This window comes from Halopseudomonas salina, from assembly GCF_014637955.1.
In the GTDB taxonomy this organism is placed as follows: Bacteria; Pseudomonadota; Gammaproteobacteria; order Pseudomonadales; family Pseudomonadaceae; genus Halopseudomonas; species Halopseudomonas salina.
Genome location: NZ_BMFF01000002.1, coordinates 571,848 through 751,902, shown reverse-complemented (window position 1 = coordinate 751,902; position 180,055 = coordinate 571,848). Strand labels below are relative to the sequence as shown.

Genomic DNA, 180,055 nt, shown 5'->3' with positions numbered 1-180,055 from the left:
ATTGATTGTAAAGCGCTTTATACAAAGCGCCCTGACTGGGCAGACGCGCATTATAGGGGCTGGGATTTTTCCGTCAAGGCTTCTTTGCGTTTACCTGGCATAAAAAAACCCTCCACCCGTTTTCACGGGTGGAGGGTACGACCACGCTGGTCACACGGAGAGGTAACGGCTGATGTGCGCCCGGTCAATCTGGTCGCCACTTGCCTCATGTACGATGACGCCCTTGTCCATCACCAGCATCCGGTCAGCCACCGCCAAAGCGAAGCTGAGCACCTGTTCGGAAACCACGATACTGATTTTGCGCGCGTGCTTGATGTCGTTAAGCGTGCTTGCCAGCTGCTTGATGATAGAGGGCTGAATACCCTCGGTCGGTTCATCAAGCAGCAGGATCTTGGGATCAGCAGCCAATGCTCTTCCAATAGCCAGTTGCTGCTGCTGCCCACCGGAAAGATTACCCGCCTTGCGGCTACGCATCTCAAGAAGCACTGGAAACAATTCATATATGTCCCCCGGTACTTTCTTGCGCCCCGAGGCCTCCAGCCCAGCCATGATATTTTCCTCTACTGTCAACGTCGGAAATACCATTCGTCCCTGCGGCACATATGCGATACCACTAGCCACACGCTGGTAGGACTGGGCATTGCTCAGCTCCTTGCCATTGAAGGTGATACTTCCACTGTTACTCGGATGCATTCCGATAAGGGATTTGAACAGCGTCGTCTTGCCCATGCCGTTGCGACCCATTACTGCGACCGTTTCATTAGCTCCGACATCCAGCGAAATACCATGGATGACTTCGCTCATTCCGTAACTTACGTGCAAATCGCGAACAGTCAGCATGTTCGATTCCTTCTGTTAGTGGCCCAGGTAGACCTCGATGACCTTTTCGTTTTTCTGCACATCATCCATTTTACCCTCGGCAAGCAGCTTGCCCTGGTGCAATACAGTGACCTTGTTGGCGATGTCCTTTACGAAATCCATATCATGCTCGATCACGATCACCGATCGGTTATTGCTGATACGCCGTAACAGGTCAGCCGTCGCCTCACGCTCCGGCACACTCATACCCGCTACTGGCTCATCAAGCATGAGCAGCTCGGGATCCTGGATAAGAAGCATCCCTATTTCCAGCCACTGCTTCTGCCCATGACTCAAAAGGCCCGCACTGACATCCAGCCGCTCCTCTAGGAAAATATCCGCCGCCACTTCACAGACGCGCTGTGTGACGTGCTCGGTTGTCTTGAAGAACAGGCTGCCAAAGACGGTACGCCCGCCGGGGTAGGACAGCTGAAGATTCTCGCGCACAGTCAGATTTTCATAGATCGAAGGAGTCTGAAACTTCCTCCCCACGCCCGCCTTGACGATCTGGTTCTCCGCCAGCTTGGTCAACTCGGTATTCTTGAACATGATCGAGCCTGAAGAGGCACGTGTCTTACCGCATATCAGATCCAGCAAGGTTGTCTTCCCAGCACCGTTGGGCCCGATGACAACACGTACCTCGTTGCGCTCCACATAAAGGTTGAGACCATCAACTGCCTTGAAACCATCAAAGGAAACCGTGAGATCTTCTATTGCCAACAATATCGGTGAAGTCATGACTGTGCCTCCTGACCAGTACCCGGCTCACTTGCCTTTCTTTGCGAGCGCCCAAACAGTCGCGACAAATGCGGCCTGACGAAGTCGTTATAGATTCCGGCCAGTCCCTGAGGGAAGAGGAGAACCACGCCAATGAACAGCGCACCCATGAAGACGATCCAGAGCTGTGGGAAGGTTTCTGACAGCATTGTCTTGGCCAGATTGACCAACAGAGCGCCATATACTGCGCCTATCAGCGACAGCCTGCCGCCCACGGCACAAAAGATCACCATCTCGATTGAGGCTACCGTGCCTACGAAGGAAGGCGACATGAAGCCCACCTGCAAAGCAAACATGGCGCCACCGATAGCCGAAAATACCGCTGCCAGTGCAAATACAAAGATCTTTATATTGGCTACGTCGTAGCCGGAAAAACGCACTCGGTCTTCCTGGTCGCGCATGGCGATCAGCAGCTTGCCGAAACGGCTTTCCAATACGAACTGACCGATCAAAAGGCAAATGATCAGCGCGACGCAGCAGACGAAATACAATATGTAGCGCGCACTATCGGATCGGATATCCCAGCCCAGCAGCGTTCTCAGGTCAGTAATGCCATTGATACCTCCGGTATAACCCTGCTGACCGACGATAAGAATGGTCGCAATTGAGGCAATAGCCTGCGTGATGATTGCGAAATACACCCCGCCTACCCGACGCTTGAACATGGCAAAGCCAATAAAGAAGGCAATCAGAGCGGGTACGGTAAGCATAAGAATAATGGTCAGGGTAAGGCTGTGAAACGGTAACCACATCAAGGGCAACTCGGTGATCTGGTTCCAGTCCATGAAATCAGGAATACCCGGTGTGCTCTGTATCGATGTGAATTCCGGAGCCGACGATTCCAGCTTCAGGAACATCGCCATGCAATACCCGCCAACACCAAAAAAGATACCCTGCCCCAGACTCAGAATGCCCCCGTAGCCCCAACACAGCACCAGACCCACAGCAACAAAGGCGTAGGTCAGATACTTGCCCAACAGATTGAGCCTGAATATATCCAGGGTCAGGGGCAGAATGACCAGCAGTAAGACCGCCAACGCCAGCAGCTGCAGCAGCCGTTGACCTCCCCCAAATGCCGCTATCCATCTGTGCATATCAATAACCTCCAGCGGGCACGCCGATCACCGGCGTACCTTGCTTGCAAAGAGCCCCTGGGGACGAACCATCAGAATGCCGACCACGACCGTGAGAGTGATAACCTTGGCCATGGAACCGCTGAGGAAAAACTCCATAATCGATTGCGACTGAGCGATGCCGAATGCTGAGACCACGGTACCCAGAATGCTTGCAGCACCACCGAAGACCACAACCAGGAAGGTGTCGACGATGTACAGTGACCCCGTAGTCGGGCCGGTTGAAGCAATCGTGGTGAAAGCGGCTCCAGCAACACCGGCAATTCCGCAACCCAGTGCGAAAGTGAAACGGTCCACCCGCTGGGTATTGATGCCCGCCGCATTGGCCATGGCACGGTTCTGAGTAGTAGCGCGCACCTTTATGCCCCAGCGTGACTTGTACAGTAGCAAGGCAACCCCGAGGGTAATGAAGAAGGTGACGACCATCACGAACATGCCATTAACCGGGATATCGATGATATCGGTGGGAGCCCAGGAGCCCATCAACCACGGAGGAAGATTGACGCTCACTTCCCGCGGACCGAAACCGGAGCGAAAAGCCTGCTGCATGATCAGCCCCAAGCCCCAGGTTGCCAGCAGCGTATCCAGTGGGCGCTTGTATAATCGGCAAATCATGAGCCGTTCGACGAAGTAGCCAAGAATGAATGTCCCCGTAAAAGCCGCCAGAATGGCAATGGGGAAATAGATGTGCTCCATCCATGGCCAGATTTCGGTGCCTAGTACAGACACCAACCAGGTGATATAGGCGCCCAGGGTCAAGAACTCCCCGTGAGCCATATTGATAACACCCATCTGTCCAAAAATAATCGCCAGACCCAGTGCCATCAGCAGGAAAACACAGAACAGGCTAAGCCCACTGAACCCCTGCATGACAAAAATGGCCGTGAGTTCCTGCGAGGAATATCCGCCCATGTTCTCTCTCCTCGATTCGAAACGGTGCGGTCAACAAGGACCGCACCGATATTGACTTACGCTAATGGGAGGGACTTATTGATAACCTTCGGGGAAGGGGTTTGGCTCGATCAGCTCAGACTCGTAAACCACCTTGGCTTGACCGTCTGCCTGCCATTCGCCGACGCGCAGCTTGCTCCAGAGGTGATTGTTGCCGTGAATCTTCACGTAGCCTTCAGGCGCGCTGGTCAGTTCGATGTCCGGTGAAGCTGCTGAAACAGCATCGACGTCAAAGCTGCCGGCCTTTTCTACAGCCGCTTTCCACAGCCAGGGACCGAGATAGGCAGCCTGAGTAACGTCACCAATCACGCTGTCTTCACCCCAGCGAGCCTTGAACGCCTTCACAAATTCGGAGTTGTTGTCGTTTTCCAGCGACTGGAAATACTTCATGGAGGAATAGAACCCCACCATGTTCTCGCCACCAATGCCCAATACTTCGTCTTCGGTTACGGAGATGGTCATGATGGTCTGACGGTCAGCGGTGATACCAGCCGCATTCAACTGCTTCCACCAGGCAACGTTGGAACCCCCGACGATGCTGGAGTACACCACGTCAGGCTTCTTCAGGCGGATCTTGTTGATCAGCGAACCGAAGTTGGTGTTGCCCAGTGGGTAGTACTCCTCGCCAACCACGGTGCCACCCAGTACATTTTCGATGTGCTTGCGGGCGATCTTGTTGGAAGTACGTGGCCAGATATAGTCAGAGCCGACCAGGTAGAACGTCTTGGCGTCTTTCTCTTCAGCTATCCAGTCCAGGCCGGCAAGAATCTGTTGGGTTGCTTCCTGGCCTGTGTAGATTACGTTCTTGGATTGCTCAAGCCCTTCGTAGAACGTCGGGTAATAGAGCATCCCGTTTTCTTTCTCGAATACAGGCAGAACTGCTTTGCGTGAAGCCGATGTCCAGCATCCGAAAACGGCGGCTACTTTGTCCTGTGTCAGCAGCTTGCGGGACTTCTCGGCAAAGGTGGGCCAGTCACTGGCGCCATCTTCCTGCACGATCTCGATCTGGCGGCCTAGAACGCCGCCCATCGCGTTGATCTGCTCGATGGCCAGCATTTCTGCTTCGACCGAACCCGTTTCGCTGATGGCCATGGTGCCAGTAATGGAGTGCAGGATACCGACCTTGACAGTGTCATCGGTAACCGCCAGGCCGGTGGTATTAACCTTATCGGTCGGATAATCGGCAGCGCCGGCAATCCCGGTCACGCCCAAACCCGTGCCCAGCGCCAGCGCCAGCATGTGGCGCTTCCAGGCTGGCATCTTGCGTATCGATTCTTGCATAGGGTGAATCTCCTAGATGTGGGTAAAACCGGCAAGCAAATCCGCTGAACGGTTTGTCTACCTGTCAACACACCCTGAGCAACCCTTGTGCCAGCATGCCAAGGTCATCCATAAAATTATTAGCTGATGGATATAAATCCATAAATATCAGCAACCTATGCGCGCTACCAGATTAGGGAGCCGTAAAGCGCAGGGCTGGACTTCATCTACCCACGCCAACGGGACCTGACATTGTCATGACAATGTCCAGCCGATAGATCTGACATTGTCACATCCAGTGGCAGCCAGAAGCTGACATTAATTGACTATTGCTTTATATCGCATTGATTATTAACGATTTTTACTTTTAATGACAAAGCTGGCACGTCATCTGCTCTGGGATCATGACTGGCCAGAATCTGGCCGCGATTGCCATCACCCACACAGAGGATTCACAGTCATGGCCGAGACATTGATCAAGATCGATCTGAGCAAGAGCCCGAAGGAGCACGACACCATCCATAACCGCTGGCATCCCGATGTGCCGATGGTAGCGACAGTCAAGCCAGGTGACGACTTCATAATCGAGTGCATGGACTGGACCGGCGGGCAGATTGCCAATAACGACAGTGCCGATGACGTGCGCGACGTGGACCTGAGCAAGGTGCACTACCTTAGCGGCCCGGTTGCAGTAGAAGGTGCAGAACCCGGCGACCTGATGGTCGTGGATATCCTCGACCTGGGAGCCTTTGCCGACCAGATGTGGGGCTTCAACGGCGTATTTGCCAAGGAAAACGGCGGTGGGTTCCTGACAGAGCACTACCCGGAAGCGCGCAAGACCATCTGGGACTTCAATGGCATCTACACCAAGTCCAGGCATATTCCCGGTGTGGAGTTCATCGGCCTGATGCACCCCGGCCTGATTGGTTGTTTGCCTTCCCAGGAATTGCTTGATGAATGGAACAAACGCGAACAGGCCCTTATCGATACCGACCCGGATCGCGTGCCAGGTCTCGCCAACCCGCCCTACGCACCCACTGCCCATACCGGTCGCGCCACAGGCGATGTAGCCGCAAAGATTGCCAACGAAGGCGCCCGCACCGTGCCACCTCGGGAGCACGGCGGGAACTGCGACATCAAGGACCTGACCAAGGGGTCACGTGTGTTCTTCCCGGTTTATGTCAAAGGTGGCGGACTGTCGATGGGCGATCTGCACTTCTCCCAGGGCGACGGTGAGATCACTTTCTGTGGCGCCATTGAAATGGCTGGCTGGATCCACATCCGGGTCAATCTGATCAAGGATGGCGTGAAGAAATACGGCGTGAAAAACCCCATTTTCCAGCCCAGCGACATGGCACCAAGCTACAAGAAGCACCTGATATTCGAGGGTATTTCTGTTGATGAAAGTGGCAAGCAACATTATCTCGATGCCCACGTGGCCTACCGCCAGGCCTGCCTGAACGCCATCGAATATATGAAGAAATTCGGCTTCAGCGGCGCCCAGGCCTATTCATTGCTAGGTACTGCACCTGTCCAGGGTCACATCAGTGGCATTGTCGATGTGCCCAACGTATGCGCCACCCTGTGGATTCCCACCGAAATATTCGACTTCGACATCATGCCAAACGCAGATGGCCCGACGATCTCGGTCAATAGCCCGGAAGTACCGACCTCGAAATGGAATAAGTGATTCGGTCAGGCCGTCGTATCCATTTTGGTGCGGCGGCCACCCCCTTGAGCGCACAGTTAGAGAGCACATTATGCCCCTATACGATTTCGACTGCCCCCAATGTGGCGCTTTTGAAGCCTTGCTACCCAGTGCCGAACGCAATCTCCCTCGTGACTGCCCCGCCTGCGGGCAGACCATGCAGCGCCTGATAAGCGCGCCGCGGCTGCAGGTACTCAGTCGCCAGCAGCGTACAGCTCACGAAACCAATGAGCGCAGCGCCCATCAACCAAAAGTCAGCCATGGCCACGGGCACAGTTGTTGCAGCTCAGGTAAATGCACCCATCAGCCTCGCGCCGAAGGGCAGCCACCACCCCTGAAGCAACAGAGTGGTCCGCGACGTCCGTGGATGATCAGTCACTGAGCTAAACGCAAGCTAGCCGGTGCACGCCCAAGACGCAGGCCACAGGGGGCCAGTTCGTCCCCGATCCAAGGAGCCTGCATTCCGTGATAACCATGCCCGATGGGACAGCCCAGCAGATGAAGCGTGAACTGGTCGTGATTCTGGAAATGGCCAAGTTGTTGGAAAAGCCACTGGATGCTCCTCGAACCATACAGGGGATCCTTCGTCTGCTTTCGCAGCTGTATGGCCTCAACTGTGGAAGAGTCAGCCTGCCCGTGGCGGCGACCAACACCATGGAGGTGCGCTATTCCTACGGATTATCCCCAGAGGATCTCAAAGCCGGTCGATTTACTCTCAATATCAATCAGGGTGTGACCGGCTACGTCATGCGCACCGGCTCGATCGGCCTGGTCCCGGATGTTAACAAGGAGCCCCTATTCATCTACCGGGTTGCGGAGCTGTCGAACCATACCGGTGGACGGATGACCTTTATCGCAGTGCCTATCCTAGAGTCGGGAAGACCGATCGGTGTGCTGTCGGTTCAGCGCGAAGGCCTGCATGAAAGACCATTTGATGGTGACATCAGCCTGATGCGTATCGCTGCCTCAATGGTGGGGCAGGTACTGCGCATTCACCAGTTTGTCGTGGATCAAACCGCTCACCTGGTCAAGGAAAACCAGCACCTGCGCCACAGCATCGCGATCGAAGCCATGCTCAAGCAGAGTCTGGCCCACGGTATCCTGGGTACCAGCCCGGCCCTGATGGACGCTGTGCGTGCAACTATTCAGGTTGCTCGCAGTGATGCGCCGGTAATGCTGCTCGGCGAGTCTGGTACTGGTAAGGAAAAATTCGCGCGGATGACGCACCAGCAAAGCGACCGCCGCGAGAAGCCCTTCATCTGCATCAATTGCGCCGCCATACCCGCCGACCTGCTCGAATCAGAACTTTTTGGTCATGCAAAAGGTGCGTTCACCGGCGCCTCGCAGAACAAGCAAGGCAAGATCGTCCAGGCAGATGGTGGCACACTGTTTCTGGATGAGATCGGCGATATGCCACTGGCACTGCAAGCCAAGTTGCTGCGCGTACTACAGGAGAAAAAGGTCGATCCAGTAGGTAGCGACAGCGCCATCTCCGTAGACTTTCGCGTGATTACTGCCACCCACGTCAACCTGCAGGAATCCGTCAACCAGGGACGGTTTCGTCTGGATCTGTTCTACCGCCTGCATGTCGTGCCCGTGCAATTACCGCCGCTGCGTGAACGCCAGGAAGACATACGCCAGTTGGCGCTGCATTTTCTCAACGAGCTCAATCACCACTACGAACGTAACTGGAGCCTGGAAGCGAATGCCTTCGAGGTTCTCGAGCGTTTTGACTGGCCGGGCAATATCCGGCAATTGCAGAACGTCCTCGAGCGCACGGCTTTGACCAGTGACCAGGACTCGCTAAGCGGCGCAAAAATCAAGCACAGCCTCTCGTCTGAAAGTGCAATCAATCTTCCCCAGCATGCCAGCGGCGAGAAGCCTGGCATCAGCGGAACAGCCGAAACAACAGCATACCAACCAAGCGGACCCGGACAACGGCCCTATGGGCGTTCCTATAACTGGGTCAACCAGGATGAAGCCGCGCAGATTCGCGCGACGCTGGTAGACACCAATAACAACCAGTCCGAGGCGGCCAGACGACTCAACCTGAGCCTCAGACAATTGCGTTATCGGGTCAGCAAACTGGGGATTGACCTCAACTGACCTTCCCAACCCAAGCAAGCGGAGGATTAACCAATGCGTCATGGAGATATTTCCAGCAGCCCGGATACCGTGGGTGTCGCGGTAGTCAATTACAAGATGCCACGGTTGCATAGTCGTGAAGAGGTGCTGGCTAACGCTCGCAACATCGCGGATATGATCATCGGCATGAAAAAGGGCCTGCCCGGCATGGATCTGGTGGTGTTTCCCGAATACAGCACCATGGGCATCATGTACGACAACGATGAGATGATGGCCACCGCGGCGACCATTCCAGGTGACGAAACACGCATATTCAGTGAAGCCTGCAAGCAGGCTAAAACCTGGGGTATTTTTTCACTCACAGGCGAGCAACACGAGGAACATCCGCACAAGGCACCCTATAACACCCTGGTGCTGATTAATGATCAGGGTGAGATCGTGCAGAAATACCGCAAGTGCATTCCTTGGTGCCCGATCGAAGGCTGGTATCCCGGCGACCGCACCTATGTGTCGGAAGGCCCCAAGGGCATGAAAATCAGCCTGATTATCTGTGATGACGGTAATTATCCGGAAATCTGGCGAGATTGTGCAATGAAAGGCGCCGAACTGATTGTGCGTTGCCAGGGCTATATGTACCCCGCCAAGGAACAACAGGTAATGATGGCCAAGTCCATGGCCTGGGCCAACAACTGCTATGTGGCGGTTGCCAATGCCAGCGGTTTTGACGGCGTGTATTCCTACTTTGGTCACTCTGCGATTATCGGCTTTGACGGCCGCACCCTGGGTGAATGTGGCGAAGAGGACATGGGGATCCAGTACGCTCAGCTCTCGGTATCGCAGATCCGCGATGCACGGGCCAATGATCAGTCACAGAATCACCTGTTCAAGCTTCTGCACCGCGGCTACACCGGCGTGTATAACTCCGGAGACGGCGACCGTGGTGTGGCTGATTGCCCATTCGACTTCTATCGCACCTGGGTTCTGGACGCAGAAAAGGCGCGCGACGATGTCGAGAAGATGACTCGCAGCACCATCGGCGTCAAAGACTGCCCGGTCGGCGAGCTACCGCATCCGGGTAAGGACAAGGAAGCCGGCGCATGATGCTGACGAGTGGAGTCGGTAATGCCCTTTATCAATGAAGTGCTCGAGCACAACCAGCGCACGGGCGGCAACGCGCCGCCCGTGCGTCAATCGCGATTCCTGTTCGATCTGGACAAGGTCATGCAGCAGTTACGCTCGCGGATTACCGGACAGGATGCTGCGCTGGATGCGATAGCGGCGAGCCTGGCTCTGACCAAGGCTGAATTGGGCGACCCCCGCAAGCCACTGGCCGTCATGTTGCTCATGGGACCGACCGGGGTGGGCAAAACCGAAACAGTACGCCTGCTCGCAGAGGCCATTCACGGCCGGGCAGATGCTCTGTGCAGAATTGATATGAACACCCTGGCCCAGGAACATTACGCTGCCTCATTAACCGGGGCACCGCCGGGTTATGTCGGTAGCAAGGAGGGCAACACCCTATTTGATCGAGAGGCAATTGAAGGCAGTTTTGGCAAACCGGGCATCGTGCTATTCGATGAATTGGAGAAAGCCAGCGAACCAGTAACTCGCGCATTGATGAACATCTTTGACAACGGTCAGCTGCGACTCAGCTCCGGCACTACCACACTGGATTTCCGCAATAGCCTGATTTTCATGACCAGTAATATTGGCGCGCAGGCAATCTGGAACTGGCAGCAGCGCCAGCAAAACAGCTGGCGCCGCTGGTTACCGGAAAACTGGCGGGCACAGCAGGAGCATAAACAGCAGAAGCTGGCCCTGGAAAAAGCCTTCGCTCCGGAGTTTCTTAATCGGATTGATCAACAATTGATTTATCAGCGACTGACCGATGACCAAGTGACTGTCCTGGTCGAGCTCGCACTGGAGCGACTGAATAATCGGCTCGCCCGACACCAGGTGCAACTTGTCGCCAGGCCCGGATTGAAGAGCTGGCTGGGCGAGCAGGGCTTTGATCGTCGCTATGGAGCTCGCGCCATGGCCCGCTGCTTTCGTCAGTGGCTGGAGCCGGAGGTGGCGCATGCGCTGCTACAGAGTCCGGATCGCCCGCCAGGCTGCCTGCTTATCGCAGATCTGGCTGCCCAAAAGGATGGGATAGAAATTACCCTGGAGGCACCGGACACTATCAGCTGACACAAAAAAACCCGCCTGGGCGGGTTTTTTCTTACACAGACTCTTTACTTGCAGTCTTCTACCGACTTGAGCGGGTAGTGCGCTGGATAGGGCAGTGTAGCCACACCCGAATCAATGGCGGCCTGGGCGACAGCAGCCGGCACTTCCTCGATCAGGCGCACATCCATTGGCTTGGGAATGATGTATTCACGACCAAACTCCAGCTTGATACCGCCGTACGCTGCGGAAACGTACTCCGGCACCGGCTCCTTGGCCAGCTTGCGGATGGCGTGAACAGCAGCAATCTTCATTTCTTCGTTGATACGGGTAGCACGTACGTCCAGTGCACCACGGAAGATGAAGGGGAAGCCCAGTACGTTGTTGACCTGGTTAGGATAATCCGACCGACCGGTAGCCATGATCACGTCCGGACGCGAAGCATGGGCCAGCTCGGGATCGATTTCCGGATCAGGGTTGGAGCAGGCGAAGACGATGGGATTTTCCGCCATCAGCTTGAGCTCTGCCGGCTTGAGCAGGTTCGGACCGGAAAGGCCAACGAACACATCGGCACCCTTCATGGCGTCGGCCAGAGTGCGCTTCTCAGTTTCGGTAGCGAAGATGGCCTTGTATTCGTTCAGGTCATCACGGCCCGCGTGGATCACGCCTTTGCGATCGAGCATATAAATGTTCTCGACCTTGCAGCCCATGCTGACCAACAGCTTCATGCAGGCAATGGCCGCAGCGCCAGCACCCAGGCAGACGATCTTGGCATCTTCGAGCTTCTTGTCAGCCAACTCCAACGCATTGATCATCGCCGCGGCAGTCACAATCGCGGTGCCGTGCTGATCATCGTGAAAGACCGGGATGTTGCACTGCTCGACAAGCGCGCGTTCAATCTCGAAGCACTCTGGCGCCTTGATATCCTCAAGGTTGATACCGCCAAAGGTGCAGGAGATGCGACGTACTGTATCGATGAAGGCCTGGGGGCTTTCGGATTCGACTTCGATGTCGAAAACATCGATACCGGCGAAACGCTTGAACAGCACGCCCTTGCCTTCCATTACCGGCTTGCTGGCCAACGGACCCAGGTTACCCAGGCCGAGAATGGCTGTGCCATCGGAAATTACAGCTACCAGGTTACCCTTGCCGGTGTATTTGAAGGCATTGAGAGGGTCCTTGGCGATTTCGCGTACCGGCTCTGCAACACCCGGGCTGTAGGCAAGCGCGAGATCACGGGCAGTGGCGGTAGGCTTTGTCAGCTCGACGCTCAGCTTGCCCGGACGTGGGTTGGCATGATAGTCGAGTGCATCGGTTCTCAAATCAGACATGTTCAATATTCCGGTCAAGTTGCTTATGCGGGGTCGACGAGAATACAGAAAAGGACCTGTCTGAACAAGATCATTCACCGCATCAATGTCAAGGACATTATCTTACAACTTTGAGCCACTGCCCTGCCTCTGGCTGCCCGTCCGGCCAGTGCCCGTTTAGCAGGCGTAAACGCGCTTCTGCTTCATCGCCCAGCGGGCTGTTACGTGCCAGGCGCGCATAGGTATCACCCTTGCCCGTACGCACCAGGCGAATATGCAACGGCGCGGCCTTCTTGCGGTCAGCTGCACTCAGCCCGGAAAAACTGCGGATAACGCTGACAAATCCGCTATCGTGGCTTTCCAGCCGGGTCTGCCCACGGACCGCTCCGATGAACAGAAACAACTGGTCTTTGCGCAGGATCGCCCCCACGCGGCGGGGGCTCTGACCCGGCAGAATAGCCATGACCCCCTGATAACCGGAACCGGAAAACCTCTCCTCCTGAACGAGCCGTTGTTGGCCTCCCGCACGCTGGCGCAGCAGCTCGCTAACATCCGATCCTGCATTCGCAGTCTCAAGCGTCATTGCAATGAACGCACTTTCATCAGACGTATGACCGATAACCACATCCGGGCGGTTGAGAACAGTCCAGCCCGAGGGGTAGTCAAGCCGCATATTCAATGGCACATGATAAAAGCGTTGATCACGGACGACGCCCTGCGCTTCGCTGTCACCGTAGACCATTCCCTCGATCGCCTTGAGGTAAACGTCGCGCCCGATGCGCTGGCTGTCGCCAGTGGATAATGCCTGGGCCTGCCCTACCACCTGTTGCAACCGTTGATCGTGGGTGGGGTGACTGGCAAAAAGGCCGTGGTAACTTTCAACCTTCTTGCCCCGTGCTTCGGCTTGTTGTCTGGCATAGGTGTCCTGATCCTTGAGTACTCCTATGACCTCCAGTACGGCGTCCGGTCGATAGCCTGATCGGGCCAGATATTCGGCGCCCAGGCCGTCCGCTTCCAGCTCCATGTCGCGGCCATAGCCCGAGACCAGAGCGCTGCCGAGCATATTGCTGAGGTCACCTGCGGCAGGGATCCCCGTACCAATTGTAACCAGTTGGCCCAGCAAGCTCGACCCCATGGCCATGCTCTGCTGACGCACGCCATGACGGGCTGTCACATGACCGATTTCGTGCCCCAGTACAGCGGCCAGCTCGGCTTCAGAGTTCATATAGGCCATCAGCCCACGGTTCATATAGACAAACCCGCCTGGCAAGGCAAACGCATTGATATCCGCAGAGTCAACGACCTGAAAACGGTACTCGAGGTTACTGCGGTGACTGTTGCGCGCCAGCTCTTCGCCAATGTTTTGCACATAAGCCTGCAGCGCGGGATTATCCACCATGGGCATCTGCTGACTGATTTGCGCATTGGCCTGACGGCCCATCGCCAGCTCCTGATTCTCGGACATCATCACGAAGTCCTGCTTGCCGGTAACCGGATTGACCGCACAACCCTGAAAAAGCACAAGTGTAAAAGCCAAAACAAGGAAGCATGTCGAACGCATCAGTCGATCTCCAGCATGAAGGGATGGCGCACTGGCAGCATGAACCTTTTATACGTTTTTGGCGATTGCCCTTTACGCTGGCGATCCACTACCCAGCCGCGTGCCTCCACATGGCGACCAACCCAGCGACGGGGGGAGCCTTCAATGAGGTTGGCGTCAAAGGCCTCGCGCTCGTCCCGACCGATGCGCAGGGTAACCGGCCCGTCAAGATCCAGCCATAGATGGCCACCGCCTTCGGAAGCCGACTCAACACGCCCCTTGATAATGGTAAACCCTCCCTCCTCCAATGCCGAGGCGCGGATGACCGGTGAGCGACTCCAGATCCCGCGATCAAGGCTGCGAGCTTGTCGCTCAGCCAGGCCATGGCAGTCAGCCATTGCGTCATTGGGCGGGACCACCAGAGCAAAGCCCAGGCCCTCCTTCAACATCTGTGCTTCGATATTGCTACCGTCGGCCGCATGGAGATGAGCCAGAATCCGACCGTAGCGATCACTTGGCTCCTCACCCGTGTACATCCGTAGCCCGGAAGCCTCGACCAGTTGCTGCAAGCGTTTTTTCGCCGCCTGGGCAAAGGGCTCGGCCGGCTCGCCACGTCGACCCATCTCGGGAGTGTCGATGCCGATCAAGCGCACGCGACGGCCGTCAGTCAGCTCTAACGTATCGCCGTCAATCACAAAGCGGCTGCTTACTTCGCTGCCTCTGCCAATCGGCGCGCAGGGATCTGCCTGCACAGCGGGAGCAAACAGCCAGGCAACAAAAAAGGCGCTCCAGAGGAGCGCCTTTCTGTTCGCTTGTCTTATAGCCAGCACTTTCGAGCGGCCAGACAAACTGATGTTACTTGGAGCTGACGGCGCCGAAACGCTGCTTGAAGCGCTCGATCCGGCCACCGGTGTCGAGGATCTTCTGCTTGCCGGTGTAGAAGGGGTGGCACTCGGAGCAGACGTCCAGGTGAATACCGCTTTGCAGTGTGGAACGGGTCTTGATCACGTTGCCGCAGCTGCAGGTAGCTTCGATTTCCTGGTAAGTAGGATGCAAATCAGCTTTCATGGATATTTCCTCGGTAGGTGTGCCGCCACCCGATCGACTTGATCTGGCACCGCACTGTGGTTGTCTGCCGGTTCCGACGCCAATGCGCAGAGACCTTAAAATAGGCCAGCGATAATACCAGAAACGGACGCCAACGCAAGTCTCATGCGAATCAGCCCGTAATGCTAACATGCCTGGCTAACCAAGGAGCGAATGTGTCCGGTCCCATACTGCAGGTCGCACTGCCCTCGCCACTGCGACGACTCTTCGATTACCGCGCGCCCGGCGGGGCGCACGCAAAAGACCTGCGTCCAGGCCAGCGCATTCGTGTGCCCTTCGGCCAGCGTCAGATGGTGGGCGTCATTGCCTCGTTGAGCGATGCCTCGGACGTCCCCCCCGCGCGATTAAAGCGTGCCGTCGAACTGATCGACCTTGAGCCACTACTGCCCGAAACCCTATGGCAGCTGTGCTGCTGGACCGCCAGCTACTACCAGCACGGACTCGGCGACACCCTGAGTTGCGCCCTGCCCACACTCTTGCGCCAGGGCGAGCCAGCCATTGCACGCCAGGATCGCCTCTGGCAGCTGCTACCCGGGGCCTATCCCGAGCATCCGGCGATCAGCCGCGCTGCCAAACAGAAACAAGCCGTGCAGCTGCTGGCCAAGCACCCCCATGGTCTCTCCCACGCACTGACCGCACAGTGGGGGCTGAGCCGCGACACACTGGAAGCGCTGGAGAAAAAAGGCCTGGTTCAACGTATCAGCCAATCTCATCACCACACCAATGAGCCGCTTCCGCTATTACGCGAGCCCCGGCTGACACCCAACTCGCAACAAGTCGCCGCGTTGGACGCTATAAAGGCACAGTCAGGTTTCACCGCATGGCTCCTCGACGGGGTCACTGGCAGCGGCAAGACCGAAATTTATCTTCAGGCCATAGAGCACTGCCTGGGCGAAGGCCGTCAGGTGCTGGTGCTGATTCCCGAGATCGGCCTCACGCCTCAAACCCTGGAGCGCTTTCAACGCCGCTTCAGTGTGCCGGTGGTGATCCTGCACTCTGGCCTCAACGACCGCGAGCGCCTGGATGCATGGGTCGCAGCCCGGGATGGAGAAGCCGGTATCGTGATCGGTACCCGCTCGGCGATATTCACCCCCCTGGCACGGCCCGGCCTGATCATTGTCGACGAAGAGCATGACCTGTCTTTCAAGCAACAGGAAGGGCTGCGCTATAACGCCCGTGACCTGGCGGTTTATCGCGCATATCTGGAGAAAACCCCAATCATTCTCGGGTCTGCCACACCCTCACTGGAAAGCCTCTATAACGTCAGACGCGGACGCTACCAGCACTTGCGCCTCACGGAACGCGCTGGCAATGCAAAGCCGCCCACCTTTCAATGCATCGACATCCGCAGCCGCAAGCTGGAGGCAGGACTGTGTCGTCCGATGATCGAAGCCATTGGCGAGCATTTGAGCAAGGGCAACCAGGTGCTGGTATTTATCAACCGCCGCGGTTTCGCACCCACGCTGATGTGCCACGACTGCGGCTGGATGGCTGAATGTACCCGTTGCGATGCGCGCATGACGGTGCATCAGTCGCCGCCAAGGCTGCATTGCCACCACTGCGACAGCCAACGGCCAGTTGATACGGAATGTCCAAAATGCCAGAGCACCGAGCTGCGCTCCATCGGCGCAGGTACCGAGCGGACCGAGGAACATCTGGTCAGCTGTTTTCCGGAGTTTCCGGTGCTGCGTATTGATCGCGAAAGCATGTCACGTAAGAAGGCTATGCAGGACATGCTGGCGCGCATCCAGACCGGCCAGCCCTGTCTGCTCGTCGGCACTCAAATGCTGGCAAAGGGGCACCACTTTCCAGACGTCACACTGGTCGCCATCCTGGATGCCGATGGCGGGCTGTTCTCTTCGGACTTTCGCGGCCCCGAGCGCATGGCCCAGATGATCACCCAGGTGGCCGGGCGCGCCGGTCGGGCGGAAAAGCCCGGGCAGGTATTGATCCAGACCCACATGGCCGAACATCAGTTGCTGATCGATCTGACCGAGCATGGCTATGCCACCATAGCCCAGAACGAACTGAATGGCCGGGAAAAGGCCGGGCTGCCTCCCTGCAGCTTTATCGCACTGCTGCGCGCCGAGGCCAATAACGCGGCTATCGCCAATGAGTTTCTTGAATCAGCCTGCGAGCTTGCCGAGCAGCTGTGCGTTGATCTGGCCCTTGAGAAAGTCGACCTGCTCGGTCCGGTCGCATCACCGATGGAACGACGCGCCGGGCGTTACCGCGCCCAGTTGCTGGTACAGGCGCCCCATCGCTCCGCATTGCACCAATTGTTACATCACTGGCTGATAAGCCTGGAGAGCCACAGCCTGGGCCGCAAGGTGCGCTGGTCGATTGATGTCGATCCGTTGGACATGTTCTAGGATTGTTCCCGCGGCCACGCGGCCAACACAGATTTGGCAATCCCCGGTCGAACGCGGATAATGGCCGGCTTTCCACAGGCACATGCCGGATACCCGATCGCTTATGAAGAACCTTATCAGTCAGTTGCTCGCCAGCGCCGTCACTCGCCTGCAGAATGAGGGCGTACTGCCCGCCGACCTGATCCCCTCGATCCAGGTCGAGATAGCTCGAGACAAGGCACACGGCGACTTTGCCAGCAATCTGGCCATGACCCTGGCCAAGCCTGCGAGAATGAAGCCCAGGGATCTGGCCGAAAAGATCGTCGCTGCCATGCCCGAACACGAGGCCGTTGCAGAGATCGGCATCGCCGGCCCGGGATTTATCAATATTTTCCAGAGCAAGCAATGGCTCGCCGCCCGATTGGATGAAGCCCTGCAACATGAGCGGCTCGGCGTACCGGCAGCCCACCCGGTACAACGCGTCGTAGTGGATTACTCATCACCCAACCTGGCAAAGGAAATGCACGTCGGTCATTTACGCTCGACGATCATTGGCGACGCTGTGACCCGGGTTCTCGAATACCTTGGACACGAGGTGGTGCGCCAGAACCACGTAGGCGACTGGGGCACCCAGTTCGGCATGCTACTGGCCTACCTGGAAGAACACAGCGTAGACGCAGAGGCCGAGCTGGCTGATCTGGAAAACTTCTATCGCCAGGCCAAGCAGCGCTTTGATGAAAGCCCCGAATTCGCTGACCGTGCCCGTGAGCGCGTTGTCCAGCTGCAGGCCGGCGACCCACAATGCCTGGCGCTATGGGAGAGATTCAATCGCATCTCGCTGGGGCACTGCCAGGCCGTATACGAACGCCTCGGCGTCAGTCTGCGTACCGCTGATGTGCGCGGCGAGAGCGCCTACAACGATCAGCTTGCCAGCGTAGTGGACCAGCTTCGCACCACAGGTCTACTAACGGAAAGTCAGGGCGCCCAGTGTGTATTCCTCGAGCAGTTCAAGAACGCCGAGGGCAATCCCCTACCAGTGATTATCCAGAAGGCCGGCGGCGGTTACCTGTATGCGACGTCAGACCTGGCCGCCATGCGATACCGCCATAGCGCGCTTGGAGCTGATCGCGTGCTGTACTTCGTCGACCAGCGCCAGGCCCTGCATTTTCAGCAGGTATTTGCAGTTGCCCGCCTGGCCGGTTTTGTACCCGAGAGCATGCAGCTTGAGCACATGGGTTTTGGCACCATGAACGGCCCCGATGGGCGGCCCTTCAAGACGCGCTCCGGGGGCACAATCAAGCTTACGGATCTGCTCGACGAAGCAGAGGAGCGGGCACACCAGTTGGTCGCACAAAAGAATCCCGAGCTGGCTGAAAACGAGCTGAGACAGATTGGCCACGCGGTAGGCATTGGGGCGGTAAAATACGCCGACCTGTCCAAACACCGCAGCAGTGACTACAACTTCAACTTCGAGCAAATGTTGAGCTTTGAAGGCAATACTGCGCCATACCTGATGTATGCCTACACCCGTGTCGCCAGTGTGTTCCGCAAGCTCGAACGCAGCATGGAGCACGTTGACGACCTGGGTGCAATGCAACTCCAGGAACCGGCCGAGGTCGAACTCGGTGCACACCTGTCACAGTTCGCCCAGACACTGGATTATGTCGCCCGGGAGGGCACGCCTCATGTACTCTGCCACTACCTGTATGAACTGGCTGGCCGGTTCTCCAGTTTCTACGAGCTGTGCCCGATTCTGGCGGCTGAAAAACCCGCCGACCGCGATAGCCGCCTAAGGCTGGCAGCCTTGACCGGCCGGACTCTGCAGCAGGGACTCAACCTGCTCGGCATCGACACCCTGGAGCGCATGTAAGCAGTATGGCCAAAGCACGCAAAGCCCCCAGACGCGGCGCAAGCCGTCAGCAGCCCGCACCTCGACGCCCGGTTCCAGGCTGGCTCTGGCTGGTCAGCGGACTGGCCATTGGTCTGTTCGTGGCCTTTCTGTTGCAGTTAGAGCCTGGAAGCGAGACCGTCAAACGTGACAAGACGCCACCACCGCCGCCCCCGAGCCAGAGCAGCAAGGCAAGCGAGGAGCCACGCTACGACTTTTATACGTTGCTGCCCGAGTCGGAAGTCATAGTGCCACAGGGCGCTGTGACACCGGAACCTCCCGCAGACGAAGGCACTACGCAGAGCTCAACCGAAACGACCACGGAAACCGGCACCCGTTTCTTTCTGCAAGCGGGTTCCTTTCGCAAGCAGTCCGAGGCTGATAGGGTCCGGGCTCAGATTCTACTGCTGGGTCTGGATGTGCGGCTGGAAGACGCACGGCTCGATAGCGGTGATGTCTGGTACCGCGTGCAGGTGGGCCCCTATACCGACCGCACCAAGCTGAGCCAGGCTCAGCAGGTCCTGACCGGAAACGGATTCGACAATCTGTTACTGCAGCAGCGCGACGCCAAGCCCTGATAGCAGCCCTGTTCGGGGCTGTTCCGGCAGTACTAGCCAGAATCGAAACTTGAAATAGTCATGGGCGCCCCAAGATAGATTGAAAGGGGCGTGTTCAGGCGTGCCCTGCTGCTTCACTCAGACCAGCCAACCAGGAGTTGCGCGTGACTACAATCGTTTCAGTTCGTCGACACGGCAAGGTCGTGATTGGCGGCGATGGCCAGGTTTCCCTGGGCAATACCGTCATGAAGGGCAACGCCCGCAAAGTACGCCGGCTTTACAAGGACCAGGTCATCGCCGGGTTTGCCGGCGGCACCGCCGATGCCTTTACGCTCTTCGAGCGCTTCGAAGCCCAGCTGGAAAAACACCAGGGCAACCTGGTACGTGCTGCGGTAGAGCTGGCCAAGGACTGGCGCACCGACCGCGCACTGCGCCGTCTCGAAGCCCTGCTGGCCGTAGCCAACAAGGATGCATCCCTGATCATCACCGGTAACGGCGATGTGATTGAACCCGAAGAAGGGTTGATCGCCATCGGCTCCGGCGGCCCCTTCGCCCAGTCTGCTGCCACCGCCCTGCTACGGCATACCGAGCTGTCGGCCCGCGAAATAGTCGAATCGAGCTTGAACATTGCCGGTGAAATCTGCATCTATACCAACCACAACCAGACAATCGAGGAGCTGGACGCCAATACCTGAGGCGGCCGGAATCACAAGCATGTCCATGACCCCACGCGAGATTGTCCATGAACTGGACCGCCACATCATCGGCCAGCAGGACGCCAAGCGAGCCGTCGCCATCGCCCTGCGTAATCGGTGGCGGCGTCAGCAGCTGCCCGATGCATTGCGTAACGAGGTGACCCCAAAAAACATTCTGATGATCGGCCCGACCGGTGTCGGCAAAACCGAAATCGCCCGGCGCCTGGCCAAGCTCGCCCAGGCTCCGTTCATCAAGGTGGAAGCTACCAAGTTTACCGAGGTCGGTTACGTCGGCCGTGACGTTGAGTCGATTATTCGCGACCTGGTTGATGCAGCGCTGAAGATGCTGCGGGTGCAGGAAATGGCCAAGATGGGGCACCGCGCCGAGGATGCAGCCGAAGAACGGATTCTAGATGCGCTTCTGCCGCCAGCCCGGCAGGGTGCCAGCGACCAGCCAGCAAGGGAAGATAACAGTACCCGCCAGCTGTTTCGCAAGCGGCTGCGCGAAGGCCAGCTGGATGACAAGGAAATCGAGATCGACGTGGCTGACACTCCTGTCGGCGTTGAGATCATGACCCCGCCGGGCATGGAAGAAATGACCAGCCAGTTGCAGAACATGTTCTCCAGCTTCGGCAAGGACAAGCGTAAAACGCGCAAGCTGACCGTCAAGGAAGCATTCAAATTGATTCGCGACGAGGAAGCCGCGCGCCTGGTCAATGAGGAAGAGCTGAAGTCCAAAGCCATAGAAGCGGTCGAGCAGAACGGCATCGTGTTTCTCGACGAAATCGACAAGGTCAGCAAACGCGCAGACAGCGGCAGCGGTGCCGATGTCTCACGTGAGGGCGTTCAGCGCGACCTGCTGCCGCTGATCGAAGGTTGTACGGTGAATACCAAGTTCGGCATGGTCAAGACCGACCATATCCTGTTCATTGCGTCTGGCGCGTTTCACCTCACCAAACCCTCGGATCTGATTCCCGAACTGCAGGGTCGTCTACCCATCCGGGTTGAACTCAAGTCCCTGACGCCGGGCGACTTCGAACGCATTCTCACTGAGCCTGATGCGTCTCTGACCGAACAATATCGTGCGTTGATGCATACCGAAGGTCTGACCATTGAGTTTGCCGACGATGCCATAACCCGGCTTGCAGAAATTGCCTGGCAGGTGAACGAAAAAACTGAAAACATCGGCGCACGCCGCCTGCACACGGTGCTGGAACGATTGCTGGAAGAGATCTCCTTCAATGCAGGAGACCTTGCGTCCAAGCAGGACGGCTCGGCAATAGTGATCGATGCCGCCTACGTGGACAAGCATCTGGGCGAGCTGGCGGTCAACGAGGATCTGTCGCGGTATATTCTCTAACATGAGCCGCAAGCGACAAGCTGCAAGCCACAAGCAGACCGTGTGCACCGCACAAGCTGCTGTTCGACTTGTCGCTTGAAGCTTGCCGCTTGAAGCTAAAAGGCCTCCCATGCCCGCACCCATCCCCACCTCTATCAAGCTGCAGAAAGCCTCGCGCAGCCTGCGCCTGGCGTATGCCGACGGCAAGGAGTACGCGCTGCCGGCCGAATATCTGCGGGTCTACTCCCCCTCCGCCGAGGTGCGTGGCCATGGCAAGCCGGTGTTACAGACAGGAAAGCAGCATGTGAGTCTGGCCGGCATCGAGCAGGCCGGTCGTTATGCGTTAAAACTGATCTTTGACGATGGCCACGACAGCGGCCTGTACACCTGGGACTATCTTCACGAACTTGCGGTCAATCAGGAAAGCCGTTGGCAGTTCTACCTGGACCAGCTGGAAAAGGCCGGAGCCAGTCGCGATCCGCACACCAGTGCGGTCCGTTTTATTCCCTGAAATGGGTGCCCTGCCCGCCCTTGCCCTTTTCGGCTCCATAGCCGTCCTGCCTGAATTGCCAAATAAAATCCTTTTAACAGCAGCATCAGGCCATGCTAACTTGTCTCAGACGAACACACTTTAGGCAGCCTGAACATATCCGCCCGGCTGCCCCACCGTATTCCTGACCCTTCAGCCCAGGCTGAAACTGCTACTACGGAGCTTTACCCGATGGCCCAGAACAAGAATGAAGAGCTCGGAAAGAGAGCCAGCGAGAATATTCTCGGACCCAACCCGGTAATCGGCGCGCCGACACGCGACATCATCAGCACAGCCAGACAGGTCATGCGGCAAACCGTCAAACAGCCGGTGCACAGCCTGAGGCACATAGGCAAGTTATCCGTGGCGGTCACCAAGGTAATGATTGGCCGCTCCGAAATCACCCCAAGCGCAGACGACAAGCGCTTTCTGGACCCTACCTGGAGCCAGAATCCGCTTTATCGTCGCTACATGCAGAGCTATCTGGCCTGGCGCACCGAGCTAAACGAGTGGATCACCTCCTCCAATCTGCCCGAACAGGATGTATCGCGAGCGAAGTTCGTGATTTCTTTGCTGACAGAAGCCATGGCACCAACCAATACCGCCCTCAACCCGGCAGCAGTGAAGCGCTTCTTCGAGACCGGCGGAAAAAGTATTCTCGACGGGCTGACGCACATGGCTCAGGATATCGCCAATAACGGCGGCATGCCCAGCCAGGTCAACATGAACGCCTTTGAAGTCGGCAAGAATCTCGCCGTCACCAAGGGTTCGGTGGTCTTTCGCAATGAAGTGCTGGAACTGATTCAGTACAAGCCACTGACAGAAGAAGTCTACGAGCGCCCGGTGCTGGTAGTGCCACCACAAATCAACAAATTCTACGTATTCGATCTGTCACCGGAAAAGAGTCTCGCTCGGTACCTCACCGCCAACCACATGCAGACCTTTGTGATCAGCTGGCGCAACCCGACCAAGGCGCAGCGCGAATGGGGCTTGTCTACCTATATCGAGGCTTTGAAAGAGGCCATCGACATCGTACTAGAAATCACCGGAAGCAAGGATCTGAGCATGCTCGGCGCATGCTCCGGCGGTATTACCACCGCCTCCTTGCTGGGACACTATGCCGCCCTCAAAGAAAAGAAGGTTCACGCCTTCACACTGCTAGTCAGCGTACTGGACACCGGCATCAAGACTCAGGTGGCGCTCTTTGCCGATGAGCGCTCGATTGAGGCGGCGCGGCGCATGTCCTATCAGAACGGCGTACTCGAAGGCCGGGACATGGCCAAGGTTTTTGCCTGGATGCGGCCCAACGATCTGATCTGGAACTACTGGGTGAACAACTACCTGCTGGGTAATGAGCCGCCGGTTTTCGATATCCTGTTCTGGAACAACGACACTACCCGTCTGCCAGCGGCGCTGCACGGCGAGTTTCTGGAGATGTTCAAGACCAACCCCCTGACCCGGGCCAAGGCACTGGAAGTATGCGGCACGCCTATCGACCTGAAACAGGTCAAGGCCGATTTTTTCTGCATTGCCGGACTCAACGACCACATCACCCCCTGGGACGCCTGTTACAAGTCTGCCCAATTATTGGGTGGAAAATGTGAATTTGTTTTATCTTCCAGTGGTCATATACAAAGCATCCTGAATCCACCTGGCAACCCCAAGTCCCGTTTCTTTACCAATACCCATATGCCAGAAGATCCGAAGCAATGGCTGGAGACCGCCACCAAGCAGGCTGACTCCTGGTGGGCCTACTGGCGTGACTGGTTGCATGCTCGGGGCGGCAAGATCAAACCCGCCCCTGCAGCGTTGGGTAATGCAGATTATGCGCCGATGGAAGCGGCTCCCGGGACCTACGTCCACGAACGCTAGGAGCGTGCAAACGAGAACGATACATGCCTCAGAATTTTGTATTTCGCACTATCGAGCTGAACGGTCAGTTCCTGCGAACGGCCGTTCGCCCGGGTAGCAGTAACCTGCCACCCTTATTGGTATTCAATGGCATTGGGGCAAACCTCGAACTGGTGTTTCCCTTCGTCAAGGCACTGGATCCCGACCTCGAAGTCATCGTGTTTGATGCACCTGGCGTCGGCGGCTCCTCCACGCCCGGAACGCCATTCCGTTTTCCGGGCCTGGCCAAGCTGGCAGCACGCATGCTCGATTATCTCGATTACGGCCAGGTCAATGTGATTGGCGTTTCCTGGGGTGGTGCCCTGGCCCAGCAGTTTGCCCACGATTATCCAGAGCGGTGCAAGAAGCTGATTCTGGCCGCCACCTCGCCAGGTTTTTTCATGGTACCGGGCAGGCCTCATGTGCTGCTGAAAATGGCCAGCCCACGGCGGTATATTCAGCCTTCCCACGTAGTCAAGATTGCACCCGACATCTATGGTGGCGCCTTCAGGCGAGATCCGGATCTGGCCCGCGGCCACGCGTCCAAGGTGCGCTCGTCCGGCAAGGTAGGTTACTACTGGCAGCTGGCGGCGGGGCTAGGCTGGACCAGCATCCACTGGCTGCACAAGATCCGTCAGCCAACGCTGGTAATGGCCGGTGATGACGACCCAATCATCCCTCTGGTCAACATGCGAATGATTGCGTGGCGAATCCCCAACGCCGAACTCCACGTGATTGATGACGGCCACCTGTTCCTGATTACCCGTGCTGCGTCGGTCGCTCCGATCATTATGCGTTTTCTGGCCGAGGAGCGGCAGCCGGCGGTTATCCGCCCTCGTGCCGAACCGCTAGCCAAGCACTAGAGAGAGCAGGCGCAACAGGAGACATGTGACGCCGTAGATGGGTACACTGCAAGTCATCCCCTCTGTATCTGGACAAGGAACGCTGGATGCCTGAAAGCAGTGCCCACAACGCAGCAGCAGCGCTGGCTGGCGACCTCGCCGACAGTCTGCTTGCCGTCTTGCGGACGTTGCCGGATCAAACTTCGCATCACGCGCGCTACCTGGGTCATTTCGCTGTTCAATTGGCCAAAGCGGTACAGGGCAACAGCGCGTTGCCTGTCCCGCCACGGGATCGACGATTCGATCATTGCGCCTGGCAAACCAATCCGGTTTTACGTCGCACATTGCAAGGCTGGCTTGGCTGGCAGGTGCATTACCGGCAGTGGCTCGACGATCTGGATATTCCCGAGCCAGACCGCGCTCGCCTTCGGCAACTGGGAGACATGCTCAGTGCCACGCTAGCGCCCAGCAACTCCCCGGCCAATCCCGTGTTCATTGACCGATTACGGCATACGCGCGGCGCCAGCCTGTGCCGGGGAACGCGCAACCTGCTTACAGACCTGGTGCTCCGGCGTCCTGCAGCTCCACTGTGCGCCGATGATGCCTTCCTGGTTGGCCGCGACCTCGCGTCCACCCCCGGCCAGGTCATCATGCGCGAACCGCTGTTCGAATTGCTTCAGTACCAGCCAACCACTGCGCAAGCTCACCAAAGAGCGCTGTTGATGGTCCCCCCGCCACTAAACCGCTTTTATCTGCTGGACCTGACCGAAAGCTCCAGCCTGGTTCGCCATGCTCTGGATCAGGGGCTGCAGGTTTTCATGATCAGCTGGCGCAACCCGGACCCCGAACATAGAAATTGGGGGTTCAACCAGTACGTCAGTGCCTGCGATCAAGCCTTGCGGGTGGTCAGCCAGTTAACCGGTAACGGCCCGGTAAACCTGATGGGCGTTTGTGCCGGGGGACTTCTCGCCCTCCTGATGCAGGGCGTGCTGCAAAGTCGCGGACAAAGTAAACGGATCTGCAGTGCCAGCTACCTGGTAACGCCCATCGATGCACGCATGGACACCGGCCTGTTGCGGATGCTCGGACCCGCTGCGCGCCAGCGGTTGCGCAGCAGACTCTGGCACCATGGCTTCCTGCCGGCCAGCGATATAGCCAGGGCTTTCTCCTGGCAGAGACCGGAAGAGTTCGTCTGGGCTCAGGCCGTGGAGCGCTATGCGCTGGGACAGGATCCTCGACCGCGAGACGTTCTGTCCTGGAGCCAGGACTGTACCCGGCTACCCGCCAGGCTGGTGGAAGACTTTCTGGATTATTTCGAGCGCGACCCCTTTGCCCGGCCGGGCAGTCTCGTCGTTCAGGGTCAGGCAATCGATCTGCGCGCAGTCTCCACCCCCAGCTGGCACCTGGGCGCACAGCATGACCATATCGTACCTTGCGCCAACAGCTTTCCCATGCGGCGTATGGGCGGCGAGAAAACCTTCGTACAGAGTCATAGCGGCCATATCCAGAGCCTGGTCAACCCACTGGATCATCCCGGCGCCTGGTTCCGGGCCGGAACGGTGACTGACAACAGCCCTATAACCAGCTGGCTGCACCAACATGCCCCCCTTCAGGGGAGTTGGCGGAGCCATTGGAGTGACTGGACCAAGGCGCATAGCGGCCCGCTTGTTCCCGCCCCTGCCATACTGGGCAATCCCGACTTCCCACCGTTGCAGGCAGCACCAGGTCGCTATGTGCACAAATCGTGAGGCCCTGAATGAAAACCCGTGAGCGAATCCTGCAGTGTGCCCTGGAGCTATTCAACGAGCACGGTGAACCCAACGTTACTACGCTGGATATCGCCACTGAGCTGGATATCAGTCCCGGCAATCTCTACTACCATTTCCGCGGCAAGGAGGCATTACTGGAGGAGTTGCTCGCAGACTTCCTCGACCAGACACACGGCCTTCTTCATCTGGAGTCCCGCGCAGGCCCGTTGGAGCCTGAGGATTATTGGTTGTTTCTGCACCTGCTGTTTGAATCGATCATCGCCTACCGCTTTCTGTTCCAGGATCTGTCGAACCTTATAGGCCGCTATACCGTCATCGCTCGCAGTATGCGCCAGTGGGTGGACGCGTTGCGCTCGACACTGAAGCGCCTATTGCTCGACCTGCATGAGCAGCAACGCTTGCTCTGTGATGCACAGGCCCTGGAGCGGCTGCTCGATGCACTATGCCAAACCGTACTGTTCTGGCTTGATTACCAACGCGTCAGCCAACGCGAGGACGATGAGCCAACTCAGGCCGTCCAGCAGGTACTCGGTTTGCTGCTGCCCTACCTCGAAACAGATACGCGGCATTGGATGAGCAGTCTGATACAACGCTACAACTGACCCACGTCCTGCCCACAAAAAACCCGGCCACGGCCGGGTTCAGCAGATGCAAGAGCTAACGACAATCAGCGCGCTTGCGTCTTCTTCAATGAACTGGATACCTCATCGAGCTTGGCGGACAGCTTTTCAATTTCATGGCTGCTGGGAATACCGAAGCGACTGAGAAAATCTGCCCGGCGCTCTTCAAGCGTGCTGGATACCTTTTGGAAACGCCCACCGGTTACATCCTCGAAACGCGATTTCAGCTCGGCCAGCTTCTCGTTAGCGTTATCGGTCTGCTCGGAAATAAGCTCTTTACCCTGTTTTTCCAGCACTTCACCCTCTGCAACAAGGCTCTTGAAGTACTCCATGCCATCCTTGCCGGCTTTGGCGTAGGCACCCAGGCCAGCCAGCCAGAATTGGCGCGTCTGAGTCTTCATGCCGTCGACGACCTCGTTGAAAAAGTGTGCGCCCGACTCCAGCACATTGCCTGTCTTAGCATTAGCCATGATCATTACTCCCTGTTGAAAAAAGACTTCAGCTTGCTGCGGAACCGCAGCCTCATTAAAAGACTATCTAGTCATTTTAGAAAAAACATACTAATTCTCGTTCTTTGAATAATAAAAAACCCGACCCGCTTGCGCGGATCGGGTTTCTGTCAACCAGCAGGTGTTAGCTGTTGGTTGGCTTGTCAGCCGCCGTTGCCGGGCTGGCCGCTGCAGGTGCCGCCGGAGCAGTTACAGCTGTCTTGCCTGGAGCTGCCTGAGGCTTGGCTGCAGTACCAGACTCTGAAGCTGCTTTTGGTTTGGCCGGCGCTTTTGGTTTGGCCAGCGCCTTCGGCTTAGCCGGAGCCTTTGCTGCCGCAGGCGCCTTGGGCTTGACTGGCGCGCTCTTGGCAACAGGTTTAGCCGCAGCCTTCGCTGCCGGTTTTGGCTTGGCAGCCGCACGAGTAGCTGGCTTGGGCGCAGCTTTCGGTGCCACCTTCGCCGGCGTCCTGGCGTTACTCATCTGGCTGATCAGTTTGGTCAGTTCGTCGACCTTGGCATTCAGCGCTTTTACTTCATCGCGCGAAGGCACTCCCAGACGGGAAACAGCACTGTTCAGACGCTTGTCAAAGGCAGCTTCAAGCTCATCCCAGCGACCGGACACCTTGCCCCGAGCCTTGTCGACCTTGGACTTGGCAGCATCGACAGAATCCTTCTTGCCTTTGGTGGTCTTGCCCTTGACGGACTCGACCTGCTTGTCGATTTCGGCCTTGGCCGCTTTTTCAGCCTGCTCGCCATCCTTGATCAGCGTATCGAAGAGCTTGACACCCTCCTTACCGACCTTGGCATAAGCGCCCAGTCCAGCCAACCAGATCTGCCGCGAATAGCTTTCTATATCGCTGATCCAGCCAGTATCCTTTTCCTGCTTTTTCTTGCCCGCCATGGAGTGACTCCTCTGTGACCTTACTTGCTTTCCATCGACTTGATTGCAGCTGTCAGATCATCCAGCTTAGCAGACAACTGGTCAACGTCCTTCTTGCTGGGGATACCCATACGGCTCAGTGCCGAAGCTACGCGCTCGTCGAATACTTCCTCAACCTTGTTCAAGCTGGTGCCAGTGCGGGTCTGAAAACGCTCGCGAATGCTCTCAACCTTGCTGTTGACACGGCTGGTGGCTGACTCGACCTGGCTTGAGACCAGTTCCTTGCCCTGCTTCTCGACTGCTTCGCCTTCGGTTACCAGCTTCTTGAAGTAATCCGCGCCTTCCTTGCCTGCCTTGGCATAGGCACCCAGGCCCGCCAACCAGATCTGGTGAGCGTAGTTCTTCATGTCGCCGGCGACTGATGCGGTGTTTTCTTCAACTTTCTTGGCTGTGGATTTGGCCATGGTAGTAACTCCTCAAATGGATCAAAAGTGGACCGGTTATCGATCCTTGAGAGTCAAACTACCCGTAAGAATTAGAAAACACATACTAAAAGCACCCGATCAGCTCAGATACTTGTCCAGTGACTTTTCGATCTCACCCTTGACCATGCCAGCCATGGGCGTGAGCATCATGCCGAGCTTGACCGTCACCCTTACCAGGTCTTCTCGCACCTCGATACAACCATCAGCGCCACTGCGCTTGAAACTCAGGTTGTCGCCTTCCCAGGTACATTTCGCATCCAGCTTTTGTGCCAGCTTGTCGGCCATCTTCTGGGCACGCGCACGCGCTTCTTCCTTGCCCAGATTGTGTTCGCGGGTGATATCAACAGTCGCCATGGGTGTTCTCTCTTGTTTAGGTCAGGTGCCATAGCATGCCGCAAAGCCGGTCCAGCGTCATCCTGCTACTGCGACAGCCTGTCCACCTGAAAACCCCCGCTCAAACCGAAAAAGTGGTTAGAATAGAAGCTGATTTGCCAGGCAGATGAGTCCATGACAGACGAACACAAAACAGATCGCACGACGCACTTCGGCTACCAGACTGTCGACGAATCCGAGAAGGCCGCGCGTGTCGCTGATGTATTCCATTCCGTAGCGGCGCGTTACGATCTGATGAACGATCTGATGTCCGGCGGCGTCCACCGTTTGTGGAAGCGCTTCACCATCGAGCTCTCGGGTGTACGGCCGGGTAACCGGGTATTGGATATCGCTGGCGGCACGGGTGATCTCACCCGCAAATTTTCCAAACTGGTGGGCACCGCGGGCGAGGTGGTACTTGCCGACATCAACGACTCCATGCTCAAGGTCGGGCGTGACCGTTTGCTGGATCAGGGCATTGCCGGCAATGTGCGCTTTGTGCAGGCCGACGCCGAAGCGCTACCCTTCCCGGACAATCATTTTGACTGCATCACCATCGCCTTCGGGCTGCGTAATGTTACCCACAAGGATCGTGCGATAGCCTCGATGCTGCGTGTGCTCAAGCCCGGCGGTCGGCTCCTGGTTCTGGAGTTCTCCAAACCGGGTAATAAGTTACTGTCCAAGGCCTATGACCAATATTCCTTCACCCTGCTACCGCTGATGGGGAAGCTGGTCACCAACGATTCCGAGAGCTATCGCTATCTGGCCGAGTCGATCCGCATGCATCCGGATCAGGAAACGCTCAAGGCGATGATGGAAGAAGCCGGCTTTGCGCGCGTGACTTACCACAACATGACCGGTGGCGTGGTGGCACTGCACCGGGGAATCAAGCCCTGATGCTGACCCGCGCCATGCTGGGTGCGGCTGAGCGCAGCTTGAGACTGGCGCTGGAGCGGGATCCGCTCACGGCGAGTCGCCTGGCGGCACTGCAGAACAAGACCGTTCTGGTACAGGGGCGAAATCCGGATTGGCAGTTGTATCTGCAGCCAGGTTCTAACGGTATCGGCCTGACCACAGACAGTACCCACGAGCCTGACTGCACTCTGAGCGCCCCCAGCAGCCTGCTCGCGAAATTGCTGATCAGCAATCAGCGACAACCTTTGCTACAGGATCCGGAATTACATCTCAGCGGCGATAGCCAGGTGCTAGTCAGCCTGCAAAACGCCATGGCGGATCTGCAGCTGGACGGTGAAGCAGAGCTCTCTCGCTGGCTTGGGCCTGTGCCGGCCCATGCTGTTGCACAGGTTGCGCGCAAAAGCTGGGAATGGGGCGGCGGAGCCAGACAGACGCTGGGACGCAGCCTGGCTGAATACCTGACTGAAGAGAGTGGCCAACTCGTCGGCAATGCTGAAGCGCAAGTCTCCGCGGACCAGCTTTATCAGCTACGCCTGGACCTGGACCGCCTGGAAGCGCGGGTACAACAGCTGAGCGACCATCACCCGGAAACCCCCGAAGCATGAATTCGATTGCCCTGCTGCGCCTCTTTCGCATCGCCCGGATATTTACTCGTTATCGGCTGGACCAGCTATTGTGGGCCGTTCCGTTACCCTGGTTCGCGCGCTTGTTGCTTCGTATCGGCCCGTGGCGCTTGTGCCCCGCCCCCAAAGACCTGAGCCGTGGCGCCCGGCTGCGTCTGGCATGCGAGGACCTCGGCCCGGTGTTCGTCAAGTTCGGTCAGATTCTGTCTACCCGGCGCGACTTGCTGGCAGACGACATTGCCCTGGAACTTGCACGCCTGCAGGACAAGGTGCCGCCTTTCCCGGCCGCTCAGGCGCGCAAACGCATCGAGGAACAGCTCGGGCAATCAATTGACTCGGTGTTCAGCAGCTTCAGCGACGAGCCGCTGGCCTCTGCCTCGGTCGCCCAGGTACATGCAGCACGCCTGCATGACGGCAGTGAAGTCGTCGTCAAGGTCATCCGTCCTGGCATCGGCCAGACCATCCACCAGGACATGCAATGGCTTTTCCTGGCCGCCAAGCTACTTCAACGGGTGTGGGTCGAAGGGCGGCGATTGCGTCCGGTCGAGGTTGTCAGCGACTACCAGAACACCATTTTTGACGAGCTGGACCTGTACCGCGAGGCCGCCAACGCCTCCCAATTGAGGCGCAATTTCGAGGACTCACCGCTACTCTACATACCCAGGATCTATTGGGACTGGAGCAGGCACAAGGTCCTGGTTATGGAACGCATCAATGGTTTGGCAGTTACTGACATGGCTGGCCTGCTGGACCAGCGCACCGACATGAAGAAGCTCGCGGAGCGAGGGGTCGAGATATTCTTTACCCAGGTTTTCCGTGACAGCTTTTTCCATGCAGACATGCACCCCGGCAATATCTTTGTCTCGCGCAGTCACCCCTGGGAGCCGCAGTACCTGGCTGTTGACTTCGGCATCGTTGGCAGCCTGACGCCGGAGGATCAGAACTATCTGGCACGCAACCTGATGGCATTCTTCAAGCGCGACTACCGCCAGGTGGCTCAGTTGCATATCGACTCCGGCTGGGTACCCGCCGAAACCCGGGTCAATGAATTCGAAGCCGCCATTCGCAGCGTCTGTGAGCCCATTTTCGAGCGCCCACTGAAAGACATCTCCTTTGGTCAGCTGCTGCTGCGCCTGTTCCAGACCGCGCGACGCTTCAATATGGAAGTCCAGCCACAGCTGGTACTGCTGCAGAAGACGCTGCTCAATATCGAAGGGCTGGGACGTCAGCTGTATCCCGACCTGGACCTCTGGAGTACCGGCCAACCCTATCTCGAGCGCTGGATGCGCGAACGTGCAATGCCTGCGCACCAACTGCGGCACTGGCAGCAACAGCTGGACCAGGTACCGGCATTGCTGCACAGCGCCCGTCATGCACTGGACAACCTGGCCGAGCGCCAGCCGCCCGTGGTGGTTCGAAAAGGCAATACCGTTTTGCGGCTGGCAGGCTTGCTACTGCTGCTACTGGGGGCAAGCCAGTTGGGCGGCGATCCTGCCATGTGGAGCGATGCAGCTCCAAGCAACTGGCTTTTGTTGGCCATTGGCGGCTGGCTGGTACTCGGCCGCGGTTAGCTTACTTACTGCTGGCGCAACCGGACCCTTAACTGGCACACTTCTGCGTATGACTGACAAGACTGAAAGTACCGATTGGCTAGATACCGTGAAGTGGGGGCCTGATGGCCTGATACCCGCCATTGCGCAGGACATTCACACCCAGCGCGTGCTGATGGTTGCCTGGATGAATCGCGAGGCGTTGCAGCTCACTGCCTCTGAAGGCCGAGGGATATACTGGTCGCGGTCAAGGCAAAAACTCTGGCGCAAGGGCGAAGAATCCGGACACGTTCAGGTTCTGCACGAACTCCGGCTTGACTGCGACGCCGACGTCATCATCCTGATGGTCGAGCAGATTGGCGGCATGGCCTGCCACACCGGAAGAGAAAGCTGCTTCTACCGGGTTCTGCGCGGCAACGAATGGCAAATCGCAGACCCCGTTCTCAAAGACCCCGATGAGATCTATGAGCACAAACATGAATGACACTCTAAGTCGTCTTGCGGTGGTCCTGGAGCAGCGCAAACAGGCCAGCAGCGACAAATCCTATGTGGCCAGCCTGCACGCCAAGGGGCTGAACAAGATTCTTGAAAAGGTCGGTGAGGAGTGTACTGAGACGCTGCTCGCTGCCAAGGATTGCGAGCACCGTGAAGACAAATCCGAACTGATTGGCGAAACGGCCGACCTGTGGTTTCACAGCATGGTCATGCTCAGCCATCTGGGACTGGGTCCCGACGATATTCTCAAAGAACTGGAACGACGCTTTGATCTGTCCGGTCTAACCGAAAAGGCATCTCGCCAAACTAATTAGGGCATAGCCCTGGGGGTTTAAAATGGGTTTTGGTGGCATCAGCATATGGCAACTGGCGATCGTTCTGGTGATCGTCATCCTGCTCTTCGGCACAAAACGATTGAAGAGTGTCGGTAGCGATCTGGGCGAGGCGATCAAGGGCTTTCGCAAGTCAGTGAATACGGAAGATGAAAAACCTTCGGTGCAGGACAAGAGCAGCGGCGATACCATCAATGCCGAATCCGAACGTAAAAAACAGGAAACACGGTCCGGAGAGTGATCGTCCATGTTTGACGTTGGATTCTTCGAATTGCTGATTATCGGCATTATCGCCCTGCTGGTGCTCGGACCTGAGCGGCTGCCTGGCGCTGTGCGCATGGTTGGCCTGACTATCGGCCGCATCAAGCGTGGCTTTGCCGACGTAAAATCTCAGGTGGAGCGCGAAATCGGGGCGGATGAGATACGTCAGCAACTGCACAACGAGCGCGTGATGGGCAACCTTGAAAAACAGGCCAAGGAGACAAGCCCACCCGCATCAAACGTCAAATCCAGCCGTCATCCGGCTGTCACGGAACAGGAGGAAACTGCTACTTCAGCTGAGCCCTCCGGCCAGAACACCGACCAAAAAGACGTAGACGCCAGTGCCGCCACCCAGCAAAAACCTCGCAATGACGGATAAACGCACACCCAGTCAACTGGCCGAAGATATGCCCCTGGTCGCGCACTTAACCGAGTTGCGCTCCCGCCTGCTGCGCATTGTCGGCATCTGGCTGCTGATTTTCGCTGGCCTGTTCTACTTTGCCAACGATCTCTACACGTTCATATCCGAGCCTCTGCGGGTATTCCTCCCGGAAGGCACCAGCATGATCGCCACAGACGTGGCGTCACCTTTTCTCACGCCATTCAAACTGGCGCTGGTGAGCGCGCTCTTTCTGGCCATGCCATTCATTCTCCATCAATTCTGGAGCTTCATCGCACCAGGGCTCTACAAACACGAAAAACGCCTGGCGGTCCCGCTGCTCGCCTCCAGCATCGTGCTCTTCTACTCAGGCATGGCGTTCGCGTATTTCGTTGTTTTCCCTCTCGTGTTCGGCTTTTTTACCAGCACCGCGCCGGCGGGCGTGGCGGTAATGACCGATATCAACAAGTATCTGGATTTCGTACTGACGCTGTTCATGGCATTCGGCCTGTCCTTCGAGATCCCGATTGCCACCATTCTGCTGGTTCTGGCCGGAGTGGTCGACGTAGCCAAGCTGAGGGAGATTCGGCCCTATGTGGTGGTCGGCTGCTTCATTATCGGTATGGTTCTGACTCCACCCGATGTGATCTCCCAGGCGCTGCTGGCAATCCCGATGTGGCTGCTCTATGAGCTCGGCATTCTCTTCAGCATGCTCATCAAGAAGCGTACGCAGGCCGAGCACCCCCCGGAAGACCAACCTGAAGCATGAACCTGGTCCTCGTGCAGGAAGCCGACTTTCTTTCCGATGACCGGGTACTGCTAGGTGATCGCCGCCTGCAGCAGATAAGAGACGTGCTCCAGGCGCAAGAGGGCGACAGTATCCGGGTGGGCCGCCTCGGCGGACTGATGGGCCAGGGGCGCATACTACGCCTGAATGAAAAAAGCGCGGAACTGCAAGTCAGCTTCCACCAGCCGCCCCCGACCAAGCTAGCCCTGACCTTGCTGCTGGCCATGCCCCGTCCCAAGATGTTCCGGCGTATTCTTCAACATTGCGCGACCCTCGGCGTGCCCGAGATCGTTCTGCTCAACAGCTACCGGGTGGAAAAAAGCTTCTGGCAGACCCCCTTTCTGCAAGCGGGGCAGATCGAGCAGAACCTGATTCTGGGTCTGGAGCAGGCACGCGACACGGTACTGCCCCGTGTACGTATCGAAAAGCGGTTCAAACCCTTCGTGGAGGATCAGCTTCCGGCAATCGCAGCTGGCTCCCTCGGGCTGGTTGCACACCCTGGCGATTACGCGCCCTGCCCCCACCAGGTTACCCGCCAGGTTACCCTGGCCATAGGACCAGAGGGCGGCTGGATTCCCTATGAGCTAGACAAACTGCTGGAGGCCGGACTGCAACCAGTGCAGCTTGGCGAGCGAATCCTTCGAGTCGAAACCGCCGTTACAGCCCTGATTGGAAGACTCTTCTGAACGCCCATTAGCGATGTGGTTGCATAGCTGTCATCAGGCCTGGCGGGGTAGTTGAGCTTCCTCCGCCCAACCCGCACCGGCCTCAACTCTTACATCCCGCGCGCCCACCGTTTCGCCGCATTCAGAACAGACAATTACTGGGTGCATCACCTTGCCGCAACCCTTGTGGACATGCAGCACCGGAGCCCCCCGCTCGTCCGCCATATGCCGATCCCCCCAGGACACCAGCGCAAGCATCGCCGGATGCAGATCCAGCCCTTTCTCGGTCAGGCGATACTCTTCACGCAGCGGACGTTGCTGGTAAGCCACTTTGGTCAACACACCATGCTCCACGAGCTTTTTCAGGCGTCCCGCCAACAGATGTCGGGTGATGCCCAGACGTTGTTCAAACTCGTCAAAGCGGCGAACACCGAGAAAACAATCACGCAGTACGAGCAGCGTCCACTTGTCGCCGATCACCGCTAGGGTGCGCGCCAGCGAACATGGCTGCTGGTCCAGTTCTTCCCATCGCATGGTCTATCCTCGAAAACAGTCACACCAAGAGTAGCTTGACAGGTTCCAAAAAGAAACTGACTATAGAGTTAGTTCCAAAAAAGAACCCAAGAGGAAAGACCGATGTCCAGATCACCTGTTGCGCTGATTATCGGCGCCGGCGACGCTACGGGTAGCGCCGTTGCCAAACGCTTTGCCCGTGAGGGCTACACCTTATGCGTAACCCGCCGCAACCGGGACCAACTGGACCCACTGGTGGCTGAAATCCGCGCCACGGGTGGTACTGCCCACCCCTTCGGCTGTGACGCCCGCATCGAGGAACAGATGGTCGACTTGTTCGAGCATATCGAGAGCGATGTCGGCCAGATCGAAGTGGTGGTATTCAACATCGGCGCCAATGTACGATTTTCGATTACCGAAACCACCGAGCGCGTTTACCGCAAGGTGTGGGAAATGGCTGCCTTGGCCGGATTTCTGACTGGTCGTGAAGCAGCCAGAGTCATGCTACCGCGCAGCCGGGGCACGATCATCTTCACTGGCGCCACCGCGTCATTACGCGGATCAAGCGGGTTCGCAGCCTTTGCCAGCGCCAAATTCGCCCTGCGTGCACTGGCTCAAAGCATGGCCAGGGAGCTGGGCCCACAGGGGATCCACGTTGCTCACCCGATCATCGACGGAGCTATCGACACCGCTTTCATCCGCGATACCTTTCCCGAGCGCTATGCACTGAAGGACCAGGACGGCATTCTCGACCCGGAGCATATAGCCGAGCAGTACTGGCAACTGCATCGCCAGCCCCGCGACGCCTGGACCCATGAACTGGATCTGCGCCCGTGGATGGAAACCTTTTGACCAGCATCTGACCGCACCACCTGACTGGAGATACCCACATGAGCAAACAGATCGAGTTCTTCTTTGATGTCGGCAGTCCTGCCAGTTATCTGGCCTGGACACAACTTGCCGCCCTGGCCAAGCGTCATGACGCGACCCTGGTCTATCGTCCCATGTTACTGGGCGGCGTATTTCAGGCGACAGGTAACCAGTCCCCAGCCAGCATCGAAGCCAAGGGCGCCTATACACGTCTCGACTTCCAACGTTTTGCTCGCCGCTATGGCGTCACGCTAAACCACAATCCCTATTTCCCGATCAACACCCTGCAGCTGATGCGTGGAGCCGAAGCCCTGCGCGAAACAGATCAGCTGCAACCTTATCTGACCGCTGTGTTCACCGCGATGTGGGTAGACGAGCAGGATATGGGGCAACCCGAAGTGGTAGGCAAGGTTCTGGCAGCCGCGGACTTTGATCCTTCAGAGTTAATGGAACGCCTCAGCGATCCGAAGGTGAAGCAGGGGCTGAAGGAGACAACTGAAGAGGCCGTGCGTCGCGGCGTGTTTGGTGCCCCTACGATTTTTATCGATGGCGAGATGTTTTTCGGCCAGGATCGCCTGGACTTCGTGGAGGAAAAACTGAGCGCCAGCAGTTAGACCTCGAGGAGGAAAGTAACCGGACCATCATTGACCAGATGCACCTGCATGTCCGCTCCAAAGCGGCCGCTGGCGACAACCGCATGCTGAGTCCGGGCGCGCTCGAGGAGATAATCGAACAGCGCAGCCGCCTGCTCCGGGGGGGCGGCGGTGGAGAACCCCGGACGCAGGCCCTTACGGGTATCAGCCGCCAGGGTGAACTGCGACACCAGCAGCAACCCGCCATCAATGTCCCGCAGCGACAGATTCATACGGCCTTCCGGATCGCTGAATACCCGGTAATCCAGCAGTCTCTTAAGCAGCTTGTCGGCCGCGGCCTGGTTGTCCTCGGGCTCCACGCCCACCAGCACCAGCAACCCCCTGTCGATCGACCCTAGGATTTCCCCGACCACTTCGACACGGGCGCTACTGACCCTCTGCAATAAGGCTTTCACCCGCTACTCCACCCGCGGAGGAAGACCCAGCAGCTGCCGCGACAGGGTTTCACTGGCTCTGACCAGCGCATCAGCGATGCCGGTTTCCGAGGCCGCATGACCGGCGTCACGGATAATCTGCAGTTCACTGCCGGGCCATTTGTGATGCAGGCTGTAAGCGTTGTCCAACGGGCAGACCATGTCGTACCGGCCATGCACGATAATTCCGGGAATGTGGGCGATACGGTGCATGTTATCCAGTAACTGATCCGGTGCCAGGAAAGCGTGATTGACGAAGTAATGACACTCGATGCGTGCAATCGCGTAGGCGCGCCGTGCGTCACTGAACCTGTCCACCACCTGCGGACTGGGCCTGAGTGTAGCGCAACGGCCCTCCCACAATGACCAGGCCTTGGCAGCATGCATGCGACAGATCTCGTCGTCTCCGGTCAGCCGCCGGTAGTAGGCAGCTACCATGTCACCGCGCTCGGCCTCTGGAATCATCGAAACATAATCCTCCCAATAGTCCGGGAAGATATGGCTCGCACCCTTCTGATAAAACCATTGAATATCCTGATCGCGGCACAGGAAAATGCCCCGCAGGATCATGCCCATTACCCGATCCGGATGGGCTTGGGCATAGGCCAGCGCCAGCGTCGATCCCCAGGAACCACCAAAGAGCACCCACTTTTCGATCCCCAGATGCTCGCGCAGCACCTCAAGGTCCTCGATAAGATGTTGCGTGGTGTTGTTTTCCAGACTGGCATGGGGCGTCGAACGTCCAGAACCGCGCTGATCAAAGGTAATGATCCGATAGACTGAAGGATCGAAAAAGCGCCGGCTCAAGCTATCGCACCCGGCGCCTGGTCCTCCGTGAATAAACACGACGGGCAACCCTTCAGCGTGCTGACCGCTCTCGTCTGCGTACAGGACATGTGGTGCCTGTACTGTTATTTCGTGCCGGGCGTGGGGCTTGATCTCGGGGTACAACAGCTGCATGGCGAAGGCTCCTGGCCTGAATGACAGCCCCGCGGGGCCAACTCCTGGGTGACAACGCCAGCAAGGTGAGCCGGCGTATTACCCATACAACATTACTTCCCGGCAGACATTATGTCATCCGGCTCAGACGCCAAATGGCTTCACACCAATCAACATGCCATGCAGCCACAACGCAAACACGACCCAGAGCGCCAGACCAACCACTACCGTGATCGCGTCCCGGCTGATCTGCCCCTTGGGATAACGCACACCAGCCATGCGGTCGCGCTTGCGCGAGACAATGTAGAGCGGTACTGCCCAGGCGAGGAATCCGCCAAACAGCAACAGGTCAGCCAGCATGCCATTGGCCAGCAAGTGGGCAACAGCCCAGAACTTGACCCCTAACAACATCGGGTGCCCGACCCGCGCCTTGATATGGGTGTGGGGCACGTAAGTAGCAACCAGCAGAATAAACGCGGGGATTGTCAGCAGCGCGGCCAGATGGCGGGTCCATACAGGTGGCACCCATAACAGGACGGGGTCCAGTCGTGCCTGACCATAACCCCAGATGATCATGATCAGACCAATGACGGCGACAACGGAATACAGCCCCTTCCACAGCCCCAGCCCCTTTTTGTCGATGGTTGTCGCGCGCCACTGTGGAGCAAACATGCGGGTGGAATGCACCCCAAGAAACACCAGCAGACCTATCACCAGAACCAGCATCGCAATATCCTTTTTATCATTGAACCGTTAACTGACGGCAGAAGCGACACTATAGCCGGGGAGGCTGGCCAGCGCATCCGCTCAACCCTGTATTCGGCATACTCAAGCCCGGCGTCTTGAGAAATTCAAGCTCTCCCCGCATTAATGGTCGACCTTGAGAATGTAATGGCGTCGTCATATGTCATAGTTAATTTTTTCAGCCGCAGTTTGGAGCCACGTGCCCAGATTTTCCCGTCGTCAAAAAGCTACCCTGGTCGCCGGTATCATTACGCTACTGTTCATAGCGGGCTGGCTGTCACCCTTGACCATTGCCGAACTGTGGGAATGGGGGGCGCGGGTTTCGGGGCACCCGCTGGCCATGCTCGGCGTTGTCCTGCTGATGGCCGCGCTGATGACTTTCGGTCTGCCCGGCAGCCTTTGCTTCTGGATAATTGCCCCCTTTCACCCCCTGTTATTGAGCGTTTGCATGTTATTGCTGGGCAGTGTTGGCGGTGCTCTGGGAGCCTACCGCCTGGGTATGGGGCTGGGCCATGCGTGGCATGTCGAAGACATTTCGAGTCGGTTACTGCAACTGCTGACCAGGCGCAGCGACTTATTGACCCAGTGCGCATTGAGAATAATGCCTGGGGTCCCCCACTCGCTGATCAATCTTGCAGCAGGCATGCTGAGGTTGCGGCTGATCACCTTCGTCAGTGCTGCGATTCTCGGCCTGACCGTCAAATGGTCCGTTTACGCGCATACAGTGCATGGCATGGTGTCAGCTACCCAGGCCGAAGAAGCATTGGAGTTCAAAGCCCTCCTACCCCTCTTCATACTCGGTGTGTTACTGGTACTGGGCAGCATCGCGAAACGTTATTGGTTCAGGGCGCATGGGAAGCATCACACGCCCGGTCAAGAGCCTCCGGGCCGGGATGAGTGAGCGGCATCCAACTGCCTGGGTGCAAGCCATACTGACGGCCCACAGCAGTCATGGTCAGCACCCTCCACAACCCTGACCATGGCGCCCGGCAAATCCCGGGCAGCCCGTATAAAAGCCTCTGGGGGGACCTGGCGGTCATTCTGACCAAAGTACAACCGACGCAGCACGCCCTTCCTCCAGCTTTGCTGCCGCGCGGGATTTAGAGAGGCAAACAGGGGTGTATAGCGATGCATGCCGGTCCAGACATCAATATCTACCGGGGTCGAGACGGCGACCACTTCATTCACCACCGGCACACCCTCAGCCAGCAACAGGGCCAACACCCCGCCCCCTGAGTGCCCAACCAATGTCACCGAAGTGATATGCGGTCGATGGCGCAACCAATCCTGCAGCCCTGCTGCCATGCTTTGCACCACAAGCTCCGAGTAGCGGCCATAGGTCCACAGGAGTGGATCGCAGGATGGGTTTGCTTCCGTTGTGAAATAACAGGGGCGACCCAGATAAAGCACCGGGCCCGGAACCTCACGCATCCATCCCAGCGCCAGCAGACGCTTGGGGGTAGGATCCTCGGAAACCACCCTGCCGCCGGCCCGCCAGGGCCGACCATCACCCTCTATGAACACATGAGCATGGGATTGAGGCCCTGCACGGTCAAAGGCCTGCAAGGTGAAAGGGCCACCCATGAGTACAAGATTATTCAAACCAGATTGGCTTGCCTGGGCGTCGGGGCCGCCGGATGTCGACGCACAGCCTGTCAACAGCACAGCGCTCGAAAGAAATGCAAAAAGGGCCGGCCGCAAGGCGGCCAGCCCCTTCACCGCACGCTTACTCACACGCAAAGCAAACCTGCTGCACTTAAGCCAGGGTCAGAAATTCTGACGGAAGCGTACTTCAATGGAGTACTCATCGTAGCGATCATGCCCTACCAGAGTCTCTCCGCGCAAAGCGATACTGCGGTCATAGGCCATTGCCTTAGTTAGCCCCAGACCCACGCGTCCATAGTTGGAACTCTGTGAAGGCGTCTTGCTGTCAAACACATTGCCAGGGGCGCTCACAAAGGATGAGGCTACCGACGTGCCGGAGTTCTCAAACTCGTGTTCCCATGCCAGGCGCAAATCACCGGTAACGCTATCGCTGAGCTGATAGGCTGCGGTGAAGCCGAGCTCGGAGACCAGGGAGTCGAAGCTGCTGTGCCCAACCCGCAGCGCAGCCGCGCCACCTTTTTCGGTAAAGCCATCCACAGATACGTCGGTGTAATGAAGGTAGGCGAAGGGTTCGAGCACTAATGCATTCATCGGGTAGGACTTGATAACCCCGGCAGAGAGGTTCCAGATGTCGCCTTTGGTCTTGCCCTCGACCATGCCGAAACCGGTATCGCGATCGGTATCAAAGTTCGCCCGACTGAATCCCAGGTTGCCTTCCAGATAAAAATCCTGACCCAGTTCATGGGAAGCATAGGCGGTTATGCCGTAGGTATCAGCCTCTGTCCCCCCGCGGGCACCAGAAAAATCCGAATCGGAAGCCGCGTAGGCGATGGCCGCACCAATCTGCGTTGCATCGCTGATAAATTTATCGACACCTGCCACAAAGGTGTAGGTGGTGGAATCAAAACCGTTGGCCTCTGCAGTGTCTTCGTAATCGCCGCGGGTATAGATACCGCGGATAAAGTAACCTACGTCACCGCGATCCGCCGAGGCAGCGCCACCCCGGGCATATTGCAACTGCTCAGTCATATCGGCAGACAGGGCAATGTTGCCATTGGAATAATCCATCACATTGATGTCGGTGGTGGCCATACCGCTGCGACGCAAATCGGCCAGGCGACCGAGTACCACTCTGCGCACGTTGCGCGCATTGGAAACAGCGGTCTGCAGCATCTGATTGACCTGGTACTGACTCAACTGGCGATATTGCTGCGGATTATTGATCTGCTGTCCAATCTGCTGGAGCTGGGTATTGCTCGAGCCGGCGATAGCAGAACATATCTGAGCAGCAATACCTGTGGCCGCATTACAGTCAATGCCCACAACAGGCACCTGACCCACTGCAATGTCCGCTACCAGCTTGGCCAACTCGCCACTGAGCGCTGCCAGCGCAGCCGCATCGGTGTAGACGCTGCGCAGCCCGTCAATATCCATAGCGGTGCCACCACTGAGCAGCGCCAACTCGGTGTAATCCGTTTCCGTAGTTCCGTCGGCCGACGCCAATATATAACCCTGCACCTTGGTAATGACGCCCGAACTGTCTTTCACGTAGGCATAGCCAGTATCAGGATCGCTACCCACAACAGCGATGGCCGTGTTGCCATCCTTGTCCGTGAAGCGTTGGCTGACTACCGCATGGACCACGGTTTTGTATTGCGCGAGCTGATCCTGAATGTAGTTCTTGTCGATCTCGGTCATGCCCGTGGGCAGGTTGTTCAAGTCCAGGTCAAAGGTATCGTTGTCACGGTCTTCGTCTGTGATCAACATGATCGATGAACCTGCCGTCGGACGAAACTGGAAATACCGGTACAAGTAATCGATAGCCCGGTAGCCATCCTCTGTGCCACCACTGGTTCTGAGCTCGGGGGTTATCGCATCAAACTCGGCTGCGCTACCCCAAAGCGGGCTGGCCCCACTATTGAGATTGAAATGACGATACAGCGCCGTGCCCGTTTCTCGACCTGCTTCGTTGGTGGTTGCAGATTGACTGCTGCTGGCGCCGAAACCCACCAGACCAAACTGGTTGAGGGTCACGTTCTGGTCATTTAGCAGACTATCGAGATTCTTTACGTAGGTGCCGATAAACGCATTGTGCTCACCGGACATGGAGCCCGATTCATCAATGGCAACGACCATATCCAACGAGGATGCGGCATGCAGTGTGGTACTGGCGACGGCGGTACTGATGAGGGTGGCAAGTAGTGTCGGCTTGGGAAAAGTCATGGGTTGTGCTCCGTTTCTTCTGACCCGGATCCTGTCGAGGTTCCGGAATCGTTCCTTGTCCGAAAGACCTTCAACAACAACTGACTACTTCTTGATGCCAGCGACTTCATGTCGGTAGTGCTTCCTGGATGCTGTGGCGCTGCGATCAGGCTCTGTCACCTGATGGTCAACTGGAGATATTTTAACCTTATGGTTAGCCATTTCAAGATGTTTCCAGGCACCCGCGCAATGCATCCCACCTGATTCATACAGTAAATAGCGCATTGGCTGACGCAATTACCGTTCGCCTCCAGACATGCCCTGAGCTACCTTGATTACATACTCATCTGGAGACGTACCATGATCAAGGCAAGCGTGATGTATCCCAACAGCCCCAATGCCCGTTTCGACATGCAGTACTACCTGCATTCACATATGCCAATGGTAACCGGCGCGCTCGGCGCGGCCTGTCTCAAGGCGGAAGTAGAGAAAGGCGTGGCGGGCGGGACACCCGGTGCACAGGCGCCTTTCGTGGCCATAGCCAATTTGTATTTCGACAGCCTGGATAGCTTTCAGCAGGCCTTCGCACCCAACGCCAAAAAGTTTGCCGAAGATATTCCCAACTACACCGACATCAATGCACAGGTGCAGATCAGCGAGATACAGGACTGAGTTACGGCACTACAGGAAACATGTCACCTCCGGCGCGGTCGAAGCTTCAGGTACAGCCAAGCCATGCTCGCGCATTGCAAAAACGGAGGTCACATGCCCTACGACAGCATTTCGGAGTTGCCCGACAGCGTGAGGAACAGCCTGCCCAGGCATGCGCAGGAAATCTACAAGGAAGCATTCGATAACGCCTGGAAGCAATATGAAGACCCACGCGAGCGCAAGGGAGACGACGACCGGGAAACGGTGGCTCACAAGGTGGCCTGGTCAGCTGTGAAGCAAAAGTACGAGAAGCTCGGTGACAAATGGGTAGAGAAACAATCCTGACACCTGTCGCTGCACATTCACAATACAACTCGTTTGTGCGTGCGGGGTCTGACCTGGCCTACTATGAATGCACCGCGCGCGGGTCGCGCCGCCCCTGCAGGAGACCACAGACATGACTGATCCAACTTACACACCGCCACGGGTGTGGACCTGGGACGCCGAAAGCGGCGGCAGGTTCGCCAGTATCAATCGTCCGGTTGCCGGCCCTACACATGACAAAGAGTTGCCCGTTGGCAAACATCCCCTCCAGCTGTATTCGCTTGCTACCCCCAACGGGGTTAAAGTCACCATCATGCTCGAGGAGCTGCTGGCAAAGGGCTTTGAAGGCGCCGAATATGACGCCCACCTGATTAGAATCACCGAGGGTGACCAGTTCAGCAGCGGGTTTGTCAGCGTCAACCCCAACTCCAAGATTCCAGCCTTGCTCGATCGCAGCAGCGATCCGGCCATTCGCGTATTCGAGTCCGGCGCAATTCTGTTGTATCTGGCTGAGAAGTTTGGCGCTTTTGTGCCCACCGAACCCGCCGAGCGGGCTGAATGCCTGTCCTGGTTATTCTGGCAGATGGGCAGCGCACCCATGTTGGGCGGTGGTTTTGGTCATTTTTATGCCTACGCACCGGAAAAGTACGAATACCCGATCAATCGCTATGCGATGGAAGTCAAACGCCAGCTCGACGTGCTTGATCGCCAATTGGCCAGCCGCCAGTTCATTACCGGTGACCAGTACAGCATTGCAGACATGGCCATCTGGCCCTGGTACGGCGCCCTGGTAACCAACAAGGTCTACGAGGCCGCCGAATTCCTGCAGACCCACACCTACAAGAATGTATTACGCTGGACTCAGGAGCTGGAGGAGCGCGACGCGGTCCAGCGCGGACGCATGGTTAACCGGGCCTGGGGTGACCCGCGCGAGCAACTGCACGAGCGACACGACGCCAGCGACTTCCAGACACGTACACAGGACAAGCTGGAACCGGAGAGCAACCAGTAGTCCTGCTGGCCGCAGGAGCGCATGACAGCCCGGGCGTGCACCGCTACAATGTGCGCCCAGACTGATTTCCCCGGGCGACCCGCTGGCCAACGCCAACCGGTCGCTCTGGCCCTCTGCCGGAGACACCGGCCAGGACCCACCATGATCCGTATCAACGAACTGCAGCTCCCCCTCGACCATCCTGTCGACGCCCTGCGCAAGGCCGTCCTTGCACGGCTCAACCTCGGCGATACCGACCTGACCGATTTCACCGTATTCAAACGCAGCTACGATGCGCGCAAGAAGAACAGTGAAATTACGTTCGTGTACATCATTGATGCCCAGGTGCGTGACGAGGCGAAGGTACTGGCGCGCTTCGCCCAGGACCGCAATGTCCGTCCCGCCCCGGATACCGCTTATTACCCGGTGGCGCAGGCACCAGCCAACCTGAGCGAGCGCCCCCTGGTAATTGGGTTCGGGCCCTGCGGCCTGTTTGCTGCACTGAGTCTGGCGCAGATGGGCTTCAAGCCCATCGTGCTGGAACGCGGCAAGGATGTGCGTACGCGCACCAAGGATACCTGGGCACTGTGGCGCAACAAGGTGCTGACTCCCGAGTCCAATGTGCAGTTTGGTGAGGGCGGCGCCGGGCTGTTTTCCGATGGGAAATTGTATAGCCAGATCAAGGATCCCAAGTTCTACGGCCGCAAAGTCATGCACGAGTTTGTGCGCGCCGGTGCACCGGCGGAGATCATGTACGTCAGCAAGCCGCACATAGGCACCTTCAGGCTGACCGGCGTTGTCTCGACCATGCGCGAAGAGATTCGTGAACGGGGTGGTGAAGTACGTTTCGATAGCCGGGTCACCGATTTTCTGATCGAGGATGGGCGGATCGAAGGTGTCACACTGGCAAATGGCGAGCAACTACGCAGCCGCTACGTTGTACTTGCCTTGGGTCACAGCGCCCGTGATACCTTCCGCATGCTCCACGCGCGGGACGTCTATATCGAAGCCAAGCCCTTCGCAATAGGCTTCAGGATCGAGCATCCGCAATCGATGGTCGACAAAGCGCGCCTGGGTAAATACGCCGGTCATCCGGAACTCGGCGCAGCTGACTACAAGCTGGTCCACCATGCGAAAAACGGCCGAGCGGTTTACAGCTTCTGCATGTGCCCCGGAGGTACCGTCGTAGCGGCTACTTCCGAACCCAACCGGGTTGTTACCAACGGTATGAGCCAGTATTCGCGCAATGAGCGCAATGCCAACGCGGGTATTGTTGTCGGTATAACGCCCGAAGCAGACTTTCCTGGCGGCCCCCTGGCAGGTGTCGAATTGCAGGAAAAACTGGAATCCCACGCGTTCGAGCTCGGCGGTCATGACTATTGTGCACCCGGGCAATTGGTGGGAGATTTCATTCGCGGTAAGGCCTCCACTGAATTTGGCGAAGTGGAGCCATCCTACAAGCCCGGTGTTCTGCTGGGGGATCTGGCCTCGGCACTGCCCGCCTATGTGATCGAAGCCGTACGCGAGGCTCTACCCGCTTTCGGCAAGCAGATTCGTGGCTTTGATCGGCAGGATGCGATCCTGACTGGCATCGAGACCCGCACCTCGTCACCGATACGCATCAAGCGCGATAACCTGTCGCTGCAAAGCATTAATACGCGAGGGCTTTACCCTGCCGGGGAAGGAGCCGGCTATGCAGGGGGGATTCTCTCGGCCGGAGTGGATGGTATCAAGGTTGCGGAAGCTGTGGCTCTGGCGATGCTGGAAGATCTCCAGGACCGTTGATCTATTTGCTGATTGAGCTCGACGGGATGCTGCAGACTTAAAAAAAGCTGGGACCAGTCAACCGGTTCCAGCTTTCACTGACGCCAGGCAATAATCAGCCTCGAGCACCTTCCTGTATGGCTTCGCCACCTCTTTCGATGTCCTCTCCTGCGCCTTCCATGGTGTTGCAGCCAACCACACCGAACAGCAAGGCCATACCCAGCAAAATCGATTTAATTTCCAGGCTCATAACATGCTCCTTATCCAACGCTTCAAAAGAGTGAAGCAAATATCGCCGTGGTTATGCCACTGCGTCTCTTCCCGAAATCTGCACTACTCCATGTCTTGCCGAATGAATGCAGTTCCGTTGCTTTATTGGAGCGTATTTCTTCAATTCGGTTCCGTGGCTGGATCTCGTGGCGAACTCGCCACCTTCAATCTGGCGTAATGGACTCCATGCGCACACGTACAAACCGCGCAAAGCGCGGTAGGCCGGTTGAAGTGAGCCCGTTGAAACGATACGTGACCCAACTACCTAAAGGGGGCGGTTGCAGTCTGTCATCGTCGCTCAACCCACTGCCAAGACGAAATCGCCTGCCGTCCTCGCTTTCCACTTCCAGCGCGCCCACCATACCGGCATATTTACCCTGACCTCTGGTGTAGCCCACAACTTGCGCCTCGGCATCTTCATGCAGTTTGTACTTGAGCAGACCCTGACTGCGTCCAGCTGAATACAGAGCTTCCTGGTGATGGAGCATCAAGCCTTCCCCTCCTGCTCCTACCAGTCTATCCAGGCGCCGATCCAGGTCTTCGACGCCCTCGACCCTGAATTGTCTGATCGGTTGCAGCCATGGTATGGCGTAAGCTGTGATGCGGCGCATGGCAAGCACTCTCTGGCTGAACTCTCCGCGGTGCGCGGGTAGATCGAATACCATGAAATTGATCTTCTGCCAGTCGGTCTCATCCGGTTCGGCGGTGCGCACTATGGCGCTGACCTGATCAAATCGTGCACGGCTGATCCATAGTTCGCCATCCATAGGCGTCTCGGGCCAGCCCCGCGTGAACCAGATGGGCGCATTGATGCGATTGCCGCCTCGGGTCCAGAGGGCCGTGCCATCCCAATGACCACGCACACCGTCAAGCTTTTCACTGACCCAGTATTCAGTAACGGGTGCGGTGCCAGGATAAATGCCAGCCAGCATGGGTTGATGGGCTGGACCCGACGCCATGGCGGCATATGCCACGATTGATACAACAAAACAGATGCAGAACAGAATAATGTGACGCATGGTGACATCCTTTTCACTGACCGGGCATCAAGCTGCACCCGGGCTCTCGACTCATCACGGGGGTAACCAGTGGGCAAGACTGCGATACCCATGAGTGACTGCCAACCGAAAAACCTCAGAGTTGCCAACCAATGCCAGAAAGAAAAAATCCACAGCGATCACCGGCCGTCTCTCTTCGCCCGGAAGTGAGCCGCTGACGGAACCGATGTATTCCGCACAGTGGAAGCCAGCCTCCACAGGATCCCTATATTGTTCCAGGATGTGTCTATATCGGGGTCTAAAGGGGGGCTACCCTCTGCTAGTTTGTGGAATGCAAGGTGTGATTGCCTTAGAATTCGCATGCCATTGCGCCCAACTGCTGCGCCATTATTTCTACAAGGAGGTTTTTCTTGGACTTAGCTACTTTAGTAGGCTTGTTAGGCGCACTGGGAATCATAGGCTCGGCTGTTGCCCTTGGCGCATCCCCGCTGGTATTTATGAACGTTCCCTCGCTACTGATCGTATTGGGCGGCAGTCTGCTCGTAGTCCTGGCCAAGTTCAGCTTTGCCCAGTGTTTCGGCGCATTCAAAGTCGCCGGCCGAGCCTTCAAGTTTCGCCTGCCCGACACCGAAGCCAGTATTGCGGAGCTCGTCGCCCTCTCGACTGTCGCTCGCAAGCAGGGCCTGCTGGCCCTCGAAGACCAGGAAATCAACAACCCTTTTCTTAAAAGCGGCATTCAGCTGTTGATTGATGGGCATCCGCAGGAAACCGTGAGAGCCATCCTCGAAAAGGAGCGGGTGTTAACCCTGGACCGCAACCGCTGGGGCGCAAAAGTGTTTACCGCTCTGGGCGATGTAGGACCCGCCATGGGCATGATCGGCACCCTGGTGGGCCTGGTGCAGATGTTGTCGAATATGGAAGATCCCAAGTCGATCGGTCCTGCCATGGCAGTAGCGCTGCTGACAACCCTTTACGGCGCAATGTTGGCCACCATGATATGTAATCCCATCGCCGATAAACTGTCCTTGCGAATGACAGAGGAAGCGCGCATGCAGAGCCTCTGGATCGACGCCGTTCTGGCAATCCAGGAGGGCACCAACCCGCGTATTGTTGAACAGTTGTTGGCCAGCTATCTCCCACCCGACAAGCGGGGCAAGACCGCCGGCGAGCCCGGAGAAGCCTGATGGAGCTGCCAGAAGAAGAGGATAAACCCGGTATCCCCGCCTGGGTCGTGACCTTCGCCGACCTGATGTCCCTGCTGATGTGCTTCTTTGTATTATTGCTGTCTTTCTCTGAAATAGATGCCATGAAGTTCAAGCAGATCGCCGGGGAATTGAGCAAGGCATTCGGTGTGCAGCGAGACGTGCCTGCACTCGAGATCCCCATGGGTACCAGTCCGATTTTCGACAACTTTTCACCCGGCAAGCCCGAGCCCACACCGATAGATCAGGTCCGGCAGCAAACCACCGAGGAACTGCCGCAGATAGACACCCTGAGGGCAGAAATGGAGGCGGACCTCCAGGAACAGGTCGCATCAACAACCGAGAAGCAAATTCAGGTCAACCTGGAAGCCATCAAGAATGTATTGGAACAGGAACTGACCGAAGGCCGCCTGCAGCTTGAACAGGACCGCAAGCGCGTTATTATACGGATCGAAGAGCGGGGCTCATTTCAATCGGGCTCGGCCGTCATGACTGAAGACTTCGAGGATATTCTGTTCAAAATTTCTGAAGTCATCAGTCAGTTACCGGGTGAGATAACCGTCGAAGGCCACACCGACGACGTACCGATCAATACCGCACGCTTCAACTCCAACTGGGATCTATCCGCAGCGCGGGCCTCGTCAGTCGCCAATGCCCTGCTCGCAACCGGCGCAGTAGAAGCTCAACGCCTCAAGGTTCAGGGTTATGCCGACACTCGGCCCCGAGCCAGCAACGAATGGCCGGAAACCCGCGCATTGAACCGCCGAGTGGAAATTGTCGTGGATCTGGCCGAGGCCGCAGACCAGTATGAAACCCGTTTGCGAGAACTGATGGAAGATGACCTCGACCAGGTCATTCAGGGGTTCGAGGTGCAAAACGCGCGTTAAACGGTCGGCAGTAGCCATTAGCCGACGCCCCGATATCAGAGCAATAAAAAACCCGCCTACAAGGGCGGGTTTTTTAATACAGATGTAGCCGATTACTTGTTGGAGCGCTTACGCTCGTTCTCGCTGAGCAACTTCTTGCGCAGACGGATCGACTTGGGCGTGATTTCTGCCAGCTCGTCGTCTTCAATAAACTCCAGCGCCTGCTCCAGGGTGAAGCGAATCGGCGGGACCAGGGCGATAGTTTCGTCCTTGCCCGAGGCGCGCATGTTGTCGAGTTTCTTGCCCTTGGTCGGGTTAACACCCATGTCGTTGTCACGGCTGTTGATGCCGACCAACATACCTTCGTAGACCTCGTCACCATGACCCAGGAACAGCTTGCCACGTGCCTGCAGGGTTTCCAGCGAGTAGGTCAGCGCCTTGCCGGTAGCAACGGAGACCAGTACGCCGTTCTGGCGACCGAACATTTCACCGGACTTGATCGGCCCGTAGTGGCTGAAGATGCTGGTGATGATGCCCGAGCCGGAGGTCAGGGTCAGGAACTGGTTGCGGAAACCGATCAGGCCACGTGCCGGGATAGTGTATTCCAGGCGTACACGACCCTTGCCATCCGGAACCATGTTGGTCAGGTCGCCCTTGCGCAGACCCATCTGCTCCATCATCGCGCCCTGGTGTTGCTCTTCCAGGTCGATGGTGACGTTCTCGAAGGGCTCCTGCTTCTCGCCATCGATCTCACGGATGATGACTTCAGGACGGCCTACGGCCATTTCAAACCCTTCACGGCGCATGGTTTCGATCAGTACGGACAGGTGCAGCTCGCCGCGACCGGACACCTTGAACTTGTCAGCGCTGTCGCCTTCTTCCACACGCAGAGCCACGTTGTACAGCAGCTCCTTGTCCAGACGCTCCTTGATGTTCCGGCTGGTGACGAACTTGCCTTCCTTGCCGCAGAACGGGGAGTCGTTGACCTGGAAGGTCATGCTCACGGTCGGCTCGTCAACGGACAGCGGGGTCATGGCTTCAACGTTCAGCGGATCACACAGGGTGTCAGAGATGAAAAGTTGGTCAAAACCGCTGACGCAGACGATATCGCCGGCGGCGGCTTCGTCAACGTCAATGCGGTGCAGGCCGTGGTGACCCATCAGCTTGAGAATACGACCGTTGCGGCGCTTGCCATCAACGTCAATGGCAACCACTGGGGTGTTTGCCTTGACCCGGCCGCGGGCAATACGACCCACACCGATCACGCCAAGGAAGCTGTTGTAGTCCAGTGCGGAGATCTGCATCTGGAACGGACCATCACGGTCAACGGCCGGCGGTGGCACGTTGTCGACGATAGCTTGAAACAGGGGTGTCAGATCTTCGGCCAGATCATCATGTGCCAGACCGGCGATGCCATTGATCGCCGAAGCGAACACGATGGGGAAATCCAACTGCTCTTCGGTCGCACCGAGGTTGTCGAACAGATCAAACATCTGATCTACGACCCAATCAGGACGGGCACCGGGGCGGTCTACCTTGTTCACGACCACGATCGGACGCAGGCCAGCCTGGAAGGCTTTCTGGGTCACGAAGCGGGTTTGCGGCATCGGGCCGTCAACCGCGTCAACCAGGAGCAGCACCGAGTCAACCATCGACATCACGCGCTCTACCTCACCACCGAAATCGGCGTGGCCGGGGGTATCAACGATGTTGATGTGATGGTCATGCCAGTTGATGGCGGTGTTCTTGGCCAGAATAGTAATGCCGCGTTCTTTTTCCTGGTCGTTGGAGTCCATCAAGCGCTCAGTGTCGAGCTCGTTCCGCTCAAGGGTGCCAGACTGGCGCAGAAGCTTGTCAACCAGCGTGGTCTTACCGTGGTCAACGTGGGCGATGATGGCGATGTTGCGGAGATTCTCGATCACTATGGACATCCTGGGTGGCCAGGCGTAGCCCGGCTAACTGAAAAAAGAGGGGGGTATTATACAGACCCACGCATGACAGTGTATGTTTTTTGTACGAAACGGCAGTTTTCCGTGTCGACGAGTGCAAGAAACAGTAAAGCAGAGCATCATAGGCGCCGCTGTGTGAATTTCGTAGGTCAGTTGTTATCAAACACTGGCCAGCATTGCACCATAATGAATCGTCGCCTCTTTATACGCACCATTTTAGGGCGCACTTATTAGGTGCATTAATCGGCAGCAACTGATGCAAGGCTTACGGAACGGGTGTTTCAGGGCATGCTCTGAAATGGCACACCTTTTGCTCCTCAATACCACAAGCGGAGCGTAGATGTATTCCGCTCGAATTTTGTAACGCTGGGTCAGATGCCTGGCTAATGATTCCTTCTGGAGGAAACCATGTCGAAGACAGTTAAACTGATTAAAGAATTTGACGCGAAGTGGGTTGATCTTCGCTTCACCGATACCAAAGGCAAACAGCAGCACGTCACCATGCCCGCCCGTGATGTGAACGATGACTTCTTCGAAGAAGGCAAGATGTTCGATGGCTCCTCCATCTCCGGCTGGAAGGGTATCGAAGCCTCCGACATGATCCTGATGCCCGACGACAGCACTGCGGTACTGGACCCCTTCACCGAAGAGCCAACCGTTATCATCGTCTGCGACATTATCGAGCCGTCCACCATGCAGGGGTATGAGCGTGATCCCCGCAGCATTGCTCGCCGCGCCGAGGAATACCTGAAGTCCACTGGTATCGGTGACACCGTATTTGTTGGACCAGAGCCCGAGTTTTTTGTGTTCGACGAAGTAAAGTTCAAATCGGACATCTCCGGCTCCATGTTCAAGATCATCTCTGAGCAGGCTTCCTGGAACACTGATGCCGACTTCGAAACCGGTAACAAGGGCCACCGCCCCGCCGTAAAGGGTGGTTACTTCCCCGTTCCACCGGTCGATCACGATCATGAAGTCCGAACTGCCATGTGTAATGCGATGGAAGAGATGGGCCTGACCATTGAAGTCCATCACCACGAAGTAGCCACTGCCGGCCAGAATGAAATCGGCGTGTTGTTCAACACACTGGTAGCCAAGGCTGACGAAGTACAGACCCTGAAGTACTGCGTACACAACGTCGCCGATGCCTTCGGCAAGACAGCTACCTTCATGCCCAAGCCCCTGTATGGCGACAACGGCTCCGGTATGCACGTACACATGTCCATCTCCAAGGATGGCAAGAACACCTTCGCTGGCGAAGGCTACTCAGGCCTGTCTGACACTGCCCTATTCTTCATCGGCGGTATCATCAAGCACGGCAAGTCGCTGAACGCGTTCACCAACCCGGCTACCAACTCATACAAGCGTCTGGTTCCTGGCTTTGAAGCGCCGGTCATGCTTGCCTACTCGGCCCGCAACCGCTCGGCCTCGATCCGTATTCCATACGTTTCAAGCCCCAAGGCGCGTCGCATCGAAGCACGCTTCCCTGATCCGGCTGCCAACCCCTACCTGTGCTTCGCCGCACTGTTGATGGCTGGTCTGGACGGCATCCAGAACAAGATCCACCCTGGCGATGCTGCAGACAAGAACCTGTATGACCTGCCGCCTGAAGAGGCGAACCAGATCCCGCAGGTATGTGGCAGCCTGAAAGAAGCACTCGAGTCCCTGAGCGCTGACCGTGAGTATCTGACCAAGGGCGGCGTATTTACCGACGACCTGATCGATGCCTACATCGAACTGAAAGCCGCCGAGGAAATCAAGGTGCGCACCTTCGTTCACCCCCTCGAGTACGATCTGTACTACAGCGTATGAACCCGATGTTGTAGCTGCGGTCGAAAAAAGGGTGCCTTTCAGGCGCCCTTTTTTTTCGCCCGTCCGCCGGACCTTGCCAGATCAGCGCGCAGGTGCAAGGCTGAGACCTCGAATCACAGGAGTGACAACGATGCTGCGAACTCATTTGTGCTGGGCCCTGAGCGCCCTCCTCGCTTCGCTGGCCGGCTTCGCCAACGCGCAGATCTATACCTGGACTGACGCGCAGGGCAACAAGATCTATTCCGACCAGCCCCACCCGGATTCCCGCCAGGTTGATTTACCGCCAACCAATACATTGGAGTCGGTAGTGCCCCAGACACCGGAAGCCCGACAAGGTGCCCAGAACCGCAATGAAGATCGCCAAGGCCAGCTGAATAGTGGCTATCGCACACTCGAAATTGCCAGTCCCAAGAACGACGAAGGCATACGTGCAAATGATGGCAACCTCACCCTGACGATCAATACTGACCCACCCCTCTCACCCGGCCACATATTGCGGGCCAACGTCGATGGCGAAATGCGACAGGAGGCGGTTGCCGGCAATGGGCAGTCAACCCAGCGTCTGACGCTGCGCGAACTCGACCGAGGCTCACACAATGTTGCCCTTGTAGTAACCAACACCCGTGGCGAAGAAGTACAACGCAGCCAGGGCATTACCGTACATATTCAACGCACGTCCATTCTGCAGCCCGGACGTACCGGCCCAAACAGCGCACCCCAGGCTCCCCAGATTCCTGCACCCGGCGGCACAGCACCCTGATTGAACCGCGTCAATACGGCGCACCATATTGGTGCATACTGATTGCTGGTGCGCCGGATTTCGTGCATGAATCCTGACGTTGATCGCGCTAACTGATCATCGACGCATGCCGACCACCCTCGCGCCGGTCATCCACGCCGGTGTATCGAACGCCCCTAGAGCCCGATGCAAGCGACTTGCGCGCTCACGAACAGGCCTTCGCACCAAAACAAGTACTGGCCCAGGATAGTCCGGCCGGCCGAACCAGTACCCAGGGCGTGTTTTACGCCCCGTATTGGTTCGCTTCTTGCATTTGTCTGCACAAACTACGGGACTTCATATGCTGCCTGATCGATTTTTACGCCAGATACTCGATAACCTGACCACAGCTGTGCTGTTGCTGGATGACCACCTTTGTCTGCGGTACATGAATCCAGCCGCTGAGATACTGCTGGAGGTCAGCGGTCAGCGTGTTTCGCAACAACCGGTCGGCGAGCTTTTCCATGATAATCAGGCAGCGATCGACTCTCTGCAGCATGCGGTGGCGGACGGAGATCCCTTCACCAAACGCGAAGCACAGCTGAACCTGAACAACGGCCAGAGTCTCATGGTCGACTACTCAGTAACGCCCATTGTCAACGCTCCCACAAATTGGCTACTACTGGAACTGCATCCCCGCGACCGCTTGCTGCGCATCACCAAGGAGGAGGCCCAGCTCTCCAAGCAGGAGGTCACCAAGGTTCTGGTGCGCGGCCTGGCTCATGAGATCAAGAACCCTCTGGGCGGCATACGCGGCGCGGCCCAATTGTTGGCCCGCCAATTGCCGGAAGAATCGCTCAAGGATTATACCGATGTGATCATTGAAGAGGCCGACCGGCTGCGGAATCTGGTTGATCGCATGCTCGGGCCCTATCGCCCGCCAAAACTACAGCCCCTGAACATTCATGAGATCACCGAGCGAGTCTATAGCCTGGTGGAGGCTGAGACCCAACACGAACTAACGCTACGCCGGGATTACGATCCAAGCATTCCGGAAATAATGGCCGACCGCGAGCAACTGATCCAGGCCCTGCTCAATATAGTGCGCAACGCAATGCAGGCAATCGCTGAACAGGGCGGGCTGAAAAAGGGTCGCATTACCCTGCGCACCCGGGCCCTACGTCAGTTCACCATCGGACAGGTGCGCCACCGCCTGGTCTGTCTGGTGCAGGTCATCGACAACGGCCCGGGCATCCCCCGTGACATTGTCGACAGCATTTTCTACCCCATGGTAAGCGGGCGCCCCGAGGGCACCGGCCTGGGGCTTTCCATTACCCAGAACATCATCAGTCAACACCAGGGCCTGATCGAATGCGACAGCAAGCCTGGACGCACTGTATTCACCATGTTCCTGCCACTTGAACCCGTACCCGGAGACAAAACCCATGAGCCGAACTGAAAACGTCTGGATCGTCGATGACGACCGTTCGATACGCTGGGTGCTGGAAAAAGCGCTGCAGCAGGAGGGCATGGAGTCCGTCAGTTTCGACAATGCCGACGCAGCTCTTGCCCGCCTGCAACGCGAACAACCAGACGTATTGATCAGCGATATACGCATGCCCGGGACCAGCGGTCTCGAGTTACTATCCACGCTGAGAAACAGACTGCCGAAGCTGCCAGTGATCATCATGACCGCCCACTCCGACCTGGACAGCGCAGTTGCCTCCTACCAGGGTGGTGCCTTCGAATACCTGCCCAAACCGTTCGACGTGGACGAAGCCGTGGCGCTGGTTCGCCGCGCCTTGGCCCATAGCCGCGAGCAGGAAGGCCAGGGGCCCGACCTCAGCACCGCACGCACGCCGGAGATAATCGGCGAAGCGCCAGCGATGCAGGAAGTCTTCCGTGCCATCGGCCGACTGTCCCACTCCAATATCACTGTACTGATCAATGGTGAGTCCGGTACTGGCAAAGAGCTGGTAGCCCACGCACTGCACCGCCACAGCCCGCGGTCACGCAACCCGTTCATCGCGCTGAACATGGCGGCAATTCCCAAGGACCTGATGGAATCCGAGCTGTTTGGTCATGAAAAAGGTGCCTTTACCGGCGCGGCAGTGCAACGCCGCGGCCGTTTCGAGCAGGCCGATGGCGGCACCCTGTTTCTCGACGAAATTGGCGACATGCCGGCGGAAACCCAGACCCGTCTGCTGCGCGTGCTGGCCGATGGTGAGTTCTACCGCGTGGGCGGCCACGTCCCGATCAAGGTGGACGTGCGCATCATCGCTGCCACCCACCAGAATCTCGAGGACCTGGTACAAGCCGGCAACTTCCGTGAGGATCTGTTCCACCGCCTGAACGTGATCCGCATTCACATCCCCAAGCTCGCCGAGCGCCGCGAAGACATCCCGGCTCTGGCCCAGCACTTCCTCGCCCGTGCCGCCAAGGAGCTAGCCGTCGAACCCAAGGTACTAAAGCCTCAAACCCGCGACTACCTGCGCAGCCTGCCGTGGCCGGGCAACGTGCGTCAGCTGGAAAACACCTGCCGCTGGATCACCGTCATGGCCTCCAGCCGCGAGGTGTTAGTTGAAGATCTGCCTCCGGAAATGCTCAATCAGCACCAGGACAGTGCAGCCGACGGCCATTGGGAGCACAGTTTGCGCATCTGGGCCGACCAGGAGCTGGACCGCGGTGTCACCAGCCTACTCGAAACCGCCGTCCCTGCCTTCGAGCGGATCATGATCGAAACAGCTCTCAAGCACACTGCCGGCAGACGCCGAGACGCCGCGCAGTTGCTGGGCTGGGGCCGCAATACCCTGACCCGCAAGATCAAGGAACTGGGGATGAATATCGACGGCCACGACGAGGACGAAACCGAGTAACCGAGCACCGGGGAAGCCTTGGCACGCTTGATGCAAAGGTAACTATGGGTGTATTTGGGGTGACTCCAGTTCAGGCAGGCTGGAGTTGCCTTTTTTTATGGGCGAAAGGAAAGAAGCTGCAAGCTGCAAGCTGCAAGCTGCAAGCTGCAAGCGATTCAGAGTGAAGCCCATTTGATCCCTGTCTACCCAATTCTGCCGATACAGCAAATTCGCCTATCTGCTCGGACTACTTGCAGCTTGCAGCTTGTGGCTTGCCGCTGCGCGCGCCACCCCCTAAACTGCGCGGCTCCCCACTTCTGAAAGCGCGCGCCGCCATGTTCCACATCGCCCTGCTCGAACCGGAAATCCCGCCCAATACCGGCAATATCATTCGCCTGTGCGCCAATACCGGCTGTCAATTACATCTGATCGAGCCTTTGGGTTTCGAGCTGGATGACAAGCGATTGCGTCGAGCGGGCCTGGATTATCATGAGTTTGCTGCGGTCAGGACCCATGGGAATCTGGAGGCCTGCTTAGCGGCCGTGCAGCCGGAGCGGGTGTTTGCGTTGAGCACCAAGGGCACGCGTAATTTCAGTGAGGTGGCGTTCAAGCCGGGGGATCTGTTTCTGTTCGGTCCCGAGAGCCGGGGCCTGCCGGCAGCTGTTCGCGAAAGCCTGCCGCAGGATCAGGTGCTGCGCATTCCGATGCGGCCAGACAGCCGCAGCCTGAACCTGTCGAACAGTGCTGCGGTGCTGATATTCGAAGCCTGGCGGCAGCAGGGGTATGAGGGCGCCTTCTAAGCTGCAAGCTGCAAGCTGCAAGCTGCAAGCTGCAAGCATGATCAGCCTGGTCGGTGCGCCATGCCAGTCAACTTATTTCTTTCGGCAAGAGCACTATTTTCCCGATCAAACTGAACCGCTTGAAGCTTGAAGCTTGAAGCTTGAAACTTGAAGCTTGCCGCTGGGTTTAACGTACCTGAACCACAACCTTGCCCACAGCCTTGCGTGAGGTCAGGATGTTCAGCGCATCTTCATACTGGTCCAGGCGGAATTTTTCCGAGACCAATGGCTTGAGCTTGCCCTCACTGAACCAGGCGAACAACTGCTGGAAGTTTTCCAGATTGGTCTGTGGCTCACGTGCGGCGAAAGAACCCCAGAATACGCCGACAATGGAAGATCCCTTGAGCAGCGCCAGGTTAACCGGAAACTCCGGAATACGGCCGCTGGCGAAGCCTACTACCAGCAAACGGCCTTTCCAGTTGATCGAGCGCACGGCCTGGTCGAACAGATCACCACCGACCGGATCATAGATTACGTCCGCGCCCTGCCCCTTGGTGAGTTCCTTTACGGCGTCCTTGAGGCTGACTTCGCTGTAGTTGATCAGGTCGTCTGCGCCAGCAGCACGTGCCACTTCGAGCTTTTCAGCGCTTGAGGCGGCGGCGATAACGCGCGCACCCATTGCCTTGCCGATTTCCACGGCTGCCAGGCCTACGCCACCCGAAGCACCGAGTACCAGAAGGGTTTCGCCGGGCTTGAGGTCGGCACGCTGCTTGAGGGCGTGCATCGAGGTGCCGTAGGTCATGCTGAAACCGGCCGCGGTAACAAAATCCATATCCTTGGGAATCGGCAATACGCGCATCGCGTCAACTGCGATCTGTTCAGCAAAACTGCCGAAGCCGGTCAGACCCATGACCCGGTCGCCGGGCTGGAGATGGCGAACCTTCTCGCCGACGCTGGCGATCACGCCAGCCGCTTCGCCACCCGGGGAGAACGGAAACGGTGGTTTGATCTGGTACTTGCCCTCAATGATCAGCGTGTCGGGAAAGTTGACCCCTGCGGCATGGATGTCCAGGACCACTTCATTGGCCTTGGCTACGGGATCGGCGGTTTCTTCCAGTACCAGGCAGCTGGCAGGACCAAATTCTTTGCACAATACGGCTTTCATGATGACTCCATTATCAGATTTTCAGACAGTCTAGTCGCAAGCAGGGCAACCGGGTCAATGACCATACCCTTGATTGATTGCCATTCATAAGATCGGCTGCGGCGCCGGTTGGCTGGCGGACCGCGCTCGGCTATCCTGTGGGCAATTACAAGGAGTCTATCCCATGCGCATGATCCTCGCCCTGCCCCTTCTGCTGAGCCTGTTTGCGGCACTGCCCGCCAAGGCTCAGGATACCCCTGTGGCAGCAGCCCAATACGTCGAGCTCAAGCCGTCCTTTGTCGGTACCGTTGGCCCGGGGCCCAAGATCCAGTACATGAAGGTCGACGTGGCACTGCGGGCCAACGATCCAACAGCAGTTCCGCGCATCGAATATCACGACCCGTTGATCCGCAATGCGCTGGTCAGTCTGTTTGCCCACGAGACGCTGGAGAGCGTCGCGACCCTGGAAGGCAAGGAGGCGCTGCGCAGCAAGGCGCTGGCTGCAGTGCGTGAAGTGCTTGAGGAAGAAGAAGGCACGCCCCTGGTAGACGATCTGCTGTTTACCAACCTGGTCACCCAGTAGGCTGCTCGGCCTTCACCGAACCAGAGCGGGCTAGGTGAAGGCACTCAACTAATCGTCGATACCCTGACTCAGGTAGCTGGCGACGAAACTGTCGAAATCCACCGTGTCAGCTGCTTCGATTGCCGCCTGATCGGCCAGCGAGGCAGCCGCCTCTGCCTGATAGGCTGCGAGCGTTTGTTCATCCAGCGGCCGGGCCGCAAAGTACGCCTGATGCGCCTTGGATTGCTCCAGGGCAAAGCGGAAAAAACTGTTGCCGTGTCCAGCAATAGCCTCAAGCACCCGTGCCGAGGGAGTCAGGGCCGGATCGACCAGCTTGGCCCGTTGCGCAGCCAGACTTTCACCATAAGCCTCACTCTGATGCACGCCATCGAGCAAGGTTGCGCATTCACCAATGCGCTCCAGCAGCTCCTCACCCCAGGCAGTCAGCTCGCGACTCACGCCACTATCGGACAGCTGCAGGCCGGGCTCACGACCGCGCTTGACTGCCAGCGCAAAGTTTTCGCCGGTCTCTGTGCAACCTTCCTCGGTGAGCGGGGGACTTTCCTGCAGGGCGCAATAAAGCAGGAAACTGTCCAGAAAACGGGCGGTAGCCGGCTCGACACCCATCGGCACAAACGGATCAATATCCATGCAACGCACTTCAATATACTCAACCCCCCGCGAGGCCAGCGCATGCACTGGCTTTTCGCCGCTGTGGGTTACCCGCTTGGGACGAATCGGGCTGTAGAACTCGTTCTCGATCTGCAGCAGATTGGTGTTGAGCTGCTGCCATTGACCGTTGCTGTCGTGGGTACCCATGCGATCATAGGCCGCGAAGGGCAGACCGATAGCTTCCTGCATACTGTGGATATAGCTTTCCAGGGTGTTATAGCAGACGTTCAACCCGGACTGGGCATTGTTGTTGTAACCCAGGTCACTCATGCGCAGGCTGGTGGCATAGGGCAGGTAAAGTGTGTTGTCGCCCAGCTTCTGCAGCTTGTGGTCACGCCCCTGCAGGAAGGTCGCGCAGACCGCCGGTGAAGCGCCGAACAGGTACATCAACAGCCAGGCATAACGACGGAAGTTGCGGATCATCGCCATGTAGCGGTCGGACTGATAATCCTGAGCCGAACGCTGATCACCCGCGCGCTGCTGGAGTGTCGCCCAAAGCTGGGACGGCAACGAGAAATTGTAATGAATACCAGCAATACACTGCATCGCCTTGCCATAGCGAATCGCCAAGCCACGGCGGTAGACATTCTTGAGCATGCCAACATTGGAAGTGCCGTACCAGGCAATCGGAATATCGGCATCCGCGGGCAGGCGGCAGGGCATCGACTCGGTCCACAGCAACTCATCGCCCAGTTGGGCATAAACGAATCTGTGGGTCATATCGAGGCTGTCAAACAACCCTTTCAGACTGGTATTGACCGGCGTAATCAGCTCGATCAGCGCCTCTGAATAGTCGGTGGTGATGCTCGGGTGCGTCAGTGCAGAGCCCAGGGCAACCGGGTGCGGCGTGTGCACCAGCGTGCCGTCCGGGGTTGTGCGCAGACTTTCCTTTTCGATACCGTGGCGGCAACCGCGCAGGGCCTCGCGCCCAGCCGTGGTGTAGAACAGATCAAGGGTGTCGCTGAATGCTGGTGACAAGGTTGTCACTCCTTAGCCTTACGGGCCGCTGCGCAATGCGCGCATGGCATGCTGATGAATACCGGATCAGATCCGCGCGAAGGTGCCGAGGGCTTTGGCGACCAGGGCGCCGTCCTGACGGATCTCGCCATCGACCACAACGGTACGGGTACCGGCATGCACAACCTTGCCGATGCATTCCAGCTCACCGCCGACCACCGCACGGGTGTAGTTGATCTTGCACTCCACTGTAGCAGTGGATTCGTGGGGCTCCAGTACGCTGAACGCAGCAGCGCCCATGGCCGAATCCAATAGCGAGAAGATAACTCCGCCATGCACCCGCTCGGTAGAGTTGAAATGATCCTCGCGGATCGGCAGCGTCAGAGTACAGGTGCCGACCTCGATGGATTTGAACTCAAGGCCGAGCATCCGGGTAAAGGCGCTCATACGATTCAATGTGGGATGTGGGCTCATTCTCAGCGCTTCTTCAGGTCTTTGGCATTGGCAAACAGGTTGGCAAAGGTACCACCGGCGGCTGGCTGCGCACCAGCACCAGCGCTCTGGCCACGGCCCTGCCCAGTGTTTTTGGCACGATCGCCCTGCGCCTTGCCCGGTCGATCCGAGTCACCAGTCCGGCCCTGGGTCGCGGCGCCAGGCTCGTCATCCATGCGCATGCTGAGGCTGATGCGCTGGCGCGGGATATCCACTTCCATGACTTTCACGCGGACGATATCGCCGGCTTTGACCACGTCCCGGGGATCCTTGACGAACTGGTGGGCGAGCATGGAAATATGCACAAGACCGTCCTGGTGCACGCCGATATCCACAAAAGCGCCGAAGTTGGCAACATTGCTGACAACCCCTTCGAGCTGCATGCCTGGTGTGAGGTCGCGAATGGTTTCGACCCCTTCCTGAAACGCAGCTGCCTTGAACTCCGGACGCGGGTCACGACCCGGCTTGTCCAGCTCGAGCAGGATATCGCTGATGGTTGGAATACCGAAGTGGGCATCGGTAAAGTTCTTCGGATCGAGCTTGCGAACGAAGGCCGAGTCGCCAATCAGGCTACGCACATCACGGCCGGTCTCGCTGGCTATGCGCTCAACCAGCGGATAGGCTTCGGGGTGAACCGCGGAGGCATCCAGGGGGTTATCGCCGCTCATCACCCGGAGAAAGCCTGCAGCCTGTTCAAAGGTCTTGTCGCCCAGGCGGGCCACCTTGAGCAACTCTCGGCGACTGCCAAAGGCGCCATGCTGGTCACGGTAGTCGACGATGTTCTGGGCAATGGTCGGATTCAGGCCTGAGACGCGGGTCAGCAGCGGTGCGGATGCGGTATTGAGGTCCACGCCAACGGCGTTCACACAGTCTTCCACCACTGCATTCAGGCTCCGAGCCAGCTTGACCTGGGAGACATCATGCTGATATTGGCCAACCCCGATGGCCTTGGGCTCAATCTTGACCAGCTCGGCCAGAGGATCCTGCAGGCGCCGGGCAATCGACACCGCGCCGCGAAAGGTGACGTCAAGCTCCGGGAACTCCTTGGCTGCCAGCTCGGACGCCGAATACACCGAGGCACCCGCTTCCGACACCATGATCTTCTGCATGGGCAGTTTTGGGCATAGCTTGATCAGATCACCCGCCAGCTTGTCGCTCTCGCGCGAGGCGGTACCGTTACCAATCGCCAGCAGCGTCACGTTGTGCTTGTCGCACAGGCCAGCCAACACCGCGAGGGATTCCTGCCACTGGTTGCGCGGTGCATGGGGGAATATGGTGGTGTAATCCACCAGCTTGCCAGTGACATCCACGACCACCACCTTGACCCCGGTACGCAGACCCGGGTCCAGCGCCAGCGTCACACGTGGACCGGCTGGAGCGGATAACAGCAGATCCTTGAGATTGCTGGCAAACACGCGGATGGCCTCGTCTTCTGCGCTTTCGCGCAGATCACCCAGCAGCTCGGTTTCCAGTTGACCCAACAATTTGACCCGCCAGGTCCAGCGCACTACCTCGGCCAGCCAGCGGTCCGCCGGGCGACCCTGATCACGAATCTCGAACGCCTGGGCGATCATACCTTCGCAGGGATGGGGAGTACCGGCGGGCTGATCAGGCTCACCCAACTCCAGGGCAATACTGAGAATGCCTTCATTGCGCCCACGCAAAATGGCCAACGCACGATGGGAAGGCACCTTGCGCAGGTCTTCTGAGTAATCAAAGTAATCGCGGAACTTGGCGCCCTCCTGCTCCTTGCCAGCCACCAGTTTGGAGACCACCCGACCGTCCTGGCGCAGTGCACCGCGCAACCGCTCGAGCAGACTTGCCTGCTCGCTGAAGCGTTCCATGAGAATATACTTGGCACCATCAAGGGCGGCTTTTACGTCAGCCACGCCTTTTTCTGCATCGACGAAGGCCGCCGCCTCTTGCTCAGGCGTCAGGGAAGGATCGGCATACAGGCTCTCGGCCAACGGTCCCAGACCAGCCTCCAGGGCGATCTGGCCCTTGGTCCGACGCTTGGGTTTATAAGGCAGGTAGAGGTCTTCCAGACGGGTCTTGCTGTCAGCCCCGCGGATATCGCGCTCGAGCTCAGCAGTCAACTTGCCCTGCTCGCCAATACTGGCAAGAATGGTCGAGCGGCGGTCCTCGAGTTCACGCAGGTAGCGCAATCGCTCTTCAAGGTAGCGCAACTGGGTGTCATCCAGGCTACCGGTGACTTCCTTACGGTAACGGGCGATAAAGGGTACGCTGGCGCCTTCATCCAGCAATCTCACGGTCGCGTCGACCTGCTCGGAGCGAACAGCGAGTTCGGTGGCGATGCGTGAGGCGATAGATTCCATGGGCACGATTTCCGGTTCAGTTTTACAAGCCGGGCAGTATAACCGACAGATTCGCTTGCGGGGCGGATCGACAAAAGACAGATAGCAGAGCCAAGGGGGCAAAAAACTTGTACAAAAGAAACCTCTTGTAACAATGCGCAAACCCGTGAACAAGCGGGTTCAGACACAATAGCTACGAACTGAACAAGGGTGGAGCCGGTATGACCAGTGAAGGTGAAAAAATCCTGATTGTTGATGACGACGTGCGTCTGCGCCGTTTGCTTGAACGCTTCCTGACCGAGCAGGGTTATCGCGTCCGGGCAGTGGAAAATACCGAGCAGATGGACCGGCTCCTCGCCCGTGAACTCTACTCTCTGATCGTACTTGACCTTATGCTGCCCGGCGAAGATGGCCTTACCGCCTGTAAGCGCCTGCGCGATCAGGAAAATAAAACTCCTATCATCATGCTCACCGCCAAGGGTGATGAAGCCAGCCGGATTCTCGGCCTGGAACAGGGCGCGGATGATTATCTGCCCAAACCCTTCAATCCCCGCGAACTGGTAGCCCGTATAAAGGCTGTGTTGCGCCGCCAGGCTCCCCAGGTGCCAGGTGCTCCGGGCGGCGAAGACGAGGAAGTCAGTTTCGGCGAGTTTGTTCTCAGCCTGGCTACCCGTGAACTGCGCCGTGGCGAAGAAGTCCACATGCTGACTACCGGCGAGTTCGCCGTGCTCAAGGCGCTGGTACAACACCCGCGCGAGCCGCTCACCCGCGACAAGCTCATGCAGCTGGCCCGTGGCCGAGAGTGGGATGCGCTGGAGCGATCAATCGACGTACAAATCTCGCGCCTGCGCCGCATGCTCGAACCCGACCCATCCAAGCCACGATACATCCAGACTGTCTGGGGTGTTGGCTACGTCTTCGTTCCGGACGGCAAGCCTTCGTGAAAGGTGGTCCCGGCTGGCATCCTTTGATGCCACGCAGCTTCTTTGCCCGCACTATCACCCTGGTGCTGCTGGTTACGCTGTTCTCGAAGATTCTTACCATGCTGTACCTGCTGGCCAACGAGGACCTACTCGTTGATCGGCAGTACAGCCACGGTACGGCCATGCTGGTCACCTCTTACTGGGCCAGCGACCCAACTGCGCGGGAGGACATCGAGGAGGTCACAGGGCTGCGCCTGATACCCTCCCGAATGGTGCCCCAAGGCGAGGTTCATTGGCCCTATTCGGGTATCTTTACCAGCCAATTACGTGAAGAGTTGGGCGACATGACCCAGGTGCGCGTACGCATCCAGGGCCAGCCGTTATTGTGGGTGCATCAGCCCAGTTACGGCGACAACTGGCTTCAGGTACCCCTCTACGCCCACCCATTGCGCGGTCAGCGAATCTGGATGGTGGTGCTCTGGCTTGGCCTGATAGGGTTACTATCGACCGCCGCAGCCTGGGTTTTTGTTCGCCAGTTGAACAATCCGTTGAAAACCCTGGAGCGTGCCGCCCGCCGGATCGGCAAGGGCCATAGCGTGCGTCTGCTGGACACCAACTGCCCTGCGGAAATCGCCGAGGTATACCGTGCCTTCAACCAGATGGCTTACGACGTAGAGGAAGCAAACCGCGATCGGGCAATGCTGCTGGCCGGTGTATCCCATGATCTGCGAACCCCCCTGACCCGCATGCGCCTGTCCACGGAACTGCTCTCCAGCGCTGATCCAGACCTGACCGATGGCATGATTCGCGATATCGAGGATATGGATGCAATCCTCGATCAATTCATGTCCTTCATGCGCGACGGCAGCACCGAAGCGACCGAACCGGAAGACATCAACGACATCATCCGCGAGGTTGTTGCACCGCTGAATACCGGTGAAGAGCGAGTAAGACTCTGCCTTGAGCCGGTGCCTCGAATCAAACTCAGACGCCTGTCGATGAAACGGGTAATTGGCAATCTCATCGACAATGCTCTGTATCATGGCGGCTCAGGTATCGAGGTGTGTACTTACATCACCCGCGCTGCGGCGCAGCCCTATCTGGTAGTGTCAATTCTGGACCGCGGACCGGGAATTGATCCTACCGAGTGCGAAGCACTTTTCACGCCCTTTATTCGCGGCGATCGTGCGCGAACCACCAAGGGTACCGGACTGGGATTGGCCATCGTTAAACGTATTGCCGAAAGCCACGGCGCCACAGTGCAGCTGCTAAACCGCAGCGGCGGTGGCACTGAGGCGCGCCTGAGTTTTCCGGTTTGAATCTCTCGTGCTTCAGGCTCTGAGCAGGCCAGCAGAATCCAGCGTCTGCTCGATACTCAGCAGGTCGGGAATACACAGGGCCTGTTGCTCATCGCCAAGCCTGACCGATTGCAGAACATAGGGGACGCTAGCCTCGGCCGCGGAAATTTCACCGCGGGTAATCTTGCGCGAACGGGGGATACTCCATACGCGCATAGCGATAAAGTGCACACCTGGGCGCTCGCCGATGGCGTTGAGAATAAGCGTGCGAGGCTGTCGGCCGGTTTCATCCGTTTGCTGGCCAAGCAAAACGTAGGGATCAACTACCGGGACCTGCTGGTCCCGCCATGTGGTCCAACCCAGAAACCACTCTGGCGCATTCTCGGGTTCGCTGCTGAGACGAAACCCTACCAGCTCGGCCACTGCCACGTTGGGCAACAGAAGTGCCTGATCTGCGAGGGGTACGATAAGTCCATTCAGGCTTTCCAATGCGTCGGTCATAGCGCGTCCTCTGGTATTCTGTTTTGCCGTCGCTAGAGCGCAACCGGCCATTCTTGTGCCACCCAATAGCGCAGCGCATCAGCCAGCATCTCAGGCGAGCCCTGGCGGCTGCTGTAGCCCGCGTCAGCTACTGCCTGGGGCATGACGGAGCAGGTGGCACTCTCGGCATCCTGGGTCCAAACCTGAATTCCCTTATCTCGCAGCCGCCCACAGGCATCAACTCCATCCTCACCCATACCACTGAAGATGATGGCCCCGCAGGCAGGTGCAAAGACGCCGGCAACTGCATCGAGCAATGTCTCGATAGAGGGCTGGTAAGGGCCTGGCCAGGGTGTGTCACTGAGCCGGACTTGCCCCTCGGGTGCGAAACCCAGGCTACGCCTGATCGGCGCCACCAGGACTTCACCGTCGTGCAGATGTGCACCGCTGACGCAATTGAGCACCCGCCAAGCGTTCTGACGGCCGAGGATCGTAGGCAACTGCGTTTCAAAACCCGCATCAATATGTTGGGCATAAACAAACGCCACCGGCAAATCCGCTGGCAGCCTGTCAAGAAAGCGCTTCACCGCAGCCGGACCACCAAGGGAGGCGGCCAGCAACCAGACACAACGGGCAGGCGGCAGCTCAGGCGGCGCAGGAACACCAACAGCTTCCTGGCTCTGACGCTCAGGGGGCGGCCCGAGCAGAGGCAACAGCTTGGCCGCCAGCCGGCGCTTCCAGCGCGGATAGTCCTCGCTCTCGTGGTGAGGAATTTCACCGGCGCCCAGTAGCACCGGTACCGGGCTGTGCTCCAGTAGCCAGTCGGCGAGATCCGACTCATCTGCCAACTCCAGGAGCCATGCATCGGCTTGGATGGCTTCCAGCGCATCGCAATCCAGACCGTCGGGCTCTCCGGCAAAAATCACCCGATAACCGAACTCCTCGAGCACTTCCTGCAGCAATTGGCGCTTTTGCATTTTACCTGCCAGTAGCGCGATAGCTGGCACCACTGGGTCAATCACGAACCTTGACCAGCTTGCCAATGGCTTCCAACAATTGGCTTTCCTGATAGGGTTTGCCCAGATAATCGTTCACACCGATTGTCTTCGCGCGCTCGCGGTGCTTCTCGCCGGTACGTGAGGTGATCATCACGATGGGCAGATCCTTGAGCCGCTCATCATGGCGTACCAGCGTTGCTACCTCAAAGCCGTCCATACGCGGCATCTCGATATCCAACAGCATGATATCCGGATGCACATCCTGGAGACGGGCGATTGCTTCGATCCCGTCCTTGGCGGTGACCACTTCCATGCCATGACGTTCGAGCAAGCGTGTAGTGACCTTGCGCACGGTGATCGAATCGTCGACCACCATGACCAGCGTAGCGCGCTCGTCTTCTTTCTCGGCAATACTCTGGGCACGTTCGGCGGCCAGACGTTGCTGAGATTGCAATGCCTGCCGGGCGCGAATGATCGCGAGGAGATCGAGAATCACCACCACCCGTCCGTCACCCAGAATGGTTGCACCGGCGATACCCGGAACTACCGCAAATTGCTTGCCGACACTCTTTACCACGATCTCGCGGGAACCGGCCAGCGCATCTACCTGAACGGCCACGGTATGCTCTGCACCGCGCACCAGGATGACGGGCAGAGGAAGACTGTGCCCACTTAGGCGCGGCTGCTGACCCGTGACGAGCAGATCGCCGAGATACCGCAGGTCATACTGTTTGCCGGCGTACTCGAATGGCGGTGCATCGGGGGCGTAATAGGCTTCCAGCTCATAGCCGGATACCCGCACGATGCCCTCGATGGTGTTCAATGGTATGGCGTACAGGTCGTCCCCGGAATACACCATAAGTGCCCGGTTGACCGACACGGTAAAGGGCAGGCGAATAGTGAAGGTGCTGCCTTTGCCCGAACGACTATCCAGGCTCATGCTACCGCCGAGCTGTTTGACTTCCGAGTTGACCACGTCCATGCCCACACCGCGGCCGGAAATCTGGGTAATCTTGTCCGCCGTCGAGAAGCCGGCCTCGAGGATGAACTGCAGCACCTCCTGATCGGTCAATTCGGCATCCGCATCCATCAGACCCCGTTCGATAGCTTTGCGTCGTACAGCGTCGAGATTGATACCCGCACCATCATCAGAGAGCAGCAGAACAATTTCTCCTCCCTGACGCTGCAGATCCAGAGTTATGCGGCCCACCTCAGGCTTGCCTTTATCCTGGCGAACCTCGGGTAATTCGATGCCGTGATCCACGGCGTTGCGCAGCATGTGTTCCAGCGGCCCGATCATGCGCTCGAGCACGCTGCGATCCATTTCGCCTTCTGCGCTGCCGATCTCCAGACTCACCTGCTTGCCCACTTCACTGGCGACCTGGCGCACCACCCGTCGCATACGTGGCAGCAATCGTTCGAACGGCACCATGCGCGTACGCATCAGACCTTCCTGCAGCTCGGTATTCACGCGCGCCTGTTGCAACAGGAGCGTTTCCGCATCACGGCTCTTGGCTGCCAGGGTTTCCTTCAGATCCAGAAGGTCGGATGCGGACTCGAACAGTGAGCGCGAGAGCTGCTGCAACTGGGAGTAGCGGTCCATCTCCAATGGGTCGAAGTCCTCGTATGCCTGTTCGATTTCCTCCTGGTGACGCGACAGAATCTGCGCCTGGGTTTCCATATCGAGCCGCCGCAACTGGTCACGAACCCGCTCAATTGTGCTGTCGACATCCTGCAGGGTATGCGCCAGATCGTTGACCTGCTGTTCGATACGACCGCGGAAAATCGATGTCTCACCTGCCAGGTTGACCAGCTCCTCAAGCAGTTTGGCCGAGACCTTTACCGTCTCCTGGCCACTGATGCGGGCCGACTGATCTTCGTCGCTGGTTTCGCTGGCCGCCATGGCCTGTTGCAATATGTCTTTTACCGCTGCCAGTGTCTGGCGGGGCGCTGCCGGTGCTTCCTGCGGCGCACCCAGAGCATCCACAGGCGCAGGTGCAGAAGCGGCCACGGCGGGCATATTGGGCATCGACCAGTCCGCCGGGCCGGGCTCAACGCCGCCGCCCAGGGTATCCAGAGCTTCATGCAGGCCCTGCAATTGCGTTTTCAGCTGTTCCTGCTGGGTGCTGCCGCCCTGCAGGGCGCTTTCCAGTGCCTTGCTCTGCTCGGCCAATGCATTCTGGCCAGCCATACGTGCGCTGCCCTTGAGCGTCTGGACTCGCCGTACCAGTTCATCGGCGGCCGCGGGGTCTTCCGGTATGCGCTCAAGCAGCTCACCACAGGGCGCAACAAGTTCGCGGGCCTCTTCCAGGAACATGCCCAACAGCGGGTCGGTAGTCGGCGTCTCGGTTGAAGCGCCTTGCTCGGGCGCCGATTCCGGCTCTGGCTGCGACGCAGCCACCTCACCGTGACCGGGTAACTGAGGCGGTTGGTCGGGCCGTGCACGATAGCCCTTTATGGCAGCGATCAATGCCGAACCGTCGCTGATCGGGCGGCCGGCCATAACGCCTTCAACCATGTTGGCAAGATCATCATGGCAGGCATGTAACAGGTCATTGAGACCGGAGCTGGGCTGGTAGCGCTGATTGCCCAGGCCTTCGTAGAGAAATTCCAGTTCGTGGGCGAGGTCGCCAATCGGCGGGATCTCCGCCATACGGGCGCCGCCCTTGAGCGTATGCAGGTCGCGCTGTAGGGACTCGACCGCAAGTGTATTAGCCGGATCGGCGATCCACTTCTGCAGGCTCGCTGAAGCGCTGTCGATAATTTCCTGAGCTTCCTCAAGGAAGATGTCCACCAGCTCGGCATCGGTGCCCGCGGCCTGCGGATTCCAGGTGGCTTGCGGCGCAGCAGAGGCGCGCGGTTGCACGGAGGCTTCAGGAACCTGCTTCTGGGTGTATGGCGCACCGGGCAGTAAAGCCTGCAACGCCGCAATCTCTTCATCAGCCGGCGGAATATGCTGGTGGGCCGCCACCTGATCCATCATGCCAATCAAGCGCTCATGTGCAGCCAATAGCGCATCAACTTCACGCTGACCCAGTTCGATCCGACCGGTCATCAGCGCTTCGTGTGTATCTTCAAGCTTTTGGCAAAGCGACTCGATCATGCCCAGATCCACATCGCCAGCCACTTCGCCCAGCGCGCGCAGACTCTGGCACAGCTCGCGACTGTCGATAGCAGGGCCCTGACCATTCTCCCAGAGCTCCAGCGTATCGGTAACGTCCAGAAGCTGGTCGATTCCTTCGGTCAGGAATATCGACAATAGACCGACGTGGGCCGCACCCTCATCGAGGTCGGTACGACTGCTGTCACGCGCAGCAAGACCCTGACGCCACACATCGTCAAGGCGCTGTAAAAATGCATCGGTGCCCTCAAGGGACTGTTCAGGGCTGGTCTCGAGTTGGGCTACACCAGCTTCGAAAAGCGTTACCGCTGCGCTGAGCAGATCTACCAGGGCATGGTCGGCAGGAATCAGGTTGGCCTTGAAGTCCTTGGCGAGCTTTTCCAGTGGCGTGGCAAGCACCGCAATTGGCTGAATGCCTGCCATGTGCGCACTGCCTTTGAGGGTGTGTAACGCGCGCTGCAATGCATCACTAACCGGACGAGGCAGGCCCTGCTCACACTGGTCGATAAACGCATTTATCTGTTCAATATGAGACTGGGTTTCATTGTTGAAAATCTCCAGCAATACCGGATCCAGGCCGTGCTCGAGCGCAATCGCCTGCAAAGCGGGCGCAGTCTGATCCGAATCCTCTGGCCCACCCTGTGCCGTTTCTGCAGCAGCCTCGGAGTCCCACTCTTCTCCCGCTGAGCTCGCGGGTATGGGGTCCACTTCCTGATTGTGATCAGCTTCGGGCTCGGGCTCGGGCTCGATTTCCAGATCCACGTCGGCAAGCGGCAAAGCATCTGCGAGCACTTCGTCATCGGATGGCGTATCACTCAAAGCCTCCGACGCCTGTTCAACAGGCTCTTCGAACGAGCTCTCGTCCGGCTCTTCAAGGCTCTCCGCCTGTTCCTGCCCGGCCAACATGGCTTCTTCCGCCGACTCACCACGTGACAATGCATCGGCCACACTGGCGAGACGGGAAACCTCCGGCAGATCCTGCTGCTTGCTGAGAGCAAAGTCCTCAACCAACTCAGGCATCAGGGCGCGGACAGCATTGATGACGTCAAATACCGTAGGCGTCAGGTCAATGCTACGATCAATGACCCGGTTGAGCATGTTTTCGACCGACCAGGCAAGCTCCGCCATGATGCCGGCCTTGACCATACGCCCGCTGCCCTTGAGCGTATGGAAAGCACGGCGCACCTCGGCCCGAGCCTTTTGGTCATCATTGTTCGCCTGCCAGACCGGCGTGTATTCGGTCAGCGTCTCAAGTACTTCACCAGCCTCTTCGACAAAGATCTCGATCAGTTCGGCATCGAAATCGTCATCCTCGGCCTCGGCCTCTTCAGCCACTTGGACACCGGCAGGCTCTGCTGTGTCGGTAGCCTCGTCAGCGGGCAGCGGCTGATCTGCGGCGTCAATGCCAGGCGGCACGTGACTTGGCGAGGTTTCGATGCTATCCAGCTCTTCGGGAGGGGCTTCGAGTGTTTCTGCAACAACCAGGTCAGACTGCTCGGCATCAGTCCCGTCATCTGCAGCGGCAGTTTCGGGCAGCGTTTCGACGCTCACGGCCGCGGCTTCAGGCCTTAACGTTCCAAGACCGTAGTCGAGTTCGACAAGTCGCTCTGCCGCCACCGCGAGAATATTGTCACCGCGCTCACTGTCGTCCTCGGCGAGACGCTCGAGGTAGTAATCCACACTGGTTATCACGTCGGCCAGCGCATCAAGATCCGGCCAGTCAGGTATCTTTTTCGGGGTGAGCAGTTGCTCGACCACGTAGCGCCGACAATTGCCAATGATGGCTGCACATTGCGTCAATGGCAGCATCTCCAGGCCACCACGCACGCTGTTAAGCAGCCCAGCTACGGGCTCAAGCTGAGAATGGTCCCACTGGCTGATGATGAAAGCATTGATAGCCTCGCGACTCTGCTCCAGCGCATTACGCGCTTCCTGCACCACCTGCCGGTGCACCAGGACCATATCCTGGGCGGCAGCCAGACGCTGCATGTCGTTGCCCTGCGATGCGCCGGCCCCGTCACTGCGCTCTCGTTCCATCCCGAGAATGCCGTGCAGGCTTGCCTCTACATAGAGCAGACCTCCCGCCACATCCATCAGTGACGAGTCGTTAATAGTCGACATGCCCCCGGCCAACTGTCCGACCAGCTCTATCTGCTCCAGCAGCACTCTCCGGGGCTGGCCCAGACCAAGCATCGCCAGGGTATCAGCAATCTGCTTCATGGCCGGCACCAGGGCCGCAAGCTCGCTGGTCTGGGCGCGATCGCCGCGTACAAACAGGTCAAGACTATCCTTTACCTGCAGCAGCTCCTCCCCAAGAGCTTCTACCACCGACTGCATGGCGCTGCGGTCCGGACCGACCAACCGAGAACCCGTTGCCTGGTTGGCAATGTCATCCTCGGTGAGCAGGGCCTTGAGCTGGTAGCGCTGCTTCAGGCCATCGAGTCGCGTGCTTCCACCAGGGCTCTTCGCCACGTAAAAAAGGAGGTTTCGCAATAATTCCGGAGCTGGCGGAGTGTCCAGCGCTGCCGCTCCCTGGTCCAGCAATTGTCGAACTTCACGATCAGCCTGACGTAAAAGTTGCTTGATGGCGGCACCCGCATCGATGGTGCCATGCTCAACGCCTTCGACCACGCCCGCATAGGCCGCCCAGAGATCGGCATGGGCAGAACCCTGACAAAGGCCTTGCAGACGCGCAAATACTTTACCGAGCTGGCGGGCATTAGCCTCAATATCCTGATTTCGAATGATCCCGGCATGGGCTATCTGCATCGCCTGACGCAGTTTGCGCAACTGCCGCACTGTTTCGTCGGCTGCAAAGTTGTCGAGGCGCTCGGCGCCGTCCGCCGGACTGCCTGTATCCACATCCGGGGTGAAGAGCGCGTTCTCCGACAACAGGTTTTCGCCACGGGCAGTGCGCATATCGTTCAAGAGCGGCAACAACACCAGGGGCAAATCACGGCGTCCAGACTGCACGCGGTCCAGATAGGTGGGCAGTTGGAGTATCGCCTGCATCAACACGTCGAGGGCCTCGCCCTCACGGCTGGTAGTCCCGTGCATCAGGGCCTGGGCCAGCTTTTCCATCTCTTCGGCAAGCAACGCCGCGCCATAGAACTCGACCATCTGGAGCGTGCCGTGAACCTGATGGATATAGGTCAGGCAGAAACGCAGCCGGGTTGAATCCCCGGGATTCTCGACAAAAGCTTCAAGGGCTTGACGCGCTTGATTCAGCGTCTCGGAAATCTCCCCTTTTACCCAGTCAAGGGCGACATAATCATGCCGATCACCCATAGTCACTCCAGACTTTCGTGAGAAACCCGCCGCACGTACGCCTGTACCCGATCATCGGGTACCCGCTCGAGCAGGGGGTTGTTCCAGTCCACTATTTCACCCAATCCGATGATCAGCATGCCACCTGGCGCCAGTTTTTTGGCCAACAGGTTGAGCAGGTCGCGGCGGCGCCAGCGTCGGAAGTAGATGAGCAGGTTCTGGCAGAATATGATATCCAGGTCCCGTATGGGGGCCTGGGCCAGTTCCAGGATATTCAGCCTGGTAAAGCAGATTCGGTCACGCAGTGCCGGCAGGATTTCCAGCTTGTCGCCGTCGACAGGCTGCATCCAGCGATTTTTTTCCGCCTCGGTGAGGCCGCCCATTCGACTGGCCGGATAACGCGCAGCACGCGCTTGTTCCAGAGCCTTGAGACTGATGTCAGTAGCCCAGATTGCATACTCGGGTACCGTGCCGGCAGCATCCACCAGACATTGCTCGGTAATCAGCGCCAGGGAATAGGCTTCTTCGCCACTGGCGCAGCCCAGACTCCACAGTTGCAACGGTTGGTCCGCTGCCCGTGCGGCCAGAAGTCCTTCGAGGTGACTCTGAACACGGTCAAAGGAAGGACGGTGGCGCATGAAACTGGTCTCGCGCACCGTCAGACGATCGATCAGGGCAGACCACTCGATTGCCCCGGCTGGTCCCTGGGTCACGTACTCGTAATAGCTCTGGTAATCCTCGATCTCCAGTTCGCGCATACGCGTGCCCAGACTGGTCTGCAGAAAAACCCGACGCTGGTCGGTGACGCAAACCCCGGTCCGCGCCTCAAGCAACGCCTGCCATTGATGGAATTGCTGCGTATCCATCTCCGGCAGTTGCTGTAATGACCAGTTCGGCGTTCTCTGCACTGTGTATCCCTTGCTCATTGCGGGGTGCAGATAGCCTGAAGGCTACCCGCGCCTCCATCTCAAAGTTGCTGTGGCAGGGTGAAGCCGTCGACCGACTTGCGCATCGATTCGGCCTGGGCTGCCAGGTCGCCAATGCTGCGAGCTGTTGCTGTGGTACCGGCGGATGTCTGCGAAGTGATTTCCTGGATCACGTTCATCGTGTTGGAAATGTGACCGGCAGACGATGCCTGCTGACGGGCCGCGTTGGAGATGTTCTGGATCAGTGCTGCCAGACTGGTCGATACCTTTTCGATTTCTTCCAGTGCGACACCGGCGTCCTGCGCCAGACGAGCCCCGCGCACTACCTCGGAGGTGGTCTGTTCCATCGAGATAACTGCCTCGTTTGTGTCGGTCTGAATCGTCTTCACCAGAGCCTCGATCTGCTTGGTCGCAGCCGAGGAACGTTCCGCCAGTCGCTGTACTTCATCCGCTACCACCGCGAAGCCGCGGCCCGCATCACCGGCCATGGAGGCCTGGATTGCGGCGTTCAGAGCCAGAATGTTGGTCTGGTCGGCAATGTCGTTGATCAGGCTGACGATATCGCCAATTTCCTGGGAGGATTCACCTAGTCGCTTGATACGCTTGGAGGTGTCCTGGATCTGCTCGCGAATGGTATCCATGCCGGTAATGGTGTTCTGCACCACCTCGTTACCCTTGTTGGCGATGGCTACCGAACGCTCCGCTACCGCGGAGGACTCGGCGGCGTTGGCCGATACCTGGTCAATCGAGACGGCCATTTCGTTCACCGCTGCCGAGGCGCCGGCGATTTCCTGAGCCTGGTGCTCGGACGCCTCAGCCAGATGCATCGCTGTTCCTTGGGTTTCCTGGGCGGCGGTCGATACCTGCAGAGCGGTGTCGTTGATTGTGCCGACAAGTGCGCGCAACTGGTCGATGGTATAGTTGATCGAGTCGGCGATGGCGCCGGTAAAGTCCTCACTCACCGTGGCCTCAGCTGTCAGGTCACCGTCAGCGAGATCGGCGATTTCGTCCAGCAAGCGCAAAATCGCCGCCTGGTTCCTGTCATTCTTTTCTGCAGTCTCGGCCAGACGTCGGCGGGTTTCACGGGTCATTTGCAGGCCGATCAACAGAATACACCCCAACGCCACGATACCCAGGAAGTAACCAAACAGGGTGTTGATCCAGCGGGCATCGCTGCGCGCCTCAAAGCCCTGTGTCAGTACAGACACGTTATCGAGCAGCAGCTGCGAGTCGGCGAAGATCTGATTCGCCGCCAGACTCACCTGGTACAACTCAGGCGATGTCAGCAGAATCTCGTCGACTGAATCGGATACGAAGCGGAACAGATCGGCAATCTCGTTAAGACGCCCCACCAGCTCAGGGTCCGACACCCGGGTGATACCCATGCTGGCATTACCCTCGAGCATGCCGAGCAGAACGCGACCAAACAAACTGGCGTCACGGCCGAAACTGTCGGCCGCCATTACCGCGTCCTCTTCACCGGCGAGTACGCGGTTTACCGCGTTCAGAATCCGCTCACCAAGCAGAGACTGTCGCTGGGCGACCGCCACCTGGTCGGCCGGCGCCTGGTTGGCAATAAGCAGATCCACCACTTCCTCGTATTCCACCTGCAGCTGGGGAATGGTGTCGGAAAGGGTCAGGGCTACATCGTTCAGGGACAACACGGTGCGCTGGCTGGCCAGGATTTCGTCGGCGTTGGTACGCACCCGGTTCCAGTTACCCTGAACCTGCGCGACCTGCTCATCGAGCACGGCCGGCGCTGAAGGCAGCCCGGTCTCGGAGCGCCCCAGAGTCAGGAAGTCCCAGCGGCGCTGGAAGTCGTTACGGGCGTCCAGCAGCAGACCGAAAGCCTCGGGCGTTCCCGTGGCGGCTTCACTGGCCGACTTGGAAATCTGCTGGGAGAGTACCCGCAGCTCACCGGCGTGGCCGATGTATTCCGTGTCGTAGCCGCTCTGAATGTTGAGATACAGGAAGTTGACGAACAGCAAGAGCAGCGACAGTACCAGGGCCGCGAACAGACCGGTAATCGTGCGATTGCTTCGCATTGCGGAGAAAATCTGGGTATCGAACTTTTTCATCATCTGGCCCCTACCTGGCCTACCGCATGGTTCTTGTTTTTGCTCTTGTCTGTCGCGTTACCGGAATATCCGGTCGCCCCCTGATCAAATCGCTACGTCGAGAAACGCCTGATCCCGCGCCAATGCCCTGAAGTTGAAAACCAGGGAGACCTGGTCCTGGACATACGCTCCCACCACGAAGGGCCGAAACCCTTCATCCGTTGCAGGCACATCGGTGGTAAAGCTGGTTACTGGAAAATGTTGCATACCTAGCAATTCGTCGACCAACAGGCCAACAAAAAGTCCGTCACGGTCAAGCACCAGCACCCGCCGCTGCTTGCGCGGAGCACTGACGCTGGCACCAAAGAAACGGCTCAGATCGATGATCGGCAGCAGCCGACCACGTACGTTGGCAACGCCACGAACCCAGCTCTTGACCCGCGGAAGGGCGGTGTAGCGAGGCTCGTGAAGTATCTCGGCGACCTCACCCATGGCTGCGACCATCGCTTGCCCGGCGAGCCGAAAGCCCACACCGCTCCAGGTTTCACTGACAACGTCTTGCGCAGGCAGGCCCATGGCCTGACTACGGCAATGCTGCGCAAGCTGCCTGAGAGTATCGAAAGGATGAATTGATTCTGCCATGCCGGGCCTGTTCTGGTTGTTATGCGGCATGTGTCAGGAGCCCTCAGGCTCCCAGCACGGACTTCAACGTCTTGATAAGGGTGGCTTCCTCGACTGGCTTGGTCAGGTAATCTTTGGCGCCCTGACGCTTGCCCCACACCTTGTCAGTTTCCTGATCCTTGGTGGTCACGATGATCACCGGGATATGCGCAGTCTCGGCATCCTTGGTCAATTGACGGGTCGCCTGAAAACCGTTGAGGCCCGGCATGACAATATCCATCAATACGGCATCAGGCTTTTCCTGACGAGCCAGTGCCACGCCGTCGGCACCGTTCTCTGCTTTCAAGACTTCGTAGCCGTGTTTTTCCAGCATGCCTGTAAGCTTGTACAACTCGGTCGGTGAATCATCTACTACAAGTATTCGGGCCATATGGCTCCCCCGGTATGGCTGACGGTGCGAAGGCTCAGGCCTCCGAAGCACCTGCTAGGTCGTCGGATTGCGGAACATGAGCGCGGATGGCACCCAGAAGCTCTTCCTTGCTGAAGGGCTTGGTCAGATATTGATCAGAGCCGACGATGCGCCCCTTGGCCTTGTCGAACAGGCCATCCTTGCTGGACAGCATGATTACTGGCGTACCGCGGAAGGCGCTGTTGTTCTTGATCAGGGCACAGGTCTGATAGCCATCAAGTCGTGGCATCATGATGTCGACGAAGATGATATCCGGGTTGTTGTCGGCAATCTTGGCCAACGCATCAAAACCATCTACTGCTGTGATAACCGTACAACCGACCTTTTTGAGCAAGGTTTCTGCGGTTCTGCGAATGGTTTTGCTGTCGTCAATGACCATGACTTTCAGGCTTTCGAAGTTTTCTTCCATTTGACCAGCCCTTGTTATTAATGGTGAGTCGTCGGCGTCTACGTCAATATGGCGGCGCCAAAACACTCTGTCCCTTTCTGCGTACTTTTATCACAGTTTCCGTAGCCAATCTATTTGGCAACAAGGTATATCTGTTTTTCTAATGCGAGGCGTCAGATATGAGACATCTCGCAGCATTAGTCAACCTTTCACCGCAGGCTACGCAAGGTTACACTCCCTTCGCACCATGCCCCACTCAGCGGACCGACTCCCCATGCATATTCGCCTTGGCATCGTTATGGATCCCATCCATGCGATCAGTTACAAGAAAGACAGTTCACTGGCCATGCTGCTGGCCGCCCAGATGCGTGACTGGGAGCTGTTTTACCTCGAACCACAGGACCTCTATCTGGCCAACGGCCAGGCGATGGGGCATGTGCGACCACTGCGCGTGCACGCCGATCCCGAACACTGGTTCGACCTTGGCGAGCCCACCCATGCGCCGCTGGCCGATCTGGACGTCATCCTGATGCGCAAGGATCCGCCCTTTGATGATGAATTTCTGTATGCAACGCACATTCTCGAAGCAGCGGAGCGAGCCGGCGTGCTGGTAGTCAATCGCCCGGCCAGCCTGCGCGACTGCAACGAAAAACTCTTTGCGACCCAATTCCCCGAGTGCGCGCCCCCCAACCTGGTCAGCCGTCGCGGTGATATTCTGCGCTCTTTTATCGCCGAGCACCGTGACGTGATTCTCAAACCGCTGGAAGGAATGGGCGGATCAATGATTTTTCGCATTCGCGAGGGCGATAGCAACCTCAGCGTGATTATCGAAACCCTGACCCGCCACGGCCAACAGCAGATCATGGCGCAAAAATATTTGCCGGAGATCAAGGACGGCGACAAGCGCATCCTGATGATTGATGGTGAACCAGTACCCTATTGCCTGGCGCGCATTCCACAGAAAGGCGAAACCCGCGGCAATCTGGCTGCCGGCGGACGCGGCGAGGCCCGCCCGCTGACTGATCGCGATCGCTGGATAGCCACACAGGTGGGCCCTTCCCTTCGCCAGCGCGGGCTGCTGTTTGTCGGTCTGGATGTGATCGGCGATTACCTCACCGAGATCAACGTCACCAGCCCTACCTGCATCCGCGAAATCGACAACGCCTATCAGACAGATATAGGCGGCCAACTGATGGATAAAATCCAGCAACTGCTCGAGGCCCGGCCAGTCGCGTAGACATTTTCCGGAATGCGCGGCAGACTGCGCAGGAACGTCAGCCGCAGCCCGCCACGGACAGCATGAAAAAAGCCGCCAAACCGACTCCTCCATCTGCCGCCCCAGCACCCGTTGAGGTGACTTCCCGCGACCGCCTGGGGTTTGCATTGTTTATCGCGGCAGTGTTGCACGCCCTGGTCATTCTGGGCGTGACCTTTGATCTGCCGTCACCCAGCGAATTGTCCAAGACACTGGAGATCACCCTGGCCACCCAGCCCAGCGAGAAGGTGCCCGACAAGGCAGACTATCTGGCGCAACTCAATCAGGAAGGCAGTGGAACCCTGGATGAAAAGGCCGCGCCCAGCACCACGGAAGAAACCGTCTTCCAGGACGCCGAAATCAACACCGTCACCCCGCCCCAGGAAGCCAGCGCCCCGCCACCTGCTCCCATAGTAGAGAAGCAGGTTGTCACAACCAGCACGCGCCAGCCCGAAAAAGCCGTTACCGCTCGGGATGTTCCGCCACCGGAAGAAAAGGTCAATCCGTCGCTGCCGCGCTTCAATCGCAGCCAACTGTCGGCGGAAATCGCCAGTCTCGAAGCGCAGCTCGCCGAAGAAAAGCAGCTCTACGCCAACCGGCCCCGGGTTCATCGGCTCAATGCGGCTTCGACCATGCAGGACAAGGGCGCCTATTACAAGGATGCCTGGCGGCGCAAGGTGGAGCGCGTCGGCAACCAGAACTACCCGGCCCAGGCTCGCAGCGAGCGAATCTACGGCAGTCTGCGCCTGCTGGTCTCGATCAACCGCGATGGCACCCTGCGCGAAGTGCAGATCCTCGAGTCCTCCGGCCACCAGGTGCTGGATAATGCGGCCCAACGCATCGTAAGGTTGGCGGCACCCTACGCGCCATTCACCGGCGACCTGATGGATGTGGATGTACTGGAAATCATCCGCACCTGGCGTTTCGAGCCTGGCGATACAATTTCCAGCTTCTGACCCCGCGCTTAACAGCGCCGATGCTTGAAGCTTGCAAGCCAAACCCCAATACTAGGCGCATGAGCCAAATCACCTCGAGCTACCTCAAGCATCACTTTCTGATCGCCATGCCCCACATGGCTGATCCTCGTTTCGTCAACAGCCTGATCTACCTTTGCGACCATGATGAGCATGGCGCCATGGGGTTGGTGATCAACCAGCCGGGCGACCTGAACCTGGCGGACATCCTCGAACAGCTGCAGCCGGAGATCGACCTGACCGATGCAGTGGGTAGCGTACCCGTGTATAACGGCGGCCCAGTACAGACTGAGCGCGGATTCGTATTGCACCGTGGCCCGGAACAATGGGAGGCAACCATGGACCTGGGCACGCTGCAGCTGACTACCTCGCGGGACATTCTTCTGGATATGGCTCGCGGACACGGCCCACAGGATGTGCTGATCATGCTCGGTTACACCGGCTGGGACGCGGGGCAGCTCGACCAGGAACTCGTCGACAACGTCTGGCTCAGTTGCCCTGCCGACAATCACATCCTGTTCGAGCTCCCCAGCGACCAACGGCTCGCCGCAGCCGCCCGCACCTTGGGCATCGACCTGAATTTGCTGACCAGCCAGGCTGGTCACGCCTGATGAGTACCTTGCAACGCGCCATGGGCTTCGACTACGGCACGCGCCAGATCGGAGTGGCCGTTGGCCAAAGCCTGACCTGCCGGGCAGAACCGATTGCCGTCCTGCGAGCCCGTGATGGCGTGCCAGACTGGAGCCAGATCGAGCGCCTGATCAGCGAATGGAAACCCGATACCCTGGTGGTCGGCCTGCCACTGAATATGGACGGCACCCCCAGCGAGATGAGCGCACGCGCCCAGAAGTTTGCCCGCCGCCTGCATGGCCGATTCAATCTGCCCGTAGACTGTATCGACGAACGCCTAACCACTTTTGAAGCCAAGCAGAGCCTGCGCGACAGCGGCCGCACGCCGGCCAGCTACCGGGACAATCCGGTCGACAGCCTGGCCGCCGCACTGCTGCTGGAAACCTGGCTTGGCAACCTGCCCAAGGAGATGTCATGAGTGCCCTGCCCGATGTGGCCCCGTTGCTCGAACGCATGGCCGCGGACCTGACCAAGTATCTGTCATACCGCAATTTCCAGAACCCCGCCTTTGTGGGTATTCACACTGGCGGTGTGTGGATCGCCGAGCACCTGCGCAATCAGTGTCTGCCCGACGCCCCCCTCGGCACACTGGACATTGCTTTCTATCGTGACGATTTCGAGCAGAACGGCTTACCACCGCGAGTACGTCCCTCGGAGCTGCCCTTCAGCGTCGATGACCGGCATCTGGTGCTGGTCGACGATGTGCTCATGACCGGCCGCACTATCCGCGCAGCCCTCAACGAACTCTTCGATTATGGTCGCCCGGCTTCGGTAACACTGGTCGCCCTGATTGACATTGAGGCGCGGCAATTGCCGATCCGTGCAGACGTGCTGGGCACCAGCCTGACCCTGCCTGAAGGTCAGCGCGTGAAGCTGACCGGTCCGCAGCCCCTGCAACTGACCCTGAACCCCGTCGCCAAATAGAGAGCCCAATGACCCCGATACCCAGTCATCTGCAACTCAACCATCAGGGCCAGTTACGCCATTTTCTGAGCATCGAAGGCCTGTCGCGGGAACTGCTCACAGAGCTGCTGGATACCGCCGACTCCTTCCTTGAAGTGGGTGAGCGCGCCGTCAAGAAGGTACCTCTGTTGCGCGGCAAGACCGTGTGCAATGTATTCTTCGAGAACTCCACCCGCACGCGCACCACCTTCGAGCTGGCGGCCAAGCGACTGTCTGCCGACGTGCTCAACCTGAACATCCAGACATCTTCGACCAGCAAGGGCGAGACCCTCTACGACACCCTGCGCAACCTGGAGGCCATGGCGGCGGACATGTTTGTGGTGCGCCACGGCGACTCCGGCGCGGCGCATTTTATCGCCCAGCAGGTCTGTCCCGATGTGGCCATCATCAACGCCGGGGACGGCAACCACTCGCACCCGACCCAGGCGATGCTCGACATGCTGACCATCCGCCGTCACCGGGGCAATTTCGAGAACCTGTCCGTGGCCATCGTGGGAGACATTCTGCATTCACGGGTGGCACGCTCGAACATGCAGGCGCTGCACACACTGGGCTGCCCCGACATTCGGGTGATCGCACCACGTACGCTGCTCCCCGCCGGCATCGAACAGTACGGCGTGCGGGTGTTCAACGACCTGCGTGTCGGCCTGCGCGACGTCGATGTGGTCATCATGTTACGCCTGCAAAAAGAGCGCATGCAAAGTGGCCTGCTACCCAGCGAGGGCGAATTCTACCGCCTCTACGGCCTGACTCGCGAAACCCTCGCGCTGGCCAAACCAGACGCCTTGGTGATGCACCCGGGGCCGATCAACCGGGGCGTTGAAATTGAATCCGAGGTGGCCGACGGTGCCCAATCAGTCATTCTCAATCAGGTTACTTACGGCATTGCCGTTCGAATGGCCGTGATGTCCATGGCCATGGCCGGACAGAACGCCCAGCGCCAGTACAACCAGGAAGCCCAGCATGCGACTGACCATTGAAGGTGCCCGGGTCATCGATCCGGCCAACCAGCTCGACCAGATCACCGACCTGCACATCGACGACGGTCGTATCCACGCCATAGGAGCCGCCCCAGAGGGTTTTCAAGCCCATCAGACAATTGATGCCCGCGGTCTGATCGCCAGTCCCGGACTGGTCGATCTGAACGTCAGCCTGCGCGAGCCCGGCCAGACCCGCAAGGGCACCATCGACAGCGAAACCCGCGCCGCTGCAGCAGGCGGCGTGACCAGTCTGTGCTGCCTGCCTGACACCCGGCCCGTACTGGACACCCCTGCGGTGGCCGAACTGATTCTGGAGCGCAGTGAACGTGCCGGCCACGCACGGGTGTTCCCCTTCGGCGCCCTGACCCACGGCCTGGATGGCGAGCATCTGAGCGAACTGGTGGCCCTGCGGGACGTTGGCTGCATAGCTTTCACCCAGGGACTGGCGCCGATGAAGAGCAATCGCATCCTGCGCCGCGCCCTGGAATATGCAGCCGGCTTCGACGTGCCGGTTGTATTCATGTCCCAGGATGCGGAAATGGCCCAAGGCGGCAGTGCCCACGAGGGTCCGACCGCAACCCGCATGGGATTGGTGGGCATTCCCGAAAGCGCCGAAACCATTGCCCTGGCCCGTGACCTGCTGCTGGTCGAGCAGACTGGCGTGCAGGCGCACTTCAGCGGACTGAGCAGTGCCCGCGCCATGAATATGCTGGCTGATGCCAGGGCGCGCGGCTTGCGTGTGACCGCCGATGTGGCGATGTATCAGTTATTGCTCTGCGATGAAGACCTGGAAGGCTTCTCCAGCCTGCTCCACGTGCTGCCGCCACTGCGCAGCAGCAGCGACCGGCATGCCTTGCGTCAGGCAGTACAGGAAGGCGTGGTACAGGCCATTTCCTCACATCACCAGCCCCACGAACAGGAAGCCAAGCGGGTGCCCTTCGCCGCCTCGGCGACGGGGATCAGCAGCATTGAGGTCCTGTTGCCCCTGGCGATGACACTGGTGGCTGACGGGTTACTCGAATTACCCGCACTGCTGTCGCGTCTGACCTGTGGGCCGGCCAGCGCCCTGGGCCTGCCAGCCGGCCATCTGGGCATCGGCGCGCATGCCGACGTAACGCTGTTCGACCCCGCCGAAGCAAGCCTGGTGGGCCACAACTGGATATCCAAGGGTGCCAATTGCCCCTTTATCGGCAAAGGTGTGCCCTGTAAGATTACCCACACCGTATGCAATGGCAAACTGGTTTATCAGGCCTGACAAGGGCGCATTTTACAGGGAGTTTTCATGGCAGCCTTCGGCCTACGTGGCAAGTCGATTCTGGCGTTGTTGCTTGTTTGCCTCCTGGCATTGGTACCCGCCGCCCTCATAGGCTGGCTGGTGTTGCAGGGTATCCACGAGCATTTCGCCGATGCCTACGCCCGCAACGCGACACTGTTGAGTCGAGAAAAGATTCGCGCTCCAATATCCCGCGAACTTGCTCTGTCATTGCGCCTGGCAGACTCCGAGGTCACCCGCCAGTGGCTCACCGACGAAGACGATCCTGCCAAACGTGACCTGTTCTTCCGTGAAGCCGAGGGTTACCGCGGGGATTTCCGCGATCACGCCTACTTCATCGGAAGCGTCGGCAGCCAGGGCTATTACTTCAACAGCAACGAAGAGCCTCCCAGCCAACAGGCCCGTTACTTCCTCGATCAGACCAACGACGCCGACAGCTGGTTCTTCAGCAGTCTGCGCGACACCGACACTTACAACATCAATGTCGATTACAACCGGGAACTCCAGACTACCAAGGTCTGGTTCAATATTCTGGTGACCGACAGCGCAGGCGAGGTCCTTGGACTCGCGGGCTCCGGCCTGGACCTGTCTACCTTCATCAACGATTTCATCGCCAGCGATCAGCCCGGCGTCACGCCGATGATTATCGACGCCAAGGGCGCCATCCAGGCCCACCAGGATTCATCTCTGATCGCCCTCAATTCCGGGGCAGACGACACCAGCGGCGAGAACGCCCGGCTGTTCGGCATGCTCGAGGACAGCGTGCAGACCGACCTGCTGCGGGGCGCCATGGCCCGTGCCACGCAGAACCCCGGCAGTGTCGAAAGCCTGAATGTCGGCCTGAATGGCACCGACCAACTGCTGGCTCTGACCTTTATCCCTGAACTGGGTTGGTTCGTGGTCAATGCCATCGATCTGGACAGCGCCCAGGTGCTCGACAACCAGTGGCTGGCCCCCTTGCTGGCTGCCTTGGTGGGACTGGTTGTGGTGCTTATTCTGCTTTTCGCCTTCGCCGTAGAGCGCCTGGTCATGCGCCCCCTGCGCCAACTCAAGCACAGCGCTCAGGCCATGGCGTCCGGACGTTACGATGTAGCTCTGCCGCCCATTCGTGACGACGAAATCGGCGAGCTCAGCGCCGCCTTCAGCACCATGGCCAACAAGGTCAAAAGCCACACGCTGGAACTGGAGCAGCGCGTTCAGGAACGGACCAGTGATCTTGAAGACGCCAACCGCGAAATGGCCACTGCGCAAAAGAAGATCGGGGACTCGATCGACTATGCCAGCCTGATCCAGCGCTCGATTCTGCCCGACCGCGAGCTACTCAGCGTACTGGGGGAGCATCACTCGGTGCTCTGGCGCCCGCGGGATGTAGTAGGCGGCGACTTTTACGTATTTCGCAGCGAGGGCCGACGCTGCCTGCTGGGGGTAGTGGATTGCGCGGGCCACGGCGTTCCCGGGGCCCTGATGACCATGCTCGCCCACGCCGCACTGGACCAGGCAATTACCGACTGCGGAATGCATGACCCCGCGGCGGTACTTACGCGCACCGACCATATACTGCGCAACATGCTCGGCAATTCGGGTGAAAGCAAATCGCTGGCCACTAATATGGATGTCGGACTCGCGTATATTGACCTCGATCAGCGACAGGTGACCTTCTCCGGTGCGAAGATTGCCCTGTACTTCAGCGATGGTGTGCAGGTAGACCATGTACCTGGCGGCAAGCGTGCCCTGGGCGACAGAAAGATCGGTGAGTATCACAACCGGCAAGTGGCGCTGGGCCAGAATACCTTTTACCTGTGCACGGATGGTTTCCTTGATCAGGCGGGAGGCGATGAGGGCTTCGGCTTCGGCAACAGCCGGTTTGGCCAGATGCTACGCGATCATGCCCGTTTGCCCCTGCAGGAACAGAGTCGCGCTTTCAGCGACACGCTGGCCGCCTATCAGGGGACGTATCCTCAGCGCGACGACATCACGATGTTAAGCTTTCGTTTCGACTGAACCCGCCCTGTGCGGTCAACTCCAGCGGTCACGACCGCTGACAGGAGCTGTAATGGAATCCATCGATCTATTCGCCATGCGCGAGCGTTTCAACAGTCAGCAGATCATGCTGTGTTTCAACGGGCCGATCTCCCGCAGCCTGATCGAGGAAATAGGCAACGCCCTGCGCAATTATCTGTCCGCTGACCATGCCCATCCCTCGGCGGCCATGGACGTATTTGCGGTTTACATCGAGATGACCCAGAACATCAGTCACTACACGCGGACCCATGGCTGGAGCGAGCAGGAATCGGGGGCGACCGTCGTAGTCTCACGCGATAACGACGGGCACTACGTGGTATCGGCGGGCAATATCATTCTGGAGAGTGACGGTCAGCGCCTGCTCGAGGCCGTAGACAGCCTTGCCGGTCTGGACAAGGCTCAGCTCAAGGCCGCCTACAAGGAGCAGTTGCGCAAGCCCCGCGACGCAGAAAAAACCAGTGGCGCGGGCCTCGGCCTGATCGACATCGCCCGCAAGGCCAGCCAGCCTCTGCGTGCCCACCTCCAGCCCATAAGCGACGACCGCAGCTTTTTCAGCTTGCGCGCCGTTATCTGAACGACTCATGAGCCAGACTGATATGACTGATTTTTCCATTGCAGGTACCCAGTCCACCCCAGAGATCCGCAGTGACTGGGTCAACGGCATTCTGCACCTGCAGGGCGACTCCTATCCAGAAAACTCCTACGAGCTGTTCAATCAGGTAGTGGAATGGATCGAGACGTTCCTGCGTGAAGCAGATAGAGCATTGAAGCTCGATCTACAACTGCTTTACCTCAACACCAGCAGCATCAAAGCCATGATGGACATATTTGATGTACTGGAAGCCGCTCACGCCGAAGGCAAGGCGGTCAGCGTTGATTGGCACTACGACAAGCGCAATGAGCGCGTCGCAGAGCTGGCCGAAGAGTTCAAGGAAGACTGCAGCTTTCCGTTCAACATTCTGGGCACCTGACCATGGGCGCGCCGGACGAGCCCCTCGAAGAACGTATCGAGCAGTTGCTGGAGAACGATTCGCTGCGCGACGACCCCTTGTTTCAGCCCCTCGAAGAATTGTGGGCGGCACACAGGGATCTCGCACGCCGCATCGAGCGTATCAGCCGCATATCCGATGCCTATCAGAGCCTCACCAAGGAAAATGAAAAGCATCTGACCAAGCGGCTGGACAAGCAATTGCGCCAGCTAAGCAAGGTCGCACGCATCTCCGACCATTACCAGAAGATGATGCACGACCTGAACCTTGCCCTTCGCGAGGCATCCACCCATGACCCGCTTACCGGCCTGGGCAATCGGCGACTGTTGCTCGAGCGTCTGAAAGAGGAGACTGATCGTTCGCATCGTTATGCCCGACCCTTGAGCATCGCCATGCTCGATATAGACTACTTCAAGCGCGTCAATGACGACCACGGTCATGAGCTGGGCGACCAGGTGCTGATGGAAGTATCGCGGGTCATGGACGCACAGATTCGTGATCAGGATATGTGCGGACGCTGGGGCGGGGAAGAGTTTCTGATTATCCTGCCCGAGACCAATATCTCCAGCGCCTGTCAGGTGCTGGATCGGGTTCGGGAAGCAATAGCGGCGTTGCGTATGCGCGTTGGTGATGAGTCCATAACCGTCACAGCAAGTATTGGCGTAGCGTCCCACAGGGATGCAGACACCTACTCCGACACGATCAACCAGGCTGACTGGGCCCTGCTGACCGCCAAAAGATCAGGGCGTAACCGTCTGGCACGCGCCGATGAGATAGGCACTGACTGAGCCTTGCTCAGCGCCTGTGATCCTCGTCGCTGCCTTCCAGAGCAAAATCGTTCTTTCCACCCATCATCAGCGTCTTGCCATCGGTTTCCGAGCCCAACTTGATCAGCAGACGCAGGTCGTTGGCCGAGTCGGCGTGGGCCAGCGCATCTTCATAGGTGATCTCGCCCTGGCTGTAGAGCTTGTAAAGCGACTGGTCGAAAGTCTGCATACCCAGCTCGTTGGAGCGCGCCATCAACGGCTTGAGCTCGTGCACTTCACCCTTGCGAATCATGTCTGCAGCCAAGGGCGTATTGAGCAGCACTTCGATAGCCGCGCGACGCCCCTTGCCGTCAGGGGTCGGAATCAACTGCTGAGCAACGATCGCTTTCAGGTTGAGCGACAGATCCATCCACACCTGCTGATGCATTTCGGTAGGGAAGAAGTGAATGATACGGTCCAGCGCCTGGTTGGCGTTGTTCGCGTGCAGGGTAGCCAGACAGAGGTGACCGGTTTCGGCGAACGCCACCGCGTGGTCCATGGTTTCCCTGGTCCGCACCTCACCAATCAGGATCACATCGGGAGCCTGACGCAGAGTATTTTTCAGCGCCACCTCGAAGGAGTCGGTATCGATGCCCACCTCGCGCTGGGTCACGATGCAGTTCTGGTGCTGGTGAATAAATTCGATCGGGTCTTCGATGGTGATGATGTGGCCGCTGGAATTCTTGTTACGGTAACCAATCATCGACGCCAGTGACGTGGACTTACCAGTACCCGTGGCGCCGACAAACATCACCAGACCCCGCTTGGTCATGGACAGCTTCTTGAGAATCTCCGGCAGCCGCAGCTCTTCCATTGTCGGGATATTGATCTCGATACGGCGTAGCACCATCCCCACCAGGTTGCGCTGGTAAAACGCACTGACCCGGAAGCGGCCGATACCACGGGCGCTGATCGCGAAGTTGCATTCACGGTTCTCGGCAAACTCCCTGCGCTGGGCCTCGGTCATCACGCCCAGCACGGTCTCGCGGGTCTGCTCCGGAGATAGCGCGGTCTTGGTCACGGGCAGGATTTTGCCGTGCATCTTCATACTGGGGGCTACGCCCGCGGTGATGAAAAGGTCCGAGGCGCCTTTCTCGACCATCAGCCGTAACAGTTTCTCGAACTCCATGATGCCTCTCTTCTAGATCAGATAGAGTCGGCCGATTTGGCCTTCTCTCTGGCGCTTTCCTTAGTGATGATACCCTTCGCAGCCAGGCCCTTGAGGCACATGTCCAGTGTCTGCATACCCAGATTGCCACCGGTCTGGATCGCCGAGTACATCTGCGCCACCTTGTCCTCGCGAATCAGGTTACGAATAGCTGGCGTGCCGATCATGATTTCATGGGCAGCCACACGACCACCGCCGATCTTCTTCAAAAGGGTCTGCGAGATTACCGCGGTCAGCGACTCGGAAAGCATCGAGCGGACCATGGATTTCTCTTCTGCAGGGAATACGTCGACAACACGGTCGATGGTCTTGGCTGCCGAGGTCGTGTGCAGGGTACCGAACACCAGGTGACCGGTTTCTGCAGCAGTCAGGGCCAGGCGTATGGTTTCCAGGTCGCGCATCTCGCCGACCAGAATGATGTCCGGGTCTTCGCGTAGCGCCGAGCGCAGAGCTTCGGCAAAGCCGAGAGTGTCGCGGTGTACTTCACGCTGGTTGACCAGGCACTTCTTCGATTCGTGAACGAATTCGATCGGGTCCTCGATGGTCAGCACGTGCTGATATTTGGTGCAGTTCAAGTAGTCGAGCATCGCCGCCAGGGTAGTGGACTTGCCCGAGCCGGTCGGGCCGGTCACCAGTACCAGGCCACGCGGCACATCGGAGATCTTCTTGAACACGTCGCCCATGCCAAGATCTTCCATACTCAGAACCTTGGACGGAATGGTACGGAATACCGCACCGGCACCCCGGTTCTGATTGAATGCGTTGACCCGAAAGCGGGCCACACCAGGCACCTCGAAGGAAAAGTCAGTCTCCAGGAATTCTTCGAAATCCTTGCGCTGCTTGTCGTTCATGATGTCGTAGATAAGGCCATGCACCATCTTGTGGTCCATTGCCGGTACGTTGATACGACGCACATCGCCATCGACTCGAATCATGGGCGGCAATCCTGCCGACAGGTGCAAGTCCGACGCGCCCTGCTTGGCGCTGAAGGCTAACAGCTCGGTTATATCCATTGGGTTCCCCATTGCAACCGGCAAGCATGTAGAATGCCTGAAGGTCTTTTCCGATATTGGCTAGGTAGTTATCTTGGTAATGTCTACGATAGCAGAGAATATTGCAAACGTTCGTGAACGTATTGCGCGCTCGGCAGTCAGTGCTGCCCGCGATCCCTCCGAAATCACCCTCATTGCGGTCAGCAAGACACGGCCTGCCAGCGCAGTACGTGACGCCTGTGCCGCGGGTTTGCGGGACTTCGGCGAAAATTATCTACAGGAAGCCCTGGAGAAAATCGAGGCGCTATCCGAACTCCCCCTTACCTGGCACTTTATCGGCCCGATTCAGTCGAACAAGACGCGACCGATAGCCGAGCATTTCGACTGGGTGCACGGTGTCGATCGGTTAAAGATTGCCAAACGCCTGTCCGAGCAACGCCCGGCGGAACTCGGGCCGCTGAACATCTGCCTGCAGGTGAATATCAGCCGTGAGCCGAGCAAGTCGGGCGTACTGCCCGAAGACGTTGCCGAACTGGCTACCGCAGTAGCGGCATTGCCGCGTTTGAAACTGCGCGGCCTCATGGCCATCCCGGCACCCGCAGAGGACAGCGAATCACGGCGCCAGCCCCTGCGAGCGCTGCATGAATGCCTGCAGAGCCTGCCTATGCAGCTCGATACATTGTCCATGGGCATGAGTGACGACCTAGGCGAAGCTGTGCAGGAAGGTGCCACCATGGTGCGCGTAGGCACTGCGCTGTTCGGGCAACGCGAGAAGACTGACGACCCTGCCACACCACCCGCCACCCACACCAAGACAGAGGACACCCCATGACCGCCCCCATTATTGGTTTTATCGGCGCAGGCAACATGGCTACCAGCCTGATCGGCGGCATGCTGCAGCAGAACATAAAGCCCGCGCAGATCATTGCCAGCGACCGCACCGCCGAGCAGTGCGAACGCCTGGTCAAGCAGTTCGGGATTGGCACCAGTCTGGATAACGCGGTGCTCGCCAACGAGTGCGATGTACTGGTGCTGGCGGTCAAGCCTCAGGTCATGCAGGCGGTATGCCGCGACCTGCCCCGCGAGCGCAAAACCGGCCAATTGATCGTCTCGATCGCCGCCGGCATCAGTTGCGCCAGCCTGGAGCAATGGCTGGGTGAGGGCACGGCGATCGTACGCTGCATGCCCAACACCCCCTCGCTACGGCGCCAGGGCGTGAGCGGTCTGTTCGCCAACGCCTCAGTTACCGAGGCTCAAAAGGAGCAGGCGGAGAATATTCTCAACGCCGTGGGTATCAGCCTGTGGCTGGATCAGGAAGAGCTGATCGATGCTGTCACCGCGGTGTCCGGTAGCGGCCCTGCATACTTCTTCTACATGATGGAGGCCATGACCGCCGCCGGCGAAAAGCTCGGCCTGCCCCGCGATACGGCTGAACGCCTGACGCTCTTTACCGCCCTGGGCGCGGCCGATATGGCCGTGCACAGCGATGTAGACGCCGCCGAGCTGCGCCGCCGCGTCTGCTCCCCCGGCGGCACCACCGAACAGGCGATCAACAGCTTTGCCAGCGACGATCTGCCCGCTATCGTTGAGCGCGCGATGCGAGCCGCTGCCGCCCGCGGCGCTGAAATGACCAAAGAACTCGCCTGAGGAGGCCACATGAACAACCTGAATATGGCCGCGATCTACCTGGTGCAAACTCTGGGCAGCCTGTACCTGGTCATCGTCCTGATGCGCTTCATTCTGCAACTGGTCAAGGCCGACTTCTATAACCCGATTTCGCAGTTCATCGTCACGGCCACCAAGCCGCTGCTGATGCCCCTGCGTCGGGTGATTCCAGGCTACGGGGGGATTGATTTCGCCTCCCTGGTGCTGGCCCTGATCCTGCAAATGATCCTGATGACCATCATCATCAAGTTGATGGGCGCGGCCCTGCCGAACATTCTGCAGATTCTGGTCTGGTCCCTGATCGCCGTGACTGCGCTGTTTCTGAAGATATTCTTCTTCGCCCTGATCATCAGTGTAATTCTGTCCTGGGTCGCGCCACAAAGCGGCAACCCTGCGGCTATCCTGGTGCATCAGTTGTGCGAACCGGTGCTGACCCCCGTGCGTGCGATACTGCCGTCGATGGGCGGTCTGGACCTGTCGCCCATCTTTGCCTTTATTGCTCTGCGTCTGATCGACATGCTGGTGATTGCCAACATCGCAGCTGCCACCGGTATGCCCAGAGGCCTGACCCTGGCGTTGTAACCACAGCGCCTGGCCGACAGCACCATCCATAAAGCTCCCGGCAACCACAGCGCAAGCCACGCTTGCCGGGCTGCAGCGCAGATATTGCGCCGGACTCCGACGCTCTTTAGACTGGCGCCTCGTCTGTTGGCGAGGCCGCAGCGGGCTACCGCCTGACCACACAGGAACAGTATATCCATGTCCAGATTCCCCGCCGATTCTGTCGGTCTGGTGACACCTCAGCGCCAGGCGTTTTCCGAGCCGTTGCAATTGGCTTGCGGCAAGGCGTTGAACCAGTTCGAACTGGTATATGAGACCTATGGGGAGCTGAACGCCAACCACAGCAACGCAGTGCTCATCTGCCACGCGCTGTCCGGCCACCATCACGCAGCGGGCTTTCACAAGGTAGACGAACGCAAGCCCGGATGGTGGGATGCGTGTATCGGACCTGGAAAGGCGATCGACACCAACCGCTTCTTTGTCGTCAGCCTGAATAACCTGGGCGGCTGCCATGGCTCAACCGGCCCCTCAAGCATCGACCCAGCCACGGGTAAATCCTACGGCGCGCATTTTCCGGTGCTCACCGTCGAAGACTGGGTCCACAGCCAGGCACTGCTCGCCGACCGACTGGGGATTGCGTGCTGGGCTGCCGTCGTGGGCGGCAGCCTCGGTGGCATGCAGGCCCTACAGTGGGCCATCAGCTACCCCGACCGCATTCGACACTGTCTGGCGATTGCCACTGCGCCCAAGCTCTCTGCGCAGAACATCGCCTTCAATGAAGTCGCGCGCCAGGCGATCATCAATGATCCAGATTTTCATAATGGCGACTACGCAGCCTTCGGCGTGATCCCCAAGCGCGGTCTGATGCTGGCCCGCATGGTCGGGCACATCACCTATCTGTCGGATGATTCCATGGGCGAGAAATTCGGCCGTGAGCTGCGTACCGACGTGCTCAACTACGATTTCACCAGTGTCGAATTCCAGGTAGAAAGCTATCTGCGTTATCAGGGCCAGGAGTTTTCCGAGCGCTTTGACGCCAATACCTACCTATTGATGACCAAGGCGCTGGACTACTTCGACCCGGCGGGTGCCCACTCCGGCAATCTGGCCAGCAGTCTCGAAGGCATCAAGGCACGCTGCATGGTGATGTCGTTCACGACTGACTGGCGCTTCTCACCTGCCCGCTCCCGTGAGCTGGTGGACGCTCTTTTTGCAGCGGGCAAGCAGGTCAGTTATCTGGAAATCGAAGCAGCCCAGGGACACGACGCCTTCCTGCTGCCGATCCCCCGCTACGTCCAGGCCTTCAAGGCCTATATGAACCAGATCGAGGTGGCTTGATGACTATGCGCGCGGACCTGGAAATCATCCAGGAATGGATCAAGCCTGGCAGTCGTCTGTTGGATCTGGGCTGCGGTGACGGTGAGCTCCTGCGTTATCTGTCCGACCACCGCAAGGTCACCGGTTATGGTCTGGAAATCGACCCGGAGAAGATCAACGCCTGTATCGAGCGCGGCGTCAACGTGATCGAACAAAACCTGGATGCCGGCCTGAGCAACTTTGGCGACAACACCTTCGACAGCGTACTCATGACCCAGGCGCTGCAGGCCGTCCATTACCCTGATCAAGTGCTGGAAGAGATGCTGCGCATCGGCCGCGAAGCGATTCTCACCTTCCCCAACTTTGCCCATTGGCGCTGCCGCTTATATCTGGGTACAAAGGGCCGCATGCCTGTATCGGAGTTCATGCCCTACACTTGGTACAACACACCCAATATCCACTTTTGCACATTCAAGGACTTTGAGGAGCTATGCCGCGAGCGATCCATACGCATTCTTGATCGCCTTGTGGTAGACCAGTCACACCAGAGCACCTGGTTGAGTGGGCTCTGGCCAAACCTGTTGGGTGAAATTGCCATCTACCGGGTTACCCGATAGGAGAACACTATGCTACGCAATCTGCTTTGCACACTGATGCTGGTCGCCGCCCCTCTGGCCATGGCCCAGGATCAGAGCCCCAAACGCTTTGGTGACATCATTGTCTATTTCAGCCCCTTCAACAGCAGCTACGTTGCACCGCAAGTCGCTGCCAACGTGGGCTTGGAACGGGCACCCGACAAGGGCGTGCTGAATATCGCCGTGCAGCGGGAAACTCCTGATGGGGCAGTACCCGTCGACGCTCGCGTGACCGGCACGGTGAAAACGCTGATAGAACAGGAAACACCCCTGAACTTCATCCGCGTAAAGGAAGAGGACGCCCTGTATTTCGTTGCCAATTATGGCGCACCAACACGTTCTATTCTGCGTTTTGAAATCGATATACAGCCCGAGGAAGGCGGCGCCGTGCATACTCTGAACTTCCAGAAGGAGTTCTTCCCGGATGAGTGAAGCGTCACGACTCCCCTTCAGCCAACTGGTGCTGGCCAGCGGCAACGCAGGAAAGCTGGCCGAGCTACAGGCCATGCTGGGCAACGAGGTTGAGGTCATACCGCAAAGCCGCTTCGTTCAGGAAGAAGTCGAGGAAACCGGCCTGACCTTTGTCGAGAACGCAATCCTCAAAGCCAGGCACGCCGCCCGAGCTTCAGGCCTGCCTGCATTGGCCGATGATTCCGGCCTAGCCGTGGATGCCCTTGGCGGCGCGCCAGGTATCTATTCTGCGCGTTATGCCGGCGGCGGCGGAGACCAGGCGAACAACGCCAAGCTGCTGGAAGCTTTGCAAGACGTATCCGATGATAAACGCGGTGCGCGCTTCATTTCAGTGCTGGTATTGATGCTGCACGCAGAAGATCCCACGCCAATCATCTGCGAAGGCGCCTGGCACGGCCGGATCATGCAAGAGCCGCGCGGCAGCCAGGGCTTTGGGTACGATCCCCTGTTCTGGGTACCCGAAAGGTACTGCGCCAGCGCTGAACTGAGTTACGCGGACAAAAACCGTATCAGTCACAGAGCCAAGGCCATGGCTGATTTGCGCAAGCGTCTGGGACTCAGTTGACCAAGCCGCAAGCCACAAGTCTCAAGCCTCAAGCAAGCCCAGCCAACCACTCGGACAGCTTGCAGCTTGAAGCTTGCCGCTTGCAACTCCCGCCTCTGTCAGCTTACGTGCACATACCCTGGTGCGTGCGCAAATGTCCCTACTGCGACTTCAACTCCCATGTCAGTGATAGCGGTCTGCCCGAGCAGGAATATGTAGCGGCGCTGATCGCCGACCTTGAACAGGACCTGCCCTTGGTCGGCGGACGGAAGCTGCGTTCGATTTTCTTTGGCGGCGGCACGCCCAGTCTCTTTTCCGCGGCCAGTCTGGGTCGAATCCTCGAGGCCATGGCTGCCCGCCTGCACTTTGCCGACGATATCGAAATCACCCTGGAAGCCAACCCCGGCACCTTCGAGCAGGCCAAGTTCGCCGACTACCGCAGCGCCGGCATCAATCGCCTGTCGATCGGCATCCAGAGCTTCAACCCCGAACATCTCAAGGCCCTGGGCCGCATCCATGACGACCGCGAAGCGCTGGGCGCCGTCGAGATGGCCCGCCGCGCCGGGTTCGACAATCTGAACCTGGATCTGATGCATGGCCTGCCCGGCCAATCGGTGGAACAGGCACTGGCCGATATCGAGCAGGCGGTGGCGCTGGCCCCGGAACACCTGTCCTGGTACCAGCTCACGCTGGAGCCCAACACGGTGTTTTACAACAAGCCGCCGACCCTGCCAGTGGAGGACATACTCTGGACCATCCAGGAGGACGGGCAGCAGCGACTGGCCGAAGCGGGTCTGGTGCAATACGAGATATCAGCCTATGCCCAGCCAGGCCGCCAGGCGCGGCACAACCTGAACTACTGGCAATACGGTGACTTTATCGGCATCGGGGCCGGCGCACACGGCAAGACAACCCATGCCGACGGCCGCGTGGAACGCAACTGGAAAACCCGTCTGCCTAAAGACTATCTGGACCCAGCCAAGCCCTTTCGCGCTGGCGACAAGATGATCGAGCCAGACGATCTGCCCTTCGATTTTCTGATGAATGCCTTGCGCCTGAGCGACGGCGTACCCGCCACCTATTACCAGGCACGCACCGGCCAGTCCCTGGACAGCATCGCACCGCTGCTGGATCGTGCGGTTGAGCGCGGCTTGCTCGAGCCCTGGCAGCAACAGCTACGCCCCACCGAGCGGGGTCGCCTGTTTCTGAATGATCTGCTGGAGATGTTTCTCTAGCCCAGCCGCAAGCTGCCAAACCCAGCCGCAAGCATCAAGCGGCAAGCCACAAGCTAAGACCCAGCGCGGTGTGGTCTGGTCCCTTGGCGGAGGGGCTGGGCTGGGTTTTGGCTGGAAGCTGGAAGCCTAAAGCTTGAAGCTTGAAGCTTGAAGTTCGAGACCCGAGACCCGCAGCTGCCGCACCGCTTCTAGCTTCCAGCTCCTGGCTTACCGCCTACCGCCTGCCGCTTGAAGCTTGAAGCTTGTGGCTTGTGGCTTGTGGCTTGCGGCTTGAGGCTTGAGGCTTGAGGCTTGAGGCTTGAGGCTTACAGCTTGCAGCTTGGCGCCAGCTTCCATACAGTATCCCGAACTGTCTCATTGACCGAGGTACCCATGTCTCCGTTCCTGTTTGCCACCACTGCCCAGATCCTCTGTGAATCCGGTTCCGCTGTCCGTCTAGCCGAGCTCTGCAAGGAGCGTGGCGCCTCCCGAGTGATGATCGTGACCGACCCCGGCATCACCAAACTGGGCATGCTCGACAGCATCACCCCCGGTTTTGCCAAGGCTGGCGTCGCCTATGAAATCTTCGATGAGGTCCAGGCCGATCCGCCGGAAGCGGTCGTCATGGCCGCCGTGGAACAGGGCCGCGCCATGGGCGCTGATCTGGTCGTCGGCTTTGGCGGTGGCAGCTCCATGGACGTGGCCAAACTGGTCGCCTTCCTCGCACACCCCGACTGCAATCAGCAGCTTTCCGACATCTACGGCGTGGGCAATGCCAAGGGCCAGCGCCTGCCGCTGATACAGGTACCGACCACCGCCGGTACCGGCTCGGAAGTCACGCAGATTTCCATTATCACCACAGGCGAAACCACCAAGATGGGCGTGGTCTCACCGGTTCTGCTGCCCGATATGGCGCTGCTCGATGCCGATCTGACTGTCGGTCTGCCACCGGCCGTTACCGCCGCCACAGGCATTGATGCCATGGTGCACGCGATCGAGGCCTATACCAGCAAGATCAAGAAGAACCCGCTGTCCGACATGCTCGCCCGTGAGGCTCTGCGCCTGCTGGCCGCCAACCTGGATGAAGCCGTGCATAATGGCAGCAACCGCGAAGCGCGCCAGGGCATGCTGCTTGGCGCCCTGCTGGCTGGCCAGGCGTTCGCCAACGCCCCAGTCGCTGCGGTACACGCCCTCGCCTACCCGCTCGGCGGTCACTTCCATATTCCCCACGGCCTGTCCAATGCCCTGGTACTCCCCGCCGTGATCGAGTTCAATTCCTCCGCGGCCGAGGACCTGTACGCCGAGCTGGCGCCATTGCTGGTCAAGGATCTGAAAGCCGGCAACGCTACCAGCCTGACCGAGCAACTGGTCGCCGAGCTGTCCGCCCTGAGCCCACGCTGCAAGCTACCCACGCGCCTGCGCGATGCCGGCGTACCGGAAGACATGCTGCCACAACTGGCCAAGGACGCGATGCTGCAACAGCGACTGCTGGTCAATAACCCACGGGAGCTGACCGAAGCCGACGCCCTGGCGATCTATCGCAAGGCGTTTTGAACTTACAGAATTCAGTCCGCAGGCCACTCCTATGCCTGGGCTGACTTGAGGGACATCCGCAGTAGACCCTTTATGCCCAGGGATGGGCTTAGGGAGCCCCCAAGGACGGGTTCACGGCGTGTCTGCGGAGGGTGTCGCTCAAGGCAGCAAGCAGCGAATCCAGAGTCACCCATAGGTCACAGCGGCATTGGTAGAACCGAATTTCCCGAGAGAACACTTCGATATGAGCACCAAACCCACACGTAACGACTACCCCTACCTGCACCCCATCACCACCCGCTGGCACGACAACGACGTCTATGGCCATGTGAATAACGTGGTGTATTACAACTACTTCGACAGCGCAGTGAACAGCTGGCTGATCGAGCAGGGTGGGCTAGATATTCACCAGGGTGAACAGATTGCTTTCGTGGTCAGCTCCGGCTGCGATTACCTGGCGCCGATCGCTTTCCCCGATGCCATCGAGATTGGCGTGCGCGTCGCCAAGCTCGGCAACAGTTCGATACATTACGAGCTGGCTGTTTTCAAGGCAGGGACGGAAGCCGCCTGTGCGGTTGGCCGCTTCGTGCATGTATTTGTCGAGCGCAGCAGTAACCGTTCCTGTGCCATCCCTGAAGGACCACGGGCTGCCCTGTCCCGCCTGATCCCCTGAGTTACATGCCCTAGCCACTCCGATGTACAACCCGGGCACGCATAGGTTCTTGCATCGCCGCCAGCCGGGCTAATAGAGAAGAGCTATCAAGCTCTTTTCTAATTATCACTGTTCTCAATTTACAATCGTTGCCAATATGCTACTCAGAGGCAGTCGAAATCATCCAGCCGGATCCAAACGCCAAGCTGTAGAACGGCATAACTGCCCGGCAAGAACAGAACAGGATGCCGCCCCGTGCAGCATCATTTAATTAGTACATGCGGGAGATACACATGAGTGACAGTCAGGGCAAGTGCCCAATCATGCACGGCGGCAACACCGCAAACAGCAAATCGAACATCAGTTGGTGGCCGAACGCCCTCAACCTCGACATCCTTCACCAGCACGACAGCAAGACAAACCCGCTCGGCGAAGCGTTCGACTACGCCGAAGAATTCAAGAAGCTTGATCTCGAAGCCGTCAAGACCGACCTCAAGGCCCTGATGACCGAAAGCCAGGAATGGTGGCCGGCGGACTGGGGTCACTACGGCGGCCTGATGATTCGTCTGGCCTGGCACGCGGCTGGCAGCTACCGCATCGCCGACGGCCGCGGTGGCGCAGGCACCGGCAACCAGCGCTTCGCCCCGCTCAACTCCTGGCCGGACAACACCAACCTCGACAAGGCTCGTCGCCTGCTCTGGCCGATCAAGAAGAAGTACGGCAACAAGCTCTCCTGGGCCGACCTGATGATTCTCGCCGGCAACATGGCCTATGAATCCATGGGCCTGAAAACCTTCGGCTTCGCCGGTGGCCGCGCCGACATCTGGCACCCGGAAAAGGACATCTACTGGGGCGCCGAAACCGAATGGCTCGCACCCAGCGGAAGCGAAAACAGCCGCTACTCCGGCGAACGCGACCTCGAAAATCCGCTTGCCGCGGTGATGATGGGCCTGATCTACGTCAACCCGGAAGGTGTCGACGGCAACCCCGACCCGCTCAAGACCGCCCACGATATTCGCGTCACCTTTGAACGCATGGCCATGAACGACGAAGAAACCGTTGCGCTTACCGCAGGCGGTCACACCGTCGGCAAGAGCCACGGCAACGGCCGCGCCGAGAACCTAGGCGAAGCCCCCGAAGGCGCCGATGTACACGAGCAGGGCCTGGGCTGGAACAATACCGTATCGCGCGGCATTGGCCGGGACACCGTCACCAGTGGCATCGAAGGTGCCTGGACTACCCATCCGACCCAGTGGGACAACGGCTACTTCGACCTGTTGTTCGGCTACGAGTGGGAGCTGACAAAGAGCCCCGCCGGTGCCTGGCAGTACCAGCCGATCAATATCCGCGAGGAAGACAAGCCGGTCGACGTGGAGGATCCCTCCATCCGCCTCAACCCGATGATGACCGACGCCGACATGGCGATGAAGATGGACCCGGAATACCGCAAGATCGCCGAGCGCTTCCACAAGGATCATGCGTACTTCTCGGAAGTCTTCGCCCGTGCCTGGTTCAAGCTGACGCACCGCGACCTCGGCCCCAAGAGCCGGTATCTGGGTCCGGATGTACCGGCAGAAGACCTGATCTGGCAGGATCCGATCCCGACTCCCGGCTACATGCTGAACGAGACCGAAGTCGCCGACCTCAAACGCACCATTCTGGCCAGTGGCCTGAGTGTGGCGGATCTGGTCAGCACCGCCTGGGACAGTGCGCGCACCTTCCGCGGCTCGGACTTCCGTGGCGGCGCCAACGGTGCTCGCATTCGTCTGGCCCCGCAGAAGGCCTGGGAAGGTAACGAGCCCGAGCGGCTGCAACAGGTACTTGCCGTGCTGGAAGGCATCCGGGCCGGTCTGCCTCAGCCAGTCAGCCTGGCCGACCTGATCGTCCTGGGCGGCACTGCTGCAGTGGAGCAGGCAGCCAAAGCCGCCGGTGTCGATATTACCGTGCCCTTTGCCCCCGGCCGCGGCGACGCTAGCGAAGAAATGACCGATGCCGACTCGTTCGAGTATCTGGAGCCAGTGCACGATGGCTTCCGCAACTGGACCAAGAAGCACTACGAGGTCACGCCTGAAGAGATGCTGCTCGATCGCGCCCAGCTGATGGGCCTGACCGCGCCGGAAATGACCGTGCTGATGGGTGGCATGCGCGTACTGGGCACCAACCATGGTGGCAGCAAGCATGGCGTGTTCACGGATAACGAGGGTGTGCTGAGCAACGACTTCTTCGTCAACCTGACCGACATGCGCAACACCTGGAAGCCCACCGGCCGGAACTCCTACGATATCGTCGATCGCAAGAGCGGTGCAGTGAAGTGGACCGCCACCCGGGTCGACCTGGTATTCGGTTCCAATGCGATACTGCGCGCCTACGCAGAGGTATACGCCCAAGACGATGCCAAGGAGAAATTCGTCAAGGATTTCGTCAAAGCCTGGACCAAGGTGATGAACGCAGATCGTTTCGATCTGGTCTGATCCAGCGACAAACGAAACCGGGCGCTGTTTACAGCGCCCGGTTTTTTTATGCCTATGGAAAAGTCAGGCGAGATTTCATCCGAGCTGTCAGCTGAAAGCTCCCCGCAAATCCCCCGGCGTGAACAGCTCGATCCAGTAGCCGTCCGGGTCGCGGATAAAGGCAATGTTGTTCATCTTGCCATCCTGCGGCCGCTTGACGAAGCTGACACCCAGCCCCTCGAAACGCTCACAGGCGACCTCCAGATTGGGCACCGCAAAACCGATGTGGCCAAAGCCCTTCGGTTCATCGTTACCATTGTGGTAGGCAAAGTCCGCATCGCTCTCGGTGCCCCAGTTATGGGTCAGCTCCAGCATGGCCGGGCGGCCGAAGGTCTGTACCAGCCGCTCCTGCGGATCATCCGACCACAATCCCAGATCCTTACTGTCGATCGCAGCCAGAAAATACAGGCTGAACTGCATCTGCTCGAAATCCAGCTTCTTGACCAACGTCATGCCCATGATCCGCGTGTAGAAATCCAGAGTGACCTCCGGTGACTTGATGCGCAGCATGGTCTGGTTGAACACAAAGCCTTCGGTCGCTGGATCGCGGTTTTCACACAGACCGGTCGCGGATTCGAAATGACGGCTCATGGCGGACTCCTCTGTACCTGGGTGAGTGGCGGCCCTTACTTGAAGGGGCGCTCGTCCCACCAGGGGTAGAATGGGGGGCGGTCCTTGCTCGGGCTCAACTTGAACTGCGGCGGACGTTTCTCGAGGAAGGATTGTACTCCTTCCTGGGCGTCTGCAGACTCGCCCATGAAGGCAATCGCCCGCGAATCTACCTTGTGCGCTTCCATCGGATGATCCGCGCCCATCATGCGCCACATCAACTGACGGTTAAGCAGCGCGGACATGCCGGAGGTATTATCGACAATTTCCCGCGCCAGCTCGTAGGCTGCCGGCAGTAACTCGTCGGGTTCATGAAGACTGCGGACCAGACCACCCTTGAGCGCCTCCTCGGCACTGAAAACACGACCGGTATACACCCACTCGGCTGCCTGCATCGGGCCTACCAGGCGCGGCAGGAACCAGCTGGAGCAGGCCTCCATGGTGATCCCGCGACGGGCAAACACAAAGCCGAACTTCGCCTTGGTCGACGCCATGCGAATATCCATCGGCAAGGTCATGGTCGCGCCCACACCCACCGCCGCACCGTTGAACGCCCCGATCACCGGCTTGGTGCACTCATAGATCCGCAGCGATACCGTGCCGCCACCATCACGCAGCGTATCGCCTTCCGGTTCGCCCTGGCGCTTGTGACGGTTGAAGGTATCACCACCCTTCTCCAGATCCGCTCCGGCGCAAAACGCCTTGCCCGCACCCGTCACCACAATCACACGTACAGCATCGTCAGCATCGGCCGCATCAAAGGCCGCAATCAACTCGCGACACATTGCGCCATTGAATGCATTCATGCGGTCGGGGCGGTTAAGGGTCAGCGTCAGAATGCCGTCCTCTACCTGGTAATCGAGTGTTTCATAAGACATGCGGGTACTCCCTGTTGATCATGTGCCGCCCAGTGTAGAACCGACCGGTCACAGCCACCAGTTGTGTTACGAAAGCGTATGTGGGGGTATTGTTGGGGTGGATGCAGGAAGCGAGAGGTCTTGAAACAAGCAATGGACGTTATTTTCGATTTTCTAGTCAACGTTGTATGCCATCGGATCGGCGTTGGCGTGCTGAAGCTTTTCAGCGGCGGCAGATTCGAAGGCGAAAGCGGTTATGCCTGGGGCTTTGCTTTGTTGGTAGGCGGCCTCGTGTTGCTTGCGCCGTTTGCGGCTTTCATAAGCTGGTTGATCTATGCGAAGGTCTGATGAGCTGATGCCGGTCAATTAGCACTCAATAAATCTATCTCCTTTTTGCGAGAGGCGCAGGGAAGCAAAGCTTGTCTCCTGCGCCCCCTCCTCGGGCGCACTAATATGCCTGAACTAGCGCTCAAGCTCCCGATCAATAGCCGCCTGCACCTGCCGGAAAAACGCCAGACGCTCTTCACCCTGAGTACCACCCTGCATATCAGTAGCCTGGGGCCAGTTGCCGTTCGAGGCAATTACCAGCTTCCGCTGGGGATCGATGAAAATACCCTGGCCGAAGATACCCTGCGCAATGTAGGCGCCATCATCCAGCGTCCACCACTGATAACCGTAGCCATGCCCCGGGGCACCAATGTCCGCCTGCTTGGTGGTCGCCTCGGCGATCCAGCCCTCCGGCAGTACCTGCTCGCCATCAGCGATGCCGCCACCCATGATGAACAGCCCGAATCGAGCGTAGTCGCGTGTGGCAGCCTGGATGCAGCACCCACTGATTTCATGCCCCGTGGACCCCAATAGCCAGGTCGCGTCCTGCTCCATGCCAAAGGGCTTCCAGACTTTCTCGGAAAGGTACTGCGCCAGCGGTTTGTTGGCGGCCGAACTGGCCAGAACGCCAATCAGGTTGGTCTCACCGGTTTTATACACCCACTTGGTACCCGGCTCCGCCTCGGCTTCCAGCTGGCGCATGTAGCTCACGGTGACATCGACACCCGGCTCGGGCTTGTGGTCGGAAAACAGGGCCACGTCCGACTGGGGGTCGCCATAATCCTCATTCCATTTCACACCGGATGTCATCGTCAGCAACTGCTTGATGGTGACATTGTCGTAAACAGAGCCTTCAAGGCCGGGAATGTACGCCGACACCATGTCATCGATGCTCTTGATATGGCCATCCTTGATAGCGGCGCCGACCAGGGTCGAGGTAAAGGATTTGGCCACGGAGAAACTGGTCCAGCGGCCATCGGGCCCGAAGTCCAGGCCATACTGCTCAAGGCGTACCTTGCCGTCATGCACAATCACCAGCGCCGCGGCGCGTTGCGAGGCCATAAAGGCATCCACGTCCATGCCAATATCCAGCGGCGCACCCTCAGGCAACGGATAGGCATTGTTACCGGCGGCGATAACGCGCGACTCGGATAAAACAGGCAAGCGGTCCATAGCCCGAAAAGCAGCATCACGCTCTGGCGTAGACCAGAACAGCACATCGGAATTGGTAGGCAGGTTCAGCACCAGCCTGCGCATGTCCTGGTCAGCCGTAGCCCAAAAAACGCCGCCTCCCGCCAACAGCAAAATGACGATCGAGATAATCCACTTCTTCATGCTTACCCCCTTATTTTTGTATGCCTATCTTAGGGGAGAGCGCAGGTTCTCGGCGGGTGCATTTGGGCCAATAGATAGGGGTGATCGGTTGATATGGCAATAACTTGGCGGACGGCGAGTAAAACCGGAAGCGCAATACAAACAAAGGTTGATAGACATGTCTAACGTTCACCCCTCCTGAATTGATATTCATCTGAACTGCTCCCCAAGTACCCCAGGCCATTTTTTCCATGAGGTATTTGTGCAGCGCAAGGTGAGAAACACTTTTGCGCAAATTAATTCTATTAGAACGTTGTGAATACGGTGAACGGGGTAATAATCAGTGCTATTCCAACCAGGGACGCTCACAAATGACACTCAGAAAAAAATTCGTCCTGACTCTGACAGTGGTACTGCTCTCATTCATCGCCGCTACCGTGATTTTCAGCTCTGTAACGCAAGGCAAGTGGATTCATGATCAAGCACTAGCTGAAGCAACCCACCGAAAGAATGAGGCAGCAAGGCTCTTGGGGTTGACTGATTCAATCATGAGTGAGCGCGTAAAAAACAGCATGCAGCTACTGATTCAACGCGGCATGACCATAGGCGACCCGTCGCTTGGTCAGCCTGTCAGTGTGGGCACTGCTTCGCCACCGGAGTTACAGCTGGGCGGTCAACCACAGGCCAACAACTTCGCGCTGGTGGATGGGTTACGGAAATTATGGGCGGGACTGCAACTCTCTTTTCTCGCCAAGGTAACAACTTCGTACGAGTTTCTACCAACGTGATGCGAGATGGGCAGCGCGCCATAGGTACGCAACTCGATCCCAACGGTGCGGCAATTAATGCCATTCTGGAAGGCAACGCTTTTTATGGCCAGGTTGACATATTGGGCATGCCCTACCTGACCGGCTATGAGCCCATCAAAGATGCGCAAGGCAATACACTCGGAATCTGGTACGTCGGCTATTCCGCTGACTTGAGCGCCTCGTCTGAAGCGATATCGAACTCACGAATTCTGGAGCAAGGTTTTGTGGCCTTGCGTGACCCGAAAGGCACGCTGAGGATGCATTCTGATCACGTATCTGAAGATGCTATTACCAAAGCGATCGGGGAGGCCAGCCAGCAATGGCACATTGAAACCCATGCCTATACACCCTGGGGCTACGAGATCATTACAGCCTATTCCAAATCCGAGCTACGCCAACTGGTGCTCACCAGCTCCCTTTCCATGGCCGTTATGATCACGCTAGCAGGCCTCATATTGGCGCTCTGCATCAGTCTGATGATGACACTGATTATAAGTCGCCCCCTGAATGCAACCATTGCAACGATCGAAGATATTGCCGATGGCAACGGTGACCTGACCGTACGGTTCAACAGTACCAGCAAGGATGAATTAGGTGTGTTAGCTCGTGCCTTTGATCGCCTGCTTGATCGCATGCAGCACACAATGCGTGCAGCTCTTGAATCAGCCAATACCCTGCTGGTGCAGGCTAACGAGCTGGCGACAGTAGCGGAACGCTCGAATGAATCAATCAATAACCAAAATCGTGAAACCGAAATGGTGGCCACGGCCATGCATGAGATGAGCCTGACCGCACAAAGTGTCGCGCAAAGCGCAGCAACTGGCGAAGATGCTGCGAACCGGGCCAGCTCACAGGCACTGGAAGGCAGGAACTCCCTCGAATCGACGATCAGGAGCATTCAAAACCAGGCACATGACATCTCATCTTCCATGAAAGTTATAGATGACCTTGCTTCCGCTAGCACGGACATTGGCACAGTCTTGGAAGTTATTGTAAATATTGCCGGACAAACTAACCTACTGGCGCTCAATGCCGCCATTGAAGCTGCGCGTGCAGGCGAACAGGGGCGGGGCTTTGCCGTAGTAGCTGATGAGGTCCGCTCGCTTGCGCAAAGAACGCAAGCCTCCACCGAGCAAATCCGCAGCATGATCGAACGGGTGCAACAGGGTGTGAATCGCTCCTCCGAAATGATGTCAGAAAACAGCAAGATAGCTATTATCAATGCCGAGGCGGCGAAAGATGCAGGCGAAGCTTTCGATGATGTTCTGGAAGCTATCACCCGTATCAGCCAGGTAAACACTGAAATTGCCAGCGCGGCTGAAGAGCAGAGCCATGTTGTCGAGGACATCAATCGCAACGTGTTGAGCATCAGTGACGAGGCAGCCAAGAATGGCGACTTGGTTCAACAGACGCAAGATGCCAGCCAAAACCTCACCTTACTGGCAGAAAAACTGCGCGAATTGCTTGCCTATTACAAAATTTAATCGGCAGATAACAAGACCTTACCCTGACTCGTGCATGCGCCCAGAGATCCCTTTCAGGAACAACCAGGCTTCAACTCCATTAACTTGTTGGCAGAAGTAAGCTATGCAAAAAACAACAGTTTTACGCGGATTACTCGGTGGCGTACTGGCCTCTGCGCTTTCTTTAAGTGCCACAGCGGCTGTGACAACAGAACATGAGCGTATCGATGAGAGCCAATGGCGTTATCGCGTGACACCATACCTTTGGGGCGCTGGGCTCGAGGGTGAGGTGGGCAAATTTTCGCGCCGCGCAGATGTCAGCAAAAACTTCAGCGACGTACTTGAAGGCCTGGATGCCGGTGCAATGCTGGCATTCGAAGCAAGACGTGGGCGCTACGGTGTGTTGACTGACTTGCTGTATGTCAGTCTGAGCGAATCAGGTCGTATCCCCACGCCTGTCGGCATTGAGGTTGATGCGCAAGCCAAGGTCAAGGCGGCGACATTCATGCTTGCGGGGCAGTATCGCGCGATCGATAACGACCACGGATACATGGACGTCGTCGGTGGCGCCCGTTATTGGGGGCTACAAACAGACATCAATGTCAGTCTCGGCAATCTGTTTTCTGTAGACGGACGCGACGAGGAAAGCTGGATCGACCCCATCGTGGGGATAAAAGGCACCTACCATCTTGGTGAACGAACCTATTTTACCGGCTGGGCAATGATTGGCGGTTTTGATGTTGGCTCCAGATTCAGCTCCGATCTAATGGGAGCGCTTGGCTACAAGCTCACTGATCGAAGCGCACTGTTGCTAGCTTACCGGAGGCTTGCGGTGGACTATACCTCATCAGACTTTGCCTTCGACGCCGCCCTGCAAGGCCCGGCAATGGGTTGGGACTATCGATTCTGATTCGGACGAACCGGACACATTTATGCACGGGGCCTGGTAAGCATTTCTACCGACCACCATTTTCCCACATCATCTATCCACGAATGGATATTCAACAAACCGTTCCAACCGCTCCTGCATGGCCGGATGAGTGGAAAAGTAGTCGCTCCAGATGCTGTCTTTGGACTTACCTCCCTCAGCTAGCAACTCCCCGCACAATGCCAGGCGCTCACTCTCGGACAGCTCATCAACAGCTATGCCATCCTGCTCACTGAGCAGTTCGCGGCACTGGGCACTGTCGTTCATCCGCTGCAAAATATTTACGAACGCCTGGCGCTCGATGCCCTGACGGTCGAGGTAGGCAACGGAAAAGCGGTCCGCTTCCAGTTCGTGGTCGCGGGAATAGGCCAGGGTCGCCGCCACTACGGGTAAGCCGACAAACAGGTCGCCCACTGCCGAGGCGTCGCCCACCACCATCAGATAGGCAATACCAATCACACTATTCTGGATCATGGCGCGCAGGCTATGGCGATGATGAATATGACCCACTTCGTGCGCTAACACCGCCACAAGCTCCTCGTTGCGCTGTGCCAGTGTCACGATTTCATCGGTAAAGATCATGGTGCCATCGGGCAGGGCAAAGGCATTGGCGCCTACGCGCTCGCCACCCTGGCGAAACAGAACCTTGAGCGGCAATTGCCGATAGGCGGCCAGGACCGGGGCAAAGTCAGCCTGCAGTTCAGCCTGCTTTGCGGCGGAGAGTTCGCTGGGCTTCAGGTACAGCCTGTCCATCAGCGCCAGGGTTTCCCGGGAAATGGTGTTGAGTGTTTCAGCTGGCAGAGCGTGGGCCATGCGCTCAGCGGCAGCCGGCAAGCCGTGAAAAACACTGGCCCAGGCTAAGATCGCCACAAGCAATGCGGTGACGATCACAAAGGGCAAGTGACTTTCCAGCTTGTGAATCCAGCCCAGGAAACGGCGGGGCTGCCACTGATGCATCAGCTCGTCTACCGCATCATTGTTATCGGTTTCCAGTACGCCGCCACAGGGCAGACGCACAAACCGTGGCGTCTGCCCGAGCCGCGAGCTGACATCCAGCTCGGCGGCGTTCACCCGCGCCAGCTCGCGGCCTTCTCCCTGAGAGACAACGCGCGCCACACCGGATCCATCCACCGCCAACTCGGCCGGTTCACGGCGAGCCTGGCCCGCCATAAACCAGCTACCCGCTATAGGCTGCATTGCAGAACTCACTAGAAGCCGACCTCGATATCAAACAGATCGCCCATACCCTCACCCACCGGACCCACCGCATCGCGCTCGGCAGCGGCAAAGCTATCCAGGTCGCCCACTGCCAACACACTGGTATGCCTGGCTTTGTAACGAGCAGTGCGCACACGAGCCCAAGGAATGAAAAAGCCCAGGGTGAAGAGGATACCCAGGGTATTGGTACACATCAGCCAGAAGTAGGACTGCACCTTCCACCGGGCCTTGAAGCGGTGCTCGCGCACATGGATATTGTTGTAGTTAAGGTTGCTGGTGGCCACGACAAAGTAGGCGAAAACCACCAGATACATCGCTGCAATCACCGGGAACGCCAGCGGCGGCAGCACCATGCCAGCTAAAAAGGCGGCGATGCCTCCCACCACGAAAATGCCGAGTATCAACAGGAAAATACCGTAGTACGCGCCCACAGTGGCCCTGAAATCAAAATCTGCCGTGCCGTAACTGTGGTTGTTATAGATGAATTTCTGCTGCTGGTAATAGGCATAGGGCATCAAGATGCCAAGCGTAATAGCGCCGAGTAGCGGCCAAAGCAGAAACGCCATGGCGGCTTCACCCATGCGACCGTGAAACACGAAAGGCACGTTGCGATATCGACTGTAGTGGGCATTGAAGCGCAGCGATTTGCAGATCACCCAGGGCATTATCACCAATAACAACCCAGCCATTATGATACCCGCGACAATACTCAGCTCCCCCGCCACGGCGTAAACAACGAAAAAGACAAAGGCGATGATGCGTCCAATCAGAATCTTGACCGGATTGGCCGTATAGGAAAAGCTGGCGCCATCAAGCAGCGTATTGCCGTAGAAGTACTGTTTGTTGCGTACCTTGGCCCAGGCAGAATAAATACCCAGGGTGATAACGGATAGCAGAATGTTGACGATCCAGATCTTGAAGTACTCGAAGCCGTTACCGGTAAAGACAAAAGGCACGTGCTCTTCGGCTTTATGTTTTGTTGCAGCACCAGCATTGGTGGAGATTCGCTCGCCACCGCCCCCAGCTACAGCCGCCGTGAAAGTGGTTGCAGCGTCTGAGGTTATAGCTACTATCGCAGGCTCGGGTTTCAACTGGGCAGCGATACCAATACTCGACAGCTTCTCCAGATATTTCTCCCCCATGGCCTGATCAATACCCGCTTTGATCACGGCGCGATTGCTGGCAAGAATCCGTTCGGCTTTCTCTTCGGTGGTCTTGAACAGTTTGGCCATTGCCGTGCGTACGTCCGTATGGCTAAAACCGGGCAGGACGCCTGAATACACCACCTGAAAGCTGTCTATAGCAGAGTCACTCATCTCATTTCCCTTTTTTAATTATTCTCTACATTCCTGTACTACTGCCCGGGCAAGGCGCTCAGAACGACCCATGGTGGGCCTCTGGCAGGCTACCGCCCGACCTACGCGCACAAGCACACGCACCACGTCTGTCCGGACGATAAAAATACACACAAGCGAGATTGTCGGCAGTCCTTGCCAAAATAGGAGGGAGTGCTGTCAAGCGAGCTTGGCCAGTGGGGTAGATATAGCACGCGCAATGGCACTAGAAAAGTAGCGGAGCTTGGCGAGGCCGCTTGTGGGGATCGAAAGGCGCGATACTATGGCTTTCAAAGGACCGATCACACTAGAGGACCGCCCGGTACGCTGGGCGCTATAAACCGATGAATCGAGATCGTTGGAAGCAGCTTTGCTCTCTCCTTACTCTGTGCCTGCTATGCGGCTCAGCTCAGGCGGTGGAATGTGTGGTTCTGCTGCACGGCCTGGCGCGCACCGCTGACTCCATGGGCAAGCTGGAAGCGGCGCTGTTGGCCGAAAACTATCTGGTTGAAAACATAGATTACCCGTCTCGCAAGCACTCCGTTGGGGAACTGGCCAACAAGGCTGTGGGAGAAGGCCTTGGCTCGTGCACCGCAGCGGGCGCAACCAGGATCCATTTCGTCACCCACTCGCTTGGCGGCATTCTTGTACGCGCCTATATGGCGCAGCATGAAAACGCCGAGATAGGGCGCGTAGTCATGTTGGGACCGCCAAACCAGGGTAGCGAGGTGGTGGATAATTTGCGGGAGACGCCGGGCTTCGAGTGGCTGAACGGCCCTGCCGGCATGCAGCTTGGCACCGACCGCACTGATGCGCCCAAGTCCCTCGGGCCGGTGAAATTCGAGCTCGGGGTGATTGCCGGCACGCAGAGCATCAATTTGATACTGTCGACGTTCCTGCCCAATCCGAACGATGGCAAGGTGTCGGTTGAAGCCACCAAAGTCGAAGGCATGACCGACTTTATCGCTTTACCGGCAACCCACCCTTTTCTGATGAGAAACGAAACAGCTATTGAGCAAACCGTACATTTTCTGAAAAACGGGTCATTCAGAAGAGACAGCGGGCTATAGCACCAGTGGAATACTTGCCGCCTATCGGCCTACCCCGCCTCAGCCTCCCCCGCCAAATCAGCCTCGGCCACTCCAGAAAAGTCGCCAAGGCCACCTCTTCGGCTTTGAGTCCCTTGCGCCCTCGCGGCTTGGCGTCGATCCTTGACGCTGGCTTCGTGCTCAATAACGCTCTTGCCGCGAAAATGGAACTGAATCTCGCTGCCGGCGACGTCCACATGGCGGGTGCGTAAAGTCGTCAGGCCATAGGATTTGTTGTCCTTGGCGTGTTGGCTGTTGCCTACACGAATCAGGGTGGCGTCCAGCAGCATGACGACCGCGGCAAGGACCTTTTCGCGGCTGAAGCCTGGATCGGCGAGTTGCGTTTCCAGCTTCTTGCGCAGTTTCGGCAACGCCTTGCCGAACTCCTGCAGGCGCGAGTACTTGTCGATATCGCGCACTTCACGCCAGCGCGGATGGTAGCGGTATTGCTTGCGTTCCTTGGCGTCGCGGCCGGTGGCCTGCAGATGGCCGCGCGGGTCGGCGCAGATCCAGACCACGGTATAAGCCGGAGGTACCGCTAGAGCGTTGAGGCGCTTGATCTCGTCGGCATCGCTGATGCGCTCGTCTTTGGCATCAAATCAGGTGGGCAAGGGAGATTGACCGCAACATTTAGCCGTCGTATCAATCATTTTCAGGCCATGACGTTACAAGTTGTCTCCTTTCCACTGATCAGAGGGCCTTTCTGGCTTGCTCCAGGGTCTATGCTTGGATTATCACTTTGGTCAAAGCCCCCTTTCAACAACTCACAGACGACCAGGCCGAACCTGTGAAATTTTCAACACTTACAGCAGGGCTACTCGTTCTGGTAATCAGCACCATTACCAGAGCTGAGCATTATCAGATCGTTACCGAGGAGTGGGCGCCGTACAACTACCTGGAAAACGATCAGCTCGCGGGTATAACCACGGACATCGTGCAGGCAATCATGGCGCTGACCGGTGATAACTTTAAGGTGGAAGTATTGCCCAGCATGCGGGCCACACGCGCCTTAAACGAGCAGCCGCGCACAATCATGTATTCACTATTTCGCACGGCAGAACGCGAGCCGCTCTACAAATGGGTGGGACCTATCGTCGAGGATTCCATTCATCCCTACCAATTGGCCAGCGCCCCGCAGCAGATATATTCCCTGGCACAACTGATGAACGCCCCGCGGATCACCACGCGCAATGCTGGCCTGCTTCCAGATTTACTGGAGTCTCTGGGGTTCGACAATCTGGACAAAAGCGCCACCAAGAACCAACAGCTTTACCGCATGCTAATAGCCGGACGCACCGACATCATCATCGGCGACACCGATGGCGGGGTGGACTACTATTCTCGCCAATTGGACATCGCGCCCGACACCCTGCGCCAGATTCCCATCGAGATCTATCGCGCCTCGCTGTACATTGCGTTCAGCCGGGATAGTGAGGATGAGGTAGTAGCTGCCTGGGCCGAGGCTCTGGAGCAGCTACGCGAGGCGGGAGAGCTGGCGCGCATCCAGCTGCGATACGCGCAAATTCCTGCCCCATGACAATCAGGGCAGACGCGGACTCACTCCACCCGCTCGAACTTCAGATCCCAGACCCCATGCCCCAATCGCTCGCCGCGGCGCTCGAACTTGGTGATGGGTCGTTCTTGCGGGCGGGGAACGTAGGTGCCGTCTTCGGCCAGATTGCGGTAACCCGGCGCGGCGCTCATGACTTCCAGCATGTGCTCAGCGTAGGCTTCCCAGTCGGTGGCCATATGGAAGATGCCGCCGATCTTTAGTTTGTTACGCAGTTGCTCGGCAAAGGCTAGTTGCACGATGCGGCGCTTGTTGTGCTTCTTCTTGTGCCAGGGATCAGGGAAGAACAGCAGCACCCGGTCCAGGCTGCCATCGGGGATGCACTGGTTGAGCACTTCAATGGCGTCACAGTCAAATACCCGCAGGTTGCTGACGCCTTCAGTGAGCACGCCGTTCAGCAGCGAGCCCACACCTGGGGGATGCACTTCGACGCCGATAAAGTCCTGCTCGGGAGCAACTTGCGCCATTTCCAGCAGGGACTGCCCCATGCCAAAGCCGATTTCCAGGGTACGTGGGGCCTGGCGACCGAAGAGGGTGTCCAGATCCAGTGGGCCCTGATTCAGGTTCAGGCCAAAGCGCGGCCAGCCGAGATCGATACCGCGTTTCTGCGCCTCGGTCATACGTCCGGCGCGCATCACGAAGCTGCGAATCGCGCGGCGGGGGGGCGCTGCGCCCTCCTCGACGGCTTCAGCGCCCTCAATCATTTCATTTTCAGCATCATCTGCCAGATCGTCGGACGGGTTATCGGTTGGGGTCTCGGACATGTAGCTCTCGTTCAGAAAAAGGTGCCGGCCAGCGGCGAAGAGGCGCTGGCGTAAAGCTTGCGTTCCATCCGGCCGGCGAGGAATGCACCGCGGCCGGCGAGTACCGCATGCTTCATGGCTTCGGCCATCAGCACGGGCTGTTTCGCGTGGGCAATCGCGGTGTTCATCAATACGCCTGCACAACCCAGCTCCATGGCGATGGCTGCGTCGGAGGCAGTGCCCACACCCGCATCGACCAGCACCGGCACCGTGGCTTCTTCGAGAATGATGCGCAGGTTGTAGGGGTTGCAGATACCCAGGCCCGAGCCAATCAGGCCGGCCAGTGGCATTACAGCCACGCAGCCCATTTCCGCCAGCTGACGGGCAATGATTGGGTCATCGCTGGTGTACACCATCACATCGAAGCCGTCCTTGATCAGCACTTCTGCCGCCTTGATGGTTTCGATCACATTGGGGAACAGGGTCTTCTGGTCGGCCAGTACTTCCAGCTTTACCAGGTTACGACCATCCAGCAGCTCACGGGCCAGGCGGCAAGTGCGCACGGCGTCTTCGGCGGTGAAGCAGCCGGCGGTATTGGGCAAAATGGTGTAACGGTCTGGCGGGATCACATCCAGCAGATTGGGCTCATCGGGGTTCTGGCCGATGTTGCTGCGCCGGATGGCAACGGTGACGATTTCTGCACCCGAGGCTTCGATGGCCGCGCGGGTCTCTTCCATATCCTTGTACTTGCCGGTGCCAACCAGCAGCCGTGAGCCGTACTGCACGCCGGCAATGGTGAAGGCGTCCTGATTCAGATCTGTCATGGGTTCTCCGCAGGGCAGCCTAGCCGCCGCCAATGGCATGGACGATTTCGATCCGATCACCCTCGGCCAGGAAAGTCTGGCTGTGCTCGCTACGCGGCACGATCTCCAGATTCAGCTCGATGGCCAGACGCTTGCCGCTCAGACCCAGATGCTCGATCAGGTCAGTCAGGGTCATTGCGCGGTCAAGGACGAAAGGGTCGCCATTCAGTTGAATCTGCATGGGCTTCTCGGGGGCTGGGGGTCATCGGGAAAGCGCTATTGTAACGTGATCACGGCGGGGCTGACCATGCTCAACGCCTCACAGATGACGCCATACTCCGGCACCCAGGCACAACCAGGCCAGCAGGAAGGACAAGCCGCCAAAGGGGGTGATGATGCCGAGCCTGCCGATCCCACTGAGTGCCATGGCGTAGAGACTGCCGGAAAACAGCAAAATGCCAAGCACCAAGAGCCCCCCTGAGACCTTGAACAGGGTACTTTCCGGCCAGCGCAGCAGTAACAATGCAATGCCCATCAGCGCAGCGGTGTGCCAGAGCTGGTATTGCACCCCGGTCTGGAAGGCATTGAGCAGATTCTCCGGGAGTTTGTCACGCAGGCCATGGGCGCCGAATGCACCGAGGGCCACCCCGGTAAAACCACTGAAGGACGCCAGTAAAAGCAATAGTTTGGCCATGGTTGAATACTCCGTTCTATACTGCGGGCCAACGCTGTGAAGGGCCCGTGAATGATCAAGTTAGTGCTGCGCAAAATCGCCAAGTGGGTGCTGATTCTGATGCTGGTCAGCCTGCTTCCGGTCATCGCACTGCGCTGGATACCCTCTCCCGGCTCGGCGCTGATGGTCGAGCGCTGGATCGAGCACCGTGGCGATGACACCCCCTATGAGATCCGGCGAGACTGGGTGCCGTACCACAGCATACCCGACAGCATGAAAATGGCGGTGATTGCCGCCGAAGATCAGCGCTTTGCCGAGCATTACGGTTTTGACGTTGAGGCCATCAAGGCCGCAGTAGAGCACAATCGCCAGGGCGGTAGTGTGCGCGGCGCCAGCACTATCAGCCAGCAAGTAGCCAAGAATCAGTTTCTCTGGTCCGGGCGCAGCTGGGTCCGCAAGGGTCTGGAAGTCTGGTTCACCCTCTGGATCGAAGTCTTCTGGCCCAAGCAGCGTATTCTCGAAGTCTACCTCAACATTGCCGAATGGGATCGCGGCGTATTTGGTGTGGATGCAGCAGCCCGTGAGCATTTCGGCGTGGGCGCCAGCTACCTCTCTGATCGCCAGGCGAGCCTGCTGGCTGCGGTGCTGCCTAATCCACGGGAGTGGCGTGCTGCAAGCCCGCCGGCACACGTACAGCGCCGGGCGTCCTGGATTCAAAACCAATCCAGACAGTTGGGCGGCAGCCATTATCTGCGCGAGATGCAGAAGGGCCAGCCACTGCCGCAATGGCTGACCCTGCGTTACTGGCGCAACCGCCTGGACGTCTAAGCGGATAAAGCCTGACTTGCCCTAGCGGGCGCCCTGCAAGCCGAACATGATCGAATGGGCTTGGTCACCACTGACAGCAACCACGGCGCCCATGCGGCCGTAAACCCAGGCCTGGTTGCCCTCACTCACATCCATGCGCATATCGGGTTCACCCAGAGTGCCGACAATGCGCTTGATTGCTACCGGTTCGGAGGGAATCAGACTGATCCGCTCCACCGGCTGACCAGCCAGGGCGGCACCGACCGAAGGCGACACAGATTGATCGCGCATGCCGGCCGTCCAGTCCTGCGCCTTGATCAGGCTGGCCATGCGCTCAGTATCCAACTCGATTACCGCCTGCACGCGCCAGTTCAGCTCGTCGCTCTGGATCACATAGCGGCTGACCAGCAAAGGCTCATCCTCGACACTGACCATCCATAACCGGCCCACGCCTAACGGCTTGTCGACACCGGCCAGGGTCAGGTCACCCTCGCGCAGGGGAGTCCAGATCGATTGCTGGTAACGCTCCTGCCACTGCATGGGTTCAGGCTCGCGCTGATCCATGACCCAGGTGACGAGGAAAAACAGGGCGATGACTACCAGACTGAACAGGGTGGCCATGCCGGCGCGGGGGCGAAAACTCATTCGATGCTCCTGACAGATTATTATTTATGCCGGGATTATGCCGGTTGCCGCGCTGGGGGGCCAGAAACACAAAAGGCATCCCTAGGGATGCCTTTGACGTGACCGGTCAGGCGGATAACAGAATCAGGCAGCGTCTTCGCTGTCCAGATTCTTCTTCAACTTGTTCATGGCGTTCTTTTCCAGCTGGCGGATACGTTCAGCCGACACCTGGTACTTGGCCGCCAGTTCGTGCAGGGTAGCCTTTTCTTCAGCCAGCCAGCGCTGATAGAGAATATCGCGGCTGCGCTCATCGAGTTGCTCCAGCCCATTCTGCAGCTGGGCAACAGAGCTGTCAGTCCAGTCAGCCGATTCCAGCTGGGTAGCCGGATCGTAGCGTTTGTCTTCCAGGTAGTGCACCGGCGCATAGGCCACAGCATCATCGTCGTCGTCCTGGGCACCATCGAAGCCGAGATCCTGGCCATACAGCCGGCTCTCCATTTCGCGTACTTCGCGGGTAACCACGCCCAGGTCGGCGGCAACGGCATTGACTTCGTCTTCTGACAACCAGGACAGTTTCTTCTTGGCGCTGCGCAGGTTGAAGAACAGCTTGCGCTGCGCCTTGGTGGTGGCCACCTTGACGATGCGCCAGTTGCGCAGGATGAACTCGTGTATTTCGGCACGGATCCAGTGCACTGCGAAGGACACCAGACGCACACCCATTTCCGGGTTGAAGCGCTTGACCGCCTTCATGAGACCGACGTTGCCTTCCTGTACCAGGTCTGCCTGAGCCAGGCCGTAACCGGAATAACTGCGCGCAATGTGCACAACAAACCGCAGGTGCGACATGACCAGTTGACGCGCCGCTTCGAGATCTTCGTTGTAGAACAAACGATCAGCCAACTCCCGCTCCTCTTCAACACTGAGGATCGGAATTCTGCTCACCGTCTGAACATAAGCCTCCAGGTTCGCACCCGGGACCAGATTATGTATGGGCTGCAGGGCAGTGCTCATGTTTGTACTCCAAAAAATTGACAGCCGAGTGTATCACTGCCAGATAAGACTATGAAACCCCGGCCTAGTTCCGTGCTGAGCCGACGCGCAGGGCAGCTCCGACGGGCGGCTGAATGGGCCCCAGTCTGCAATGTCTTGCAATTATTCCGGCTGAATATCAGCAATATGTCGACCCACAGCAAGCCAGGCACCAACCAGGCCCAGCAGCATTGCGCCGGCAACCAGGGTAAGACCGTCGATAACCGGCATGCCGGTCAGGGCAAAATCGCTCTGATAGAGCTCTGCCAGATCGCGCACCGTATTGTTCAGCCAGCCCATGCCAATCGCGAGCAGCAACCAGGCGAGCAACCCGGCCAGCAGACCATAAAGCACCCCGATGTAAAGGAATGGCCGTCGGACGAAGGCATCCGTCCCCCCCACCAGTTTGATCACCACGATTTCGTCACGGCGACCTTCGATCGCCAGACGGATGGTATTGATCATGACCAGTAACAGGGCCAACACCAGCAACACGGCCAGACCGCCGGTAAAACGCTCCAGCAGCGCCAGAATACCGGTCAGGCGCTCGATCCAGAGCAGATCAATCTGCACCTGATCAACGCCTGACAGGGCAGTCAGCTGATCGCGTAACGGTTCGAGTGTCGAGGCGCCGCCCTCGATACTCGAGGGCGTCACGATGATCACTGCCGGCAAGGGGTTATAGGCCAGCTGATCCAGGGCATCGCCCATACCCGAATGCTGTTTGAACTCAGCCAGAGCCAACTCGGGATCGAGCAGATGAGCTTCGGAAACCTGCTCCAGAGCGCGCACCTCAGCCAGCAAAGACGCCGCGGTTGCCGTCTCTACATCCTCGATCAGATACACCGACAGCTGCGCCGCCCGTTGCCAGTCCACGCCCAACCGTTCTACCTGACCGATCAACACGGCCAGACCCATGGGCAGGGCGAGGACGATGGTCATGACCAGAATCGTCATCGCACTGCTCAGTGGATTGAGACGCAGACGCTCCAGAGCCTGCCGCGCGCTGTCCCGGTGGCTACCAAACCAGCTGCGCAGGGTATGTTTCCAGCTGTGGCCTGAACGCGCCGCACCACTGGGCACCTTTGCACCACGTCTGGCCGGGGCTTTCTGTTTGTCGTCAGCCATGGCTATTCACCATCCCGAAGCAATCGACCCTGATCCAGGGTCAACATGCGGTGGTCGAGTGTTGCGATCAGCGGCAGATCGTGGCTGGCAATAATGACCGTGACCCCTACGCGGTTGAAGTCCTCGAACAGCCCCATGATCTCGGCAGACAGTGCCGGGTCGAGGTTACCGGTCGGCTCGTCGGCGAGCAGTAGTGCTGGCTTGTGCACCACGGCACGGGCCACGCCGACGCGTTGCTGCTCGCCGCCGGACAGGGCTATGGGATAGAGGCTTTCCTTGCTCAGCAGGCCAACCTTGTCCAGCGCCGCGCGCACGCGCCGGCCGACTTCACCCGGTGGCGTGCCGTTGATGATCAGCGGCAGGGCGACGTTGTCGAACACCGTGCGGTCGAACAACAGCTGGTGGTTCTGGAAGACCACGCCAACCTGCCGGCGCAGGTAGGGGATGTCATCACCGCTCAGCTCTCGCAGGTTCTGCCCGCCCACATGCACCTGGCCGGAGCTGGGGCGCTCCATGCACATGATCAGCTTGAGCAGGGTACTCTTGCCCGCGCCGGAATGGCCGGTGATGAAAACCATCTCGCCAACCTTTATATGAAAGCTCAGGTTATCCAGACCCATATGGCCGTTGGGATAGCGTTTGCTGACCTGCTCGAAACGAATCATGGTCTACTCACGCCCAAACAGTGCCTTGACGAATTCCGGTGCGGTGAAGGGCCGCAGGTCGTCTATCTGCTCGCCCACACCGATAAAACGGATGGGCAGGCCGAACTGTTTGGCCAGGGCGAAGATCACCCCACCCTTGGCCGTGCCGTCGAGCTTGGTCAGCACCAGGCCACTGAGACCCACCGCCTGATCGAACAGCTTGGTCTGGGATATGGCGTTCTGACCGGTGCCGGCATCGAGTACCAGCAGAATCTCATGGGGCGCGTCGGGATCAAGCTTGCTCATTACCCGCTTGACCTTTTTCAGCTCGTCCATGAGGTTGTCTTTGTTGTGCAGCCGGCCAGCAGTGTCGGCAATCAACACATCAACACCCCGAGCCTTGGCCGCCTGCAGGGCATCGAACACCACCGAGGCCGAATCCGAGCCGGTGTGTTGCGCCACCACCGGAATATTGTTGCGCTCACCCCACACCTGCAGCTGTTCAACGGCCGCCGCGCGGAAGGTATCACCGGCGGCCAGCATGACGCTGCGACCCTCGTTCTGCAGGCGCTTGGCGAGCTTGCCGATGGTCGTGGTCTTGCCCACACCATTGACGCCCACCACCAGAATCACGAAGGGCTGCTTTTCGGGGGTAATGACCATGGGCTTGGCGACATCAGCGAGCAGTGTTTCCAGTTCGTCCTGCAATGCCCTGTACAGCGCCTTGCGATTGGACAGCTGGCGACGACGCACGCGCTGCTGCAGCGACTCCATGATCAGGGTCGCAGCCTCGATACCCACGTCGGCCATCAGCAGCCGGGTTTCCAGCTCCTCGAGCAGCTCGTCGTCGATGTCTTTCTCGCCGAGGAACATGTTGGCCATGCCCTCGCCCAGGTTGCCGCTGGTCTTGGACAGACCGGCTTTCATCCGCGCGAAGAAGCTGCCGGCCGCCGGCTCTGCCTCCTGAGGCTCGGGCTGGACTTTGGCTTCCGCCTGGCCCAGGCCGGAAAACAGCGATTGAGCTACCTGGCGGGCGGCCTCATCGCTGTTCTGCGGGACAGCTTCTGGCCGTGCCGCCGGCTCGGCTTCAGCGTTCTCGTTTTTGCGCTTGCCCCAGCCAAACAGACCCTTTTTCTCGGGCTTGTTGCCATCCAGGGCGGCTTTAGGGGTAGCGGACTGATCAGACTTGTCTTTGGAACCAAACATTGACTTTCACTATCTAGGATCGGGCAGCGGGTGTTTGACCGCCGCATTGAAGGTTGGGTTATCCTACCCCACTTCCGCCACAGGCGGTACGTTCCTACAGGATGCTTGCATGCTACGGCTGAAAACCGCTTTTACGACACTTGTCCTGGCGTTCACCTGCCTCCCGGCCGTTGCCGAGGAGCCGCGCCAGGCCACCCACGCGTTCCATCTGGACAACGGGCTGAAGGTGATAGTTCGTGAAGATCACCGCGCACCGGTGGTGGTCTCCCAGCTATGGTATCGGGTCGGCAGCAGCCACGAGCCGCCCGGTCAGACCGGTATTTCCCATGCCCTGGAACACATGATGTTCAAGGGCAGCGAGAACCTCGAGCCGGGGGAAGCCTCCAAACTGCTGGGCAGCCTGGGCGCCCAGGAAAATGCCTTCACCAGCCGCGACTACACCGCTTACTACCAGGTGCTTAGCCGCGAGCAACTGCCCATTGCCCTGGAGATGGAAGCCGAGCGCATGCACAGCGCACGGCTGCCGGAAGACGAATTTCTGCGTGAAATGGAAGTGATAAAGGAAGAGCGTCGCCTGCGCGTGGACGACAACCCCAACAGCCTTGCCTACGAACGCTTTCTGACCCAGGCCCATATCGCCAGCCCCTACCAGCAACCGGTAATCGGCTGGATGCATGACATCGAACGCCTGACCATCGAGGATCTGCGTGCCTGGTATGGCACCTGGTACCAACCGGGCAATGCGATTCTGGTCATAGTCGGCGATGTAACCCTGGAGGAAGTCCGGCCCCTGGTAGAAACTTACTTCGGACCCATCCCCGCCGGAAAGCTACCCGCCCAGAAAGCACCCCTGGAACTGCCGGGCGGCGCCCAGCGCAATGTGACCATCGAAGTCGACGTACAACTCCCCAGCCTGTTGATGAGCTTCAATGTGCCCAGCCTGAGCACCGCAGAGGAAGCCTGGGAGATTCATGCCCTGCGCCTGTTGGAGGGCGTACTCGATGCCGGTTACAGCGCGCGCTTGCCCAGCCGCCTGGAACGAGGCAGCTCGGTGGCCACCTCGGTTAATGCCAGTTACAGCGCATTTACCCGTGGCGACACCCTGTTTACGCTCAGCGGCCTGCCCAACCAGTCACGTGAAGTGAGCCTGGCCGATCTGGAAGCCGCGTTATGGGACGAAATTGATCAGCTCAAGAACAACCCGCCCGACTCCGCCGAGCTGACACGGGTCAAGACCCAGTTGATCGCCCAGGACGTCTACGCACGGGACAGCATTACCCACCAAGCCAACCTGATAGGCCAGCTTGAAAGCGTCGGATTGTCGTGGGAACTGATCGAACAGGATGCCGACGCACTGGAGGCCGTGACGCCAGAGCAGATAAGCGCCGTGGCCCGCAAATTCCTGGTACCCGAGCGCCTGACCCGGGGTCATGTGTTGCCCACACCACCGGTAGCGCAATCTGCAGCACCCGCCAATCAAGGAGCCAACTGATGTCGGCAAAACCCATACCCATGGTTCGCTGGGTGCTGGCCGTAGTTGTGCTGGTGCTCGTTTTCGCGTTGTTGTTGAGCAAATCGATCAAGCCAGACGAACCGGCTATTGAAACCGCCGCCGCAGAGCAGGCACCCGCGGCCGAATCGAACGATGCGCTGCCCTCGGAGGCCAGCACCGATACGTTACCTGAGCTGGACTCCTTGCAGCGCATCAACCTGGACAAGGCGCCCGCGCGTCGCAGCCTGGACCTGCAGCACTGGACCACGGACGAAGGCGCGCGTGTCTATTTCATGCAGGCCGTCGAGCTGCCAATGCTCGACGTGCAGCTACTCTTCGCTGCCGGCGCCAGCCGCGATGGCACCCTCCCGGGCCTGGCCATGGTTACCAATGGCATGCTCAACGAGGGGATCGAGGGTATGGATTCCGGCGCAATCGCCGCGGGCTTCGAAAAACTTGGCGCCCAGTACGACAACAGCTCCCACCGCGATATGGCGCTGACCGGCCTGCGGACGCTGACCGCCCACGACAAGCTGCAGCCGGCCCTGGACCTGTTTACCCGTGTAGTTAGCCAGCCGAGCTTCCCCGCCGACGCCTTCGAACGTCTGCGCAATCAGCTGCAGGCCAGTCTGCAGATGCGTCTGCAGAGCCCTGGCGCGCTGGGTAGCGAAGCCTTCTGGGCGGGGCTCTACCCCGAGCACCCCTACGGCAGCCTGCCCTCGGGCGAGCCAGAGAGCCTGGCTCTGCTGACGCCGGGCATCCTGGACACCTTTCACAAAGAGTATTACACCGCCGGCAATGCGGTGATCGCCATGGTGGGCAATATCGACAGAGCAGAGGCGGAGCGTATCGCCAGTCGCCTTTCCCGCACCCTACCCCAGGGCCCGGCAGTGGCCGCGGTGGCCCAGCCCGATCAGGTGACGTCCCGGCATGAGCATGTAGTGTTCAATTCGCAGCAGACCCACATTCTCCTCGGCCAACTGGGTATCAGCCGGCACGACCCCGACTACGCGGCGCTCTACGTGGGCAACCAGATTCTCGGTGGCTCCGGCTTTGGTTCACGCCTGATGGAACAGATTCGCGAAGAGCGTGGCCTGTCCTATTCGGTCAGCAGCAGCCTGGTGCCCATGCAGGCCGCAGGCCCATTCCAGATTGGCATGCAGACGCGCAACGATCAGGTCGAACTGGCATTGGAAGTGATAGATGCAACCCTCGAAGAGTTCGTTAGTGAGGGGCCGACCGAGGCGGAGCTGATCCGCACCAAGCGTCAGATCATGGGGGAGTTTCCCCTGTCCACGGCGAGCAATGATGCCATCGTTGGCCAACTGGGCATGATCGGTTTTTACGGATTGCCGCTCAACCACATGCAACTGTTTCTTGATCAGGTGGAGAAGCTTGAGGTTGAGGACGTGCGCGCGGCCTTTCAGCGCCACATCGATCCGCAGCGTCGGCTTATCGTGACAGTCGGACCTGAACCCGTTATGGCCGAAGTGAATGCACTGAAAGACGCCGAAGCGACCGACGAGGTTATTGTGCCGGATGCGCCGCCGGAGTCCGCACAATGAAGCCCGGAACCAATCGTCAGAGCCAGTTGCGCATCATTGCCGGCAACTGGCGCAGCCGCCGTTTCAGCTTCACCGAGCAGCCCGGCTTGCGGCCAACGCCGGACCGGGTGCGCGAGACCCTGTTCAACTGGCTCAGTGGCCATATCGAAGGGGCGCGCTGCGTGGATCCCTTTGCCGGAAGCGGCGCTCTGACCCTGGAAGCCCTGTCCCGCGGTGCCGCCTGGGTCCTTGCCGGCGACACCAGCCGGGAAGTGGTCAATACCTTGCGCGGGCATCTACAGACCCTGGACTGCGACCGGGCGGAAGTACGCCAGCAGGACGCTGTGGCCATGCTGTCTACCCCGCCTGCGGAGCCCTTTGAGCTCGCCTTTCTGGATCCACCGTTTCGCCAGGACCTGTTAGCGCCAGCCTGTGCGGCGCTGGAAGACAACGGTTGGCTGAGCGCTGACGCAATGATCTATACCGAAAGCGAATGCCCGCCAAGCCAGCTGCCACGGCCTGCCACCTGGTCACTGCACCGGGAAAAGCGCGCCGGACAAGTCTGGTACAGCCTCTGGCAACGCAACGCATGACCCCGTTCCGCCCCGCCAGATGGTTGCCTGGCGGGCACCTGCCCACTCTGTATGGCCCGCTGTGCCGCACTGCCCCTGCGCTGGAGCGGCGCCGCGAACGTCTGACCCTGGCCGACGGCGACTTTCTTGATCTGGACTGGTACGGGCCGGACACAGCGGACCAGCCCTGCGTGATTCTCCTGCACGGTCTGACCGGCAGCTCCAGCTCGCTGTATATCCTCGGTCAGCAGCAAGCGCTGGCCGCGATGGGCTGGCCGAGCGTGGCTGTGAACTGGCGTGGCTGTTCCGGGGAGCCCAATCACCTGGCCCGTGGCTACCACTCCGGCGCCAGCGAGGACCTGGCCGAGGTTATTACCCACTTGCACGCAGCCGCCCCGCACCGACGCCTGTATGCAGCGGGTTACTCCCTCGGCGGCAATGTGCTGTTGAAATACCTGGGCGAGCGCGGCAACGACTCGCTCCTTGAGGCCGCCGCTGCAGTGTCTGTGCCCTTTCGCCTGGACCAGTGCGCGGACCGCTTGCAACTGGGATTTTCACGGGTCTATCAGGCGCGCTTCATGCGCGACATGCTGGCCTACGTCAGGAACAAGCAACGCCTGTTTGCCCACCAGGGGCGCGAAGCCGAGCAAGCCAGTCTGGCCGCGCTCGGCTCGTTGGAGGGCATGGATTCATTCTGGGATTTCGATGATCGTGTCACGGCCCCGTTACATGGCTACGCCAGCGCCGAGGATTACTATCGTCGCTGCAGTAGCCGCTTTTTCCTGGGTACCATCAGCGTACCCACGCTGCTCATCCAGGCGCTGAACGATCCCTTTGTCTATCCCCACAGCCTGCCCGAACAGAGCGAGCTGGCCCCCGGCACCCGGTTCGAGCTGCATCCCGGCGGCGGGCATGTCGGTTTTGTAGAGGGCTCCCCATTCAATCCGCGCTTCTACCTGGAGCGGCGCCTGCCGCAATGGTTTGCTGAGCAGTAGGTAATCAGCCTCACAGCGGCACGTAATAATCATCCAGCATGGCCTGCACGGCCTCTCGCGAGCTCTCGGTCAGCAGCCCGCGTTCCTGCGCCAGCACCTGGTAGACGCCCCGCCGCAACAGATCTGGCGTCAGCTGCGGCTGCTCGGGGTCCAGCACCGTCGTATACAGATAGCCCACCCAGCCGGTCATCAACAGCCAACTGTTGGTCGCCAATGCCTGTGGATCGGTGCGCTCGCTACAGAGAATGTCGGCGTCGACCAGGCCCTGGTAAATCCTCTGGCCGCTCTGGACACAGCGCTGGGAGAACACCCGATACCGCTGAGCCAGGTCCGGATCGCTGTTGAGCAAGTGTTCCAGATCCCGGTGCAGAAATCGGTAATCCCAAAGCCCGGCAAAGATCGACTCCAGGTAATGCGCCTTGTCAGCGATGACCAGCGACCGACCCTCCGGCACACTCAGATAAGCGTCCACCTGTTGCTCATAGGCGCTGAACAGCTCGGCAATGATCTGCTGCTTATTGCGAAAATGGTAATACAGGTTGCCCGGCGACATACCCAGATGCACCGCGATATGGTTGGTGGTTACCGAGCGCTCGCCGAGCTCGTTGAATAGCTGGAGGCTTGCGTTGAGTATGCGATCGCGGGTTTTCATGCCTTCTCTCAGTGTCAAAATGTTTCGGATGTCCCACCGAACGGGCAGTTGCATTGACAGCTTAGAGCAATTGCTCTAAAAATACCCTTTCTCAAATAAAACAGGCCCATAAAGGTCTGCCGGAGCGTTGCCATGGTAGCCGATATTGCTTATATGCAGGACCAGCAACAGTCGATTTCGCGAATGCAGCTATTGTTCAAGCAACAGCGTGCGGCCTTTCGTCATGATCCCATGCCCACGGCAGACAAACGGATCGAAACTCTCCAATCCCTGAAGGCAGCGCTGTTGCGCTATCAGGAACCGCTGATCAGGGCCATCAGCACCGATTTTGGCCGCCGCTCTGCTGACGAGACCAAATTGGCGGAAATACTGCCCGCCCTTGAGGGAATCAAATACGTGAGCAAGCGCCTGCGCCGCTGGATGAAGCCATCCAGCCGGCACGTTGGCATGGCCTTCCAGCCCGGCAAGGCCAAGGTGATCTATCAGCCCCTGGGCGTGGTGGGCGTTATCGTACCCTGGAATTATCCGCTGTATCTGGCCATGGGGCCGCTGACCGGCGCGCTGGCGGCCGGCAACCGGGTGATGATCAAGATGAGCGAATCCACCCCCGAGACAGCCAGGGTGTTTGCGCAGATGCTCGCGGATATCTACCCCGAGGATCAGGTCGCCGTGGTGACCGGTGAGGCCGAGGTGGGCATGGCATTTTCCCAACTGCCCTTCGATCACCTGTTGTTCACCGGGGCCACCAGTATCGGCAAGCACGTTATGCGCGCAGCAGCGGAGAACCTGACCCCTGTCACCCTGGAATTGGGCGGCAAGTCACCGGCCATCGTCTCCAAGAATGTGCCCATTGCCGACGCGGCAGAACGCATCGCCTTCGGCAAGGGCGTGAACGCCGGACAGACCTGTGTGGCCCCCGATTATGTGCTGTGCCCCCGAGAACGTGTTGATGAGCTGATCGAAGCCCTGCGCATGCAGTTTGCGCGGCTCTACCCCAGCCTGCGTGACAATACCGACTACACCCAGGTGGTGAATCCCCGTCAGCACCAGCGCATCCAGGGTTATCTCCAGGATGCTCGCGACAAGGGCGCACGGGTCATCGAGCTGAATCCGAAGGACGAGGAGTTCAGCGACACGCGGATTCTGCCCCCGACCCTGCTGCTGGATGTCACCGACGACATGAAAATCATGCAGGAAGAGATCTTTGGTCCCCTGATGCCGATTCTGCCCTACGACCGCATTGAAGATGCCATGGAATACATAGCAGACCGCCCGCGGCCACTGGCACTCTACTACTTCGGCTATGACAAGCCCGAGCAGGAGCGGCTGATGAATCAGACCCATGCGGGCGGCATGTGTATCAACGACACCATCCTCCACGTGGCACAGGATGACATGCCCTTCGGTGGTATCGGCCCCTCGGGCATGGGGCACTACCATGGCCATGAAGGTTTTCTGACCTTCAGCAAGGCCAAGGGCATATATATCAAGCAACGCTTCAATGGCGCGCGGCCTATCTATCCTCCCTATGGTGGTGCGGTATTGAAGCTGGTCTACAAGTTGTTCATCCGTTAATGGCGGGGAGCCGAAAATGAACTCTATCAACTCCGCCCGGATCAACCGGCGGGATCTGTTGAAGCTCGGTCTGGGTGCCAGCGCGACGCTGGCCACAGTGGGCATGACAGCCACCCTTTCCGGTTGCAGCAGCAGCCAACCCGGCGTCGGTTATTCAGTACTGCGCGATACGGATATTCCGGTGGTGGCGGCGATCATGAGTGGCCTGGTAGGGCCGCATCCAGCGCTCAGCCAGGATACGCTGCAAGCCGCTATAGACCAGTTGGACACCACTCTGGCCTGGACCTCCACAGCGGTACAGACACAGGTCACCGACCTGCTTGGCATGCTGTCGATGCCTATTACACGTGGTCCGATGACCGGCATCTGGGGCAGTTGGGACAAGGCGTCAATTGCCGAGGTGCAGGCCTTTCTGAAACGCTGGCGCGATAGCCGTCTGGACATGCTGCGCCAGGGCCACAACGCCCTCAGCCAGTTGCTTCTGATGGCCTGGTACGCCACCCCCGCTTCCTGGGCCGCCGCCGGTTATCCCGGCCCGCCGCAAATCTGATTCTCTGCAGGTAAATCGACATGCCCGTTCCCGATCTATTTCTACAAGGTATTGACCGCGGCTGGCAGGTATTGGATGCCAGTGAATTCGACTCCGAGCAAACCTTTGAAGCCGATGTCATCATCATCGGCACCGGTGCCGGCGGAGGCACCAGCGCAGAGATTCTTGCCCAGGCCGGGCTGAAGGTGCTGCTGGTGGAAGAAGGCACTCTGAAAACCTCCAGTGATTTCAAGAACGACGAGGCCAAGGCCTATGCCGAGCTCTACCAGGAAGGCGCTGCACGCGCTACGGCTGACGGCGGTATCGGTATTCTGCAGGGCCGTACGGTAGGCGGTACCACCACGGTCAACTGGACCAGCAGCTTTCGCACCCCGGATCAGACCCTGGCCCACTGGGCCGATGTGCACGGCGTAAAGAACCTGGACTCGGGGAGTATGGCTCCCTGGTTTGCACGCATGGAGGAGCGCCTGGGCGTTGCGCCCTGGGCGGTGCCGGCCAATGCCAACAACGACGTGATTCGTGCTGGCTGCGAGAGCCTGGGCTGGCACTGGCAGGTGATTCCGCGCAACGTGCGCGGCTGCTGGAACCTCGGCTATTGCGGTACAGGTTGCCCGACCAATGCCAAGCAGTCGATGCTGGTGACCACCATACCTGCGGCGCTGGAAAAGGGGGCCACCCTGATCCATACGGCCCGGGCGGAAAAGCTGGTCTTCGAGGGTGACCTGATAACAGGTGTCCAGTGCCGCGCCATGAACGACCGGCTAACGCTCGCCAATGGCCAGGGCTTTACCCTGCGCGGCCGCCATGTGGTACTGGCTGGTGGTGCTATCAACAGTCCCGCACTGCTTATGCGCTCCGGCGCTCCCGACCCGCACGGCCGCCTGGGCAAGCGCACCTTTCTGCATCCGGTGAACTTCAACGTCGCCCAGTACGATAACGACATCAATGGTTTTTACGGGGCGCCACAGTCGATCTATTCGGATGAGTTCCAGTGGAGCAACGGCACCACCGGGCCGATCGGCTTCAAGCTCGAGGTACCGCCCATGCAGCCGAGTATTACTTCGGCGCTGCTCGGTGGTCATGGACAGACCAATTTCGAGCGCAACCAGAAGCTCGCGCAGAGCAACATTCTGATCGCGCTGATGCGTGACGGCTTCGATGAGCGCAGCCAGGGCGGCAGCGTGGCACTGCGCGATGATGGCAACCCGGTGCTTGACTACCCGCTTGATGATTATATCTGGGACGGCGCCCGCCGCGCCTGGCTTGCCATGGGCGAAATTCAGTTCGCCGCCGGGGCCAAGGCAGTGATGCCCGTACACAGCCAGGGACAGATGAGCCGCAACTGGACAGATTTCAAGCAGCAAGTGGAGGGCCTGAAATACGCTATCTATGACGTACGCCTGGCCAGTGCACACGTCATGGGCGGCTGCGCCATGGGTGAAGACCCGACCCGGGCGGTGACCGACAGTCTGGGACGCCACCACCAGATAGAGAATCTCTCGATATTTGACGGCTCACTTTTCCCCACCAGCATCGGCGCCAACCCGCAGCTATCGATCTATGGCCTGGTTTCCAGGCTGGCCAGCAGTCTGGCTACCCGGATGCAGAGCCCGACCTAGCCTATCGGAAGGGCTCCGGTTGGCCCTGGGGACAGCATTGGGCTACCATCGGCGCATCAATCACTGTTGCAGGATCAGTCGCAATGAACACGGTTCTTTATCCCGGCACTTTCGATCCCATCACCAAGGGGCACACCGACCTGGTGGAGCGCGCCGCACGCCTGTTCGACAAGGTGGTGGTGGCTGTTGCTGCCAGCACCAAGAAAAACCCCGCGTTCACGCTCGAAGAGCGAGTCAACATGGCCCGCGAGGTGCTTGCACACATTCCCAACGTGGAAGTGGTGGGTTTCTCCGAACTGCTAGCGCATTTCGTCAAGAAGGTGGATGCCAACGTGCTGTTACGTGGCCTGCGTGCGGTATCGGATTTCGAGTACGAATTTCAGCTTGCCAACATGAACCGGGTCCTGGCTCCAGATGTAGAAAGCCTGTTCCTGACGCCATCGGAGCAGTATTCTTATATCTCCTCCTCGCTGGTGCGTGAGATTGCCGCGCTGAACGGGGACGTCACCAAGTTTGTGCACCCGTCCGTCAACGCAGCGCTGATCAAGCGCTACCACGAATAGACCGCCGGGTTTTTCACGCGGAGCTCCCGATACATGTCCCTGATCATCACCGACGATTGCATCAATTGCGACGTTTGCGAACCCGAATGCCCCAACAATGCGATCTCCCAAGGTGAAGAGATCTATGTAATCGATCCCAACCTGTGCACCGAGTGTGTAGGGCATTTTGACGAGCCCCAATGTCAGCAGGTCTGTCCGGTAGATTGCATCCCACTTGACCCGGAACACGTCGAGAGCCAGGAAGAGCTGTTGGAGAAATACCACATACTGACAGGCCAATAAGCCCATGCAATACAGACTGCGCCGACCCCGCCTGGCGGCCATCCCCCTGCTGTTATGCATTCTGCTTGGCAGTACCTTGCCTGCCCACGCAGCCCTGGAAGAACAGGCCGTAGCCAGCGCCCACCCGATGGCCACCGCAGCCGGCCACCAGATCCTCGATCAGGGCGGTAATGCTTTTGACGCCGCCGTCGCGGTTGCCGCTACTCTGGGCGTAGTGGAGCCGTACAGTTCGGGGCTCGGCGGCGGTGTTTTCTTTCTGCTCCGCAAGAATGCCCAGCCTGGGGCCGAATATGCCTTCCTGGATGCCCGCGAGACTGCGCCGCTGACCGCTGGTCGCGATTTCTACCGTGACAGTGCGGGCGAGGTACAACGGGATCCGGCCATCAATGGACCGCGGGCTGCGGGTATACCGGGCCTGCCAGCCGCGCTGGTTGTGCTTAGCGTACAGTACGGCAATCTACCCCTGCACAAGAGTCTACAACCAGCTATTGACGCCGCAGAGCAAGGTTTTGCCGTTACCAGCCGGTATCGGGCCCTGGGCAGCTTCCGGCTCGAAGCCATGCGCGCCGACGCAGAAACCGCCCGGTTGTTTCTACGCGACGGCGAGCTGCCCGCCGAGGGCACTGTCATCCGCCAACCGGAGCTGGCCATCACCCTGAGGCAACTGGCGACCCAGGGCCGTGCCGGCTTCTACCAGGGCCCGGTAGCCAACCATCTGCTGGATGCGGTGCGGGACGCTGGCGGCGCCTGGCAACAGGCCGATCTGGATGCTTACCGGGTAGTTACCCGTCAACCAGTGCGGTTTTCCAGCCATGGCCACGAGATAATCAGCGCGCCATTACCCTCAGCCGGGGGCATTGCCCTGGCGGGAATGCTGCAGGGCCTGGAAGCACTGCCAAAGGCGCAGCCTGGCACTAGCGCATGGACCCACCAACTGGTGGAATTGATGCGCCGGGTCTACCGCGACCGCCTGCTGCTGGGTGATAGCGACTTCGTCACGCCTCCAGTGCAACAGCTGCTATCCGTGGAACATGCCCGCAACATGGCCGCCGATATAGACCCTGCCCGCGCCACGCCCAGCGCCGAACTCGGCCCTCTGACTCCCTTCAACGAAGGCAATAACACCACTCATTTTTCATTGATCGACCGACAAGGCAACGCAGTGTCGGCGACACTCAGTATCAACCTGCCCTTCGGCGCCGCCTTCACCGTACCGGGGACCGGCGTATTGCTGAATAACGAAATGGACGACTTCGCTGCCGACCCCGAGGGCGTTAACGCCTACGGCCTGGCCGGCAGCGTGGCCAACGCAATCGCTCCGGGTAAGCGTCCCCTGTCAAGTATGACGCCAACCATGCTGGAAAACAGCCAGCAGCTGGCGGTACTTGGCACGCCTGGCGGCAGCCGCATCATTACCATGGTGCTACTGGGTGCGCTGGAGGCAATCGAGGGCCAGACGCCTGACGCCTGGGTGAGCCGCCCGCGCTTCCATCACCAGTATCTGCCTGACCACATCCAGGTTGAAGATGCTGCCTTGGATGCAGGACAGCGTGCCGAGCTGGAAGCCATGGGGCACCAGATCAAGCCCGTCGGCCGGGATTACGGGGACATGCATGCGGTGCGCTGGGACAAGACCAATGGCACCTTGAGTGCTGCCAGTGATCCCCGGGGTGTCGGTCAGGCACAGATCCAGACTGTACCTGAGGCGGAGTTCAAGTCAGAGCCTCAGCCCGCAGTCATGACAGAGTAAAGGTCGGTTCTATTCGGCCACCCGGCTCACCCAGGGCCTCACCGGTGGATGCCAACGGCTTCTCGGCCAATATGACATGTGCGCGATACAGATGACGGCGGATACGTAGCACGGCATGGAGGTCGTTAAGCAGTGACGTCGCCTGCCAGCCGTCCAGTTCCCGGTTACGCAGATGCCTTTGCACCTCCTGCTGATAGTGCTCGGCAAAAAACGCTTCCTCTTCCTCGTAATGCTCGAACACATCAGTCTGCGCCTCGCGGTCGCCGCGCATGTCCAGCAACCGGGCAAGTTCGACGATCGCCAGGCCACATTGTTCGCGCAACATGTCGTAGGACTGGTGAATGGCAGGTTGCTGGCTGTCGACCTGCTTGCGCAGGTTCCGTTGCAGATAGTTTGCTGCTTTTACTGCCTCGATCAACTCGCGGGCGGCGGCATTGTCATCCAGCAGCAACTGCTGCTGCTCAGGCTGCAGTGACTGGTCGATACGGCTACTGAAGTCGATGATGTCCGCGTATACACCCTTGACGTGCCGCTCGTACAACGCCTCTGCATCCTCCCGTCGCTCTAGGGGCACCTTGCGCAACACCATCCGGTGCAACATCTCTCGGGACAGATCCTGCAAACCGCCCGGCGGCAGATACACCGCCGCAGCTACGACCTGACGGGCAAGTGCAGCGAGGTTACGCACCTCCTGATCCAGCACCTTGAGTGCCGTATCGGCATGCAGCAGCGCGCTGTCATTGAGAAACTGGGCACGCATCCGTGGCTGCTCGCTGAGGGTCGCAGACCCGGTCACGGTATCCCCTACCGCAGGCTGATCCGGCAGCCAGCGCATCAGGTACTTCACCAGGAGCGGGATCCACGGCAACATGATCAACAGTCCCAGCACGTTGAACAGGGTGTGGAATAATGCCAGCTTCAGGGTATGGGCCTCGGCCGCAATGCCCAGAAGATCCGCGGTCCAGTCGACCGATCTGACCAATGTGGGGAGGATTGCCAGGGCCACCACTGCGGTGATCAGATTGAACAGGATATGCGCAGCAGCCAGCCGGCGGCCGGCATTGTTGCTACCCACGGCGCCGATAACCGCGGTGACCGTGGTGCCCAGGTTGGCACCCACCGCCATCGCCAGTGCGTTGCCATACAGCAACTGACCACTGGCCAGCGCAGCCAACGTCAACATCAGCGCCGCATGGCTGGACTGCATGAGTACCGTAGCCAACAGGCCGATAAAGGCATAAATCAGCACGCCAACCCAGCCGGATACGGACAAACCGTCCAGGCTCAGCAGACCCTCGAAGCCGACAAATCCCGCCTTCATCAGGTCAATACCCAGAAAAAGCAGGCCCATACCCAGCAGTAACTGGCCTAGCCCCTTCCACAGACTCTCGGCACGGCGACCAAGCAGGACGCCGAATACCAACAGGGGCATTGCCGCTACGGACAGGTCGACCTTCAGGCCCACAAGGGCAATCAGCCAGGCGCCCGTTGTGGTTCCCAGGTTGGCACCAAAAATAATACCTATGCCTGCCACCAAGCTGATCATGCCGGCGCTCAGGAAGGCCATCGTGAGGAGAGTAACCAGTGAGCTGGATTGCACCAGGGCCGTGCTGGCCACACCAAATAGCAGACTTTTCCACAGGCGATTGGTACTACGCTTCAACCAGCGCTCAAGCGCGCCACCGGTAAAAGCCCGGAAACCATCCTGCAGGTGGAACATGCCAAGCATGAACAGGGCTATGCCGGCCGCCAGGGTGGCCAGGTCTGATTTCCAGACAAACAATACGACAAGCGCCAGCAGAAGCACTGGCACCCAGAGGGGTTTGAACATGTTGCGCATCAGCCTACTACTCGTAAAAAGGCTGCGGGCTGCGATCGTGCGTCAGCGACCCACGACCAGAACAATCAGCGGTTTTCGTCGGCGTGCGTGCGACCGTAACCGCTCTTGGTGCAACCCAGGCAGCGAACAAATGTTGCCTCGCCCGGCCGAACAACCAGTTCGCGACCGGCTTCTGCGGTATTCCCTGCGAGCAGGGTGAATGGCAAACTGACCACAAAAGCAGCCGCACCGATTGCGGTAACGCCAGCCAGCAGGGGCCGAGCAATAATCAGGTCACCGACCATTGCATAGTAACCCGGCTTTTCGGTGTATCCGATCTTTCCGGTTTGAGTGGGTTCGGCAGCGTGCGCAGCGGCGCTGAGCAGCAGACCAGCCATCAAGGCTGTGGAGTGACGTAACAGGCGCATAATTAAGATCCCTGGTTGTGGCCCGGCAGGCCCTTGGTCTTGTTGAGCTATCCGTCCCGGACAGCCTTCACGCTTCATTGTAGGCGTAATCGCTCAATCGGGAAATCGGGCGCAGGGTTTATGCACCCTCCGTTGCACGAGAGCTCCATGACAGTAAGCCAGAACCGGTCGTCAAGCACAATACATGGGCCTTGGCAGCCCCCTGGACCGGACTCAGCGCTGACATTGGCGGCAGAAAACCGAACTGCGTTGCCCCAGCCGGGTTTCCGACAGAGTATTGCCACATACCTTGCACAGTTCGCCGCCCCGACCATAGACGAACAGTTCCTGCTGAAAGTATCCGGGCTGGCCGTCGCCGCCGGTAAAGTCGCGCAGGGTCGTCCCCCCGCGCTCGATTGCGTAGCCCAGGATACGGCGGATCTCGATTGCCAGGCGCAGGTAGCGGGCACGGCTGATTCGCCCGGCCTCGCGCCGGGGATCAATACCCGCTGCAAACAGGGCCTCGCTGGCGTAAATATTACCGACGCCAACCACCACCGCGTTATCCATGATGAATGGCTTGACCGCAATGCTCTTGCCCCGTGAGCACTGATAGAGGCGTTCGCCATCGAACAGATCCGATAAGGGCTCCGGACCCAGCTTCGACAGTAGAGGATGAACCTCCCCTGACCTGATCCAGAGCATGGCGCCAAAACGTCGGGGGTCGGTGTAACGCAGGGCCAGGCCTGAATCCAGTTCGATATCCACATGCTCATGCTTGAGTGGCGGCGTTCCGACAGGTACCAGGCGTAGATTGCCCGACATACCCAGGTGGCTGATCACGCTGCCACCACCGATATCCATCAGCAGGTACTTGGCGCGGCGGCGGATCTGGCTGAAGGTCTGGCCCTCGATCTGGATCGCCAGGTCCTCCGGGATCGGCCAGCGCAAACGGCGCTCGCGCACTACAAGTCGGGTGACAGTGCGGCCCTCGAGATGTGGAGCAATACCCCGGCGGGTGGTTTCTACTTCAGGTAGTTCCGGCATTTTGGGGCCCGTGTAAAAATGATGCGTGACGACATGTTGAGCATTAGTCCGTGTGGGACGCCGGTCAGCAGTCTCGCTTTGCTGACACGCTGTCCCATCCCTGGGCGCTCGGCGTCGCCCATCCATGGGCTCCGACGGTACAGCAAAGCGAGACTGCTGACCGGCGCCTTATATCTCTGCGCCAGCTGAACCCGCCCTCTTGAACCTTTGGGCGCTCGGCTTGCCGCTTGAAGCTTGCGGCTTGCGGCTCTGCTAGCTATGCCACCAGTAGGTGCCGAACAGCAAGAGCAACAGCAGCGGCATCACGCTGGCGACGAAGCGACCGTTCCAGCCGAAGGCGACGCGAAACGGCGTTTCGCCACTGTAGCGCGCCAGGATCAGTGTCGACGGCCCGAATGGCGAACAGATCATCGCCAGGGAGAAACCGCACATCAGACCCACCGCTGGCGTCATGATAGGCACGCCCAGCAGGGCCAGCTGGGATAGCAGGCCGGCAATCAGGGACAAGGAGACGATCGGCGCCACACCGATCACCGCCAGGGTGATGGTGCTGAACAGACTGACCACCGCCAGCAGCAGATTGTATTTGGGCTCGGCCGCCAACCAGGCGGCAATCTCTTCCAGCGGGGCAATCGCGCCAAGGGCGCCGCCGAGCAGGGCAGCACAGCCGAAAATAAACATCTCGTTGTGCATGCTCGACATGTTGTCAGCGATCTCATCCAGCGCCTGCCTGGGTGACCGATCACGCCAGAGCAGATACAGGGTCACGCCAACAGGGACCAGCAGCATGGCTGACTGCGGCGCGCTGAGCACCGTCTGCCAAGCCAGCAAGCCGATCAGCATCAACCCCAGCAAGCTGCCGCCAAGCAACCCCCACATGCCCTCGGCCCGAGTGCTGTCGCCGATGTCGTCGCGCAATGCCAGGAGCCCGCGGGTTTCGCGACGCCAACCGACCAGGATCATCATTACCGCAGCGACGGCGCCGTAGGGCACCATGGCGCTCCAGGACAGCGAAGGCATTTCCCTGGAAATAATCGCGATGGTCACACTGGTCGGCGCCAGCAGCGGCACCAGGGCAAAACCCCGCAGGGTGGTAACCATAACGCTGCGCAAGCCTTCACGGCGTTGCAGATCGGTTAGCGGATAACGGCGCAGGTGCGTGGCCAGGGTCCCGCATAGCAGATTCATCATGCCGAAATTGAGGATCGAACCAATGCTGCCAGCCGTCAGTACATAGCGCGGATAGAGCACCACCTTGGAACCCGACAATAGCGCCTTGTGCAACTCACTGAGTTGCGGCAAGCGCTTGGCCAGCAGTTGCATCAGACCCAGGGCACCGAGAAAACTCGTGTAGTAGGCAGCGGAACTGGCCAGCTTCGGCCATAGCGACGCATCCGTCCGGGGGCTCAATACGGTCGCAACCAGCACCGCGAGGGTAACGATACCCAACCAGCGCGGATACGGATTGAGCCGCCGGAAATGCAGCATGAAGTAGCCAAGGAACGCCAATGCCGCCAGCCAGCTGAGCCACGCGACCTGACTGAGCAATGCGCCCAGCTCCAGAGCAACGCCCAAGGGAAGCAGCACGACGGTCATTTTAGCCATGGGCATGAGTGTCACCAGACAGTGTTCACGGCAGATCCTTGCGGAAGGCGCCCTTCTTGAATACACCTTCGCCAAAGCCGAGCAGAGTGTCGTTATCGTCGAGCAGGTCGCAGGAGGCCATGAAGATCTTGTGGCCGCCGCTGCGCCGAGTGGCTACCGCCCGAATCCGGGTGCCCAGAGCAGCAGTTGCCGAGAAGTTCACGTTCATCGACAGGGTAATGGCCACTCGACGCTCATCGGCAGTCGGCGCCCAGGTGCCGCACAACCCCATGGCAATATCGAGCAGACTGGCAGTGACGCCGCCATGCAGATTACTGGCGTTGTTAAGATGCTTGGCGGTCAGCGTCAGACCGACGACCGCACGGCCCTCGGAATATTCGAGCAGTTCACAGCCCAGGTCCTGGAAAAAACCGGTTACGGATTGGGCTACTGCCTGGCGATGGTCGGGGTTCACGGCTAGGTCACCTTTTATTCACTACACTGATGCAGATCTTGGCATTGGAGTCGGCTGCAGAGTATGCCACAGCTCCGCCGTCGACGAACTTGCGCTCGCTCGGCGCAGGATTTAATCTCGCACGGTTATGAACGAAATACTGTTTCGCACAGCGGAACAAGAATAACCGAGGAGGCACTGCATGTTCAATCGAATTGGCGTGATCGGCGCGGGCGCCATGGGCCGCGGCATAGCTCAGCTGTTTGCCAGCAGCGGTCAGCAGGTACTGATCTATGACACACGGTCAGAAGCCATCGACGATGCGATCGATTTCAATCGCAACCTGCTCAAGCGCTCTGTCGCCAAGGGCAAACTCAGCGAGGCTGATTTCGACGCGACCATGCAGCGGATGCAGCCGGCAGCCGAACTCGAAGCGCTGAAAGATTGCGACCTGGTGATCGAGGCGATCGTCGAGCTGCTTGAGGTCAAACAGAAGCTGTTCGACCAGCTCGAGGCTCTGGTGGGCGATGAGTGCGTGCTGGCCACCAACACCTCGTCCCTGTCCGTGACCCGGATTGCCAGCAGCTGCCAGCGGCCGCAGCGGGTAGCCGGTTTTCACTTCTTCAACCCTGTTCCGCTGATGAAGATTGTCGAAGTGGTGCGTGGTGAACGCACTGACGAGACGGTCGTACAAGGCCTGGTGGCACTGGCCGAAGCGGCCGGGCACTTTGCCGCCATCACCCCTGACACCCCCGGCTTTCTGGTCAACCATGCGGGCCGCGCGTTCGGCACCGAAGCGCTGCGCATGCTCAGTGAGGGCGTCGCCACGCCAGCGCAGATCGACCGCATCCTGCGCGACGGCCCCGGTTTCCGCATGGGTCCCTTCGAGCTGTTCGACCTAACCGGCCTGGATGTCTCCCACGCGGTGATGGAGTCGGTGTATGAGCAGTTCTACCACGATCCGCGTTATACCCCCTCGTTCATTGCGGCCCAGCGCGTGGCCGCGGGCCTGCTTGGCCGCAAGACCGGCCAGGGGTTCTACCGCTATGAAGACGGCCAGAAGATAGAGCCGCAGGAGAGCACGCCGGACACCGTGATGATCAACCGGCCATTCTGGCTGCAGACCGAAGACGACGCACTGCGTGCCAAGGTGGCCAGCGCGCTCGACGCCGCCGGCGCCACGCTGGAGGACGGCGCACAACCCTCGGCCCAAGCCATTTGCCTGATCACACCCCTGGGCGAAGACTGCACCGCGGCGCTCACTCGCCTGCAGCTGCCAGCCAATCGCACCCTCGCGCTGGACAGCCTGGCCAATTGGGACAAACGCCGCACACTGATGCGTCAACCCGCCGCCGACGCCGCTCTGGTCGCCCAGGCACGCCAGGCGCTAGCGGCTGATGGCGTACCGGTGGAGGTCATCAACGACTCTCCAGGCTTCGTGATTCAGCGGCTGATCGCCGGCGTGGTCAACCTGGGTAGTGAGATCGCCCAGAAAGGCATCGCCACACCCGAGACGCTGGACCGCGCGATCCAGTTGGCCCTCGGTTACCCCAAGGGCCCACTGGCCTTTGGCGAGCACTATGGTAAAGAAACCATACTCAGCATCTTGAACAACATGCAGCAGACCTACGGTGAGCCGCGCTACCGCCCCAGCCCCTGGCTGCGTCGCCGCGTGCAGCTCGATCTGCCGCTCACCACACCCGACTTCCAGGAGTAATTGCAGATGACTGCCTATATCTATGATGGTTTGCGTTCACCCTTCGGCCGCCACGCTGGCGCTCTGGCCAGCGTACGGCCGGATGACCTGCTCGCCGAAGTGATGCGTGCGCTGATCGCGCGCAACCCCTTTGACCAGCGTGAATATGAAGACGTCGTCATGGGCTGCACCAACCAGGCCGGTGAAGACGCGCGCAATATCGCTCGCCACGCCGCCCTGCTGGCTGGCCTGCCACAGGAAGTACCGGGCCTCACGGTCAACCGCCTGTGCGGCTCCGGCCTGGCAGCAGTGCTGGACGCCCACCGCATGGTCCGCGCCGGCGAAGGCGAGCTGATCATCGCCGGGGGCGCGGAGAGCATGAGTCGCGCGCCCTTCGTGATCGCCAAGAGCGAAAGCCCCTACTCGCGGGAATTCCGCGCGTTCGACAGCACCATTGGCGCGCGTTTCCCCAATCCGAAGGTGGAGAAGGAATACGGCTGCGACACCATGCCCGAAACTGCTGACAACGTCGCCGAAAAACTGGGTATCACCCGCGAGGAAGCGGACACCTACGCTGCGCGCAGCCAGGCGCTGTACGAGCAGGCCCGCGCTGACGGCTTTTTTGCCGAAGAGATCCACCCGATCGAAGTCTCCCAGGGCCGCAAGAAGCCAGCCAAGCTGGTCGATCAGGATGAGCACCCCCGCCCGCAGAGCGATATGGAAGCTCTGGGCAAGCTGCGTCCATTGTTCGAAGGCGGCGTGGTCACCGCCGGTAACGCCTCGGGCGTAAACGATGGCGCCGCCGCCCTGCTGATTGGTAACGAAGAGATCGGCAAGAAGTACGACATCAAGCCCCGGGCGCGCATCCTCAGCGGAGCGGTAGCCGGTGTTGAACCGCGTTTGATGGGCGTCGGTCCGGTTGAAGCATGCAAGAAGGCACTGGCCCGCGCCGGCCTCACCCTGGACGACATGGATGTGATCGAGATCAACGAGGCCTTTGCTTCACAGGTGCTCGGCTGCGCGAAGATGCTCGGCCTGGATTTCAATGATCCGCGCCTGAACCCCAACGGCGGCGCCATCGCCGTGGGCCACCCGCTGGGGGCGTCGGGCGCGCGCCTGACTCTCACTGCACTGCGCCAGCTGGAACGTACCGGCAAGCGCTATGCACTGGTCAGTCTGTGTATCGGTCTCGGCCAGGGAGTTGCCGCCGTCATCGAGCGGGTCTGAACACGGCATCATGATCGCCCCGGCCTGGCCCAGGCTCAGCTGCCTGGCGCCAGGGGCGATCACCGCTCGCTTGCCGGAGCGAGCTCCGCACGACTATACCTGGGTATGGCTTGCGCAGAGTTCTGCTAAGGTATGTCTGCGTTAAAGCCTGAATTCACCTTGGAAACAATTGATGCAAGTATCGTCCAATCCCTTTGAATGGCTGGGAGAAGCCTTAGGCACGCTGGTGCGCTTTGTTGTCGACAGCCTGGCCTGGGTCTTTCAGATCCTGAGCGGAGCAAGCACCGCTTTTGTTAACGGCTTTTCCCGAGCTCTGGGGGTCGACAGCAATGTATTTACCGTTGTGGCTGTCATTATCGGGCTGCTGTTGATCTACGCCGGCGTGCGCTCCCTTATCAACCGGCGCTTTTTCGGGGCGGTAATCTGGCTACTGCTGGGCCTGTGGCTGCTCAGCGCCCTGATCAACTGAGACCGGTTTTGTCTGGACCACTCAATCGCTGATAATCAAGGAGTACAGTATGGGTTTCGCATTTTCCAACGACATGCAACTGACCAGCAGCGCCTTCAGCAACGATGGTGCTATCCCTGCTCGTTTCACCGGCGAGGGAGAAGATGTTTCTCCTGCGCTGAGCTGGACCAATCCGCCCGAGGGCACCAAGGGCTATGCTGTTATCTGCCATGACCCGGATGCACCACTGATCTCGGCCAATGGCACCTATGGTTTCGTCCACTGGACGCTGTACAACATCCCCGGCTCGGTAACCAAACTGTCCGAAGGCACCGGTGAGTTTACCCAGGGCAAGAACAACTTTGGCAAGACCGGTTACAACGGACCGATGCCGCCCGAAGGCCACGGCCAACACAAATATTATTTCTGGGTCATTGCTCTGGACAAGGAACTGGATCTGCCTGCCAACCTCAGCCTCTGGGACCTGCTGGCCAAAGTCGAGCCCCACGCCCTGGCCATGAATCGTCTGATTGGCACCTACCAGCGCGGTTGATCTCGCCCGTTTATCCAAGTGAGGGCACGGTGTCATGCCGTGCCCTTCTGTCCGTCAACGCAGTTCGGAAACCCCGATGACTACCCCCACTTCCCATGCCCTTGATCAGGCGATCAGCCTGCAGATGACTGCGCCAAACCGTTTTGGCGGTCATTGCGATGAAACCTACCTGAACATGGTCGGCCCGTTTGGCGGCATGACCGCTGCGACCTTGCTGAACGCAGCTCTGCTGCACCCCGAGCGACTCGGAGACCCGGTTTCCCTGACCGTCAACTTCGCTGGCCCAGTAGGCCTGGGTGATTTCGAGATCGAAGCCACTCCCCTGCGAACCAACCGCTCCACTCAGCACTGGCTGCTATTGTTGCGCCAGAACGGCGAAGTGATGACCAGCGCAACTGCGTTTTTTGCCAGCCGCCGCGAAACCTGGTCGGAGCAGGCCGCGGAATGCCCACCAGCGCCGGCGGTGGATGAGCTACCGCGCATGGAGCGCAACGAGCGCGCCTGGTTCAGGCATTACGATATGCGTTACATAAGCGGGATGTTCAAACCGGGCGAGGCTGAAGAAACACACGACAGCCTGCTATGGGTGCGTGATGAACCACCCAGGCCACTGGATTTCGCTGCCTTGACGGCCATTGGTGACATCTTCGCACCGCGTATCTTCAGCCGGCGCCAGCGTTTCACCCCCGCAGGTACCGTGTGCATGACGCACTATTTTCATGCCAGCCTGGATGACCTGCAGCGCACCGGTAGTGACTTTCTGCTCGGACAGGCTGGCGCCAGCCGCTATCACCACAACTACGCCGACCAGATCGCCCATCTTTGGGCAGCCGACGGCACCCTGCTGCTCACCAGCACGCAGGTGGCCTACTTCAAGGAATAGGCAAGGAGTGTCCAGGGAATAGCAATGCCTTGCCACCCACAGGGGTGGCAAGTCCGTCGTTATTCAGGCCTGGAGCCAGGGCAGTACTGCGGCGCGCAACGGCGCATTCAACAGGAGGCGGGTTTCGCGATAGGCCTGGCGCGGCAGAGCTGCCAACCGCTGCAATTGTTCCCGGGCGCAGGCGATAACCTGCTCCGGCGGCTGCAGTGCATCGTAGAAACCGGCCGCCTGAGCCTGCTCCGGATTCAGCCCCTGCGCCTGCAAAGCGCAACGTGACAGCCATTGCGGCGTTACCCGGTCTCGGGCTATGGCCATGGCTGCCCGGGGCATGGTCATGCCAATCGCCACCTCATTCAGCGCCACGCGCCAGTCACCAGCAGCTCCTACCCGGTAGTCAGCCAGTAACAGCATGAAAGCGGCCTTGGCCATGGCGTGGCCGCTACTGGCCGCGACCAGTGGTGCGGGATAATCCAGCATGGCCAGGGTCAGGCGATCACCTGCAGCGCGCATGGCGTCACAGGCCGAGCCGCCTGCCTGGATCAATTTGCGATCATATCCGCCACTGAAGCAGCCAGGCCTGCCGGTGATCAACAGCGCAGCATCTCCGTCGGCCGCTTTGGCGATAGCCTCGAGCAACGCGTCCAGCATGGCCTCGGACAAGGCGTTTACCTTGCCGTCATCCAGCGTGATTTCGGCCAGTCCATCACTCATATTGAACGTCAGCCACTCACTCATGCTGCACCCGCCGCCGCGCGTGCTTCATCGCGCAGTACCCGACGCAGCAGCTTGCCGACTGTCGACTTGGGCAAGTCATCGCGGATCTCAACGGTGCTGGGGACCTTGTATCCGGTCAGGTGCTCGCGGCAATGGGCGATGATCGCGTCCTTATCCAGGGCAGGATCATTGAGACTGACAAAGAGTTTGATTGCTTCGCCCTTCTTCTCGTCCGGGATGCCTACAGCCACACACTCGCGGATTCCCGGATGCACCATCACTGCATCTTCAACCTCGTTGGGGTACACGTTGAAGCCGGAGACCAGAATCATGTCCTTCTTGCGATCGACCAGCTTGAGAAAGCCCTCCTCGTCTATTACGCCCACGTCTCCAGTCTTGAGCCAGCCGTCATCGGTAATGCTTTCGGCCGTGGCCTCCGGGCGCTGCCAGTAACCCTGCATCACCTGCGGGCCACGGATCAGCAGCTCACCGGGTTCACCACGCGGTGTTTCATTGCCGGCGTCATCCACTGTGCGCATTTCGGTATCGATGACCGCACGCCCGATGAAACCTTCCTTGTAAGGGGTGAACGCGGTGGAAGCGACCACCACCGGCGAGGTTTCCGTCAGGCCGTAGCCTTCGCGCACCACGCTGCCAGTGCGGGCTTGCCAACGCTTGGCGATCTCGGTATTCAGCGGCGCACCGCCGGAGTTGACCCATTTGAGATGGCTGAAATCGATATTATCGAACTCCGGATGGGCCATCAGCGAAACGAACAGCGAGTTGATTCCGGTCAGCAGGGTTATCCGGTGCCGTTTGAGATCGGCCATCATGCTGTCGAGATCCCGCGGATTGGTAATCAGCACGCTGTGGAACCCAGTCGCAACCGAGGCAATGCAGTTCGCGGTGAAAGCGAAGATATGATAAAGCGGCAGCGGAGAGACCCGCACTTCGTTGCCATATTCCACGTCGCCCGGACGAATGATATTGGTCGCCTGGAGTACATTACTGAGGATGTTTCGGTGCGACAGCATGGCGCCCTTGGATACGCCGGTTGTGCCCCCGGTGTACTGCAGCAGCGCCAGATCATCCAGATCACGCTCGGGTTTGACTGCGGGCAACTTCTCGCCCTCGCGCAGGGCCTGCATGAAGCGCACCTCGTCATCCTCGGCACAGGAGTACTCGGGATTGGCAAAATCATCCAGACTGGTGACGATCAGTAGCTCTATTCCGGTCTCACCCTGAATCTTGCGGACCAGAGGGACCAGCTTGTCGAGCACCACGACCGCCTTTGCGCCTGAGTCGGCAAACTGATGACGGGTTTCGTAGGGCGTGTATTGCGGATTGGTGTTGACGATGACCAACCCTGCCTTCAGCGCGCCGAAAATGGTAATCGTATATTGCAGCAGGTTGGGCAACTGGATGGCCAGACGGTCGCCTGGCTCAAGCCCGGCCGGACCCCGCACATAGCGGGCAAAGGCATCGGCGCGCTTTTCCAGCTCATTGAAGCTGAGCGTATCAGCCCCGCAGGAGAAAGCCGGCTTGTCGCCGTAATCCTGGCAGGCCTTGGCCAGGACATCACTGAGATTGGTGTGCCCCAACTGGGCCAACTGGTCGCCAACGGTGGAATGAACGGGTGTCGACATGAAAACCTCTTATTTGAATCGTTATTTTGCACAGCGAAATACAATACCAAAAAGATGCTATTCTATCCCCTTTTGCTGTGCAATCATTGGGACGCAGGTAAACTGATACCGCCAGGCAGAACCGGAACAAACCGGCTGCGTCACAATAAAAACAGAACAAAGCCGCTCCACGTCACCACAGAAGGTTGGTCATGGATGCAGGCTGCGCTTTAGCAAGGTAACCGGCATGAACGACGACCTCAGTACTCTCAGTGAAACCACACCGGCCAAGGATCGCAAGTTTGTCGAGGCGCTATCGCGCGGGCTCGATGTGTTGCGGGCCTTCAGCCAGGGCACGGTAGTCATGGGTAATCAGGATATCGCCCGGATCACCGGTCTGCCCAAACCTACCGTCTCACGCATGACCTATACCCTGACCAAACTGGGTTATCTGAGTTATTCGCCGCAACTGGAAAAATACCAGCTCGACTCCGGCGTACTCGCACTGGGCTACGCCTACGTTTCCAACCTCCGTGTTCGCCAGTTGGCCAAGCCCTACATGGATGAGTTCGCGCGCTCGACCAATACCTCCGTGGGCCTGACCTGCCGCGACCGGTTGTCGATGATCTACGTGGAAAACTGCCGACCTGCGGAAACGACGTCATTGCGCATGGATGTGGGCGTGCGCCTGCCGCTGGGCACCACGGCCGCTGGCCGCGCCTATCTGGCCGCGATGAAGGAAGAAGAGCGCAGCCACGTGATCGCCGCCCTGGCCGCCCGCAGCCCGGACACCTGGCCAGAGACGGCAGCGCGACTGGAAAAGGCCTTCGAGGACTATGCACGCCACGGGTTTTGTCTATCTTTGGGGGACTGGGACCGCAACGTTAATGCCGCGGGTGTGCCACTGCATTTGCAGGACGGCACCCTGATGGCACTGACCTGCGGAGCTCCTTCGTATCTGGTTTCCGAAGAGAAGGTGCAGAACCAGCTGGCCCATCAGCTTGCCATGCTGGCACGTGATATCGAGCGCCTGGGCGTTTAGCCTTTCCCATCACGCTGAGTGATCGGGCCGCATTTCATCCGTACGGGGCATCGACAACCGCTTTATTTTTTTGTATTTTGCCTGGCGGAATACAATTTCATTATTTCGCATAGCGAAACTGGGGTGAAACACCCTTCAGAACTGTTTTAGTCATCACAACAGACGGAGAACGAGCATGTCGGACGTGGTCACACTGGAACGACAGGGCGCCATAGCGGTTGTCCGAGTCAATAATCCTCCGGTCAACGCACTGGGTATTGCGGTACGCGAAGGTCTGCAGAATAGCTTCCAGGCCGCCGAAGCCGATCCCGAAGTAAAAGCCATTGTGCTGGTCTGCGAAGGCTCGACCTTCATGGCCGGTGCCGACATCAAGGAGTTTGGCAAGCCGCCTAAATCCCCAGGTCTGCCTGAAGTGGTGAACGGCATCGAGGCCGGCAACAAGCCGAGCGTCGCGGTCATCCATGGCACAGCCCTGGGCGGTGGTCTGGAAGTCGCCGTCAGTTGCCACTACCGCATTGCGCTGAAAAGCGCCAAGGTCGGCCTGCCGGAAGTCAAACTCGGTCTGCTGCCTGGCGCGGGTGGCACCCAGCGTCTGCCACGCCTGGTCGGTGTACAGAAAGCCCTCGACATGATTGTCAGCGGCAACCCGATTGGCGCAACCGAAGCACAGGAACTGGGCGTTATCGACGAGCTGATCGAGGGTGACCTGACTGCTGCCGGCATCGCCTACGCGCAAAGGCTCATCGATGAGGGCAAGGGTGCCCGCCGCACTGGCGAGCGCACCGACAAACTGGATGGCGTCGATAACGCTGCCCTGGTTGAAGCCAAGCGCGCCGAAATCGAAAAGAAGATGCCCGGCCTGTTTTCTCCCCAGCGCTGCATCTCCGCTGTCGAAGCGTCCTTCACGTTGCCATTGGAGCAGGGCCTAAAGCGCGAGCGCGAGCTTTTTGCCGAGTGCCTGGTATCACCCCAGCGTGGTGCCCTGGTGCATGCGTTCTTCACCGAGCGCCTGGCGTCCAAGATTGACGATCTACCCAAGGACACCCCGACCCGCGAAATTAACGCCGCAGGCGTCATCGGTGGCGGCACCATGGGTGTCGGCATCGCCATGTGTTTTGCCAACGCGGGCATCCCGGTCAAGATCCTGGAAATCAGCGAAGACGCCAAGTCCAAGGCCATGCAGCGCTGCCGTGACACTTACATGATGAGCGTCAAGCGCGGCAGCCTGACCGAAGACGCCATGAACAAGCGCCTGGCCCTGATCGAAGGCGTGATCGATTACGCCGATCTGTCCAGCGTGGATCTGGTGGTCGAGGCCGTGTTCGAAGACATGGGCGTCAAGCAGAAGGTGTTCGAGGCTCTGGACAAGCACTGCAAGCCCGGCGCGATTCTGGCCAGCAACACCTCTTCACTTGATCTGAACCAGATTGCTGAATTCACCCAGCGTCCCCAGGACGTGGTGGGTCTGCATTTCTTCAGCCCAGCCAATGTGATGCGTCTGCTTGAAGTGGTGCGCGGCGAAAAAACCGCCAAGGACGTTCTGGCGACCGCCATGGCGATCGGCAAGAAGCTGAAGAAAGTCGCGGTGCCGGTCGGCGTCTGTGATGGCTTTGTCGGCAACCGCATGGTCTTCCAGTACGGTCGCGAAGCGGAATTCCTGCTCGAGGAAGGCGCCACACCGGCCCAGGTCGACGGCGCGTTGCGCAAGTTCGGCATGGCCATGGGGCCCTTCGCCATGCGTGACCTGTCCGGCCTGGATATCGGCCTGAGCATCCGCACCCGCCAGCGCGAAACTCTGCCGGCCGAGTACACCTTGCCAACGATCCTTGATCGCATGGCCGAGGCGGGTATGCTGGGTCAGAAGACCGGCCGCGGTTTTTATCTGTATGAAGCGGGCTCGCGTACGCCGCTTGATAACCCTGCCTTGCCAGCTATTCTCGAGGCTGCCTCGAAAGAACAGGGCGTGGAACGCCGCCAACTGTCCGACGAGTACATTCTCGAGCGCACTCTGTTTGCATTGATCAACGAGGGCGCCAAGATCCTCGAGGAAGGTATTGCCCAGCGCGCCAGCGACATCGACGTCATTTACATCAATGGTTACGGCTTCCCTGCACATCAGGGCGGTCCGATGTTCTATGCTGACAGCCTTGGGTTGGATCAGGTATATGCCCGGATCAGCGCTTTCCACAAGGAACATGGCGCCTGGTGGAAACCAGCTCCATTGCTGGAGAAGCTTGCCAGAGAAGGACGCAAGTTCGCCGACCTCTGACAGCTGTTATTTAATGACCTGGGCCCGACGGCATCCGCCGCAGGCCCGGAACTGTATTTCAACGAGGACCTGACATGGACATTCATTACACCCCAGAAGAACTCGCTTTCCGCGATGAAGTGCGGGAGTTCCTGAAGAACGAGTTGCCCGAGGACATTGCTGCCAAAGTCAAAACTGGCAAGAACATGTCCAAGGCAGACCACGAGCGCTGGCAGAAAATTCTGTCCAAGCGTGGCTGGTACGCGCCAGGCTGGCCGGTTGAATTCGGCGGCACCACGTGGGGCCCCGTCGAGAAGCACATTTTCGATGAAGAGTCCGCCGCCTACGGCGCGCCGCGCACCGTTCCCTTTGGCGTAAACATGGTTGCTCCGGTAATCATCAAGTTTGGTACCGAAGAGCAGAAGCAACATTACCTGCCGCGCATCCTGTCAGGTGAAGACTGGTGGTGTCAGGGTTACTCCGAGCCAGGTGCTGGTTCTGACCTTGCGTCGCTTAAAACCCGTGCGGTCCGTGAAGGCGATCACTACATCGTCAACGGTCAGAAGACCTGGACTACTCTGGGGCAGCACGCCAACTGGATTTTCTGTCTGGTTCGTACCGACCCAGAAGCCCAGCAGCAGCGTGGCATTTCCTTCTTGCTGATCGACATGGCCACCCCGGGCATCACCGTACGTCCGATCATCACCCTGGATGGCGACCATGAAGTCAACGAAGTGTTCTTCGACGACGTCAAGGTACCGGTAGAGAACCTGGTTGGTGAAGAGAACAAGGGTTGGACCTGCGCCAAGTACCTCCTGACCCACGAGCGCACCGGCCTGGCCGGCATTGGCGCGTCCAAGGCTGCCCTGACCCACTTGAAAAAAGTGGCTACCCAGCAGCACAAGAACGGCAAGCCGCTGATTGATGATGCGGTTTTCCGCGCCCAGGTTGCCCAGGTGGAAATCGAACTGATGGCCGCCGAGATGAGCACGCTGCGTATCATTGCAGCAGCGAAGGAAGGTGGCGTCCCCGGTGCAGAGAGCTCGATCCTCAAGGTCAAGGGCACCGAAATCCGTCAGGCGATCACCAACCTGCTGCGCAAGGCTATCGGGCCGTACGCACTGCCCTTCCTGCCGGAAGAGCTGGAATATGACTTTGACGGCGACATGCTGAACAGCGAGTCCAGCCCAGCGCTGGCAGGCGATTACTTCAACATGCGTAAACTGTCGATCTTCGGCGGATCCAACGAGATCCAGAAGAATATCGTCTCTAAAATGATTCTGGAACTGTAGGAGATTAGTCGTGGACTTCAAACTCACAGAAGAGCAACAGATGCTGCAGGAAACCGCGGCGCGTCTGGTACGCGACGCCTACACCTTCGACAAGCGCGAGAAGTTCAGCGCCAGCGAAACCGGTTTCAGCCCCGAATTCTGGCAACAGATGGGTGAGCTGGGCCTGACCGCCATTCCCTTCCCCGAGGAACTCGGTGGCTTTGGCGGTACCGGTGTGGAAAACATGCTGATCATGCAAGAGCTGGGTCGCGGTATTACCCTTGAGCCCTACATGGAGTCGGTCATCCTGGCCGGCGGTCTGATTACCCAACTGGGTTCGGACAGCCAGAAGGACGAGCTGTTGGGCGCCATTGCCAGCGGTGAACTGCAGGCCGCCGTCGCACTGGACGAGCCGAGCAGCCACTACCTGCTCAACGATGTACAGACCACTGCCAAGCAAGACGGCAGCGACTGGACCCTGAGCGGCCGCAAGGCTGTAGTCATCGGTGGTCACACCGCTGGCAAGATCCTGGTCTCCGCGCGCACTGCAGGTGATGTTCGTGACGAGAAAGGCATCAGCCTGTTTATCGTTGACCCCAAGGGCGCCGGTGTCACCCGCCGTGAATACGCTACTGTTGATGGCCGCAAAGGTTGTGAGCTGTTCCTGGACAATGCTCCTGGCGAATTGCTCGGCCAAGCTGGCGAAGCCTTCCCGGCTATCACCTACCAGGCTGGCCGCGCGATCGCTGCCCTGTGTGCTGAAGCTATCGGCGCCATGGAAGTCGCCTGCGATGTGACGCTTGATTACCTCAAGCAGCGCAAGCAGTTTGGCGTACCGATCGGCAAGTTCCAGGCACTGCAGCACCGTATGGTAGATATGCGTACAGAGCTGGAGCAGGCTACCTCGATGACCATTCTTGCTGCCTGCGTTGCAAGCGAAGAAGACAGTGTCGAGCGTACCCGTACCCTGACCGCAGCCAAGTTCCTGGTTAACCGTTCTGCACGCAAGGTTGCCGAAGAGGCAATCCAGCTGCATGGTGGTATCGCCATGACCTGGGAATATTCCCTCGCTCACTACGCCAAGCGTCTGGTAATGATTAGCCATCAGTTGGGTGATGACGACCATCATCTCGAAGCTTACGCTAAGCTGATGAGTGTGGCCTAAGCGACATCTCTACCGGAATAACGGCAATTTCGCCGTTATTCCGGCACTTTTGCCATGTATTTTAGCAAATTGGCACTATCGGGCTGTGTATTGGCTCGGTATCCTATGCAACCCCTTAATTGTCATGCGCCCCCGGGCGTCCCATAGACTTGTGGAGGACTAGCGTCCATGAAAATCCTCGTCGCCGTTAAGCGCGTGGTTGATTACAACGTCAAGGTTCGCGTCAAAGCGGACAATACCGGTGTCGATCTCGCCAACGTCAAGATGTCCATGAACCCCTTCTGCGAAATTGCTGTGGAAGAGGCCGTACGCCTGAAAGAAAAAGGCGTAGCGACTGAAGTTATCGCTGTGTCCATTGGTCCGACCGCTGCTCAGGAGCAGCTGCGTACCGCCCTGGCCCTGGGTGCCGATCGCGCCATACTGGTTGATTGCGCCGAAGACCTGAGTTCGCTGGCGGTTGCCAAACTGCTCAAGGCAGTAGTCGACAAGGAACAGCCTCAGCTAGTCATTCTCGGCAAGCAGGCTATCGACTCTGACAACAATCAGACCGGTCAGATGCTCGCTGCACTGAGCGGTTACGGTCAGGGCACTTTCGCTTCTGCCGTAGACGTTTCCGGTGAAAGCGTAAAGGTTACCCGTGAAATCGACGGCGGCCTGCAGACAGTTGATCTGAAATTGCCTGCCATTGTGACTACCGATTTGCGCTTGAACGAGCCGCGTTATGCTTCGCTGCCGAACATCATGAAAGCGAAGAAGAAGCCGATGGAAGTGCTCAAGCCCGATGATCTGGGTGTCAGCACCGCTTCCACGGTCAAGACTATCAAGGTTGAAGCCCCCACCGCTCGCAGTGCCGGTATCAAAGTAGGTTCTGTGGACGAGTTGGTCGACAAACTGAAGAACCAAGCCAAGGTGATCTAAATGACAATTTTGGTTATTGCCGAACACAACAACGCCGCGCTGAATGCTGCGACCCTGAATACCGTTGCTGCGGCCAAGGCCATTGGCGGCGATATCGATCTGCTGGTAGCCGGTGAAGGCTGCTCAGCCGTTGCCGACGAAGCAGGCAAGGTCGAAGGCGTTACCAAGGTCCTGCTGGCAGACAACGCTGCCTATGGCCACCAGCTGCCCGAGAACATCGCGCTGCTGGTTGCCGAACTGGGCAAGAACTACAGCCACGTAATCTGCGCGGCCAGCACCAACGGCAAGAACTACATGCCGCGGGTTGCTGCCCTGCTCGACGTCGACCAGATCTCCGAGATCACCGACGTGGAAAGCGCCGATACCTTCAAGCGTCCGATCTATGCCGGTAACGCTATCGCTACCGTGCAGTCCGATGCGGCGATCAAGGTCATCACCGTACGTACTACCGGTTTCGATCCGGTTTCTGCCGAAGGCGGCAGCGCCAGCGTTGAAGCCGTATCCAGCGCGCAGGATGCAGGCGTGTCCAGCTTCGTCAACGAAGAACTGGCCAAGTCCGACCGTCCCGAGCTGGCTGGTGCCAAGATCGTCGTTTCCGGCGGCCGCGGCATGCAGAACGGCGAAAACTTCGAGATGCTCTACACGCTCGCTGACAAGCTTGGCGCCGCCGTAGGTGCATCCCGTGCCGCCGTCGATGCCGGCTTTGTGCCCAACGACATGCAGGTTGGTCAGACCGGCAAGATCGTTGCGCCGCAGCTGTACATCGCCGTTGGTATCTCCGGTGCCATTCAGCACCTGGCTGGCATGAAAGACTCCAAGGTAATCGTTGCGATCAACAAGGATGAAGAAGCACCTATCTTTGGCGTTGCCGACTACGGTCTGGTTGCCGACCTGTTCGAAGCGATTCCGGAACTGGAAAGCAAGGTGTAAGGATCAGCTGCAAGCGACAAGCTTCAAGCTGCAAGAAAACCCCGATTCGCGAGAGTCGGGGTTTTTTTTGACCTGAATTCCGGATTTGGATTTGGATTTGGATTTGGATTTGGATTTAGATTTGGGGGTTAGCTTGTAGCTTGTAGCTTGCGGCTTGCGGCTTGCGGCTTGCGGCTTGCGGCTGGCAGCTTGCTGACAGCAACAGCCTGTATCATTTATTAACATTCTCCCCCGCCTGGTTAACCTTTCATTACGTACAGCCTTTTGCATTGTGTCTCCCCACAAGTAAAATGTTGTTCTGATGAGCGAAACACAAATACAACAATGTTCCGCACAGCGAAACACAAAAGGTCTAATCTATGCGATTCTCCCTATACCGATTCGCCACCACCCTAGCTCTGGCCTTGGCTCTACCCGCAAGTGCCGCAGCTGAATCTGCCCTTCCCCGCGTCATGGTCTGGACTGCCTACGGTACTGGCGCCGCCGGCTATGCCCAGGCCGCGGCCCTGGGTGGTCTGCTTAAATTCGAAGAAGGCAGCAATATTCGTATTCTGCCTGGACGCAACGATGTGTCCCGTATGATCCCCCTCAAGACTGGGCGCGCCGGATACTGCCTGTGCGGTATCGCAAGCTACTTCGGCCAGGAAGGCATTTTCCTGTTTAACAAGCCCGACTGGGGGCCCCAACCTATCCGGATGGTCCTCGCCTCTCAGGGAACCCAGAGCTTTGGTCTGGCCGCCGCAGCCGATACCGATCTCGAGCACCCCCGAGACCTCAAAGGCCAGAAGGTGATATTCATCCGCGGCGCTGATTCCATCAACATGATCACATCGGCCGTTCTTGCCTATGGTGGCCTGACCTGGGACGACGTGCGCCGCGTGGATGCATCAGGCACCAATGAAGCCATTGAGGCCATCATCAACGGTCATGCCGATGTAATGCCCATGTCAACTCGCACGCCCCTGATGGAGCGTATTGCCGCCAGTCCGCGGGGTATCAACTGGCTGGACATGCCCAATGAAACTGCCGATGAGAAGGCGGCCTGGGCTCGGGCCAAGAACGTTATCCCCTATTATCTGCCCCAGTTCGAAACCCGTGGAGCAGGCGTGTCAGAACAGGATCCCTGGAATGGCGGCGGTTATGCGCTGCCGATATTGGTGACCAATGCTGACAGGAGCATCGATGAGGTCTATGCCCTGACCAAGTTCGTCGAGGACCACTACGCCAGCTTCAAGACCCTGGCCCCGGGTGCCGAAGGCTGGGAGCTGAGCCGCCAGGTATTCGACTGGGTCATGCCTTACCACGAAGGCGCTGTGCGCTATTTCCGCGAGCAGGGCGTGTGGAGTGAGGAGTATGAGGCGCACAACCAGCGGTTGCTGGAGCGTCAACAAATTCTCGCCGATGCGTGGGAGCAACAGCTTTCTGAGTCCCTGGAATCCGATCAATCCTTTCAGGGCAGCTGGATGGCGCGGCGGGCGGAGGCACTGACAGCCGCCGGATTCGATCCAGGCTTCAGCCGCTAGCCTGACACCCCTCCGACGCCGACCTTATACGGCCGAACCGATCAAGATTGCACAAGAGGCAGCTCATGTCCGAAGAACAAGAATCCATCCGTCACCCAGTGGCTGGCAGTCTGTTGCGTATCACCGCCGTCGCCACGGCGGCGCTGGCGATCTACCAGATATTCAATCTGGGTGCCTATACCGGCTTTACCATGCTGACCAGCCAATACATCTATGGCTTGCTGGCGATGATGCTGCCGATGGTCTTTGTGGCCATTCCCGCTGGCCGTGGACGGCGGGTGGATCCCACACCCTGGTACGATTGGCTGCTAGGTCTGGCCAGTATCGCCTGCTGCGTATTCTTTATTGTCCATTCCAATGAGGCGGTTGATGAGGGCTGGGAGTACATGGCACCGCAGCACGTGGTGTATATCAGCCTGCTGACCTGGGCTATCGCCCTGGAAGCCACCCGTCGCTGCGGTGGCTGGCCGATTTTCGTCGTGGTATTCGCGGCCTCGCTGTTTCCCATGCTGGCGGGCTATCTGCCGGACAGCTTTGCCGGCATTTCCACGCCGATCGACCTGGTCGCCATCTATCACACCAACAGCGATGAAAGCCTGCTGGGCATTCCTTCTCAGGCATTCGCCAATCTGGTTATCGGCTTTCTGTTATTCGGTATCGCGCTGCAGCGTACCGGTGGCGGCAAGTTCTTTATCGATCTGGCCTTCGCCCTGCTCGGCAAGGTGCGTGGCGGTCCGGCCAAGGTATCAATCTTCTCTAGCGGCCTGATGGGTTCCATGTCCGGCAGCGTGGTCACCAACGTATTGACCACTGGACCCCTGTCGATTCCGGCCATGCGCAAGGTCGGCTTCAGCAAGACCTACGCCGCAGGCGTGGAAACCTGTGCGTCCACCGGTGGTGTGTTGATGCCTCCGGTAATGGGTGCAACCGCATTCGTGATGGCCACCTTTCTGGATATACCCTACGGTGAAATCGCACTGGCTGCCGCGATCCCCTCGGCGCTGTATTTCTTCGGCCTGTTTATCCAGATCGACTTCTATTCGGCGCGCAATCGCCTCAAGGGCCTGCCCGCGATAGATCTGCCGAAAATAAAGCAGACCATGAAGGAGGGTTGGCATTACATCTTTGTATTCGGGTTTCTGATCTGGATGCTGCTGTTCATGAAGCAGGAGGCTATAGCGCCCTTCTACGCGACAGCCTTGCTGCTGGTGATCAACCAGCTGCGCAAGCACAGTCGCTGGCAGTGGAAGGACTTCAAGGAGTTTGCCGAGGCCTGCGGCGCCCTGTTTGCAGAGTTGACCGGCCTGATGGCTGGCGTCGGCCTGATCATGGGCGCGCTCGCTGTATCCGGCATGTCTGGCACTATCGCCAACGACCTGCTATTCATCGCCGGCGGCGACATGCTGGTCTTGTTGATCATGGGTGCGCTGACCAGTTTTATCCTGGGCATCGGTATGCCGGTCACGGCTGCGTATATCTTCCTGGCTATCGCCCTGGCCCCCGCGCTCATCAACGGCGGCATGAATCCGATGGCCGTGCACATGTTCATTCTCTATTGGGGCATGCTCAGCTTTATCACCCCGCCAGTGGCAATCGGCGCCTTTGCTGCGGCATCGGTGGCCGGTAGCAGTCCTATGAAAACCAGCTTCGTGTCGATGCAGATGGGCAGCATCATCTACTTCATTCCCTTCTTCTTCGTACTCGAGCCGGCATTGCTGCTGCAGGGCAGCGCGCTGGAGATCATCGTGGCTATTACCTGTGCAGTCGGTGGCATCATTCTGATCGCGGGCGGATTGCAAGGGTATTTGCCAAAGCTTGGGGACCTCAGTGAGCGCGGACTGCTGCACTGGCCGTTGCGCGCATTATTCGTGATCGGCGGACTCTTTCTGGCCATGCCATACAATCCCTATGTGCCCATTACCGAGACCATGCTTTTTGTTCTCTCCTTTGGGCTGATTGCTGCAGCAATCGGGCTGACCTGGGTGCACCGCCGCCTGGCCCCCGCCTGACAAAATCGTATCTCGACATGCATTATTCTGGTGCGAACATCCGCCTTGCGAGAGGCGTATTCGCACCATAATGGACCATAGCCTGCAATCTGCACTCAGACCCGCGGCTTAGAGAGGTCCTTTTTTCGTAACAATTGCATTAATGACTCTGATCGGTGCGCTTCTTGCAAAGAGAAGTACTATTCATTTGCATCAGAGAGATTCCCTGTGACCATTCGTAGTAAAGAAATGGCTCTCACCGAGGCCGAGCGCAACTGGCTACCCTGGTTCGGTTCTGCAAGCAAGATCGGCATGGGCTGGGCCTGCCGGATCAACAGCAACCGTTATGCGCAGTTGGAAGAAATCTTCAACAACGTGGCTGACACCCGTATGCGCCTGTTGCAGCAATGGTGCGACAACCAGTGGACCACTCTGGACAGCATCGCCCGTGATCTGGAGATCAGCGGCAACCCGCTCGAGCGCCAGCAAATGCTCAAGCTGATGCGCAAGATCAGCGACGCCAGCGAGTTGTTCCTGGTCGACGCGAGTGGCCGCTGCCTGATCAGCACAGCACAGCAAATACCTGCCTCACCTATGGACTCCAAGGCCATGCAGCAGGGCCTGCAAGCGCCGTTCCTACATGGCCCCTATATCGATCAGCGCACCAGGGAGCTCGGGCCTTCAACGTCCAGCTTTCACGATGCAGTGACGCTGATGTTCTATCAGCCGCTGCAATACCTGAATCAGCCATGCTGCCTGTGCGCACGGATACCCAACGATGTACTCGGTGATCTGATCCAGCGCGAGGCCGGCCACATCTATCAGGAATCCGGCGACAACTACGTGTTCATGGTGGAGTCGCGCTTCGACCCCGCCATCGAGCCGGGTCGTGCATTGTCACGCTCGCGCTTCGAAGACAACACCTTCAGCCATGGCGGTAATCTCAAGGAAGGTATCGTGACCGGCTACGGTACCGTCAGCGTGCGCGAGCATACCGAATTCGAGGTGCGCTTCACCGACCCTGCCACCAAGCAGCTGCACCCGGGGGTACGCGAAACCATCCGCAAGGGGCAGAACCTGTTTGTTACCTACCCTGGCTACTCCGATTATCGGCATATACCGGTGATCGGCAAGGGCGTGACCTTCAGCCTGACCGGCTCCCCCGATCGTTGGGGCATGATGTGCGAGGCGGATCTGGAAGAGGTGTACCGCTATCGTTCACTGAGTTACAGCCTGATGAAACTTTTCCTGCTGCTGATGCTGGTGATCAGCGGTTGCCAGATTGCGATTGCCTGGTCCGGCCTGGGTCAGCCGGCCGCCAGTGCGCTTAATGTGCTGGTGGTGGCGTTCTCCGCCTTCTGGTTCTGGCGCCTGGGGACGCGCAAGTTGGCCAGACGCATGGGGCGCATGACCGAAATCATCCGCAATATCGCCGAGGGCGAGGGCAACCTGAGCCAGCGCATGGATACCAGCCGGCTGGTGGCCGACGAAACCGGTGAGCTGGGCCGTTGGACCAACAGCTTTATCGACAACCTGGATACCATAGTTGGCCGCGTCAAGCAGGCCAGCCGGCATGCCCTGCAAAACAGCGAGCAGATGCTTGATCACAACCAGAAGGCCAGCGACACCGCCGAGGAGGTAACGGTGACCATCCAGCAGATGCTGGGGATGATCGAGGCCCAGGTGCAGACGATCGACAGCGCCTCGAATACCGCGGCGCAGATGAAGCGCACCATGGCCGAGGTAGTGGAGTCGGCCGGGCGCCGACTGGAAACGGTATCCGACGGCACACGCAAGATCCGCGATATTGTTGAAACCTCAGCCACCAGTGTGCAGCAGGTGGACAAACGCTCCAACGAGATTGCCGGCATGGTGTCGATGATCACCGACATCACCAGCCAGACCAATCTGCTGGCCCTGAACGCCGCTATCGAGGCGGCACGCGCAGGTGAGCATGGCCGGGGCTTTGCTGTTGTAGCCGACGAGGTACGCGCGCTGGCCTCGCGCACTGCCAGTGCCGCGGCGGAAATCAATCAGGGCATCAACGCGATACGCGATGCCACTCACCAGGCGGTTGATCTGATGGAGCAGGGGGTCAGCGATGTCGACCAGCAACTGACCCAGGCTGACAACGCTGCCAATGACAACAACACCCTGCATCAGACGGTCGAAGAGTTATTCGAAGTGATTGCGGTTATGGACACCAACAGCAAGGAGCACGGGCGCCAGGCCGGCCACGTGGCGGAAGTGACCGCGTCCATGGCCAAGGTCATCAGCACGCTGCGCTCCAGTTCGGGTCAGGTGAAGGAAACAGCCACTCGCCTGCACCAGCTGTCCGACAGTTTCCAGGTCAGCGCCGACCGTTGATCAGACCAGCGCCACCGGAGTCAGGGGTGAGCCCACCGCTCCCGGCAGGCGTAGCGGTGGCGCGATCAGCATAAAGCGACAACGCTTGGCCGCCCGCAGGTACTCGGCGAGCTCAGTCAGGTACCAGAGCTCACCCAGATGGATGCCGAGCTTGAACAGACAATGCTCGTGCAGCGGCAGCGCCGCACAACAGCCCTGCCCTTCACGGGCCGGATAGGCCTCTACCGCATAGTTATCGGCGATCAGCAGGCTCAGGCCACTATCGGTGATCCACTGCAACAACGCGGGATCGCGGCCGTCCAGCACTGCGCAGCTGGACGCGAGAACCTCGGCGTCAGGCTGCTGCTGCATACCCAGGATTACATCGGCAAAGCCGGTATACAGGCAGACCATGTCGCCGGGTTCTACCGTAACACCGTCATCGCGCATGATCTGCTGCAGCCGCGCATGGTCCACCAGCACGCGCTCGTGGCCGCAGTGACGCTGCAGATCGATCAGCACCGCCCGGCCGCTGACGGCGGTCTCGGCCATCTTCTCGATACCCAGGCGTCTGGCATTTACGCCCTCCAGTGCATCCTCGTGCCCGGCGGGACCCTGGATATCTTCCCCAGCACGCCAACCGTTGTAGTAGAGAGGCTCCGCCTCACCATCGCCGTCGGCATCAAACAGGCCGCCGACGTGCGCCAGCGCGTCCCACTGGGTGGAGTACTGGGTATAGAGCAGGACTGCATCGTCACTGACCACGTCGGTAAAATCAGGATTGAGGCGGTTTAGAGCAAAGTTATAGTTGAGCTTGTCGCCGCGTCCGGAGGTAAAGCGCCGGGGCGCGTGGCGCAGCTTGTTCAGAGCGTTACCGCCTGGATAGTCCAGAGGCAGGCTGAGACAGAAGCTCCGCCCCTCGTGGACCTCCGCTACGCCCTGGAGTACCTTTTCCGGGGTCAGCAGATTCAGCCGACCCAGTTCATCATCGGGGCCAAAGTCGCCCCAGTTGGAGCCTTCCGGTCGATTTTTCCAGCGCATGGCAGCCACCCTGTTGTTCTTGTTGGAGTCGTTAAGATGCCATGCCCCACAAGTCTGGTCATCCAGATCACTGCCGCTGTTGGCGAGGCATAGACCCGAGAGCATCTGCAGAAAGCAAACATGATCTTGATCAATGCGGCCCCAGCACCGCGAGGCTACCCTTGCGGCCTTTTATTGCCCGCTGACGGAGCCCAACCATGCCCAACGCCCCAGAGCTGCTTGCCCCTGCCGGCACGCTGAAAGCCATGCGCTATGCCTTCGCCTACGGCGCCGATGCGGTGTACGCCGGGCAGCCCCGCTACAGCCTGCGAGTCCGCGAGAACGATTTTCACAACCCCGAGGTCATGGCCGCAGCCATTGCTGAGGCACATGCGCTGGGCAAGCGCTTCTACCTTGCCAGTAACATCGCCGCTCACAACAGCAAGGTTGCAACCTATCTGCGCGATCTTGAACCGGTGGTGGCAATGGGGCCAGATGCTTTGATCATGTCCGATCCGGGCCTGATCATGCTGGTCCGTGAACGCTGGCCCGAGTTGCCGGTACACCTCTCGGTACAGGCCAATGCGGTGAACTGGGCGACAATCAAATTCTGGCAGAAGATGGGCCTTGAACGCGTCATTCTCTCCCGTGAACTGTCCCTTGATGAAGTGGAAGAAATCCGCCGCCAATGCCCGGATATCGGGCTTGAAGTGTTTGTGCACGGCGCCTTGTGTATCGCCTATTCGGGCCGCTGCCTGCTATCCGGTTACTTCAACCACCGCGATGCCAACCAGGGCGCCTGTACCAATGCCTGCCGCTGGAAATATGATCTGCAACCAGCGGTGGAAACCCCTGAGGGCAACATCGAGCCGCTTGCCCGCCCTGTCCATGTGATCAACCAGAGCGATAAACCGGATGAGCCCATGGCAATCGAGGAGGACGAGCACGGGACCTACATCATGAACTCCAAGGACCTGAGGGCGGTGCAGCACGTGCAACGCTTTGTCGATATGGGGCTGGACTCACTGAAGATCGAAGGCCGGACCAAATCGCATTTCTACGTCGCCCGAACCGTACAGACGTATCGTCGTGCGATAGATGACGCCGTTGCCGGCTTACCCTTTGACCTGAGCTTGATGGACGACCTTGAGAGCCTTTCCAACCGCGGCTATACCGAGGGATTCTATCGTCGGCATCCGCCAGGGGTGTATCAGAATTACGAGCACGGCGCCTCACGCATGGAGAGGCATCAGTTCGTAGGGGAGGTGCTGGAAACCGTCGATGGCTGGTTGCGCATCGAGGTGAAAAACCGCTTCGCACCTGGTGACCAGCTGGAGCTCATGACGCCCGAGGGTAACCATATCTTCAAGCTTGACCTGATGCACAATGACCGGAACCAGCCGATCAAGGTCGCTCCGGGCGACGGGCACATTGTGAGAATACCTCTGCAGGGAAAAGGCTCGATAGCTTTCGGCCTGTTGCTGCGCTATCTCCCCGAGCAGGCGGAAAATTCTCCTCTCTGAGCCGCTCGAGGAGTCGCCTGAGTAATCCTGGCATGGTTTAATTGCCGCCTGACACATTCGCACATGGATAGCTCTTCATGGATTGGCTGCAAGTCTTGGTTCTGGCAGTAATACAGGGTCTCACCGAATTTCTCCCGATTTCGAGCTCTGCCCACCTGATTCTCGCCCCGGTGCTATTCGGCTGGGTGGATCAGGGGCTGGCATTCGATGTTGCCCTGCACCTGGGCAGCCTGAGTGCAGTGGTGCTGTATTTTCGTCGCGACCTGATCGCCATGACCGTCAGCTGGACACGGTCGGTCACCCACCGTGAGGTGAACGATGACGCGCGATTGGCCTGGGGCGTGCTGTTCGCCACCATTCCGGTGGGCCTGGCGGGCCTGCTCTTCAAGGATGCGATTGAAGAGCAGCTACGGTCACCGCTGTATATCGCAGCGGGCCTGATCGTATTCGGTCTGGTGCTAAGCTGGGCGGACTGGCGGCATCGGGGCAAGCGCGAGGTCAATCAGATGAACTGGAAGGATGTGCTGCTGATCGGCCTGGCGCAGGCGCTCGCCCTGTTTCCTGGTACATCGCGCTCGGGCATCACCATGACAGCCGGGCTGCTGCTCGGCTTGAGCCGTGAAGCCACCGCCCGGTTTTCCTTTCTGCTCTCCATTCCGGTCATCGTTATCGCCTGCGCTCTGAAATCCTGGGATCTGTATAACGCCACGGTACCTATCGACTGGGCATTCATGGCCGGCGGCGTGGTGATGTCCGGTATCAGCGCCTTTCTGTGCATTCACTTCTTTCTGGTATTCATAAACCGGATCGGCATGCAGCCATTTGTTATCTACCGGATCATTCTGGGTATTGCGCTGATCTGGCTCTTTGCCTGAATCAGAGAGCGCTGGCAGACGCCCTGGATTTGACCAGCAGCACGGCGCCCTCGCGGCTGGCCAGACCGTGATCGGCAAGCTCGGGATGGCGTAGCCAGGTCAATGCTGGCAGGTCACCCCCGGCGCTCTGCAGGCTGCCTGCCAGCACCAACAGCTCGCCCGGACCAGCCGGCAAGTCGAGGCCCTGGCCGGCGGCACAGCTGTACAACACTGTCTCTTCGCCGGCAAAACGGTGTAGCACGCTTATGACGGCCCCATCTGCGCGCTTGCCCCAGGACTGCTCGGTGGGGCGCAGGCGTACCTGGGATCTGTCCTTTGGCGCAAACTGATTCAGTTTGACGAAAATCAGACAACCCTCTTCGGAGAAAGGACTGTGCCGCGATCCCGCCGGGCTGCGCAGGTAACTGCCAGCCGGGTAGTCGCCGCTCTCATCGCTGAAAACACCTTCAAGTACGTAGATCTCCTCGCCATTGGGATGCTCATGCTGCGGGAATTGCGCTTTGGGCAGGTATTCAACCAGGCTGGTCACTTGGCCGCTTTCAGGAGCTTCGCGCTCCAGCGGCCAACGCCGCACTGGGGCCTGGGGAGCGTCCTGCCAACGCTGATCGCCGGGGCGGATACAGACCTTGAGACAACGGTCCATGTTCAGAGGCGTGAAGTTTGGCGCTGCAGCGGTATCGGTTTGCATGATCATTCGTCAGCTGTTGGGTAGTAGGCGACACAGGTTACTCGATGACCATAACATAGCCGCATGAACTACTCCCGGCCACACGGAGTCGATACACCCACAAGGCTCAGAGCAAGGAACATCCGATGGTCAAACCGCTTGTTTACGCAATCCTGTGTTTATTTCTGTGGCTACCAGGCTCGGTTAATCAGGCGCTGGCGCAGGATAGCGCCGAGACCGCGGCAATCATTCAGGTCACCGATGTGCCCAGTGACACGGCCATTCGCGAACGGTTACAGGCGGTATTGGCGGCACTCGACGGCGGCGCAGCAATAGAGGTGGGCGTCGAGCAGGGTGTAGTCACGCTCAAGGGCAATGTACCCAATGCACGCTCTGCCCGTGAACTGGAAGGGATCGCCAATCGAGTCGAGGGCGTGATCCATGTACAGAGTCGACTCACCGAGGAAACCGATGTGTCCGCCCGCGTGCGCCCGGCTACCCGTAAGTTCCAGGAGATGGGCGCTGCAGCGGTGCAGATGCTGCCAGTCGTACTGGTTGCGCTGGTGGTGGTTGTCGCTTTCTGGTTGCTCGGCCGCTGGGCTGGCTCGCGGGGCGCCTGGTTACGGCGAATCGGCTTGTCCGAACTGGCTTCCAATCTGGGCAAACGAATTGTACGGCTGGCCATCACCGGCCTTGGCATCTTGATTGCCCTGGAAATACTCGACGCCACCGCGCTGGTAGGTGCCATGCTGGGTGTCGCCGGCGTTGCAGGTATCGCTGTCGGCTTTGCCTTCCGCAATATCGTTGAAAACTATCTTGCCGGGGTGCTTCTCAGTGCACGCAACCCATTCGATGTGGGCGACGTTATCGAGGTAGGTACCTTCACCGGGACAGTAGTGAGGCTGACCTCCCGCGACACGGTATTGATGACCCGCGACGGCAACCATCTGCGGATTCCCAACAGTATGATCATCACCTCGGCCATGACCAACTTCACGCGCAATCCGCTACGCAGGCTGGAGTTCGTAGTCGGCGTATCGGTTGATCTCGACCTGCAGCAGGCCCGCCAGTTGGGTATCGAAACCCTGCAAGCCATGACCGGCATTCTTGCCGATCCCGGGCCCCAGGTACTGGTAGCGGAACTGGGCGACAGCACCGTACAGCTGCGTTTTCTGGCCTGGATCAATCAACACGACAGTGACTTTCTCAAGGCCCGCAGTGAAGCCATTCGCCAGATCAAGGCGGCGTATGACAAGGCCGGCATCGAAATGCCCGAGCCAATCTACCGCATACACCTGCGCAACCCGTCGGCCATAGAGCGGTCGACGGAGCCCTCTGACCGGCCCCCAGAAGCAGCTCAGCAAAAGCCTGCCCTGGTAACACCTACCAGAGCGGAGGATGTGGCTGCTGATAACACTATCGATCGTCAGGTGGCTGCTGAGCTACGGTCCTCCGATGAGGAGAACCTGCTGACCAAAACATGACAAGAACCTGAAACAGGATGGGTGCCAGAGCGACTCCGGATCGCTCAGCCACGCTGCTGTGCCTGCCAATGATCACTGAATGCTGCAGCCGCCATGGGCCGACCCAGCAGGTAGCCTTGGCACTGGTCACAGCCATGCTGCCGCAGCCAGACCTCCTGATCCCCGGTTTCTACTCCCTCGGCGAGCACCGACAACTGCATGTTTCTGGCCAGCGCGATAATGGTCTGAACCAGCTGACTGTCACTGGGGTCCTCGGGCAAACCAGCCAGAAAGCTCTTGTCGATCTTCAGTTTGTCCAGCGCAAAACGACGCAGGTACGCCAGTGAGGAGTAGCCCGTTCCGAAGTCGTCCACGGAGATGCGTACGCCCAGCGTCCTCAGCGCTTTGAGCGTCTCTTCCGCCTGGGCAATATGCTGCATCAGAGCTCCCTCGGTGATTTCCAGTTCCAGGCATGCTGCAGGCAAACCGCTGATATCCAGCGCATCGCGAACAATCTGCACGATATTGCGCTGCATGAACTGGATAGGCGACAGGTTAACCGCGATCGTATCGAGCAGGACCCCTTCGCGCCGCCACTGGCTCGCCTGTTGACAAGCCTGGTGCAGAACCCAGGTCCCGAGAGCAACGATCTGCCCGCTCTCCTCCGCCAGCGGAATAAAGCGATCCGGACCCACAGTGCCATGCTCGGCGCTTTGCCAGCGCAGCAATGCTTCGGCGCCGATACACCGACCACTGGCCAGATCGACCAGGGGTTGATAGTGCAGCCTGAGCTCATCATTTTGCAGAGCGCCGCGCAGGGAACGCTCCAGCTCGAAGCGAGCCCTTGCCTCCTCTGTTAGACAGGGCAGATAGTGACTATAGGTATTGCGGCCCTGAGCCTTTGCCCTGTACATGGCCGCATCAGCATTGCGAATGAGCTCATGGGCATTGCTGCCGTCCTTGGGATAGAGCGCGATACCGATGCTTGCGCCGACGTACAGCTCGCGAGCCTCATCGAGTAGCAGCGGAACCTTCAATGAATCGAGCAGGCCTCGTGCCACCTGACTGGCTGCGCCGGGACTGGGCAACTGCTCGAGAATCATAAGAAACTCGTCGCCTCCCAGGCGCGCCAGGGTATCTTCGCTACGGCAACGTTCCTGCAGGCGCTGGGCAACGCCTTGCAGAACCAGATCACCAAAATCATGGCCGTAGCTGTCATTGAGCGTCTTGAACCTATCCAGATCGATGAAAAGGACGGCCAACCAGCCGCCCCGGCGATCAATCCGGTCCTTGGCATGTTCAAGGCGGTCACGCGCCAACACCCTGTTCGGCAACCCGGTCAGCGGATCGAAGTGCGCCAGGGTGCGTAAACGGTTCTGATAGGTATCGACGAATCTGATCAGTAGCTGCGAGCCCGTCAGAACGACGAGCATCAATACCAGGACGGCGAGAGCATAGATCGGCGCTCGCTCGAGGAATATCTGCTGGAAGGATTTGCCGCTAACCAGGACGGCAAGCGCACCCGGATCGGCCCTCCCCAGAACCCAGGCACCCACAGGACGCTCAATACCCCACAGCGTGAAACCGCCCAGCTCTACCCAGCGTGTTTCCGGGCCAGCGGCGTCGAGCAGCTCGCGTTCGACACCCGCCATGGCATCGGGACGCAAAATCAGCGGTTGCAGCGGACCTTCCAAGTGTAAGGCGGACTCTCCATGCCATAGTTGCAGCAGACTGTGAGCCTGTTGCTGGCGGGTTTGATTGACGCTGCGCTGCTCGAGAATCATGGCAACGATCACCAGCACCAGAATGCTGAAAAAAGCCACGCCATTGACCGCCCAGAATTTATAGCGCAGCGGAAGTTGACGCTGTAGCTGCATTACCCGCTCCCGCAAGTATGACAAGGGCGGTCATTCTAGGGTCTGTAACGGATAACGTTTTGATACGGATCAAGAAATGCGGCAACCGGATGGCTAGACAAAGGTATGGTGCAGTCATAAAAAAGGCAGACCGAAGTCTGCCTCCTGCTGCCCTGACAACAGATTACATGCCCGGCATTAGCACCGAATCGATCACATGGATCACACCATTGCTGGCTTTTATATCAGTCTTGACGACAGTGGCAGAGTCGACCATAACGCCATTGCTGGTATCAATCTTCAACTCACTACCTTGCACAGTTTCAGCACTGGTAAGCCCGGCCACGTCTGCAGCCATTACCTTACCCGGTACCACGTGATAGGTGAGGACTGCCGTCAGCTTTTCCTTGTCGGCAAGCAGTGCGTCAAGATCTGCAGCTGGAATCTTGGCAAAGGCTTCGTCGGTAGGTGCGAATACAGTGAAGGGACCTTCACCCTTCAGGGTATCGACCAGGCCTGCTGCCTGTACTGCTGCAACCAGCGTGGTGAAGCTGCCTGCTTCGACGGCTGTGTCGACGATGTCTTTTTTGGCCATACCGGAATGATGATCGGCATGGGCTGGGACAGTTGCAAGCATCCCGGCGCCGAGGACGGCCAGCATGAGATGTCGGGCACTGCGAGTGAAGTTCTGAGTAAATGCAAACATGAAATCCTCCAAAGGATCGTTATGTGGGTTGCCCTATTAGTAATACATGACTTATACAGGATAGTCTCAATTGTACAACTCAAGTTACACACTGCCCTTACCCGAAAACACCTGCTCGTGACCAGATAGGCCAGACCATGGGCCTGTAAGGTCGAAGTGACTGGTGGTCGTGTTATTCCCGGCAATGCTGGTCCATAATCAGGGACCGGTTACCCGCCGAGCCTGTCTTCAAGTTTCATTACAGAGGTGCAAACGATCCATGTGGTACCAAGGTTTACTTCAATTATCCGGCTGGCAGATCCTGGCTGTGATTCTCCTGCTGACGCATATCACCATCGTCAGCGTGACTGTCTATCTGCATCGTTATTCGGCCCATCGTGCGCTCGAGCTGCACCCCGCCTTGAAACACTTTTTCCGTTTCTGGTTATGGCTCACAACCGGCATGAACACCCGCGAGTGGACCGCGATTCACCGCAAGCATCACGCCAAATGCGAAACGCCGGATGACCCCCACAGCCCCGTTCACAAGGGCCTTTCCACCGTGCTGCGCAAGGGCGCCGAGCTATATATGGCCGAGGCCCGGAATGAGGAGACCCTGCGTATCTACGGCAAGAACTGTCCGGATGACTGGATGGAGCGTAACCTCTACTCGCGCTACCCGATCGGCGGCGTGACCTTGATGGCACTGATTGATCTCGCATTGTTCGGCGTACTGGGCATGACAGTGTGGGCAGTCCAGATGATGTGGATTCCGGTATTTGCCGCCGGCGTGGTCAATGGCCTGGGTCACGCGGTGGGTTATCGCAACTTTGAATGCCGCGACGCTGCTACCAATATACTGCCCTGGGGTATTCTGATCGGCGGAGAAGAGCTGCATAACAATCACCACACCTATCCCAATTCAGCCAAGTTGTCGGTAAAGAAATGGGAGTTCGACATGGGCTGGATGTGGATACGTCTGTTCAGCCTGCTGGGCCTGGCCAAGGTGCGCCGCACAGCACCTATCGCCCACCGGATTGAAGACAAGCAGACGCTGGACATGGATACCGCCATGGCAGTGCTGAACAATCGCTTTCAGATCATGGCGCAATATCGCAAGCTGGTGATAAAACCTCTGGTCGCCCAGGAGATGCACCGGGTGGATGATTCGGTGCGGCATCTGTTTCGCCGCGCCAAACGCTTGCTCAGTCGTGAAACCAGCCTGTTGGACAGCCATAACGAGAAGAACCTGCAGCAAGTACTTGAGCACAGCCAGCGCCTGCGCATCATTTACGAGAAACGGTTGGCGCTGCAGCAGATCTGGACCCGAACCAGTGCCAACGGCCACGACATGCTGCATGCCCTGCGGGAATGGTGCAGCCAGGCTGAGGCCAGCGGCATCAAGGCATTGCAGGATTTTGCTGCAACCCTGCGTACCTACTCGCTGCAACCCGCGCCGCTGGTACATTGACGCCGCAGTGAACCTAACCCGGATGTGCGGCTCGCCAGAACCGACACATCCGGGTAGGATTGTGAATCGATCAAAAATTCACCATAGGGGTTGCAAAGGATGCGAACCTTTTTGCTGGGTCTGACGCTGTTGTTGGCGAGCCCGATTCTGTCTGCCTCCACCATTTATAAATACACGGATGCCAACGGTGTAGTGACCTACACCGACCAGAAGGTCAAGGGCGCACAGGTATTTGTCTTTACCGACACCATGGTCGAAACCTTCGACAAGCAGGTGTATGTCACAACCCAGAAGCATCCCGGTGGCGAAACTCTCATAGTGCACAATGAATTGTATGCTCCGGTGGAAGTGGAACTGAGTATCGAATCCGCACGCAATCTTGTTGGCGTGCCGGAAAAACCGGTGCGCTGGGTTCTGCAGCCCCGCGAGACCATTCGCCTGCTTACGCTCTCCCCCACAGGCAACGGTGCGCCCAGTTACAGCTACAAACTGCGTCATGCCCTGGGAGATCCACGCGCCAAGCATGCCCTGGTGGATTACCCATTGCCCTGGGAGGGCGGACCATTCCGCGTCACGCAGGGCCCTGGGGGCCGCTATAGCCATACCGGACCGAAGGGACGGCACGCTATCGACGTGGCCATGCCAGAGGGTACGCCTATCCTGGCAGCCAGGCCCGGTGTGGTGGTCAAGATCGAGAACAATCAGAACGGCCGCGGCACTCATCCGTCGGGAAACTTTGTCAGGGTGCTGCATGACGACGGCACCATGAGTGTCTACTTGCACCTCAAGCACCGCTCAGTCGTTGTAGGCGAAGGTCAGCGGGTGCGCACCGGCACCCTGCTGGCCAAGTCCGGGAACACCGGCAACAGCACCGGTCCGCACCTGCACTTCGTTGTTCAGAAGAATGTGGGGCTGGATACGATCTCCATTCCATTCGCCTTCACCCAGCCGGTCGACAGCCTGCCGAACTTTGCGGTTGGCGGCGAATAGATACCAGCCGGAATGCAGACAACAAAAAACCCGCCGAAGCGGGTTTTTTGTTGCAAGCCAGACCTTACTTGATCTTGGCTTCCTTGTAGTTCACGTGCTTGCGAATCACCGGATCGAATTTCTTGATTTCGATCTTATCGGGAGTAGTACGCTTATTCTTGTCGGTAGTGTAAAAGTGACCAGTACCGGCAGAAGAAACCAAACGAATCAATTCACGCATGGGACTGCTCCTTAGACTTTTTCGCCACGACCGCGCATTTCGGCAAGCACAACATCGATACCGCGCTTGTCGATGATACGCATGCCCTTGGTGGACGTACGAAGACGTACAAAACGCTTCTCTGACTCAACCCAGAAGCGATGGTGCTGCAGGTTAGGCAGAAAACGACGTTTGGTTCTGTTGTTAGCGTGGGAAACGTTGTTCCCAGTCACTGGACCTTTACCGGTCACCTGACATACTCGAGACATGGTTAACCCTCTCCAACCACTTGCCCAACCCGAACTGGTTGGAAGCCATAAAATAATTTGTTTTCCAGCCGGGGCGAGCATCGTGCAGACCTGACAAACGAATCCGTACAGGCGCAGCCCCGAGAAGAGCGGAGCTTTATACCAAAACACGCTCCGGCAAGCAACGACTTTTAATTTCCGGTTACTTAGAGCAGCCCCCGCTCGGCGAATGAAACCGGCTCGCCGTCCCCTACAACCAAGTGGTCAAGAACGCGGATATCCACGAGCGCCAGCGCCTCTTTCAGACGTCGGGTAAGCATCTGATCCGCCTGACTCGGCTCGGCGACACCCGACGGATGGTTGTGGGTAAGAATCAATGCGGCAGCGTTGCATGCCAAAGCACGCTTGACCACTTCTCTGGGATACACGCTGGCGCTGTCAAGGGTGCCACGGAACAACTCCTCGAAGGTAATGACCCTGTGCTGGTTGTCCAGAAACAGGCAGGCAAAGACTTCGTGGGGCAGATGCGCCATGCGACTGCGCAGATAGTGCCGAACGGCGCCGGGAGAGGTCAGCGCGGTACCGCGCTTGAGATCCTCGAACAGATGCCGTCGGCCCATTTCCATGACCGCCTGCAGCTGCGCGTACTTGGCAGGACCAAGGCCGGCATGCAGACAGAATTCAACCTGTTCGGCCTGCAGCAACGCGCGCAGACTCCCGAAGGCGCTCAGTAACTGCCGGGCCAGATCCACTGCGCTGATGCCCGGCAAGCCGGTGCGCAGGAATATGGCCAGGAGTTCAGCATCAGAGAGTGCCGCGGCACCCTGTTTGAGCAGTTTTTCCCGGGGGCGTTCAGCCTCCGGCCAGTCGGTGATGGGCATGCGCAAATCCCTGCGTTAGCGCACGTACTTCCTGTTCGTGCGGTGTAATATGGCCGGCTAGTATAGAAGCTTCAAACACGGTGGTCGAGGCAGAAGGCACCATGGCCATGCTATGTTATTTTAATCGGGTTTTGCACACACAGCGCCCCGGGCGCAGTTGTCGGGAGTCAGCATGCAGCGGTTGGTGAACAAGAGAGTCCTTCTGGGCGTCAGCGGCGGCATTGCCGCCTATAAAAGCGCAGAGCTGGTACGCCGCCTGCGCGATGCAGGAGCAGAAGTCCGGGTAGTAATGACCAACGCAGCCCGGGAGTTTATTACCCCACTCACACTGCAGGCCCTTTCCGGGCACCCGGTTCACGGTGACCTGCTCGACCCCGCCGCTGAAGCAGCGATGGGGCACATCGAACTGGCCCGCTGGGCCGATCTGGTGTTGATTGCGCCGGCCACCGCCGACTTGATGGCGCGGCTGGCCCAGGGACGCGGAGACGATCTGTTGACTACCCTGGTTCTGGCTTCTGATGCACCCCTGGCGCTCGCACCGGCGATGAACCAGGCAATGTGGCGCGACCAGGCAACCCAGGCCAACCTTGCTCAATTACGTGATCGTGGCGTGCGAATCTTTGGCCCCGATTCCGGCGAACAGGCCTGCGGTGACGTAGGCCCCGGGCGGATGCTTGATCCTACCGAGATTGCGCTGCTGGCCAGCGGGTGCTTCGAGCATGGACTGTTGACCGGAAGACACGTACTGATAAACGCCGGCCCCACACGCGAGGCCATCGACCCGGTACGCTACATCTCCAATCACAGCTCGGGAAAGATGGGCTTTGCCCTGGCCGAAGCGGCAGCCGAAGCCGGTGCACGTGTGACTCTGGTAGCCGGGCCCGTCAACCTGCCTACCCCGCCCCGGGTCAATCGAATCGACGTGGTCAGCGCACTGGAAATGCAGGCGGCCTGCGAATCTGCACTGCCAGCCGATCTGTTTATTGCCGCTGCAGCGGTCGCCGATTACCGCCCGGCAGATTGTGCTACCCATAAAATGAAAAAAGACCCGAAGTCCAGCAACGGACTGACCCTCGAACTCATACCCAACCCTGACATTCTGGCCGGTATTGCCCGCCATGCGCAGCGCCCCTGGTGTGTCGGCTTCGCAGCCGAGACCCATGATGTACTGGCGTATGCTGCAGACAAGCTCGAGCGCAAGAATCTGGACCTGATCATCGCCAACGATGTCAGCGCGCCCGGCATCGGCTTCAACAGCGATAACAACGCGGTCACGCTGATCGACCGGAGCCTGCATGAGGAGCACCTGCCCATGGCAAGCAAGAACAAGCTTGCCCGGCAGATAATCAGTCATGTAGCCGGTCGTCTTGCCACTGACAAGGCCGTGAACGGAAAACTCTGACGAGAACAACCATGCACACACTGCAAGCCAAGATAATCGACCCTCGCCTGGGTCAGGAGTGGCCGCTGCCCCATTACGCGACCGAGGGTTCTGCCGGGCTGGATCTGCGAGCTCTGCTCCAGGAGCCACTGACCCTGCAGCCCGGTCAGACCGAATTGCTACCGACCGGTCTGGCCATTCATATCAACGATCCGGGTCTGGCAGCGATGATTCTGCCGCGCTCGGGGATGGGCCATAAACATGGCATAGTCCTGGGTAACCTGGTGGGTCTTATCGACTCTGATTATCAGGGCCAGCTAATGGTATCCTGCTGGAACCGTAGCGCCCGCCCCTTCACCATAGAGCCAGGCGAGCGGATTGCGCAGTTGGTACTGGTGCCGGTGCTACAGGCACAACTGGAAGTGGTGGATGAGTTCGAAGGCAGCCTGCGCGGTGTCGGCGGATTCGGTCATACAGGCAGTCGTTAAGCAGGACTTGACGCTAATGGCAAGGAGGCAGCAGTGATGAAATTCAAGACCAAGGATCCGACCAAATCCCCCTCGGCGCTACCAGGTACACTGGTTCCATTGCTGATAGCCTTGCTCGGCTTGGCTCTGGCTGCCGGATTGATCTGGGTGGCAGTCTTTGCCCAGAACAATGACCGCTACCGCGACGATCTGGCTCAGGCCTACGCCACACAGCAACTCGGGGCGCTGAATCAGGCGACAACACAATTGCGCAACGACCTGGCCCGGCTGGCTGCCAACCCGCAACTTCAGGTCGCCCTGCAACAGGGCGGCAGTGCCAGCGTGCAACGCATGCTGCGCTACTACCTGGCTGACAACCAATCCATGCGCATTTTTGCCGTTGGTGAGGCGGAAAGCCCCGCAGACGGGCAGGCAGTACCCAGCTTCGCTGTGCTGGACATGATTCGCAGGGCCGAACGAAACATGCCGGTACCCATGGAAGCGCATCCCGTGGATGGTGAATGGCGACTGCATGTGGTGACTCCACTGCGCGTTTCAGATAACGCTCCGATTGGCGGCACACTGGTCGCAGCCTTCGAGTTGCAGCGTGTGCTGAGCGCCCTGCCACCCCTGCATGAAGACGCAGGTCAGTTGAAGCTGGTGCAAAACTTTCCGGGAGCTCCGGTACAAACGCTGTATCAGGTTGGCAGCGGATTTGGCGAGACCGTGACTCTAGCCTCGAACAATCCTGCCTGGCGTATCGAATTTCAGCCGGGCGTCGCCCTGGTCGCTGGCGTGGCCAATCCGCTGCTCCTGCTGGGGTCAGTGTTGCTCGCACTCTTTGGCATTCTTATCGCACTCTGGTGGTTGCACCGCAGCTGGAGCGCCGACGTCAAATCAGATGCATCGGTACTCAGCCAGCTCGCCCAGGGTCACAAGGTGGCCGGCTTGCGACTCGGACCGCTGACTCCGGTAGGTCAGGAAATCATGCAGCTGGCCTCCGGCCATGGCCGTAAACTGGGGCCCAGTCCAGAACGCGAGGACGTGCAGGCCCGGCCGGGTAAAAAAGCACCAGCACCTTCAACAGCAGCCCTATCCGACAACGATATTCTCGATATCGATATTGTCGACAACATGGACGATCTCGGTGATGACATGTTCGGAACCGCAGACGCTGCCAGTGGTACCTCTGCGATACCCGAGATTCCAGCTGAAATTTTCCGCGCCTACGACATTCGCGGCGTGGTTGACCGCACGCTGACGGCGGAAACCGTCTATTGGCTGGGCCGTGCAATCGGCAGCGAAAGCATCGCCCGTAACGAAGCCAAGGTTGCCGTGGCCCGTGACGGACGTCTGTCCGGCCCGGTGCTGGTGGAACAGCTGATCCGCGGCCTCATGGAAAGCGGATGCCAGGTAATTGATCTGGGTATGGTCCCGACACCCGTGCTCTACTACGCGACCCACACAACACAGGCCACCTCCGGCGTGATGCTCACAGGCAGCCACAACCCGGCCGACTACAACGGCCTGAAGGTCGTCATAGCCGGCGAGACCCTCGCCGACCAGCGAATCCAGGCCTTGCACCAGCGTCTGCGGGAAAACGATCTCAGCGAAGGCTCAGGCGGCCGACAGCAGTTGGAACTGCTGGACGCCTATCGTCGCCAGATAGCCGAGGACGTGGTGCTGGTGCGATCACTCAAGGTGGTAGTGGATTGCGGCAACGGCGTTGCAGGCGTGGTAGCCCAGGGCCTGCTGGAGGATCTGGGCTGCGAAGTCATTCCGCTCTACTGCGAGGTGGACGGCAACTTCCCCAATCACCATCCAGACCCCGGGCATATCGAGAACCTGCAGGACCTGATTGCCGAGGTCAAGCGCAGCGGAGCTGACATAGGTATTGCCTTTGATGGCGACGGCGATCGCCTGGGAGTGGTTACCCGCAGCGGCGAAATGATCTATCCGGATCGCCTGATGATGCTGTTCGCCGAAGATATCGTGACGCGTCACCCCGGTGCGGATATCGTTTTTGACGTTAAATGTACCCGTCGCTTGCCCGCGCTGATCAGCCGCATGGGCGGACGTCCGGTCATGTGGAAGTCAGGGCACTCCATGATCAAGGCCAAGATGATCGAGACCGGGGCCTTGCTCGGCGGAGAGATGAGCGGGCACCTGTTCTTCAAGGAGCGCTGGTTCGGTTTCGACGATGGCCTTTACAGCGCCTGCCGACTTCTGGAGCTGATTTCGATCCAGCCACCCGAAGAAGATCCCGAGAAAGATATCTTCAGCAAATACCCCGCCGGGTTAGTCACGCCGGAGATCAACCTCAAGGTGGGTGAACAGCGCAAATTCGAGTTGATAGAGACACTGAAAAAACAGGCTGACTGGGGTGCTGGGCGCGTGTCCACGCTGGATGGGATTAGAGTCGACTTCCCCCATGGCTGGGGGTTGATACGTGCCTCCAACACCACACCTATGCTGGTACTGCGGTTTGAAGCTGACAAGCCCGACGAGCTGGAGCGAATCCAGCAGTTATTCCGCGATCAGCTGGCGCAGGTAGCCAGCGATCTGCAACCGACATTCTGATTATACAAGGAGAAGCCCTACACCATGTTGAGTCGCGACGCTGCCACCCAGGTATCCCGGGTATTGACCGAAGCACTGCCTTACATTCAGCGCTTCACTGGCAAGACCATTGTCATCAAGTACGGCGGAAACGCGATGGAAAGCGACGAGCTGAAGAACAGCTTCGCCCGTGACATCGTGCTGATGAAGACGGTTGGCATCAACCCGGTCGTCGTCCACGGGGGCGGCCCGCAGATCGGTGACCTGCTCAAGCGGCTCAATATCGAAAGCCGCTTTGTCGACGGTATGCGCGTGACTGATACCCAGACCATGGATGTGGTAGAAATGGTACTCGGCGGCCAGGTCAACAAGGACATCGTCAACCTGATCAATCAGCATGGTGGCAGCGCCATCGGCCTCACCGGCAAGGACGCAGGGCTGATCAAGGCACGCAAACTCAAGGTGAGCGTGAACACCCAGGGGCTCGACAAGCCGGAAATAATCGATATCGGTCATGTTGGCGAGGTGGTCGAGATCAACACGCGGCTGATCAACCGACTGGTCTCCGATGATTACATCCCGGTTATCGCCCCTATAGGCGTTGGCGCCGACGGCGCCTCGTACAATATCAATGCCGACCTGGTAGCCGGCAAAGTCGCCGAGGCGCTGCAGGCTGAAAAGCTCATGCTGCTGACAAACATAGCCGGGCTGATGGATAAGGCGGGCAACGTATTGACAGGGCTGACTACCGCCCAGGTTGACGCTCTGATTGCTGATGGCACCATTTATGGCGGCATGCTACCAAAGATCCGCTGCGCCCTTGATGCAGTGCAGGGTGGCGTGAGCAGCGCGATTATCGTGGACGGGCGGGTTCCCAATGCCATTCTGCTGGAAATCTTTACCGATACCGGTGTCGGTACGCTGATTACCAACAACAAGGGAGCCATATAACCCATGCAACCGGATGATTTCCGCTTCAGCCACGCGCTACGCGTTCGCTGGGCCGAGGCCGACATGCAAGGCATCGTTTTCAACGGACACTATCTGACCTTTGCCGATGTGGGCATCACTGAGTACTTTCGCGCCATGGGTCAGACCTACAGCGGGGAGACAGGGGCCAATGGCAGTGATTTCTTTGCTGTGAAGACCCTGCTGGAGTATCGCTCGCCAGCCCGCTTCGACGATATGCTCGACGTTCATGTACGCATTGCGCGCCTGGGCAATTCGAGCATGCAGTTTCTGATCGGGATCTATCGCGATGAGGAACTGCTGGTCAACGGGGAAATTGTCTACGTACATGCTGACCAGAGCACTCGCCGGCCTTCACCAATCCCGCAGGTATTCCGCGAGGCGGTCGTCTCTTTTGAACGCTTGATGCCGGAGGGTGTAACCGCCTGAAAGAGGCAGGGGATCAGCGCTTCAGCAGTTGCTCGAGTCTGGCGCGCCTTTGCTCGAAAGTTGCATGAACAGCTTCGATCTCCTGCTGTTTTGCGGCAATCAGACGCTCCAGTCGGTCCATCTCGGCATCCACATGGGTGATTTCCAGCAGTATCGACTCCTCCACCTCACGACCGGCACGCTGCTGGGCGGCTGCGCGACTTTGTAGCTCCTCGCGCTGACCTTGCAGGACCGCTATGTTGGTTCGGGTAGCAGCAATCAAATTCTCGATCTGCTCCAGCTGACGCCCCCTGGCACGCTTCAGGTCCGGCACACTGCTGTACAGTCGCAACAGGGTTTTATCTTCCTGCAGCTGGCGCTCTTGCTCCGCCCGTGCCGCACGCACCTCAGCCAACTCCTTGGGAGTGGGCGCCGCAGCTACTGTATCCACAACCCGACCGTGACTATCGAGCACCTCATAACCGTGTTTGACGTACTCAGCCGGCACACGACTGTCGAGAACAGTCACGCCATTTTCATCCAGATAGCGGTACAACTGAGCCTGTGCCGGTAGCGAAAGCCCGACAGTTGCGACGACAATCAAACAAAACGACCTAAGCATAAACGGTAACTCTTGCTTGGAGCCGATAACTCCGGTTACTTGGCGAAGGTCGAATCCGTCAGGACTACTTCGCCTTGATACCATACTCCGCACGATAGGCTTCTACCGCCGGCAGATGGTGACGCAACTCGGCATCCTCTTCGAGGAAGCTCAAAACCTGTTCCAGGGAAACGATACTGACGACCGGAATGTCGAAATCGCGCTCGACCTCCTGAATGGCAGACAGTTCGCCCTGACCCCGTTCCTGGCGATCCAGCGCGATCATGACCGCTGCCGGAGTGGCACCCGCTGCCTTGATGATCTGCATGACCTCGCGCACAGCTGTGCCCGCCGTTATCACATCATCAATGATCAATACCCGTCCTTTGAGCGGAGCGCCAACCAGACTCCCGCCTTCGCCGTGATCCTTGGCTTCCTTGCGGTTGAAGCAGTATGGCATATTGCGATCAAAACTATCAGCAAGCGCCACCGCTGTCACGGCTGCCAATGGGATGCCCTTGTAGGCAGGTCCGAATATGACGTCCACCTCACCAACCGAGCTGTGCACGAAAGCCTGCGCATAGAATCGCCCGAGCCGGCTGAGCGCCGATCCGGTGTTGAATAGACCGGCATTGAAGAAGTACGGGCTCTTGCGGCCGGACTTCAGGGTAAACTCACCAAAACGCAGAACCTCGCGGTCCAGGGCAAAACGTATGAACTCGCGCTGAAATTCGTGCATCCGGTTCCTCTTCTTTACAAAATAAATGCTGGCTCGGGTATCATACACTTTCGATTTTGGGGGAGCTATGTATGCGAATCATCAGTCTGAACGTCAACGGCATCGAGGCGGCGGCAGCCCGGGGCCTGTTCGACTGGTTACGCACACAGGATGCCGACGTGATCTGCCTGCAGGATATCCGGGTCACCGCGCCCGAACTGGAGCAGGATAAATACTGGCTGGACGACTATTGGCAGTATTGTTTCGAAGCCGAGGTTCCCAGTCAGGGCGGCGTGGCGATCTACACCCGTACAGCCCCGAAGGCGATTATCATGGGCCTGGACTTCGAACTGGCCGACCGCTACGGCCGCTACGTTCAAGCCGACTTCGACAAGGTCAGCATTGGTTGCCTGCTGCTGCCTTCCGGACGGGGCGGCGACGCCGAACTGAACCAGAAATTCAAGTTCATGAACGACTTCACCGGCTATCTGAACAAGCAGCGCCGCAAGCGCCGGGAGTTCATCTACTGTGGCTCGCTGTATACATCACACCTGAAACTGGACGTGAAGAACTGGCGCGACTGCCAGAACGAGCCCGGCTTCATGGCACCTGAGCGGGCGTGGATGGATGAGATCTTCGGCAACCTGGGCTACGTGGATGCCTTACGTGAAGTCACCCGCGAAGCCGAGCTGTACAGCTGGTGGCCTGATAGCGAACAGGCGGAGAGTCTCAACCTCGGTCTGCGCTTCGACTATCAGATACTCACCCCGGGCCTGCGCCGCTTCGTCCGAGACGCACGTATACCCCGGGACGCACGCTTTTCACAGCATGCGCCGGTGATTATCGATTACGACTGGACGCTGAGCATCTAAGCCGCAAGCTTCAAGCTTCAAGCTTCAAGCTTCAAGGGAATAAAGCTTGGCGCCTGGACCTGCATCCCATCAAGCCTGTGCCAGAACGAAGTCGAAAGCTGCGTCCACGTGGGTTGCTTGTAGCTTGCCGCTTGCCGCTTGCCGCTACTTAATGATCCGCCAGCAGAACGGATACCGGTAAGCCTTACCTTCGTTGGCCTTGATCGCCGCAATGATCATCAGAATCACTGCCCCGATGATGACTACCCAGATCAACAAGAACCCGATCACGATGACCATCAGCAATACGCAAAGCAGCGAGGCAAGCGCCACGCTGATCTGGAAGTTCATGGCTTCCTTGCCCTGATCATCAATAAAAACGTCCTGATCCTTTTTCAATTGCCACACCAGCAGTGGGCCGATCAGGCTACCGAACGGGATCAGACAGCCGAGAAAACCTGACAGATGAGCAATCAGAGCCCATTTGCGGGCTTCGGGGCCGGGGATGCCCGGCTCTGCGATAGGCTGGGTTGGTTCAATCATGTTGCGCTACTCCCTGTTCCGTTAAAGGACCTGCCAGCCTGATCGGCCGACCTCAGTCTTCCAGCGCCGCCAATTGCATGGCAAACAACTGATCAACGCCCTGCCTGGCGAGCGCCAGCATGGCATTCAGTTCGTCAGGGCTGAAGGGTGAGCCCTCAGCGGTGCCCTGCACCTCGATAAAACCGCCCTTGTCAGTGACCACGACGTTCAGATCGGTTTCCGCGGCAGAGTCTTCAAGATAGTCCAGATCGAGCACGGGCTCACCCTGGTAAATACCCACGGAGATTGCAGAGATCATCTGCACTTCAGGCATTTTCTTGATGGCGCCGCGCTGCTTCATGATGCGCAGGGCGTCGACCAGAGCCACACAGGCGCCGGTGATCGAGGCTGTGCGGGTGCCACCGTCGGCCTGGATGACATCGCAATCGATATACAGGGTGTTCTCGCCCAGGCTT

At 58.7% G+C, this 180,055-nt stretch carries 173 protein-coding genes and 2 pseudogenes (1 of these 175 running past the window's edge); 105 read left to right on the top strand and 70 right to left on the bottom strand.

The window, feature by feature from the left end:
- Positions 1-150: 150 nt before the first annotated feature.
- The 5 genes from urtE to urtA all read right to left on the bottom strand — a co-directional run bounded on the left by urtE (position 151) and on the right by urtA (position 5,000).
- Complete coding sequence (gene urtE, locus IEV54_RS07445) at positions 151-840, bottom strand: urea ABC transporter ATP-binding subunit UrtE (protein ID WP_150276686.1); 690 nt, start codon at positions 838-840, stop codon at positions 151-153.
- A gap of 15 nt (positions 841-855) precedes the next feature.
- Positions 856-1,596, bottom strand: a complete 741-nt coding sequence (gene urtD / locus IEV54_RS07440) for an urea ABC transporter ATP-binding protein UrtD (protein ID WP_150276685.1) — start codon at positions 1,594-1,596, stop codon at positions 856-858.
- Positions 1,593-2,729, bottom strand: a complete 1,137-nt coding sequence (urtC, locus tag IEV54_RS07435; protein ID WP_150276684.1) for an urea ABC transporter permease subunit UrtC — start codon at positions 2,727-2,729, stop codon at positions 1,593-1,595. Before urtC ends, urtD begins: the two co-directional genes overlap by 4 nt.
- Positions 2,730-2,756: 27 nt before the next feature.
- Positions 2,757-3,680, bottom strand: coding sequence for an urea ABC transporter permease subunit UrtB (urtB, locus tag IEV54_RS07430; RefSeq protein WP_150276683.1), 924 nt, complete (start codon positions 3,678-3,680; stop codon positions 2,757-2,759).
- Positions 3,681-3,755: 75 nt separating this feature from the next.
- Entirely contained in the window at positions 3,756-5,000 is a 1,245-nt protein-coding gene (gene urtA, locus IEV54_RS07425) for an urea ABC transporter substrate-binding protein (protein WP_150276682.1), read from the bottom strand.
- Positions 5,001-5,439: 439 nt separating this feature from the next.
- On the opposite strand from urtA, the gene fmdA reads away from it, so the two are divergent.
- The 5 genes from fmdA (at position 5,440) to IEV54_RS07400 (ending at position 10,962) form a co-directional block, all read left to right on the top strand.
- Positions 5,440-6,669, top strand: coding sequence for a formamidase (fmdA, locus tag IEV54_RS07420; RefSeq protein WP_150276681.1), 1,230 nt, complete (start codon positions 5,440-5,442; stop codon positions 6,667-6,669).
- Between the two features lie 70 nt (positions 6,670-6,739).
- The gene (locus tag IEV54_RS07415) at positions 6,740-7,069 is read left to right on the top strand and encodes an FmdB family zinc ribbon protein (protein WP_150276680.1); all 330 of its coding nucleotides are present in this window, start codon (positions 6,740-6,742) and stop codon (positions 7,067-7,069) included.
- Positions 7,070-7,161: 92 nt separating this feature from the next.
- Positions 7,162-8,793: a sigma-54-dependent Fis family transcriptional regulator gene (locus IEV54_RS07410; protein ID WP_150276744.1), complete on the top strand. Its 1,632-nt coding sequence runs from the start codon at positions 7,162-7,164 to the stop codon at positions 8,791-8,793.
- A 33-nt stretch (positions 8,794-8,826) separates the two neighbouring features.
- A complete protein-coding gene (locus IEV54_RS07405; RefSeq protein WP_150276679.1) occupies positions 8,827-9,873 on the top strand; it encodes an aliphatic amidase in 1,047 nt (348 codons plus the stop codon).
- A 21-nt stretch (positions 9,874-9,894) separates the two neighbouring features.
- Positions 9,895-10,962, top strand: coding sequence for an AAA family ATPase (locus IEV54_RS07400; RefSeq protein WP_150276678.1), 1,068 nt, complete (start codon positions 9,895-9,897; stop codon positions 10,960-10,962).
- 44 nt (positions 10,963-11,006) lie between these two features.
- On the opposite strand, the gene IEV54_RS07395 is transcribed toward IEV54_RS07400, so the two are convergent.
- The 4 genes from IEV54_RS07395 to rpmE all read right to left on the bottom strand — a co-directional run bounded on the left by IEV54_RS07395 (position 11,007) and on the right by rpmE (position 14,856).
- On the bottom strand, positions 11,007-12,269 hold the full coding sequence (locus IEV54_RS07395; RefSeq protein WP_150276677.1) for a malic enzyme-like NAD(P)-binding protein: 1,263 nt from the start codon (positions 12,267-12,269) through the stop codon (positions 11,007-11,009).
- Between the two features lie 97 nt (positions 12,270-12,366).
- The gene (locus IEV54_RS07390) at positions 12,367-13,809 is read right to left on the bottom strand and encodes a M48 family metalloprotease (RefSeq protein ID WP_150276676.1); all 1,443 of its coding nucleotides are present in this window, start codon (positions 13,807-13,809) and stop codon (positions 12,367-12,369) included.
- Positions 13,809-14,483 carry a thermonuclease family protein gene (locus IEV54_RS07385; RefSeq protein ID WP_223825366.1) on the bottom strand — a complete coding sequence of 225 codons (675 nt, stop codon included), beginning with the start codon at positions 14,481-14,483 and terminating at the stop codon, positions 13,809-13,811. Before IEV54_RS07385 ends, IEV54_RS07390 begins: the two co-directional genes overlap by 1 nt.
- 160 nt (positions 14,484-14,643) lie before the next feature.
- Positions 14,644-14,856 (bottom strand): 50S ribosomal protein L31, encoded by a 213-nt coding sequence (gene rpmE / locus IEV54_RS07380; RefSeq protein ID WP_150276675.1) that lies wholly within the window; start codon positions 14,854-14,856, stop codon positions 14,644-14,646.
- A gap of 194 nt (positions 14,857-15,050) precedes the next feature.
- Between rpmE and IEV54_RS07375 the strand changes: the two genes are divergently transcribed.
- The 10 genes from IEV54_RS07375 (at position 15,051) to IEV54_RS07330 (ending at position 27,357) form a co-directional block, all read left to right on the top strand.
- Positions 15,051-17,267 (top strand): primosomal protein N', encoded by a 2,217-nt coding sequence (locus tag IEV54_RS07375; RefSeq protein ID WP_150276674.1) that lies wholly within the window; start codon positions 15,051-15,053, stop codon positions 17,265-17,267.
- A gap of 103 nt (positions 17,268-17,370) precedes the next feature.
- Positions 17,371-19,116 carry an arginine--tRNA ligase gene (argS, locus tag IEV54_RS07370; protein WP_150276673.1) on the top strand — a complete coding sequence of 582 codons (1,746 nt, stop codon included), beginning with the start codon at positions 17,371-17,373 and terminating at the stop codon, positions 19,114-19,116.
- 5 nt (positions 19,117-19,121) lie between these two features.
- Complete coding sequence (locus tag IEV54_RS07365; RefSeq protein WP_150276672.1) at positions 19,122-19,712, top strand: SPOR domain-containing protein; 591 nt, start codon at positions 19,122-19,124, stop codon at positions 19,710-19,712.
- A gap of 143 nt (positions 19,713-19,855) precedes the next feature.
- The gene (gene hslV, locus IEV54_RS07360; protein ID WP_150276671.1) at positions 19,856-20,386 is read left to right on the top strand and encodes an ATP-dependent protease subunit HslV; all 531 of its coding nucleotides are present in this window, start codon (positions 19,856-19,858) and stop codon (positions 20,384-20,386) included.
- Positions 20,387-20,405: 19 nt separating this feature from the next.
- The gene (hslU, locus tag IEV54_RS07355; protein ID WP_150276670.1) at positions 20,406-21,746 is read left to right on the top strand and encodes an ATP-dependent protease ATPase subunit HslU; all 1,341 of its coding nucleotides are present in this window, start codon (positions 20,406-20,408) and stop codon (positions 21,744-21,746) included.
- 109 nt (positions 21,747-21,855) lie between these two features.
- Complete coding sequence (locus IEV54_RS07350) at positions 21,856-22,236, top strand: gamma-butyrobetaine hydroxylase family protein (RefSeq protein ID WP_150276669.1); 381 nt, start codon at positions 21,856-21,858, stop codon at positions 22,234-22,236.
- 210 nt (positions 22,237-22,446) lie between these two features.
- Entirely contained in the window at positions 22,447-24,126 is a 1,680-nt protein-coding gene (phaC, locus tag IEV54_RS07345; RefSeq protein ID WP_150276668.1) for a class II poly(R)-hydroxyalkanoic acid synthase, read from the top strand.
- 23 nt (positions 24,127-24,149) lie between these two features.
- A complete protein-coding gene (gene phaZ, locus IEV54_RS07340; RefSeq protein ID WP_150276667.1) occupies positions 24,150-25,007 on the top strand; it encodes a poly(3-hydroxyalkanoate) depolymerase in 858 nt (285 codons plus the stop codon).
- Between the two features lie 86 nt (positions 25,008-25,093).
- Positions 25,094-26,734 (top strand): PHA/PHB synthase family protein, encoded by a 1,641-nt coding sequence (locus IEV54_RS07335; RefSeq protein ID WP_150276666.1) that lies wholly within the window; start codon positions 25,094-25,096, stop codon positions 26,732-26,734.
- Positions 26,735-26,742: 8 nt separating this feature from the next.
- A complete protein-coding gene (locus IEV54_RS07330) occupies positions 26,743-27,357 on the top strand; it encodes a TetR/AcrR family transcriptional regulator (protein ID WP_150276665.1) in 615 nt (204 codons plus the stop codon).
- A gap of 65 nt (positions 27,358-27,422) precedes the next feature.
- Here IEV54_RS07330 and IEV54_RS07325 read toward each other — a convergent pair whose 3' ends face one another.
- The 4 genes from IEV54_RS07325 to IEV54_RS07310 form a co-directional block, all read right to left on the bottom strand.
- Positions 27,423-27,845, bottom strand: a complete 423-nt coding sequence (locus tag IEV54_RS07325; protein WP_188434354.1) for a phasin family protein — start codon at positions 27,843-27,845, stop codon at positions 27,423-27,425.
- Between the two features lie 163 nt (positions 27,846-28,008).
- Positions 28,009-28,764, bottom strand: coding sequence for a phasin family protein (locus tag IEV54_RS07320; protein ID WP_150276663.1), 756 nt, complete (start codon positions 28,762-28,764; stop codon positions 28,009-28,011).
- A gap of 20 nt (positions 28,765-28,784) precedes the next feature.
- A complete protein-coding gene (locus tag IEV54_RS07315) occupies positions 28,785-29,207 on the bottom strand; it encodes a phasin family protein (protein ID WP_150276662.1) in 423 nt (140 codons plus the stop codon).
- Between the two features lie 99 nt (positions 29,208-29,306).
- A complete protein-coding gene (locus tag IEV54_RS07310) occupies positions 29,307-29,582 on the bottom strand; it encodes a polyhydroxyalkanoic acid system family protein (RefSeq protein WP_150276661.1) in 276 nt (91 codons plus the stop codon).
- Between the two features lie 153 nt (positions 29,583-29,735).
- Here IEV54_RS07310 and ubiE point away from each other — a divergent pair, with 153 nt between their 5' ends.
- Genes ubiE through IEV54_RS07265 form a run of 9 tightly spaced genes read left to right on the top strand, consistent with a single transcriptional unit; the run spans position 29,736 to position 35,628 of the window.
- Complete coding sequence (gene ubiE, locus IEV54_RS07305; RefSeq protein ID WP_150276660.1) at positions 29,736-30,497, top strand: bifunctional demethylmenaquinone methyltransferase/2-methoxy-6-polyprenyl-1,4-benzoquinol methylase UbiE; 762 nt, start codon at positions 29,736-29,738, stop codon at positions 30,495-30,497.
- A complete protein-coding gene (locus tag IEV54_RS07300; RefSeq protein ID WP_150276659.1) occupies positions 30,497-31,120 on the top strand; it encodes a ubiquinone biosynthesis accessory factor UbiJ in 624 nt (207 codons plus the stop codon). The genes ubiE and IEV54_RS07300 overlap by 1 nt, the downstream gene beginning before the upstream one ends.
- Positions 31,117-32,709, top strand: a complete 1,593-nt coding sequence (gene ubiB / locus IEV54_RS07295; RefSeq protein WP_150276658.1) for a ubiquinone biosynthesis regulatory protein kinase UbiB — start codon at positions 31,117-31,119, stop codon at positions 32,707-32,709. The genes IEV54_RS07300 and ubiB overlap by 4 nt, the downstream gene beginning before the upstream one ends.
- 49 nt (positions 32,710-32,758) lie before the next feature.
- Entirely contained in the window at positions 32,759-33,172 is a 414-nt protein-coding gene (hisI, locus tag IEV54_RS07290) for a phosphoribosyl-AMP cyclohydrolase (protein ID WP_150276657.1), read from the top strand.
- Positions 33,165-33,497: a phosphoribosyl-ATP diphosphatase gene (locus tag IEV54_RS07285; RefSeq protein WP_150276656.1), complete on the top strand. Its 333-nt coding sequence runs from the start codon at positions 33,165-33,167 to the stop codon at positions 33,495-33,497. The genes hisI and IEV54_RS07285 overlap by 8 nt, the downstream gene beginning before the upstream one ends.
- 22 nt (positions 33,498-33,519) lie before the next feature.
- Positions 33,520-33,756: a twin-arginine translocase TatA/TatE family subunit gene (tatA, locus tag IEV54_RS07280; protein ID WP_150276655.1), complete on the top strand. Its 237-nt coding sequence runs from the start codon at positions 33,520-33,522 to the stop codon at positions 33,754-33,756.
- A 6-nt stretch (positions 33,757-33,762) separates the two neighbouring features.
- Entirely contained in the window at positions 33,763-34,155 is a 393-nt protein-coding gene (tatB, locus tag IEV54_RS07275; RefSeq protein ID WP_150276654.1) for a Sec-independent protein translocase protein TatB, read from the top strand.
- The gene (tatC, locus tag IEV54_RS07270; RefSeq protein WP_195809120.1) at positions 34,145-34,924 is read left to right on the top strand and encodes a twin-arginine translocase subunit TatC; all 780 of its coding nucleotides are present in this window, start codon (positions 34,145-34,147) and stop codon (positions 34,922-34,924) included. Before tatB ends, tatC begins: the two co-directional genes overlap by 11 nt.
- A complete protein-coding gene (locus IEV54_RS07265; RefSeq protein ID WP_150276653.1) occupies positions 34,921-35,628 on the top strand; it encodes a 16S rRNA (uracil(1498)-N(3))-methyltransferase in 708 nt (235 codons plus the stop codon). Before tatC ends, IEV54_RS07265 begins: the two co-directional genes overlap by 4 nt.
- Positions 35,629-35,661: 33 nt before the next feature.
- Here the strand turns inward: IEV54_RS07265 and IEV54_RS07260 are convergent, their stop codons facing one another.
- The gene (locus IEV54_RS07260; protein ID WP_150276652.1) at positions 35,662-36,141 is read right to left on the bottom strand and encodes a winged helix-turn-helix transcriptional regulator; all 480 of its coding nucleotides are present in this window, start codon (positions 36,139-36,141) and stop codon (positions 35,662-35,664) included.
- Positions 36,142-36,243: 102 nt separating this feature from the next.
- Between IEV54_RS07260 and IEV54_RS07255 the strand changes: the two genes are divergently transcribed.
- Both IEV54_RS07255 and IEV54_RS07250 read left to right on the top strand, forming a co-directional pair.
- Positions 36,244-36,972, top strand: coding sequence for an SDR family oxidoreductase (locus IEV54_RS07255; RefSeq protein ID WP_150276651.1), 729 nt, complete (start codon positions 36,244-36,246; stop codon positions 36,970-36,972).
- A 38-nt stretch (positions 36,973-37,010) separates the two neighbouring features.
- Positions 37,011-37,604, top strand: coding sequence for a 2-hydroxychromene-2-carboxylate isomerase (locus IEV54_RS07250; protein ID WP_150276650.1), 594 nt, complete (start codon positions 37,011-37,013; stop codon positions 37,602-37,604).
- Here IEV54_RS07250 and dtd read toward each other — a convergent pair.
- The 3 genes from dtd to IEV54_RS07235 form a co-directional block, all read right to left on the bottom strand.
- Complete coding sequence (gene dtd / locus IEV54_RS07245) at positions 37,601-38,038, bottom strand: D-aminoacyl-tRNA deacylase (protein ID WP_150276649.1); 438 nt, start codon at positions 38,036-38,038, stop codon at positions 37,601-37,603. The two genes, IEV54_RS07250 and dtd, sit on opposite strands and share 4 nt — an antisense overlap.
- A gap of 3 nt (positions 38,039-38,041) precedes the next feature.
- Positions 38,042-39,016, bottom strand: coding sequence for a prolyl aminopeptidase (gene pip / locus IEV54_RS07240; protein WP_150276648.1), 975 nt, complete (start codon positions 39,014-39,016; stop codon positions 38,042-38,044).
- 123 nt (positions 39,017-39,139) lie between these two features.
- On the bottom strand, positions 39,140-39,721 hold the full coding sequence (locus IEV54_RS07235; protein WP_150276647.1) for an NnrU family protein: 582 nt from the start codon (positions 39,719-39,721) through the stop codon (positions 39,140-39,142).
- A 217-nt stretch (positions 39,722-39,938) separates the two neighbouring features.
- Between IEV54_RS07235 and IEV54_RS07230 the strand changes: the two genes are divergently transcribed.
- A complete protein-coding gene (locus tag IEV54_RS07230; RefSeq protein ID WP_150276646.1) occupies positions 39,939-40,640 on the top strand; it encodes a TVP38/TMEM64 family protein in 702 nt (233 codons plus the stop codon).
- Here IEV54_RS07230 and IEV54_RS07225 read toward each other — a convergent pair.
- Both IEV54_RS07225 and IEV54_RS07220 read right to left on the bottom strand, forming a co-directional pair.
- Entirely contained in the window at positions 40,613-41,473 is an 861-nt protein-coding gene (locus tag IEV54_RS07225; protein WP_150276645.1) for a PGAP1-like alpha/beta domain-containing protein, read from the bottom strand. The genes IEV54_RS07230 and IEV54_RS07225 overlap by 28 nt on opposite strands.
- Positions 41,474-41,506: 33 nt before the next feature.
- Positions 41,507-43,567, bottom strand: coding sequence for an autotransporter family protein (locus IEV54_RS07220; RefSeq protein ID WP_150276644.1), 2,061 nt, complete (start codon positions 43,565-43,567; stop codon positions 41,507-41,509).
- Between the two features lie 339 nt (positions 43,568-43,906).
- On the opposite strand from IEV54_RS07220, the gene IEV54_RS07215 reads away from it, so the two are divergent.
- The 4 genes from IEV54_RS07215 to IEV54_RS07200 all read left to right on the top strand — a co-directional run bounded on the left by IEV54_RS07215 (position 43,907) and on the right by IEV54_RS07200 (position 47,297).
- The gene (locus IEV54_RS07215; RefSeq protein WP_150276643.1) at positions 43,907-44,218 is read left to right on the top strand and encodes an EthD family reductase; all 312 of its coding nucleotides are present in this window, start codon (positions 43,907-43,909) and stop codon (positions 44,216-44,218) included.
- A gap of 93 nt (positions 44,219-44,311) precedes the next feature.
- Positions 44,312-44,542: a ChaB family protein gene (locus tag IEV54_RS07210; RefSeq protein ID WP_150276642.1), complete on the top strand. Its 231-nt coding sequence runs from the start codon at positions 44,312-44,314 to the stop codon at positions 44,540-44,542.
- Positions 44,543-44,654: 112 nt separating this feature from the next.
- Positions 44,655-45,533: a glutathione-dependent disulfide-bond oxidoreductase gene (gene yghU / locus IEV54_RS07205; RefSeq protein WP_150276641.1), complete on the top strand. Its 879-nt coding sequence runs from the start codon at positions 44,655-44,657 to the stop codon at positions 45,531-45,533.
- 141 nt (positions 45,534-45,674) lie between these two features.
- Positions 45,675-47,297, top strand: a complete 1,623-nt coding sequence (locus IEV54_RS07200; RefSeq protein WP_150276640.1) for an NAD(P)/FAD-dependent oxidoreductase — start codon at positions 45,675-45,677, stop codon at positions 47,295-47,297.
- 94 nt (positions 47,298-47,391) lie between these two features.
- Here IEV54_RS07200 and IEV54_RS07195 read toward each other — a convergent pair whose 3' ends face one another.
- Both IEV54_RS07195 and IEV54_RS07190 read right to left on the bottom strand, forming a co-directional pair.
- Positions 47,392-47,526 (bottom strand): entericidin A/B family lipoprotein, encoded by a 135-nt coding sequence (locus IEV54_RS07195; protein WP_150276639.1) that lies wholly within the window; start codon positions 47,524-47,526, stop codon positions 47,392-47,394.
- A 184-nt stretch (positions 47,527-47,710) separates the two neighbouring features.
- Complete coding sequence (locus IEV54_RS07190; RefSeq protein WP_150276638.1) at positions 47,711-48,565, bottom strand: DNA ligase; 855 nt, start codon at positions 48,563-48,565, stop codon at positions 47,711-47,713.
- A 389-nt stretch (positions 48,566-48,954) separates the two neighbouring features.
- Here IEV54_RS07190 and pomA point away from each other — a divergent pair, with 389 nt between their 5' ends.
- Entirely contained in the window at positions 48,955-49,728 is a 774-nt protein-coding gene (gene pomA / locus IEV54_RS07185) for a flagellar motor protein PomA (RefSeq protein WP_150276637.1), read from the top strand.
- The gene (locus IEV54_RS07180) at positions 49,728-50,633 is read left to right on the top strand and encodes a flagellar motor protein MotB (protein ID WP_150276636.1); all 906 of its coding nucleotides are present in this window, start codon (positions 49,728-49,730) and stop codon (positions 50,631-50,633) included. The genes pomA and IEV54_RS07180 overlap by 1 nt, the downstream gene beginning before the upstream one ends.
- A gap of 92 nt (positions 50,634-50,725) precedes the next feature.
- Here IEV54_RS07180 and typA read toward each other — a convergent pair whose 3' ends face one another.
- Positions 50,726-52,534, bottom strand: a complete 1,809-nt coding sequence (gene typA / locus IEV54_RS07175) for a translational GTPase TypA (protein WP_150276635.1) — start codon at positions 52,532-52,534, stop codon at positions 50,726-50,728.
- Positions 52,535-52,969: 435 nt separating this feature from the next.
- Here typA and glnA point away from each other — a divergent pair, with 435 nt between their 5' ends.
- From glnA to trmL, 5 genes are all read left to right on the top strand, one after another.
- Positions 52,970-54,373 (top strand): glutamate--ammonia ligase, encoded by a 1,404-nt coding sequence (glnA, locus tag IEV54_RS07170; protein ID WP_150276634.1) that lies wholly within the window; start codon positions 52,970-52,972, stop codon positions 54,371-54,373.
- A gap of 130 nt (positions 54,374-54,503) precedes the next feature.
- Positions 54,504-55,133 (top strand): DUF4124 domain-containing protein, encoded by a 630-nt coding sequence (locus IEV54_RS07165; protein ID WP_150276633.1) that lies wholly within the window; start codon positions 54,504-54,506, stop codon positions 55,131-55,133.
- Between the two features lie 319 nt (positions 55,134-55,452).
- Positions 55,453-56,550, top strand: a complete 1,098-nt coding sequence (gene glnL, locus IEV54_RS07160; protein ID WP_150276632.1) for a nitrogen regulation protein NR(II) — start codon at positions 55,453-55,455, stop codon at positions 56,548-56,550.
- A complete protein-coding gene (gene ntrC, locus IEV54_RS07155) occupies positions 56,537-57,967 on the top strand; it encodes a nitrogen regulation protein NR(I) (RefSeq protein WP_150276631.1) in 1,431 nt (476 codons plus the stop codon). Before glnL ends, ntrC begins: the two co-directional genes overlap by 14 nt.
- A 314-nt stretch (positions 57,968-58,281) precedes the next feature.
- The gene (gene trmL, locus IEV54_RS07150) at positions 58,282-58,746 is read left to right on the top strand and encodes a tRNA (uridine(34)/cytosine(34)/5-carboxymethylaminomethyluridine(34)-2'-O)-methyltransferase TrmL (RefSeq protein WP_150276630.1); all 465 of its coding nucleotides are present in this window, start codon (positions 58,282-58,284) and stop codon (positions 58,744-58,746) included.
- 166 nt (positions 58,747-58,912) lie between these two features.
- Here the strand turns inward: trmL and IEV54_RS07145 are convergent, their stop codons facing one another.
- Positions 58,913-59,890, bottom strand: a complete 978-nt coding sequence (locus IEV54_RS07145; RefSeq protein WP_150276629.1) for an NADPH:quinone oxidoreductase family protein — start codon at positions 59,888-59,890, stop codon at positions 58,913-58,915.
- Between the two features lie 163 nt (positions 59,891-60,053).
- Here IEV54_RS07145 and IEV54_RS07140 point away from each other — a divergent pair, with 163 nt between their 5' ends.
- The gene (locus IEV54_RS07140; RefSeq protein WP_150276628.1) at positions 60,054-60,452 is read left to right on the top strand and encodes a flagellar basal body-associated FliL family protein; all 399 of its coding nucleotides are present in this window, start codon (positions 60,054-60,056) and stop codon (positions 60,450-60,452) included.
- Positions 60,453-60,500: 48 nt separating this feature from the next.
- Here the strand turns inward: IEV54_RS07140 and gshA are convergent, their stop codons facing one another.
- The 3 genes and pseudogenes from gshA to IEV54_RS07125 form a co-directional block, all read right to left on the bottom strand.
- Positions 60,501-62,081 (bottom strand): glutamate--cysteine ligase, encoded by a 1,581-nt coding sequence (gshA, locus tag IEV54_RS07135; protein WP_150276627.1) that lies wholly within the window; start codon positions 62,079-62,081, stop codon positions 60,501-60,503.
- 66 nt (positions 62,082-62,147) lie between these two features.
- On the bottom strand, positions 62,148-62,534 hold the full coding sequence (locus IEV54_RS07130) for a PaaI family thioesterase (protein ID WP_150276626.1): 387 nt from the start codon (positions 62,532-62,534) through the stop codon (positions 62,148-62,150).
- A 175-nt stretch (positions 62,535-62,709) separates the two neighbouring features.
- Positions 62,710-64,888 (bottom strand): annotated as a pseudogene (locus tag IEV54_RS07125) (Tex family protein); the annotation flags it as partial.
- 200 nt (positions 64,889-65,088) lie between these two features.
- Between IEV54_RS07125 and ompR the strand changes: the two are divergent.
- Positions 65,089-65,811 (top strand): osmolarity response regulator transcription factor OmpR, encoded by a 723-nt coding sequence (ompR, locus tag IEV54_RS07120; RefSeq protein ID WP_150276624.1) that lies wholly within the window; start codon positions 65,089-65,091, stop codon positions 65,809-65,811.
- A gap of 26 nt (positions 65,812-65,837) precedes the next feature.
- Positions 65,838-67,109, top strand: coding sequence for an ATP-binding protein (locus IEV54_RS07115; protein WP_150276623.1), 1,272 nt, complete (start codon positions 65,838-65,840; stop codon positions 67,107-67,109).
- Between the two features lie 12 nt (positions 67,110-67,121).
- On the opposite strand, the gene IEV54_RS07110 is transcribed toward IEV54_RS07115, so the two are convergent.
- The 8 genes from IEV54_RS07110 to IEV54_RS07075 all read right to left on the bottom strand — a co-directional run bounded on the left by IEV54_RS07110 (position 67,122) and on the right by IEV54_RS07075 (position 79,436).
- A complete protein-coding gene (locus IEV54_RS07110) occupies positions 67,122-67,589 on the bottom strand; it encodes a chemotaxis protein CheW (protein ID WP_188434353.1) in 468 nt (155 codons plus the stop codon).
- A gap of 32 nt (positions 67,590-67,621) precedes the next feature.
- Positions 67,622-68,590 carry a chemotaxis protein CheB gene (locus IEV54_RS07105; protein ID WP_223825365.1) on the bottom strand — a complete coding sequence of 323 codons (969 nt, stop codon included), beginning with the start codon at positions 68,588-68,590 and terminating at the stop codon, positions 67,622-67,624.
- Positions 68,583-74,975, bottom strand: a complete 6,393-nt coding sequence (locus IEV54_RS07100) for an Hpt domain-containing protein (RefSeq protein ID WP_150276621.1) — start codon at positions 74,973-74,975, stop codon at positions 68,583-68,585. The genes IEV54_RS07105 and IEV54_RS07100 overlap by 8 nt, the downstream gene beginning before the upstream one ends.
- 2 nt (positions 74,976-74,977) lie before the next feature.
- The gene (locus IEV54_RS07095) at positions 74,978-75,880 is read right to left on the bottom strand and encodes a CheR family methyltransferase (RefSeq protein WP_188434352.1); all 903 of its coding nucleotides are present in this window, start codon (positions 75,878-75,880) and stop codon (positions 74,978-74,980) included.
- A gap of 41 nt (positions 75,881-75,921) precedes the next feature.
- Positions 75,922-77,958, bottom strand: coding sequence for a methyl-accepting chemotaxis protein (locus tag IEV54_RS07090; RefSeq protein WP_150276739.1), 2,037 nt, complete (start codon positions 77,956-77,958; stop codon positions 75,922-75,924).
- Positions 77,959-78,042: 84 nt separating this feature from the next.
- Positions 78,043-78,579 (bottom strand): chemotaxis protein CheW, encoded by a 537-nt coding sequence (locus tag IEV54_RS07085; protein ID WP_150276620.1) that lies wholly within the window; start codon positions 78,577-78,579, stop codon positions 78,043-78,045.
- 43 nt (positions 78,580-78,622) lie between these two features.
- Positions 78,623-78,988: a twitching motility response regulator PilH gene (pilH, locus tag IEV54_RS07080; protein WP_150276619.1), complete on the bottom strand. Its 366-nt coding sequence runs from the start codon at positions 78,986-78,988 to the stop codon at positions 78,623-78,625.
- Positions 78,989-79,022: 34 nt separating this feature from the next.
- On the bottom strand, positions 79,023-79,436 hold the full coding sequence (locus IEV54_RS07075; protein WP_150276618.1) for a response regulator: 414 nt from the start codon (positions 79,434-79,436) through the stop codon (positions 79,023-79,025).
- Positions 79,437-79,689: 253 nt separating this feature from the next.
- Between IEV54_RS07075 and gshB the strand changes: the two genes are divergently transcribed.
- The 11 genes from gshB to siaD all read left to right on the top strand — a co-directional run bounded on the left by gshB (position 79,690) and on the right by siaD (position 89,289).
- Positions 79,690-80,652 carry a glutathione synthase gene (gshB, locus tag IEV54_RS07070; RefSeq protein ID WP_150276617.1) on the top strand — a complete coding sequence of 321 codons (963 nt, stop codon included), beginning with the start codon at positions 79,690-79,692 and terminating at the stop codon, positions 80,650-80,652.
- Positions 80,653-80,714: 62 nt separating this feature from the next.
- On the top strand, positions 80,715-81,626 hold the full coding sequence (locus IEV54_RS07065) for an energy transducer TonB (RefSeq protein WP_150276616.1): 912 nt from the start codon (positions 80,715-80,717) through the stop codon (positions 81,624-81,626).
- Between the two features lie 59 nt (positions 81,627-81,685).
- A complete protein-coding gene (locus IEV54_RS07060; RefSeq protein ID WP_150276615.1) occupies positions 81,686-82,255 on the top strand; it encodes a YqgE/AlgH family protein in 570 nt (189 codons plus the stop codon).
- Positions 82,255-82,692 carry a Holliday junction resolvase RuvX gene (gene ruvX, locus IEV54_RS07055; RefSeq protein ID WP_150276614.1) on the top strand — a complete coding sequence of 146 codons (438 nt, stop codon included), beginning with the start codon at positions 82,255-82,257 and terminating at the stop codon, positions 82,690-82,692. Before IEV54_RS07060 ends, ruvX begins: the two co-directional genes overlap by 1 nt.
- Complete coding sequence (gene pyrR / locus IEV54_RS07050) at positions 82,689-83,198, top strand: bifunctional pyr operon transcriptional regulator/uracil phosphoribosyltransferase PyrR (protein ID WP_150276613.1); 510 nt, start codon at positions 82,689-82,691, stop codon at positions 83,196-83,198. Before ruvX ends, pyrR begins: the two co-directional genes overlap by 4 nt.
- 8 nt (positions 83,199-83,206) lie before the next feature.
- The gene (locus tag IEV54_RS07045; RefSeq protein WP_150276612.1) at positions 83,207-84,217 is read left to right on the top strand and encodes an aspartate carbamoyltransferase catalytic subunit; all 1,011 of its coding nucleotides are present in this window, start codon (positions 83,207-83,209) and stop codon (positions 84,215-84,217) included.
- Positions 84,201-85,472 (top strand): dihydroorotase, encoded by a 1,272-nt coding sequence (locus tag IEV54_RS07040; protein WP_150276611.1) that lies wholly within the window; start codon positions 84,201-84,203, stop codon positions 85,470-85,472. The genes IEV54_RS07045 and IEV54_RS07040 overlap by 17 nt, the downstream gene beginning before the upstream one ends.
- Positions 85,473-85,499: 27 nt before the next feature.
- Positions 85,500-87,491, top strand: a complete 1,992-nt coding sequence (siaA, locus tag IEV54_RS07035; RefSeq protein ID WP_150276610.1) for a biofilm regulation protein phosphatase SiaA — start codon at positions 85,500-85,502, stop codon at positions 87,489-87,491.
- Between the two features lie 52 nt (positions 87,492-87,543).
- The gene (gene siaB, locus IEV54_RS07030; RefSeq protein WP_150276609.1) at positions 87,544-88,086 is read left to right on the top strand and encodes a biofilm regulation protein kinase SiaB; all 543 of its coding nucleotides are present in this window, start codon (positions 87,544-87,546) and stop codon (positions 88,084-88,086) included.
- Positions 88,087-88,108: 22 nt separating this feature from the next.
- The gene (gene siaC, locus IEV54_RS07025) at positions 88,109-88,483 is read left to right on the top strand and encodes a biofilm regulation phosphoprotein SiaC (protein ID WP_150276608.1); all 375 of its coding nucleotides are present in this window, start codon (positions 88,109-88,111) and stop codon (positions 88,481-88,483) included.
- A 2-nt stretch (positions 88,484-88,485) separates the two neighbouring features.
- The gene (gene siaD, locus IEV54_RS07020; RefSeq protein ID WP_150276607.1) at positions 88,486-89,289 is read left to right on the top strand and encodes a biofilm regulation diguanylate cyclase SiaD; all 804 of its coding nucleotides are present in this window, start codon (positions 88,486-88,488) and stop codon (positions 89,287-89,289) included.
- 7 nt (positions 89,290-89,296) lie between these two features.
- Here the strand turns inward: siaD and IEV54_RS07015 are convergent, their stop codons facing one another.
- On the bottom strand, positions 89,297-90,436 hold the full coding sequence (locus tag IEV54_RS07015; protein WP_150276606.1) for a PilT/PilU family type 4a pilus ATPase: 1,140 nt from the start codon (positions 90,434-90,436) through the stop codon (positions 89,297-89,299).
- Between the two features lie 17 nt (positions 90,437-90,453).
- The gene (locus IEV54_RS07010; protein ID WP_150276605.1) at positions 90,454-91,488 is read right to left on the bottom strand and encodes a type IV pilus twitching motility protein PilT; all 1,035 of its coding nucleotides are present in this window, start codon (positions 91,486-91,488) and stop codon (positions 90,454-90,456) included.
- A gap of 79 nt (positions 91,489-91,567) precedes the next feature.
- Between IEV54_RS07010 and IEV54_RS07005 the strand changes: the two genes are divergently transcribed.
- The 11 genes from IEV54_RS07005 (at position 91,568) to katG (ending at position 102,530) form a co-directional block, all read left to right on the top strand.
- Positions 91,568-92,299, top strand: a complete 732-nt coding sequence (locus IEV54_RS07005; RefSeq protein ID WP_150276604.1) for a YggS family pyridoxal phosphate-dependent enzyme — start codon at positions 91,568-91,570, stop codon at positions 92,297-92,299.
- Positions 92,296-93,114, top strand: a complete 819-nt coding sequence (gene proC / locus IEV54_RS07000; RefSeq protein WP_150276603.1) for a pyrroline-5-carboxylate reductase — start codon at positions 92,296-92,298, stop codon at positions 93,112-93,114. The genes IEV54_RS07005 and proC overlap by 4 nt, the downstream gene beginning before the upstream one ends.
- A 9-nt stretch (positions 93,115-93,123) precedes the next feature.
- Positions 93,124-93,714, top strand: coding sequence for a YggT family protein (locus IEV54_RS06995; RefSeq protein ID WP_150276602.1), 591 nt, complete (start codon positions 93,124-93,126; stop codon positions 93,712-93,714).
- 177 nt (positions 93,715-93,891) lie between these two features.
- Positions 93,892-95,031, top strand: a complete 1,140-nt coding sequence (metX, locus tag IEV54_RS06990) for a homoserine O-succinyltransferase MetX (protein ID WP_150276601.1) — start codon at positions 93,892-93,894, stop codon at positions 95,029-95,031.
- Between the two features lie 5 nt (positions 95,032-95,036).
- Positions 95,037-95,627, top strand: coding sequence for a methionine biosynthesis protein MetW (gene metW / locus IEV54_RS06985; RefSeq protein ID WP_150276738.1), 591 nt, complete (start codon positions 95,037-95,039; stop codon positions 95,625-95,627).
- A 9-nt stretch (positions 95,628-95,636) separates the two neighbouring features.
- Positions 95,637-96,077, top strand: a complete 441-nt coding sequence (locus IEV54_RS06980) for a DUF4426 domain-containing protein (RefSeq protein ID WP_150276600.1) — start codon at positions 95,637-95,639, stop codon at positions 96,075-96,077.
- Positions 96,070-96,681: an RdgB/HAM1 family non-canonical purine NTP pyrophosphatase gene (gene rdgB / locus IEV54_RS06975; RefSeq protein WP_150276599.1), complete on the top strand. Its 612-nt coding sequence runs from the start codon at positions 96,070-96,072 to the stop codon at positions 96,679-96,681. Before IEV54_RS06980 ends, rdgB begins: the two co-directional genes overlap by 8 nt.
- 59 nt (positions 96,682-96,740) lie before the next feature.
- A complete protein-coding gene (gene hemW / locus IEV54_RS06970; protein WP_150276737.1) occupies positions 96,741-97,895 on the top strand; it encodes a radical SAM family heme chaperone HemW in 1,155 nt (384 codons plus the stop codon).
- A gap of 372 nt (positions 97,896-98,267) precedes the next feature.
- Positions 98,268-99,428, top strand: a complete 1,161-nt coding sequence (locus tag IEV54_RS06965) for an iron-containing alcohol dehydrogenase (RefSeq protein ID WP_150276598.1) — start codon at positions 98,268-98,270, stop codon at positions 99,426-99,428.
- Positions 99,429-99,651: 223 nt separating this feature from the next.
- On the top strand, positions 99,652-100,080 hold the full coding sequence (locus tag IEV54_RS06960; protein ID WP_150276597.1) for an acyl-CoA thioesterase: 429 nt from the start codon (positions 99,652-99,654) through the stop codon (positions 100,078-100,080).
- A 272-nt stretch (positions 100,081-100,352) separates the two neighbouring features.
- Positions 100,353-102,530 carry a catalase/peroxidase HPI gene (gene katG, locus IEV54_RS06955; RefSeq protein ID WP_223825364.1) on the top strand — a complete coding sequence of 726 codons (2,178 nt, stop codon included), beginning with the start codon at positions 100,353-100,355 and terminating at the stop codon, positions 102,528-102,530.
- 87 nt (positions 102,531-102,617) lie between these two features.
- On the opposite strand, the gene gloA is transcribed toward katG, so the two are convergent.
- The gene (gloA, locus tag IEV54_RS06950; RefSeq protein ID WP_150276595.1) at positions 102,618-103,160 is read right to left on the bottom strand and encodes a lactoylglutathione lyase; all 543 of its coding nucleotides are present in this window, start codon (positions 103,158-103,160) and stop codon (positions 102,618-102,620) included.
- A gap of 35 nt (positions 103,161-103,195) precedes the next feature.
- Positions 103,196-104,056 carry a crotonase/enoyl-CoA hydratase family protein gene (locus IEV54_RS06945; RefSeq protein ID WP_150276594.1) on the bottom strand — a complete coding sequence of 287 codons (861 nt, stop codon included), beginning with the start codon at positions 104,054-104,056 and terminating at the stop codon, positions 103,196-103,198.
- 120 nt (positions 104,057-104,176) lie between these two features.
- Between IEV54_RS06945 and IEV54_RS06940 the strand changes: the two genes are divergently transcribed.
- Complete coding sequence (locus IEV54_RS06940) at positions 104,177-104,383, top strand: hypothetical protein (RefSeq protein WP_223825363.1); 207 nt, start codon at positions 104,177-104,179, stop codon at positions 104,381-104,383.
- A 114-nt stretch (positions 104,384-104,497) separates the two neighbouring features.
- Here the strand turns inward: IEV54_RS06940 and IEV54_RS06935 are convergent, their stop codons facing one another.
- Positions 104,498-105,697, bottom strand: coding sequence for a serine hydrolase domain-containing protein (locus tag IEV54_RS06935; protein ID WP_150276593.1), 1,200 nt, complete (start codon positions 105,695-105,697; stop codon positions 104,498-104,500).
- 266 nt (positions 105,698-105,963) lie between these two features.
- Here IEV54_RS06935 and IEV54_RS06930 point away from each other — a divergent pair, with 266 nt between their 5' ends.
- The 3 genes from IEV54_RS06930 to IEV54_RS06920 all read left to right on the top strand — a co-directional run bounded on the left by IEV54_RS06930 (position 105,964) and on the right by IEV54_RS06920 (position 108,858).
- The gene (locus tag IEV54_RS06930) at positions 105,964-106,464 is read left to right on the top strand and encodes a hypothetical protein (protein WP_150276592.1); all 501 of its coding nucleotides are present in this window, start codon (positions 105,964-105,966) and stop codon (positions 106,462-106,464) included.
- A complete protein-coding gene (locus tag IEV54_RS06925) occupies positions 106,398-107,969 on the top strand; it encodes a methyl-accepting chemotaxis protein (RefSeq protein WP_150276591.1) in 1,572 nt (523 codons plus the stop codon). The genes IEV54_RS06930 and IEV54_RS06925 overlap by 67 nt, the downstream gene beginning before the upstream one ends.
- Before the next feature lie 103 nt (positions 107,970-108,072).
- Positions 108,073-108,858 carry a hypothetical protein gene (locus IEV54_RS06920; RefSeq protein WP_150276590.1) on the top strand — a complete coding sequence of 262 codons (786 nt, stop codon included), beginning with the start codon at positions 108,073-108,075 and terminating at the stop codon, positions 108,856-108,858.
- A 69-nt stretch (positions 108,859-108,927) separates the two neighbouring features.
- On the opposite strand, the gene IEV54_RS06915 is transcribed toward IEV54_RS06920, so the two are convergent.
- Both IEV54_RS06915 and IEV54_RS06910 read right to left on the bottom strand, forming a co-directional pair.
- Entirely contained in the window at positions 108,928-110,073 is a 1,146-nt protein-coding gene (locus IEV54_RS06915; protein ID WP_150276589.1) for a M48 family metallopeptidase, read from the bottom strand.
- A gap of 11 nt (positions 110,074-110,084) precedes the next feature.
- Positions 110,085-111,410: a YjgN family protein gene (locus IEV54_RS06910; RefSeq protein ID WP_150276588.1), complete on the bottom strand. Its 1,326-nt coding sequence runs from the start codon at positions 111,408-111,410 to the stop codon at positions 110,085-110,087.
- Positions 111,411-111,853: 443 nt separating this feature from the next.
- Here IEV54_RS06910 and IEV54_RS06905 point away from each other — a divergent pair, with 443 nt between their 5' ends.
- Positions 111,854-112,498 (top strand): esterase/lipase family protein, encoded by a 645-nt coding sequence (locus IEV54_RS06905; RefSeq protein ID WP_223825362.1) that lies wholly within the window; start codon positions 111,854-111,856, stop codon positions 112,496-112,498.
- A 125-nt stretch (positions 112,499-112,623) separates the two neighbouring features.
- Here the strand turns inward: IEV54_RS06905 and IEV54_RS06900 are convergent.
- A pseudogene (locus IEV54_RS06900) lies at positions 112,624-113,112 on the bottom strand (DNA topoisomerase IB-related protein); the annotation flags it as partial.
- Positions 113,113-113,303: 191 nt separating this feature from the next.
- Here IEV54_RS06900 and IEV54_RS06895 point away from each other — a divergent pair.
- Positions 113,304-114,053 carry a substrate-binding periplasmic protein gene (locus tag IEV54_RS06895; protein WP_150276587.1) on the top strand — a complete coding sequence of 250 codons (750 nt, stop codon included), beginning with the start codon at positions 113,304-113,306 and terminating at the stop codon, positions 114,051-114,053.
- A gap of 20 nt (positions 114,054-114,073) precedes the next feature.
- On the opposite strand, the gene trmB is transcribed toward IEV54_RS06895, so the two are convergent.
- The 4 genes from trmB to IEV54_RS06875 all read right to left on the bottom strand — a co-directional run bounded on the left by trmB (position 114,074) and on the right by IEV54_RS06875 (position 116,326).
- Complete coding sequence (gene trmB / locus IEV54_RS06890; RefSeq protein ID WP_150276734.1) at positions 114,074-114,790, bottom strand: tRNA (guanosine(46)-N7)-methyltransferase TrmB; 717 nt, start codon at positions 114,788-114,790, stop codon at positions 114,074-114,076.
- A gap of 71 nt (positions 114,791-114,861) precedes the next feature.
- Positions 114,862-115,653: a thiazole synthase gene (locus IEV54_RS06885; RefSeq protein ID WP_150276586.1), complete on the bottom strand. Its 792-nt coding sequence runs from the start codon at positions 115,651-115,653 to the stop codon at positions 114,862-114,864.
- Between the two features lie 19 nt (positions 115,654-115,672).
- A complete protein-coding gene (thiS, locus tag IEV54_RS06880) occupies positions 115,673-115,873 on the bottom strand; it encodes a sulfur carrier protein ThiS (protein ID WP_150276585.1) in 201 nt (66 codons plus the stop codon).
- A gap of 78 nt (positions 115,874-115,951) precedes the next feature.
- The gene (locus tag IEV54_RS06875; protein WP_150276584.1) at positions 115,952-116,326 is read right to left on the bottom strand and encodes a DUF423 domain-containing protein; all 375 of its coding nucleotides are present in this window, start codon (positions 116,324-116,326) and stop codon (positions 115,952-115,954) included.
- Positions 116,327-116,377: 51 nt separating this feature from the next.
- Between IEV54_RS06875 and mtgA the strand changes: the two genes are divergently transcribed.
- Positions 116,378-117,133 carry a monofunctional biosynthetic peptidoglycan transglycosylase gene (gene mtgA / locus IEV54_RS06870; protein ID WP_150276583.1) on the top strand — a complete coding sequence of 252 codons (756 nt, stop codon included), beginning with the start codon at positions 116,378-116,380 and terminating at the stop codon, positions 117,131-117,133.
- A gap of 21 nt (positions 117,134-117,154) precedes the next feature.
- Here mtgA and IEV54_RS06865 read toward each other — a convergent pair whose 3' ends face one another.
- The 5 genes from IEV54_RS06865 to ftsY all read right to left on the bottom strand — a co-directional run bounded on the left by IEV54_RS06865 (position 117,155) and on the right by ftsY (position 121,743).
- Complete coding sequence (locus IEV54_RS06865; RefSeq protein ID WP_150276582.1) at positions 117,155-117,757, bottom strand: hypothetical protein; 603 nt, start codon at positions 117,755-117,757, stop codon at positions 117,155-117,157.
- 123 nt (positions 117,758-117,880) lie between these two features.
- Positions 117,881-118,747, bottom strand: a complete 867-nt coding sequence (gene rpoH, locus IEV54_RS06860) for an RNA polymerase sigma factor RpoH (protein ID WP_150276581.1) — start codon at positions 118,745-118,747, stop codon at positions 117,881-117,883.
- A 141-nt stretch (positions 118,748-118,888) separates the two neighbouring features.
- The gene (gene ftsX, locus IEV54_RS06855; RefSeq protein WP_150276580.1) at positions 118,889-119,893 is read right to left on the bottom strand and encodes a permease-like cell division protein FtsX; all 1,005 of its coding nucleotides are present in this window, start codon (positions 119,891-119,893) and stop codon (positions 118,889-118,891) included.
- A 2-nt stretch (positions 119,894-119,895) separates the two neighbouring features.
- A complete protein-coding gene (gene ftsE, locus IEV54_RS06850; RefSeq protein ID WP_150276579.1) occupies positions 119,896-120,558 on the bottom strand; it encodes a cell division ATP-binding protein FtsE in 663 nt (220 codons plus the stop codon).
- 3 nt (positions 120,559-120,561) lie between these two features.
- A complete protein-coding gene (gene ftsY, locus IEV54_RS06845; protein WP_150276578.1) occupies positions 120,562-121,743 on the bottom strand; it encodes a signal recognition particle-docking protein FtsY in 1,182 nt (393 codons plus the stop codon).
- A gap of 109 nt (positions 121,744-121,852) precedes the next feature.
- Between ftsY and IEV54_RS06840 the strand changes: the two genes are divergently transcribed.
- From IEV54_RS06840 to IEV54_RS06825, 4 genes are read left to right on the top strand one after another with little or no spacing between them, the layout of a single operon-like run.
- Positions 121,853-123,235 carry a M16 family metallopeptidase gene (locus IEV54_RS06840; RefSeq protein ID WP_150276577.1) on the top strand — a complete coding sequence of 461 codons (1,383 nt, stop codon included), beginning with the start codon at positions 121,853-121,855 and terminating at the stop codon, positions 123,233-123,235.
- Positions 123,235-124,800 carry a M16 family metallopeptidase gene (locus IEV54_RS06835; RefSeq protein WP_150276576.1) on the top strand — a complete coding sequence of 522 codons (1,566 nt, stop codon included), beginning with the start codon at positions 123,235-123,237 and terminating at the stop codon, positions 124,798-124,800. Before IEV54_RS06840 ends, IEV54_RS06835 begins: the two co-directional genes overlap by 1 nt.
- Positions 124,797-125,372 (top strand): 16S rRNA (guanine(966)-N(2))-methyltransferase RsmD, encoded by a 576-nt coding sequence (gene rsmD / locus IEV54_RS06830; RefSeq protein WP_150276575.1) that lies wholly within the window; start codon positions 124,797-124,799, stop codon positions 125,370-125,372. The genes IEV54_RS06835 and rsmD overlap by 4 nt, the downstream gene beginning before the upstream one ends.
- Positions 125,369-126,346 carry a hydrolase gene (locus IEV54_RS06825; RefSeq protein ID WP_150276574.1) on the top strand — a complete coding sequence of 326 codons (978 nt, stop codon included), beginning with the start codon at positions 125,369-125,371 and terminating at the stop codon, positions 126,344-126,346. The genes rsmD and IEV54_RS06825 overlap by 4 nt, the downstream gene beginning before the upstream one ends.
- Positions 126,347-126,356: 10 nt before the next feature.
- Here the strand turns inward: IEV54_RS06825 and IEV54_RS06820 are convergent, their stop codons facing one another.
- Positions 126,357-127,010: a TetR/AcrR family transcriptional regulator gene (locus tag IEV54_RS06820; protein ID WP_188434356.1), complete on the bottom strand. Its 654-nt coding sequence runs from the start codon at positions 127,008-127,010 to the stop codon at positions 126,357-126,359.
- Between the two features lie 120 nt (positions 127,011-127,130).
- Between IEV54_RS06820 and IEV54_RS06815 the strand changes: the two genes are divergently transcribed.
- From IEV54_RS06815 to ggt, 6 genes are all read left to right on the top strand, one after another.
- Entirely contained in the window at positions 127,131-128,573 is a 1,443-nt protein-coding gene (locus IEV54_RS06815; protein ID WP_150276572.1) for a coniferyl aldehyde dehydrogenase, read from the top strand.
- A 16-nt stretch (positions 128,574-128,589) separates the two neighbouring features.
- Positions 128,590-129,123, top strand: coding sequence for a twin-arginine translocation pathway signal protein (locus tag IEV54_RS06810; protein WP_150276571.1), 534 nt, complete (start codon positions 128,590-128,592; stop codon positions 129,121-129,123).
- A gap of 20 nt (positions 129,124-129,143) precedes the next feature.
- Entirely contained in the window at positions 129,144-130,742 is a 1,599-nt protein-coding gene (locus IEV54_RS06805; RefSeq protein WP_150276570.1) for a GMC family oxidoreductase, read from the top strand.
- Between the two features lie 83 nt (positions 130,743-130,825).
- Positions 130,826-131,305 carry a pantetheine-phosphate adenylyltransferase gene (gene coaD / locus IEV54_RS06800; RefSeq protein WP_150276569.1) on the top strand — a complete coding sequence of 160 codons (480 nt, stop codon included), beginning with the start codon at positions 130,826-130,828 and terminating at the stop codon, positions 131,303-131,305.
- A gap of 33 nt (positions 131,306-131,338) precedes the next feature.
- A complete protein-coding gene (locus IEV54_RS06795) occupies positions 131,339-131,587 on the top strand; it encodes a YfhL family 4Fe-4S dicluster ferredoxin (RefSeq protein ID WP_150276568.1) in 249 nt (82 codons plus the stop codon).
- A gap of 4 nt (positions 131,588-131,591) precedes the next feature.
- Positions 131,592-133,337 carry a gamma-glutamyltransferase gene (gene ggt / locus IEV54_RS06790; RefSeq protein WP_150276567.1) on the top strand — a complete coding sequence of 582 codons (1,746 nt, stop codon included), beginning with the start codon at positions 131,592-131,594 and terminating at the stop codon, positions 133,335-133,337.
- Here the strand turns inward: ggt and IEV54_RS06785 are convergent.
- The 5 genes from IEV54_RS06785 to IEV54_RS06765 form a co-directional block, all read right to left on the bottom strand.
- The gene (locus IEV54_RS06785) at positions 133,324-135,168 is read right to left on the bottom strand and encodes a Na/Pi cotransporter family protein (RefSeq protein WP_188434350.1); all 1,845 of its coding nucleotides are present in this window, start codon (positions 135,166-135,168) and stop codon (positions 133,324-133,326) included. The genes ggt and IEV54_RS06785 overlap by 14 nt on opposite strands.
- Before the next feature lie 74 nt (positions 135,169-135,242).
- On the bottom strand, positions 135,243-135,584 hold the full coding sequence (locus tag IEV54_RS06780; RefSeq protein ID WP_150276565.1) for a multidrug transporter: 342 nt from the start codon (positions 135,582-135,584) through the stop codon (positions 135,243-135,245).
- A 213-nt stretch (positions 135,585-135,797) separates the two neighbouring features.
- Complete coding sequence (gene mutM, locus IEV54_RS06775; protein ID WP_150276564.1) at positions 135,798-136,610, bottom strand: bifunctional DNA-formamidopyrimidine glycosylase/DNA-(apurinic or apyrimidinic site) lyase; 813 nt, start codon at positions 136,608-136,610, stop codon at positions 135,798-135,800.
- A 252-nt stretch (positions 136,611-136,862) separates the two neighbouring features.
- Positions 136,863-138,221 carry a hypothetical protein gene (locus IEV54_RS06770; RefSeq protein WP_223825361.1) on the bottom strand — a complete coding sequence of 453 codons (1,359 nt, stop codon included), beginning with the start codon at positions 138,219-138,221 and terminating at the stop codon, positions 136,863-136,865.
- A 19-nt stretch (positions 138,222-138,240) separates the two neighbouring features.
- Complete coding sequence (locus tag IEV54_RS06765) at positions 138,241-138,669, bottom strand: PaaI family thioesterase (protein WP_150276563.1); 429 nt, start codon at positions 138,667-138,669, stop codon at positions 138,241-138,243.
- A gap of 181 nt (positions 138,670-138,850) precedes the next feature.
- Here IEV54_RS06765 and IEV54_RS06760 point away from each other — a divergent pair, with 181 nt between their 5' ends.
- The 5 genes from IEV54_RS06760 (at position 138,851) to IEV54_RS06740 (ending at position 143,455) form a co-directional block, all read left to right on the top strand.
- Positions 138,851-140,365 (top strand): 3-hydroxyacyl-CoA dehydrogenase, encoded by a 1,515-nt coding sequence (locus IEV54_RS06760; RefSeq protein WP_150276562.1) that lies wholly within the window; start codon positions 138,851-138,853, stop codon positions 140,363-140,365.
- 6 nt (positions 140,366-140,371) lie between these two features.
- Entirely contained in the window at positions 140,372-141,571 is a 1,200-nt protein-coding gene (locus tag IEV54_RS06755) for a 3-oxoadipyl-CoA thiolase (RefSeq protein ID WP_150276561.1), read from the top strand.
- A 172-nt stretch (positions 141,572-141,743) separates the two neighbouring features.
- Positions 141,744-142,040 (top strand): hypothetical protein, encoded by a 297-nt coding sequence (locus IEV54_RS06750; RefSeq protein WP_150276560.1) that lies wholly within the window; start codon positions 141,744-141,746, stop codon positions 142,038-142,040.
- Between the two features lie 49 nt (positions 142,041-142,089).
- Positions 142,090-142,572: a YbhB/YbcL family Raf kinase inhibitor-like protein gene (locus tag IEV54_RS06745; protein WP_150276559.1), complete on the top strand. Its 483-nt coding sequence runs from the start codon at positions 142,090-142,092 to the stop codon at positions 142,570-142,572.
- 76 nt (positions 142,573-142,648) lie between these two features.
- Complete coding sequence (locus tag IEV54_RS06740) at positions 142,649-143,455, top strand: acyl-CoA thioesterase (protein ID WP_150276558.1); 807 nt, start codon at positions 142,649-142,651, stop codon at positions 143,453-143,455.
- Positions 143,456-143,518: 63 nt separating this feature from the next.
- Here the strand turns inward: IEV54_RS06740 and IEV54_RS06735 are convergent, their stop codons facing one another.
- Both IEV54_RS06735 and IEV54_RS06730 read right to left on the bottom strand, forming a co-directional pair.
- A complete protein-coding gene (locus tag IEV54_RS06735) occupies positions 143,519-144,190 on the bottom strand; it encodes a crotonase/enoyl-CoA hydratase family protein (protein WP_150276557.1) in 672 nt (223 codons plus the stop codon).
- Positions 144,187-145,815: an AMP-binding protein gene (locus IEV54_RS06730; RefSeq protein WP_150276556.1), complete on the bottom strand. Its 1,629-nt coding sequence runs from the start codon at positions 145,813-145,815 to the stop codon at positions 144,187-144,189. Before IEV54_RS06730 ends, IEV54_RS06735 begins: the two co-directional genes overlap by 4 nt.
- A 226-nt stretch (positions 145,816-146,041) precedes the next feature.
- Between IEV54_RS06730 and IEV54_RS06725 the strand changes: the two genes are divergently transcribed.
- The 9 genes from IEV54_RS06725 (at position 146,042) to IEV54_RS06685 (ending at position 159,246) form a co-directional block, all read left to right on the top strand.
- A complete protein-coding gene (locus IEV54_RS06725) occupies positions 146,042-146,836 on the top strand; it encodes an IclR family transcriptional regulator (RefSeq protein WP_150276555.1) in 795 nt (264 codons plus the stop codon).
- A gap of 175 nt (positions 146,837-147,011) precedes the next feature.
- A complete protein-coding gene (locus IEV54_RS06720) occupies positions 147,012-149,105 on the top strand; it encodes a 3-hydroxyacyl-CoA dehydrogenase NAD-binding domain-containing protein (protein WP_150276554.1) in 2,094 nt (697 codons plus the stop codon).
- A gap of 74 nt (positions 149,106-149,179) precedes the next feature.
- The gene (locus tag IEV54_RS06715) at positions 149,180-150,376 is read left to right on the top strand and encodes an acyl-CoA dehydrogenase family protein (protein ID WP_150276553.1); all 1,197 of its coding nucleotides are present in this window, start codon (positions 149,180-149,182) and stop codon (positions 150,374-150,376) included.
- A gap of 10 nt (positions 150,377-150,386) precedes the next feature.
- Complete coding sequence (locus IEV54_RS06710; RefSeq protein ID WP_150276552.1) at positions 150,387-151,520, top strand: acyl-CoA dehydrogenase family protein; 1,134 nt, start codon at positions 150,387-150,389, stop codon at positions 151,518-151,520.
- Between the two features lie 168 nt (positions 151,521-151,688).
- Positions 151,689-152,438, top strand: coding sequence for an electron transfer flavoprotein subunit beta/FixA family protein (locus tag IEV54_RS06705; RefSeq protein ID WP_150276551.1), 750 nt, complete (start codon positions 151,689-151,691; stop codon positions 152,436-152,438).
- On the top strand, positions 152,439-153,368 hold the full coding sequence (locus IEV54_RS06700) for an electron transfer flavoprotein subunit alpha/FixB family protein (protein WP_150276550.1): 930 nt from the start codon (positions 152,439-152,441) through the stop codon (positions 153,366-153,368). It begins immediately after the preceding gene.
- Positions 153,369-153,727: 359 nt separating this feature from the next.
- Positions 153,728-154,891 (top strand): TAXI family TRAP transporter solute-binding subunit, encoded by a 1,164-nt coding sequence (locus IEV54_RS06695; RefSeq protein ID WP_150276549.1) that lies wholly within the window; start codon positions 153,728-153,730, stop codon positions 154,889-154,891.
- Between the two features lie 65 nt (positions 154,892-154,956).
- Entirely contained in the window at positions 154,957-156,900 is a 1,944-nt protein-coding gene (locus tag IEV54_RS06690) for a TRAP transporter permease (RefSeq protein ID WP_150276548.1), read from the top strand.
- 228 nt (positions 156,901-157,128) lie between these two features.
- On the top strand, positions 157,129-159,246 hold the full coding sequence (locus IEV54_RS06685; RefSeq protein ID WP_150276732.1) for a methyl-accepting chemotaxis protein: 2,118 nt from the start codon (positions 157,129-157,131) through the stop codon (positions 159,244-159,246).
- Here IEV54_RS06685 and IEV54_RS06680 read toward each other — a convergent pair whose 3' ends face one another.
- Complete coding sequence (locus IEV54_RS06680) at positions 159,247-160,266, bottom strand: cyclase family protein (protein WP_150276547.1); 1,020 nt, start codon at positions 160,264-160,266, stop codon at positions 159,247-159,249.
- A gap of 197 nt (positions 160,267-160,463) precedes the next feature.
- Here IEV54_RS06680 and trhP point away from each other — a divergent pair, with 197 nt between their 5' ends.
- Together trhP and IEV54_RS06670 are read left to right on the top strand one after the other, a co-directional pair.
- Complete coding sequence (trhP, locus tag IEV54_RS06675; protein ID WP_150276546.1) at positions 160,464-161,768, top strand: prephenate-dependent tRNA uridine(34) hydroxylase TrhP; 1,305 nt, start codon at positions 160,464-160,466, stop codon at positions 161,766-161,768.
- Between the two features lie 77 nt (positions 161,769-161,845).
- Complete coding sequence (locus IEV54_RS06670) at positions 161,846-162,643, top strand: undecaprenyl-diphosphate phosphatase (RefSeq protein WP_150276545.1); 798 nt, start codon at positions 161,846-161,848, stop codon at positions 162,641-162,643.
- Between the two features lies 1 nt (position 162,644).
- On the opposite strand, the gene IEV54_RS06665 is transcribed toward IEV54_RS06670, so the two are convergent.
- Positions 162,645-163,331 (bottom strand): cupin domain-containing protein, encoded by a 687-nt coding sequence (locus tag IEV54_RS06665; RefSeq protein WP_188434349.1) that lies wholly within the window; start codon positions 163,329-163,331, stop codon positions 162,645-162,647.
- Between the two features lie 125 nt (positions 163,332-163,456).
- Here IEV54_RS06665 and IEV54_RS06660 point away from each other — a divergent pair, with 125 nt between their 5' ends.
- Entirely contained in the window at positions 163,457-164,794 is a 1,338-nt protein-coding gene (locus IEV54_RS06660) for a mechanosensitive ion channel family protein (protein WP_150276543.1), read from the top strand.
- 44 nt (positions 164,795-164,838) lie between these two features.
- Here IEV54_RS06660 and IEV54_RS06655 read toward each other — a convergent pair whose 3' ends face one another.
- A complete protein-coding gene (locus IEV54_RS06655; RefSeq protein WP_150276542.1) occupies positions 164,839-166,650 on the bottom strand; it encodes a putative bifunctional diguanylate cyclase/phosphodiesterase in 1,812 nt (603 codons plus the stop codon).
- Between the two features lie 163 nt (positions 166,651-166,813).
- On the bottom strand, positions 166,814-167,335 hold the full coding sequence (locus IEV54_RS06650) for a fasciclin domain-containing protein (protein ID WP_223825360.1): 522 nt from the start codon (positions 167,333-167,335) through the stop codon (positions 166,814-166,816).
- A gap of 259 nt (positions 167,336-167,594) precedes the next feature.
- On the opposite strand from IEV54_RS06650, the gene desA reads away from it, so the two are divergent.
- Together desA and IEV54_RS06640 are read left to right on the top strand one after the other, a co-directional pair.
- A complete protein-coding gene (gene desA / locus IEV54_RS06645; RefSeq protein ID WP_150276541.1) occupies positions 167,595-168,785 on the top strand; it encodes a delta-9 fatty acid desaturase DesA in 1,191 nt (396 codons plus the stop codon).
- Between the two features lie 111 nt (positions 168,786-168,896).
- On the top strand, positions 168,897-169,775 hold the full coding sequence (locus IEV54_RS06640; RefSeq protein ID WP_373286430.1) for a peptidoglycan DD-metalloendopeptidase family protein: 879 nt from the start codon (positions 168,897-168,899) through the stop codon (positions 169,773-169,775).
- A 64-nt stretch (positions 169,776-169,839) separates the two neighbouring features.
- Here IEV54_RS06640 and rpmG read toward each other — a convergent pair whose 3' ends face one another.
- From rpmG to radC, 3 genes are all read right to left on the bottom strand, one after another.
- Complete coding sequence (gene rpmG / locus IEV54_RS06635; RefSeq protein WP_150276539.1) at positions 169,840-169,995, bottom strand: 50S ribosomal protein L33; 156 nt, start codon at positions 169,993-169,995, stop codon at positions 169,840-169,842.
- Between the two features lie 11 nt (positions 169,996-170,006).
- Positions 170,007-170,243: a 50S ribosomal protein L28 gene (gene rpmB / locus IEV54_RS06630; protein WP_150276538.1), complete on the bottom strand. Its 237-nt coding sequence runs from the start codon at positions 170,241-170,243 to the stop codon at positions 170,007-170,009.
- 185 nt (positions 170,244-170,428) lie between these two features.
- Positions 170,429-171,103 carry a RadC family protein gene (gene radC, locus IEV54_RS06625; RefSeq protein ID WP_150276537.1) on the bottom strand — a complete coding sequence of 225 codons (675 nt, stop codon included), beginning with the start codon at positions 171,101-171,103 and terminating at the stop codon, positions 170,429-170,431.
- Positions 171,104-171,275: 172 nt separating this feature from the next.
- Here radC and coaBC point away from each other — a divergent pair, with 172 nt between their 5' ends.
- Genes coaBC through IEV54_RS06600 form a run of 5 tightly spaced genes read left to right on the top strand, consistent with a single transcriptional unit; the run spans position 171,276 to position 176,908 of the window.
- Entirely contained in the window at positions 171,276-172,505 is a 1,230-nt protein-coding gene (gene coaBC / locus IEV54_RS06620) for a bifunctional phosphopantothenoylcysteine decarboxylase/phosphopantothenate--cysteine ligase CoaBC (RefSeq protein ID WP_150276536.1), read from the top strand.
- Between the two features lie 11 nt (positions 172,506-172,516).
- A complete protein-coding gene (dut, locus tag IEV54_RS06615) occupies positions 172,517-172,972 on the top strand; it encodes a dUTP diphosphatase (protein WP_150276535.1) in 456 nt (151 codons plus the stop codon).
- Between the two features lie 36 nt (positions 172,973-173,008).
- Entirely contained in the window at positions 173,009-175,531 is a 2,523-nt protein-coding gene (locus tag IEV54_RS17465) for a phosphomannomutase/phosphoglucomutase (protein WP_150276534.1), read from the top strand.
- Between the two features lie 24 nt (positions 175,532-175,555).
- On the top strand, positions 175,556-176,461 hold the full coding sequence (gene argB, locus IEV54_RS06605; RefSeq protein ID WP_150276533.1) for an acetylglutamate kinase: 906 nt from the start codon (positions 175,556-175,558) through the stop codon (positions 176,459-176,461).
- Between the two features lie 3 nt (positions 176,462-176,464).
- The gene (locus IEV54_RS06600) at positions 176,465-176,908 is read left to right on the top strand and encodes an acyl-CoA thioesterase (protein WP_150276532.1); all 444 of its coding nucleotides are present in this window, start codon (positions 176,465-176,467) and stop codon (positions 176,906-176,908) included.
- Between the two features lie 13 nt (positions 176,909-176,921).
- Here the strand turns inward: IEV54_RS06600 and IEV54_RS06595 are convergent, their stop codons facing one another.
- The gene (locus tag IEV54_RS06595; RefSeq protein WP_188434348.1) at positions 176,922-177,509 is read right to left on the bottom strand and encodes a DUF4124 domain-containing protein; all 588 of its coding nucleotides are present in this window, start codon (positions 177,507-177,509) and stop codon (positions 176,922-176,924) included.
- A gap of 64 nt (positions 177,510-177,573) precedes the next feature.
- Positions 177,574-178,227, bottom strand: a complete 654-nt coding sequence (pyrE, locus tag IEV54_RS06590; RefSeq protein ID WP_150276530.1) for an orotate phosphoribosyltransferase — start codon at positions 178,225-178,227, stop codon at positions 177,574-177,576.
- 71 nt (positions 178,228-178,298) lie between these two features.
- Between pyrE and IEV54_RS06585 the strand changes: the two genes are divergently transcribed.
- A complete protein-coding gene (locus IEV54_RS06585) occupies positions 178,299-179,078 on the top strand; it encodes an exodeoxyribonuclease III (RefSeq protein ID WP_150276529.1) in 780 nt (259 codons plus the stop codon).
- Positions 179,079-179,222: 144 nt separating this feature from the next.
- Here IEV54_RS06585 and IEV54_RS06580 read toward each other — a convergent pair whose 3' ends face one another.
- Complete coding sequence (locus IEV54_RS06580) at positions 179,223-179,600, bottom strand: DUF4870 domain-containing protein (protein ID WP_150276528.1); 378 nt, start codon at positions 179,598-179,600, stop codon at positions 179,223-179,225.
- A 52-nt stretch (positions 179,601-179,652) separates the two neighbouring features.
- Positions 179,653-180,055: the 3' portion of a ribonuclease PH gene (gene rph, locus IEV54_RS06575; RefSeq protein ID WP_150276527.1), read on the bottom strand. It continues 317 nt past the right edge of the window; only the last 403 of its 720 coding nucleotides appear in the window; its start codon lies off the right edge, out of view; the stop codon is at positions 179,653-179,655.

Bases quoted from the DNA above. Each gene is read 5' to 3' on its own strand.
- rpoH (WP_150276581.1), bottom strand. From the start codon at position 118,747: ATGAGCACTGCCCTGCAGCCCATACATAATCTGGTCCCGGGTGCGAAC.
- IEV54_RS06595 (WP_188434348.1), bottom strand. From the start codon at position 177,509: ATGCTTAGGTCGTTTTGTTTGATTGTCGTCGCAACTGTCGGGCTTTCG.
- rsmD (WP_150276575.1), top strand. From the start codon at position 124,797: ATGAAGCCCGGAACCAATCGTCAGAGCCAGTTGCGCATCATTGCCGGC.
- IEV54_RS06700 (WP_150276550.1), top strand. From the start codon at position 152,439: ATGACAATTTTGGTTATTGCCGAACACAACAACGCCGCGCTGAATGCT.
- IEV54_RS06760 (WP_150276562.1), top strand. From the start codon at position 138,851: ATGTTCAATCGAATTGGCGTGATCGGCGCGGGCGCCATGGGCCGCGGC.
- radC (WP_150276537.1), bottom strand. From the start codon at position 171,103: ATGCCCATCACCGACTGGCCGGAGGCTGAACGCCCCCGGGAAAAACTG.
- IEV54_RS07180 (WP_150276636.1), top strand. From the start codon at position 49,728: ATGGAGCTGCCAGAAGAAGAGGATAAACCCGGTATCCCCGCCTGGGTC.
- IEV54_RS06695 (WP_150276549.1), top strand. From the start codon at position 153,728: ATGCGATTCTCCCTATACCGATTCGCCACCACCCTAGCTCTGGCCTTG.
- IEV54_RS06740 (WP_150276558.1), top strand. From the start codon at position 142,649: ATGACTACCCCCACTTCCCATGCCCTTGATCAGGCGATCAGCCTGCAG.
- IEV54_RS07395 (WP_150276677.1), bottom strand. From the start codon at position 12,269: ATGTCTGATTTGAGAACCGATGCACTCGACTATCATGCCAACCCACGT.
- IEV54_RS07090 (WP_150276739.1), bottom strand. From the start codon at position 77,958: ATGAAAAAGTTCGATACCCAGATTTTCTCCGCAATGCGAAGCAATCGC.
- IEV54_RS07200 (WP_150276640.1), top strand. From the start codon at position 45,675: ATGATCCGTATCAACGAACTGCAGCTCCCCCTCGACCATCCTGTCGAC.
- coaBC (WP_150276536.1), top strand. From the start codon at position 171,276: ATGCAGCGGTTGGTGAACAAGAGAGTCCTTCTGGGCGTCAGCGGCGGC.
- IEV54_RS07310 (WP_150276661.1), bottom strand. From the start codon at position 29,582: ATGGCGACTGTTGATATCACCCGCGAACACAATCTGGGCAAGGAAGAA.
- IEV54_RS06980 (WP_150276600.1), top strand. From the start codon at position 95,637: ATGCTACGCAATCTGCTTTGCACACTGATGCTGGTCGCCGCCCCTCTG.
- IEV54_RS07040 (WP_150276611.1), top strand. From the start codon at position 84,201: ATGCGACTGACCATTGAAGGTGCCCGGGTCATCGATCCGGCCAACCAG.
- IEV54_RS07335 (WP_150276666.1), top strand. From the start codon at position 25,094: ATGCCTGAAAGCAGTGCCCACAACGCAGCAGCAGCGCTGGCTGGCGAC.
- tatA (WP_150276655.1), top strand. From the start codon at position 33,520: ATGGGTTTTGGTGGCATCAGCATATGGCAACTGGCGATCGTTCTGGTG.
- ftsE (WP_150276579.1), bottom strand. From the start codon at position 120,558: ATGATTCGTTTCGAGCAGGTCAGCAAACGCTATCCCAACGGCCATATG.
- trmB (WP_150276734.1), bottom strand. From the start codon at position 114,790: ATGATTGAGGGCGCTGAAGCCGTCGAGGAGGGCGCAGCGCCCCCCCGC.
- IEV54_RS07315 (WP_150276662.1), bottom strand. From the start codon at position 29,207: ATGGCCAAATCCACAGCCAAGAAAGTTGAAGAAAACACCGCATCAGTC.
- urtC (WP_150276684.1), bottom strand. From the start codon at position 2,729: ATGCACAGATGGATAGCGGCATTTGGGGGAGGTCAACGGCTGCTGCAG.
- IEV54_RS07115 (WP_150276623.1), top strand. From the start codon at position 65,838: ATGCCACGCAGCTTCTTTGCCCGCACTATCACCCTGGTGCTGCTGGTT.
- urtE (WP_150276686.1), bottom strand. From the start codon at position 840: ATGCTGACTGTTCGCGATTTGCACGTAAGTTACGGAATGAGCGAAGTC.
- glnA (WP_150276634.1), top strand. From the start codon at position 52,970: ATGTCGAAGACAGTTAAACTGATTAAAGAATTTGACGCGAAGTGGGTT.
- IEV54_RS06910 (WP_150276588.1), bottom strand. From the start codon at position 111,410: ATGAGTGACTCTGCTATAGACAGCTTTCAGGTGGTGTATTCAGGCGTC.
- IEV54_RS06755 (WP_150276561.1), top strand. From the start codon at position 140,372: ATGACTGCCTATATCTATGATGGTTTGCGTTCACCCTTCGGCCGCCAC.
- dut (WP_150276535.1), top strand. From the start codon at position 172,517: ATGCACACACTGCAAGCCAAGATAATCGACCCTCGCCTGGGTCAGGAG.
- IEV54_RS06935 (WP_150276593.1), bottom strand. From the start codon at position 105,697: ATGAAGAAGTGGATTATCTCGATCGTCATTTTGCTGTTGGCGGGAGGC.
- tatB (WP_150276654.1), top strand. From the start codon at position 33,763: ATGTTTGACGTTGGATTCTTCGAATTGCTGATTATCGGCATTATCGCC.
- IEV54_RS06660 (WP_150276543.1), top strand. From the start codon at position 163,457: ATGGTCAAACCGCTTGTTTACGCAATCCTGTGTTTATTTCTGTGGCTA.
- urtB (WP_150276683.1), bottom strand. From the start codon at position 3,680: ATGGGCGGATATTCCTCGCAGGAACTCACGGCCATTTTTGTCATGCAG.
- IEV54_RS07010 (WP_150276605.1), bottom strand. From the start codon at position 91,488: ATGGATATAACCGAGCTGTTAGCCTTCAGCGCCAAGCAGGGCGCGTCG.
- IEV54_RS07400 (WP_150276678.1), top strand. From the start codon at position 9,895: ATGCCCTTTATCAATGAAGTGCTCGAGCACAACCAGCGCACGGGCGGC.
- ftsX (WP_150276580.1), bottom strand. From the start codon at position 119,893: ATGGCTGACGACAAACAGAAAGCCCCGGCCAGACGTGGTGCAAAGGTG.
- IEV54_RS07390 (WP_150276676.1), bottom strand. From the start codon at position 13,809: ATGCGTTCGACATGCTTCCTTGTTTTGGCTTTTACACTTGTGCTTTTT.
- IEV54_RS06865 (WP_150276582.1), bottom strand. From the start codon at position 117,757: ATGAGTTTTCGCCCCCGCGCCGGCATGGCCACCCTGTTCAGTCTGGTA.
- IEV54_RS06655 (WP_150276542.1), bottom strand. From the start codon at position 166,650: ATGCAGCTACAGCGTCAACTTCCGCTGCGCTATAAATTCTGGGCGGTC.
- IEV54_RS06920 (WP_150276590.1), top strand. From the start codon at position 108,073: ATGCAAAAAACAACAGTTTTACGCGGATTACTCGGTGGCGTACTGGCC.
- trhP (WP_150276546.1), top strand. From the start codon at position 160,464: ATGCCCAACGCCCCAGAGCTGCTTGCCCCTGCCGGCACGCTGAAAGCC.
- thiS (WP_150276585.1), bottom strand. From the start codon at position 115,873: ATGCAGATTCAACTGAATGGCGACCCTTTCGTCCTTGACCGCGCAATG.
- katG (WP_223825364.1), top strand. From the start codon at position 100,353: ATGAGTGACAGTCAGGGCAAGTGCCCAATCATGCACGGCGGCAACACC.
- mutM (WP_150276564.1), bottom strand. From the start codon at position 136,610: ATGCCGGAACTACCTGAAGTAGAAACCACCCGCCGGGGTATTGCTCCA.
- IEV54_RS07165 (WP_150276633.1), top strand. From the start codon at position 54,504: ATGCTGCGAACTCATTTGTGCTGGGCCCTGAGCGCCCTCCTCGCTTCG.
- IEV54_RS07130 (WP_150276626.1), bottom strand. From the start codon at position 62,534: ATGAGCCCACATCCCACATTGAATCGTATGAGCGCCTTTACCCGGATG.
- IEV54_RS06650 (WP_223825360.1), bottom strand. From the start codon at position 167,335: ATGTTTGCATTTACTCAGAACTTCACTCGCAGTGCCCGACATCTCATG.
- IEV54_RS07095 (WP_188434352.1), bottom strand. From the start codon at position 75,880: ATGAGCAAGGGATACACAGTGCAGAGAACGCCGAACTGGTCATTACAG.
- mtgA (WP_150276583.1), top strand. From the start codon at position 116,378: ATGATCAAGTTAGTGCTGCGCAAAATCGCCAAGTGGGTGCTGATTCTG.
- ruvX (WP_150276614.1), top strand. From the start codon at position 82,255: ATGAGTACCTTGCAACGCGCCATGGGCTTCGACTACGGCACGCGCCAG.
- IEV54_RS07350 (WP_150276669.1), top strand. From the start codon at position 21,856: ATGCCCGCACCCATCCCCACCTCTATCAAGCTGCAGAAAGCCTCGCGC.
- IEV54_RS06745 (WP_150276559.1), top strand. From the start codon at position 142,090: ATGGGTTTCGCATTTTCCAACGACATGCAACTGACCAGCAGCGCCTTC.
- ggt (WP_150276567.1), top strand. From the start codon at position 131,592: ATGCAATACAGACTGCGCCGACCCCGCCTGGCGGCCATCCCCCTGCTG.
- IEV54_RS07195 (WP_150276639.1), bottom strand. From the start codon at position 47,526: ATGAGCCTGGAAATTAAATCGATTTTGCTGGGTATGGCCTTGCTGTTC.
- argB (WP_150276533.1), top strand. From the start codon at position 175,556: ATGTTGAGTCGCGACGCTGCCACCCAGGTATCCCGGGTATTGACCGAA.
- IEV54_RS06795 (WP_150276568.1), top strand. From the start codon at position 131,339: ATGTCCCTGATCATCACCGACGATTGCATCAATTGCGACGTTTGCGAA.
- IEV54_RS07045 (WP_150276612.1), top strand. From the start codon at position 83,207: ATGACCCCGATACCCAGTCATCTGCAACTCAACCATCAGGGCCAGTTA.
- gshB (WP_150276617.1), top strand. From the start codon at position 79,690: ATGCATATTCGCCTTGGCATCGTTATGGATCCCATCCATGCGATCAGT.
- IEV54_RS07220 (WP_150276644.1), bottom strand. From the start codon at position 43,567: ATGACTTTTCCCAAGCCGACACTACTTGCCACCCTCATCAGTACCGCC.
- siaD (WP_150276607.1), top strand. From the start codon at position 88,486: ATGGGCGCGCCGGACGAGCCCCTCGAAGAACGTATCGAGCAGTTGCTG.
- pilH (WP_150276619.1), bottom strand. From the start codon at position 78,988: ATGGCCCGAATACTTGTAGTAGATGATTCACCGACCGAGTTGTACAAG.
- IEV54_RS06780 (WP_150276565.1), bottom strand. From the start codon at position 135,584: ATGCGCCTGTTACGTCACTCCACAGCCTTGATGGCTGGTCTGCTGCTC.
- IEV54_RS06915 (WP_150276589.1), bottom strand. From the start codon at position 110,073: ATGCAGCCTATAGCGGGTAGCTGGTTTATGGCGGGCCAGGCTCGCCGT.
- IEV54_RS07265 (WP_150276653.1), top strand. From the start codon at position 34,921: ATGAACCTGGTCCTCGTGCAGGAAGCCGACTTTCTTTCCGATGACCGG.
- phaC (WP_150276668.1), top strand. From the start codon at position 22,447: ATGGCCCAGAACAAGAATGAAGAGCTCGGAAAGAGAGCCAGCGAGAAT.
- IEV54_RS06815 (WP_150276572.1), top strand. From the start codon at position 127,131: ATGGTAGCCGATATTGCTTATATGCAGGACCAGCAACAGTCGATTTCG.
- IEV54_RS07320 (WP_150276663.1), bottom strand. From the start codon at position 28,764: ATGGCGGGCAAGAAAAAGCAGGAAAAGGATACTGGCTGGATCAGCGAT.
- IEV54_RS07015 (WP_150276606.1), bottom strand. From the start codon at position 90,436: ATGGAGTTCGAGAAACTGTTACGGCTGATGGTCGAGAAAGGCGCCTCG.
- pyrE (WP_150276530.1), bottom strand. From the start codon at position 178,227: ATGCACGAATTTCAGCGCGAGTTCATACGTTTTGCCCTGGACCGCGAG.
- IEV54_RS06995 (WP_150276602.1), top strand. From the start codon at position 93,124: ATGAACAACCTGAATATGGCCGCGATCTACCTGGTGCAAACTCTGGGC.
- ubiE (WP_150276660.1), top strand. From the start codon at position 29,736: ATGACAGACGAACACAAAACAGATCGCACGACGCACTTCGGCTACCAG.
- IEV54_RS06720 (WP_150276554.1), top strand. From the start codon at position 147,012: ATGTCGGACGTGGTCACACTGGAACGACAGGGCGCCATAGCGGTTGTC.
- trmL (WP_150276630.1), top strand. From the start codon at position 58,282: ATGTTCCACATCGCCCTGCTCGAACCGGAAATCCCGCCCAATACCGGC.
- IEV54_RS06945 (WP_150276594.1), bottom strand. From the start codon at position 104,056: ATGTCTTATGAAACACTCGATTACCAGGTAGAGGACGGCATTCTGACG.
- yghU (WP_150276641.1), top strand. From the start codon at position 44,655: ATGACTGATCCAACTTACACACCGCCACGGGTGTGGACCTGGGACGCC.
- IEV54_RS07140 (WP_150276628.1), top strand. From the start codon at position 60,054: ATGCGCATGATCCTCGCCCTGCCCCTTCTGCTGAGCCTGTTTGCGGCA.
- rdgB (WP_150276599.1), top strand. From the start codon at position 96,070: ATGAGTGAAGCGTCACGACTCCCCTTCAGCCAACTGGTGCTGGCCAGC.
- IEV54_RS06770 (WP_223825361.1), bottom strand. From the start codon at position 138,221: ATGCCCATGGCTAAAATGACCGTCGTGCTGCTTCCCTTGGGCGTTGCT.
- metX (WP_150276601.1), top strand. From the start codon at position 93,892: ATGTCCAGATTCCCCGCCGATTCTGTCGGTCTGGTGACACCTCAGCGC.
- IEV54_RS07005 (WP_150276604.1), top strand. From the start codon at position 91,568: ATGTCTACGATAGCAGAGAATATTGCAAACGTTCGTGAACGTATTGCG.
- tatC (WP_195809120.1), top strand. From the start codon at position 34,145: ATGACGGATAAACGCACACCCAGTCAACTGGCCGAAGATATGCCCCTG.
- gloA (WP_150276595.1), bottom strand. From the start codon at position 103,160: ATGAGCCGTCATTTCGAATCCGCGACCGGTCTGTGTGAAAACCGCGAT.
- IEV54_RS17465 (WP_150276534.1), top strand. From the start codon at position 173,009: ATGAAATTCAAGACCAAGGATCCGACCAAATCCCCCTCGGCGCTACCA.
- IEV54_RS06785 (WP_188434350.1), bottom strand. From the start codon at position 135,168: ATGTTCAAACCCCTCTGGGTGCCAGTGCTTCTGCTGGCGCTTGTCGTA.
- IEV54_RS06665 (WP_188434349.1), bottom strand. From the start codon at position 163,331: ATGCAAACCGATACCGCTGCAGCGCCAAACTTCACGCCTCTGAACATG.
- IEV54_RS07365 (WP_150276672.1), top strand. From the start codon at position 19,122: ATGGCCAAAGCACGCAAAGCCCCCAGACGCGGCGCAAGCCGTCAGCAG.
- rpmB (WP_150276538.1), bottom strand. From the start codon at position 170,243: ATGTCTCGAGTATGTCAGGTGACCGGTAAAGGTCCAGTGACTGGGAAC.
- IEV54_RS06705 (WP_150276551.1), top strand. From the start codon at position 151,689: ATGAAAATCCTCGTCGCCGTTAAGCGCGTGGTTGATTACAACGTCAAG.
- IEV54_RS06680 (WP_150276547.1), bottom strand. From the start codon at position 160,266: ATGCGCTGGAAAAATCGACCGGAAGGCTCCAACTGGGGCGACTTTGGC.
- ubiB (WP_150276658.1), top strand. From the start codon at position 31,117: ATGAATTCGATTGCCCTGCTGCGCCTCTTTCGCATCGCCCGGATATTT.
- IEV54_RS07415 (WP_150276680.1), top strand. From the start codon at position 6,740: ATGCCCCTATACGATTTCGACTGCCCCCAATGTGGCGCTTTTGAAGCC.
- IEV54_RS06600 (WP_150276532.1), top strand. From the start codon at position 176,465: ATGCAACCGGATGATTTCCGCTTCAGCCACGCGCTACGCGTTCGCTGG.
- desA (WP_150276541.1), top strand. From the start codon at position 167,595: ATGTGGTACCAAGGTTTACTTCAATTATCCGGCTGGCAGATCCTGGCT.
- IEV54_RS07405 (WP_150276679.1), top strand. From the start codon at position 8,827: ATGCGTCATGGAGATATTTCCAGCAGCCCGGATACCGTGGGTGTCGCG.
- IEV54_RS06750 (WP_150276560.1), top strand. From the start codon at position 141,744: ATGCAAGTATCGTCCAATCCCTTTGAATGGCTGGGAGAAGCCTTAGGC.
- IEV54_RS06580 (WP_150276528.1), bottom strand. From the start codon at position 179,600: ATGATTGAACCAACCCAGCCTATCGCAGAGCCGGGCATCCCCGGCCCC.
- IEV54_RS07210 (WP_150276642.1), top strand. From the start codon at position 44,312: ATGCCCTACGACAGCATTTCGGAGTTGCCCGACAGCGTGAGGAACAGC.
- hslU (WP_150276670.1), top strand. From the start codon at position 20,406: ATGTCCATGACCCCACGCGAGATTGTCCATGAACTGGACCGCCACATC.
- coaD (WP_150276569.1), top strand. From the start codon at position 130,826: ATGAACACGGTTCTTTATCCCGGCACTTTCGATCCCATCACCAAGGGG.
- IEV54_RS06825 (WP_150276574.1), top strand. From the start codon at position 125,369: ATGACCCCGTTCCGCCCCGCCAGATGGTTGCCTGGCGGGCACCTGCCC.
- fmdA (WP_150276681.1), top strand. From the start codon at position 5,440: ATGGCCGAGACATTGATCAAGATCGATCTGAGCAAGAGCCCGAAGGAG.
- IEV54_RS07075 (WP_150276618.1), bottom strand. From the start codon at position 79,436: ATGGAAGAAAACTTCGAAAGCCTGAAAGTCATGGTCATTGACGACAGC.
- ompR (WP_150276624.1), top strand. From the start codon at position 65,089: ATGACCAGTGAAGGTGAAAAAATCCTGATTGTTGATGACGACGTGCGT.
- IEV54_RS06735 (WP_150276557.1), bottom strand. From the start codon at position 144,190: ATGAGTGAGTGGCTGACGTTCAATATGAGTGATGGACTGGCCGAAATC.
- IEV54_RS07235 (WP_150276647.1), bottom strand. From the start codon at position 39,721: ATGCTGGTTCTGGTGATAGGTCTGCTGGTGTTTCTTGGGGTGCATTCC.
- urtA (WP_150276682.1), bottom strand. From the start codon at position 5,000: ATGCAAGAATCGATACGCAAGATGCCAGCCTGGAAGCGCCACATGCTG.
- IEV54_RS07325 (WP_188434354.1), bottom strand. From the start codon at position 27,845: ATGGCTAATGCTAAGACAGGCAATGTGCTGGAGTCGGGCGCACACTTT.
- IEV54_RS06730 (WP_150276556.1), bottom strand. From the start codon at position 145,815: ATGTCGACACCCGTTCATTCCACCGTTGGCGACCAGTTGGCCCAGTTG.
- IEV54_RS07260 (WP_150276652.1), bottom strand. From the start codon at position 36,141: ATGCGATGGGAAGAACTGGACCAGCAGCCATGTTCGCTGGCGCGCACC.
- ntrC (WP_150276631.1), top strand. From the start codon at position 56,537: ATGAGCCGAACTGAAAACGTCTGGATCGTCGATGACGACCGTTCGATA.
- IEV54_RS06715 (WP_150276553.1), top strand. From the start codon at position 149,180: ATGGACATTCATTACACCCCAGAAGAACTCGCTTTCCGCGATGAAGTG.
- pyrR (WP_150276613.1), top strand. From the start codon at position 82,689: ATGAGTGCCCTGCCCGATGTGGCCCCGTTGCTCGAACGCATGGCCGCG.
- rpmE (WP_150276675.1), bottom strand. From the start codon at position 14,856: ATGAAAGCTGATTTGCATCCTACTTACCAGGAAATCGAAGCTACCTGC.
- pip (WP_150276648.1), bottom strand. From the start codon at position 39,016: ATGCAGCTGTTGTACCCCGAGATCAAGCCCCACGCCCGGCACGAAATA.
- glnL (WP_150276632.1), top strand. From the start codon at position 55,453: ATGCTGCCTGATCGATTTTTACGCCAGATACTCGATAACCTGACCACA.
- ftsY (WP_150276578.1), bottom strand. From the start codon at position 121,743: ATGTTTGGTTCCAAAGACAAGTCTGATCAGTCCGCTACCCCTAAAGCC.
- IEV54_RS07110 (WP_188434353.1), bottom strand. From the start codon at position 67,589: ATGACCGACGCATTGGAAAGCCTGAATGGACTTATCGTACCCCTCGCA.
- IEV54_RS06585 (WP_150276529.1), top strand. From the start codon at position 178,299: ATGCGAATCATCAGTCTGAACGTCAACGGCATCGAGGCGGCGGCAGCC.
- IEV54_RS06875 (WP_150276584.1), bottom strand. From the start codon at position 116,326: ATGGCCAAACTATTGCTTTTACTGGCGTCCTTCAGTGGTTTTACCGGG.
- IEV54_RS06840 (WP_150276577.1), top strand. From the start codon at position 121,853: ATGCTACGGCTGAAAACCGCTTTTACGACACTTGTCCTGGCGTTCACC.
- IEV54_RS07410 (WP_150276744.1), top strand. From the start codon at position 7,162: ATGCCCGATGGGACAGCCCAGCAGATGAAGCGTGAACTGGTCGTGATT.
- IEV54_RS06965 (WP_150276598.1), top strand. From the start codon at position 98,268: ATGTCTCCGTTCCTGTTTGCCACCACTGCCCAGATCCTCTGTGAATCC.
- IEV54_RS07255 (WP_150276651.1), top strand. From the start codon at position 36,244: ATGTCCAGATCACCTGTTGCGCTGATTATCGGCGCCGGCGACGCTACG.
- IEV54_RS06835 (WP_150276576.1), top strand. From the start codon at position 123,235: ATGTCGGCAAAACCCATACCCATGGTTCGCTGGGTGCTGGCCGTAGTT.
- urtD (WP_150276685.1), bottom strand. From the start codon at position 1,596: ATGACTTCACCGATATTGTTGGCAATAGAAGATCTCACGGTTTCCTTT.
- IEV54_RS07145 (WP_150276629.1), bottom strand. From the start codon at position 59,890: ATGAAAGCCGTATTGTGCAAAGAATTTGGTCCTGCCAGCTGCCTGGTA.
- phaZ (WP_150276667.1), top strand. From the start codon at position 24,150: ATGCCTCAGAATTTTGTATTTCGCACTATCGAGCTGAACGGTCAGTTC.
- argS (WP_150276673.1), top strand. From the start codon at position 17,371: ATGAAGAACCTTATCAGTCAGTTGCTCGCCAGCGCCGTCACTCGCCTG.
- IEV54_RS07065 (WP_150276616.1), top strand. From the start codon at position 80,715: ATGAAAAAAGCCGCCAAACCGACTCCTCCATCTGCCGCCCCAGCACCC.
- IEV54_RS06685 (WP_150276732.1), top strand. From the start codon at position 157,129: ATGGCTCTCACCGAGGCCGAGCGCAACTGGCTACCCTGGTTCGGTTCT.
- IEV54_RS06690 (WP_150276548.1), top strand. From the start codon at position 154,957: ATGTCCGAAGAACAAGAATCCATCCGTCACCCAGTGGCTGGCAGTCTG.
- siaB (WP_150276609.1), top strand. From the start codon at position 87,544: ATGGAATCCATCGATCTATTCGCCATGCGCGAGCGTTTCAACAGTCAG.
- IEV54_RS06925 (WP_150276591.1), top strand. From the start codon at position 106,398: ATGGGCGGGACTGCAACTCTCTTTTCTCGCCAAGGTAACAACTTCGTA.
- metW (WP_150276738.1), top strand. From the start codon at position 95,037: ATGCGCGCGGACCTGGAAATCATCCAGGAATGGATCAAGCCTGGCAGT.
- IEV54_RS07300 (WP_150276659.1), top strand. From the start codon at position 30,497: ATGCTGACCCGCGCCATGCTGGGTGCGGCTGAGCGCAGCTTGAGACTG.
- IEV54_RS07060 (WP_150276615.1), top strand. From the start codon at position 81,686: ATGAGCCAAATCACCTCGAGCTACCTCAAGCATCACTTTCTGATCGCC.
- IEV54_RS06885 (WP_150276586.1), bottom strand. From the start codon at position 115,653: ATGACAGATCTGAATCAGGACGCCTTCACCATTGCCGGCGTGCAGTAC.
- IEV54_RS06805 (WP_150276570.1), top strand. From the start codon at position 129,144: ATGCCCGTTCCCGATCTATTTCTACAAGGTATTGACCGCGGCTGGCAG.
- IEV54_RS07085 (WP_150276620.1), bottom strand. From the start codon at position 78,579: ATGGCAGAATCAATTCATCCTTTCGATACTCTCAGGCAGCTTGCGCAG.
- IEV54_RS06810 (WP_150276571.1), top strand. From the start codon at position 128,590: ATGAACTCTATCAACTCCGCCCGGATCAACCGGCGGGATCTGTTGAAG.
- IEV54_RS07100 (WP_150276621.1), bottom strand. From the start codon at position 74,975: ATGGGTGATCGGCATGATTATGTCGCCCTTGACTGGGTAAAAGGGGAG.
- IEV54_RS07330 (WP_150276665.1), top strand. From the start codon at position 26,743: ATGAAAACCCGTGAGCGAATCCTGCAGTGTGCCCTGGAGCTATTCAAC.
- siaA (WP_150276610.1), top strand. From the start codon at position 85,500: ATGGCAGCCTTCGGCCTACGTGGCAAGTCGATTCTGGCGTTGTTGCTT.
- IEV54_RS07215 (WP_150276643.1), top strand. From the start codon at position 43,907: ATGATCAAGGCAAGCGTGATGTATCCCAACAGCCCCAATGCCCGTTTC.
- rpmG (WP_150276539.1), bottom strand. From the start codon at position 169,995: ATGCGTGAATTGATTCGTTTGGTTTCTTCTGCCGGTACTGGTCACTTT.
- proC (WP_150276603.1), top strand. From the start codon at position 92,296: ATGACCGCCCCCATTATTGGTTTTATCGGCGCAGGCAACATGGCTACC.
- IEV54_RS06960 (WP_150276597.1), top strand. From the start codon at position 99,652: ATGAGCACCAAACCCACACGTAACGACTACCCCTACCTGCACCCCATC.
- hisI (WP_150276657.1), top strand. From the start codon at position 32,759: ATGACTGACAAGACTGAAAGTACCGATTGGCTAGATACCGTGAAGTGG.
- siaC (WP_150276608.1), top strand. From the start codon at position 88,109: ATGACTGATTTTTCCATTGCAGGTACCCAGTCCACCCCAGAGATCCGC.
- IEV54_RS06670 (WP_150276545.1), top strand. From the start codon at position 161,846: ATGGATTGGCTGCAAGTCTTGGTTCTGGCAGTAATACAGGGTCTCACC.
- IEV54_RS07250 (WP_150276650.1), top strand. From the start codon at position 37,011: ATGAGCAAACAGATCGAGTTCTTCTTTGATGTCGGCAGTCCTGCCAGT.
- IEV54_RS07285 (WP_150276656.1), top strand. From the start codon at position 33,165: ATGAATGACACTCTAAGTCGTCTTGCGGTGGTCCTGGAGCAGCGCAAA.
- IEV54_RS07190 (WP_150276638.1), bottom strand. From the start codon at position 48,565: ATGCGTCACATTATTCTGTTCTGCATCTGTTTTGTTGTATCAATCGTG.
- IEV54_RS06725 (WP_150276555.1), top strand. From the start codon at position 146,042: ATGAACGACGACCTCAGTACTCTCAGTGAAACCACACCGGCCAAGGAT.